Raw genomic sequence first — 230,686 nt, forward strand, 5'->3', positions numbered from 1 at the left:
TGTGCGGAATTGAGCTTGGTTATTGAGATTGATGGTGATAGCCATTTCTCTGCTGAGGGGAAAGAGAAAGATGCAATGAGGGATGCATTCATGGAAGCACTGGGGATTAAGGTTCTGCGATTTACCAACGAAGAAGCGATGAAGCAAACCGAGTCTGTTTTGGAAAGGATAATTCAATTTAGTTCGGAGCAACAACCCCCTCTAACTCCCCCTTAAAAATGGGGAGGACCTGACTGAGATCGCTATTCGTTCGCCAACTTATTCAAATGCAGCAACCGGATTTAGTTCGGAGCAGCAACCACCTCTAACTCCCTCTTAAAAATGGAGAGGACCAGAAAGAGAGCGATTCAACTAATGCAATCGCCACAGACATTATATTAACTGTCGATTGGCGCTCCACACTCAGCGCACTCAGGTCAAGTCCCCTCCCCTTTCTAAGGGGAGGGTTAGGGAGGGGTTCTGTTACAAACTCAAAATCACACCAGCGATTGATGCACTCATCAAGTTCGCCATTACACCTGCTGCGATTGCGCGGAAGCCGTATTTCGAGATGAATGAACGCTTCTCTGGTACGAGTGAGCCTAGACCACCAATCAGCATTGCCATGGTTGAAATGTTTGCGAAACCACACAGTGCGAAGGTTACGATAGCTTGTGAGTGTGCGCTTAGCTGAGACTTCACTTCCATCAGTTGGATGAAGGCCACGAACTCATTCACAACAATCTTGTTACCGATCAGAGAGCCTGCCACGATTGCTTCCTTCCAAGGGATACCCAACAACCATGCGATTGGTGCGAATAGGTAACCAAGTACTAGCTCGAAGCTCAGTTCCATGCCAAACAGACCGCCAAACCAGCCTAGAATGCCGTTTAGCATCGCGATGACACTTACGAACGCCAATAGGGTTGCACCTACCGCTACTGCGATACGTAGACCAGACATTGCGCCGTCTGCCATTGCTTCAACCACGTTAGTTGCACGTGGAATTTCTACTTGGTCTAGATCCATATCCTGAGTTGTGGTGTCTGTCTCTGGCATCATAATTTTTGCCATTAGAAGACCCGCTGGCGCAGACATGAATGCCGCTGCGATTAGGAAGTTCAGATCCACACCCAGTGATGCGTAACCTACTAACGTGCCACCAGCAACCGATGCCAAACCACCAGTCATTACTGCGAAGAACTGAGAGTCTGTCATGTGCTTAAGATATGGCTTAACGACTAGTGGTGCTTCAATCATGCCCACAAAGATGTTCGCTGTAGCAGATAGTGATTCTGCTCGGCCAGTACCTAACAAGCGCTGTAGACCACCACCGATTAGGTTGATCACTTTAGGCATCAGACCGATGTGGTACAAACCTGAAATCAGTGCTGAGAAAAAGATAATGATGCCAAGTACGTTGATCGCGAAGGTAAAGCCACCTGTTGCTAGGTTGCCAAATAGGAACGCGATGCCTTCTTGACCGTAGTTGATCAGATTAGAAACCGCGCCAGTTACTGCGTTAAGAGCTTCTTTACCCGCTGGTACATACAGTACCAATAGCGCGAAGATAACTTGCAGAGCAAAAGCCAAAGACACCGTTCGTAGACGAATGTTCTTACGGTTAGTCGAAAGCAGCCATGCTACGAATAGGATGGCTACGATACCAAGAATTGAGTTCATAAAATGAATCCGACAAAGGGGGAACAGGAAAGGCGTCGGATTGTATAGAGCATAATAAATGCTGCAAGTTGGAGATGTTAACAGGCTGAATAAGTCAGCTGGTTGCAATTTAACCAGCCAAATAACCCATTGAATTAAATAAAGATAAACGTTTGCCTAAAATCATTATTTCCAAATGGAAAAGATGTTTCTGAATTTGGAAAAATTTTGTGATTCAAATCACCTTATGTATTCGCTACTTAGGAATCGAGATATAAGGAGCTAATCGCTGATCCCAATGGCAAGGCGATCCGATCTTCTGTTTGATGAAATCGATCACTGCAGAGATCTTTTTCGGCATATGCTGACGACTTGGGTACACTGCATAAAACGGCATAGATTGGCTGGCTCTCCAATCTGGTAGAAGCTGAATCAATTTGCCTGAGCGGAATTCATCCCCCAGCAAGTAAGTGGCTAAGTAAGCAATCCCCCACCCTGCGATCGCAGCATCACGTACCGCTTCTGCCAAATCGACTGAGTAGTTGCCAGAGACTTTCACGTTGAGCTCTTGCTCGCGATTGGTGAACGCCCAACTGGTGTAGTCACGCTCCCAACTGCGGTAGATAAGACAGTTGTGTTGCGACAAGTCATTCGGTTCGGTTGGCGTATCGTACTTGAGTAAGTAATCCGGCGATGCTGCAACCACGAATTGACAATCTGCTAAGCGCTGAGCAATGTAGCCTTCTGGCAAATGTTCATTATTGGTGATCCAAAGATCCAAGCCTTCTTCGAGCATATCGACTTTGTAATCGAACAAATGCACTTCAACTTGCAGTTGTGGGTACTGCTCGCGAAGTTCTTGGATGGCAGGAATGATGTGGAGTGTGCCAAAAGACTGCGACAAACCAAGGCGAACTAAACCGGCGACTTCATCACGCTGGCTTTCCATCTCTAATGTCGCGCTGCTAACGGCTTGCACCAGTTGCTCACAGTGGTGGTAGAAGGTTTGCCCCGCTTCGGTTGGCGTGAAGCTGCGCGTGGTACGTTGCACAAGCTTGATGCCTAATGAAGCTTCTAATTGGCTAAGCTGTTTACTGACGTGAGAAACAGACACGCCTAGGCTCTTTGCCGCGGCGGTAAAATTCTTATGTTTGATCAACGCCGAGAAGATCACCATTTGTGCAGCACGTTCAGATAACACGCAAACCTCGTTTAAAATAGAGAAAACAAAGGGCTCCGAAGAGCCCCTTTTTATTCGTTTATACATTCAACCTAGAATGTGATGCGGTCAGCTAAATGACTCACCGCCAGTGCGAAGTAGTAAGAGCGGTTCCACTTCATCAGCACATTGTAGTTGTTGTACACCAAGTAAGTACGGCCGTTCTCATCGTCTGGCATAATCAGCCAAGCTTTAATGTCTTCGTCCAGCTTAGGAAGTGGGCTGCCATCGTATTTGGTGATACCAAGCTTGCTCCACTCTTGAAGGTACTTACCTTTTTCTGCTTCGCGACCTTGCAGGTTGTGGTCAATACCGTGTGGCACTTTAACCTGACGACCCCAAGTGAACTTATCATCCCAGCCAGATTTGCTTAGGTAGTTCGCAGTAGAAGCAAACACGTCTGCTTCCGATTGCCAGATGTCCTTCTTACCGTCGCCGTTACCATCTGCGGCAAAGCGCAGGAATGAGCTTGGCATAAACTGACATTGACCCATCGCGCCAGCCCAAGAACCTTTGAAGTTCTCTAGCTCGATATGACCTTCATCTAGAATTTGTAGCGCCGCCATGGTTTCTTTACGGAAGAACTCTTCACGACGACCTTCAAATGCCATGGTCGACAACGCGTCGATCACACGGAAGTTACCCGTGAACTTACCGAAGTTACTTTCCACGCCCCACAGCGCAACAATAAAGCGCGGCTGCACACCAAACTCATCGCCAATGCGTTTTAGTTCAGCGTAGTGTTCTTTATACAGTTGCTTCGCTTGCTTTACCTTCCACTCAGGTACCGCACGCGGAATGTATTCGTCTAACGTCAGTTTCTTCTCTGGCTGGTTACGGTCTGCTTTTACTGCACGTGGTTTGTATTCCACATCAGAAAAAGCGGCACTGATCACCTGCTCAGAAATACCTTTATCACGCGCTTCTGCACGCAATTTATTTAGGTATTCATCAAAGCCGTCGCTGCTTGCAAAGGCTGAAGTACACATACCAACGCTGAGCATGGCTGCCAGTAATTTTTTCATATCGCCCTCCTTTATGAGCGAGGCAGAGTTCCCAGATGAAAAGTTGCGAGTTTATTCGCCTTTCTGCTGGGCTTTTTGTTCTTTGTATTTATCGAGTAGGTTTTCCGGCGGAGGCGGAACCTGTAGGAAGAAACCGTCATTAATTAATGAAGCTTTCACTTTCTCGACATCAACTTGTGCCAAAGTACGGCCATCAAGTTTGATTGTCATCACCGGCATAGGCTTACCGAACATTTGCATAAGCATGTCAGGAACCTGTGAGAAATCATCCTTTTTCGGAATATAGAGATAAGTGCCTTCTTTTTTGGAACTTTTATAAATAGAACAAAGCATGACGAGCCTTTTGTGCTGATTTACCCGCTTTGAGTGCGGATTTTGTTGAAAACGTAAAATTCTCGCAAACTTGATTGCAAATTTGAGATTAATTCACTTATTTGCCCGCTTGAGAACTTGCTGCGCTAAAGGATGAAATATAACATGACAGACCTAGTTTAAGGCAACGCTCTTTCAATAAAGGCAAGAAGTCCACGATGACCCATTCACCTGACCTTAAAGGTAGCAGTTTTACATTGTCAGTTTTACACCTTTCTGACAATGAGATCGCTACGACTGTCGAATTTTTGCAAGAAAAGGTTTCTCAAGCGCCTTCTTTCTTCGCATCCGCACCTCTGGTTATCAATATAGCAAAAGTAGAAGGTGATATTGATTTCCTCGCACTTAAACAAGGCATCGCTGACGCAGGGTTTATTCCGGTTGGTGTGACTGGCTGTAAAGATAAACGCGTTCAAAACCTTGCCTCAGAAGCGGGCTTCGCCATCATGTCTGCGAGCAAATCTCCAACTCAAGCACCAGCCAAAATGGCGCCAACGAAGATCGTGCGTACGCCTGTTCGTTCTGGCCAGCAAATCTATGCGAAAGACGGTGACTTGGTTGTACTGGCACACGTAAGTGCTGGTGCCGAAGTGATTGCTGATGGCTCTATTCACATTCATGGCACCCTACGCGGACGTGCTATTGCCGGGGCGAGTGGTCAACAAGAAGCACGAATTATTTGTCACGATTTACAAGCTGAACTGGTTTCCATTGCAGGAGATTACTGGTTGAGCGATCAAATTGAGAGTGAGTATTGGCAAAAGAAAGTAATGATCAGTAAAGCCGAAGAATCATTACATCTAGAAACACTCACGATTTAGTCTAAAAAGGAAATAAAATGGCACGCATTATTGTAGTAACGTCTGGCAAAGGTGGCGTTGGTAAAACCACTTCAAGCGCAGCCATCGCCTCGGGTCTGGCTCTAAAGGGTAAAAAGACTGCGGTGATCGATTTTGATATCGGCTTGCGTAACCTCGATCTTATCATGGGCTGTGAACGCCGCGTGGTGTATGACTTTGTTAACGTCATCAACGGCGAAGCAACGCTTAACCAAGCGATGATCAAAGACAAGCGCACAGATAACCTATTCATTCTTCCAGCTTCTCAAACACGTGATAAAGACGCGCTAACGAAAGATGGCGTACAACGTGTGTTCACTGAGTTGGATGAGATGGGCTTCGACTTCATCATCTGTGACTCACCAGCAGGTATCGAGCAAGGTGCTCTGATGGCGCTGTACTACGCAGATGAAGCGATTGTAACGACGAACCCGGAAGTATCTTCGGTACGTGACTCTGACCGTATCCTAGGTATTTTGGATTCGAAGTCGCTACGCGCAGAGCAAGGTCTTGAGCCAGTTAAGCAGCATCTACTGTTGACACGTTACAACCCTTCTCGCGTAACACAGGGTGAGATGCTAAGCGTTGAAGACGTGGAAGAGATCCTACACATTTCTCTATTGGGTGTGATTCCAGAGAGCCAAGCGGTATTGAATGCATCAAACAAAGGTGTGCCAGTGATCTTTGACGAGAACACAGACGCAGGCATGGCTTACTCTGATACGGTAGACCGCCTACTGGGCAACCAGGTTGAATTTCGTTTCCTTACTGAGGAGAAGAAAGGACTCTTTAAACGACTATTCGGAGGCTAGACATGTCACTACTAGAATTTTTCCGCCCACAAAAGAAAACTTCTGCGAATCTAGCCAAAGAGCGTTTGCAGATCATCGTTGCTGAGCGTCGTAGCCAGAACGATCCTGCACCTTCTTACCTACCTCAATTGAAAGAGGACATCTTGAAGGTAATTAGCAAGTACGTTGCGATTGATCCAAACATGGTGGATTTGACGTTTGAACACAAGGACGATGATATTTCAGTTCTTGAGCTAAACGTGAAGCTGCCAGAAGACGAGAAGTAATTACTTTTCGACTTTACTTGAGAGTCCTCCTCTTCGTCATTCTGGACAGCGAGGTACGAGCGTGATTCAGAATCTATTACCAGAGCACTCGGGTTGGTGAAAGAAGGTTTTGGCTTCAAAGCGGGCTGTCAGTAGATTCCTAGTCTCACTTAGGTTCGCTGGAATGACCCAGTGGTTTAGCCCTGCTAAAATGGGGACTCAAAACAAAATACAAATGCGTGTTACAAAAAAGGTTGGCGATAATGCCAACCTTTTTTATTTGCTCCTATTTCAGAAGCTTATCCATGTTCTTTCCAAGAAGTTCAAGGCGCCAGCCTTGCATGACATCTGGTAGGCGCGCTGGATCGCGATCTTTCTTCCATACCCAACTAATGATTTGATTGATCTGCTTTTTAGAAGCCAAGAACTCGGTCGCCAAACCTGACTTCTGCGATGCTACCTTCACTACATCTTTCATGTTCTTGAAGATTTGCTTGTAACCCGGGTAATCCATTAAGCGCTCGATTTTAGCTGGATATTCATCAGCTGGTGTCAGTTTCGCTTGCTTCACGATACCCGCAATCCTCGCACCGTGGCGGTTAATCGCGCGGATGTCGATGCCTTCTGCTTCCATCTTCTTAAAGCCAGTCAAACCAAGACGAGCAACCGTCAGTAAGTCACCTTCTTTGAAGATGAAATTTAATGCGAGGTCGCGCTTAATTGCTTCTTTATAACGCCAAGTTGCTAACGGCTTAAGGATCGCAAGTTCAGCCGGTCTTAACTGCCATGCGCCTTTAATGTCTAGGTACGCGTTTTCTTCGTTCACGTTGCGAATACGCTTTGATACCAGCAGGTCACTCTCTTGCTGAACCGCTTCCCACCAGCCGGCTTCATTGACTTTATCGAGTAGCTTCTCGTAAAGAGGCATTAGGTAATGAACGTCAGCTGCGGCGTAATCAAGCTGCTTTTGAGTCAATGGACGTGCCATCCAGTCCGTACGAGACTCGCTCTTGTCGAGCTCAACGCCTAGGTATTCTTCCACCAGCGTTGCAAAGCCCGTCGACAGACCGTGACCTAGGAATGCCGCCATAAGTTGAGTGTCAACCATTGGGAATGGTGTGCAGCCAAAGGCATTTTGGAAGACTTCTAAATCTTCACCACACGCGTGCAACACTTTCAATACGGAAGTGTCTTTTAGTAACTCGACGAATGACGTCATGTCAGTCAGTTCCGTCGGGTCGATAAGGGAAAGTTGTTTGCCATCGAAAAGCTGAATCAAACCTAGTTGCGGATAGTAAGTTCTGATTCGGACGAATTCGGTATCCAGCATAACTACTCCGGCTTCTCTTGCTAGAGCGCAGACTTCTTCTAGGTCTTTGTTTTTCGTAATGATCTGATAGTTCACATGCTTCTCGCTATAAAAAAATGCCAGCAAAACGCTGGCATTCTAACACTATTTGGCAATAAATGATTGTTGCACAAAGAAATCCGCTTATGCGCTCTTCTTGGCGAGCTCTGCGTCATTCTCTTCACGCAGTACGCGACGAAGGATCTTACCTACGTTGGTCTTAGGTAAGTCTTCGCGGAACTCAACCAACTTCGGCACTTTGTAGCCCGTTAGGTGTTGGCGACAATGAGCAATCACTTCGTCTTTGGTTAGGCTCGGATCGCGTTTCACTACGTAGATCTTCACCAACTCCCCAGATACTTCGTGAGGCTGACCGATAGCCGCTACTTCCAGTACTTTGCCGTGCAGTGCAACTACGTCTTCAATTTCATTCGGATAAACGTTGAAGCCTGATACAAGAATCATGTCTTTCTTACGATCCACAATGTGCAAGAAGCCTTCATCATCAAACTTAACGATGTCACCCGTCGATAGCCAACCGTCTTCGTTGATCACTTCTTTGGTCGCTTCCGGGCGCTGCCAGTAACCTTGCATCACTTGAGGACCGCGAACTTGAAGCTCACCTGTCTCAGTGTTTGCAAGTGCATTACCTTCTTCATCAACAATACGTACTTCAGTTGATGGTACAGGCAGACCAATAGAACCGTTGTATTCCACTAGGTCGTGCGGGTAAGCGGCCACCAATGGAGAACATTCTGTTAGACCGTAACCTTCTAGTAGATAACAGCCGGTGGTCTTTTGCCATTTTTCAGCTACGGCACGTTGCACCGCCATACCACCACCTACTGCTAGGCGAAGGTTGCTGAAATCTAACTCATGGAAATCTTCGTTGTTCACTAGCGCGTTAAACAGGGTGTTAACACCAGTAATTGCAGTGAACTGGTATTTTTGCAGCTCTTTCACAAAGCCCGGAATATCACGCGGGTTAGTGATAAGCAAGTTGTTGCCGCCCATTTCAACGAACAGCAAACAGTTCACTGTCAGCGCGAATACGTGGTAAAGCGGCAGTGCCGTAACAACAAGCTCGCGACCTGGAGACAGTACTGGACCGTATGCACCTTTCGCCTGCATAACGTTAGCAATCATGTTGCGGTGCGTCAGGATTGCGCCTTTCGCTACGCCCGTTGTACCACCGGTATACTGCAGGAATGCGATATCATCACCAGACATGAATGGCTTCACGTACTGAAGGCGACGACCTTTGTGCAGTGCTTTACGCATTGAGATTGCGCCAGGTAAGTCGTACTTAGGCACCATGCCTTTCACGTACTTAACGACGAAGTCGACAAGCGTACCTTTCGCGCGTGGTAGCATTTGGCCAAGACTGGTCAAGACCACGTGTTTCACTGGTGTATTTTCTACAACCTGCTCAAGTGTGTTCGCGAAGTTAGAAACGATAACGATCGCCGTTGCACCGGCATCGTTTAGCTGATGTTCAAGCTCACGTGGAGTATAAAGTGGGTTCACGTTCACAGCGATACAGCCAGCACGCAAAACACCAAATAGCGCGACAGGGTATTGCAGCAGGTTTGGCATCATAAGCGCGACACGGTCGCCCTTCTTCAGCTTAAGTTCGTTTTGTAGGTATGCGGCGAATGCGCGGCTACGCTCTTCCAATTTGCGGAAGGTCATGACCGAACCCATGTTCATGAATGCCGGTTGGTCTGCGTACTTTTGAACAGACTGTTCGAACATTTCTACCAAAGACTCATATTGCTCTGGATTAATGGTTTCAGGTACGTCACTTGGATAACGTGAAAGCCATGGTTTATCCACGATGTTACTCCTCGTTTATAACTGGCTAAAAAATAGCGTCCTTTTTATTTTGAACACTATTACAGCACAGCAAACGTGCTTGAGCACGTAACTCTCAAACACTTGTTTAAATTTTGTTAACTACACCAAGAATTCGCTTTGCGACCTCGAGTGTTTGCTCTAAATGGCAATGGTGCCCACCCGCGACAGAAACCACATTCGGTGGATTTTCGCCCCAATCGACTTGGTTAGACTGTAAATGCTGAAATCCTTTGTCACCCAATATGATCAGGTGCGGACAGCGTATTTGGCTGGTGATCGAGTTCGCGTGATCCTGTGCCATACGATAAAGAGAATCGCACTTTAATTTGGCATCGTGTCGCCAAAACCACTGGTTCTCGCGACATTCAGTTCCGCGCTCTACGATTGGCATCAACTGCTCGGCGGTCAGGTGATTCGCTTGTATGCGTAGCTTTAACGCCAGATCGAAAGAAGCGATAGATCGCTCCGGTTTATTGCGTTGACGTTGTCGGCTAAGGACACCATCTCGCAGTCGTTTCACACTATTGGAGGGTTGTTCAGCGAGTGGACCCGCTCCTTCAATTTGCACTAACGCTTCGACCTGTTCAGGAAAGGCAGCACTATAGCAACTTGCGATTAAGGCGCCTAGTGAATGCCCTACTAACATCAGTCTGTTTGGCGATAATTCATCCAATAGTTGGTGTAAATCAGCAATGTAGTCGTGGAAGGGGTAGTAATTGTCCGAGGATTTATGACTGGATAAGCCATGACCAAATAGGTCAATCGCTAATAAATGAAGGTCAGGGTTTCGCTGATGGATAGCATTCATCAAACTTTTGAAGCTTCCCGCGTTATCCATCCACCCATGAAGAAAAACGACTGAACAAGCAGTCGTTTTTTCGTTTCCGATCTCTAAGGCTGCCATGCTCCCATTTGGGAGTTCGAAACGGCGCTCATTCATCACAGATTATTTAACCTTCTTGATAACCTTGCCGTCTTGAGGGAAATCATTTCGCCACATGCGGCAGTTAATGGAGTAACAAGGGTAGTAATAGGTTGGCGTGTCGTACATACGTACTCGCTCTTCAATCTTCCATAAGCGGTAGCCATCGCCTTTTATCGAAGGGAATATGTATTGGTGCTCACCAATTTTGCCTTCTTCTTCGCCCGAACCTTTACCAACAACGGTAATGATTCGACCTTTACTAAAAGCAACTGGCTCTAAGTAACCATCAAAATACACCGCGAAGCGACCCGTTGGTTCTTGGTCAATGTCGGGCTTGCCTGATTTGCTGATTGGTAGGTTTACGATCTCCAGGCGCGTTTGGTCTTTCAAGTTATCCACTTTCGCGATAACACCACCAAGACGGACATCGTTAGCAGCCTGTCCTTGGTCTTCAGCAAAGGCTTTGTAATCCGTCAAAACCTGCTCGGTGCTTGCATTCAGCTCTTCAGGAAGAGAGCTACAGGCAGAAAGCCCGAATGCCGCGATAATAACCAGAAAAATACGTCCAGAAAGTTTCATAAACCCCCACTATAAATTCGTTGTTTTACACATAGATATCGACACCAAGTAACTGAGCAAGTTCCTCTTTTTTCGCTCGATTCATGACATCCATATACTGTTCCATTGCTTTGCGAGCATGACCCTCAGGCAAATCGTATTGCACTTGAGCACGATGAATCTGAGACTCATCCACTTGCTTAATGGAATGCGCGACGGCGTTTGCCACCTTAGAAGGTTGACCAACGGGCTGCTTATCTTGAGCTTTCTTTACCTGCCCTTTTTTACCAACTTTATTGGTGTGATTTGCACCCGGTATTAACGCGGGAGGTAAACCATTGATAGACGCCATAACGCTCCATAAAAATACAGGGCAAACGCCCCGTGTATTCTAGGGTCTGTTGATCTTTCGCGGTTAAATTTTGTTCGAGATAAAATCGTTTTAGGTGAGGCAAGGAGTGTGACGCCTAGTCATTCTAAGCAAATACTCCTTAACAAAGCATAAAACGATTTTAGCCGAACCCTTCGGGCAGCGTTTGTTGGCCATTTCTACTGCGTTATCGACTTCTCATGTAGGCTAGCTACACAGCTAAGTCTCTGCCTTGTATAAATATCCAACAATTCGCTGCAAAAATCAGCTCGAAAGGTCAACAGACCCTAATAGTGATGAATTATTCGCGACCCGGAAGTTTCTTCCACGTCACATTATCACGCAGATAGACTGGGCTCGATTCTTCTACTGGGACTGTATTGCCTTTCTTAAGTTCCTGCTCAGCAAGAATCACGATGTCTTGTGAATCTGGATAGAGAACATCACCGCTTGTTAAGTTGAATGGCAGTTTGCCAAGCTCTTCTTGGTAAGCTTCCCAACCTGTGCCCGCCTTGGTCCACGTTTTGTCGTCTGCTTGCGCTTCTTCAGCTAGACGTGCAGGTGGAATAACGCATTCTGCATCCACACCGGCCCATTCACCGTTTTCTTGGCGAGTGTAACGTGCCCAGTAAACTTCACTCATACGTGCATCAATCGCAACAGCTACATCCGTTGCGCCGTGTAGACGGTAGCTTGCTTGCGCCATCGCAGCCAGCGTTGAAACGCCAATCATTGGTAAGTCAGCACCGAACGCCAAACCTTGTGCGATACCAATACCGATACGAACGCCAGTAAAGCTACCCGGACCACGACCAAACGCCAATGCGTCTAAATCTTGTAGAGTCAGACCCGCTTCTTTCAGTACTTCGTCTACCATAGGCAGTACTTTCTTAGTGTGGTCACGAGGAGCCACTTCACTGCGTGAAATCACTCGGTCATTAACCAGTAGCGCAACTGAACAGTTCTCAGTTGCCGTATCGATAGCAAGAATTTTTGCGCTCATGTAACTCTCTACAATTCTTCTTTAATTTATTGATGCCACAGCGCATTAGTCTGCGGCGGGTTGTTCTGTTTTTAGGAATGTTTTGATTCGTTCCAAATCCCGTGTTCTTGGGATTGGCGGTAAACTGCCGAGGAAGATGCCACCGTAATCACGCGTCACCAAACGGTTGTCGCAAATGATTAAGGCACCATGGTCTTTCTGGTCTCGAATCAAACGTCCTACGCCTTGCTTTAACGTGATAACCGCATCTGGGATTTGCACTTCTGCAAACGGCTCACCGCCACGTAATCGACAATCTTCGATTCGGGCTTTGAGCAGCGGGTCATCAGGGGCAGTAAACGGTAATTTGTCGATGATAACACAGCTCAGCGCATCACCTCTAACATCGATCCCTTCCCAGAATGCACCAGTCGCCACCAGCAATGCATTACCTAGCTCCATAAACTCGGCAAGGGTCTTTTGTTTGCTCATTTCGCCTTGCATTAGCACAGGCAGATCCAGCACTTCACGAAAGCGTTCACCAAGCTCACGCATCATGCTGTGCGAAGTACACAGAAAGAAACAACGCCCGTCGTTTTCTTCAATCACAGGCGCAAGCATTCGCACCAGTTTGTCGGCTAAGCCTGGGCTGTTTGGTTCTGGTAGATAACGAGGCACACATAAGCGTGCTTGCTTCTCGTAATCAAACGGAGATGGCAACGAAAACTGCTGCTTCGGCTTTAATCCAAGACGGTCGGTAAAGTGTTTAAAGTCACCCGAAACCGCTAGGGTTGCTGAGGTAAAAATCCACGCGCCTTGTTTGATTTCGATTTGCTCGTGGAATTTATCCGCTACCGATAGCGGCGTAATGTGCAGAGCAAAATGACGCGGAGATGTATCAAACCAATAGGAATAGCCTGTGATGTCGACATCGCAAACACGGTCGATTCGACCTTTTATTAGATTGGCACGTTCAAACGCAGTATCCAGCAACTGGCTTCGACCCAGTGCCAGTTTCAACACATCAATCGCCAGATCTAAGCTATCAGTTAAACGCACCAATTCACGTTTAATGGATTCAGATTGCATCGCTTCACGCCAGTTCCCACGAAAGCCCGGCTCACCCAGCACGATGCGCATGTCCATCGCACTTTGCATCAGCTTATCGCCCACTTTTTGCAGTTGGCGCATGTCTTTTGCTTCTGTACGGTAGGCAATCTCAATGTCTTTGGCGAGCTCTTGGATCTGACGGCTAGAGATCGATTGTCCGAAGTATTCGCTGGCAATATCAGGAAGCTGGTGAGCTTCGTCGAAGATGAACACGTCAGCTTCTGGGATCAATTCACCAAAGCCAGTTTCTTTGATCGCAAGGTCCGCAAGGAATAAGTGGTGGTTGACTACAACAATGTCTGAATCCATCGCACGTTTACGTGCTTTCAAGACGAAACAATCGGTGTAGCTCGGACAATCTTTACCCAGACAGTTATCATTCGTTGACGTAATCGTCGGAATAATCATGCTGTCTTCTGGCAGATCATCGCAATCACCCAAGTCACCCGTTTTCGTTTCAGACGACCAACTACGAACCTTAACCAATTGGGTAAGCAGTGTTGGGTCAGCTTGATTCGTATGGCTTTCGACCATTTGACGACTTAAACGATCCAAACAAAGGTAGTTAGAGCGACCTTTTAAAAGTGCCACTTGACCATAGAAGCCCAGCGAATTCACCATCAAAGGCAAATCACGGTGATACAGCTGTTCTTGTAGGTTCTTCGACCCGGTACTGATGATGACTTTCTTGCCACTCAATAACGCAGGCACAAGGTAAGCGAAGGTTTTGCCGGTCCCCGTTCCCGCTTCAACCACTAACTGAGTTTGGTCTTTGATCGCATTGCTGACAGCTTCTGCCATATCAATTTGTGGCTGGCGAGCTTGGAAGCCCGGAATGGCTTTACCTAACGCGCCCTCAGAGGAGAATGTTTTTGCGATCATGCCTGACATCTGGTTGGAAAAATTGTCGAGAGTATATCAGGAGTTGAGCGTAAACATCAGCCAACAAAAGCACTAGGTTTTAGCATCATGCAGATAATTTGTTGAAACCACGCCAAGAATAGATTATTTATGAAGTCAGATTGCCGTACGATTCACGCTTCTAAAGTGAGTACTTTATTCGTACGCTAGAAAAATAATGCATGGAAGTATCTGATTTATGGAAAAGAAAACACTGTTGACTCATTGCAGCGACGCACCGGGTCTAATCTCAAAAATCACCAATATCTGTTATAAGCATCAGCTGAATATCGTTCATAATAACGAGTTTGTTGATAACACCAGTGGGCACTTTTTCATGAGAACTGAGTTGGAGGGATACTTCAACGATCAAACGCTTCTCGCTGATTTAGATCAAGCACTGCCGCAAGGTGCAAAGCGCACGTTGATCAGCTCTCGCCGCAAACGCATCGTTATCCTAGTGACGAAAGAAGCGCACTGTTTGGGTGATATTCTGATGAAGACTTACGACGGCAGCTTAGATGTTGAAATTGCTGCGGTTGTTGGTAACTACGACAAACTGCAAACGCTGACCGAACGTTTTGATATCCCTTATCACCATGTGACACACGAAGATCTTAGCCGTGAAGAGCACGAGCAGAAGATGCTTGAAGTGATTGATCAATACGATGCCGATTATCTTGTGCTAGCGAAATACATGCGTGTTCTCACTCCAACTTTCGTAGAGAAATACCGTCACAAGATCATCAATATCCACCACAGTTTCTTACCCGCGTTTATCGGCGCAAAACCGTACCAACAAGCTTACGACCGCGGCGTGAAGATCATCGGTGCAACAGCGCACTTCGTGACGAATGACTTGGATGAAGGCCCAATCATCAAGCAGGACGTTATTCCAGTGGATCACACGTTCAGCGCACAAGATATGGCGCAAGCGGGTCGCGATGTCGAGAAGAACGTATTGAGCAAGGCTTTGAATAAAGTGATCAATGATCACGTTTTTGTTTACGGCAATAAGACGGTTATTCTTTAAGTTTATCGAATTTGAATAAAAGAAAGGGTTGCTCATTGGGCAACCCTTTCTTCTTTCTAATCGTTAAAAGCTAACTTATTCAGCCTGCTCTGACTCCACAATACGCTTGAGTGAATGTGGGTGCAGCTTGATACAAATACCTTGATACTTAAACGCCACGGTTGGGTTGTTCAAGCGTTCGCCCTCCCCTTTCGGGCTCGACAATTTTATCTTCACGCCCAGCTCTCCTAACTCATCAAAACGCGCACCAAACGCAGGATAAGTGTGTTTCAAATCCGCTAAAAACTCATCGGCGGTTTCAGCATGAGACGGAATCACAAACTCCACATGTTCCCAGCTTTCAGTTGGGTAAATTTTACCTTCTGCTGGGTATGGCAGTTCCAGACATTCAATCTTCCAGCCTCGGTTTTCCAATGCTTTATCAAATTCAATGACGATAATTGGGCGACCATTGATTTCCGCTTGCGAGATAACCTTACCGTATTGGCTCCATGCTTCATGCGCTGCTTTTGCTGTTTCTACTTCATTAATACGCAATGCAATATGATCTGCTTGAGCAAAGCTCAGATCTAATTTGAGCATGAATGCGAATTCTTCAATTTTTGCCATAAAAACACCGAGATCTTCAATCATCAGTTCTGGCGTTAAGCGTTTTTCAACAAGTTGCGTGGTCATTGTTCTTCTCTTTCAAGGCGATGGTTGTCATTACTCTGAGCGCAATAGTAAACCTAAGTACATTCACATTTCCATTCAATCGAAAAAGTATAAATTTCCCCAATTCCTCTCTGTATGAAAAGCAATAAAGTTGTTATCATTAGCGCCATTTTTGTGAACTCCAACAGAACTCGGCACGTAATTCGCCGAGTTCTTCGTCCTTGAATTGAAGGAAACGCGTGTGAATATCCAAGCACTTATTAATGACAAAGTATCTCAGGCTCTAGAAGCCGCTGGCGCACCTGCAGGCAGCCCTGCAGCCGTACGCCAATCAGCAAAGCCGCAATTTGGTGACTACCAAGCAAACGGCGTAATGGGCGTTGCTAAAAAACTGGGCACTAACCCACGAGAATTTGCACAGAAAGTACTGGATGTTCTAGACCTAGACGGTATTGCGAGCAAGACAGAAATCGCAGGTCCTGGTTTCATCAACATTTTCCTAAGCGAAGAGTTCCTAGCAAAACAAGCGGAAGCGGCACTGGCTGACACACGTCTTGGCGTTGCAGCAGACGAAGCTCAAACTATCGTTGCTGACTACTCTGCACCAAACGTTGCTAAAGAAATGCACGTTGGTCACCTACGTTCAACCATCATCGGTGATGCAGTAGTACGTACTCTTGAGTTCCTAGGTCACAAAGTGATCCGTGCGAACCACATCGGTGACTGGGGTACTCAGTTCGGCATGCTTATCGCAAACCTTGAGCGTGTACAACAAGAGTCTGGCGAAGTTTCTATGGAACTGGCGGATCTTGAAGGTTTCTACCGTGAATCGAAAAAGCTGTACGATGAAGACGAAGAGTTTGCAGTAAAAGCTCGTGGTTACGTTGTAAAACTGCAAAGCGGTGACGAGTTCTGCGCAGAAATGTGGAAGAAGCTAGTTGACGTTACCATGATCCAAAACCAACGCAACTACGATCGTCTAAACGTATCTCTATCTCGTGATGACGTAATGGGCGAGAGCATGTACAACGACATGCTACCTAAGATCGTAGCAGACCTTAAAGCACAAGGTCTTGCTGTTGAAGATGACGGCGCGCAAGTTGTGTTCCTTGAAGAATTCAAGAACAAAGACGGCGAAGCGATGGGCGTTATCGTTCAGAAACGCGACGGCGGCTTCCTATACACAACAACGGACATCGCATGTGCGAAATACCGTTACGAGGAACTAGGCGCGGATCGCGTACTTTACTTCATCGACTCTCGTCAGCACCAACACCTAATGCAAGCTTGGACTATCGTTCGTAAAGCGGGTTACATTCCAGAATCTGTTTCTCTTGAACACCATGCATTCGGCATGATGCTAGGTAAAGACGGTAAGCCATTTAAGACTCGTGCGGGTGGTACTGTTCGTCTAGCAGATCTTCTTGATGAAGCAGAAGTTCGTGCAGCACAGCTGATCGAATCTAAGAACCCTGAGCTAGCTGAAGACGAGAAGAAAGCGATCGCAAATACTGTTGCAATGGCAGCGGTTAAATACGCAGACCTTTCTAAGCACCGTACAACGGACTACGTGTTCGATTGGGACAACATGCTAGCGTTCGAAGGTAACACTGCACCGTACATGCAATACGCTTACACTCGTGTAGCATCTGTATTCGCTAAAGCTGGCGTTTCTATGGATGATCTACAAGGTGAAATCAAAATCACTGACGAGAAAGAAAAAGCGCTTATTGCAAAACTTATGCAGTTCGAAGAAGCGGTTCAATCTGTTGCTCGCGAAGGTCAACCACACATCATGTGTAGCTACCTATTCGAACTAGCAGGCCAGTTCTCTAGCTTCTACGAAGCGTGCCCTATCCTAGTTGCAGAAGACGAAGCAGTGAAACAAAGCCGTCTGAAACTAGCAGCGCTAACAGCGAAGACTATCAAGCAGGGTCTGTCTCTACTAGGTATCGATACTCTAGAGCGCATGTAAGCGAATCGAGAATCGAGATGATTTAGAAAGGTTGGCGTGAAAGCGTCAACCTTTTGTTTTATCTGGCGTATACTGATGTCATTCAATTCAAATCGGATAATATAATGAGTTTTGAACTGCACCCTCAACTGGCAAAAGACACCACTGTTATCGGTCACTTCCCACTGTGCGTGGCGCTTCTGCATAAAGACAATGCCGTGCCATGGGTTATCTTGGTACCTAAACGTGCAAACCTAAAAGAGCTTCACCACTTGCCAATGCAAGAACAGCAACAATTTTTGCTAGAGTCTCAAGCGGTAAGCCAAGCACTGGAAGCCACATTCCGTCCAGACAAGTTAAACCTTGGTGCGCTAGGTAATATGGTGCCACAGCTGCACATTCACCATATCGCTCGCTTCAAAGATGACGTCGCATGGCCTGGACCGGTTTGGGGTAACACCAAAGGTAAATTCCGTACAGAAGAAGAGCAAAACGAGCTACTTGGGCGCATTAAGAACGTGCTGTCACTGAGCTCTATTTTCCAAAAGGCATAAGCACCGCGAGTAAAAATCATCCACCTTTGAATACACACGAGATAAGTAGAGGAAGATTAATGCATATTTGTAACAATCTTTCTCATTTTTCTGGGATTATCACTTAAATCAAACTTGTTTAGACTGCCAGCTCAATTAGAGAGGGTCATCATGAAACAAGTCTTCAACACATTCCGATACGTCAGCTGGATCGCCATCATCTGTTCTATGGCTGCTTCGTTCTTGCTTTTTGTTATGGGCGCAGCGAAAACCTATTCGGCGTTTGCAGTCTTCATTCTTAATCAAACACCTCCGGAAGCACTCGCACATTTAGATAAAGCAGATATCGCGATCGCTTATTTGATCAAGTCACTGGATACATTTCTTGTTGCGCTAGTTTTGTTCATCTTTGCTCACGGCATCTACACACTATTTATTTCCAACAAAGCTAAAGCGAAAACACAAGAACAGTCGGTTTTACATTGGATCAGAACCCCAAACATCGGCCACCTGAAAAATATCTTGGCTGAAGTCATCATTGTGATTTTGTTTGTGAAGTTCTTGGAGCTCGTACTGATTAACTTCGACAGCTTAAATTGGACGATCTTGACCTTACCTATTTCGATTTTAGTTTTAAGTCTAGGGTTGAAGTTCCTAGGGTCAGGTGCGACTAAACACTCTGAAGAGCATTGATTCCGTTGTATTCACAATACAATAACCAGCAAAAGAAAAGCCGCATCGTTACTGATGCGGCTTTGTCGTCTTTACATGATAATTTTGATTGCTACATGGTCACTGTCAGTGATAAACCATCTTGCTTAGTTACTGAGTAACGTACTCGAGTCACATCATGAGCTTTATTGGTGTCGACTAGACGGTTAATTTTTCCCTTCTTGATCCACACGCTTAACATCGCGTCGGCGCCATCTTCACTCATCCCAAACTGCTTAGCCAGATCTGATTGAGAGACGATTCCTTTGTCTGCAATGTATTGATAAAGCTCTTTTAAAATCATGCTACTTGCGCCTCTAACGCACCTTGTTGCTTCTGACCAACTCGTTTGAACACACGGTATGTACCAAAGAAGATTGCTACAATTATCGCAATCCAAATACCACTGGTCACTGGGCTATCTGCGAAATGTGTCAGTTGGTTGTAGAACGTCGCACATAGGTAAGCCAGTCCCATTGTCCATACTGCAATAAATCGAGCGAACTTATGGCCAAACTCACGTACGTAAGCACCCATTGCTGCAACACATGGTGTGTACAGTAAGATAAAGATTAGGTAAGCAAACGCTGCATTGCCAGAAGCAAATTGAGCCTTGATGTTGCCAAAGATTGAAGCATCTACTTCTTGATCCTCTGCTACTGCATTTGAATCCGTTAAATCACCCACTTCGATACCAAGTGGATCTGAGTAACTTAAGCCCGCAAGATTCTCAGGAATACTCATTACCGCCTCTTCCAGGCTACCCATTAAGTCGAATTCAGCGTCTTCACCATCGCTTGGTGTGGTGTATAGGCTGTTCAGCGTGCCCACAACAGCTTCTTTCGCAAAAATACCTGTAATAATACCAACAGTTGCTGGCCAGTTATCTTCTTGAACGCCGATAGGAGCAAATACTGGTGTTACAACCTGTGCAGCTTTAGAAAGCACTGAGTTTTCGCTGTCTTCATTACCAAAGCTACCGTCAGTACCTAGTGAGTTAAAGAAGCTTAAGATAGCAACAACGATTACGATGGTTTTACCGGCACCTAGAACAAAGCGCTTCAGTTTTTGCCAAGTTTTGATCACGACGTTTTGTAGCGTAGGAAGCTCATAGTCTGGCATTTCCATCACTAGGCTATCACTGCTACCTGGGTAAAGCGTGTGCTTAAGGAACAGACCGGTAAAGATCGCTGCAACGATACCTAAAAGGTAAAGTGCAAATACAATGTTTTGACCAGAACCAGGGAAGAAAGCTGCTGCAAACAAAGCGTAGACAGGTAAACGCGCACCACATGACATAAATGGCGCCATTGATGCAGCCAGTTTACGTTCACGTTCTTGGTCTAGTGTACGAGTCGCCATGATTGACGGTACGTTACAACCAAAACCTAGCACGAGCGGAACGAATGCTTTACCCGGTAAGCCAATCTTCTGCATCACTTTATCAAGGACAAATGCTGCACGAGCCATGTAACCTGAGCTTTCCAGCACAGCTAGGAACAGGTACAAACACGCGATAACGGGAATGAAGGTTGCAACCGTCTGGATACCGCCGCCGATACCATCAGCAAGAACCGTTACTAGCCATACCGGTAAATGACCATCTAACAAATGGTGACCGCCATCAACTAATATCGCACCAACACCAATATCGAAGAAGTCGATGAATGCACTACCAATGTTGATAGAGAACATAAACATCAGGTACATCACAACAAAGAAGAATGGAATACCCACCCACTTGTTAAGAATAAACTGGTCTAGTTTTTCTGTGACACTGCGGCTTAATTTGCCTTCGCTACGACGGATCTTCTTACACTCTTCATGAAGATGCGTGTACTTGGTGTCGGCTACGTGAAGATCGACGTCTAGGTCTAGCTCAACAACGGTATTTTCAACCGAGTGGCGATCAGCGTCTGACATGCTATTAAGTACAAGCGCATCTTTTTCTAACGCGCGAATCGCTAGCGCACGATGAGAAACGGTTTGATCATTGAAAAGAGAAGAAATGTGGTCGATCGCCGTTTCCATCTTTTCACCGTAATTTAAAGATAGACTGTTTAGCGCGACACCTTGTACAACAGACTTGTGCAGCTTTTCTTTAAACTCGGCAACTTGCGCTTTGTTTGTCGCAGATAGGCTTACCACAGGACAACCCAATGTTTTCTCAAGTTCTGCAACATTGATGATTTGGCGCTCACGCTTAAGCGCATCCATCTTGTTCAACACAACAATCATCGGGCGACCAAGTTCGCGCAGTTGTAGCGTCATATATAAGCTACGTTCAAGACTGGTTGCGTCAACAACGTTAATGATTAAGTCAGCAGGGTGAGTTAGAACCGCACGAGAGGCAATGGATTCATCAATACTGTTGCTGTCATTACCACTGTCTAAAGAGTAAATGCCCGGCAGGTCAGTTAAAGCAAAGTCGTCGCCAGCATGTTTGAACTGACCGGTTTTCTTCTCGACGGTGACACCAGCCCAGTTACCTACTTGCTGCTTTGCACCAGTAAGACCATTAAAAAGCGTCGTTTTACCGCTGTTTGGGTTACCGACTGTAAGAATTTGGTATTGCATTATACGCGCTCCACTTCGATGCTTTGAGCAATAGCTTCTCGTAATGCCACAGAAACACCACGCACTTCTACTTGCAGTGGGTCACCCATTGGAGCTCGTCGAATGACTTTCACTTCAGTATTGGGAAGCAAACCCATCACCATAAGCTTTTTTCTGACATCCGATGTAAGACCTTCCAATAAACGAATAGTCACCGTTTCGCCGGGTTTAATCTCTGATAACTTCATAATGGCCCTTAAGGGTAGTGCTAATGAGAAATATTATTATTAATAGTATACAGGAAGCAGATGATACTCCGCCATTCCCTTGCATTCATTGTGTGAAATCAAAGATTTCATTAATGCTTTTGACGAAATACAACGTCAACTCCGTTAATCAATCTCTCGTCATTTTCGTCAAAATTGAATATTTTCAGCAATACGACAATTAACACAATCGCAACAAACCAATGCTCACCAAATAAAACAACAAACAAAAACAAAGACTTAGGCTCAATGTGGCATTTTGTCGCTTTTCTCACATTAACCTGTCGTTATTTTTATAAGAAAAATAAGTAAGGTCTCGTATAGTTAATCCATCGAGAGGCAATAGCCACTCAAAAGAATTCCAGAGGTGACATGGCAACATGTCACTCCGGCAGCAAGCGAAGGTGTCATTGACACCCGTGGTATAGTCCCCCCGGCTATACCACGATATTTTTTTTCTTCTCTTTCTTTATCCACTTAACGCTTTACTCCCCTTAATACTCAATACATCAACACTCCATTGTTCACTGTTAGTTTCCCTAACTTAATTGCACTACCTCGAGCACGCTCAGCCATACACAACCAAAAACTCATGCGATAAATAGTCATAGCTCGTCTCTCAAAGCATGCCTCTAACAAGCCGCTTCAAACCAAGTCGATTCGATGCTTGGCGTAATAAAAAGCCCAGCATCAAAACGAGCTGGGCTTAACAATTAAATAGCAGAGCATCAAAAGCCAATGAATCTAGCTAACTTGATTCTCTTGCGTCATAGCAAACTTAGACGGAGGTAAACCGAAGTGGTGCTTAAACTTTTGACTGAAGTAGGAAGGGTCATTAAAACCGCAATTAAATGCAACCTCACTGATTTTTTCACCCGCTAATAGTTGCTCACATGCTGTTTCTAAGCGCACCTCTGTAAGATAATCTTTGAAAGTTCTCGATGACGCGGATTTGAAACGACGCTGTAAGCTACGTTCAGACATAAACAGCAACTTCGCCGCAGAGGCGGTACCGAATTCCGCATCATGATAATTTTCTGCAACTAATTGATAAACTTTCATCAGCCACTCTTGCTCCGGTGACACTTTCTCCGATATTGGTTCTGATTGGGTAAATTCCGGTAATGATTCCTCAACATGACTCAGCTCTTGCGCACATGGCCAAGTGATTTCGATTTTATTCTGAGCATCGGAGGCAAACATTGATAAATGTCCACCACTTACCGATACCAGTTGAGGCAGATTGTCCATACTTAAGTCTACATTTGTAGTATTAGAAGGACGCATCGTCGAAACTTTACTAGGCAGTTGAGTTCCGTAATCGATAAAGCTGAGCGAAACAATATCATTCCCCTCCTCTAAGACCAGCTTAACTGACTGACCTCGGAATGAACGCTTTATCGCATTAGCAAAGATGCTATTGAAGATAACATCGAGATTAAAACTCTCAAGCGCGATTCGGCTGGATTTATTGGCATCTTCCAACTCGACAACAATGCCAGCTTTCGAGAAATCCTCTCGCCATACGTCAACGACAGACTGCGTTATTTGGCTTAGGTTGTAATTTTGGCTGCCACCGCTGCTATCTTCTGGCGAACTCTTTAATTCGTTAAGTTGCCAGTAGGTTTTCGAAAGATGGTCTTGGGTTGCTGAATCCAGATCTATAGGCAACCTATTGGCAATGGAATCGACGCTTGTCTTAATCGATTGGGCAACATGGTCGACTAATAAGTTTCTTACCTGTATTTGCTTTCTCAACTGCTGATTACTGGTGAGTAACACACGACTTTGATGGCGTAATTGGTTTGTTTTTAATGTAACTTGAGCAGCGAGGTCACGGTTGGCCTGTAATACATAGCGAGAACGCCAGTAAATAATCAAAGCAAGAATGACAATAATAACCATGGTAAAACCCGTGATCGCGAGTTTAGATAAATACCACGGCTCCAAGACAGTAAATTTCGAATCAAGCCCTATCATTCCAGAGGCTAATTGTGAGTCATTACTCACTTGTAAGTGATACTCTCCTGAGTTGAGGTGCTCTAGAGTCAGTTGCCCACCTTCTAAAGTTTGCCACTTCTCATTTTCGTTCAAGCGATAATACAAATTCTGATTGTCAGGTTTAGGCATGACACCAAAAAGGAAACTTAAAGAAGACCCATACGGTAGCTTCATCTCCAAAAGATCGGCGCTTCCGACTTGAACCACATCATTTTCTAACATGACTTGGCTAACAATAAGCTTGGATTCTGGCGTGTTAGACACCAGAAGCTTAGAAGCATCAGCCTTGACCAACCCATATTGCGAACCAAAGATAAGTTGGCGGTCACTATCCTCAGCACGCCTGATCGTATTACATACACCAGGCAAGAACTCATTATTTATCAAGCCGGATGAAGAGGAATAATGTTTCATTAACTGACCAGACAAATGGTAATAACTCAGGCCAACAGACGATGCGAGCCAGACGCCTTCAGAGTCACTGATCATGCATGCAGGTCGAGAGTTGGAAACACTCATTTCCATGACTTGCTTTGAATCACTACCTGGTATCGTTTTAAACACGCCGTATGCAGAGGCAAACCACTGAGAACCGTCGATTGCTGTAATCATGTCTAAGGATTCACCGTATTTTTCTGAGAAACGGTTGAATCGGATTCGTTCTCCATCGTACTCGTACACGCCGTGGTCAGTACCAATCAATAGCAGTTCTTCTTTGTCGTAGAGACGGGTGATCTTAGCAGGTAGGTATTGGCTGACTAACCAATCACTACCAAAGTTCCTAACTTCTTGACTAGAAACATCAATATTAAATAATTGATACCCACTTGAAGCCCACAGTCTTGTTGAACCATCAGAAACGATATGATCGATAGGTCGACCAGCCATAACCCTTAAATAGGGATAACTAACACGTTCTAAATCGTTTAAATTGTAGATCTCTAATCCTGAAGACGTCGCCAGCCATAATCTGTCGCCTTGGAAAGCAAACTCATTGATTTGTGATGCTAAATTCATCACTTTCATGACACCTTTAGAGCCAGAACGATATAAGTTATGGTCATCGACAAACCATAACACGCCATCTGGGCCGGTTAATGTCTGCCGAATACGGCCAGAAAGTGTTTGTGAGTCATAACTGCTGAAAGTAATACGTTCAAACTTTTTGCTGAATAGTGAGTAATAGCGAATCCCTTGATTCGTCGCGATCCACATTCCTCCCATATTATCGTTCAACAAAGAGTAAATTTTGGTACTCGCTAATTCGATCTCCAAGAAGCTCGCAGGCGTCACCTGAGTCACAGCACCAGTCAAAAAAGAGTACAGATATAACCCTTGTTCCGTACCAACCCAATACTCTTGGTTCGTCTCTGCAAACGTCAAAACATGGGAGGCTCCGATTCTGATCACGGGTTTGTTAGGCTCGTAAATATTGAAAATCAGCGCACCTTTCAACGTTCCGATGAGTATTTCCCTTCGAGTATGCGAATAATAGACTTTTTCTATGTAGTGCTTACCTGAGGAAACGACGTGATTAAACGAATTGCCTTCAGAAAGATAGACACCTGATGTCGTCGCCAAGGCCCATTTTGTTTCAACAAATATGGCGTCGTTGATGTATACATAACTATTGTTGCTGTGCTGATAAAGCTGGAGCAATGAGAAGGAATTCAGCTCGCTGGTGTCGATGTTATACGTATAGAAATGCGCACCATCACTGACCCAAATATATTGACCCGAAGAACCAATTTTACGTATTTGAGCGCCTGGATTGAGGCTAAAGACTAGCCGACGATCTCGATTTGGGTAGGTTTGATAAACTTCATTTTCAACAAAGGTCCAAAACGATCCTTTGTGATAGGCTAATTGTTCTTCTCTCGCTGGCAGGAAACTGCCTGATTTGGGAAGCGTCGTTTGACCGTCATAGAACAATACTCTGCCGTGAACATCATGGATCCATAGCCCGCCCTGTTCACCAGGAAACAATTTTTTCGCCGCAATAAAAGTGCCCTTAACCTGATTTGGCAAAGGGTAGAAGATCGCATTCGCTTCACTTGAAGCAAACGCTTGAAATGAGAAGATAAAACCCCAAAAAAATAGGGCTAATGGGCGCAGCAAGTTGAAATCCTTACATGTATCAATACGTGCGTGCTCTTATACACTCATGCCTTCCATAGCTAAGTGTCAATATGGTTATTTCGAGCCGCTAATTATTGATAATAATACTTCAAATCCTTTAATAGGAAAGACTCACTGCGCCAAAGGTTGCAATTCTTACTGTTGGATCACGTTAAAAACGAATTCAGTGTAAGGAGTAACAACACATTTGTTACTTTTCACTCAAACATTGACTAAAGCTATTCGACATTTGTTTCAGGAATGTAAAGTAACTGCCTGACTGTACATCAATTTCACTGCCTAGCGGATCAAGTACGCCAGTGTTCACGTCATTACCACGCATAACACTTTCGATCACTGCAGGAGTAAACTGTGGCTCAGAAAAGACACATGCTACATCGCCCGTCCCTAGTGTTTTACGGATATGAATTAATGTTTTTGCGCCAGGCTTGCGGTCAGGAGAGACAGTAAAGTGGCCCATTTGGTTTAGCCCATAACGCTCTTCAAAGTAACCATAGGCATCATGGAAAACGAAGTACCCCTTGTCTTTAACTAGCGTAAGCTCTTGCTTAATTTCTGCGTCTGTCGTTTTCAGATGTTCATCAAATTTTTTCAGGTTTGCTGCATAAGTGCTGGCATTAGCAGGATCGATTTCAGCGAGTTTATGGGCGATCGCGTTAGCGACTTGTTGAACGGTTTCAATACCAAGCCAAAAATGAGGATCATGGGTACCGTGATCGTGCCCATCATGGTCGTGAGCATGCTCGCTACCAAATTCACGCAATTTAAGGTCTGGAATTTTACTTACGGTAAGCGTGTTGTCTTTGTCTGCTACCACTTTTTCAAGGAAGGGTTCTAAATCATGCCCATACCAAATAACAAGATCAGCCGCAGCCGCTTTTTTGACATCCGAAGGACGCAAAGCATAATCATGAGGAGAGGCATTATTATGAAGTAACACATCCGGTGTTGTTACACCTTCCGTTAGCTCAGTTGTGATCATTTGAATAGGTTTGATGCTGGTTAACACGGTCACTGCGTGTGCAGGTAAAGTTAGTATTGCTGAAGCAGCAAGAATTAGTGCTCTTTTCATAGTTTTACTTGGGATATGGCGTTGAAAGTGAGATAATGTTACATTATAACATTATCAGTTTGCAAATGAGTTTCATTCATGTCTTCATTAGTCCGTCTTGAACAGCTGTGCGTCGAATTCGATGGTCGTAGGGTTCTTGATAACATCAGCATGGAATTAGAAAAGGGTAAAATCACTACTCTTATCGGTCCCAACGGAGCGGGAAAATCCACTTTAGTTCGAGTCATTTTAGGGTTACAAAAACCGACAAGTGGCAAACTTACGAACAAACGAAAGCTGAAGATTGGATATGTTCCTCAGAAACTGAAACTCAACGACTCTCTGCCTCTCAATGTCGTTCGATTCCTTAATCTTGCTGGGAAATACAGCAAACAAGAATGCCTAGATGCTTTGAGATTAGTTGGAGCGGAACACTTACTAAATAGCAATATGCATCGCTTGTCTGGTGGTGAGAACCAGCGGGTATTGCTCGCTCGTGCTCTACTCCAGCGACCAGAACTCTTAGTGCTTGATGAACCAGCTCAAGGCGTTGATATTCAAGGTCAGATTGACTTATACGATTTAATCGAAAGCATTCGTCATCGCTTCGATTGTGGTGTATTCATGGTATCGCACGACCTGCATCTGGTAATGGCGAAAACAGATGATGTCATATGTTTGCACCATCATGTTTGTTGCTCTGGCTCACCAGCGACGATTACTCAGCATCCGTCGTACATCGCTCTATTTGGTAACGCGACTCGTGAATCGCTTGCTTTTTATCATCATGATCATGAACACCATCATCACGATCTTGCTGGCTCTCCTGTAACAGGCGATGCGACATCTTGCTCACAACATAACCACGGACATCACCACCATGATTGAGTTTTTACTGCCTTCTATTCTTGCTGGCATTGGTATTGCCATTATTGCAGGACCATTAGGCTCTTTCGTCGTGTGGCGGAAAATGGCTTACTTTGGTGATACGTTAGCGCATGCTTCCCTAATGGGACTCGCCCTTGGCTTTCTGCTTAATGTAAATTTGTATCTGGCTCTTTTAGTGTGCTGTTTAGCCCTTGCGGTGTTGCTCGTAACGCTACAAAAACAGCAACTCGTTGCCACCGATACCCTACTTGGTATTTTAGCTCATAGCGCCCTTTCCATCGGCTTAGTTTCTGTGAGCTTCTTGGATAATGTTCGCATTGACTTGATGAGCTACCTATTTGGTGATTTACTCGCCGTTTCTCCACAAGACTTAATGTTCATTTACGCTGGTGTTGTGGCTGTAAGTGCATGTTTGTACTTTTTCTGGCGTCCATTGTTATCGAGCACCGTAAGTGAAGAGTTAGCTGCTGTCGAAGGCGTAAATACAGATTTAGTGCGCTTAGTATTAATGCTGATGGTCGGTATTGTTATCGCAGTAGGTATGAAGTTTGTTGGTGCACTGATTATGACTTCCCTATTGATCATCCCTGCAGCAACCGCACGTAAAGTCTCTTCATCGCCGGAACAAATGGCCTTTTTCGCCTCAATCATTGGCTCTGTTGCTGTATTAATGGGACTCAGTCTGTCTTGGCATTTCGATACACCCGCAGGTCCTTCTGTTGTGATTAGCGCGACATCCCTATTTATGCTTAGCCAACTGATTAGGCGCAAAGCGTAAGACAAAAAGAAAAGCCTGCGAAATCGCCTGTCTCTTGATCACAAGTCTAGTGATCAAGAGACATTGCGAGTTCGTAGCCTTCAAGGATGGTTTGTAGTTTAAACCACCCTTCCCAAAGCACCTTTATTGAAGCTCTACCCGTCCTCTTGGTATCTTTCCAACCGCCTAATTTAGCGAGATTTTTGTACGCCCAGCCCATATCGGGCACTTCTTTAGGTAACGTCTTACTTTCTAGTTTCAACCACAGTAGCTTCCAAGCTTTTTGGCCCAATACCTTTTCACAACTTTCTTTCGTTAGCTCATCAACTTCTTTAATGAAGCGTAACGCCAATAAACGCGTAGCAACAAAGGCATAGATGACACTTAATCTCTCTAAGTTATCTTTACTTTGTAGCCTGAGTGACTCCACATCTGTCCCTTCACTTTTCCAGACTTTATGGAAATCTTCAATCAGCCATCGGCGCTCGTAATAACTGATAATTCTCATAGCGTCTTCAACGTTGTTTATTGGCTCCGACGTCAAGAGGTGCCATGCTAACTTGTCTTTTGATGTCCCTTGCTCAAGGCAACCAACATAATAAACAGGTATGCCTGCGTGCTCTTTTTTGTTTGCCGGAGCCTTTAATGTCACCTGACCATATTTAACATCAAGCTTTACATCTCTCGCTTTTCTCCCTCCTTTTTGGGGGATGGTAAGCTCTTTTGTCTCGACGCTTGGTAACGCTTGCGCATAGTCGTAAAGCTTTTGATGATGAGCTTCTAGGCAGCGACTTTGCATTGAGCGAACGACAAAGCGCTGCTGATGTTGACGCTTATAAGTTAAGTATTCGAATAGGTCAGCTTCTCGGTCACAGACCGAGATAACATCTAACATTTTATCCCCTAGGCGCTCAACGACACGGCGAGAAGCTTGCTCCCATTTGTAACTCTCTTTCTCCTTATAAGGACGAGTCGCGTGTTGGTGCTTTTGCCCACGCTTGGTAATATCTCGGCTCCATCGCTGCTGCTCTATCAGACCGACAATGGTTTGGCTTTGTGGTGCAAAAAGTAACGTCGAATGTACGTGGAGAGCTCGAGTTCTATCGCCTTGATTAGTATGCCCGAGTTCTTCTTTTATACTTCGATGCGGAAAACTGAGCGTTGTTGTATCTTCAAGCGCGAGTAATTCCTCATGCTCGTTAGCTCGAGATACAGTTGATTGAAAACCTGCTTCAGCGATGTCTTTTGCATCGATGTTTTCATTGCGGATAAAGCGATATGCACCTTCCATATCGGCGGGAGAAAAAGGAAGTTTAGCCACGGAGACTCCTGGTTGATTAGCAATGGAAGTCGCTAAACTGATGAGGCGTTGTGTTCTTCGAAGGTCTTTAAGTTGTGCTTGTCCAAATTGTTCTTGTGCCCAAAGTTTAGCGTCTGAGTGTGTCATCTTAGTGTTTCAGTAAGGATTACTAAGTGATCAGATCACACACACTTGAAAGAGTTCAAAAAAAATCCCCAAGCTACAAGCTTGGGGATTTGTGTATAAGAGACAGGCGAAATCGCAGGCTTTTTAATGCTTTTGCATTGGTTTGGCTTCTTACCAACCAGTCACTTCACGTAGACCTTTGCCAATCTCTGCTAGAGATTTAACAGTCTTAACGCCTGCCGCTTCTAGAGCTGCGAATTTGTCTTCGGCAGTACCTTTACCACCAGAGATGATCGCACCTGCGTGACCCATACGTTTACCTGGAGGAGCAGTAACACCTGCAATGTAAGAAACCACTGGCTTAGTTACGTTCTCTTTGATGAACGCCGCAGCTTCTTCTTCCGCAGTACCACCGATTTCACCAATCATTACGATTGCTTCAGTTTCCGGGTCTTCTTGGAACAGTTTTAGGATATCAATAAAGTTTGAACCTGGGATTGGGTCACCACCGATACCAACACACGTAGACTGACCGAAGCCTTCATCTGTTGTTTGTTTAACTGCTTCGTAAGTAAGAGTACCGCTGCGAGATACGATACCTACTTTACCTTTCTTGTGGATGTGACCAGGCATGATACCAATCTTACACTCGTCTGGAGTGATAAGACCTGGACAGTTAGGACCGATCATGCGAACACCAGTTTCTTCTAGCTTCACTTTAACATCGATCATATCTGTTGTTGGGATACCTTCAGTGATCGTTACGATCAGCTCGATACCTGCGTCAATCGCTTCTAGGATTGCATCTTTACAGAAAGGTGCTGGTACGTAGATAACGGTTGCTGTCGCGCCAGTTACTTCTACAGCTTCACGTACTGTGTTGAATACTGGAAGACCAAGGTGAGTTTGACCACCTTTACCAGGAGATACACCACCAACCATTTGCGTACCGTATGCGATAGCTTGCTCTGAGTGGAATGTACCTTGACCGCCAGTGAAACCCTGACAGATTACTTTAGTGTCTTTGTTAATTAATACAGACATTATTTAGCCTCCGCAGCAGCAACAACTTTCTGAGCAGCATCTGTTAGAGATTCAGCTGCAATGATATCAACGTCAGAATTCGCAAGTACTTCGCGACCTAGGTCTGCGTTTGTACCTTCTAGACGAACAACTACAGGAACTGTTACGCCTACTTCTTTAACCGCACCGATAATACCTTCAGCGATCATGTCACAGCGAACGATACCACCGAAGATGTTTACTAGTACTGCACTAACATTGTCATCAGAAAGGATGATCTTGAATGCTTCAGCTACACGCTCTTTTGTCGCGCCGCCACCTACATCAAGGAAGTTTGCTGGCTTGCCGCCGTGTAGGTTTACGATATCCATCGTACCCATTGCAAGGCCTGCACCGTTAACCATACAGCCAACGTTGCCATCAAGAGCTACGTAGTTCAGTTCCCACTGAGCTGCGTGTGCTTCACGCTCGTCTTCTTGTGAAGGATCGTGCATTTCACGAAGCTTTGGCTGACGGTACATTGCGTTTGAGTCAATGTTGATTTTACCGTCAAGGCAAAGAAGGTTACCTTCACCTGTAATGACAAGCGGGTTGATTTCTAGTAGCGCTAGGTCGTACTGAGAGAACATCGCGCCAAGACCCATAAAGATCTTAACGAATTGTTTGATTTGATCGCCTTCAAGGCCAAGTTTGAACGCTAGCTCGCGCCCTTGGTAAGCTTGAGGGCCTACAAGTGGATCGATTGCCGCTTTATGGATTAGCTCCGGCGTTTCTTCCGCAACTTTTTCGATTTCTACACCACCTTCAGTCGAAGCCATAAAAACGATCTTACGAGTTGCGCGGTCTACAACCGCACCAAGGTAAAGTTCGTTCGCAATGTTAGATGCTTCTTCTACAAGGATTTTAGTAACAGGCTGACCATTTGCGTCTGTTTGGTAAGTAACCAAGTTCTTACCTAGCCATTTTTGTGCGAATTCTTTTACGCCGTCTTTTGTTTCGTGTAGTTCTACGCCGCCCGCTTTACCGCGACCACCAGCGTGAACCTGACATTTAACGACTTTCTTTTCAGTAGTGATGCGACCCGCCGCTTCGAAAGCTCCTTGTGGCGTATCACATGCGTAGCCTTCTGGTACAGGCAAACCGAATTCTGCAAACAGCTGTTTGGCTTGGTATTCGTGCAAATTCATTTTGATATTCCGTTTGTTTATCCCTTAGGGGATTTATTATTTCCATAACGCCGCTTCATGCGGTACGTCTGTAGGGTCTTCTCAAATCAACTGCTTATAATTTTATATCGGGGGCAGTTCAAATGAAGGCCAGACGCTGAGCCAGTCTAGCCTTGGATGCTGTAGACGTCGAGCCATCAAGGATAACTCGACGTTTTAGCGATATTAAACGTCTAATAACAGACGCGCTGGATCTTCTAGTAGCTCTTTAATGGTTACCAGGAAGCCCACTGACTCACGGCCATCAATCAAACGGTGGTCGTAAGATAGTGCTAGGTACATCATCGGCAAGATTTCTACTTTGCCATCAACCGCCATTGGACGCTCTTGGATTTTGTGCATACCCAAGATTGCCGATTGTGGCGGGTTAATGATTGGCGTAGACATCAATGAACCAAATACACCGCCATTGGTGATAGTGAAGTTACCGCCCATCAACTCATCAACCGTTAGCTTGCCGTCACGGCCTTTGATAGCTAACTCTTTGATGCCTTTTTCGATGTCAGCGAAACCTAGTGTGTCACAGTCTTTTAGAACTGGCGTCACTAGACCACGTGGCGTAGAAACTGCCATGCTGATGTCGAAGTAGTTGTGGTAAACGATATCATCACCATCGATAGATGCGTTCACTTCTGGGTAACGTTTTAGTGCTTCTGTTACTGCTTTCACGTAGAAAGACATGAAACCAAGACGAGTACCGTGGCGTTCTTCGAACTGGTCTTTGTATTGCTTACGAAGGTCCATGATTGGCTTCATGTTCACTTCGTTAAACGTGGTTAGCATTGCCGTGTTGTTCTTCGCTTCTAGAAGACGGTTTGCCACTGTCTTACGTAGACGCGTCATTGGAACACGTTTTTGGCTGCGAGCCGCTGCAGGCGCTTCAACGGCCGCCGGAGCTTCCGCTTTCGGTGCCGCTTTTGCATTTGCAAGGTGCGCTTCAATGTCTTCGCGAGTAATACGACCGCCAACACCAGAGCCTTTCACTTGGCTAGCTTCAAGGCCGTGCTCAGCAAGAAGACGACGAACCGCTGGGCTTAGCGCATCGTTGCTCTCTTCTGTCAGCGTTGCTTTGTGGCGCTTATCAGGAGACGCTTCTTTGTCTTCTGTTGAGTCTGTTGTCGGCTCACCCGCTACCGCGCCTGGCTTAAGCTTTGCAAGCAGTTGTTTAGAAAGTACCGTCGCACCTTCTACTTCAATAATGGCTTCTAAAACGCCAGCTTCCGGAGCTGGAACTTCAAGCACCACTTTATCGGTTTCGATATCAACCAGAACTTCATCACGCTCTACCGCGTCGCCTGGTTGTTTGTGCCATGTCGCTACGGTTGCGTCAGCAACTGATTCAGGTAAATCTGGAACCAGAATTTCAATTGTCATATCTGTTTCTTCCTTTAACTTCTAGTTCTTAATTCGAAGTTTTTGAGTTCACGTTCAGAGCGTCTTCAACCAACGCTTTTTGTTGTTTCAAGTGCACCGACATGTAGCCTACTGCTGGCGAAGCAGAAGCTGGGCGACCTGCGTATTTAAGATCTGCACCTGCTGGAATTGCAGCACGGAAGTTGTGTTGACTGCAGTACCAAGCACCCTGGTTTTGAGGCTCTTCCTGACACCAGACAAAATCTTCAACATTCGTGTATTGTTCGATGGCAGCTTGTACTTCATCCAGAGGGAATGGGTACAGTTGCTCAACACGTACAATAGCAACATCATCTTGTTCGTTGTTGCGACGTTGTTCTAGAAGGTCGAAGTAAACCTTACCTGAACAGAACACAACACGTTTCACTTTGCTCGGTTCCAGATTATCAATCTCAGGAATCGCTGGTTGGAATGTGCCATCAGACAATTCTTCCAACGTTGAAGTACAAAGTGGATGACGCAGTAGCGACTTAGGTGACATAACAATCAGTGGGCGACGCATAGGGCGCACCACTTGGCGACGAATCATGTGATAAACCTGTGCTGGCGTAGATGGCACTACAACCTGCATATTCTGTTCAGCACATAATTGTAGATAACGCTCAAGACGCGCAGATGAGTGCTCAGGACCTTGACCTTCATAACCGTGAGGTAGCAACATCGTTAGACCACATAGACGTGCCCATTTTTGTTCACCTGATGAGATGAACTGGTCAATCACGACTTGTGCGCCGTTTGCAAAGTCACCGAATTGAGCTTCCCAAATAGTCAAACCACTTGGTTCTGCTGTTGCATAACCGTACTCAAACGCTAATACCGCTTCTTCTGACAACACAGAGTCAAACACTTGGAATGGACCTTGTTTGTCATGAATATTTGCTAGCGGAATGTATGTACTTGCATCATTTTGGTTATGCAAAACAGAGTGACGGTGGAAGAACGTACCACGGCCAGAATCCTGTCCCGAGATACGAATACGCTTGCCGTCATCAACGATCGTAGCGTATGCCAGTGTCTCAGCCATGCCCCAGTCAATTGCTTTTTCACCACTGATCATTGCAGAACGATCGTTATAAAGCTTGTTTACGCGGCTTTGCAGTTTATGACTATCAGGGTATTGAATTAGGCGCTGACCAAGCTCTTTAAGGCGAGTCTCATCAAATTTGTTATCCCAATCCACATCCCAGTCGTGACCAAGGTATGGAGACCAGTCAACCGAATGCAACGCCATTGGACGCCATTCTTTCACCACAACTTCGCCTTTATCTAGCGCGTCGCGGTATTCATTGACCAATTGCGTCGCGACTTCAATGTCTGATTCGTTTTTATCGATCAGTACATCTGCATAAAGCTTACGAGGCGTTGGGTGCTTCTTGATTTTTTGGTACATCAATGGCTGAGTTGCGTTTGGCTCATCGGCTTCGTTGTGGCCATGACGACGGTAACAAACCAAGTCAATTACAACATCACGTTTGAACTCATTACGGTAATCCAGTGCAATACGGGTAACGAATGCTACCGCTTCTGGATCATCAGCATTAACGTGGAAAATCGGAGCCTGTACCATCTTAGCGATATCTGTACAGTACATGGTAGAGCGTGTATCGCGAGGGTTTGATGTTGTAAAACCAACTTGGTTGTTTACAACAATACGCACCGTACCACCAACACAGAAGCCACGAGCAAGAGACATGTTGAACGTCTCGGCAACCACACCCTGTCCTGCGATCGCAGAGTCGCCATGAATAGTAATAGGAAGTACGCGACTGCCCTCAAAATCACCTAAGCGATCTTGACGAGCTCGTACAGAGCCAATAACTACTGGATTTACAATCTCAAGGTGAGATGGGTTAAAGGCTAACGCAAGGTGAACATCACCACCTGGCGTCGCAAAGTCAGCAGAGAAACCTTGGTGGTACTTAACATCGCCAGTACCCCATGTATCATCGTGCTTGCCCGCAAACTCATCGAACAAATCTTGTGGCTTCTTACCTAGAACGTTAACCAACATGTTTAAACGTCCGCGGTGAGCCATACCGATCACAACTTCACGCATACCGCTTGTACCAGCATGTCGAATCAGTTCTTTCGTCATCGGAATCAGTGCATCGCCACCTTCTAACGAGAAGCGTTTCGCCCCTGGGAATTTTGCGCCCAAGTAACGCTCTAGACCTTCAGCAGCCGTTAGCTCCTCAAGAAATGTACGCTTTTCGTCTTTATCAAAAGATGGCTGACCAACGACAGACTCTAAACGCTGTTGAATCCAACGTTTTTGTTCTGTGTCTGTCATGTGCATGTATTCTGCACCAATCGAACCACAGTAGGTTTTCTTAAGTGCTGAGTAGATATCTTTTAACTGCATGGTTTCTTGGCCGACGGCGAAAGAACCTACGTTAAAAGTTTCTGCGAAGTCATCTTCGGTGAGATTGTGGAATGCAGGGTCTAGCTCCGCCACAGGTGGACGTTGCCATAGACCTAGAGGATCGAGCTCTGCAGCTTCATGACCGCGGAAACGGTATGCGTTGATAAGCTGGAGAACTTTTACTTGCTTAGCGTCGACATCTGGATCACTAACTTGGACACTGTAATGCTTTGTTTCTTGAGCGAGTCGTCGGAAGTAGTCGCGGACACGCGAGTGTGGCTGATCAGCCACTTCTTCTGAGTTCTTTGGCAACTCATCGAATACACGTTTCCACTCCTCACTTACCAGATCGGGGTCACTTAGATACAGTTCGTAGAGGTCTTCTACATACGTTGCATTGGCGCCAGCCAAGTGTGAAGACTCGAGCCATGCCTTCATCACGCCGTTGTGCATATTTTCCCTTAACCAGTAGTTTTCACGTTTGCTGCGGTCTGCGCCGAGCTATTAAGAGCCGACCCATTTAGGTCGGCAATTTTTTGTTGTTAATTAAATCGAACGATTGACCAACATCGACTTGATATGACCGATGGCTTTCGTTGGATTTAGCCCCTTAGGACAAACACTTACACAATTCATGATGCCATGGCAACGAAAAACGCTAAATGCATCATCAAGATCGGACAAACGTTCATCAGTCGCTGTATCTCGGCTATCAATTAACCAACGATAGGCCGCTAAAAGGCCAGCAGGGCCGATAAATTTATCAGGATTCCACCAGAAAGACGGACAAGATGTCGTACAACATGCACACATAATACATTCGTACAAGCCATCTAGATGCGCACGCTCATCAGGCGATTGTAAGTTTTCACGAGACGGAGGAAGAGCACCATCGTCAATTAAGAAAGGCTTAACTTTCGCATAGTTATCGTAGAACTGAGTCATGTCAACGATAAGATCACGTACAACAGGCAGACCAGGTAATGGTCGAATGACGAGCTTATCGCCTTTCAAAGCAGATAACGGTGTAATACACGCTAATCCATTTTTACCATTCATGTTAAGACCATCAGAACCACACACACCTTCACGACATGAACGACGGAATGCAATGCTAGGGTCTTGCTCCTTCAGAAGGATCAAGGCATCCAGAAGCATCATGTCTGATCCTTCTTCGACCTCAAGCGTGTAGTCTTTCATGTACGGCTTTTGGTCGACATCCGGGTTGTAGCGGTACAAAGAGAAATTCAGTTTCATAATATTACCCTCCTTTCCTTAGTACGTACGTGCTTTTGGCGGAAATGCTTCACGATGGATTGGTTCCATGTTTACACCACGTTTAGCCATTGCTTCCGTTTCCGGGTTGTAGATTGAATGGCATAGCCACTGCTCATCATCACGGTCTGGGAAGTCAAAGCGAGCATGTGCACCACGGCTTTCTGTGCGGTAGTTTGCTGCTACAGCTGTTGCGTATGCTGTTTCCATCAAGTTCTCTAGTTCTAGACACTCAATACGTTGAGTGTTGAACTCTGTCGATTTGTCAGCAAGGTGTGCGTTCTTCAGACGCTCACGGATAACTTTAAGCTCTTCAAGACCTTTAGCCATTGCATCACCTTCACGGAATACCGAGAAGTTGTTTTGCATACATTGTTGTAGGTCTTTACGAATTTGCGCTGGATCTTCACCGTCAGTGCTATTTTCCCAACGGTTGTAACGCTCTAGTGAACGTTCAATGTCTGCTTCAGTTGCAGGTTTCGCATCAGCTTGTTTAAGCAGTGTTTCACCTAGGTGCAGACCTGTTGCACGACCAAATACCACCAAGTCTAGTAGTGAGTTACCACCAAGACGGTTTGCACCGTGTACTGATACTGATGCAATTTCACCACAAGCGAATAGGCCTTGAACTTCAACATCCGCGCCGTTTTCATCTTGCTTAATCGCTTGGCCTGATACCTGAGTAGGAATACCACCCATCATATAGTGACACGTAGGAATTACTGGGATTGGCTCTTTGACCGGATCAACGTGCGCAAATGTACGAGACAACTCACAAACGCCCGGTAAACGAGACTCCAGTGTATCTTTACCTAGGTGATCAAGTTTCAATTTAATATGTGGACCCCAAGGGCCATCACAGCCACGACCTTCACGGATTTCAATCATCATTGAACGTGCAACCACGTCACGACCAGCAAGGTCTTTCGCGTTTGGTGCGTAACGCTCCATGAAGCGTTCGCCGTCCTTGTTTAGAAGGTAACCACCCTCACCACGACAACCTTCGGTTACAAGAACACCTGCGCCAGCGATACCCGTTGGGTGGAACTGCCACATTTCCATATCTTGCATTGGGACACCAGCACGAAGTGCCATACCAACACCGTCACCAGTATTGATGTGCGCGTTAGTCGTTGATGCGTAAATACGACCTGCACCACCCGTTGCTAAGATGGTTGCTTTCGATTTGAAGTAGCACACTTCACCTGTTTCCATGCATAGCGCCGTACAGCCTAGAACAACACCATCTTCATTTTTAACGATATCAAGAGCATACCACTCAGAGAATACCGTTGTTTTGTGCTTGATGTTTTGTTGGTATAGCGTGTGCAGGAGTGCGTGACCAGTACGGTCAGCCGCTGCCGCTGTACGCGCAGCTTGCTCACCACCAAAGTTCTTTGACTGGCCACCAAACGGGCGCTGATAAATAGTGCCGTTATCAAAACGAGAGAAAGGAAGACCCATTTTCTCTAGCTCGATAACAGATTCAGGACCGTTCTTACACATGTATTCGATTGCGTCTTGGTCACCGATATAGTCAGAACCTTTAACCGTATCGTACATGTGCTGTTCCCAATGATCTTCGTGCGCATTACCTAGCGCAACCGTAATACCACCTTGAGCAGAAACAGTGTGTGAACGTGTTGGGAAAACTTTAGATAGCAACGCACATGACAGGCCTTGCTCCGAAATTTGTAGTGCAGCGCGCATACCCGCACCACCAGCGCCGATTACTACGGCATCAAACTCACGAACTGGAATAGACACTTACGCACCCCACAGAATAAATAGACCAGAGAAGACATAGCCGAATAAAACGGCAATAACACCAAGTTGCAATGCACCACGAAGTATCGCGGGCTTAATGTAATCCGTTAACACCTGCCACAAACCAACCCACGCGTGAATTAGAATTGAGACTAAGGCCAACATGGTGAAAACTTTGGTGAACGTACCACCAAAGAATTGGGTCCAAGATGCGTAAGAGATATCTGAGAAAGCGCAGAAGCTAATCAGATAAATCGTGTATAGCGTCATAATGATTGCTGATGCACGAATCAATAAGAAATCGTGGACACCATTACGACCAAATGAAGAGACGTGTTTTACCATACCAAGATCCCCGCCAATAGTGATAATACTGCAGTAGCACCAAATGCGACTTTAGCGCTCATCGCGCCTGAATCGAGTTCTTCGAAGTGGCCTAGGTCCATCAACAGGTGACGGACGCCACCAGCGATGTGGTAGGCAAGTGCAGTTAGAATTCCCCACAGAATGAATTTCACGAAGAAGCTATCGACGATATCAGCGGCTTCCATAAAACCCATCGGGGATGACAGAGAAATGGACAGTAACCAAAGCAATATGCCCACCGCAACAAACGTAATCACACCCGACACACGATGTAGGATGGACGCGATTGCTGTGATGGGAAAGCGGATGGTCTGTAAATCTAAATTAACAGGTCTTGACTTTCTTTCTTTCACGGGCTTGCTCACTCAGCTCCATTGAGCATTTATTGTTATAACCAATTTCAGCTTCCAAACGTACAAAAGTTAACATTTGATTAACAAATACTCGCAATATGCTCGGAGATAATTGTAAACACTTTGTTAACAAACGGAGTCAGTAAACAAACCTCACTTTTGTTTCCAGCCCCGAATTTATAAGGATTTAACTAAAATTTTCTGTGCCAATATACGGCCAGCAACATTCTAATACAATTGATGTAACAAATTATGCTACATAGAACAGATTTTTAACGATTTTCATGAGAAAAATCATAACAAGTGCACACAAAAATGGAGAAAAATTGACTTTAAGCTTTAACAACAGTACAAAAATGGCACATAAACATCCTGGACGGATTAAATAATAAACAAAGGAGATTGTTATGGCGGATAAGAAAGCTACCCTTCACGTTGAAGGTCATGCGCCGATCGAACTGCCAATTATGGACGGTACGCTAGGTACACCTGTGATTGATGTTCGTAAACTGGGAGCCAATGGTTACTTTACTTTTGACCCAGGTTTTCTTGCCACTGCATCTTGTGAATCATCAATCACGTACATCGACGGCGGCAAAGGTATTCTTTTGCACCGCGGCTACCCGATTGATCAATTAGCCAATAACGCAGATTACTTGGAAGTATGTTACATCCTGCTTTATGGTGAAGCCCCTACCCGTGAGCAATACGAGCAATTCAAAACAACGGTTACTCGCCATACGATGGTGCATGAACAAATCGCAAGCTTCTTCCATGGCTTCCGACGTGATGCACACCCAATGGCAGTAATGTGTGGTGTGGTTGGTGCACTAGCGGCCTTCTACCACGATTCACTCGATATCAACAACGACGAGCACCGTGAGATCGCGGCGTACCGTCTACTGTCTAAAATGCCAACATTGGCGGCGATGTGTTACAAGTACTCTATCGGTCAGCCATTTATCTATCCTCGTAACGACTTAAGCTACGCAGAAAACTTCCTACACATGATGTACGCAAACCCATGTGAAGAATACGAAGTAAACCCTGTTGTTGCTCGTGCGATGGATAAAATCTTTACGCTTCACGCGGATCACGAACAAAACGCATCGACATCAACGGTTCGTTTGTCCGGTTCTTCTGGTGCGAACCCGTTCGCATGTATTGCCGCAGGTATTGCTTCTCTATGGGGTCCTGCGCACGGTGGTGCGAACGAAGCATGTCTGAAGATGCTTGAAGAGATCGGCAGCGTAGATAACATCCCAGAGTACGTAGAGCGTGCAAAAGACAAAGATGATCCATTCCGTCTAATGGGCTTCGGTCACCGCGTTTACAAAAACTACGATCCACGTGCAACGGTAATGCGTGAAACATGTCACGAAGTGCTAAAAGAGCTAAACATCAAGGATCCACTGCTAGACGTTGCAATGGAACTTGAGCGTATTGCACTTTCTGACGAATACTTCGTGTCTAAGAAGCTATACCCGAACGTAGACTTCTACTCAGGCATCATCCTAAAAGCGATCGGTATTCCTGTATCGATGTTTACGGTAATCTTCGCGATTTCTCGTACTATCGGTTGGATTGCTCATTGGAACGAAATGCACAGCGATCCACTAAACCGTATCGGTCGTCCTCGTCAGCTATACACTGGTGAAACTCAGCGTGAGTTCTCTCCACTGCACGAGCGTGAGTAGGCGTTAGAATCGAGAATAGGATAAGTGTTGGGGTTGACGTGAAAGCGTCAACCCTTTCTTTTTTGAAGAGACGAGAACGAGCGACGCTCCATAGAACGCTTCGCTTCGAGATGCGAGAGATAATTGCGTAACACTTTCGCATCTCAAAGGACAAAGCCCGTCCCTTCTATACTGGGTTATCAATATCAATAAACGTAACGTCTAAACCGTGCTCTTGCGCTAACCATTCACCCAACGCTTTAATGCCGTAACGTTCAGTTGCGTGATGACCTGCAGAGAAGTAATGGATATCCAATTCACGAGCCGTGTAAGTCGTACGTTCTGAGATCTCGCCCGAAATAAATGCATCTAATCCATGCTGAGCCGCAAGCTCAATGAAGTCTTGACCACCGCCGGTACACCAACCAACTGTCTCAATCATTTTTTCTGCATTGTCAGGCGCGATATGCAAAGGTTCACGGTTTAATACGTGATTGATTTTGTTTGCGAAGTCAGCGCCAGTCATTGCTTGTTTCAAACGACCAAACAGAGCAACAGATTGAGGATGCCCTTCTAAGCCACCTTCTACTTCGATGTCTAATAAGCGCGCCAACTCTGCGTTATTACCCAACTCAGGATGAATATCTAACGGTAAGTGGTATCCATAAAGGTTGATGTCATTTTTAATCAAGCTACGGATACGCTTCCCTTTCATTCCGCGAATTGGTTCTGGTTCACCTTTCCAAAAATACCCATGGTGAACAAGCAATGCCTCGGCGTCTAACTCGATAGCCTTATCGATCAATGCTTGTGAAGCTGTTACGCCAGTTACAATGCGTTCGATTTCTGATTTGCCTTCGACTTGCATGCCATTCGGTGCGTAGTCTTTAATGAGTTGTGGCGACAGTTTCTCGTTAAGGATCTTTTCCAGCTGTAAATTATTCATTGTTACTTCCAATACTTGTGGCTTAAACGAAGTGTATATCGAACCGCGATCAGGATGCTAGTTGTGGCATCCCCAACCAGAATAAATTTCGATACAATAGAAAGGCTCTGCCTGTGACAACAAGGATATTGGATGAATTCTCTACAACGTTTCTATCAATGGATTGCTAGCACCCCACCACTTTTTAAACTTCAAACGCCCTTTGTCACCGTCGAAGACATTCTGACACCACCTCTATCGGACAATGAAGATTACGATGGCAATCCACGACTTGGCTTCCTTTACCAACACCTTTGCACCAAGCTACTGACTTGCTCACCTCGATATGAACTGGTTGCTGAAGAAATCCAACTTAATGACACTACTGGACGCACAATTGGCGCCGTCGATTTGATCCTCGAAAATCAGGAAACAAACCAACACGAGCATTGGGAAGTCGCCATTAAATTCTACTTACTGCATGAAGGTATTTGGTATGGACCGAATGCACACGACCAACTGCACAAAAAGCTCGATCGCATGCTCACTCACCAACTAAAAATGAGCCAGAGAGAAGAGTTCCACCAGCAGTTACCGTTAGACGCCATACCGAGCGAACACTTGCTGATGCAAGGTCGCCTCTATGTAAATCCTTTCTCGGCCGAACCAACCCCTACAACCTGTTTAGGTTACGAGCTAAACCAAAGCCAAATATCCGGCTATTGGTGTTATCAAAGCCAATGGGAAGGGATTAAAGAACCTTTATACGCTCTTTCCAAACCACTGTGGGCAGTTGGCAATGAGGAGTTCTTGGAACCCATCGATAAACCATCAGATAGGTTTATTCACGCTCAAACAAAGAGTGGTCAATTTTGGTTTGTTGTACCTGATACGTGGCCGAACTAAAACGGGAAACGATTTTATTTTGCTTTTCTAGGAACAAGTCCCGTCAACACCTTCTTAATCAAAATACCTTTTCACTATACTCTCAACGAGCACCTCTCGATTCCTAGAGCGAAGCGCTCCCGACTCTCGAAGCGCAGCGTTCCCTCTTCACAAACAAAAAGGGCCGACGCAATGTCGACCCTTTCGAACCTTAATCGTTTGAATTACAAACCAGCGGCTGCAAATACTTGATTAACGATTTCTTGTGCTTCGGCTTCGATTTGTTTTAGGTGCTCTTCACCTTTAAAGCTTTCACAGTAAATCTTGTAGATGTCTTCAGTGCCTGATGGACGAGCAGCGAACCAACCATTAGCTGTCGTTACTTTAAGACCACCAATTGCAGCACCGTTACCAGGAGCGTGCGTTAGACGAGCCGTAATTACGTCACCTGCTAGTGTTTCTGCCGCGACCATTTCTGGTGACAACTTCTTCAGTACGTCTTTTTGTGGGCCATTTGCTACAGCTTGAATACGGTTGTACTTAGACTCACCGTGCTTCGCCGCAAGCTCTTCATAGTAATCTTGAGGGTTCTTACCCGTTACCGCAGTGATCTCTGCCGCTAGAAGACATAGCAAGATGCCATCTTTGTCTGTTGACCAAGGCGTACCATCTTTGCGAAGGAAAGACGCACCAGCACTTTCTTCGCCACCGAAGCCAAACTTACCAGTATACAGACCGTCCACAAACCATTTGAAGCCAACAGGCACTTCACATAGCTCACGACCTAGATCCGCAACAACACGGTCAATCAGGGCGCTTGAAACTAGCGTTTTACCAACAGCGACATCTTTACCCCACGCGTCACGGTGACGGTATAGGTAGTCGATACAAACCGCTAAGAAGTGGTTCGGATTCATCAAACCTTTTGGCGTAACGATACCGTGACGGTCGTAGTCAGGATCGTTACCAAATGCTAGATCGTATTCATCTTTCAGCGCCAATAGACCCGCCATTGCGTAAGGAGAAGAACAGTCCATACGTACAACGCCGTCTTTATCTAGCGACATGAATTGGAAAGAAGGATCAATCGCTTCACTTACTAGCGTTAGGTCTAGGTTGTATGCCTGACCAATTTGACGCCAGTAATCGATGCCGCTGCCACCCAATGGATCTACACCAATCTTCAGGTTTGCTTTTTGGATTGCTTCCATATCGATAACGTTCACTAAGTCGTCGATGTATGGTTTCACCAAATCCATCTCTACAAACAGCTCAGATGCTTTTGCTTCAGCTAACGGTAGGCGTTTAACGCCTTGTAGATCTTCAGCAATCAGTGCGTTTGCACGATCTTCGATAGCCTGAGTTAGCTCTGTTTCAGCTGGACCACCGTGCGTCGGGTTGTACTTGATACCGCCGTCTTGAGGTGGGTTATGAGATGGGGTAATCACGATGCCATCTGCTTTGTCATCATGCTTGATGTTGTAAGTCAGAATCGCGTGTGAAATACCAGGCGTTGGCGTGTAGCCGTTGTCTTGCTGGACAATCACTGTCACACCGTTTGCAATCAATACTTCAATCACACTTGAAAACGCTGGTTCAGATAGCGCGTGCGTGTCTTTGCCCACAAACAGTGGACCTGTTGTACCTTGCTCAGCACGAACTTCTGCGACCGCTTGAGCGATAGCTAAAATGTGGTTTTCGTTAAAGGTGTGCTTGTCCGCGGTACCGCGGTGACCAGAAGTACCAAATTGAACGTTATGCTCTGCATTTGATGCATCAGGTTGAAGTAAGAAGTAGTTAGCAACGAGTGCTGGGATATTATGAAGATCTTCCTGCTGCGCTTTTTGCCCAGCACGAGGGTGCATAGCCATGTTTGACATCCTTTCTTTAAATACAAATAAAATCAAAAAAGCCTCATAATATCCGCTATACGCTACACATTATGAGGCTTCTATCAGGTTTCTTAGATTGAACCTGTTACTTTCTCTATCAAGTCAGGCTGGAATTCCATATGAGTCATCACCTGCTCAACCATCTGTCGCTTGCGACTGGTGTTGTTATTAGTGATTACCCAAAATGGCGTACCAGGAATTGCTTTAGGCTTGGTGGTATTGCCGTTTGCTAGCAGAGTATCTTCATTATCAGCAAAGTAAACGCGCTTGCGCCCTTTTACTTTCGTTGCTTGAGAGAAGCTCTCTGGATTTAACGTGTGTAAGGTTGATAGAACCAACATGAAGCGATCAATCGCTTTCTTAAGGCCAGCAAACTCATCAGAAATCAGTAGAGAACGCATCTCTTTTACGGTATCCACTGATTCTGTTTTACCAGCATCTTTACTTACTATAATCCCTTGTGGCTGCTCGATTACAGGTGCCACGACGGCTTCCTGCAACTGACCATCAAGGTTCAAAAGGCGTCGTAAAATATCCGAGGCACTTTCACCGATATGCTTGGTTTGACCCGCAATGTAACGGTATAGATCCTCATCAACCTCAATTGTTTTCATTCGCTTTTCACATTCTCAATGTTTAAACTCTGGGGGATTATAACGAGATCCTCGCGGATACTCCACGTTAAACCCATCACGAATAAGATAAAATGTCAGCATTACTCAACTATAAGCAGGAAGGCCAAGGCCAAACGGTTGTTTTGATTCATGGATTGTTTGGCAGTTTCAGTAATCTAGGTTTACTGGCTCGCGATCTCGTCCAAGATCATTCCGTGATCAGCATTGATCTACGAAATCACGGTCTCTCTTTCCATTCAGATACACACAACTATGAAGTCATGGCGCAAGATGTTGCTGATTTACTTCGCAATATCGACATCGAGCCTGCGTTAGTAATCGGCCACTCTATGGGTGGTAAGGTTGCAATGAAACTAGCAGATGTCGCTCCTGAATTAATAAAACAGCTGATCGTTTTAGACATGGCACCAGTTGCCTACAACACAAATCGTCACGACAATGTATTTCGTGGTCTACAAGCGGTAGTCAAAGAACAACCAAGTAATCGCCAACAAACCATGGATATTCTTGCTCAACACATTGAAATGGACGGCGTAAGACAATTTTTGTCGAAGTCGCTGTATAGGAACGGTGACAAAATGGATTGGCGCTTTAATGTCGCAAGCTTATTCAACAATTATGATCAGATTATTGGCTGGCAAGAAATTGCTACCACAGATATTCCAACTCTGTTTGTTAAAGGTGGTGATTCAGACTATCTAATGCCTGAGCATCAGCCTGCTGTTAAGCGTCAGTTTAACAACGCAAAAGCACACATTATCGCCAATACCGGACACTGGTTACATGCAGAGAAACCCGCTGAAGTAATGCGTGTGCTCAGGAAATATATTTCGAGTTAACAAATTCGAAAAACAACGCCAGATTATTGAAATAACCCTTCTTGTTGTGCATTAACTTTACTGTTTAACAGTGGTATAGTGCGCCCAAGAATTTTTGGCATGAAGGACGACAATGCTATACGACTATATGGACATGCTCGAGTCGATTGGGCTCGATCTGCTTTTTGCTGCTATCTTCTTTTTCATCGGGATGGCAATAAAAGATGTGCTAAAACAAGGTAACGTACCTGTTTTTGGTCGTCGTATTGTGTGGTTAGTCCTTTTCCTTGGCTGCGCTGGTTTCATCGCGAAAGGCCTGATTCAGCTCAGTTGGGAAGGCACAGGGCTTGGTTAAGCTCTTCTCCCCATCGCCAGTAACAAACAATGTAAAGGTATAGACTCTATGGCAAGTGTAGGTATCTTCTTCGGTAGCGACACAGGTAATACTGAAGCCGTTGCAAAGATGATTCAAAAGCAACTAGGTAAACAACTAGTTCACGTTCAAGACATCGCAAAAAGCAGCAAAGAAGACATTGATAACTTTGATCTTCTTCTTCTAGGTATCCCTACGTGGTACTACGGTGAAGCGCAATGTGATTGGGATGATTTCTTCCCTGAGCTTGAGCAAGTAGACTTCTCAACAAAGCTAGTCGCTATCTTTGGTTGTGGTGACCAAGAAGATTACGCAGAGTACTTCTGTGATGCGATGGGTACAGTTCGTGACATCGTTGAAGCAAAAGGCGGTACTATCCTTGGCCACACTTCAACTGAAAGTTACGAGTTTGAAGCGTCTAAAGCACTTGTTGAAGGCGACGATAGCCAGTTTGTTGGCCTATGTATCGACGAAGATCGTCAACCAGAATTGACTGATGAACGTGTCGAAAACTGGGTTAAGCAAATCTATGAAGAGATGTGCCTAGCTGAGCTTGAAGGCTAATACAGCACCTATTGAAAAAGACCTCCACCTTGGAGGTCTTTTTGTATCTGTCTATCAAGAAGCTTCCGTTGCGACCTCTTCTTCTCGATATTGAGGTTTCTTCCTCACATACAACTTCCGTTGCACTTCCGATACAACGTTACCTTCTTTGTCTTTCACATAGGTAATAAACTCTGGAAAGCACTTTTCACCGTTACGAGTCATTTGGTAAATGTCAGCTAGCATTCCTTCTGTTACTTCAAACTCGGCAAATAAATCACTCTGTCCCGGTTTGATGAAGTTGATACTCGCCTCTTTATCCCACACAAAATACTCTTCCCGTAAAATGCCCATCAACATCAGAGAATAAATTGGGTCCGTAAGCGAGAAGATACTACCGCCATACTGGGTACGATTTGCGTTTTTATTCCACCAACGGAGCTTCAAACGAACGTTAACCGTTCGAAAGTCTTCAGAAATATGTAAGATTTTGATACCTGAGCCCCAAAATGGCGGCCAAATATTAAGCGCAAACTTAACAATCCCTGGTTTATAAATCTTGGCAAGTCGCTTATTCATACCTATCCATAGCCTTTGCGATGCAATGTTATAAAAATGTAACTGGTCTGATCTGTAATATAATCGACCTGTTTCTAATTTACAAAAAGAATCTATTAACCCTTTGAAGTTCGTGGTTTAATGTTCAGTACGCTTCGCCTATAATGGTAGGAATATTGAATTCTGTTAAATCGCTGCAGATGATCCAACGGGAAAGTATATGTCAGATAATAATCAGGCGCTGAAGGATGCGGGCTTAAAAGTAACCCTTCCAAGGCTAAAAATTCTAGAAGTACTTCAGCAGCCAGACTGCCAGCACATCAGTGCTGAAGATTTGTACAAAAAGCTAATCGATCTAGGTGAAGAGATTGGTCTAGCAACCGTTTATCGTGTATTAAACCAATTTGATGATGCTGGTATTGTTACTCGCCACCATTTCGAAGGCGGTAAATCAGTATTTGAACTGTCAACTCAACATCACCACGATCACTTAGTATGTTTAGACTGTGGTGAAGTAATTGAGTTTTCAGATGACGTGATTGAAGAACGTCAAAAAGAAATCGCAGCTAAGTACAATGTTACGCTTACTAACCACAGCTTGTACCTATACGGTAAATGTAGCGATGGTTCTTGTAAGACGAATCCTGACGCGCACAAGCCTGCAAAATAAAAAGTAACGCTTTTTATTAATAAAGACTCTAAACGTCAGCTTCGGCTGGCGTTTTTTTATGGAGACAAGCGATGAAGAAAAGGAATTCTTGTGGCTTTACCTTACTCGAACTGATTATTGCAATTGTTATTCTTGGGATACTGGCTGTTGTAGTCGCACCGCGATTCTTAAACCTTCAAGACGATGCCTACCAAGCCAAGATGGAAGCCATCGCAGACCAATTTGAAACGGCAGTTAAGTTCACCCAAAGCCAGTGGTTAGTTAACGGGGGACAGCAGCAGCACAGCAAAATATAGATGGCTATGGTGGCGGAGAACTCGATGTCAATGAATTTGGCTACCCTTTAGGAACAAACAAAGGCAACGCCAGTGGGAATATTGGTAACCCATACAATATTGGCCAAGGGAACGCAGGATGTATTGCCGTATGGCAAGCTCTATTAGGTGATGAATACTCGCTATCGAATAATCGGAATGCGAACGATAGGTTTGATTTTATAACGCGCCGTATCAGAGACAATGACTCCCACCAATCCGTTTGCTATTACACGTATACAAAAAAAGGTTACGAACGAACTCCCGAAAACTCAAGCTTTGTCATATGGTACGACTCAAAAGCAGGCACGGTAACGACATCAAAGCCCTCTCGTCTACCATAGGACATAAAAAATGCCAGCAATTTGCTGGCATTTTTGTTAGCGAGGTATTGAGATTATTGGTTCTCGATTTTCGCCCAAGTATCACGTAGACCAACCGTACGGTTGAATACTAGGTTATCTGCTGAAGAATCTTTTGAATCTGCACAGAAGTAACCCATACGCTCAAACTGATAACCTGTTTCCGCTTCTGCCGTTGCTAGGCTTGGCTCAACAAAACCGTTTAGAACCACTAGTGATTCTGGGTTGATTGTCGCAGCAAAGTCATCCGCAGCCGCTGGATTTGGTACTGTGAACAAACGATCGTACATGCGGATTTCTGCAGGCAATGCTTTGTCTGCTGATACCCAGTGGATTACGCCTTTCACTTTACGGCCATCTGCCGGGTTCTTACCTAGCGTTTCAGCATCGTAAGTACAGAAGATTGTCGTGATGTTGCCTTCCGCGTCTTTCTCGATGCGTTCAGCCTTGATCACGTATGCGCCACGTAGACGTACTTCTTTACCTAGAACAAGGCGCTTGTACTTCTTGTTTGCTTCTTCACGGAAATCTTCGCGCTCAATCCAAACTTCACGAGTGAATGGCACTTCACGCTCGCCCATTTCAGGTTTGTTTGGATGGTTAGCAACCGTCAGAGTTTCTACCGCACCTTCTTCAAAGTTCTCGATAACGATCTTAACTGGATCTAGAACGGCCATCGCACGTGGTGCGTTTTCGTTTAGATCATCACGAATACAAGATTCTAGTGAACCGAACTCAATCATGTTCTCTTGTTTCGTTACACCGATACGCTTACAGAACTCACGAATAGATGCAGAAGTGAAACCACGGCGACGCAGACCAGATACGGTTGGCATGCGTGGGTCATCCCAACCATCAACCAATTTCTCAGTCACTAGTTGGTTTAGCTTACGCTTAGACATCACTGTGTATTCAAGGTTTAGGCGACTGAATTCGTACTGGTGTGGACGGCAATCAATCGTGATGTTGTCTAGAACCCAGTCGTACAGACGGCGGTTATCCATGAACTCAAGAGTACAGATAGAGTGCGTAATGCCTTCTAATGCATCAGAGATACAGTGTGTGAAGTCGTACATTGGGTAAATGCACCACTTATCACCAGTCTGGTGGTGAGTCGCGAAACGTACACGGTAGATAACTGGATCACGCATTACCATGAATGAAGAACCCATGTCGATCTTAGCGCGAAGACACGCTTTACCTTCTTCGAACTCACCTGCACGCATTTTTTCAAATAGCGCTAGGTTTTCTTCGATTGGGCGATCACGGTATGGGCTTGGTTTACCCGGAGCCGTTAGCGTACCGCGGTATTCACGAATCTGCTCAGGACTTAGCTCATCAACATACGCTAAGCCTTTATTAATCAATTCAATTGCATATTCGTAAAGCTTGTCGAAGTAGTTTGATGAGTAACATACTTCACCATCCCACTCGAAGCCCAACCAGTTTACATCTTTCTTGATAGACTCAACGTATTCGATGTCTTCTTTTTCAGGGTTTGTATCGTCAAAACGCAAGTTACATTGACCCTGGTAGTCCTGAGCAATACCGAAGTTCAAACAGATAGACTTAGCATGACCGATATGCAGGTAACCGTTCGGCTCCGGCGGGAATCGAGTATGCACGCTAGTGTGTTTACCATCCGCTAGATCTTTATCAATAATCTGGCGAATAAAGTTTGATGGACGAGCATCAGCTTCACTCATCTATAGCACCTCAAAAATATTAGTATTGTCAGAGAAAACAGAACTCCACAACCAAGGTTGGATTTGCAGAGTGCATTGTTCCTAATGATCCACAATTCTTAGCGATTAGACAACAAGAACCGTCGTTAAAAAGGCAATATTTCTCTACTTAGGTGGAAACCAAAGCATATTGAAACGCTTGAAACAAAAAAAGACCTCCCGAAGGAGGTCTTTTATAGAGAGTCTTTAAGATGTTACTAAGGAAGTTTTACATCTGATAGGTCTTCACCTGCACCGATTGCTTTCATTTCACCAGCAACGATTTCTGCAAGAGGACCAAGGATAACTTGTAGGTTGTTTTCACCTAGCTTAACCACACCCTTCGCACCAAGTTTCTTAAGAACAGCTTCGTCAGCCACTGAGCGGTCTTTAAGAGTAAGGCGTAGACGAGTGATACATGCGTCAATTGAAGTTAGGTTGTCGTGACCACCTAGTGCTTTCAGGTATTGACGAGCTAGGTCACCTTTTGGTGCATCACCAGCTGGAGCAGCAGATGCATCTTCATCGTCATCTTCACGACCTGGCGATTTCAGGTTGAATGCGCGGATTGCGAAGCTGAATGTGAAGAAGTATAGAGCACCGAAGCTTAGACCTAGAGCAAGAAGCACTAGAGGCTTAGTAGCTAGACCGTAGTTCAGTACGAAGTCGATTAGACCCGCAGAGAAACCAAAGCCATGTAGCGTGCCAAGCATGTTTGCAAGTACTAGAGATAGACCAGTAAACACGGCGTGCATTGCGTATAGAGCAGGAGCAAGGAACACAAACATGAACTCTAGAGGCTCTGTAATACCTGTTAGGAATGAACAGAACGCTACTGAGAATAGTGCGCCACCAACTTGGCTGCGTTTCTCAACTGGTGCTGCTAGGTACATAGCTAGTGCCGCACCTGGTAGACCGAACATCATTACAGGGAAGAAGCCGTTCATGAATACACCAGCGCTCTTATCGCCGCCGAAGAAGCGGTGTAGGTCACCAGATTTAAGCGTTTCAGTTACTTCTTTAACTGTTGCTGTGATTTCTGGAGTTACAGAGTTAGCGAATTCGAATGTGTGAGTCTGACCAGCAACAAGAGTCTTAGCTAGAGCTGGGTCAACACAAAGCTGTTGTAGAGCAGGAAGTGCTTGACCAGCAGCAGTTGCGCCAGATACTAGAACTTCTTGACACGTACCCATACCGAACCAGAAGTACGAGTTTAGTACGTGGTGTAGACCTACAGGGATAAGTGCGCGGTTAAGCGTGCCGTAAACGAACTGACCGATAGCACCAGAAGTAGAAACTGCGTGCGCTAGCGCGTCAAGACCGCCTTGAATTGTTGGCCATACAACACCAGCAAGAGCACCAGCTACAAGCGAGAATAGACCCGCCATGATTGGTACTAGACGTTTGCCAGAGAAGAATGCCAACCACTCAGGAAGACGAGTAGCATGGAAAGCGTTGTAAGAGTGACCAGCGATGATACCTGCAATGATACCGCCGAAGAATGACATGTTAACACTTGCATCAATTGTCGCTGCAGTAGCAGTTAGCACGAAGTAAGCAACTGCACCTGCTAGACCAGCAGCACCTTGACCGTCTTTAGAAAGACCGATCGCGATACCTAGACCGAATAGTAGTGGTAGTTGACTAAAGATTGCATTACCAGCTGATGCCATAAACGCAATGTCTAAAAGGTCAGGTTGACCCAAACGTAGTAAAAGCGCTGCAACTGGAAGCGTTGCGATAGGAAGCATAAGAGCTTTACCTAACTTCTGCGCGTATCCAAGAATATTCACCTTAAGTTCCCCCTATAGGATTTTATGTTTTGTCGAATGACTTATTTCAGTCGTTCAATTTAGTCGCTACCAGTTTATGATATTAATTTTGCTCCGCAAATTAAAAGCTCATTGTTTGTGATCATAATCACCAGAAACAGCCCTTTGGGAAGGTTTTTGCTAGCGAGATCATAAAACTTATTTTATTATACGAAAAAATGGCGTTTTAGAGATAAGATTCTCGCACTTTATGCAAGACAGAATCAGTGTTATTTTGGTATCTCTACAGATGATTCGCAGTAACTTCGCTCTGGAAAACAATCATAAAAACTAATTCATTTATTATTTTTCAGTTAGTTACTCTGATAATGACATCGATAAAACGCGACTTGCTGTATGTGACTCGTTATCTAATTCAGTGATACAAACTAAGTACCAGCATGACTCATGCAGTCACCAGTTAGATAACGGGACAGAAAATGAATTCTCATCTATAAGGACTAGCTGACTATGTACGCGCTAAGTAACTGTAAAATCTATACCGGTAGTGATGTTCTTACCGATCATGCGGTCATCATCGACAATGACCAGATTCAATCAGTTGTGCCAGTAACTCAATTACCAGAAGGTATTGAGATCAAAGATCTGGACGGTGCAAATCTAAGCCCTGGTTTTATTGACCTTCAGCTAAACGGCTGTGGCGGTGTGATGCTAAACGACGAAATCACACCTGAAACCATGCAAATCATGCACGAAGCCAACCTAAAGTCGGGTTGTACTAGCTTCCTACCAACTCTTATCACGTCTTCAGACGAAGACATGCGTGCTTCGATTGCTGCGGCTCGTGAATACCACAACAAATACCAAAACCAATCGTTAGGTCTTCACCTTGAAGGTCCTTACCTTAACGTTGCGAAGAAAGGCATCCACAGCGTGGACTTCATCCGCCCTTCTGACGACGGCATGATTGACCTTATTTGTGCGAATGCAGATCTCGTAGCAAAAGTAACACTAGCACCAGAGCAAAATGATCCTGAACACATTGCACGTCTTAAAGCGGCAGGTATCGTCGTATCAATCGGCCACACAAATGCGACTTACGCAGAAGCGCGTGAAGGTTTTGAAGCAGGTATCACCTTTGCTACTCACCTATTCAACGCAATGACGCCAATGGTTGGCCGTGAACCTGGTGTTGTTGGTGCGATTTATGACACTCCGGAAGTTTACGCCGGCATCATTGCTGACGGTTTTCACGTAGACTACGCAAACATCCGAATTGCTCATAAAATCAAAGGTGAGAAGCTTGTTTTGGTGACGGATGCCACAGCTCCAGCAGGTGCTAACATGGATCACTTTATTTTTGTTGGTAAGAAAGTATATTACCGAGATGGTAAATGTGTTGATGAAAATGGCACATTAGGCGGCTCAGCTCTGACTATGATAGAAGCAGTTCAGAATACAGTTGAGCACGCAGGCATCGCTTTAGACGAAGCTCTACGAATGGCTACACTGTACCCAGCAACCGCAATCGGTGTTGAGGAACGTCTTGGCCGAGTTCGAAAAGGAATGGTTGCAAACCTGACTATTTTCGATCGTGACTTCAATGTAAAAGCGACGGTTGTTAACGGACAATACGAGCAAAATTAAGCATGAATGGCGGACAGATTGGTAATGTAGATTTAGTAAAACAGCTTAACAGCGCTGCGGTATACAGGCTGATTGACCAACAAGGTCCAATTTCCCGTATTCAAGTCGCGGATGTTAGTCAGCTCGCCCCAGCGAGTGTTACCAAAATAACCCGCCAACTTTTAGAGCGCGGCTTAATTAAAGAGGTCGCGCAACAAGCATCTACTGGTGGTCGCCGAGCGATATCGTTGACCACTGAGGTAAAACCCTTCCACTCTATCGCTGTGCGATTAGGCCGAGACTACGTGCAATTTAGTTTGTACGATCTAGGTGGCACGGCGTTGGCAGAAGACCAACACGAACTTCACTACACCAATCAGGCTGACTTGATCGCTGGTTTGATTGATCTGTTGAAAGACTTCGTAAATCGCTGCCAAGACAAAATCGACCAACTTATTGCTATCGGCATCACCCTACCTGGCTTGGTAAACCCAACTACAGGTGTTGTTGAATACATGCCAAACACAGATATCGATAACTTAGCGCTTGGCGAAATCATCCGTGAGAAGTTCAATACTGCGTGTTTCGTTGGTAACGACGTACGTGGTATGGCTCTGGCTGAACACTACTTTGGTGCAAGCCAAGATTGCCAAGACTCAATTCTGGTAAGTGTTCACCGCGGTACTGGTGCGGGCATCATCGTAAATGGTCAAGTTTTCTTAGGCTTTAACCGCAACGTTGGTGAAATTGGCCACATCCAAATTGACCCACTCGGTGAGCAATGCCAATGCGGTAACTTTGGTTGCTTAGAGACCGTAGCGGCAAATCCAGCAATCATTCAACGTGTGAAAAAACTGATTGCACAAGGTTACGAATCTAGTTTAACTCAGCTTGAACACATCACGATTGAAGATGTTTGTAACCACGCAATGAATGGTGATGAACTGGCGAAACAAAGTCTGGTTCGTGTGGGTAATCAACTTGGTAAAGCGATTGCAATTACCATCAACTTATTCAACCCACAAAAAATTGTCATTGCTGGTGACATTACTGCCGCTGAAGAAATTGTTTTCCCAGCGATTCAGCGAAACGTAGAAAACCAATCGTTGAAGACCTTCCATAACGAACTTCCGATTGTTGCTTCTCATATTGATAAACACCCAACAATGGGCGCATTTGCGATGATTAAGCGCGCCATGTTGAACGGAGTTTTGTTACAAAAGTTACTAGAAGACTAAGTTTATACAACCAATTGAGTTACAATCTCGGGCTGTGATTTCACAGCCCGTTTTTGTATATCAGGAATATAGCTCAACAGTATGGAAATTATTCTAATTACAACGGCCTTCATCGCCGGTTTTATTGCGCTCAAATGCCACCTCCCTCCATTGGTTGGCTTTCTGCTTGCTGGCTTTGGCTTGCACGCGTTTGGTTACCAAAGTAACGACGTCATTGTTACCCTTGCAGATCTTGGTGTTACGCTTCTTCTCTTTACAATTGGCTTAAAGCTAGATGTCAAAACCCTACTCTCTAAAGAAATTTGGGGAGGAGCCACGGCGCACAACGTTCTTTCAACTCTTTTCTTTGCGCTTGTTCTTATTGGATTAAAACTGCTCGGCTTATCCTCATTGACAAGCATGGATAGCACGCAAATTCTACTTCTCGCTTTTGCTTTGTCATTTTCCAGTACTGTATTTGCCGTTAAGACACTACAAGAAAAAGGTGAGATGAACGCGACCTACGGGACCCTAGCTATTGGTATTCTGGTTATGCAGGATATTTTTGCCGTGGTTTTCCTTACCGCTTCAACAGGTAAAATTCCGGAGTGGTATGCGATAGGTTTGTTTGCATTGCCCCTTCTTCGTCCATTGTTCTATAAACTCTTAGACAGGGTAGGCCATGGCGAGATGCTGGTTCTCTTCGGTATCTTCTTTGCGTTAGTCGTTGGCGCGGGCCTATTTGAGCTTGTAGGTATGAAGCCTGACCTCGGTGCTCTCATCCTCGGCATGCTATTGGCAGGACACCGCAAAGCATCTGAACTGTCTAAATCTCTCTTTAATATGAAAGAGCTATTCTTAGTCTGCTTCTTCTTGAATATTGGTTTGTCGGCATCTCTGAGCTTCACAGGTATTGGTTTGGCACTGCTGTTTATTCTACTACTGCCAATTAAAGGTCTGCTTTACTTCCTGACCATCAACTATTTCAAATTCCGCGTACGCACCTCACTGCTGACATCACTATCATTATTCAACTACAGCGAATTTGGTTTGATCGTCGGTGGATTGGCCTACAAAATGGGTTGGATGCCAAGTGATATGCTTGCTGCGATTGCAGTTGCCGTCTCCATTTCTTTCATTATCTCAGCACCATTGAACCGCTTGGGTCACCAGATCTACCAACATTCTGGGAAATGGCTACAAGAAACAGCAGCAGAAAAGCTCAATCAACGCGACAAACTTATCAACCCTGGTCATGCTCAAGTCCTGATTTTAGGTATGGGCCGAATTGGCACTGGTGCGTACGATGAGTTGCGTTCTCGCTATGGCAAGATTTCTCTTGGTGTAGAAGTCCGTGAAGAAGCAGCGCATAAACACCGTTCTGAAGGACGCAATGTAATTTCTGGCGACGCGACCGACCCCGATTTCTGGGAACGTATTTTAGACACTGCCAATGTAAAGTTGGTCTTACTGGCGATGCCACATCACCAAGGTAACCAAACCGCATTGGAGCAACTACAAAGCCGCAAATATAAAGGCCAAATTGCAGCAATTGCTGAATATCCCGATCAGCTAGAAGGATTACTAGAAAGTGGTGTTGATGCGGCGCTGAACATTTATAGTGAAGCCGGTAGCGGTTTTGCGCGTCATGTTTGCGAGCAACTTCAACCTCAGTTCACCCCGATGAAATAAGCATCAAAAACAATATTTTTATTGAGCCCTCTAACAATAAGAGGGCTTTTTTGTGTGTTTTTTATACCAAACCTTAATCTCATTCATCAAAACAAGACTTATTTTAAACACCATCTAATAGACAAGCCTTTTTATCATTTTTTTAATCATAAAACGTTGCTTTTTTTACTCAGAATGGCAAATTGAAGCCATACCGATTAAAAATTGTTTAGTTTAAAAAGGATGTTGTATGTGTTCAGTATTTGGCATTTTAGACATTAAGAGTGATGCAGCAGCATTACGCCCTATCGCACTTGAGATGTCGAAAAAGCTTCGTCATCGCGGTCCAGACTGGTCTGGTATCTACTCATCAGAACGCGCAATTCTTGCGCATGAGCGTCTAGCGATCGTTGGTCTAAATAGTGGTGCTCAACCACTGTACAGCCCAGACAAAAAACTCATCCTTGCCGTAAACGGTGAAATCTACAACCACAAAGAAATTCGTGCTCGCTACGAAGGCAAATACGAATTCCAAACCGATTCAGATTGCGAAGTCATCCTAGCGCTATACCAAGACATGGGGGCTGATCTTCTAGAAGAACTAAACGGTATTTTCGCATTCGTACTATACGATGAGGAAAAAGATGTATACCTAGTTGGTCGTGACCATATTGGTATCATCCCGCTGTACCAAGGTTATGACGAGCACGGCAACTACTATGTCGCATCAGAAATGAAAGCACTTGTGCCAGTTTGTAAGACCGTAAGTGAATTCCCTCCTGGTTGTCACTACAGCAGTGCGGATACTGAACCACAACGTTACTACACTCGTGACTGGAATGAATACGCAGCCGTACAAGGTAACAGCACAAGCAAAGAAGAACTAACAGAAGCACTAGAGGCAGCAGTGAAACGTCAGTTAATGACAGACGTGCCTTATGGTGTGCTTCTTTCTGGAGGCCTAGATTCTTCTATTACGTCTGCGGTAGCAAAACGCTTTGCTGCGATGCGTATCGAGGACGACGGAAAATCGGAAGCTTGGTGGCCACAACTGCACTCTTTCGCGGTCGGCCTAGAAGGCGCGCCTGATCTGAAAGCCGCTCGTGAAGTTGCTGACCAAATTGGTACTGTTCACCACGAAATGACGTACACCATCCAAGAAGGTTTGGATGCCATTCGTGACGTGATTTACCACATTGAGACGTATGACGTAACAACGATTCGCGCTTCAACGCCAATGTTCCTTATGGGTCGTAAGATCAAAGCCATGGGCATCAAGATGGTGCTATCCGGTGAAGGGGCAGATGAAATCTTTGGTGGTTACTTGTACTTCCACAAAGCACCAAACGCACAAGAGTTTCACGAAGAAACGGTACGTAAACTGCTTGCGCTGAATATGTTCGACTGTGCACGTGCAAACAAATCGCTGGCGGCATGGGGTGTCGAAGGCCGTGTTCCATTCCTAGATAAAGAATTTATTGACGTTGCAATGCGCCTGAACCCAGCAGACAAGATGTGTGGCAACGGTAAAATGGAAAAACACATTCTACGTGAGTGTTTCGAGCACTACCTACCGGAGTCGATTGCATGGCGTCAAAAAGAACAGTTTTCTGATGGTGTAGGCTACAGCTGGATCGATACTCTAAAAGAAGTGGCTGAGCAGAAAGTGACTGACCAGCAAATGGAAACAGCGCAGTTCCGTTTCCCTTACAACACACCAACCACAAAAGAAGGTTATGTGTACCGCGAGATCTTTGAAGAGCTGTTCCCGCTACCTTCTGCAGCTGAATGTGTTCCTGGAGGCCCTTCAGTAGCGTGTTCTTCAGCGAAAGCGATTGAATGGGATGAGTCTTTCCAAAACTGTGTAGACCCATCAGGACGCGCTGTGCAAGCCGTTCATAACGACGCATATTGATTCTAAGGTAGGGCTGGCTCCACCAGCTGCCTTTCAGTCTTTAGGCACAAAGATCAAAAAGAGGTGCAAAAGCACCTCTTTTTTTATACCAGAATGACTGTTGGTTATTTTAAATCGAGATCATTATTGTCTATGCTTACCGGCACTCGCTTAGTGATCATCTGCACTAACATGATTGAGCGCTTCTCACCATCTTGCTCTTGGAAGATGGCATCTATACCCGCAAACTGCCCGCTTTTAACTCGAACCTCATCACCAGGCTGTGGCATACATTCAGAATCAGAATGATCGTCTGTGCAGGTTTCCAGCTGTTTAAGCTCAAAAACCAGATCACCTTGGATTTCTTTAGGCTGCGCACCAAAGCGCACAAAATCCACAACACCACGTGTAGAACGTACTGAGGTGAAATTAGGGCCTTTTTCATAATCAAATCGAGCAAATACATAACACGGGAACAACGGTTCTTCGACTTTCTGTCGCTTACCCCGTAAGATCTTTTCGACCTCAACAGTTGGGTAAAAACATTCTACACCCTGATTTTCTAGGTGCTGTTTTGCCCTAACTTGTTCTCCACGTTTACAATAAAGTAAATACCAACGTTTCATTTTTTTACTAGCCAATTATATTTTTCTCTCATCCTAGCATTAAGCCCAAGATGAGTCATGGATATTCAAGTAACCTATTAATAAGCCACTTTATATTGCACATACAACTTACACCTTTTCATCAGCTTAAGAAAATAAGTCTATAGGCAAAAATGAAAAGTAAGTTTGTAACACGACCAAATCACCGACAAAAACCCCGCCATTTCAACACTAAGCAGTCGTTTCATAAGGTAAATGAATCGTCACATAAAATTTTATTGTTTGTCAGACATAAAATTGCCATGTATACGTAGATTTCGTTAAAAAATGTAATAACTACTATTAGAAGAGCTTATGTCAAACCAACATCAATACTTTGGTCACCCACGTGGCTTGTTCTTATTGTTCGGTACAGAACTATGGGAACGCTTTTCTTACTACGCAATGCGCGCCATTCTAGTACTTTATCTTACTGACACAACCATGAACGGTGGCCTTGGCTGGTCGACTAAAGATGCCCTAGACCTTTACGGCATCTATACTGGACTTGTCTACATCACCCCGCTTATTGGTGGCTACCTTGCGGATAACTATCTAGGCCAACGCCGTTCGATCCTCATTGGCGGTGCATTAATGGCTATCGGCCAATTTACGCTAGCAATGCCAGCTGATGCGCTAGGTCTTGGCTCTCTACACACTTTCTACCTAGGTCTTGCTCTGCTTATTTGTGGTAACGGTCTATTTAAGCCAAACATCTCAACAATGGTTGGTGACCTTTACAACGAAGGTGATAACCGTCGTGACGGCGCATTCACTATCTTCTACATGGGTATTAACCTAGGTGCACTACTTGCAGGCGTGGTATCTGGCTCAGTAACCAATGAATTTGGTTGGAAAGCCGGTTTCGTTGCCGCTGGTGTTGGTATGATTGTCAGCCTTGTGATGCAAATGACTATGGCTCAATCTTGGTTAGGTGATATTGGCCGTGTACCAGCAGCAAAACGTGACCTAGCGATTAAAAAATCTGCGAAGAAAGAGCCTCTAACCAAAGAAGAAGTAGACCGAATCAAAGTTATCCTTGTGATGAGCTTGTTTACTATCGTTTTCTGGGCGGGCTTCGAGCAAGCTGGCGGTCTAATGAACATCTACACGCAACAATACACAGATCGTATGATCGGTGGCTTTGAAGTTCCTGCTGCGTGGTTCCAATCACTGAACCCATTCTTCATTATTACTCTTGCACCTGTATTAGCCGTTTTATGGGTGAAATTGGGTAAACGTGAGCCTAACTCGCCAATGAAGTTTGCCTTCGCAATGTTCTTCCTAGCACTAGGCTTCCTATGTATGGTTGGTGCCGTTATGGAGCAAGGTGGTGATACTGCGGTTAAAACATCAATGCTATGGCTAGTAGGTGCGTTCTTCTTCCATACGTTGGGTGAACTGTGCCTATCTCCTATTGGTCTATCTCTAGTAACTAAGCTAGCTCCGCTACGTCTTGCATCACTTATGATGGGTGCATGGTTTGGCTGTAACGCGATCGCAAACTACGTTGCAGGTTATGTTGGTTCTCACGTTGGTGAGCTAGGTGCACTAGCAATCTTCAGTGGTATTGCAGTAACAGCGACTATCTCTGGTGTAATTCTACTGTTGTTCTCTAACACGCTAGTTCGTTGGATGCACGGTGCAGAAAATACACACAGCACAGCAGAACAAATTGAAGAGCAACAAACTCAAGTTGCTTAATATAAAGTACAAATAAAACAAAGGGTCGCAATCGCGACCCTTTTTGTTCTCAGTAAACAAAACAGAAGTTCGGAGACTTGAAAGATTAAAGCTTAGAACGCACCAAATCGACCATCATATCAATGTGCATATCATTATCGTTCAAACAAGGGATGTAGCTAAAGCTCTCCCCGCCTGCTTCAAGGTAAATCTCACGGCACTCTTCTGAAATCTCTTCCAACGTTTCCAAACAATCTGACGAGAACGCAGGCGTTAGAATGCTTAACTTCTTCTTACCTTGGCTTGGCAATACTTCTAACGTTTTGTCGGTGTAAGGTTGTAACCACTCTTCACGGCCAAATCGAGACTGGTACGTCATACCGAACTGGTCATCAGTTAACCCTAACGCTTCACCGAGTAATCGCGTCGTTTCTTCACAATGTTTAGGGTAGATATCACCATTGTCGGCATAACGCTTTGGAATACCATGGTAAGAACACAGCAAGTAATCCCCTTTCCCATGCTCTTCCCAATGTTCACGTACTGATTGCGCCAATGCTGCGATGTACTTAGGGTGGTTGTGATAATCACGAATAAAGCTAAATTCTGGCATCACTGGCATTTTTTTGAACGCTTTCGTCATTCCATCAGAGACTGCAGCTGTCGTCGTCCCCGAATACTGCGGATATAGCGGCAACACGATCACTTCTTCGACACCTTGCGCTTGCAGGGCTTCAAAACCACTTAGAAGGCTTGGGGTACCATAAGTCATTCCCAATTCCACAGGCATGTCTAACGCGACTGCGAGCTTCTCTGCTTGTCGCTTGGAGTACACCATCAAAGGCGAGCCTTCTTCCATCCATACAGATTGGTAGAGTTTCGCAACTTTCGGCGCGCGTACTGGCAAAATAATACCGTGAAGTATTGGACACCACAGCCAACGAGTCATATCGACAACACGGTGATCATGAAGGAACTGACTGAGAAAACGCTTTACTGCTGGTGCGGTCGGCTCATCGGGAGTGCCAAGGTTAACCAGTAACACGCCTTGTTTATTATTGTTTTTCATAACATCCTATTCATGGTAAACGGCGTTGTTTGTACGATGAGTATAAGAAATTGGTTCACCGTGCTCACAAGCTGAATAAAAAAAGCGACCCTAAGGTCGCTTTTAAATATATCAAAATATTAAATTTTGCCGCTAGCAAATTATGCTAGTGCTTTCTCAATATCTGCACTTACTTCTGCAACTTGCTTAGTACCGTCAAACTTAAGGTACTTAGTGTTACCCGCTTCTGCTTCTTTACCGTAGTACTCGATAAGTGGTGCAGTTTGCTCATGGTAAACACCTAGACGTGCGCGTACTGTTTCTTCTTTGTCGTCATCACGAACAACAAGATCTTCGCCAGTTACGTCATCTTTACCTTCCACTTTTGGTGGGTTGTAAACAACGTGGTAAGTACGACCTGATGGAAGGTGTGCACGACGACCAGCCATACGCTCAACGATTACGCTGTCAGCTACGTCGAATTCGATTACGTAATCGACATCAACACCCATTGCTTTTAGACCATCAGCTTGAGGGATAGTACGAGGGAAACCATCTAGTAGGAAACCTTTCGCGCAATCGTCTTGAGCAATACGCTCTTTGATAAGGCCAAGGATGATTTCATCAGAAACTAGCTGACCAGCGTCGATAACAGCTTTAGCTTGTTTGCCAAGCTCTGTACCTGCTTTGATAGCAGCACGAAGCATATCACCAGTAGAGATTTGTGGAATACCGTATTTATCCATGATGAAGTTTGCTTGTGTGCCTTTACCAGCACCTGGAGCACCTAGAAGAATGATGCGCATGATTTATCCTCTTTAATATTTAAGATTTATACCGAAGCTCACAATAGCTGGCTTCTTGGGCCGCAACCCGTCGAGGCAGTCGCAACGATAAGTTTCGGTATAACGTTTAGGCGAGCCAAAATACACGCCTTATTACTCACATTCAAGTTCGAGATTCTAACACAGGTTCACTAAGCAATGAGCAGATTAAGACTAAAGAATGTTAGCAATGCCTGCTTTCCTGCCTTATTGATTACTAACTCAACACATAAAGTGTGAATCTATGCGTTTACAAACAAAAAGCCCGCATATTGCGAGCTTTTTGCTGATATTAGGCTATTAAACCTTAGTCAAAAGCTTGTTGATGGCACCAACAAATTGCGTAGGGTCTTCCATCGAACCTCGTTCAGCCAGCATCGCTTGGCCCAACAACACTTCCACCCAGCGACCAAATGCTTCTTCATCGGCTTCATCTGCCATACGCTTAACAAGCGCGTGCTCTGGGTTGATTTCGAAGATGTACTTCACCTCTGGTACCGCTTGACCGGCCGCTTCAAGAAGCTTCGCCATCTGTGTGCCCATTTCGAAATCGTCAGTCACGACAACTGCAGGCGTAGTGGCAAGTTTGAAAGTCGTACGAACTTCCTTCACACGATCACCAAGGTAAGACTGAGTTCGCTCAACTACCGACTTAAACTCTTCTTCGGTTTCTTTCTGTTTTTCTTTTTCTGCTTCGTCTTCAAACTTGCTCAGATCGAGACCCGCTTTGGTAATCGATTGGAATTGCTTACCATCAAATTCGGTTAGATAGTTCATCAGCCACTCATCGATGCGGTCAAACATCAAGACAACTTCAATCCCTTTCGCTTTGAACTGCTCCAGGTGTGGGCTGTTTTTCGCGGCTGCGTAGCTGTCTGCGGTTAGGTAGTAGATCTTGTCTTGGCCTTCTTTCATACGCTCGATATAAGAAGCTAAACCCACCGTTTGTTCTGCTGAATCTTGCTCAGTTGAGGCAAAACGCAGTAGACCGGCAACTTTTTCTTTGTTTGCCATGTCTTCCGCAACGCCTTCTTTCATCACGAGACCAAACTCTTTCCAGAATGATTGGTATTTTTCATCATCATTTTTCGCCATACGCTCAAGCATGGTTAGCACGCGCTTAGTACAAGCGTTACGTAGAGATTGAGTGACCTTGTTGTCTTGCAGAATTTCACGAGAAACGTTTAATGGAAGATCATTTGAGTCAATCAAACCACGGATGAAACGCAAGTAAGATGGCATAAACTGCTCAGCATCATCCATGATGAATACACGCTGCACGTACAACTTTAGACCCGACTTGTGGTCGCGGTTCATCATATCCCATGGCGCTTTTGCTGGAATGTAAAGCAGACTGGTATAATCGTTCTTACCTTCTACACGGTTATGACTCCACGTAAGCGGATCGGCGAAATCGTTAGAAACGTGTTTGTAAAACTCTTGATACTCTTCTTCAGAGATATCCGATTTGCTACGGGTCCAAAGTGCCTGAGCTTTGTTGATTTGCTCCCACTTCTTCTCACCCGTTTCATTACCTTCGTCATCACGAACAGTGGTTTGAATTGCAACTGGAATACCAATGTGATCAGAGTATTTACTGATGACATCACGCAGACGCCATTCATTTAGGAATTCTTTACCTTCTTCACGCATATGAAGAACAATATCGGTACCACGAGAGTCTTTCGTAATGGTTTCAATGGTGTACTCACCTTCACCCGCAGATTGCCATTGAACCGCTTCGTCAGCAGCAGTACCCGCAGCACGAGTGCGCACAGTCACCGCATCAGAAACGATGAACGCGGAATAAAAGCCAACACCAAACTGACCGATCAGTTGTGAGTCTTTACTTTGATCATCAGACAGCTTGGAAAAGAATTCTGCCGTGCCAGATTTCGCGATAGTACCTAAGTGCTCAATCACGTCGTCACGCGTCATGCCGATGCCGTTATCAGAGATCGTAAGTGTGTTAGCCTTTTCGTCAAACGCAAGCTTCACACCGAGGTCAGCGTTACCCTCATATAAATCTGGGTTAGACAGCGCTTGGAAGCGTAATTTATCTGATGCATCAGATGCATTTGAGATCAACTCGCGCAGGAAAATCTCTTTGTTTGAATAAAGAGAATGGATCATCAGATGAAGTAACTGTTTTACTTCTGATTGAAAGCCACGAGTTTCTTTGTTTGGGGATACTGTGTCGCTCATGTTTGCTCCATAACATCTAAACTAAAAAGACTTTAATGACAAAGCCCTAACCGCTACCTTATAAAAGCAGCTTTACTACGATGTCATTTAACATGTGGCTGACAAATGTAAATTCAAGGTCAATATTGCTAAAAACGGTGTTTTTTTAGAAAATTTTAATTATCCTACTTGTCTAAAAGCATCTAAAACGAGCACACGCCCTTTTGCGCACGCCCTTTTTTGTGACGCAAATCACCATTATTTCAGAATCATCCATCTAAGAAGAACTAAATGACTAACATCGGCACCAAATTTCTGCTTGCTCAAAGATTTGTCTTTGACCCAAATAGTAATTCGCTCGCTGACCAACAAAGTGGCAACGAAGTTGTTCGATTAGGAAGCAACGAAAGCCGCATACTCCTGTTGTTGGTAGAGAGACCTAACGAAGTATTAACACGTAACGAGTTGCACGAGTTTGTTTGGCGCGAACAAGGCTTCGAGGTGGATGACTCAAGCTTAACTCAAGCAATTTCGACCCTGCGAAAAATGTTGAAGGATTCAACTAAATCGCCAGAATTCGTAAAAACCGTTCCTAAACGCGGTTATCAACTGATCTGTTCGGTCGAACGTTTAAGCCCATTGTCTTCTGATTCTCTGCCTGAACTTGATGAACAAGAGAGCGAGAACGAAGCTCCCGTTGTAGATCTCGAGCAATTCACAGAATCATCGACAGAGACAATTGCAGAAGCACCTGTTGAACTTGAAGCGTCATTAGAAACACCAAAAACTGAACCTGCACCTAAAGCAAATAACTGGATCGCACGTGTGCTGATTGTTGTTGCTTTACTATTGCCTGTTTGTGTATTGCTACTGACTAACCCTGCAGAGTCTCAATTCCGTCAGGTTGGTGAATACCATAACGTCCCTGTTATGACACCGATTAATCACCCACAATTGAACGATTGGTTGCCATCAATTGAGCAGTGCATCAAACGTTATGTGGAGCATCACGCGGAAGAATCTTCACCAGTCGAAGTTATCGCAACTGGCGGTCAGAATAATCAACTGATACTTAACTATATCCATGATAGCGACCATTCATACGAGAATGTGACGCTACGAATCTTCGCTGGTCGTAATGACCCAACAGACATCTGCAACTAGAAGGAGGCTGACATGAAGATTAAAATAGCATCTGCGGTTTTAGCCGTCTCGATCCTTTTTAGTGGCTGGCTGTACTGGGGCAGTGACCTAAAAGTAGAACAAGTACTGACAGCAAACGAATGGCAATCCACCATGGTCACACTGATCACTGATAACTTGCCAGACGACACTGTCGGACCACTACGCAAAGTCAATGTAGAGTCGAACGTGAAGTACTTACCAAACGGTGACTACATTCGTGTAGCCAATATTCGACTGTTTGCGCAAGACTCAACGGCGGAGTCAACCATCAACATTTCAGAAAAAGGTCGATGGGAAGTGAGCGACAATTACTTGCTCGTATCACCTGCTGAGTTCAAAGACATCTCGGCTTCTCAATCTAAAGATTTCTCCGAGTCGCAACTTCGCCTCATAACTCAAATCTTTAAGTTAGATGCAGAGCAGAGCCGTCGCATTGACGTCGTAAACGAAAAAACGTTGCTACTGACTAGCCTGAACCACGGTTCTACGGTACTGTTTAGAAACTGATTTTGATTCGATGAGAAGGGGGCAAGATGCCCCCTTTTATTTTGCACATGGATTGGCTAGATACCCTCACTCTCTTCTTTGGTTCCTTTATCGCAAATACCCTTGCTTCACTCTCTGGTGGTGGTGCGGGGTTGTTGCAGTTTCCCTTATTGATTTTTCTTGGCTTACCTTTCTCTGCTGCACTGGGAACACATAAAGTTGCGTCGGTCGCGCTTGGTCTAGGCGCTGCAAGTACGTATCTCAAAGCAGGCACGATAAAACCAAAAATCGCGCTTTACCTTATCTTGGTTGGCAGTATTGGCGTCGTGATTGGCGCAAACCTTATTGTGCAAATCCCTGATGGCGTTGCAGAGAAAATGCTTGGTGCCATGATCCTTGCTCTCGGTATCTACTCCCGTTTTAAAAAAGAATTAGGCCAAATCGAACTTGCAACACACCGAGACACATCAGGCTGGATCATTGGCGGATTAGGGTTAATGCTGATAGGCATCGTCAATGGCTCTTTGACTGCCGGTTCGGGGCTACTTGTGACTTTGTTCCTCGTACGCTGGTTTGGTTACGACTACAAACAAGCCGTTGCTTACACCATGATTTGTGTCGGTTTATTCTGGAACGGTATCGGTGGAGTTGCTGTCGTGCAAGCAGGCGCTCCAATTCATTGGGCTTGGCTGCCTGTGCTGCTATTGAGTTCATTTTTAGGTGGCAGTTTAGGGGCATGGGCGGCCACTCGGTACAGCAATCGCGTTATCAAAATAGCGTTTGAAATCCTCACCTTTGCAGTCGGCATCAAGCTGTTGCTTTAGTGTTTAAAGAAAGGAAATTAGAGATGGATAAAGCCATCATAGATATTTACTACTGTCGTCAGTGCAATTGGATGTTGCGCTCTACTTGGCTATCGCAAGAGTTGCTGCATACGTTCAGTGAAGAGATTGAAACCATCAGCTTGCATCCTGATACAGGTGGTCGCTTTGAGATTTTTTGCAACGGTACCCAAATTTGGGAACGTAAGAAAGATGGAGGCTTCCCTGAAGCCAAAGTGCTAAAACAACGCGTAAGAGACATTATCGATCCAGAACGCGATTTAGGTCATTCAGATACAAAATAGGGAGCCACTGGCTCCCTTGCTTCTTTATCCAATTAACGATTTATTCGATCATTAAATCGTGGTCTGAGCTAGCACTTCACCTTCTGGAGTTTGTACCGTCAGTGTGTTGCCTTCCATCAAACCATAGCTACGTGACAAGCCATTTCTTGGAAACGTCATTGATCCCGGATTAAAAATGATCGCACCTTCTTGCATCTCTGCCACTGGAACATGAGTATGCCCATGAGCAATGATGTCGCCCTCACGCAATGGCGGGCGTTTTGTGCTGTTGTATAAATGACCATGAGTGAGGAACATACGCTTACCCGACTCCAATAGCAGCCATGCGTATTCCGTCATCATTGGGAAGTTCAACAGCATTTGGTCAACTTCACTGTCACAATTACCACGAACAGAGATGATCTGCTCACTGTATTGGTTAAGTAACTCTGCGACTTGTGGCGGGTTGTAACCTTCTGGGATTGGATTTCTTGGCCCGTGGTTTAACGTATCACCCAATAAGATGAGATGGTCAGCACCAGAGGCCAGATACAGTTCAATCGTTTCTTCTGTTGCCGGCAAAGAGCCGTGCAAGTCTGAGGCAAAAAATAGTTTCACGACATCGTCTCCTCAAAATGTATGAGGGTATTCTACGTCATTCTTATAGAAGCTCAACCAAAGGACAAAACTAGTGGTTACGAAGCATTTCAACCAGCATTGGCACCAAATAGAACCAAGCAAAATAGCCAGCGCCCACAAGGACTACAGCCCAAAATATCATCGATAGAAACTTAGATTTGGCTAAGTGGTTTAATGGGTCTGGCTCTCCACACCCTGGACAGGTATGAGCTCGTTTTGATATTTGTTTCTCACACACAGGGCAAGCTACTAGCGGCATGACATGACATCCTCAATTATTTCTTTAATTCTCAAAGAATAAGCCTCAGCTTACGGATATGCAATGGCACAAATAAGCAATTGTTCATTGGTTTGCTAATTGTCGCTGACCTGAGAAACCCCGTAAATCAAACTGTGCTTGAGCTATCAAGACAAGTGCGATTAAATCTCTTCTTTCGCCATGCCATTAATCACTATGTTGTTGTAACTCACCATGCCGATGACTTCGCCGTTTTCGATCACTGGCGCACGGCTAATACCAAACCTCTCGAACAGACGCGCGCAATATTTGACGTTCATATTTGGGTCAACCGTTAAAGCAGGCTTGGTCATGATCTCATAAATATTGGTGCGTTGTGGAGAACGGTTTTTTGCCAGTACTTTTTTAGCAATATCGTTCATTAAAACAATGCCGTATTCATCATCGCTATCACGCTTGTTTACCACCAGCGCTTTGACTTCATTCCTTCTCGCCAACGTAATTCCTTCATGAACCGTGATTAACCCATCCACAATGATATAGGTTGCTGCCATTACATCTCTGACTCGAATTAACTCATGATTACTCATAATTCGTCCTCTACCACTTTGGTCAGTTTCTCCACTTGGTGCGCGACGCCAACTGCATCCTCGACATCAATTTGTACGGCAATGCCTTGGCCTGACTCTTGGTCGAACTCCCCGACCTCACTGATTGTCTCTAGTATGTGTCTGGATAAATGCTCTTCAACAACAAACAACAACACGTCTTTTTGCACTTCTAAAGTCAACCCAAAGAAGGTGCGTTTTTGGTTTAAACCTTGCCCTCGTGCGTTGTTAATCACCGTAGCACCCGTTGCCCCTGCATCACGAGCCGCATCCAGCACTTTGTCGGTCTTGCTATCCTCTACAAAGGCCAGTATTAGTTTAAAGCGCATTCTCTTTTTCCTCCGCAGTCTCTTTGTTTAACCACTGGGTGATCTGGGCGTAACCCATTACGGAAATCATTGGGAATAGGCTAGCAAAAGCAATTAAGCCAAAGCCATCAATCATGGGGTTTCGCCCCGGAACTGTCGATGCCAGCCCCAATCCAAGTGCCGTAACCAAAGGCACTGTGACCGTAGACGTCGTCACGCCGCCCGAATCGTACGCCAAAGGAACTATTAGCTTTGGCGCGTAAAAGGTTTGAATCACCACCACGATGTAACCTGCAATGATGTAATAATGAATCGGATCGCCCACTACGATTCGGTAACTGCCCAACGCAATGCCAACCGCGACACCTAAAGCAACAGCAACACGTAACCCGTTCACACTGATGCTGCCACCAGACACTTGATTGGCTTTAATGGCGACCGCGATAAGAGAAGGCTCCGCTATGGTGGTACTAAAACCGATAAAGAAAGCGAAGATGTACACCCAGTAATAATCAACCCAACTCAAGGCTTGGCCGATTGAGACTTTAAACTCCAGCAAGAAAGCGGGTGCAGTCAATTGAGTCGCCATGGTTTCACCAAGTGGAAACAGCGCCATTTCCAAACCAAGCAAAAATAACGATAACCCTAAAATAACGTAACCAAAGCCAAGTATTACTTTGGGTAAGTTTGAAACTGGACGACGCAGCACTGCCAACTGAAAGCCAAAGATAATTGTCGCGATAGGAGCCACATCAGTGATGGTTGAGATAAAAGTATCGATGAAATGCGCAAAGGAAATCATGCCACCACCATCCCATACACCATCACAAACATCATTGGTAGCAAAGAGGCAAAAGCGATCAAACCAAAGCCATCTATCATGGGATTGCGTCCTTTGATCGCCGACGCGAGCCCAACCCCAAGAGCGGTCACCAAAGGCACTGTGATGGTAGAAGTTGTCACACCGCCAGAGTCGTAAGCGACACCAATGATCGACTCAGGTGCAAATCCCGTCAGTATCACAACGCCGATGTAGCCTCCGATGATCATGTACTGAATCGGCCAGCCCTTTAGAATTCGCAGCACACCCAAAACAATCGCCACGCCAACCGACAATGCGACAGTTAAACGCAACCCATCCGCATATTCTTCCATCGACTGTTCGGTATTGGCGATCATGCCGCCTTCAGCAGCGACCTCCGAGGCTTCTTCTGCAACCGCCGTTAAAGCGGGCTCAGCAATGGTCGTCCCAAAACCTAAACAGAATGCGAATATTAGTAGCCAAAACACGCTGCCTTTGTTAGCAAAAGCTTGCGCCATGTTTTCACCAATCGGGAATAACCCAAGCTCCAGACCAAAGATAAAGAAGGTCAGGCCGAGAATAACCAGAAGAAGACCAAATAAGATTGAAACAAGGTTCGGAAGTGGCTCTTGGAGCACAACGATCTGGAAGAAGGTGATAACAATAATGATAGGCAATAGGTCACGAGCACTGCTGAGTAAGGCTCGAAACAGAGCAACAAATGCTTCCATACACACCTCCTACCCTAGTGTCATCTTCCTTTAAAATCAGCATGACACAGTTTCTCGTGACTAAGTGTGAGCGGCACTCGATGATTGATAACATTTTGTTACATTTGTTCGAATTGTGAGCTTTACATCGCTTCACAACAAAACGCTTCTAACTTTTTAAGAGCTAACGATAAAATCGACATTGCAAATCATTGAAATGATCATGCTAGGCGGTTAACGACTATAATGTCTGAATAGTTTTACAATCAAAGGGATAACATGAAGATATTACTGACCGGTGGTACGGGCTTTATTGGCTCTGAGTTACTTAAACTGCTTACCACGCATCAAGTCATGCTGCTTACTCGCAATCCAGAACAAGCGAAACAACGCCTACAGCATGCTGACGTCGGTAATATTGAATACCTAGACTCTTTTGATTCGATTGAAGATCTCAATGACGTCGATGCGGTGATTAACCTTGCAGGCGAGCCGATTGCAGATAAACGCTGGAGCAAAGAGCAGAAAGAGGTCATTTGCAACAGTCGGTGGAAAGTGACCGAACGGATCGTTGAATTGATTCACGCCAGTACCGAGCCACCAGCGGTATTTATTAGCGGCTCTGCGGTTGGCTATTACGGCGATCAACAAGACCACCCGTTTGATGAGTGCTTACACGTGAACAGCGACGCTTTCGCTCACTCTGTGTGCGCTCGTTGGGAGCAAATTGCCAAGCGTGCAGAATCTGACCAAACACGAGTGTGTTTAATTCGTACTGGTGTTGTCCTCGGTCAAAATGGAGGTGCATTGGCAAAAATGCTGATGCCCTACAAATTAGGCGTAGGTGGGCCGATGGGAAGCGGTAAACAGTACATGCCTTGGATTCATATTCTGGATATGGTTCGCGCTATCATGTACCTACTTGAAACCCCACATGCTCATGGTGAGTTCAACTTGTGTGCACCCCACCCTGTCAGCAACCGAATCTTTAGCGGCACACTGGCGAAAACCCTCAAGCGGCCGCATATCCTGTTCACACCTAAATGGGTGATGAACATGGCGATGGGAGAGTCATCGTGCTTACTGTTCGATAGCATTCGCGCTAAGCCTAAGAAACTTACCGAGCTTGGTTTCAAGTTCAGCTACTCAAGAGTTGAACCCGCACTCAAGAACTTGCTTCAAGACAGAAGTTGTTGAATCATAAGGCTCACTACCTCCTTTTGTGAGCCCCTTACTATGAAAAAGTCAGTTTTAATCACCGGATGCTCTACAGGCATCGGTTACGTGTGTGCCCATGCTTTACAAAAAGAGGGCTTTCACGTTATTGCCTCGTGTCGCAACGAGCAAGACGTTCAACGCTTAACCAGTGAAGGCTTAACCTGCATTCAGTTAGATCTTAATGATCCTCAAAGTATTTCTGCTGGAGTTTCAACAGCTCTGGAACTGGCCGAAGGGACACTCTATGCCGTGTTTAATAATGGCGCTTACGGACAACCTGGCGCATTAGAAGATCTACCGACAGAAGCACTTCAAGCGCAGTTTCAAACCAATTTTTTTGGCTGGCACCAACTGGTAAGAGAAGTATTGCCGCACATGCGCAAACAAGGTGAAGGGCGCATCATCCAAAACAGCTCTGTACTCGGCTTTGCCGCCATGAAGTATCGTGGCGCCTATAACGCCTCTAAGTTCGCACTCGAAGGCTGGACAGACACCCTACGTTTAGAATTGATGGACACCAACATCAAGGTAGCATTGATCGAACCAGGCCCGATAGAGACCCAGTTTAGACAGAATGCCTTAAAGGCGTTTGAGCAATGGATTGATGTAGAAAACAGCGCCCACAGAGCAGCTTACGAAGGACAAAAGCAGCGTTTGGATAACGACAAGTCGAACAATAAGTTTGTGCTTCCTGCTGAATCTTGTATTGAGCCCGTTCTTCACGCACTCACTAGTGATAAACCAAAAATTCGCTACCGAATCACGACGCCAACCAAAGTCTTTGCCGTTTTAAAGCGCCTATTGCCAACTCCTCTTCTTGATAAAATTTTGCGACGAGCAGCATAAAAATTTTTTATCACGATGTAATTTTACCGTAACAATGTGATGTCATTATGAGCATGTAGGTTAAGAAAGCCTCAATGTTCGAATCAATTTCTAGGTTAGTATCTTCATCCATCGAGCCTGAACCCGATGTGGATACTCACTTTAGATTTGGTATCGCCACCCTTTCTGTTTTGTATTTTCGCGAGACAATAATGACATTAAATCAGCTTAACTGGCTTAGTGTGGGTGTAGTGTTGACCATGTTCATCCTATTTTGATACCACACTCAGCACACCACTATAACGTCTAACAAGACTCCCTAAACCGTGCTGGACAAGCCAAATTTAATAGCACTTTCGCTTGCTATCAGGAATACGCTGCTTCGGCAGCGTTTTTCCTTTCTACCGCTTGAATTTCCCAAATATCAACTCCATATCTACAATCAACGACAAGAAACAAAAAGCAAGGATACTCTGATGCAATCCCCATTTATCGTTGAGTTAACAGAACAAAATTTCCGTGAAACGCTTGAAGGGTCAATGAACACGCCTGTATTGATCCACTTTTGGGCGAGCGCTCAACCAGAAAGCGCACAAGTGATTCCTGAATTACAAATGCTGACTCAGCAATACAACGGCGCATTTACCCTTGCTCTATTGAACTGTGAACAGCAACCTGCCCTTGCTTCTCAATTTGGCGTGCAAGTGCTACCGACCATCGCATTATTCATGAATGGTCAAGCTGTCGATGGTATGGGTGGCCCTCAGCCTATTGATGCGATTACAGCAATGCTGCAAAAGCATCTACCAAGCCAAGATGAGATGCAGTTGAAGCAAGCAAGTGAATTGCTCCAACAAGGTGAGCACGCTCAAGCATTAGCGATTCTTCAAACGCTATCGGAAGAGCTTCAAAACCGCGGCGACGTGAAACTGGCGATGGCAGATTGCTTGCTAGAAACCAAACAGTTTGAATTGGCACAAACGCTGTTAAGTGCGATTCCACTGGAATACCAAGACAACTACTACAAAGGTTTGATCGCGAAGTTAGACCTGCATCTTCAAGCAGCAGAAAGCCCAGAGCTTCAGCGTCTTGAACAAGAGCTAGCAGCAAACCCTGATAACATTGAATTGGCGTGTGAACTTGCCGTTCAGTACAACCAAGTGGGCCGCGATGAAGAAGCGTTAGAGCTACTTTGGAACATTCTTAAGACCAACCTAGGCGCACAAGATGGTGAAGTGAAGAAAGTCTTTATGGACATCTTGAGCGCGCTTGGCCAAGGCAACGCTCTGGCAAGTAAGTACCGCCGTCAACTTTACTCGATTTTGTACTAAGCGAATCGATTTAAAGCAGGACAGATCAAATAGAAAAGGCCGGAAAACTCCGGCCTTTGTTGTTTCTACCATTCCTAAAATACTCGTCGCGAGAGAGACTGGTACTAAAAATCACTGTACAGCGTAGGTACCGCAGGTGGGTATTCAATCGGCTGCCAGCGGTCATTGAAGGTGTATTTTCCGTACAGCATGAAATGGTTTGGCGTATAAAACTCTGAACGCTGTAGATCCACCAGCGCACCGATATACCAACGTTTACTCACTCGTTTCTCAACGGCTGCTTGCAGCGATGCACCAAAGCCGCCACCGCGCTCAGAACTATCACCAGAAGACAAATAAGGCGCATCTTCTTCTGTCCATGAGTTAGAAATGGAAGCACTCAATTGATACGACCATGTGCTGTCGTAGCGACCGTAATAGTTCACTGGCAGTGACACAGAGAAATAACTTTGCGGACTGTAGTACCCACCATGCCCAAGAGTGTATTCGCCCAAGTTTTTGTCATAGTCGAGGTACATCAAGTTGGTGCCAATGCTCAGGCGCTGATCGTCCGTTGCGATCAGTTTGTAGTAAGCCCCACCAAGCACACCAAGGCGAGTATTGTCTTCAACGTTTTCACCCGTCAGTGCATGGTATTGCAGGCTGCTCCAAAAGCCGTAAGGGCCACCTATATCCCAGCTCGAATTGATCTTAACGCCAGTTCGAACTACACCACCCCATTTTTTGCCTTGAGGATCACTGGTTCCACTCGGTACTGTCATTCCAGCGTAAGAAAGTGTGCTGCTGGTTTCAGGTCGGCGAGACGCTTCTGCTGTCCATCCGAAGTCCCCGAGCTCACCATCCACACTGACCCCGCCTACCCAAGTAGTATGGTCAAAACCAATCGGTGTAGTGCCGATATCCACTTGCCAATCTTTGGCTTGCCAGCCCACACCCAGCGCCATACCTGACGCATCATCTTGGAATGAGGTGCTGTCAGAGCCGTTTGTCTTCTCGTAGTAATCTAGCTCGCCTGAATCAATAGACACGTAATCCGCTCTAAGCAGCAGATGCCCATCGAGTGATTCAATCGGAATGCGCGCTTCGATTGGCACTTGGTTGGATGAGTTACGCCCATCACGCGCACTGTAATCCCAACCAATAAGCACATGACCATCACTGCGGTCATGGAGCGTATCGATGTCCGACTTAACATTTCGCGTTAGCCAGTAGTCATCCGCTGTGTCATACAACTCACGCAAAGTAAGCGTCTCTAGACTTGCTTCATCTGGTTTTGCGCTTTTTTCAATTCGATCACTATTGAGTGCCTGACGCCCGCGCTCTTCCGCTAACGTCCATTGCTGATTGTCCATCGCAATTGACATGCTGTTTCGATACGCCAGAGCGTCAGCGTCCTGTTTATCATCGAGCAAGCGGTTCAAGGTGTTCGCATCATTGCGGTAACCAAGTTGATTGAATACCGAAGCAACCGTCATCAACTGAGCAGCATTCAGCGTGTCGCGTTTCTTATTCAAGATCAGATGTAAGTCGTGATAGGTTGCCTCATCCCCACTCTGTGCACTGACTTGTAACAACCCCACCTGAGCTTGCGTTTTGAATGGCTCAGGTTTTGATGAGATACGTTCATACAAAGCCATTGCCTGCTCTGGTTGTTGATTCGCGAGGAACAAATCCGCTTGCGCTAAAGTACGACGTGTTTTGAGTTCATCAAATTGCAGCGCTTCAGAGGCACTGACTGCTTGCTGGTCTTTACTCAACGCCAAGCCTTCGTACCATTGGTCGAAATCGTCAAACTGATTCAAGCTCACCATCATACTGCCGTAAGCGAGTTTTTCGTCGGTATTCCATTTGCTTGAGGGGCGAATACTTTGATAAATACGCTGCGCTTCATCGACCTTTTCAATCTCTACCCAAGCACTCACAAGCCTTGCTAGAGGTTGAACTTGCCCAGCATATTGAGACTCAAGCGAGGTTAACATGGTAGTGACAGCCTTTGGTGAGGCCTGATAACGCGCGGATAAATCTTGTAAATCAGCATTGAGTTTTAAGCGTGTGAGGTTACGCTCCATGGCAGGGGTAACTTCGCGTTTCGGCACACTTTCTAACTCAGAAATCGCCGCATCTACTTTAAAATCTTGAGCGAGGTACAAGGCATACGCGAACTTCATTTCCGGATCCGTGCTGTTCGTCGCCCATTCAGACATCAGCTTGTCAGCACGACGTTCATCCCCCATAGAGCGAACAACATCAGCAATATCTAGCCTCAACCACGGCGATGTTGGTTTTAGCTCAATCAAATCTTCCACTGCAGATTGCATACCTGCTTGGTCATCTTTCGCTATCGCAATGCGCAATCTCGCCAGAATGATCTCAGATTGAATGCCATTGATTTTCTCAGACACCACCTGTTTTTGTGCTGGAGAAAAACGCTGTGCAAGTGAAGCCGCGCCAGCCCAATCCTGCTGCTCAATACGAACATCGAGTCGTCCACGTAACGCAGATCCGTTTAGCGTTTCAAGTTTTAGTGCTTGGATATAAGCTTTATCTGCCGCGGCATAGTTCTTTTGTGCTAAGTAAAGCGCCCCTAAAGAGGTAAAAGCATAAGGCTGTGTTTTATCAGACTGAATGGCTTTACGGTAAAGGCTTTCAGCTTGTTTAAACTGCCCTTTCTCAGCTAGCGCATCACCTTGGTCCAAATAAGCCCAATATTGCGAGGTTTCAATTAAAGTGGCCCATTTCGAAGCACTATCTGGGTCTTTATCTAGCTGCTGTGCACATTCAAAATACTCAAGCGCCTTTTGTTGCTGACCTTTACGCAGATAGACCTTGCCCATACCACCCAATATTTCTGGGTCGTTCGGACGCGTCGTCATCGCATAGCGCAACTGCTTCTCAGCTTGCTCAGTCTTCTCTTCATCCAGCAGTTTGAGACCTTTCAATTTGGCAAGATAGGTTGGGTCTTTACGCAGATCTTGCTCGGTTTCCCAACGTTTCTTCGCACCTTGGTTGGCGCGTTGAATCTCAAGATCTGATGGATAGTAACTCGCTAGAATCGCGTATTGTTGAACCACTTGTTCTGAGATTGGCAGTTGATCGAGGGCACGCAGCCAAGATGTCGCCGCACTGCTGCCAATCACTGGCGCTAAAGCGAGCTTTTTGTAGGTATCCAAAATCCATGGGTCAGCCGGATTCTCTTTGCGGATATGATTCGCCAATGCAAGTTGAAACTGAGGCACACCCGGGTAGTCTGCATTTAAGCGCTCTAAGCCTTGCTTTACCGCCTGCCAACTTCCATCAAGATTGCTTTGCAGCTGAAGAAACTCTAACTGCAATGCGGCAGAAGGCATACCGTTTGGAAAAATGACTTTATACGCTTGGATAGCTTCTTCGTAACGGCCAGATTTAGCAAGCAGCTTAGCTCGTTGGTAATCGCCTTTCTTATCTCCTTGAAGAGACATGATGGCAGCCAAGTCTTTGGCTTGTGCAGAATTTGGCGATTGTTTAGTTAAACGCTGAAAGGTCTGTTTAGCCAACTCAGGCTGTTTACGCTTTAAGTACATATTGGCTTGGTAATACAAGCCAATCGGGTTGCCTTCCTCAATCGCAAACAAACGCTCTAACGTACTTTCAACAATGTCGTCGCGTCCTATTGCATCCGCCAGTTTCAGTTGTTCAACCAGCCACTCCACCGAGTTTACCCGAGCAAGAGATGTCGAGAACTGAACCGTTTCAACTGGTTGGTACACTGCGGCTAACTGCGCTTTGCTAAGCGGCTTTGAACTAAAGCTTTGTGCGTAAACAGGAGCAATCCCGCTCGCCATCATGGCCAGCGAGATCAACCACGAAGCACGTCTTGCTATTGGCATTGCTCGCTCCATGCAGGCAACAGTTCACCTTGTTTGCCAAAGCGATAGCGCGCCTGATGCCAGCCTAGGCCAAACAAGCTCAAAACATTGTCGTAGTAGTGGTCGTTTCTGTCCGAGAAAAGCTCTTGCTGCGCTCGGCTTGCTTGTGCTTTGCGCAGCTCAGACTCACCAGACGCCGCCAACAAAGGCAAAGCAGCGGCAGAAAATCCTGCACTGCCAACTTGAGTGTATTCACCCGTTTCTGTATTCACTTCTCGTGGTGGTGCGCCGAGCGCTTTAGTCGCTGCGACAAAAGGCTGCATTTGCTGAATCAGCTGAGCTTTTTCTACGACTTGGTCATCAAGCATACCCGCCCATAAGTAGGTACGAATGGCGTTGTAGCTGCCAATTGGCCCAGTCACCGAATCGGCACTGTACTGGCCTTGGCTGAGCGTTGCCCAATCAGGGCTGAAACCTTTTGGCATGGTTTGCGTTAGCATTTGCGCGCTTGCTTTATACATGCCATCCCATGAATATTGCGGATACAGAGCTTCCATTCGTGCAATCAGCTGTAACGGCACATAGCTCGGATTCACACGGTAGCGCTCACCAAACTCAAATCCTGTTGGTGCAGGCAGTAACACGGTGCCCACACCGTCAATGGTCACAGTCTCTTCTCGTAGAATACGACTAGCAAGCAGATGACCAAGCGATTGGTAGTAATAGTTATCCCACAATCGACCCGCTTCCACCAAAGCGTAAGCAATCCAAAGATCGGAATCCGATGCTGCATTGGTATCTAACACACCAAAACTGCCGTTCGCTTTTCTGCCCCATAACCAAGCTGGCAATCTTGCCGTAAGGTCACCACCAGCTAAATGCACTTGAGTCCAGTTTAATACTTCGGCAAACGCTTTTTGATCATTGGCAACCAAAGCAAAGAACAACGCATAGGACTGGCCTTCCGATGTGGTGATCATGCGTTCATCGCTGCCATCCACGACTCGACCTTCTTCGATATAAACCGACTTAAATGTGCCCCATTGTGGCCAGTCACACGTGTTTGCCAACAGCTGAGGAGAAGTCAGTAGCATGATAAGTGCAATCAGCTTTTTCATTCCTCTTCCTCCTCAGTTTTCTCTAGACGTTTTGCAGCAACCTGACGCAGAACACGCCAAAGCACAATAGTCACGATCACCATCAATAACGCAGCAAAGCATGCCACGATAATTGGGTGATTTGAGAAGTGGAACCACACTAATTGCCACACTGGCAGCTCACCCACAAAGTAGTGAGAACCAACGTTATAGCTCGCGACTTCATCGTTTCTTAATGTCACCACAGAACCAAACATATGCTCCACTTTGCCCGAATCTGCGAGAGCTTCATCAACCGTAGCAAAATCGGCAGGATGAGCAGCCATGATAGACACTAAGCTGCGATTATTTGTGTAAGGTGATTCCATACCATAAATCGCAGCAAAGGAGCCGCCTGCTTCTACTGAAACATAATCAGCTGGCACTTGGTTAGCATCGCTTGGGTTCATCCAGTTCATACCAAGCTGTTGTTCATTCTTGCTCGGTAGACGAATTTGGCGCTCGCCCGCTTCAACCACCAGATTTACTTGGTTTGGGTCGTTCGCCGCTTCTTCTAACGAACGCACCACACCAATGCTCAAAATATCTTTATCTTTTAGCGCTTGAGCATCCCACTTATCGGTCAACAATACTTGGATGCCTGGGTAGCCAGAATCGCCCCCCAAAGAACCCATCACATTCAAGAAGGTTTGTAGTGCTTCTTTTGGTGCGTTTTTTGGCACCACAACAGCGGTTTCAGACAGATCCGCCATCCGTGTGTACGGGAAGCCAGATGTTGCAAACGCTCGCATGTTTGGCATTTCGATGTAATGCGGGAAGCCGCTAAAGTCGATCGTAGAGTCGCCATCAACCACGGCATATTGCTTGCTTGGTTGAGTCACCTGACACAAGCCATCAGTGACAGAGGCAAAGCCAAATTCAAAATCGATCTGGTTTTTGCTGCCCACTTTGAATGCAGGAATACGTACACGGTCGTCACTGCTCAGAATGCTGTCATCCAACAATGGCACACGGACGCGGTTAGAGTCGCCACCTTGGCCAGCCGTGGTCAGGTTAAAGGCTTCAATGAACTGGTCGTTAATGCTCAGCGTTAGGCGGGAACCAGAATGGTCCTCCGTCGGCGGTGAGTAACGGTAGTTCAGATCCATTGGAATACCGCGGCTCTGCCAAGTAAACAGATCTGGCGGCAAACGTAAGCTCACGCTGATAGGTGGTGGTGTGCGACCCTCCACTTGCAGCATGCTCTTTTGTTCAACCAGTTCAGACAACGCAACTGGGCGATCTGTGCTCACCCAGTTTGGCGCATCGTAAGGCACGCGAGGTTTGATTTGCTTCACCTCGTTGATCTTGGCAATTGGTCCGGTAAGAATCTGGTTACCCAATGCCAAGCCACGTACCGCGGTGTTTAGGTCAGCACTATCACGACCAATCACCAGCAATAACTTCACGTATGGGTCGGTTGGGTGGGTAATCACCTGTACACGCGGGCCATCCGTATCTGGGAAATCTTTTAGGAATTCAGGTTTGTTGTCGTTGGTGATAAACACCACGGCGTTGCGCTCTGGCAAAGTGTCGAAACTCAGAGGGAACTGCGCACCGCGCCAAGCCGCTAAAGAGCCAAAGTAGGAACTCAAAACACCAGCGGCTTTCACTTCGTCTAAGTCATATTTATCGCCCATCACGACAGGCAGATTAAGTTGGCTAAAGTCACGAACATCAAAGAAAGGCGCTGGCAGTAAGCTCAAATCGCTTTCTAGCTGCGTTTTTTGCACGAACATTTCGATGCGGCTGCTTTGGCTGATCTCGGCCCAAATACTGGAATCATTCGGGTTGGCACAGTCTTTTTGAGTATTACCAATCAGCTCAAAACGAATTTGGTTGTAGTTACTGAAGTAACGCGTATCCAGTGGCATAGAAAGACTGAGCTTTTTGCCCTGCTGGCCATCAACGATAGACGCCACGCCCATCAACTCGTTATTCAAGTACACTTTGACGTGCGATACCAAGGCAAGTAACGCTGGCGAAGGCGTAATATCAAAATACAACGTGGCTTTTGAAACCACCTCATCAAGGCGAGAGCCAAAGCCAACATAAGCGTTCGCTTCACTGCCTTGAATCGCAATTGAGCCGCTGTAGCCCAATTGACTAAATGGAACGACTCGCTTGAAGACGGTGGCATTTTCCGCGTCTTGTTGCTGAGCTTGGGGTTCCGACAATTGCTGTTTTACTTCTTGTGCCGCGAGACTGCCCGACATACACATCAGAGTGATTGCCGTCGTCAACGCTGTTAGTTTTTTATTATTTAGCATGACTTGTGGTCCTGATTGGGACATAGCGAGGTCGAAGTGACCAAATAAATTCGATACAAAATAAAAGTGCATCCACACTGACCACGACAAATTTCGGGCAGTGTTGTAGCAAGCGCTTGTATCCATTAAAGCCGACTTGTAGAACGGCTTGCATACTCGATAGTGGCTTATCTGCTTGATAGCCTTGTTGCCATTTCGCCCATGTATCAGCTCGTGCAAATGTACATTGGACGTATTGGATTTGTTGTTGATGCGACAATTCATTGAGTTGCATACCGAACATGCCTTTATGAGCATAGGCAACCGTCATCGGGAACACGAATTCTTGTCCACCACGATTCAGAATCACTTCGAGTGACTGACCGAGTAAGTACTGGCAAGTTTGTTCGTCAACGCCATCGATTTCGATGCGGACGCCCCCCAATGAAAAGTCTTTCATCTGAGCTTGAATCAAATGCCCAGAGTGCAATCTCACCGCAACAGGAATTGCCACCTCCACGCGGTGATCTTTTCGTACCTGTTTCGCTTCTACCGCAACCGCGACCGCTGCACCTAAGATCAGCAAGTTGTACATCGTCCATACTAAGTTCACGATGACAGTGCCGACCTCATCTTGGGGCCCCCACCCCATTCGATACAGGCCCACGGCAAAACCAAGAATATTCAGTGCCACGAGCACCAAATACGGTCGAGAGATCACCCAGTCGTAATGCGATTTTTCAACTAAGCCCCCTTTCGCCGTTACATTGAATGTCCCTTTATGAGGCGCAAACAAAGCAACGGTGGTTGGTCTTGCGATGTACCAAGCAAGCACGGTTTCATACACTTCTCCCCAGAAGGAGTAACGATAGTCACCCTGCATGCGTGAGTTGGTCATACTGGCGTGGATCATGTGCGGCAAAACGTACAGGATGATCGCCAATGCTGGTGCGTAAATGACGTAAGAGTGCAGCAACAAAAACGCCAGAGGTGCAATCAAAAACACAATACGCGGTATACCGGATAAGAAATGCAGCATGGCATTGACGTAACAAAGCCGCTGCGACAACTTCAGCCCTTTACCGGTGAGCGGGTTGTCGACCCTGAAGATCTGCGCCATCCCCCTCGCCCAACGAATACGCTGTCCGACGTGCGCTGATAAGGTTTCAGTCGCTAAACCCGCTGAAATCGGCTGCTTAAGGTAAGCAGAGCGATAGCCCAATCGGTGCATGCGCAGTGACGTATGTGCGTCTTCCGTTACGGTTTCAACTGCAATACCACCTACTTCTTCAAGCGGCTCACGGCGCAAAATGGCGCACGAGCCACAGAAGAAAGTCGCATCCCATAAATCGTTACCATCTTGAATCAACCCATAAAACAAGTTGCCTTCGTTAGGCACATTACGGAAGTTCGACAAGTTACGTTCAAACGGATCCGGAGAGAAAAAGTGGTGCGGAGTTTGAATTAGCGCCAGCTTCGGATCCTTGTGAAACATACCCATAGTGAGCTGGAAGAATGCTCGAGTTGGAATGTGGTCACAGTCGAAGATCGCCACAAACTCACCATCCGTCTGCTTTAACGCATAGTTGATGTTACCGGCTTTGGCGTGCTCATTAGTTGGCCTGCGAATGTAGTTAACCCCCACACTCTTTGCGAAGTCACGGAAGCTGTCTCGTTTACCATCATCGAGAATGTGAATTTTCAGCTTTTCTTTTGGCCAGTCTACCCCCATCGCTGCGTATACCGTCGCTTTAACCACATCGAGATCTTCGTTGTAAGTAGGAATCATCAAGTCGATGGTTGGCCAAGTAGACTGATCTTGTGGCATTGAAACTGGCTTGCGGTTAAGCGGCCAAATATTCTGGAAGTAGCCCAGCATCAACACGATCCAAGAATAGGTTTCTGCTAAAAGCAAAATACCCCCTAAGATCAGTGCAATAGGATCGTCCCAGTTTAAAGTTGATGAGTAACGCCACCAGAGATAACGACACGATGCTGTCACCGAAAGAATAATGAGCAACATGGTCGGAAAGCGCCCCGGCATGCGTCGCACCATCATGGCAAGCGCCCACAACAGCAGCACAAAGACGGTCTGCGCCTGATAACCAAATGGCACCGTAAAACAGAGCAACGCCAGCAACACTACGAGAAACAACAATGCGTAGTTCAAGGCCATAGCAGGTTTGCTGGCTTTCATGCGTTCACGAACTTCAGGATCTTTAACTTCGTTTGCGGCCTTTTCTAACCAACGAACGCTTTTCGCTACCAGTTCAAATGGCAAGTAGAAGGTATTACGGGTTTTCTCAGCAAGATGCGTCACTACGTCACTGGCTTGATGAGACCAAGCAGACGCGACACTTTGCTTAAAGCACAATAGCCAAATGCTCTGGACAACAAATCGAATCGGGTCGAATAAGCGAGGAGCGGCATAGTTAACTTGTGGGAAATAGATCAGCGGTAATCTCCAAGAGGGGACACCGGCAACCACTGGTTTTAGGAAAACAAAGCTCAATGAAAACCAAACAGAAAGCACAATGTTGCCCAACCAATTGGTTTTGCATTCCCAAGCTTGCTCATACGCCTGCTTGTGCGACTGAAATTGATCGACTATCCAGCTTTGGAAGATAAGGTTGAGGCTACGCATGCACTAGCCCTGAGAAGTTGCAGCAGAAATAGTAGAAACACACCAAAAGGCCAACGACTGATAGTCTTTCGCCGCTTGACTGGTCGGAGAGTAGTGTTGAACAGTCGTTAAGTTAGCCACACACTCAGTCAGCGCCGTATCACGATGCATGAAAACAGGCACTAACAAGTCTTGCAGCTCCTTTTTAAATACCAACATAAAATCTCGACCAATCTCGGTCTCGGGTTGGTATTGATTGAGGATGTAGCGCAGCTTGCCAGACTCAAGTATATGGCCGATTTCCGGAGTGTTTCGAACTGCCGTTTGCAGAGCCGCGTAGTTCATCGCGTCAGCGTTGATGACCACAAAAACCATGTCCATCGACTCAACAAACGCGTTCATTTCTGGAGTCATGAGATAAGACATATCACCATGAAACAGCTGCCATTTTTCTGCATCTGTCACTTGCAAAGTTGAACGACCAAGCGCTTCAAGATATTGATAAGATTGAGCGAACCGATGCTTTTGTTCTGCGTTCAATTCGCCAAATGGCAGTAACAAAGCGCCTTGAGGGCTCTGATAACCGGCTTCTACCCAAGTATCATTAGATAAGACACGCCCAGCCCAACCATCTTGCTCTTCATAAGGAAGCCCAAAATGAAGACGCAAAAGGTTCTCAGATGACACGTCTATAGCAAGAACCTGCTTATTAATTTTGGCTAAAGCTTGAGTCAAGTTTGCGGTTACTGTGGTTGAGCCACACCCGCCTCTCAGGCTAACAAAAAGAAGACGCTTCATATCGCTTCCGTTTCAAGACCTGCTTGTTTGTTTTTAATTCCAGTTCCAGTGCCTTTGGTAGGCTTCGATTGGAAAACCAACCACTTACTTTTCACATATAAATACGACTCTTCTTCAGTCGTTTCAACATATTGATGCTGAGTTAAGTTATATGAAGAGTAGATCGAATTAATGTCTTTTGCTGGCTCTGTCACGACATCTTTCCACGTTATCCGCGCACTTGATAAAAAAGTAGAGACTCCCCCTGTCCTACTTCAATTTTGTATCAAATACGATGCTGAAAATTTGACGCACCTAACCCGTGCATCGCATATTTATAAAATGAGAAAAAATGTGAACAACCTAAATCATTGATCACATGATTATTAAATTCATAAATGATGTTTGGCTTCAGAAACTAAGATTATGAAGATTAGTTGTAATTATCTGTTTGCGACATATAAGCCACAATTATAGGCAATATTTAATTACATTGGTTTGCAAATGTATAATTTTAGACTTATAAACATCAAGGCAGAGAATGCTATATCTAATTTTATTTTTGATCAATTTCGTTTAGTATCTTAGCGTCATTTTCTTGTCATTATGTCAGATTTTTCTGTAACGATTACCATACAGGGGAATTTGAAAATTAATGAAAAATGAATATAACCAACTGATTAAAGAGCCATTTTAATGTCATTAATAAACGGTCTACCCGCAATTACCAGTGAACAAAGAAATAAATCCGTATACGTCAATTTATTTTCTCACAAACACATGACAATTGAATTTTTAATTAGTGCATCCGACCAAAATCACAACACTTTACTTACAAGTTTCACGAACAAAGAAACCTTTATCTCCGGTCTAAATCGCGAAGCATCAAAAAAATTCAAAGACTTATCTGATAGTTATCTTGATAAGATCTACTTTATCAGTAATAAAAATCAAAAAAAGAAGTTAGACCCTATTGTTCTTGCTAAAGATATTCACAGAATGAATATCACCAAAAACTCTAACTATATTTTGTTTATTCCCGATTCGATTTTATCTCATTGCAGCGACAAAGATGTAGGCATATTCCTATCAACAATAAGCAAATTAGCCCATAAAAAGTCGCTCATTATCAATGTATGTATTTATGGGCATTTAGCGACATCGGTACTCAAACCCAAATTGTTGACGAACAATCAATATCTTGCTGGCTTAGCAACAATGAGTGCATTAGATGAATCGCGCTACAGCTACTTCGTAGACTTTTGGTCAAACGGACACGGAGTGAAATCAGAAGAAGAATACATCCTATCGTTTGATGATAGAGGTAGCTTGCTCGCGACACCTTACGAGAAAGTACAAGCACACGACGTCATGGAAGATAAAGCCGATAGCGAACGACTTTACATTACGAAAGAAGCCTTAGGTGACAACACAAAAGTGCCAAGAGGAATGCAGCTAGCAGAAAATAACCAGCAGCTATTAGAGATGTTAGACAGCCCAAGAGCATCAACCATTGTTTTCAACTGCTCAAGCCAGAGCGAAGTGCAACAGTTGGCATTGGATTGCTATCAACTTCGCACGAAAGGGGGTCGCCAACTAAAGCTTGTTATTCGGGAAACGGAGCAATGTTTACGATACGCAGATGAAAAGTTTTTGCTTCGCGCTGGAGTTAACCTGATCTCACCAGTTCAAGTGCCGCAGATGCGCTTCATGACTCAGGTAGAAGCAATACAAGGACAAATGTTAACACGTGAGTTGCCTCAAAGCTTAGAGGCCTTACTAAAGTACGACGTTAAATTTGGCAGTAAAGGCTACCTACATAACGGAGACTTTAGCCAATACTGTACTGATGTGATGGCCAGTTCGAGTCGGTCCAATGTGAACTTTGCACTCATTAAGCTGAATTTGCTGCCTGGGATGAGTCCGGAAGAGTGCCTTCGTTTGTGCCACATCCGAAGAGATGGCGATGTGGTCACAGCATGTAATAAGGCACTTTACGTCCTGTTCAGTGCAATACGTCATAACGATATTGATGTTGCACTGAACAATATATTCGAGTTTCCGCCTCGAGATTTGTTTCACTCTACGCGTACCTTCGAGACACATTATGACATTGAGGGTGAACTCAGACATATTCTAGAAGATGAGGTCAGTATTTCCGACGAGGTATCAGCCTTGACCACTGAAAAACAAATCTTCGCGGTAAACGAAAAACCGATGACCGAAGTGCCTGCTTTGTTCGCAGTAAAGAAAGCCATCAGCATTAAGGAGCAATGATGAACATTGATGATTTTATGCTTACCGTGGGTATAAGCCTAAGTGTGGGTTTGTTCCTAGGTTATTTTCTGCGTGATGCGGTAAGAGCAATAAAACAGCTCTACAATCGATACTTAAAACGCGCTCGGTATTTTGAACAAGATCTTTCTGTAAACAAAAACAAGAAGCATAAGTGATGACTTCACATTCTAAACAAACAACTCAATTCATGATTGGATTGGATTGGTGGAACATTTATTTTATTGCCAAAGTTGCCCTTTTCCTTCAAGGGATAATCGATTTCCATCCGTTAGAAAACTTTGCGCTCTTACTCTTTATTCTGTTACCTGTGCCAGTCAAAGCATTGAATGTACTGCGACACGTTATCGCAGTGATCATCGCTGCATGGCTCCTACATTATGACTCTTTCTTACCTCCGTTAGAGCGATTATGGGATCAGGCGGGTCAGTTGATGCAGTTTGAGTTTAGCTATCTTGTCGAACTCATGGGACGCTTCATTTCTGTTCAAGCATTGCTTGGGTTGTTTGTCCTGTGCGCAGCGTATTACATTCTTAGCAAGTTTTTACGCGTTTCTGTATTTGTCGTTATCGCGATGATTTATGTCAGCATTCCAAAAACGCCAGAGAGTTCAGTAACCGTTGAAACAGCGCAGCCTGCTCCACCAGCAACCACGGAAGTAGCGGAAACAACACAACCTCAAGTCACAGGAATCAACGATGAGTCGCTCAATAGTATGACGGCAGACTTCTTTGCGAAAGAAGCGTCACGAAGTGTATCTTTCAGTCCTGATAGTGCACAAGATGCTCCGTTTGATTTGCTGTTCTTGAGCATCTGTTCTGTCGCTTGGGATGACATTGAGATTGCTGGTTTGGCCGATCACCCGTTGTTCAAAGAGTTTGACGTGATGTTTGATAACTTTAGCGCGGCGACATCCTATAGTGGACCAGCCGTTGTAAGGCTATTGAGAGCGAGTTGTGGCCAACAACAACACAGCCAACTGTTTGAACCTGCACCAAAGCAATGCTATCTGTTCGACAACCTTAAAAATCTGGGCTTTAAAGAGAACCTGTTAATGAATCACAATGGCGTATTCGACAGTTTCTTAGAGTTGATCAAAAAAGACGGCGACCTGCAAACGGACTTAATCTCTCAAGAAGAATTCAAACCATATCAGAAGTCATTTGACGGTTCTGCTATCTTCCGTGACAAACAAGTACTCGATAAGTGGTGGCAGCAAAGAATCAGTAGTGACGATGAAAAAGTGGTCGCTTTGTACAACTCAATTTCATTACACGATGGAAACCGCATCATCAATGCCAACTCAACGACATCGATGGTGAGTTACAAAAAGCGACTCAAGAACTTACTTGACGATCTATACGCGTTCTTCAAAGAACTCGAAGCATCTAAACGCAATATTGTTGTCGCTTTAGTTCCAGAACATGGTGCAGGCATGCGTGGTGATAGAATGCAGATTTCCGGCATGCGTGAAATTCCAGCGCCAACCATCGTACACACGCCAGTAGGTATCAAAGTATTTGGTGAAGGAATTCAGCGACAAGGTAGTACTGAGCACGTCAAAGCGCCTTCAAGCTACTTAGCGCTGTCACAATTGGTGTCTAACATTCTTGAGCAAAACATTTACGAGCAGAAGTCATTCAGCCCTAGCAAGTTAGCTGGCAACTTACCTGAAACCCGTGTTGTCGCACAAAATTCCGGTTCAACCGTGATTGAAGTCGATGGCAAATACTACGTATCCCTCGATGGTACCAGTTGGATTGAATACCCAACCAAGTAGTGCTCTAGAGTTAACAAATAACAATAATAAAGGCTGGAGTATTCCGGCCTTTATTCTGTCCGTTATCTATTCAAGCTCTCATTTCTACGATTGTTTAATAAGCACAAATAAGTAAGAATGGATTAAACATTATGCACTTAAGGGAATAGCACATGCCAATTGACTCATTGATCACCATCGGTATATTCGTTGCTCTAGCCATCATTATTCTCGCCTCTGCGATCAAAACCGTCCCTCAGGGGAATAACTGGACGGTTGAACGCTTTGGACGTTATACCCACACATTGAAACCTGGTTTAAACTTAATCATTCCGTTTATCGATAGAATTGGTCAGAAGATCAATATGATGGAACGCGTTTTAGACATCCCTGCTCAAGAAGTCATTTCGAAAGACAACGCCAATGTGGTTATCGACGCCGTGGGTTTTGTTCAAGTCATCGATGCAGCCAAAGCTGCCTACGAAGTAAACGATTTAGAACATGCTATTCGTAACCTTACTTTGACTAACATTCGTACCGTTCTTGGTTCAATGGAGCTTGATGAAATGCTTAGCCAGCGTGACATGATCAACACCAAGCTTCTATCTATTGTTGACCAAGCCACCAACCCTTGGGGTGTCAAAGTTACTCGTATAGAGATCAAAGACGTTCAACCACCAGCCGATCTGACCGCTGCAATGAATGCTCAAATGAAAGCTGAACGTAATAAGCGTGCTGAAATTCTTGAGGCGGAAGGGGTTCGACAAGCAGAAATCTTGCGCGCCGAAGGTCAAAAGCAGTCTGAGATACTAAAAGCAGAAGGTGAAAAGCAATCTGCCATTTTACATGCGGAAGCCCGTGAACGCGCTGCTCAAGCTGAAGCAAAAGCGACTTACATGGTTTCTGAAGCGATTGCAAAAGGTGACGTGAAAGCCGTGAATTACTTTATTGCTCAAGGGTACACTGATGCACTGAAAAGCATTGGCCAAGCAGAAAATGGTAAGATCATTATGCTGCCAATCGAAGCAACTGGCTTGATGGGATCTGTCGCCGGTATTGCTGAAATGTTCCAACAAAGCAAAGACAAAGGCTAGTCTATGGACTTATTTAGTTTATTAGAAAGCGTCACCTTTTGGCATTGGATTGCTTTTGGTCTTGCTTTATTGGCTGTTGAGCTTCTCGGCACTGCTGGCTACTTCCTATGGCTTGGTATTTCAGCGTTAATCGTAGGCGCTATTTTATCTGTGCTACCTATAGGCTGGCAGATGCAATGGTTAGCCTTTGCAGCATTCAGCCTAGTCACCACTTGGTTGTGGTGGCGTAAACAATGGAGCAAAGATCGTAAGAGTGACCAAGCCAGAGATCTTAATCAAAAACAAAAGCAGCTGATCGGTCAAGTCGTAACACTCGAAGACGATTTTACGATTGGGATGAATCGACTTAGAGTGGCAGATACCACATGGTCAGCAGAATGCGAGCACGATTTACCAGCCGGTACACGTGTCGAAATTGTCTCTGTTGAGGGTATTATCCTCAAAGTGAAGCCTGTTTCTCGCTGATCTCTGCCAAAGTAATAGGGTGCATAGCACCCTACTTCCTGTCTTTGCTAACTACTTCTTTTATTTCATTCACTTATTTAAATTAACAACAATAATTAAGTAATATAAATATTATCAATATTCTCTCTTTTTTTTGCCGAACGTTTAATTAGAAAGTAATTAATCAAATACATACCGGTAAATATCTAATATTCAACAATCTAAATTCATTTAAAAAAATAAAAGGTCGTTGAATTTATTTTTGATCTTTGTAGGTCTCTATACATACTTAACGCATAAGCATAACTGTTAAATGCTTATATTTTTTAAGGTAAGTAAGAGGATGGATTATGAAAAAGACAATGACGTTTTTCGCTGTCATTTTGTTCTCATCAAGCGTATTTGCGTATTCAGGAACAAATGGTAACAGCGCTACAGGACCAAACGTGCAGTGCTATCTGCCAGATGGAACCAGTGATTATATGCCTATCGTATTGTGCCAACACCAAGATGGCACAATTAAAAAATAAAACATTAGAACATCAGTTTTGATTCTAAATAACAAATCATTAATCAGCGTTAGCTGGTAAAAAATTAATGAGTGAGAGGATTCACCATGAAAAGGATTGCTGCTTTAATTATCGCATGTTTTATTTTCGCTTCACCTATTTCTTTAGCTCAAAATTCAGCGGGACATGTTTTTGGTGCAGGTGTTGATTGTACATTTAGCGACGGAACCGTAAAACATTTACCCCGCGAGCTGTGTACTATGTACGGTGGTACTTTTAAATAACCATGCCAATCAATGGCTTTAACGAAGTTTATCTATATTCACAAAAAGTAGAGATAAACTTCGTTAACCAAATAAAAGACCATCTAAAATTTATAGAAGTCTGATCCGATAAACGCATCCCAACCTCTTTGCCACTCCGCTTTGATCATCACTTCTTGATCTTGACCAGAACATTGATCGGTGTAACGCACACCCTGAATACCCTTTTCAAAAGCCTTAAAAGGATCGCAATACTCAGCTTTTCCAGCTTCATAACCCTTTTTGTATGAGACCTCATCAAAAGGCTTTTTCTCTTTTAGATTCGCTAATACATCATTATCGTATTGGTAACCATTCGACCCAAAACGTTCACCTTGCCCATACCAGTACTCTGCCGGTGTTCTAGGACTGCTCGTACATGCCTGAAGAGTCAAAAGTACAAAAGGGATGAGTAACAACTTCTTCATTCTTTATCTCCTTAGCTTAGATAGAAAAAAAGCTGAGCATATGCTCAGCTTTTTAGACACTATTTAGCGTATTCGGTTCGCTTATTTAACAGCGAAAGGAATTGTTAACGCTAGCTTGAAATCTTCCTCGTCTTGGAACAAGTTAGAGTAACCAGTCCAGTTTGGAGCATTTGTGTCATTGTAGTAGTTAGTGTAGTAGAAGCTGATGTTAGCATCTTTAAGAGCGCCTGCTTGGATTGCATAGTTTGCAAACAAGCTGTACGCGTACTCACTAAGATCATCGTAGCCTTGAGCTGATGAGCCAAAGCCGTAAGCACCACTTAGACCAGCGCTAAAGCCTTTACCACCGATGTCAGAGAAGTCACGAGACACAGAACCAAATACCGCTAGCTCTTCATCGTGGTTAAAGTCTGAACGGTTGTTCCACCAGATTTCGTAAGCACCATTTGAACCACCGTATTGACTAGTTAGACGGTAAGACATGTTACCAACGTTTGCTGGGTCACCTGAATCTGCGCCAGTGTACGTCGCTTCAGCACGGTACGAGTACTGACCAGAAGAGAAGCTTGTCAAAAGTGCTAGCTGGAATGCAGTGCTGTCGTACTGTTCGCTGTCGTCAACGATGTACAGTTGAGGAGACCAGTATAGACCGCCATCAGTTGTACCCTTCACTTTGAAGTGAGCGTTCCAACGGTCACCATCAGATAGACCACCGTACGCAGCGTCTAGAGAGATGCCGTTGTCTAGAGTGTAACGACCACCTAGAGAGTAAAGTGTACCTGCGTCTTTACCCTTGGTAGTTCTGAACTCGTAAGTCTCTTTGAACCATGGTGCTTTGTATTCAGTTGCAACAACCAAACCTAGGTCAAAACCACCGATTTTTCCGCCAACTTCACCACCTAGGTAAGTACCAGGAGCGAATGACCAGTTTACACCTAGAGAGCTAGGTACAGATGGTTGGAAGTAACCAAGTTTCGCAGTAGCAGAGTCGCCTAGTTTAAACTTAGCAGCAGCAGTCGCGAATGATACGCCGTTGTCAGTACAATCTGTCCACACATTTGAACAAGCACTATCTTTTGCTTCTTTATCGTAAGGGTTGTTTACACCCCAGAAGTTCATTTCGTGGTCTGCACCACCATTTTGCCACATGTCAAATGTGCTGTAGATAACAACATCAAGACCTGCAACACCGCCTACGTAGCCAGAGTTAAAGCCTAGGTTAGCAAAGATAGAACCGTGGTCTAGGTTCGTTACCTTTTTAGTGTCATTACCATTTGCATCTACGTTACCGCGGTCACGAGCACGCATCCAAAAGTTAAGGTTACCACTAATAGTAGACTCAGAGAAAAACTCTGAAACTGCGCCTGCATACTCTGGACCTACTGGATCTTCAGCCATTGCTGGGGCAGCAACTACCGCACCCATCATTGCCGCAGTAAGGGCAGATACTTTAAAAAATTTGTCCATGGAAAAAACTCCTAAAAATGGATATAGCTGTATTTTTCTATCTCACCTTAAGTTGGCCGCCGAAGGAGAGAAGTAAATTCCTGAGTAAACCTCAATATTTCTAAATCGGTTCTTTTTAGTTCCTGCATACACACCGTGTATCCACGCTTCTAAGACTAACTTCGCATCTAAAAACATCCAAATGGAACTTATTTTTTTTCTAAAAAAATATGACCAACGCCAAAGTTCCATATAACTTATTGATCCAGATCTTATTTTTAACACCCAAACCGCAAATTAAGATAAAAGATATATAGATCATATACTTAAACAAAACCCGCCCACACCAATTTGAAGTTGATCGCAGAGTAAAGGCTAGATATGAGGAAAGATTAAAGGAGAGATCTTGATCACTGAAATGATTTTAATAGGAAAATAGACGCTAATTTTGTCACTTTTTAATTGGCAAGAAAAAGCCCCAAATGGCTGTCATTTGGGGCTTTTAGTTGTTTTTTAGCTTTTTTGATGACAGTTATTTCATCAGATTGAGTAAGTCTTGTTCGGTTTTAACCTCAACACCCAACTCCTGAGCTTTCGCTAGCTTAGAGCCAGCATTCTCTCCAGCAAAAAGAATATCGGTTTTCTTTGAAACGCTACCCGTCACTTTTGCACCTAGATTCTGCAGCGCTTCTTTCGCTTCAGAACGTCCCAACTGAGAAAGCGTACCCGTCAATACAACAACTTTGCCTTCTAACGGTAACTCAACACCTTCTTGCGGAGCGGCAATCTCAGGCCAATTAATACCTTGATTCAACAAATCCTGTACAACAACCTGGTTTTTCTCTTCACCAAAGAAGGTCGTGATGTGTTTGGCAACAATAACGCCAATATCTTGAACTTCAATTAACTGTTCTTCTGTTGCTGCCTGGATCAAATCCAGTGACTTGAAGTGTTGTGCTAGGTTGGCAGCCGTCGCCTCCCCTACCTCACGAATACCTAGCGAGTACAAGAAGCGCGGTAATGTTGTCCATTTTGATTTCTCAAGAGCATTAACTACGTTGGTTGCCGATTTAGGGCCCATGCGCTCTAGGACTGTCAACACTCCTGCCGACAACTTAAACAGATCCGCTGGTGTCTCAACCATTTCTCGGTCAACGAGCTGTTCAATCACTTTGTCGCCAAGACCGTCAACATCAAGGGCTTTACGAGAAACAAAATGTTTTAGTGCTTCTTTACGTTGTGCTTGGCACACTAATCCACCAGTACAACGTGTTACCGCTTCCCCTTCAATACGTTCAACATGAGAGCCACACACAGGACACGCTTCAGGGAAAATAATTTCTCGCGCAGTTTCAGGGCGACGCTCTTTGATCACCGAAACGACTTGTGGGATAACATCACCAGCACGACGAATCACAACTTCATCGCCAACCATTACCTCTAAACGTTCAATTTCGTCTGCATTGTGTAGGGTTGCATTACTGACGGTTACACCACCAACGAAGACAGGCTCAAGCTTCGCTACTGGAGTAATCGCACCGGTACGACCCACTTGGAACTCGACTTCGTTTAACGTTGTAATTTCTTCCTGAGCCGGGAATTTGTATGCGATAGCCCAACGAGGTGCTCGAGCAACAAAGCCCAATCGCTCTTGAATAGCAATGTCATCAACTTTTATTACAACACCGTCGATTTCATAAGCTAATGCTTCACGACGAGTCAGAATATCTTGATAGTAGGCTTTCACTTCTTCCAAGCTATAGACTCGCTTGGTTTCAGGGCATATTGGCAAACCCCAAGATTTGATTTGAAGGAAGCGCTCGTAATGGCTTGATGCTAACGTTGCGCCTTCCACAACACCAACACTGTACGCGTAGAAGCTCAATGGGCGTGAAGCAGTAATGCGCGAATCTAATTGACGCAGGCTTCCCGCAGCTGCATTGCGTGGGTTCACAAACACTTTCTCGCCTTTTTTGCGAGCAGTCTCGTTAAGTTTGTCAAAACCGGCTTTCGGCATGAATACTTCACCACGAACTTCAAGACGAGCAGGCCAGTCTTTGCCTTGCAACTTAAGTGGAATCGCGCTGATAGTACGTACGTTTTCAGTAATATTTTCACCTGTCGCACCATCACCACGCGTTGCTGCTTGTACAAGTACACCGTTCTCGTACAGCAAGCTTACAGCTAATCCATCTAACTTAGGTTCACAGCAATACTGCTTGATAGTTTGGTCAGGAACACGATCTTGAGCGCGCTTATGAAAACTATCCAGTTCACCATCGTCGAAAGCATTGTCTAAAGACAGCATTGGAACTTCGTGCGTCACTTGGCTGAACTCAGATAACGGCTGACCACCTACACGCTGGCTTGGAGAATCCACTGTAACAAGATCTGGGTGTTCGGCTTCAATATCCATAAGCTCGCGCATCATACGATCGTATTCTGCATCTGGAATCTCAGGGTTATCTTCCACGTAGTAACGAACAGCGTGGTAATGCAACGATTCTTTGAGTTCTTCTAGTCGCTGAAGTACTGGTTCAGACATATTAAAGCCCCGTGTGTATTCAATAAATGAGGTTGAGAATTCTATGAAAAAGGGCTCCTAACGGAGCCCTCTCTTTATTTGGTGTTAAGATTATGCGCTAGCGGCAGTAAACTCAACTATTTGACGACGATAAGATGCCAATCGGTCCGGCGTCATTAGGTTTCGTTGGTCATCAAGGACATTACCACCCATATCGTCTGCAATTTGTTGTGCAATACGCAGCATTAGGTTGAAGTTTTGATCTGCTTCACCGTAGCAAGGCAATGTCATAAAGAACGAGATACCTTTGGTAGAGAATTCAGCAGGGTCACCATGTTCTAGTGTGCCCGGTTGCATCATGTTGGCGACACTAAAGAGCACTTTACCGTTACCAGACAAATCAACATGACGGTGGAAGATATTCATCTCACCGTAAATCAATCCATTTTGCTGCATGCTATCGAACAACTTAGTACCGATGAACGGCTCATCGCCAGCGCAGTGAACGTTCAACACAATGACTTGCATTTCAGGTTCTGGTTTTGGCTCTTCAGGTTGCTCTACAACAACTGGTGCAACATCGATTTCTGGTTCGACAACTTCAGGTGCTTCGAACACTGGCTCGATAATCTCTTCTTCGAACGTCGCTTGAACAGGCTCAACAATTTCTGGCTCAGGCTCTTGTTCCGCTTTAGTTGCAACAAAAGCAGGGATCTCAGGTTCTTCTTTATGCTCTTTCTCTTTTACATCAAGAACATCATCAATCAGAGGGTCTGAGGCGAACTTGTTGTCAAACGAGCTTTCCATCCCAAAGTCTGGCTCCTTGCGATCTTTACGGATAATCTCAAAATCATCTTCTGGAGCAGGAGCAAAATCTCGCTCTTGTTCTTGAGGTTCTTTTTCTTCTTGGTCAACATCCAACTTACCAAGTGGTTTGTTACCAAACTTCGCTTTGCCTTCTTTTTTGCTTGTCCATAGGCCATGAAAAAGCAATGCGGCGATGGCTAATGCGCCAACAACAATGAGTACGAATCGCAATTCCTGCATTATTTACTCTCAATCTACCTGTTCTTACTACTCGCACATCCTTGAGCAGTAACCCAAGTGCAATAAATCTGAATGATGCGTTTACTTTACCAAAACTATATGCAGGTTTAGAACAACTTAATGCAAGAAGTTCCGTTTTTTGTTGTGATTCTTGCCACGATTCCACTTTACAAGACCTCATTTGTTAGGGCATTGAAAGAAAAGTATCGACAGGTACAATGAGTTTTCACTCACAAGAAATAAAATAGATATGAAGTCGAACATTCAACAAAGAACCGGTTTTGGTTATTTCCTATACGGAATTCAATTGGCGCTCTCTCCAGAGATCAGACGTTTTGTCGTTCTCCCTCTGCTGGCGAATATATTGCTAGTTGGTGGTGCTATCTTCTATCTTTTCTCTCACTTAGACGCTTGGATTGAAGGCTGGATTGGGCAACTCCCTGAGTTTCTGTCTTGGTTGACTTACCTCTTGTGGCCAATTCTCGTCCTAACGATTCTCGCCACCTTTTCATATTTTTTCAGCACCTTAGCGAACTTTATCGCCGCACCATTCAACGGATTGCTTGCTGAAAAAGTAGAAGAGTCGCTGACTGGTCAGAAAGTCAATGACGATGGGTTTGCAGCATTGGTCAAAGATGTACCTCGTGTTATGGCTCGTGAATGGCGAAAACTGCTGTATGTATTGCCAAAAGCGATTGGTTTATTCCTGTTGTTGTTGATTCCTGCTCTGGGTCAAACGGTTGGACCTTTCTTATGGTTCTTCTTCACAGCCTGGATGTTGGCTATCCAATACTGCGACTATCCATTTGATAACCATAAAGTGCCGTTCAATGACATGCGTTACAAATTGAAACAAAAGCAAGGTAAAGCTTATGGGTTTGGTGTTTTGGTTTCCGTATTTACCACCATTCCAATTCTCAACCTCATTGTTATGCCTGTTGCTGTATGTGGTGCAACTGCAATGTGGGTAGCTGAGTTTAAACACCAGCAATAGCGCAGTTTTGAATCAATCAGAGGAGGCCGAATAAGCCTCCTCTGTTATTTTGTTCAATTCTCGACCAACCTCATAAGATATAACTTTTTAATCCTTTTCCCTTTTTTTCATACCGCATATTCTTCTAATCATATTCACAAATCGTGTAATGAAGGAACATCACTATGAGCAAGATCTACGAAGACAACTCTCTTACTATTGGTAATACGCCTCTTGTTCGCTTGAATAAAGTGAGCAAAGGTAAAGTTTTGGCGAAAATCGAAGCACGTAACCCAAGCTTCAGCGTTAAGTGCCGTATTGGTGCCAACATGATTTGGGAAGCGGAAAAAGCAGGCACGCTTAAACCTGGTGTTGAGCTAGTAGAGCCGACCAGTGGTAACACAGGTGTTGCGCTTGCATTCGTAGCGGCCGCTCGCGGTTACAAGCTAACGCTAACTATGCCAGAGTCAATGAGTCTTGAGCGTCGTAAACTGCTAAAAGCACTCGGTGCAAATCTGGAGCTAACTGAAGCAGCAAAAGGCATGAAAGGTGCGATTGCAAAAGCGGAAGAGATTGTCGCAAGCAACCCTGATAAGTACCTTCTTCTACAACAGTTCAACAACCCTGCTAACCCAGAGATCCACGAAAAAACCACTGGCCCTGAAATCTGGGAAGCAACCGATGGTGAAATCGACGTATTTGTAGCGGGCGTTGGTACCGGCGGTACTATCACTGGTACTAGCCGTTACATTAAAGGCGAAAAAGGCAAAGCAATCACTTCTGTCGCTGTTGAGCCAGCAGAATCACCGGTTATCGCACAAGCACTAGCAGGTGAAGAAATCCAACCAGCACCACACAAAATCCAAGGTATTGGCGCTGGTTTCATCCCAGGCAACCTAGATTTAGAGCTTTTGGACCGTGTTGAGCAAGTGACTTCTGAAGAAGCAATTGAGATGGCTCAGCGCCTTATGGAAGAGGAAGGCATTCTGGCTGGCATCTCATCGGGTGCAGCAGTAGTGGCAGCAAACCGCCTTGCGGAACTTCCTGAATTTGAAGGAAAAACAATTGTAACTGTACTTCCAAGCTCCGGTGAACGCTACCTAAGTACAGCACTATTTGCCGGTATCTTTACTGAGAAAGAGAACCAACAGTAATATGTGGTCAAATCAATTTTTCGTTTAAAAAAGCCCCGGTCAGGGGCTTTTTTGTTGATCCCTGCCCCACCTTTGGTAATATCAGGGTGTTTTATTTTTAGGTTCAAAATAAAGAATCTAAACCAAAAAGTTTTCTAAGTAATTGTGCACGCAAACAGTTGCGTAATTACCAAACTTTTGACTAGTATCAGTTCTGACACGCTTTGAACTCTCCCGTGCTAGCGCACAAGAAGTAAAGCAGTTAAGCTAAAACTCAGTCACAAACTAACAAAAAAATACATTTATTGGGGTATATCACATGTACGAGAAGCAAGTAGAAATCACAGCAGAAAACGGTCTTCACACTCGTCCAGCTGCACAGTTCGTTAAAGAAGCTAAAGCATTCGACGCGGACATCACTGTGACTTCTAACGGTAAAAGCGCTAGCGCTAAGAGCCTATTCAAGCTGCAAACACTAGGCCTAGTAAAAGGTACTCTAGTAACTATCTCTGCTGAAGGCCCACAAGCTCAGCAAGCAGTAGACCACCTAGTTGCTCTAATGGACCAACTACACTAATTCGGTCTCCTATTTCAGAAGCCATTTTGTGAAAGCAAAATGGCTTCGTTGGAAATAGGCTCAAAACTAAGCTAATACTATTCGTTAGCGCACCCATTATTCTCCCGTTTTATAAAGTTGACCAACTTAAGGTAAGGCTATGATTTCAGGCATCCTAGCATCTCCTGGTATTGCAATCGGTAAAGCACTACTACTTCAAGAAGATGAAATTGTCCTAAACACAAACACTATTTCTGATGATCAAGTAGAAGCAGAAGTTGCACGTTTCTTTGACGCTCGTAACAAATCTTCTGCTCAACTAGAAACTATCAAGCAAAAAGCGCTTGAAACGTTTGGCGAAGAAAAAGAAGCGATCTTTGAAGGTCACATCATGCTTCTTGAAGACGAAGAGCTAGAAGAAGAAATCCTAGCACTTATCAAAAACGACAAAATGTCTGCGGACCACGCTATTCATTCAGTTATCGAAGAGCAAGCATGTGCTCTTGAGTCACTAGACGACGAATACCTGAAAGAACGTGCAACTGATATCCGTGACATCGGTTCTCGTTTCGTTAAGAACGCTCTAGGCATCAACATTGTTTCGCTAAGCGACATCAATGAAGAAGTTATCCTAGTGGCTTACGACCTAACGCCATCTGAAACGGCACAAATCAACCTAGACTACGTTCTTGGTTTTGCTTGTGACATCGGCGGTCGTACTTCTCACACTTCAATCATGGCTCGTTCACTAGAACTTCCAGCTATCGTTGGTACTAACGACATCACTAAGCAAGTTAAGAACGGCGACATGCTGATTCTTGATGCGATGAACAACAAAGTCGTTATCAACCCATCTGAAGCTGAACTAGAAGACGCGAAAGCAGTTAAAGCGGCATTCATCGCTGAGAAAGAAGAACTAGCTAAGCTAAAAGACCTACACGCAGAAACGACTGACGGTCACCGCGTAGAAGTTTGCGGTAACATCGGTACAGTTAAAGACTGTGACGGTATCATCCGTAACGGTGGTGAAGGCGTTGGTCTGTACCGTACTGAATTCCTGTTCATGGACCGTGATGCACTTCCTACTGAAGAAGAGCAATACCAAGCTTACAAAGAAGTTGCGGAAGCAATGAACGGTGAGTCTGTGATCATCCGTACTATGGACATCGGCGGCGACAAAGATCTTCCATACATGGATCTACCAAAAGAGATGAACCCGTTCCTAGGCTGGCGTGCAGTACGTATCAGCTTGGATCGTCGTGAAATCCTACGTGACCAGCTACGCGGTATCCTACGTGCATCTGCACACGGTAAGCTACGTATCATGTTCCCAATGATCATCTCTGTTGAAGAAATCCGTGAGCTTAAGAAAGCAATCGAAGAGTACAAAGCGGAACTTCGCGCGGAAGGTCATGCATTCGACGAAAGCATCGAAATCGGTGTAATGGTTGAGACTCCAGCTGCAGCAGCTATCGCGCACCACCTAGCGAAGGAAGTATCTTTCTTCTCTATCGGTACAAACGACCTAACTCAGTACACACTAGCGGTTGACCGTGGTAACGAGATGATTTCTCATCTTTACAACCCACTATCACCAGCGGTACTTACTGTGATTAAGCAAGTTATCGACGCTTCTCACGCTGAAGGTAAATGGACTGGTATGTGTGGTGAGCTTGCAGGTGATGAGCGTGCAACACTTCTACTTCTAGGTATGGGTCTAGACGAGTTCTCTATGAGTGGCATCTCTATCCCTAAAGTGAAGAAAGTTATCCGTAACTCTAACTTCGCAGAAGTGAAAGCAATGGCTGAAGAAGCACTTTCTCTACCAACAGCAGCAGAAATCGAAGCTGTTGTAGAAAAGTTCATTGCAGAGAAAACTCAATAATCAACTAATTCCAATGGGATAGGCGGTTAAAAAAAGTCGTCTATCTCGTAAGATTGGTATACTATAATTCGACAGAATTAAATAAAACGTTAGGAGCATGACACAATGGGTCTGTTTGACAAACTTAAGAAGCTAGTATCTGACGACAGCGCTGACGCAGGTGCAATCGAAATCATCGCACCACTTTCTGGTGAGATCGTGAACATCGAAGATGTGCCAGATGTTGTTTTCGCTGAGAAAATCGTTGGTGACGGTATTGCTATCAAACCTGCTGGTAACAAAATGGTAGCTCCTGTAAACGGTACTATCGGTAAGATCTTCGAAACAAACCACGCATTCTCTATCGAGTCTGACGACGGTGTTGAGCTTTTCGTTCACTTCGGTATCGATACTGTTGAACTAAAAGGCGAAGGCTTCAAGCGCATCGCTGAAGAAGGTCAAACTGTTAAAGCTGGCGACACTGTAATTGAATTCGATCTTGCTCTTCTAGAAGAGAAAGCGAAATCAACGCTAACTCCAGTTGTTATCTCTAACATGGACGAAATCAAAGAGCTGAACAAGCTTTCTGGTTCTGTAACTGTTGGTGAAACTCCAGTTCTACGTGTAACTAAGTAATTTTTACTTAGCCTAACACGAAAAAAACGCTGCCATTGGCAGCGTTTTTTATTACCTGAAGCTTTTGTTTCCAAAAAACTTTCATCGCTAAAACTGGTTTAACTGAGCAACCCAAGTGCCGAGCTTGGTTTCTGCTTCGCCTGAGCCAACAAAGCAGTTGTTGCATCTTGCAGTACTTTCGAACGCACCATCTCCGTCGACTCACGAGCAAAGTCCGTATCTCGTATCCGTCCTTTGGATTCCGTCACACTACGGTTCACCGTATTCAGGTTATCCATGGTGCCACTGATACGGTTTTGAAAGCCACCGATTTCACTTCTGTGTGAATCAACATACTTAATAGCGGCATCAATCACCCCAATCGAAAGCTGTGCCCCACCAACTGTCGACATATCGATATCATCCATAGCAACGAGCTCACCGGAACTTACATCAAGCTCATTCGCTAAACGCCCCTTCAGCTCTACACCTTCTGGTGCATTCAAGGTTGAAGCAAAGAACTGCAGTTCATGGTTTTCTGTTACCGAGGCACTTACTATCGATTGCTGAGCATTGATATAAGTCGCTACTTGTTCAACGCGGTCACCCAATTTGAATTCGATAGATTCCGTCTGGTGTCGCCCTTCTTTATCAAGATATTCAAATGAGATGCTTTGATTGTCACTCGTAACTCGCCAATCTTTATCAACGGCATCACCAATATAATGTTGGCCGCCCATCTCGGGGATATGGCTGCGCATATTTTTCAGCGTCAAAGAGATTGAGTTGGCATTCGCGCCGATATGAAAGCTTTGAGAACCATAAGATCCATCAAATAGGTTCTTATCTGCAAATGTCGTCGTGATCGCGACACGATCAAGCTCATCTTGCAGCGCTACGACCTCGTATTGAATACTTTGTCGATCACTTGAATCATTACTGCCGTTCGCAGCTTGAAGCCCCAGAGAACGTAAGCGTTGCAATATATCACTACTCTCATGCAAAGCCCCTTCCGCAGTTTGTGCCACCGAATACGCGTCGTGCGCATTTCTTAAGGCAACATCAAGCCCTCTTGTTTGGACATTAAGAGTATTGGAAATTTGCAAACCAGCAGCATCATCACTGGCTGAGTTAATCCGATAGCCTGAAGTGAGATTTCGCTGTGACTCTATGTTTTGCTCAGCCGCATGACTGAGGTGTCGCTGCGTCATCATCGCAGTGACATTGGTATTTAAAGAGACCATCTAATCGATACGAACTCCTTGTCACCTGTCCTATTCGGTGTACCTAATGCGTGATTTGAATAAGCAAAAAGCCAGGGGTGAGCCTGGCTTTTGTATCGCGTCGTATTAGGTTGATTAACCTAGTAGGCTTAGCGCTGAGTTTGGCGCTTGTTTCGCTTGCGCAAGGATTGAGCTTGACGCTTGCGATAGAATTTGTGACTTGGTCATTTGAGTCGTTTCTTTTGCGAAGTCGGTATCTTTGATACGGCTCTTCGACGCGTTCACGTTTTCATTGATGTTATCCAAGTTGCTGATTGCGTGGTTGAAACGGTTTTGGAAAGCACCTAGCTCTGCACGGTGGCTGTCTACGTATTTCAATGCTGCATCAATGATAGCCACAGATTCTTGTGCGCCACCTACTGATGTTACATCGATGGTATCAACCGTTACTTTCTTACCGTCGTTTAGACCTAGCTCACCAGATAGGCCGCCAGAGAATTCAACGTCGCCTTCCACTTTGTTGTTGCCCGCAAACACTTGCAGCTTACCGTCTTGGTCTACTGACGCTTTCACTAGGTCTGTTTGACCGTTGATGTACGTCGCTAGCTCTTCGATATCGTCACCCGCTTTCGCGCTGATGTTGATTTCTTGCTCTTGACCAAAGCTGTCCGTTAGGCTGATTTTCAGGTCGTTTTTGCCCGCTTCAACGTTCCAGTTTTTGTCTTTACCGTTGTCAGCTTGGTAGCTCACGCCGCCCATCATTTGGTTGTCTGAGCGCATGTCTTTTAGGTTAAGCATTACTGCTTCACCGTTGTCCGCACCGATTTGGAAAGACTGAGTGCCGTAAGTACCGTTAAGTAGGCGGTTACCACCGAAAGATGTCGTTTCAGCGATACGGTTTAATTCATCGTTCAGTGCCGTTACTTCTTCTTGAATCGCAACACGCTCAGATTTTGAGTTAGAGCCGTTCGCAGATTGAAGAGATAGGTCACGCATACGTTGCAGGATGTTGGTTGTCTCGTTCATTGCACCTTCAGCAGTTTGTGCAATCGAGATACCGTCGTTCGCGTTACGAACAGCCACATCCAGGCCACGGCTTTGTACGTTCAAGCGGTTCGAGATTTGAAGACCCGCAGCGTCGTCTTTTGCGCTGTTGATTTTGAAACCCGAAGACAAACGCTCCATAGAAGTTTGTTGTGCTGAGTTTGCGTTGTTTAGGTAACGCTGAGCGGTCATCGCTGATACGTTTGTGTTTACATTCACTGCCATGGTGATTTCTCCAATTGATTTTCCGATGTAGCGGTTTCCGACGTCTCGGAAAACCAAGTAGTTCTCTCAAAGTTACTTCTATTAACGACTCGGATTTCAGAAGCTTTAGGAAAAAATCAAAAAAAATGAATTTGCGAGATTTGACTAGAAAAAATGAAGAAAAGTAGAAAAAAGGCCTCAAGTTTCTGCAGCTTAAGCCGAGCGTTCTAAATTGATCAAAGAACAATCAAAAGCCACTAAAAAGCAATGAGTAAGATGAAGGTGAAGAAGGTTTTATTTAGGAGATAGAAAAGAAAAAGCCCCTTTTCCTTTGAGAGAACTGGGGCTAGGTTGGTAGCCAGAGCCTATGTGGAGATCAAGAGAAATGAACACATAACCGGCACACCGGGTGCAACCTTACATTGAAAATGATTGGCAGGTGAGAGATGAGAGAGCCGCACATTCTATTATAAAGTTGCTTGCCACAAGCCTGCATTCCCATCCACGTCTGAATGTATTGAACACAGGCAAGGTAAACTACTGCAATAGTGACATCGCAGAGTTTGGCAACTGTTTTGCTTGAGCAAGAATCGAAGTACCTGCTTGTTGCAATATTTGAGCTTTGGTCATTTGCGTGGTTTCTTTCGCAAAGTCCGTATCTTTAATTCGGCTGTTCGATGCGTCAACGTTCTCTTGGATGTTCGCCAAGTTGTTGATGCTGTGGCTCAGACGGTTTTGTTTCGCACCAAGGTCAGCACGTTGTGAATCCACGTACTTAAGCGCTGAGTCCAGTACAGAAATCGCGTTCTGAGAACCTTGTACAGTTGTCATGTCGATGTCTTGCACTGAAGTACGCACTGCATCTTCTGTCAAACCAAGATCAGACGCTAGACCACCAGAGATTGAAATATCGCCTTGAACATTCGGGTGAGCAACAAACACTTGTAGCTTGCCGTCTTCGCTTACCGATGCATTGATCATATCAGATTGGCCGTTGATGTACGTTGCCAACTCTTCAATATCGTCGCCTGTTTTTGCGTTGATATTGATCTCTAGATCATCTGGGTTGCCATCTTCGTCTTCACCCATGCCAGGGAGCGTGATTTTTAGGTCCGCTTTAGCCGGGTCGACACCCCAGTCTTTGTCTTTACCGTTCTCAGAGAAGAAAGTCACACCGCCCATACGCTGGTCATCCGCGCGGATGCTCGTTAGCGCCATGATCATTGCTTCACCAGAGCTTGAACCGATTTGGAATGCTGCTTCACCGAACGAACCGTTCAATAGGCGACGACCACCAAATGAGGTTGTTTCTGCGATACGGTTAAGCTCGTCAGTCAATGCTGATGATTCTTCGTTGATCGCCTGACGCTCTGCTGGAGAGTTAGTGCCGTTTGAAGATTGAATCGCCAAGTCACGCATACGTTGCATCACTGACGTCGCTTCATTCATCGCGCCTTCTGCTGTTTGGGCAATCGAGATACCATCGTTTGCGTTGCGCATTGCTACATCAAGACCACGAGACTGTGCAGTTAGACGGTTAGAGATCTGCAGACCTGCGGCATCGTCTTTTGCACTGTTAATCTTATGTCCTGATGACAGGCGTTCCATCGAGGTGTTTAGCTCGTTGCTCGCCTTGTTTAAATAACGCTGCGCGGTCATCGCGGAAACGTTAGTACTAACTGTTACAGCCATTTTGCTCTCCTTTTGAGTTCGCAAGCTTTTGCGAAGCGGCCAGCTTTACTCTCATTTGGATAAGCACTGACCGTAAAAATTACTTGCTAAATCTGCCCATAAGGCAGGGTTTAGAATCTCGTAAGTCTGTTCTGCCAACATCAATACAATTTGTGTGCCAACTTATTAACCATTATTTACTCTTTTAGAAACGAACAAATAAACAACAAGTTAGTTCTATTTTCCTGCGCTTTCATTCCACGCAAGGTCATCATGTATTGCTATCGGTTCACTGTTTTTCTGTTGCCGTTACCATTGCCACTTTACGCATTGCCGCTTTCGGTAAAATCGTGCCGCATCTGCTCGACAGTCATGTTTGTTCTGCTCTATTTATCGCGCTTAAGGCTTGGCACATAAGGCATCAAAATAAAGCACAATCACAACAGATTGAAATCTGTGAACGTCTTAGATGTAGTTAAACAGTGTCAGGTCTTTTGTTTTACCAAAAGCCTGTTGTGAGGCTTGCAGCGCACGTGAGTTCTCACTGAACTCAATCACTGCTTTGGAATAATCCAAATCCTCAAAATTGCTCTTCGCTTTCGCCAGAGACAAATTAAAATCTTCGTGGTTTTGCTCTTGAATATCGAGCGTACTCAACTTAGCACCCAAGTCGGTTCTGACTTTGTTCATGTGAACGAAGGCCGCTTGAAATTCTTCTGTCATCTGGTGAAGCTTTGCCGTTGCTGACGCATCCGACACTGAACTGTCTGACCAAGACATAGTTTCCCGAAACGCGTCAAAAACGCTAAAGGTTTCACGTGGTTCAAGCGCAATGCTATCTCCTGCCGTCACCTGCCCTTTAAGCTGAATATTGACGCCTTCGTATTGAATCCCGTCGACCGGTGAATAGTCATCCACTTGAACAATACTGCCGTCTTTTTCCAACTGGTAACCAAACTTGCCGTTGCTCATGTCGACAAACGTGACTTTGTAGTTGGCATTGTCTGATGATGCATTGGTCGCTTGACCAAGTAAGAGCTCAGAACCTTCCTTCAAGTCATACTGCGGCTCAAAATCGCCAAACGGATTGGGTATCTCCGAGAACAGTTGATTCCCTGGATAGTTAATGCCCAGTTCCATATTGCTGGCGATCTTCATCTTGCGCTGGTAATCGTCGCCGGTGTACACCACACTGCCATCAGAATCACGGAAAAATGGCTGTGTTTTTGGTTTCGTTCCCGCAAACACATAGTTACCAGACTCATCTTGTGTATTCACAAGCGCCAAGAAGTTATTCGCAATTTCTTCCAACTCACGCTTCTTTGCTGCGCGGTCTTCCGGAGAAAACGCACCGTTGATCATTTCCATCGAAATGCGTTTCGATTCATCAGTGAATTGCTCAGCATTGGCAATCACCACTTCTTGGTTTTCTAGTCGATTACGAACCAGAACAATTGCATCAAGATATTGCTTTAGCTGCTCTTCTTGCTGGCCAATGCTCTGAATATAGTGCGTCGCAAGTGGATCATCACTCGGCTTGGTCAACTGCTTACCAGAAGCAAGTTGCTCCTGATTATGGTGTACCTTGTTTTCCTGACGGCGCAGGTCATTCTGCACTGACTGGTAGTTATGGAAGCTAGAAATTCTCGTTAACATCTAGGGCCTCCTTTATCGCAACTGCAAGATGGTGTTGAAGGTGTCATTGGCTGCCTGCATCACACGAGAAGAGGCCATATACGCCTGTTGGAACTTCATCATGTTTGCCGCTTCTTCATCGAGATTTACCCCCGAGATCGACGCCACACGCTCTTGTGCCGCTTCACTTTCTAGTTGAGCGACGTCTGACAAACGCGTTGCGGTTGAAGTCTTAAGCCCCACGTCCGTATTCAAGTTGTAATACAAACTCAGAATCGTCGATTCATTGCCGTTCATCTTTTTGTCAGTTTGAATGTTCTGCATCTTACGCAAGTTACCGTTATCACCCTCAGAAGGGACTAGGTTAGCGGTAAACTTGTCATTCGCCAGCGCACCAGAGCTAAGCTCGAATACCGTTGCTCCGCCATTTTTGTAACTCGGGTGATTACTAGGCAAAGACACTGAAACAGGCCCTGTAGGCGGATACGGCTGCGGAGGCATAATCACATTGCCTTTGGTATCGGTAACGGCAAATTGATCGCCCGTAGGTGAGACCACCACTTCAAATTCACGCAGGTCGCCCGCATCGATAATTTCGAATTTTGCGTTACCTTGGGCAAAGGTTGTCGATGCCTCATAGCTTTGTGCGGCAATTGCTTTTGGATCAGTGGTTTCGACTTTCATTTGTGCTGCACTACTACGGGTTGGTCGAAGCAGCACATGCTCACCCACTTTTGGCTCATTGCGCACTTCGACACGCATGCCGTCAATGTATATTGCATTGCCAGCATCAGTATTCAGTTTGACGGTTTCACCGTTTGGTTTGGTCACCGCGTAGCTGTCACCGTCGTAACGCAGTGAATACTCCCCACCCTTTAATGCACTAATGTCATTGATGTACACCGCCATATCTGCGGTTGATTGAGGGCCGGCGACCACACGGGATTTCGCCAAGCGCTCTGAGTTAACATCAGTAAACAACGGGTCACCAACATTTCCGTTGTGATCTAAGCCTTGTGATTGCAAGTGGTTAATTTCACTTGAGAATGCGGTCGCTAATCGACCCAACTCATCCATCACTTGAGGAATATGTTCGTCGCGCATTTTCAGCATCGCACCGATTTTTCCGTCGATGTCGTCCGACTTAATGGCTTTAATACCGCCACCTTCCACCATAGCAAGACGGCGTTGATGTACATCAGGTGAGCCATCAATCATCTTTAATTGGCTGGCTTCAGTACCTGAGACCAAGGTATGCCCGTTGCCAATGTGCACGTTGAAACCTTCTGAGTTTTTACGTGGCGTGACCGTCACTTTGGTGTACTCAGAAAGTTCTTTAATCAGCTTTTCGTGTTGGTCCATCAAGTCGTTGTGAGGACCAGGAGTTCGCATCATCAAACGGTGGACATCGCGGATCTCAACAGCAAGTTGGTTCACACGTTCAATGCCCATATCGAGCGATTTGTTGGTCACATCCGATTGCTGACGAACGGTTTCGTGAAATTCGTTTAAGGTATCGCTGAGCAGCTTAGCTTTTTCTAACACCACCTTACGTGCGCCCATGTCATTTGGGGTGTCTGCCATGGTTTTCACCGCATCAAACCATTCATTAAGGTTCTCAGGGATCTTCTTTGACGCGACCGACGACAACATACTCGAAAGTAAGTCGAGATTTTTTTCGTCATCAAGCTTGGCAGCGTAGTTGGTCGTAGAAAGATTAAGCTCTTTGACGGCAAACTGATCCCAAGAGCGGCGAACATTTTCCACATGCACGCCCATGCCATAGGTAGAACCACCAAATTGGCGAGGATCGTTGGTGCCTTGGATAACAGACTGACGACTGTAACCTTCTGTATTCGCATTAGAAATGTTATGACCAGTTGTATTCAACTGTCGCTGAGCAGTAAGCACACTTTGTGTACCTACATTCAACAGATCTGACGCCATACATGCCCCCAAAAACGAAATAAAACCGGAATGAACCGATCACCTACTGAACTTTTAGCAAAAGGTGTGCCAGTTTATTAAAAGGAAATAACCTAGGAAAAAAGAAAGGCTTGCACCATGGCAAGCCTTATCAAATGAAGGTTTAGCATTCAAAAACGATATCAATTACATGCTTTCAATTTTCTGCTTCACTTGCAGTACTTTGTCTGCGTAATTCGGGTCGGTGGCGTAGCCTGCACTGTGAATACCACGAATAAAGGACTCGGAATCACCGCCTTGCTGAAGTGCCATTTCGTAGCGAGGGTTCTCGTTTAAGAATCGTACATAATCGTTAAAACTGTCTTGGTAGTTCGAATAAGAGCGGAACGCCGCCGTCTCTTTCACTGGTGTATTATCATGGAATTCCAGTGTTTGCGTTGTTACCTTGTCGCCTTGCCAGCTTCGGTCAGCTTTGATGTTGAACAGGTTGTTACTGCTACCACGCGCATTCTGAACCACCTTTTGCCCCCAGCCCGTTTCTAGCGCGGCTTGAGCAAGTAATAATGAAGGCTCCACACCCAAGGCTTTTGCTGCTCGGTCGGCGTAAGGCTTCATCGAGTTAACAAAAGATTCTGGCGTATCAAAACGTGATGGCTGAGAACCCGGACGCGACAACTGGCCAGATTCAATTAAACGTTGCTCGATTTCACGCGCTTTCTTTGGATCCACGCGACGATATTCCACAGCATTATTTGCCGCATCGCGCATGGCTGTTTCACTCTTATCATCACCTTGACCAACGGTTAGTTGCTTCACAATCATGTCAGCAAGGCCCATCGAGCCAGATGCACTCAAGTTACTCGCCATCTGCTCATCCAGCATTTGACGGTAGAACTTTTCGTTTTGGCTATTCATGAAATTCGATTCAAAGCCTTCGTTGGCTTCACGCATCGATTTCAGCATCATCGAAGTAAAGATAGATTCAAACTGACGAGCCGCTGCTTGCAGTGCTTCATGCTCGCCATCTTTGCCTTCTTTCACCGCTTTTTGACGAAGCGTATCAAGGGAGCTGATGTCATGAATAAAGCCAATATCGTTAGGATTGTTCACCATGCTTTTTCTCCTAATCGATTAGATGATGATCAACTGGCCTTCAATGGCACCAGCTTGTTTCAATGCTTGCAGAATCGCCATCAAATCCGACGGAGCTGCACCGACTTCATTGACTGCGCGAACAAGATCATCCAGCGTTAAGCCCGGTTCGAACTTGAACATCTTGCCTTTTTCTTCATTCACTTCGATATCTGAGTCCGGCACAACCACCGTTTGACCACCAGAGAAGCCATTTGGTTGGCTCACATTGAGGTTTTCTTTGATTGCTACCGTCATGCCACCGTGCGTCACTGCCGCAGGTTTAAGGCGAACGTGTTTCCCGACAACAATGGTGCCGGTACGAGAGTTCACAATGATTTTCGCCGCGCCATCAGCCGGATCGAACTCTAGGTTCTCGATAGCTGATAAGAAGGCCACACGTTGGCTTACATCACGTGGTGCTCGAACACGAACAGAAGTCGCGTCAACGGCACTGGCCATTTGGGGACCAAGGAAGTTATTCACGGCATCTGCCATGCGCTGCGCAGTGGTAAAGTCAGAATCCAGAAGGTTAAAGGTGATGTAATCGCCACGACCAAATGGGTTTGGGATTTCACGCTCTACCATGGCACCACTAGAAATAAGACCGACCGTTGGGTTATTACCCACAATCTTAGAGCCGTCTGCGCCTTCTGCACTAAAGCCACTCACGACTAAATTGCCTTGCGCGACTGCGTATACTTCACCGTCCAAACCTTTTAGGAACGTTTGTAATAACGTACCACCACGCAGGCTTTTCGCACTACCGATAGAGGACACAGTGACGTCGACTTGTTGTCCCGGCTTTGAAAATGGAGGCAATTCAGCCGTCACCATTACCGCGGCAACGTTTTTGATTTTCGGCTTAGTGCCTGGCGGCATTTGAATGCCGAAGTTTTGCAGCATTGCCGCGAAGCTTTGCTCAGTAAACGGGTTCGATTCGCCCGTACCTGGTAAGCCTGAAACCAAGCCATAACCGACAAGTTGGTTACTACGCACACCAGCCACTTGTGCTACGTCTTTAATACGCGCAGCTTGGGCTGTGGTTGCAAACAGCGCAACGCTCAACAGTGCTAATAGGATTCTTTTCATGCTTACTTAATCTCTTGCAGTCAAATTGCCGTCAATGCGGCGTCTTATAAGGCTACATTAAAGAATCGTGCCAAGAAGCCCGGCTCTTGCATATCTTGTGGTAAACCGGTACCTGAATATTGGATTCTTGCGTTTGATACGCGGTTTGACGCAATAGTGTTGTCAAAAGTAATATCATCAGGACGAATAGTGCCGCTTAGGCGAATGTACTCATCACCCGTATTTAGCGTCATCCACTTCTCCCCACGAATCACGAGGTTGCCGTTTGCCAGCACCTCAATGACTTCTACCGTGATGTAACCGCTGATGCTGTTACTCTGTTTCGCTGATGAGTCACCAGCAAAAGTATTCGTGTTGTTCAAATCGTACGAGAAGTTGTATTTGCCGCCCACTTGCAACTCTTGACCACCAACAGACAGCGGTTCCATTTTCGCATCGTTGGTTTTTGATAGATCGGCATTGGCACTCTTAGTCGCACGAGTCGTTTCGTCGAGTGTTACGGTAATGATGTCGCCGATTCCGCGAGGTTTAGAGTCATCGTATAGGTCAGTAATGTGTTCTGCGCTAAACAACGAGCCCGTTGCTGCCGCATAGTGCTCTGGTTTTTGTTTAGGGTGAATAGGTGCCCATGCCGGATCGCCCGCCACAGGATCGCTTCTGCCGCGTAGAGTATCAATGATGCCGCTGCTCTCGTCTTGCGACTTATCGCCTTCAACCGCATCTACCACGGTTGTCGCTTGACTCACTTCGTCAGTTTCGATCGGTTCTAGCATCGTACAACCAGACATCGTGGCGATAAGTGCAAGTAGAGAAATACGTTTCATCATTGACCCCTTAATTCCTAATCCGAGCGATTACAATTGCTGGTTAACGAAGCTCATCATCTTATCGACGGATGAGATTACTTTTGAGTTCATTTCGTACACGCGCTGCGCTTCGATCATGTTGACCAACTCTTCGGTCACGTTCACGTTGGACGCTTCTAGCATGGATTGACGAATCTCGCCTAAACCATCAAGACCGGGAACACCTTCTTGTGGATCACCACTTGCGCCCGTTGGTAGGTAAAGGTTTTGACCAATGGGTTCTAGACCACCAGGGTTAACGAAATCAGTGATGGTTAACTGGCCAACAACCACGTTGTTTTGCTCACCACGGATACGTACCGATACTTCACCGTCTGTGCCGACTGTGATAGAAATCGCGTCTTCAGGAATCACAATTTCAGGTTCAACTGCGTAGCCAGAGCCAGAAGTCACCAATGTCCCTTCACCATCAAGCGTGAACTGACCGTTGCGGGTGTAACCGATGTTGCCGTCTGGTAGTGTCACTTGGAAAAAGCCATCACCTTCTACCATCATATCCAATGCGTTGGTTGTGGTTTGCGCGTTACCGTGCGTGTGCACTTTTTGCGTTGCGACCACTTTAGAACCCGCACCCAGCATCAAACCACTTGGAAGTTCAGTATTTTGAGAAGACTGACCACCTGGTTGGTTAATGTTTTGGTAGAACAAATCTTCGAATACCGCACGGCTCTTCTTGTAGCCAACGGTTGAGGCGTTCGCCAAGTTATTCGAAATCGTTGCGATATTGGTTTGTTGGGCGTCTAGACCCGTTTTACTTACCCATAGTGCTGGATGCATTGTGAACCTCTAACTCTGTTAACTCATACGAAGCAATGAATCTGAAGATTTGTCCATCTCTTCAGCGGTGCTCATCATTTTGACCTGCATTTCAAACTGACGTTGAAGGTCAATCAGAGCGGTCATTTCACCTACGGCATTCACGTTACTACCTTCAATTGCACCAGTTTGGATGCTGATAGAGCCGTCTGCTTCGTAAGGCTGGTTTGGAGTTTTATGGCGGAATAAGCCATTGGTATCTTTAAACAAATTTTGATCGTCCGTGCGCACAAGCTTGATACGTTCAACCACTTCTAATTCTTCAGCCGGCGCACCTTGAGGCAGTACAGAGATGGTGCCGTCACGACCGATTTCGATTTTGGATACTGGGATTGGCAACGTGATTGGCGCGTCGTTTTCGCCCAAAATCACATGACCGCTCGCGTTAGTTAGCAAGCCATTTTGATCAACTTTTAGGTTGCCGTTACGCGTCAAACCTTCTTTACCGGTTTGGTCCATAACGGAAATCCAACCATTGCCCTCTACCGTAATATCAAGATCGCGCCCCGTAGTAATCACACTGCCTTGGGCAAAGTTATGCCCTGGGCGTTCTGTCATGCTGAATACGCGTGTAGGGAGACCTTCACCATAAGCTTGCATAGAACGTGCTTGTGCTAAGTCAGCACGAAAGCCAGTTGTACTCACGTTTGCCAAGTTGTTGGCACGCAATTGCAGGGCCTGCATATTTTGCTTGGCGCCGCTCATTGCGAGAAACAGTGCGCGATCCATAATTTACTCCAAAAATTCTCTGTACAAGGAGTAAAAAGCAAGAGTTATGCCAATATTAAATTAATGTTATTAATCAAAAACTTGAATATAAAACGAGACATTTAAAAAGGGGATAATGAAGGAATAAGTCGCAGGAGAGGCAAGATTGTGATCCACAAAGCGGCAACAGCGGCAAGTAAGAGATCAAAGCATGCCCAACCTGAATTGAGGTTTATTCAGATTGGGCATCAGATGAATGTCATGATGTTACCAAGCGATAACGGCCGTGGCTCGCAGCGCTTGATCAAACAGATTATCAGGCTAGTGTACTAGCGGATCTGTAGGATATTTTGTTGCAGTTGGTTATGTACTTCTAGCGCACGTGAGTTTGCTTGGAAGTTACGCTGAGCAGAAATAAGATCCACCAGCTCCTGAGTCATATCAATGTTTGACTGTTCCAGCATACCGTTGTTGATGGTACCGAAAGAGCCTTTGTTTGATTCGCCCCAGATTTTATCACCAGAGAACTGTGTTGAATCCCACTGAGTGCCGCCTTTCTTATCCAGACCTTGCTCGTTAGGAACACGTACTAGCGCCACACGACCCAATGTTACGTTTTCACCGTTTGAGTAAGTACCCAATACGCTACCGTTTTCATCGAAGTCTACTTTAGTTAGGAAGCCCGTTGTTGCGCCATCTTCATCGAACTTTGTCAGCTCGAATGGCGCAGCAAACTGAGTCGCTGAGCCTAAACCAAAGTTAAGTGTTTGCGCAGGATCGGCACCGTTTAAATCCACTGGGTTGGTGTTTGTCGCAGGATCGCCCAACGCTACCGATGTTATTGGCTGACCGTTGTTCAAGCTTGCCAGCGTACCATCGTTGTTGAACTTCATCGTGTGACCAACGTGACCCGTTGGTGTTGCCGCATCACCGTTAGCAACGTTCAATGGCTTCTCACCGCCCTTGTCCGTTACTGTGTAGTAAGTTTGCCACGTGTTCGGCTGAGTTTGGTCTTTCAAGTAGTAAGTGGTTAGTTTGTAAGACTGACCCATTGAATCGTAAATCGTCGAAGACGTTGAACGGTTATATGTATCTGGATCTGAGAAATCAAACTGAGTTGGATCTTTCAAATCACCGTTAGCCGGTAAGTTCACACCCACTTCAATGTTCGCTGTTTGCTTTGGCTTACCAAACTCTGCAGGAATATTGATTGGTTGTGGCTCGTAAGACGATACCTCACCAGACTCTGGGTTTACTTGGTAACCAAGTAGGAACTCATCGTTCGCCGTTACCATGTAGTTTTCTTTGTTCAAATGGAATGCACCGTTACGTGTCATTTCATTTTGTTGAGGGATAAGGCGATCTTTCGCTACCGCGAAGAAGCCCGTACCCGACACACGCAAATCCATTGGGTTATTGGTGTAAATGCTTGAACCCTCGTGGAACTGTTGCGCCACTTGGTTCGCTTGTGCACCGCCACCCGGAGTGGTTTTTGCATTGGTGAACAAAGAGTTCGAGTACACATCGCTGAATTCCGCACGAGACTCTTTAAAGCCGTACGTGTTGGCGTTCGCAATGTTGTTACTGGTGGTGTTCAAATCCAGTTGAGCGGAGGACAAACCGCTTAAAGATACATATGACATTCCAAAATCTCCTAACCTGACCTGTTATCGAATTACGCTTTGCCGACTTCCAATACTTCTGCAAGTCGAACTGGCGATTCAAAACCAGCCAGATTGAGTAATACGTTTCCGTCACCCTTGCCTAGCAATACACTGTTCACGTTCGCATAAGTAGACACCGGGAACTCTTGCGACTCCCCTTCTACCAAGCCAGACGCTTTCACATTGTATTTACCAGCAGGCAATGGATTACCGTTTTCATCATTACCGTCCCAAAGTACACGAGTGTCACCGGCTGGTTTCGCACCTACCTCAAAAGTACGCACCAATTGGCCCGCTTCGTTTTCCACTCGAACAAACAGGTTGTCGATTGGCTGTGCAAGCTTAACCATTGCCGCCATTGCAGCATTGTCTTGCTTCACACCCGCCGCACCTGGGACCAATACGTCACGACCTACCAAAGAGGAAGCTTGTAACGCTTGGTTTGATGTCATTGACGAGTTTAAGCTCTCGAACTGAGAGTTCATCTTGCCAATACCATCTACGGTCGCAAATGACGCCATTTGCGCAATCATCTGGTCATTACTTACCGGCTTAAAAGGGTCCTGTTGCGACAATTGCTTCGTGAGCAAAGATAAGAAGTCTTCCTGTTTCAGGTCTTGCTTACCGGTGCTCTCTTCCGTCTTCTTGTTGCTCTCTTGTAGACTTTTAAGCTGGTCGATATAGGACAAGCCGCTTTGACCAACGTTGTTAATTCCGGCCATACGCTACCCCCTTATCCTTATTGACCCATCTGCAGCGTACGCAGCAGCATTTGTTTACTAGAATCCGCTACTTGCACATTGGTTTGGTATGCACGAGAAGCCGAGATCATGTTTGCCATTTCTTCCATTACATTTACGTTAGGCTTGTAGATGTAGCCTTCATCGTTTGCAAGAGGATGGTCTGGGTTGTACTCCGCACTCAGCGGTTTATCGCTTTCTACAATACCCATCACCTTCACTGGCACCGTATCACCGCCACGCATGGCGTTACTTAACTCAGCACCAAACACAGCATGACGCGCCTTGTAAGTGTCTTTCGCAGAGCTGCTGACACTGTCGGCGTTCGCCAAGTTGCTTGAGGTAGTATTCAGACGAACGGATTCAGCGCTCATTGCGGAACCTGTCACATTGAAAACGTTAAATAAGCTCATCTAAATTATTCCCCTTTGATTGCTTTGGTTAAGTTCTTGAATTTGCTGCCTAGAAAGTCGAGTGATGCTTGATGTCTGATTTGGTTTTGCATAAACAAGTTACGCTCTAAATCCAAATCCACCGTATTGCCATCGCCCGTATCAGGTTGCGTAGGAAGACGATATAGCTTGTCCCCGACCAACGTTGTAGTGGCAGGAATGTGCCGACCATCTGTACGGCTAAGACCAATGCTTGCCCCAGAACTTGCCGCCTGCAATTCCTTAGCAAAATCTAAACCTCTTGATTTATAACCAGGCGTGTTGGCTTGCGCGATGTTGGTGGAAATCACCTCCGCGTTGCGCTCACGTACGCCCACCGTGTATTGGTGGATGCCTAGTGCATTGTCAAAAGATATAGCCATGCTTGCCTCTACATTAAGAACTGACCGTTATTGATAACTAAAGAGCAATTAGCGTGCCAAAAAAAGAACATGCCGTTTTGCCGCTTTTGTTACCGACGTAATGGATTGCAATAAGCAAGCCAAAGTGATTGATGGAGTGTCATATCAAATCGAGTAATCAGCTCGACTCTTTAAAAAGAATACACCCTTTGGTGCATTGCAGGCAAAAATGGCCAGATCTTTAGCGAGGAGAAACGCAAAAAAGAGTGAGGAGATGGTGGTACGGAAAGGAACAAAAAGAAAAGCCTGACACAAGGCCAGGCTTCAATTGTTGTACAAAGAGTCCGCTATTTTAGCGTGTTGCTACTTTAGCTTGTAAATGATGCCCGGATTACAGCGCACCATTTCAAATTTGTCGGTCAAACCAGTGAGCGATTCCGAAGCGCCCAACAGTAGGTAACCACCAGGATTTAAACTGTTTGCCATCTGGTTCAGCACTTTAGACTTCATCTCTGGCGAGAAATAAATCAATACGTTGCGACAGAAAATAATGTCGAACTTGCCCATCAGCGCATAACTTTCCATCAAGTTTTGTGGACGGAAGTTTACCAAACGTTTCACGTTATCTTTGACTTTCATACGGCCATCGCCTGCATCTTCAAAGAAGGTACGACGACGCTCAGGAGAAAGACCACGACCCAATGCTAGGTTGTCATAAACACCAGCTCGGCACATATCCAGCATGCTTGCAGAAATGTCTGTCGCCGTGATCGATACGCTTGGCAATAACCCTGGTTTGCGCTGCTGCGTTTCCAAGATGGTCATTGCCATTGAGTAAGGCTCTTGACCCGACGAGCTAGCCGCTGACCAAATTTTGATTGGTCGCTTATTCGCCGCCATCTCCGGCAACAATTTGTCAGCTAATACCGTGAACGGATAAGTATCTCGGAACCACAATGTTTCGTTAGTCGTCATCGCATCCACAGCAGCAACTCGTAGTTCACGGTTGCGGCCAGTTACGACATCACGGAGCAAATCAGACAACGAAGCAAGCTTGAACTTAGTTACAAGCGGGCTCAGTCGGCTGCGCACTAGGTATTGCTTACTGTCACCTAATACGATGCCACACTGTGATTCTAGAAAACGGCTAAAGTCACGATACTCTTGATCACTGATTGTAATAGCAGTCATTAATGTCTCTTTTATTGTGTTAATGCAGATTTAACCGCGTTACCCAATTCATCTGGGTTAAATTTCGCAATGAAGGTGTTTGCACCCACGCGCTCAACCATGGCTTGGTTGAAGACGCCACTCAATGAGGAGTGGAGGATAACATAAAGGTTCTTCAAATCTGCATTTCTGCGAATCTCGGCGGTTAGCGTATAACCATCCATTTCTGGCATTTCGATATCGGAGATCACCAACGAAATCTGATCGTAGATGCTTCCTTCTTGTGCCATTTCAAGCAGCTTATTGTACGCTTCTTTACCATCTTTCACAGAGACAACTTCAAATCCAATCGAAGTAATTGCACGCTCAACCTGCTTACGTGCAACCGTTGAGTCATCCGCAATCAAAATACGGCGGACAATTGGCTTTGCTTGCTCAGCCACGGCAATTTCCTCACCGATGGTTGAGTCCATGGTTTCATCTACAGGCGCGATCTCCGCTAAGATCTTTTCTACGTCTAGGATTTCAACCAATTCGTTATCAATGTTGGTTACCGCTGTTAGGTAGTGCGCTTTGCCCGCGCCATCTGGTGGCGGCAAAATCGCTTCCCAATGCATGTTAATAATGCGCTCAACCGACGACACCAAGAACGCTTGGATGGTGCGGTTGAATTCAGCGATAACGACAAAACATTTATCAATATCTGTGGTCGGGCGGCCACCGATTGCCAGACTTAAATCAATTACTGACACAGTATGGCCACGGATATGAGCGACACCTTTCACCAAAGGGTGTAGATTTGGCATTGAAGTCAGCTTAGGGCACTGTAGTACTTCTTTTACTTTGAATACGTTAATGCCGTAACGCTGTCGTCCCATCAACCGAAATGTCAGTAATTCTAATCGATTTTGGCCGACGAGTTGCGTACGCTGATTCACCGAATCAAGAATCCCCGTCATATGCTCATCTCCATCTCAAACTTTTTGATTTTAAATGATACTCTACCACTGGCAGGCATAATACCAGAGAAACAGTATGGCGTATCATAATATTAATTCTTCACCATTGACTATGACAATATGTAGAGCGTTATTTACAAAGTACGCTAAGTCTATCGGCATCTTGCTCAGTATGTTTAGCTTTTTTGTGCATTCAGCAACAGAAAACCAACTTGAGCAAATCAGAACGGCCGCTGAACAGCACATTCTTAGCACGGTAGAGCAGCCAGCGGGAGGGAATTTGTCCGTCAATGCGGCAAATATTGATCCACGTATCAAAGCCACCGATTGCCCAGAGCCCCTTGATACATCTGCATCTTCAACCAGTAGCACACGCAGCAACATCAACGTTTTGGTCGAATGTCCCGCTGACCATTGGAAGGTCTATGTTCCGGTGAGGATCTCTGCTTCTGTTCCAATGATCGTTTCTACCCGCCAGTTAGGTCGCGGAGAGATCATCAGCGCTTCTGACGTAACGACGTCAATGATTGAATTGCAGCGGTTTCGTAAAGACGGCTTCACCAACATTGAACAAGTGATCGGCTCAAAACTCAAACGTAATGTACGCCTAGGCGATGTGGTCGAACGCAATGACGTGTGCGTGGTTTGCCGTAATGAGAAAGTGACGATCAGAGCAGTAAAATCAGGTATGACCATCACCACGCAAGGTACCGCATTGCAAGATGGGTCTTCTGGCGATCAAGTAAGAGTGAAAAATGATAAGTCCCAACGTATAATAGAAGGAATTGTGACAGGTATTGCGGAAATCACCGTCACCTTCTAAGGTTGGCTGGTGTACGGCAAATCGATCAATAAAAATGCAAAAAAGCACTAAAGTTATTTGGTACTTGGTCGATAGTCTGGATACCAGTATTACGATACGAGTTTAAGGTTGATATATGGCAGGTATAGATAATATACGTTCAGGACAGATGATGACGACAACCAGTCGCGCACCTGCACGTACTGATTCTAGTGCGACCAGCACAACGGAATCGAAAAAAGCGCCAGCACAGCAAGACGCGGTATCACTAAGCCAACAAGGCAAAGCAGTCAGCAAACTCCAAAAGGATATGGCAGCTTCTCCGGCTTATGACAGCGCAAAAGTGGCGGCAATTAAAGAAGCAATCGCAAACGGTTCATACAAAGTCGACCCAGAAAAACTGGCGGACAATATGATTAAGTTTGAAAACGAATTGCAAGGCAAAAGCTAACTGACTTAGGCCCAAGGTAAGTATTCATGGCAGCATTAGTCGATCTTGTAAATTTCCAGCTAGAAAATGCGAAAGCACTTTCTGGTGTACTGCGTCAAGAAACACAAGCCATCACTGCTCGTGTCTCTGTTGAGATCGAAAAACTCGCCAAAGAAAAAATGACACTCATTGGTCAACTAAGAACCACTGACCAGCGAATCGCCTCTCACCCGCACGTCAATCAACTTACTGAAGACGAAAACCTAAGTCAGCTAGTCGCTCAAATCCAATCCATCGTCCTCGATTGTCAGCAAGTAAACCAAATGAACGGTGAATCACTCAACCGTGCTCAACTGAGTTTCAACAAACTTAACAACATGCTTCAGCATACCCACGGTAAGATCGGCATGACTTACAATGCTGGCGGTAAAACCCATACGATTTCTACTCTCGGAACTAACATTAAAGCGTAGATTTCCTCACCTCTACTCTTTGGCATTCGCTCCACGCTCACCAGAACATTCCCACTGAGGGTATTTTCTACTCACACGACTTCGCAATAAAACGCCAACAAAAAAGCGACTCATTGTTGCCAATCAGCCGCTTAAGAAAGATTATCTGTTGAGTAAAGCTGGGTCGAATTAGAACAAGGTCTGCTGACGCTTCTCAGGAACTTGTTGTACTTCTCCGTAATCTCGCAGCTTATCCATTTTACGGATATCTAGGCGAAGCTCTGTCACGTAACTGTCTTCAACCAAGTAACTGCGCACGACTTCTGCACCGCGGATAACGCCATCAACAGCGCCAGTGGTACTTTCCACACCCAGACGCTGATCAGCAAGCTCGGCACGGCCGCTAACACGCATACCATACACTTGCTCTGCTAACTCACGGTAAGCATCAATCTTTGACGCACGCATGGCACGAACGCGTCTTTCTTCAACGGTTCGGCCTGTTTGCTCGCTTACGCTGGCATAACCTACCGCCACTAAAATCTCATCTTGGCGCATCTGCTGCAATGGTTGACACCCCACCAGCACCAATGTCGCAATAATAAATAATAACTTCTTCATGCTAATGTCCTACGGGCGGAGAATCACTGTGTATGGCTGACGAATAGTTGGGTCAGAGCGAATCAGCACGCCATCTTGAGTGCGAATACTGTTAAGCGTATCCAAATCACGACCAATACGATCCGCAGGCAAGAAGCCTTGCGCTGTCGCCACTACGATACGGCTTTGCATTCCAACCACACGAGCGTTAACTAGGACGCCGCCCTCTTGACGCAACATCGTACCGGTCAGCACGTATTGAATCTCTTGTGCTTGTGCAAGGTCTTGCCAATCACGGCTTAGAGCAAAGTCACCTTGCTGTGTAACTTGGATATTGCCCGTTGTTTTAAAATCCACAACTTTGAAGCCACGGCGCTGAAACTGGTGGATAAACCCTTCCGATACCGAATTGCCCAGCCAGTTAGTGGCATCCATGCTTTGCAGATCGACAAAAGAGGTAATCGCAATCGGTGTACGCGACGACACTGCAACATTCGAAACCATTAACTCTTCCGTCATGCTCTCAATGAAAAAGTCCATCGTATGACGAGGACTGTCCATCAGCATAAACTGACTGCCAGAATACGGTTCTTTACCATTGTAAATTGGTGAGTACGCGCACGATGTCAAAAGCGTCATCATCGATGCGGCGACAAGCCATCTTTTCATGGTTTGATTCTCCAGATAATCTTAGGTGTTACTGCTCTTTCATCACTTCGTTTACGAAGAAGCGTGATCTTGGAACAGTCTTTGCTTTTCTTCTGTTTGTCTAACTAAGAAAAAGCCACCAAACTTCACTGAAATTGGTAAAGCAATATTTATACCCGAACGGTTACAAACAATGAAAAAAATATTTTTTAGCCTAATATCAATCACTTTAATATTGATGACGCCATTTCGAGCGGCAGCATCTTGGTATGAAGTGACAGGCGTTGCCACAATCGTTTCTTCAGATGAAGCGGCAAGGCTGCACGCGTTGGAAGACGCCCTCTTCAAAGCCGTCAACTTTTCGGGCGCAGACATTGGCAGCATCAGTAATTTGATGCCGCTATTAGAAGAAAGCCGCAAAGAGTACCAATTCACTAACCATGAAGTGCGTTACATCTTGGTGGAGTCAGAGCGTAAACGCAGCGGCAAGATGGAAATGCGCATCCGTGTGGACATTTATCCATCGGCAACGGGTTGCCACGTGGATCAATACAAGAAAACCGTTCTGGTGGGTAACATTGATGTCGCGTCACCCCAGCAAGCGGTAATGGGTCAGATCTACAACGTAGGTGACGACTTCAGCCATGTTGTGAACCGTCAACTGGATCAAACGTCACGCAGCTTTGTTTCTGTTGGCACCACCGATTATTCAATCAGTGCAAACTACCCAGAGCGAACTAAGATGATCGCGCAAGACAACGGCGCACAATACATCATTGGTGGCGTAGTGACGGACTTAACCGCAACCATTGATGCCAAGCTGTTAAAAGACGACGTGATCAACCGTCAGTTCGCACTGGAGATGAAAGTCTACGATGGCAAAACTGGCCACGAGGTGTATCACAAAAATTACCGTGAAGTCGCTCGTTGGCCGTTTGCAAAAACCAGTCAAGTTGACACTCGTAGTGCACGTTTCTGGGCGTCCACTTACGGTGAAATGATGCTGCGAGTGAGCCGCAACATTATGTTGGATTTGGAATCGGAACTGTCTTGTAAAATTACCCTACCAGAAGTGGTCGCGGTATTTGGTAACACAGTCACGATGGATCTTGGCCGCATGCACGGCGTACAAGAGGGTGACAAGCTGCAATTGTGGCACACAGCATCATTCATCGACCAAAATGGATTGCCACGTAATAAGGTCTCACAGAGCGAAATTACTCTGACGGTAACTCGACTCTATGAACACGAAGCAGAATTAACCATCGATCAGCCAAACCTGGCGTCGAGCGTGCAAATTGGCGACGTAATGAACAAGATGCTGTAAAAACGAGTATAAAGCTTTGCGATATGCTCTCTTTTGAATATCATAGGTAACGCATCTTATTTGATTACGCCCCCATGGCACAGCTGGATAGCGCAGTCCCCTCCTAAGGGACAGGTCGTAGGTTCGAATCCTACTGGGGGCGCCATTCATAGCCTTAGCTTATCGCATTCAAGCTAAGGCTTTTTTATGCCCGCAGTTTGGAGAAAACCATCTCGCACAATCTAAATGAAACAAGTGCAATACTGATCACTTGAGGTCAATGCTGTTAAGGCGCCCCATAAAGGTTAAGATCTCGAGGTTATCTTTGTGTGCATCCAACAAGGCTTTTTTCGTCTGCATGTAGGCGGCAAGTTTGCCGTACTTATTGATGGAACGAACCACTGTTTTGTACTTGTACTGCCCTTCCTCATTGAACTCACGCCACTTGGCAATATAACAAGTGTCTCGATTGTCCGGATCTTCCAACGTTGGGTTGGGTTTATGGACAATCTTAGGCTCAACACTGTGTGGCAGTCTTGTCATCAGGTACGGATCTTTCAATAGGCGACGCCAAAACTTACCCCACATTGCACGCCCAAGCTCATTACGCAATCTGATGGCCTTCTTAAGGCCTTTATTTTCACCAATGCGAACAAAGCCTACGGAGCGGTGCAATACCGTATCCTCCGGTGTGTGAATATGGATCTTAAAGGCTGTCTTGCCTTTCGAAATAAAGCGGTGTCCAGTGTTTGTTATTAAATTGCTCTTAGACATAGTGCTAACTAATAATTTTATTAATAACCAAAGGGTAAGCAAAACTCATACATAATTAAAGTAATAAAATACAAAACTGTAAATAGCATGTGTGTTGATTATTTTGTGATACACCTAATACAGATATAAAAAAGCCCCAAAGAGCAAACTCTTTGGGGCATTCAGTGCTTACGCTTCTACCGGTCAGATAAGAGCTTATTGCTGAACTTGGTATTCAAACTCAGGAACAACAACTTCTACGCGACGGTTTTGTTCACGACCTTCACGAGTCTCGTTTGAAGCGATTGGGTTGTTTTCACCTTCACCACGAGCGTGGATACGTGAAGCATCGATACCTTTTTCTACTAGCGCGTTTGCTACAGATTCAGCACGTTTCTCAGAAACTTTTTGGTTGTAAGCTGCTGGGCCTGAAGTGTCTGTGTAACCAATTACGTCAACGTTCGCTTGTGGGTACTCGTTTAGGAATGCTACTAGCTCGTCTAGTTTCGCAGCGCTCTCTGGTTTAAGCGTTGTGCTGTTTAGCGCGAAGCTACCAGTACCGATTGTTTGAGTTTCAAAAGTCTTAGTTACTACTACTGGAGCAACTTCTTCAACAACCACTTCTTCAACGATTGGTTCTTCTTCAACAACAACTTCGTCGTTACCGCCGAACTTGAATGCAACACCTAGCGTTGCAGAGTTGCCCATTGCTTTCACAGAATCGTTGCTGATGTCAGTGATTGTTTGGTATTCCGCACGTGCTGTTACGTTTTCGCTAACGTTGAATTCAACACCAGCTGCGCCTAGGTAAGAGTAATCGTCTTTACCGTCGTTCATCATTAGGTAAGCACCACCCACTTTACCGTAAAGTGCGATGTCTTCTGTGATTGGTAGGCTGAACTTAGGAGCAAGAGTGATTGCTTCTACGTGGCCACCAAAAGAAGTTTGGTCGAAGTCACCTAGGTTGTCGAAGCCTGCTTCTACTGAGAAGTAGTCATTCATTTCGTAACCAACAAAAGCACCTAGAGTAGAGCCATCTTTGTCACAAGCTTGACCAGCTACACAAGCGTCTTCCATCCAAGACTTACCCATCTTACCGCCCACGTATACTTCTGCGTGCGCTGCTGAAGCCATAAGTAAAGAAGCTGAAATTACCGCTGCTAGTTTTTTCATTATTGATTCCTCTAAAAGAAGTTCTCTTGTTCGTTAACGAAATGCGCCGCCTGACTGACGTTGTATTTCAATTCTTTTATTCAGTTCCTTTGAGTTTGATACCGAAATAACTTCCGCTCATTTGCATAAAGTCACTTGGGTATGTCTCCTGCTCAATGATGCATAAGCTTGCCTCACTGACGGCGAGCACTATAACCCTAAGAAATCCCGAGACAAATCCCAGAACTGTCAATTTAATGTCATCGAAAAGCATGATTTAGTGTGATCTAGCGCACCACAAAGCGAGCCACAGCAATGAAGCAAACGTTTGCGTGAGGTTTCAAAATAGTAGAGGTAAAGCAAATTAACTTCTCATTAATGAGACGATATTTAAGGAACTTTAAGGATAGTGTTTATATTTCAGAGAGATATTTCGTATACAACCCCTCAATTAGCATTCACAGTGGCTATATTTGGATTAGTAAAACTTATCAACTTTTGAGCAATATGATGAGAAAAAGTTCAGTAATTCAGGCGGTATTTCAGGAATTTTGCTGTTTCCCTGGTGCCAGATACAAAAAAAACCGCGGTATTTACCGCGGCTTTTCGACTAATTATTCAAGCAATTATGCGTTTGCTTCACGCTCAGCGATGAACTCAAGCGCCATCTTGATACGAGCAACGCAGCGCTCTTTGCCAATCAGTTCCATTACTGCGTCTACAGAAGGAGACTGACCGCCACCGGTTACTGCGACGCGTAGTGGCATACCGATTTTGCCCATGCCGATTTCTAACTCTTCACATACAGCTGCAATAACGCCATCTTTGATGTTCGTTGTTGTCCACTCAGTTAGTGCTTCTGCTTTCGCCAGGGCAAGCTCTAGAGGCTCTTTAGCAACGCCACGTAGGTGTTTCTTCGCCGCGCCTGCTTCAAACTCAGAGAAATCTTCGTAGAAGTAACGGATTTGCTCAGCTAGCTCAACTAGCGTGTTGCAACGCTCACCCACTAGCTTGATCACTTCAGTGATAGCAGGGCCGTTTGTTACGTCTAGTTTTTGTTGATCTAGGTGCCATTGTAGGTGCTCTGCAACGTACGCTGGATCTGAGTTTTTGATGTAGTGGTTGTTCAACCATTGCAGTTTATCAGTGTTGAATGCAGACGCTGACTTAGATACTGCGTTTAGGCTGAACAAGTTGATCATCTCTTCTTGAGTGAAGATCTCTTGGTCACCATGAGACCAACCAAGACGCACTAGGTAGTTGTTTAGTGCTGCAGGGAGGTAACCCATATCGCGGTATTGCATTACCGATACAGCGCCGTGACGCTTAGACAGTTTCGCACCGTCATCACCTAGGATCATTGCACAGTGTGCGAATGTTGGTACTGGCGCACCTAGTGCTTCGTAGATGTTAATCTGACGAGGTGTGTTGTTGATGTGGTCTTCACCGCGCACTACGTGAGTGATACCCATGTCCCAGTCGTCAACCACAACACAGAAGTTGTACGTTGGAGAACCGTCAGTACGACGGATGATCAGATCATCCATTTGTGTGTTGCTGATTTCGATACGGCCGCGGATTTGGTCATCAAATACTACGCTGCCTTCTTTCGGATTACGGAAACGGATAACACATGGATCGCCATCTTTTGCTGCTTCGTTTGCCGCTTTGATTTTTGGATGGTTAGCATCGTAACGAGGCATTTCTTTGTTTGCTTCTTGCTCTGCACGAACTTCGTCTAGCAGCTCTTTCGATGCGTAACATTTGTATGCTTTGTCTTCTTCTAGAAGCTTATCAACCATCTCGTTGTAACGATCAAAACGTTGAGTTTGGAAGTAAGGACCTTCGTTCCACTCAAGACCTAGCCATTCCATGCCTTCTAGGATCGCATCAACCGCTTCCTGAGAGTTACGCTCAAGGTCAGTATCTTCGATACGTAGAACGAATTCACCACCTTGGTTTTTAGCGTATAGCCAAGAGTAAAGTGCAGTACGCGCACCACCAACGTGTAGGTAGCCAGTTGGGCTAGGAGCAAAACGAGTTTTAACCGTCATCAGAGTTCCTTAGGGGTAATGAGCAACGAGAGAGCTCTCGTTGTAATATCAAGGATAAAAGTGGCGACATTTTACCATCGTAAGTCGATTCTACAATCATTCCGTGTGGATTAACGCTAGAAATACAAACAGGGCAGCACCGATTAAGGTACTGCCCTCTTATTTATAGCGGCAAAACGCTTAGAACAACAGGAAAGCTATCGCAAAAGAAAGTTATGAATGCTGACTATTTTAGATTCTGCATCGCCCACTGCATGAATTCTTGTTGCTCTTGACGGCTTAGATCACTGAAGGACTCTTTCAATGTCTTAGTGACAGCCGGAGACGCCGCGATGCTTGCTTTCGTCGATTGCTTGTTCATTGCCTTGTTGTAATCCGCCACTTCACGTTCGTAATCACGGAAGCCTTGCAAACCACCTTTACGCAACTGAACCATAGAGAACTCGATGTCTTTACCATTTGCGTCTTTTAGCTCGACCTTCGGATCCATTTCAAACGCTTTCGCTTCTTCGATGGTACGGAACTTATTGTAAGTGAGCGTAAGCTCTGCGTCTTTTGGAGCATCAAACTCTAATAAAAGAGGCTGTGAATCAAACTTACGACGCTTACCATCTTCAAATACAATTTGGCCCACATTCACGGCCAGTTGGTTTGCACCGTCTTCTACTTTGATGCTGTTGTTGTCAGAGATCCACTCAGGGTAGACGAACTCACTGTTGAGAACGCGAGGAACCAATTCCGCTTGCAGAGTCAGTTGAGCAGCAAATGCAGGCGCAGAAAGGATTGCGCAAAGTCCTAATAGTGTGGTTGTTTTTTTCATCATGGTTTTCTCGTCTTATACCAATTTAGATAAGCCACTGAAACTAACAGGCCGGTCATTCCAATGGCTTATATGAATAAGTATCAAGACAAAAAGGGCGTTTCCGCCCTTTTAGCTGCTTCTATATTAGAAGTAGTATTCAACACCTACAGAGAACTCGTCGTAGTCAGCTGACTTCCAACGTGCTTCTGTTGGTTTGTCTAGTTGAGACGCACCGTCACCGAAGTCTAGCGTACGAGCACGAGCGTAAAGTACTGCAGATGGGTCTACGAAGTACATGATCTGTGCAGATAGTACATCATCCGCTGTGTTATCGATTGTCTTACCGTCACGTTCTAGGTCGAAGTTTGCTGCGTAACCCAGTTTGTACTGCCAATCACCAGTTGTGTACATCAGACCAGCAGACATTGCATCTTGCTTCTCGCTTACACCGTTGCTTGCATCAGCTTCCATGTATTTGTATTGAGCGAAGAAAGAGATACCGTTGTCAAACCAACCTTGAACACCTAGTAGGTACGTGTTGTTTTCCCAAGTTTGACTTTCACCTTCGATGTTGCGGTTACCTTCGTAAGCTGCATCCAATTGTAGTGGACCTAACTTGTAGTGAGCCGCGATGCCGCCCCAGTAATCGTCACCTTCACCTAGACCCGCTTTATCACCAGCACCCACTGCTGCGTCGATAGAGAACTTGTCAGCGTACATTGGAGAATCCCAACGGATAGTGTTTGATTGACGGTCTTGGTACTTAGCACCACCGATTGCACCACCCCAGTCGTAAACATCGCCTAGACCTGGGTTAGATGCTGGCCAGTCAACCAACTCGTACATTGGAGTAAGAACGCGACCTAGACGAACTTGACCCCAAGAAGCGCTTTCAAAACCTACGAATGTGTCACGCTCACCAAGACCTGCGCCTTCACCACCAAAGCTTGGGTCTACGTAGCCACCTTCGATTTGCCAAATGAACGTTGGTTCAAAGTTAGCGAATTGCTTTTTACCACGGAAGCCGATACGTGATTCGTTGTTTAGCTGCATGCCGCCCAAGTCATCGTCAGTTGCTTTGCTACCAGAATCGTAATCGCGGTACGCGGCCTGCATCGCGATAATACCGTACACTTCATATGAGAAAGAGTCTTTAGTTAGGTACTCTTTCGCTGCATCACTGTTTGCACCATCAGCAAAAGCTGAACCACTGAACATCATGCCTGTGATTGCAGTAGCAAGTAGGCTTTTCTTTAGGTAAGACATTTTTAACCCCTATATTTTTAGTTTTTTCCATTTTCAAATTCGCTAACTAGGACATTGCAGGAACTTGAATCTGTGTTTGGACGGAGCAAATATGACAAACTTTTTTCGCAGTAAAAAACTTTCCCCACGGCAATCTGAGCAACTTCAAAATGAGAAGATCAAAAACAATATAAACCAATTAATAACAAGGACTTAAAATGACAAATAAAAATATAAAAACGTCAAAAGCATCCAGAGTCACTTGCTTTTTATATAAAAAGCTCGAAATTCGTGAGCAATCTCACCTCACTTTTAGGCGTTTTAACGGAACTTTATATTCAGAGAGAAAAAACTTTGAGATAACTCGCAACAATATCAGTACATTGACGATGCAAATAGGGGGATTTTGACGAAATTGTTTCACGTCGAAATGCTTGACCTTCCCCTTGCAGGAAGGTTTATCCTCTGAACATTACTATTCTTGAGGACAAATTATGTATCAGTTCGTTGTACCGATGTCAGGGCTTAACTGCATGGGCTGTGCTAGAAAAGTTGAGAAAGCTTTACATGCCAATCACAGTGTTGAGATCATCAATTTGTCCCCAACAGTGGTTGAGTTGAAAACTGAATCCCCTCTTTCTTCTATTGTTGAATCCATCGAGACATTGGGTTATCACGCTGGCCATCAATATCAGTTCAACCTAGCTGGACTAAGTTGTGGCGGCTGCGTGAAGAAACTCTCTTCTTTATTAGAAGCAAACCAAGACGTCATTGCATTTCAAGCGTCGACAACCCAACTCGATATCACGACCCTACTATCAGAGCAGAAAGTGATCGATCTTGTGGCGACTCTCGGCTACACCGCCAGCCCTGATTCTATTGAAGTAGAGGAAGAAAGCTCACCAGAGACTGAACAGGCAGACAAGCAAAGCAATATTAAAGATGCGCAGGTGCCACCAGCGAGTATTCAGCTGCAAATGCTGATTCAAGGCATGACGTGTGCGAGTTGCGTCTCTTCAGTAGAGAAAGCACTTACTAACGTAGAAGGCATTGAGAAAGCACAAGTAAACCTTGCCGAGCAAAGTGCATTAGTGTTTGCTACTCAAGATTCTGAAGCCCTTCACCACGCGATTATTGATTCAGTAAAACAAGCCGGTTACCAAGCAGAGATCCTCCAAGACGCAGCAACCCAGCAAGAAAAGCAAGCAGCACAGCAACTTGCCCAACAAAAACGCTTCAGGCTTGATGCAATAGCTGGCTTAGTTGTTGGTGCGCCACTGATGTTGTGGGGGATATTTGGCGGCAACATGGTGATTCGCAACACGAACGACCAGTTGGCTTGGGGTGCGATTGGTATTCTGTGTCTCTTACTGCTAGCAACAGCGGGTAAGCACTTCTTTACTAACGCATGGTTAGCAGCCACTCACAAACGTGCCACCATGGACACCTTAGTCGCGTTAGGTACTGGGGCGGCGTGGTTCTATTCGATGCTTGTGGTGATTTTCCCAGACTGGTTCCCTCTTGCTTCACGCCATGTGTACTTTGAAGCAAGTGCAATGATCATCGGCTTAATTTCTCTTGGTCACTATATCGAGGCAAAAGCCAAAGCAAACACAACACGCTCATTGCAGGCGCTGATTAACCTGCAACCTCAACAAGCGACGGTGATTACAGAACAAGGTGATCAACAGATCGTGGTTGAGCAAATCACGCTAGGCATGAAATTGCGCATCAAACCGGGCGAGAAGGTGCCAGTAGATGGCGTTGTGATACAGGGTGAATCGTACATTGATGAGTCGATGCTAACCGGTGAACCCGTACCAGTATTAAAAGCGCACGATGCGCAAGTGTCTGCCGGTACATTAAATACCGATGGTGGATTAGTCATTGAAGCAAAGGACATCGGCGCGAACACCATGCTGGCTCGAATCATTCGCATGGTACGCACGGCGCAAAGCAGTAAGCCTGCCATTGCCAAATTAGCAGACCAGATTTCATCGGTATTTGCTCCGGTCGTGGTCGGTATCGCAATCCTAGCTGCTTTGGTTTGGTTTGCCGTAGGTCCAGAACCTAAAGCCAGCTACATGCTTGTAGTAACGACCACTGTGTTGATCATCGCCTGCCCTTGTGCACTGGGCTTAGCAACGCCATTGTCGGTCACCGTTGGTGTCGGTAAAGCCGCAGAGCTTGGCATTCTGATCAAAGACGCTGACGCACTGCAGTTGGCAAGCAAAATCGACACGGTCGTATTCGATAAAACTGGCACGCTGACTCAAGGTAAACCGAGTGTGCAGCAAGTGTTTACTCACGCTACCAGCCAAGAACACATGCTGGCTCTGGCATACGCGGCAGAGCGTCAATCGGAGCACCCGTTGGCCAAAGCCGTGTGTGATTACGCGAGAAAGAACAAGACTGAAAGTGTTGAGTTGAGCGCATTCGAGAACATTCGTGGCCGTGGTATTACTGCGACTTACCAAGCACAACCGCTACTCATTGGCTCATTGCAATTTATGCAAACCGAGCAGATTGATACCAGCTCAATGAAGCAAGCAATTGAAGATTGTGCAAACAACGCTTGGACACCAGTAGCTGTAGCTCTGAACAACGAACTGATTGGTTTAATTGCCATCGCTGATCCAATTAAATCTGATGCCAAACAAGCAGTGTCTGCATTAAAATCGCAGGGCATAAAAACTGTCATGCTCACAGGCGACAACCAACACGTAGCCAATGCTATCGGTAAAGAGCTCGGCATTGATGAAGTCATCGCTCAAGTGATGCCCGACGAGAAAGCACAACATATTGAACTGCTGCAATCTCAAGGCCGCACAGTGGCGATGATCGGTGATGGCATCAATGACGCACCAGCCCTTGCGTTGGCGGATCTTGGTGTCGCAATGGGAAGTGGCAGTGACGTGGCAATCGAAAGCTCACAAATGACCATTCTCAATACATCACCAATGGCCGTTGTGCATGCGATTGAACTCTCGCGCGCGACACTTAAGAACATGAAACAAAACTTGTTCGGCGCCTTTGTTTATAACTCGTTGGGTATCCCTATCGCCGCAGGCGTACTTTACCCAGCGTTTGGATTTTTGCTCAGTCCTGTCGTTGCTGGTGCAGCGATGGCACTGTCTTCAATCACGGTCGTCAGTAATGCAAATCGACTACGACTGTTTACCATTAAGTAAGCGACACTTCTTCTCGAGGATATTATGAAGTTGAAACTATTGACCTTTACAATGCTTGCTGTCACATCGGCGAACGTATTAGCCGCTGATGTCATCAACCACAAATCGCCATACTGTGGCTGCTGTGGCGAATGGACAAAACACATGGAAGAGAACGGCTTTACTGTGGAAGAAAAGCTGCATGATGACATGAATGCGATCAAACGCGATTTGGGCATCAAGAACGAACAGCTTTACTCTTGCCACACCGCGGAGATCGATGGCTACGTATTTGAAGGTCATATTCCTGCCGACGACATTAAAGCGTTTTTGGAAAACCCACCTCGAAATGCAAAAGGCCTGACTGTACCGGGTATGCCAATGGGCTCACCGGGCATGGAGTACGGCGAGAAGAAAGACAGCTACGCTGTTTACGCCTACAACGAGAAAGGTCAGGTTTACGAATACCGCTACCACAAAGGTAACGACCAATAAAAACAAAGCCCAGCGAGACAAACCGCTGGGCTTTTTCTTAATGGACAGTTAAGACAAACTTTTAATTAGAAGCCGTAAGACGCACCGAACACGAACGCGTTGTTCACTAGGCTGTCACCCGCTGAGTTTTCTGCACCGTGAGCTTGGCTACGGAACTCAAAGTATGGCTGTACGCCTTTACGAGTCCATGTTGCACGCAACTCGTGGTCCATGGTCTCTGCTTCAATCATGTAAACGTTGTTGTAGCTGAAGGTCACGTCTTCATTCATCGCGTAACCAATGCGGTTATCCATGCGGTAGTCTGTTTTCGCATCTGCGTCTGTTGCATCAATGTGTGCACGAGTACGGTTACTTAGCGAGATACCATTATCGAAGTTGTAGCCGATTTTAACCAAAGGACGGTATTGGATGCTCTCACCCGCAGAGAATAGGTGTTGGTAACCTGCTGCAACCCATAGGTGATCAGTGATGTTAAATGCTTGCTCACCACCCACAGTGATTGCTGGTGTTGTGTTACCTGCGCCGCCGTTTTCAGTTTCTAGTTTACCTAGTTGAATGCCGTCAAACTCAGTGTAAACCGTGAAGCCGCCGAATTGGTTATCGAAAGTGTGGCCTGCTTCTAGCGTTGATGTCATGTCCGAACCGTGGATTCGACCATCATCGTGGAATTGGATGTTACCCGTTACGTAAGATGAGCCTGCGAAAGCGCTTGATGCGAAAACAAGAGAAAGTGCACTTAGTGCAAAAACGTTTTTCATAATTACTGCCTTTATTTATTCACGTTATGCGATGACATGTCCGGCTATCACTTGCCCTTCATCGCAAACATTGGGATGTGCCTCCCTGGCGACAGCAATACTGCGCAATTTAATTCGCATTGAAAAATAAATCGTTTAAAACAGTGATCCAATTCAAATCGACATTTTCGAAATCCAAAAAAGTTTATTAAATACAGAGCCTTGCTATAAAACCTAAAAATTCGTCAAAAAAATAAAGTGTGACCTGAAGCTAGTTAGGCTCTCAAATTCGGCACAAAACAAGCATCGAGATCACACTCTTCTTTTCTTTCTAAATTACGAACTTAATTATCAGTAAAAAATAATCAGACATTGATCACGCTTATTTTCCGTAGAAAAATAAATAAAGCCCTCAACATAAGTTGAGGGCTTTGAGTAAGGAACAATGATTTTAGTGAATGATTAGCAGAATTACTTCACGCTAGTCACGCGGCTTGTTTTCTCACCCGTAGCAGATACAGAGCGGATAAACACTTCACCTTTCACATTTGGACGAGCATTGTCTGCGTAAGTTAGCCAGTTTTTGCCGTCTAGAGAGTATTGAAGCTTCACACCTGGGAACTGAACGTTCATTGCTAGTTTTCCATCTTCTACTTTCGCACCTGGTACAGGTAGGCGGTAATCGATACCAGATTTCTCTAGCTTAGCCAGTTCACGTTGACCAAGAACGTTCGCAAAGCGGTTGTAGTCGTGGTTTAGCGCTGCTTTGTCTACTAGGTTAGAGTTTTGCGAGTATTCAACACCCACTTTGTAGTCGTTTTCCCAATCAGCACGGTGCCATGCACGCTCAGCTGCTGCTAGTACGCGAGGGAATACCATGTACTCGTATTGCTCGTCGTTACGTACTGTCTCAGACCAAAGCTGTGCTGATAGACCGTAGAAAGGTTTCGCTTCGATTTCACCTTTACCAGTAAAGCCATTACCATCGCGATCTACAGACGTTTCTGCGTTTTGAGGCATGTTCTCTGGTGCAAAGCCAAACATCTTACGAGTATCTGTTGCACGTGTAGCCCAGTAGTAACCACGTTCTTTCGGGTCAACTTCGTATGGCATGTCCATGTAAACGTAGTCTGGGTTAGAAACAATCACGTCGTAACCTTTCTTAGACCACTCGTACACTGATGACGTGCCACCCCAGTAAAGAACGTCCCAGAAGTTTACGCGAGTATTTTCTGTTGCAAACGCTTTCTCGCCTTCACTGTACTTAAGACCATCTTGCCAAGCTTGGAAGTTAGGGATGCCCTTCTCAGCCACAATCTTAGACACTTCTTCTGCAAAGTGGCTTGGTAGATGAGCAAAGTCGCTTACCGTCCCGTCTGCAATTAGCGTCTGACATTGTGGAGATTGTGCGAATGGCTTGTCTTGTTTAGACAGGTCAATCGTACCCTTCCAGCTTACTTTGTCTTCAGCGTTCACATCTTGGAAACCAGCGCCTAGCTTGATGTTCTTCGCTTCGTCACCACCAAAGTGCCATGTTGATAACGGTGCGCCCGCTTCTTGGTGCATTGCTGCTACTTCTGAAATCACTTTATCAACAAAGCGAGTTGAAGATTCCATACATGGGTTGATGAAGCTTTGCTTGTTGTAGAACTGAACCGTCGTTACGTTCGATGTATCTTGAGGATCCATCAGGCGGTACTCGTTCGCTTCTGCTTCTTTACCTTCTTCCATTAGACGGTCGTAACGTGCTTCCATTGATACCACAGCTGCACGAGCGTGCGCAGGCATATCGATTTCAGGAATCACTTCGATGTTACGCGCTTTCGCGTACTTCAAGATGTCCACGTAGTCTGCTTTGCTGAAGAAGCCAGAACCAAAGTTGTCTGTCGTTGCACCTGAGCCAAGCTGAGGCAGTAAACAGCTTTTCTCTTCCAAATCGAAACAACGGTTAGCACCCACTTCTGTCAGCTCAGGCAGACCCGGGATTTCTAAACGCCAGCCTTCATCATCCGTTAGGTGAAGGTGTAGCTTGTTCATCTTGTACGCTGCCATTTGGTCAAGCGTTGCAAGAATTGCGTCTTTAGAGTGGAAGTTACGAGCCACATCCACCATCACACCGCGGTAATCAAAGCGAGGTGCATCTTGAATAGACAGTTGTGGTAGAGAATCAGCATTTTGGCTATCTATCAGGCCAAAGATAGATTGTACTGCGTAAAACGCGCCAGCTTGGTCGAACGCTTTAATAACAATACCGTTGCCGTTGATGCTCATATCGTAAGCACCAGATTTTGCTAATTCACCGGTGAAGTTTGCAGGAACTAGCGTGATGCTAACAGGAACATCACCACGAACATCCACACCTACCACTTCTGCACGATCTTGAATTGCTGCGTATTGAGCCGCATCAAATGCGTCTTTCGGCAGCGCAATACCACCTGCGATGTCTACTGTGCCTCTGCCTGCTTTCACATGCATTGGCGTTGGTAGTAACGTAGTTGATACATCTTGTTTTGCTAGATCTTCGTTCTTTTCAAAACGAGATACTGCACTTGCCATGATGTTGTTGTCATCAGGCGTACGTTTTAGGTTGTTGCCTTCAAGGCCAGTAACGAAAGAATTAACGTCTTCTGTATTAAGCGACGCGATCATCTTAGGCTCAGCGTTTGGCGCTGCAACAAATGCACCCGGCATGAAGTCAGTTTCAAATAACTGCCAGTATTCAGCAACAAGAGGAAGAACCACTTCTTCACCTGCCGCAAAGCCATCAAATTTGTCTGTTGGTTCTAGTTTGTGTAGGTCGCCCGTTACACGAGAGATTTTGAATTGTTCGTTGTCGACATCCAGAATCAGACGGATGCTGTGGAAGTAGATAGCCCAATCTTGAGAGTCAACCGCTTCGCCTTGGTTAACCAGTGTCATGTTGACTTTGTTACAAGACGCCCACTCTGCGCCCATGTCCTGACATGCAAGACCTTCGTTAGCGCCGTGGTTAGTCAACACTTCATATTGAATATCAAGGTTGTCAGCCAATGAGTTTACAACTTGTTGCTCAGAATTCTGTAGTGAAGAGCAACCTGCCAATGTAGCAATAACAGAAGCAGCAATCAGACTATGTTTCAACATCTTACTTTCCCCAAAAAGTCAGTGGTTCAAAACGACATTTATCAAAAATGGTGAGCACCTAAATGCGAGGCGCTTAACAGTGTATTCAACATACAAGCAGTTATTTCTAAGCGTAAAATTAATGAAACTAAGAAGTGATCCAGCTCAAATTCAGCAATGCTTAAGAAAATATAAACACATATATTTCAATCACTTAATTAAAACGTCAAAAACGAACAACTTTTTTTGACGTGTTTGTTGCGACCTCAGTCACGAATATCGATGGGTTTAGACGGGTTTTATAGGATTTTGATCACTGTTGGTTATTTAGTAATCCATTAACAACAAACTCAATTGAAGTGCTTTCGTGAATCAGATCTCATTTCCATGCCGTCAAAACTCGTCAATATTTTTAGAAATGACGATTTTGCCGAACCATGTTATAGATAAGGTGCATATTGAATTCGAGGAGCAAAATATGTTTCGACTCTTGTCTGTCATGTCATCTTTGATTGTTTTTTTCACCTCCTACTCCGCACAAGCAGAGCCACAACACTGGTTGGTAAAAAAAGGAGACACCGAATACATGATTATTGGTTCTGTCCATGTGGGCGACAAAAGCATGTACCCTTTACCGAAAGCCGTGACTCAGTTCCTCAACAACAGTGACGGTTTGATCATCGAAGCGGATATCAGAAATACCGAAGGGGCTGCGTTTCCAAAAACAAAACTACTTGCGAAAGACATCCTCGATAAAGAACAACGTCAGCACTTGGCTGACATCGCAAAAGATCTTGGATTACCGGAAGAACAACTACTCAATGCACCACCTTGGTCGGCGGCATTGACGATTCAGCTCTTGCTAGTGAACAAGTTAGGCTATGCCTCGGACCAAGGTGTCGACATGCACTTAATGACGCTTGCTGATAAGCAAAATGTGCCAGTGATTCCACTCGAAACGGTACAATTTCAGTTGGACTTAATCGCTGGACAAGAAGATGGTGGGAAAGAATTACTGCTCTCTTCTATCGAAGAATATGACGGCGGTGAGGCTTTGGTACAGTGCTTGATCGACAGTTGGAAGACAGGCGATGGCAACTCTCTAGAAGATGCGTCTAAAAGCGCAGAGTCTACCGATGCATTTAATGAGGCTTTCCTTTATGAGCGCAACCGTAATTGGGCTGAAAAGCTAGATTCAGGCAGTGTACTGCCAAAGAAAGCAGGTCAATACACCATTGTGGTCGGCAGTTTGCACTTAGTTGGTAAAGACAACTTGATCGATTTACTCAGAAAACGCGGCTTTAACGTCGAAGCACTGGGCAATACTAGCAAAGCAGATTGTGACATCTAAACGGTCACAATATTTACACCACGAACATCAGTGCCCTGATTGACGGGGCACTTACATCCCCTTACACCGCACCCACGCTGTTGAGTCTACACTTACGCCTCGCTAACAAATCCAGCAATCTATTCGACACTATCAGTTCAACCTTTAGATTTGATAAGAGCTTTTATGAAGTACAAAGCCTCATTATTATGCCTAGCCAGTGCACTACTTTTACCTTCGTTAGCTAACGCTAAGCCATCTTGCACGATTGAAGAATTCCAGCCAGTCGATATTGCCCCAGAAACCAAAGGTGGTGTATTCGGGGTCAGTTCTTAATTACTCAAAAACCTATGATGCGCTGTGCGAACATTACTTTTACTACTGTCCATACTCGCAATCGCGTCGCACATCTAATCAATCAGAATTTTGAAGCCGAATACTTCGATGGCAAAACAGGGAAATCACACTCTGTGACGTTTGATGAAGATGAACTTCAAGCTGGCTACATCAAGGTAGGACCAAACAATCCACAAACGGTTTATGTTTGTTTCACCACATCCGAAACACCAATTAAAGATATTAGTTGTGATGTGAAATAGCGGAAACGGGAAACGACTTTGTTTTGTCTTTCTAAGAACAAGCTCCATCAACAGCTTTCAAAGCCGAGTGCGTTTCATTAGCCCTCTAACGAACACCTCTCAATTTCTAAAGCGAAGCGCTCCCGATTCAAAAAACCGTAAACGTAAAAAGCCGCAACATTTCCGTTGCGGCTTTTCTAAAATAGGTCGGTGAAGAGGGATTCGACGCGGCTGGGCTTCCATCGGACTGGCGCACCAGCCCCCGCCCTCTTCTTCACGCAGCATTAAAGCTTTACCAGCCCCAAATGCAAAAAAGCCGTAGCATTTCTGCTACGGCTTTTTCTAATATGGTCGGTGAAGAGGGATTCGAACCCCCGACCCTCTGGTCCCAAACCAGATGCGCTACCAAGCTGCGCTATTCACCGAGATGTTTAACTGAGGACTTATCCCCGTCAACGGATGCGTATATTACGGATTCTTTAGAGAGACGCAAGTGCTTTTTGCGAAAAAACCTAATGTCTTAATTCGTTTGATGAATTACTGAACACTAGCACGTGAAATGTGACTAAGAACCCACAATAAAATACAGGCCATTAACCTTGGCAACATAATTGATCCAGATCAGTGTGTAAAAAAGCACCACCTATTAGTTTGGTCCATGTCGGAACTATCTTGGAGGAAACACATGGACTTTTGGCTTGAACTCCTATTTGGTAATGCGGTGGGACTATCGTCAATGATAGTAATCTTTGGGACAATTGGACTGATGTTGTTTTTCAGCGGTTTCTTCATTTACAAGATCATGAACGACAAATCTCCTCACTAGATCTCGCTTAGCTCTAGAAACGCTTTGCACCGGAGTTGGTAACCTGCCTGCTCCGGTTTTTTATTTGATCTTTTCACACACGTCCTTGATATAATTGTCTCTACTTATCCTGTTCTTTATGAGATTGCCGTTATGTCTCACGATGACGATTTTGATCTGTTCCAACAGATGATGGGCGATGTGAAGCCAATCAGCAATGACACCGCCGAACACAAAAAGGTTCACCAAGTTACCGATGCACACCTTGCTAAACGCGAGGCAGCAATATGGTTAACTGAAGACGATCCTGAATACTTGTCGATTGACCATGCAGAAATGCTGAAACCAGATGACTTTATCGAGTTCAAACGTGATGGCGTACAAGACGGTGTCTATCGTAAGCTACGTTTGGGCAAGTACCCGATACAAGCTCGTCTTGATTTACACCGTAAGACGTTGAAAGAAGCGCGTGATGAAGTCGTAAAATTCCTTAAGCAATGCATTCAGATGGACATTCGTACCGTGGTGATAGTGCATGGCCGTGGTGAGCGTTCTAATCCACCAGCCTTAATGAAAAGTTTTGTCAGCAGTTGGTTGCAGCAAATCCGCGAAGTGCAGTGTGTACACAGTGCGCAACGGTTTCACGGTGGCAGCGGTGCTGTGTACGTTCTATTAAGAAAGAGCCCTGAGAAGAAGCTTGAGACGCGAGAACGTCATCAAAAACGGTTAGGCTAAGCGCTCTCCCGGTGCTAGAATGCCCGACCTTATCTCGTCTTGCTGCTTTATCTTAGCAGTAAGGCACTTCAATTAACCGCCGTTGTGAAACGTTAGGAGACGACATGTCACAAGACAACACAAAACGCTTAAACAAATACATCAGCGAAACGGGCTTCTGCTCGCGCCGTGAAGCAGACCGCCTTATCGAGCAAGGCCGCGTCACCATTAATGGTCAACAACCAGAGATGGGCACAAAAGTGCTACCTGGTGATGATGTTTGCGTCGATGGCAACCCCGTTGCGGCAAAAGAAAAGCCAATTTACATTGCCTTGAACAAGCCAACCGGTATCACTTGCACCACTGAGCGTGATATCCCTGGTAACATTGTTGATTTCATCGGTCATAAAAAGCGTATCTTCCCAATTGGTCGTCTGGACAAGCCTTCAGATGGTTTGATCTTCCTAACAAACGATGGCGACATCGTGAACAAGATTTTGCGTGCAGGCAACAACCACGAAAAAGAATACGTGGTGCGTGTCGACAAGCCTATCACCGGCGAATTCCTTAAGCAGATGTCGAGCGGTGTGAAGATCCTTGATACGGTGACTCTGCCTTGTAAAGTAGAGAAAGAGACTAAGTTCTCTTTCCGTATCGTGTTAACACAAGGTTTGAACCGTCAAATCCGTCGTATGTGTGAGGCGCTAGGCTACGAAGTTTTCAAACTGCGTCGCGTACGCATTATGAACATCTCACTTGATGGTATTCCTAATGGTAAGTGGCGTTACCTAAGTGACGACGAAATGGCAGAGATCCTAGCAATGTGTGAAGGCTCTGTCGGAACCGAAGAAGCATCAAAGACAGATTCAAAAGGTCGTAACATCCGTAAAGCGACTGATGCGAAGCTGTTTGATAGCCGTGAAGAAAACCAAGACTCTACTGCTCGTCGTAACCAGAAGACACGAACTTTCCGTGGTAATAATGCTGATGAATTCCGTCATGCACCGAATTCGAAAAAAGGCCAACAGCGTCGTCAACGTGATGATGAAAAAGCACGCCCAACAAAAGAGCATTACAACGCAAAGCCGCAAAATGAACGTACTAAGCCTCAAGGTGAATATGGTAAAACTGAAAAGCCTCAATCACCGAGTAAACCTAAGCAGCATTACATGAACCCAAATGCAGCTAAGCCAAGCAAACCAGCAAAACGTTCTGGTGGCACATTGAGTCTGAAGAAATAACGCTTCACTGAATGGTAAGATCAAAAAAGGACGCTCATGAGCGTCCTTTTTGTTTGTCTTCAACTTACAAGCACAGCGGTGCAAATTGACCACGAGTTAGACTCAGCAAATCTTTCGGCGCTAACTCGATTTCTAAACCACGCTTACCCGCACTCACGCAGATGGAGTCTTGATCTGTTGCACTTTCATGTAGAAAGGTAGGCAGCGCTTTTTTTTGCCCAAGTGGGCTGATCCCACCAACAACATATCCTGTGGTCTTTTGTGCGATCTCTGGGTCGGCCATATCGGCTTTTTTGCCCTTCGCCGCTTTCGCTGCCAATTTAAGATTCAGCTTTTGGTCGACAGGAATAATGGCAACGGCTAGGTTTTTAGGCTCGCCGTTCAAACAGAACAGCAGCGTTTTAAATACTTTCTTTGGATCTTGTCCCAATATTTCCGCCGCTTCTAATCCATAGCTGTCCGCTCGTGGGTCGTGCTCATACTGGTGAATGGTGTGTGATACTTTTTTCTTTTTCGCAAGATTAATGGCCGGAGTCATCAAGATTCTCCTCATAAAACAAAAAACGCTGCTCCGTTATCGGTAGCAGCGCTTTAAGTTAATGGTATCCACGAGTTTGAGTCAATCGCTTTTTACTTGTAAACAATATCACCAGAAGGAGCATACTCATTTACGTCAATCGGACTGTGCGTTTGTAAGAACTCTTTCAACACTTCTGCATCTGTAAACCCTGTATTGACGTAGCCTGAATGCGTATTTACTTTCGGGTAGCCATCACCGCCTGACGCATTGTAACTCGGTACGGTAAAGCGGTATTGGCCATCGAGGCGTAACTGCTTTTCACCAATGAATACGTTCGAAACCTTGCCATTTTCCACAGTCATAGAAATGCCCGCAAACTGAGCATAAGCACCTGAATCTACGGGCTTAGTTGCGACTACATTTAAGTAATCTAAGACTTCTTTACCCGACATATCTACGTAAGAGACCATGTTGCCAAACGGTTGTACCGTTAGTACGTCTTTGTAGGTAATATCACCGGCTTCAATGGAGTCACGCACGCCACCTGAGTTCATGACAGCAAAGTCTGCTTTCGCACGCTCCATGTGCGCGGTTGCGATTAAACGGCCAAGATTGGTTTGCTGATAACGAACCACGTTACGGTCGCCTTCAAGTTTCCCATTCGATTCAGCAATCTTCACATTGAGCTTGTCTTGCCCCTGCTCTTGATAAGGGCGTAAAAACTCAAGCATGGCCTCATCTTGGTTTATCTCATCTTGAATCAGCACACGTTGTGATTCGCCATTCACTTTGATCTTCTTCTTCAAGTTGACTGGAATCAGATCGTAGCTCACCATAGAAAGCTCACCATTACGGAATTCGTAATCCGCGCGGCCAACAAACTTACCCCATTCATACGCTTGTACAATGTAAGTCCCATTTTGCACATCAGGCTTACATTCATCACCTGGCATGAAGTTCTTTTTGATGACGTTCGGACCTTCCATACAAACAGGCTCTTGAGAGTGACCACCCACAATCATGTCCAAGTCACCTTCATTTAGGTAGCGAGCCAATGCCACATCACCGGGAGCATTCACACCACGGTTGCCATTTTCGTAATGGCCCATGTGTGTCACTGCAAAAATAAGGTCCGGCCGCTCTGTTTCTTTCAACTCAGCGATGACCTTCTTCGCTTCTTCTTTCGGGTCACGGAAATCAACCTCGCCAATAAATTCAGGGTTACCTAGCTTCGCCGTGTCTTCAGTGGTTAAACCAATAACAGCGATCTTGATGCCTTGCTTGTTGAACATGGCATAAGGTTGGAACAAGCGCTTGCCAGTTTCTTTGTCGTAAATGTTGACAGACAGCATCGGAAAGTTTGCCCACTCTTGCTGTTTGAATAGCACTTCTAGTGGGTTGTCGAACTCGTGGTTACCTAGCGCCATCGCATCGTAACCAATTTTGCTCATGCCTTTAAAGTCAGGTTCTGCATCTTGCAAGTCAGACTCAGGTACACCTGTGTTGATGTCGCCACCTGATAGGAGTAGCACACTGCCCCCTTCCGCTTGAATCTCTGCGCGCAGTTCATCAATCAGCGTTTTACGCGCAGCCATGCCGTACTCGCCGTATTTATTCTGCCAGAAACGACCATGATGATCGTTGGTGTGCAGTACGGTCAATTTGTACGTTGTATCTTCATTCCATTCGTGTGCTGGTTGCGTTGCACATCCGGCTAAAGTAGCCAGAATAGCGGCGCTTAAAGCGTTTTTTACAATCAGGCGTTGCTTCATTGTTTTACCTTTTTATCGTCTGGGGTCCACTGCATTGCACGCTCAATGAGAAGAACTAACTCAACTCTTACTTATTGAGACGCAAAAACTTGAGATAGTGTAAAACACTAACATATTGATTTCATGTTTCTGCGACGTACTTTACTTATGGCGAACTGAACAGCCGCAAATTTAAACAGATTATAGACATAATCAAGGTGGGATAAGGAAGCGAGAAGCGAGAAAAGGATAGTGAGGCAGAATCAATGTGTCGATACAAAAATGGCCAGCACACGGGCTGACCATTTCATTCAAACATTCACAACGATCGATTATTTGATATCGATGTCTGCAAAGCTCTTGATTAGATCGTCTAGCGATTTCATTTGCGCTAGGAACGGCTCTAGTTTGTCTAGAGGCAATGCAGATGGTCCATCACAGCGAGCTTGGTCTGGAGTCGGGTGCGCTTCGATGAACAGACCCGCAATGCCTGTTGCTAAGCCCGCTTTTGCCAGTTCAACCGTCTGCTCGCGACGACCACCAGATGCCGCGCCCGATGGATCACGCATTTGTAGTGAGTGTGTTACGTCAAAGATGATTGGGCTGCCTTTCGATGCGTTTTTCATTACACCAAAACCAAGCATGTCTACAACTAGGTTGTCGTAGCCCATACAAGAGCCACGCTCACATAGGATGATGTTTTCATTACCACATTCTGCGAACTTCTCAACAATGTTACCCACTTGGCCTGGACTCATGAACTGAGGTTTCTTCACGTTGATCACTGCGCCTGTTTTCGCCATTGCTTCAACAAGGTCAGTTTGACGAGCTAGAAATGCAGGAAGCTGAATAACGTCAACCACGTCTGCCACTGGTTGAGCTTGTGCTTCAGTATGAACATCAGTAATGATCTTTACGCCAAACGTGTCTTTCAGTTCTTGGAAGATTTTCATACCTTCTTCTAGACCAGGGCCACGGTATGAATGAACAGAGCTGCGGTTTGCTTTGTCGAACGACGCCTTAAATACGTAAGGAATGCCAAGCTTGTCGGTTACTTTTACATAGTGCTCACAGATCTGCATAGCAAGATCACGAGACTCAAGAACGTTCATACCAGCAAACAGTGTGAATGGCTTGTCGTTAGCAACCTGAATGTCGCCAATATTAACGATTTTCTGTTCCATTTTGATTCTCTTTTGTCTGTCCTCAATACGCCTTTCGGCCTATTGATAAAATTAGTGAAGCGTGACGTGCTTTTCGTTCATCGCATTAACTTGTGATTTTAGTAGCTCTGATGCCGGATCGTCTGGACATTGGTCAATAAAGTACTCAAAATCGGAAGCGGCAACCTGAAGGCACTCTAACTGCTGGAAGATAAAGCCGCGGTCACGAATTTCATACGGGTCATCGGGTACGAACGTCAACGCAAGATTGGTACAACGCAGTGCCAGTGTGTAACGCTCTTCACGCAGCATCGCGCTTTTAATCAAAGCTAACCAACGGCCAATGACCGTAGGGTTATCGGCTTCTTCAAAATGTTCAGGTTTAAGCGTCGCAAGTGGACCTTCTTGACCAATCAACCATGCTTGAAGAATTTTCTCGCCAACGTATTCACCGTTAAACGGATTAATGTAATCTGGTGTTTTGTGCATCCAATCCAGCTTAATCAAGAACTGAGTTGGGAATGTCACCCCTTTCATCGGGAAACCAAGACGATTGCCAAGATAAAGCAGAATAGCACCAAGGCTAACTGGAATGCCTTTCTTGCGCTCTAGCACCTTATCAATAAAGCTGTTGTCAGAGATAAAATACTCTTGCTCATCCCCTTTAAAACCCCATTCATGGAAGAATAGGCGCAAGAATGAGTCAAAGCGTTGCTCTTCATCGGTTTCATGAACAAGTGTCGCTTCTGCTTCTTTGTACAGACGCTCTAATTCTTGTTTTGCCCAATGAACATTGGTTTCTGGGTTAATGGAATGATTCAGCTCTAAGGCGCCTTCCACCAACGGGATGTTGTCAAAATCTTCGTCAAAAAGTTCAAGCATGAAGATTACCCAAATAGGTTTGGATTTTTAGAAACGGCAATATTCGCGGCCATAACCAACCAGCCTAAAGCACCGAAGAAAGCAAAGATTCTCAGCAACTTGTTCTTCGCCATCTTCATCGCAAAGAAACCAAGAGCAATGTACGCCAACACACAAGTGATCTTGTTGGTTAACCAAGGCGCAGCATCCGTAAATGGAATAAAGCCGGTCACCATGATCAGACCGATACCAGATAGCAGTAGCGCGGTATCAACAATATGCGGGAAAATTTTCAGAAAGTGATTGTTGAGTTTCGGAGAATTCATCATCAACAACGCAAATCGGATAGACAATAGTGTTGCACTCAGCGCGATCGTCACTAAGTGAATGTGTTTTAGAGCTACGTACATTTCTCTTCTCTTTTATAAGTTTACTGCTGACTTGCTCGTTATTATTTTGGCTTAAAGCAACCAAGCGTCACTCGGTCGTTATCGCCGTAATCTTTTTCTGTCATCACTTGCTCGAAACCAAAGTTCGTCAGGATTTCGCGTACTGCATCACCTTGATCGTAACCATGCTCGAAAGCAAGCCATCCACCCTCTTGCAAATATTGACGAGCAAGATCGGAGATATATCGAATGTCCGCTAAGCCATTCTCGTCTGCAACAAGCGCAGATTTTGGCTCAAAACGCACATCACCTTGAGATAGGTGTGGGTCTTTTTCGTCGATATATGGTGGATTGGAGACAATTAAAGCAAACTTTGTTCCGCTGGCAATAGGTTCAAACCAGCTACCTTGGTCAAACGTCACATTTTTAATGTTTAGTTGCGCCGCGTTGTACTCTGCGAGCTCTTTTGCTTCTTGTTTTAAATCCACGCCCATCACTTGACGCGCTGGCATTTCAGACGCTAAAGCTAAGGCAATCGCTCCTGTGCCTGTACCAAGGTCAAGAATCGGCCCAGTCTGATCAAAGGTTTTATCTAGTGCGACTTCAACCAAACGTTCGGTATCTGGTCTTGGAATCAAGGTAGAAGGGGAGACTTTTAACGGCAAAGACCAGAACTCACGTTCACCAATGATGTAAGCCACTGGTTCACCTGCGATGCGTCTTTCTAACAGCATCTCAAACTGAGCTTGTTGTTCCGCTTCTAATGCTCTTTCTGGCCAAGTGAGCAGGTAGCTTCTTGGTTTGCCTAGGACGTGACAAAGGAGGACAGCCGCATCGAGAGAAGGCGACTCTTTGCCGCCTTCTGTCAGAATTGCCGTTGCACTTTTCAGTGCTTGCTCAATCGATTGAACTTGGCTCATCGATTAGTTGTTCTCAGCTAGCGCCGCAAGTTGGTCTGCTTGGTGCTCTTGAACCACTGGTTCAATCAAGCTTTGCAGGTCACCTTCCATCACTTCGTTCAAACGGTAGATGGTTAGGTTAATGCGGTGGTCAGATACACGACCTTGCGGGTAGTTGTAAGTACGGATACGGTCACTACGGTCACCAGAACCTAGTAGGTTACGACGTGTATCAGAGACTTCTGCAGCACGACGCTCTTCTTCCGCTTGAACGATACGAGCAGCAAGTACTGCCATCGCTTTCGCTTTGTTCTTATGCTGTGAACGCTCGTCTTGACACTCTACTACTGTACCTGTCGGTAAGTGGGTAATACGGATTGCAGAATCCGTGGTGTTTACGTGCTGACCACCCGCGCCAGATGCACGGAATGTATCAATCTTCAGATCGGCTGCTTTGATTTCTGGTAAGTCCGCTTCTGGGATCTCAGGCATCACTGCCACGGTACACGCTGAAGTGTGAACACGACCTTGAGATTCAGTCTCAGGTACACGTTGTACACGGTGACCACCTGATTCAAACTTAAGCACACCGTAAACGCCATCGCCGCTCACTTTCGCGATCATCTCTTTGTAGCCGCCTTGTTCTGAGTCATTGCTGCTCATCACTTCAACGCGCCATCCTTTCTTCTCAGCGAACTTAGAATACATGCGGAACAAGTTACCTGCGAAGATACCCGCTTCGTCACCACCTGCGCCCGCACGGATTTCTAAGAAACAGTTACGCTCGTCGTTTGGATCTTTTGGTAGCAATAAGATTTGAAGCTCGTCAGTAAGACGCTCAATCGCCTCTTTTGCTTCTTTGATCTCTTCTTGCGCCATTTCACGCATTTCTTCGTCGTCTTCGTTCGCCATCTCTTCAGCGGCTTCTAGATCTTCTTTTGCCTGCTGATACGCTTGGAAGCACTGAGTTACTTCTTCTAGCTGCGAGTACTCTTTTGATAGAGCACGGAATTTGTCCTGATCACCAATTACATCAGGATCACCAAGAAGATGTTGTACTTCTTCGTAACGTTCTACTAGCGTTTCTAGCTTAGTCAGAATAGAGGCTTTCATAGTGTCGTTTTCTTAATAAAAAGCGTGAGTTACAGATCATCCAAACCAAGGGTCTGGCGGATAACCGTTAATTTTGCTGGTTCGCCCTGCTCGGCCGCACTTTGCAATGCACGAGTAGGAGCGTGAATCAGTTTGTTGGTGAGTTTATTACTAAGCTCACGCAGGACCTTTTCAGGATCTGCGCCCGTTGCCAATGATTGTAGGCTCTTACTCAATAATTCTTCACGAATTTCGTTCGCCGATTTACGATAATCACGAATACTGTCGACCGCTTGCAGCGAGCGCATCCACGTCATGAATGCTGCACTTTCTTCGCTAACAATCGCTTCCGCTTGAATCGCTTCGACTTTACGTTGCTCAATGTTGTTATCGATGATCGATTGTAAGTCATCCACCGAATACAAGTAAGCATCGCTCAATTCACCGACTTGCGCTTCCACATCTCGTGGCACGGCGATATCTACAAGCAAGATTGGCTGGTGACGACGTTTTTTCAATGCCGTTTCCACCATGCCTTTACCGATGATAGGTAACGGACTCGCTGTTGAGCTAATTACGATATCCGCTCTTGGTAGATGGTCAGGAATTTCATTCAGGCTGATCACCTCTGCACCAAATTGCTCTGCTAATAACAATGCACGCTCTTTGGTTCGGTTAGCCACAATCATTTTCTTGCAGCCATTGGAGGCTAAGTGCTTCGCCACCAGTTCGATGGTTTCGCCCGCGCCCACCAACAACACCGTAGAATCAGAAAGTGATTCGAAAATGTGTTTTGCCAGTGTACAAGCAGCGTAAGCCACTGACACCGCATTACCACCAATATCAGTTTCAGTTCGAACACGTTTTGCGACAGAAAAAGTTTTTTGGAACAACTTATCAATCGACGTATCCACCGCCTGATGATCTCGGGAATCGGAAAACGCTTGTTTTACCTGACCCAAAATCTGAGGCTCACCAAGTACCAGTGAATCAAGGCCGCAAGAAACACGCATCAAGTGCTTAATCGCCGCTTGCTCTTCATGGACATAAAGGCTCGGCATCAAGTCTTCTTGATTAACTTGATGGAACTGGGCTAACCAGTCGATAAGCTTATTTCGCGCTCCTTGCTTTACGTCGCAGTACACTTCGGTACGGTTACAGGTTGAAACAATCACACTGCCATTAACGGCTTCATGGTCTCTGAGTTGCTCAAGTGCTGGGCCCAGTTTATCGGGTCCGAACGCCACTTTCTCTCGCAAGTCAACAGACGCTGTATTGTGATTGATTCCAATAGCAAGCAAGGACATCTAACGTGGTATCTCTGAGATCGGTTATAAAATAGGTTCAGAATTTTACTGTAAGCACGCATTTATTGAAAGGGTAAGCAGGATTTGTTTTCCTTCGTCTCTGTTTTCAATGCTATAGTTGTGAGCGATTACCGATGAAACTGATTAATAAGCCATCAAACATGACCTTACGCTCCTTTCTCATCTTGCTCTTATCGAGCATAGTACTTGCAGGTTGTAGTTCTGTTCCTGAGAGTGTCACCAGTGTTGAGTGGCAAACACATGAACAGCGACTAGAAACCATTGATAACTTTCAAGCCACGGGCAAGCTTGGCTACATTGGCCCCGACCAAAGGCAAAGTCTGAATTTTTTCTGGAAACACTCTTCCACCTTAAGCCAATTGCGCTTAACTACTCTACTTGGTCAAACCGCATTAAAACTCACGATTACACCACAAGGTGCGACTGTAGAAACCTATGACGACCAAGTACTTTCTGCGCGTAATGCCAATCAATTGATTTACCGATTAACGGGCTTAATGATGCCTGTTGATCACATGCCGGATTGGCTACTTGGCCTTCCAACGGATGCAGACTCCTTCCAACTCTCAGCGACCAATACCTTGCAAGCGCTGGACAAGCAGATTGGTATGAACGATTGGAACATTGCCTACCAACGGTATGGGGATGTGGCCTGGCACGAACAAGCGTTGCCATTACCGAACAAACTCAAGCTAAGTACCGCAGACGTAAAAATTAATTTAGTGATCACAAAATGGAACATCACCCAATGATCGAATTTTCAACCCGCTGGCCTTCACCAGCGAAATTGAATCTCTTTCTTTATATCAATGGCCGAACTGAAAACGGCTACCACGAATTACAAACCTTATTCCAATTCGTCGATCACGGCGATGAACTTAGCATCCAAGCGAATGGCTCTGGCGAGATCACAATTTCACCTGAAATTGAAGGTGTTCCTCTAAAAGACAACTTGATCTGGAAAGCCGCCACAGCATTGCAACGCTACGCTAATTGCTCATACGGTGCACATATCGATCTTCATAAGATCTTACCGATGGGCGGTGGTATTGGCGGTGGTTCATCCAATGCAGCAACGGCCTTAGTTGCGCTTAATTACCTATGGCAAACCCACTTAAGTGATGATGAATTAGCCGAAATCGGCCTTGCGCTTGGTGCTGATGTACCCGTTTTTGTTCGCGGCTTTGCAGCGTTTGCGGAAGGTGTTGGCGAGAAACTTTCGCCAGCTCATCCAGATGAGAAATGGTATTTGGTCGTTCGTCCAAATGTTTCCATTGCAACCGCCGACATATTCACTCATCCGGATTTGACTCGAAACACGCCAAAACGCGATTTAGAAACGCTTTTAAACACGCCAAGCGTAAACGATTGCGAAAAAATTGTACGAATGCTCTACCCAGAGGTTGATAAGCAACTTTCATGGCTGCTACAATACGCGCCGTCAAGATTGACGGGGACAGGATCTTGCGTTTTTGCTGAATTTTCAAGCAAAGCGGAAGCAAAAGCTATCCTTGCACAACTCTCTGATAATGTCTCGGCATTTGTCGCTCAAGGGCGCAATATCTCGCCACTAAAAGAGACTTTGGCTGAATACCAATCAGCCCAACACCGACCTATTTAAAACTGGACGCAAACCCGAGGTTTCCACCGTGCCTGATATGAAGCTATTTGCTGGTAACGCAACACCTGAACTAGCCCAACGTATTGCTGATCGTCTTTACATCTCTCTAGGTGATGCATCTGTTTCTCGCTTTTCTGATGGCGAAGTTGCAGTTCAAATCAACGAGAATGTTCGTGGTAGCGATGTTTTTATCATTCAATCCACTTGTGCACCGACTAACGACAACCTAATGGAATTGGTTGTTATGATTGATGCAATGCGCCGTGCTTCAGCAGGCCGTATCACTGCAGTTATTCCTTACTTCGGCTACGCTCGCCAAGATCGTCGTGTACGTTCTTCTCGTGTGCCAATTACTGCAAAAGTTGTTGCTGATTTCCTATCTAACGTTGGTGTTGACCGCGTTCTGACTATCGACCTACACGCTGAGCAAATCCAAGGCTTCTTCGATGTACCTGTTGATAACATCTTCGGTACGCCTGTACTGCTAGAAGATATGCAATCTCGTGGTCTAGAAAACCCAGTAGTGGTTTCTCCTGACCTAGGTGGCGTAGTTCGTGCTCGTGCAACAGCGAAAGCACTAGGCGACATCGACATCGCTATCGTTGACAAGCGTCGTCCACGTGCAAACGTTTCTGAAGTAATGAACCTAATCGGTGACGTTGAAGGTCGTGACTGTGTGATCGTTGATGACATGATCGATACAGGTGGCACACTATGTAAAGCAGCTGAAGCGCTAAAAGAGCGCGGTGCTAAGCGTGTATTCGCTTACGCAACTCACGCTGTTTTCTCTGGTAACGCTGCAGACAACATCAAGAACTCTGTTCTTGACCAAGTTATCGTAACTGACTCTATCTCTCTATCTAAAGAGATGGCTGCAACTGGCAAAGTGACCACACTAAGCCTATCTCGCATGCTAGCTGAAGCGATTCGTCGTATCAGCAACGAAGAGTCAATCTCTGCAATGTTCAACTAATACGAACATTTCAGTTAGACTGATTTTAAAAGCACCCCTCTTTGGGGTGTTTTTTTATTTGTATCGATAGGCAGAAAATCCCTTGGTCGCCCACTGTGAGAATTCTGTGCTATCATACTGCGCTTTTTGAGATTCCAGAGAGATCCTAACCTTGACTCAACCAATCAAACTTCTTGTTGGTCTTGCTAATCCGGGACCAGAATACGCCAAAACTCGCCACAATGCGGGCGCTTGGGTTGTAGAAGAATTAGCTCGCGTTCACAACGTTACCCTGAAGAACGAACCAAAGTTCTTTGGCCTAACCGGACGCATTATGGTCAATGGCCAGGATCTCCGTTTGCTCATCCCCACCACGTTTATGAATCTTTCTGGTAAAGCGATCGCGGCATTAGCGAAGTTTTATCAAATTAAACCAGAAGAGATCATGGTTGCTCATGACGAGCTAGACTTACCTCCAGGTGTCGCTAAGTTTAAGAAAGGTGGTGGTCACGGAGGTCACAATGGCCTACGTGATACGATTAGCAAAATGGGCAATAACAAAGATTTTTATCGTCTTCGTATCGGCATCGGCCATCCAGGACACAAAGATAAAGTGGCAGGTTTTGTACTAGGCAAAGCTCCAGCGAAAGAGCAAGAGCTACTAGACGCCGCAGCCGACGAGTCGGTTCGTTGTCTAGACATCCTAATAAAGGATGGCCTATCAAAAGCGCAAAATCGCCTCCACACGTTCAAAGCTGAATAAGGTTACTATCATGGGTTTTAAATGTGGCATCGTTGGTCTACCTAACGTTGGTAAATCAACTCTGTTTAACGCACTAACTAAAGCGGGTATTGAAGCAGCAAACTTCCCGTTCTGTACCATTGAACCAAACACTGGTGTGGTTCCTGTGCCAGATCTACGTCTAGACGCACTAGCGAAGATCGTTAACCCACAGAAAGTTCTACCTACTACAATGGAATTCGTAGACATCGCTGGTCTCGTTGCTGGTGCATCACGCGGTGAAGGTCTAGGTAACAAATTCCTAGCGAACATCCGTGAAACTGACGCGATTGGTCACGTTGTACGTTGTTTTGAAAACGACAACATCGTTCACGTTGCTGGTAAAGTATCTCCAATCGAAGATATTGAAGTTATCAACCTTGAGCTAGCAATGGCTGACCTTGATGCTTGTGAGCGCGCGATTCAGCGTAACGCTAAAAAAGCAAAAGGCGGCGATAAAGACGCGAAATTCGAACTGACTGTGCTAGAGAAGCTACTTCCAGTTCTGACAGAAGGCGGCATGGCACGTACTGTTGAGCTTTCTAAAGAAGAGCTAGCAGCAGTAGGTTACCTAAACTTCCTGACGCTAAAACCGACTATGTACATCGCTAACGTGAACGAAGACGGTTTTGAAGATAACGCATACCTAGACGCTGTACGTGAGTACGCGGAAAAAGAAAACAACGTAGTTGTTCCAGTATGTGCGGCTATCGAATCAGAAATGGCTGAGCTAGAAGACGACGAGCGTGAAGAGTTCCTTGCAGATCTCGGCATCGAAGAACCTGGTCTAAACCGTGTAATTCGTGCGGGTTACGAACTGCTTAACCTACACACTTACTTCACCGCCGGCGTGAAAGAAGTTCGTGCATGGACAATCCCTGTTGGTGCAAGCGCACCTAAAGCAGCTGGTAAAATCCACACTGACTTTGAAAAAGGCTTCATCCGTGCAGAAGTTGTCGGCTACGATGATTTCATCCAATTCAACGGTGAAAGCGGTGCGAAAGACGCGGGTAAATGGCGTCTAGAAGGTAAAGAATACATCGTTAAAGATGGTGATGTTGTACACTTCCGCTTCAATGTATAACTAAGTGAATGAATTTTAAACACTTCATTTACAAAAAAAGCCAGCTAGCATGCTGGCTTTTTTTATACCTTTCATAAACAACACAAAATAAACTCCCTCGCTCCAAGCCAATTTATTTCCAGTTTTAGATCATAAACACGCCTCTTTGTTTAAAAAGGAAGCGAACGATGGATTTTGCGGGATTTATTGAAAAAAACTGTTGACGGATCTCACTCAACTTCGCATAATGCGCGCCGTTCCCGACAACAAGGCAACTTAGCGACGAGAACGGAAAACATGGTATTGGCTACGTAGCTCAGCTGGTTAGAGCACATCACTCATAATGATGGGGTCACAGGTTCGAATCCCGTCGTAGCCACCATTCCTAAACGTTCTTTTATTAGAATTGTTAGGAATAGATGCGGTCGTGGCGGAATTGGTAGACGCACCAGATTTAGGTTCTGGCGCCGTAAGGTGTGAGAGTTCAAGTCTCTCCGACCGCACCATGTATTAAGTGGTAGAAATACTACTGCCTGCAGGTCTATCGCCAAGCGGTAAGGCAGCGGCTTTTGATGCCGCCATTCCCTGGTTCGAATCCAGGTAGACCTGCCATTATTCCAAAGTGGGATTCCTTTAAGAAAAAGGGTTGTCACTTAGAGCTTGAAGGTTTATATTGTCTCGCTCAAAAAGATGGCTACGTAGCTCAGCTGGTTAGAGCACATCACTCATAATGATGGGGTCACAGGTTCGAATCCCGTCGTAGCCACCATTCTTTCTTAATGAAAGAAAAGTTATAACGATTAGTTTTTACCAATTAACTAATGGTTAATAGATTTCAAGATGCGGTCGTGGCGGAATTGGTAGACGCACCAGATTTAGGTTCTGGCGCCGCAAGGTGTGAGAGTTCAAGTCTCTCCGACCGCACCATCTTGAAACAACTTAAATAAATATATGCGGTCGTGGCGGAATTGGTAGACGCACCAGATTTAGGTTCTGGCGCCGCAAGGTGTGAGAGTTCAAGTCTCTCCGACCGCACCATATATTTATTGCCTGCAGGTCTATCGCCAAGCGGTAAGGCAGCGGCTTTTGATGCCGCCATTCCCTGGTTCGAATCCAGGTAGACCTGCCACTATTTTAATTATTGAGTTTACTCAGTAGTTATGCGGTCGTGGCGGAATTGGTAGACGCACCAGATTTAGGTTCTGGCGCCGCAAGGTGTGAGAGTTCAAGTCTCTCCGACCGCACCATTATTAAAGTCTCTTTTATTAGAGCATTGTAGGGCTATCGCCAAGCGGTAAGGCAGCGGCTTTTGATGCCGCCATTCCCTGGTTCGAATCCAGGTAGCCCTGCCATATTATCCCTTTAAAGGGACGTTATTGAGGTTTTACCAATTCTCTCGATAACAACAATTAAGATGCGGTCGTGGCGGAATTGGTAGACGCACCAGATTTAGGTTCTGGCGCCGCAAGGTGTGAGAGTTCAAGTCTCTCCGACCGCACCATCTTAATTAAAAGAATACATATGTTGCTAAAACATATTGTTGGCTACGTAGCTCAGCTGGTTAGAGCACATCACTCATAATGATGGGGTCACAGGTTCGAATCCCGTCGTAGCCACCATTTATTTTATTGTCTAGGTTTTACCAATTTCCTAGATGATTTAGAAAAGTCGCGGTCGTGGCGGAATTGGTAGACGCACCAGATTTAGGTTCTGGCGCCGCAAGGTGTGAGAGTTCAAGTCTCTCCGACCGCACCATACTTTTCTAATTTGATATGTCTTTTGACTATCACCCGTAGGTCTATCGCCAAGCGGTAAGGCAGCGGCTTTTGATGCCGCCATTCCCTGGTTCGAATCCAGGTAGACCTGCCATTATTTTCCCTTTAAAGGGACGTTATTGAGGTTTTACCAATTCTCTCGATAACAACAATTAAGATGCGGTCGTGGCGGAATTGGTAGACGCACCAGATTTAGGTTCTGGCGCCGCAAGGTGTGAGAGTTCAAGTCTCTCCGACCGCACCATCTTAATTAAAAGAATACATATGTTGTTAAAACATATTGTTGGCTACGTAGCTCAGCTGGTTAGAGCACATCACTCATAATGATGGGGTCACAGGTTCGAATCCCGTCGTAGCCACCATTTATTCAGATAAATAGTTTATACTTACGACTATTGATCAGAAGTATTAAAGCGCGGTCGTGGCGGAATTGGTAGACGCACCAGATTTAGGTTCTGGCGCCGCAAGGTGTGAGAGTTCAAGTCTCTCCGACCGCACCATAATTTCCTTGATTGGGAAGCACTTAGCTGAAAGACTAAGACCTGTAGGGCTATCGCCAAGCGGTAAGGCAGCGGCTTTTGATGCCGCCATTCCCTGGTTCGAATCCAGGTAGCCCTGCCATTACAAAACGTTGTTAAGGTTATACCAATTACCTTAGTAACTAAAAAAACACGATGCGGTCGTGGCGGAATTGGTAGACGCACCAGATTTAGGTTCTGGCGCCGCAAGGTGTGAGAGTTCAAGTCTCTCCGACCGCACCATACTTTCCTTAATTGGGAAGCACTTAGCTGAAAGACTAAGACATGTAGGGCTATCGCCAAGCGGTAAGGCAGCGGCTTTTGATGCCGCCATTCCCTGGTTCGAATCCAGGTAGCCCTGCCATTACAAAACGTTGTTAAGGTTATACCAATTACCTTAGTGACTAAAAAATACGATGCGGTCGTGGCGGAATTGGTAGACGCACCAGATTTAGGTTCTGGCGCCGCAAGGTGTGAGAGTTCAAGTCTCTCCGACCGCACCATGATTGAAAAACCCAGCATTAATTTGCTGGGTTTTTTCTTTTTTCCGATTCTGGACTCGGTAGATCTCTGATTTATCGAATTAAAAAAGCGAGCTCATGGCTCGCTTTTTTTCTATCTATTGCTTTTCTACCTGACGCATTGGGTATCCAGACTTACATACCCAATGCGTACTTCAATACTTGAGCTTTAATCGGCCCTGAGTTTTCCGCTAACTTTAATGCCGCATTACGAGCGAACTTCAGTGGCCCTAAATCATTACTAAAGCCTTTGTAGAACACATCCATGCCAGTTTGCATTAGCAAGTTATCTGGTCGACGAGCGCGCTCATACTTGGCGAGTAATGAATCATTAAGTTGCTCTTGCTGATCCGTCACTGAAAGCAGGACATCAACATCCTTGAAGCCAAGATTCACGCCTTGCCCAGCAAGTGGGTTAATTGTATGGGCAGAGTCGCCCACTAACACGCAATTCTTGTTTGAATAACTTTGAGCATGACGACGAGTCAGTGGGAATGAGCCAGACTGTAAAACTTCAATATCGCCCAATTCAGCTGGAAAGTGCCGTAAGATCTCTTCTTTTAGCTGGGGTTTCGTCATCGCACACAATTGCTTAATACGTTTTGGTGAGTCATACCAAACCAGCGAACCCTGCCCCACTTCTTTACCATCTTCAGTTAATGAACATAGCGGCAAGAACGAACGTGGACCTGACGGAGTAAATTGCTGCCAAGTGATGTCTTGTTGAGGAAGTTCGGTTTTCACGTTGATCAGCATGCAGTGTTGACGGTAATCCCACGCGGTTACGCCAATACCCGCTAATTGACGGACTTTCGAGTTTGCGCCATCGGCACCAATCACCCAACTAGCCTCAAACTGCTCACCACTTTCTAACGTTACACGGTTTACCTCGGCAAATTCGATGTCTTTCAATCGCTCTGGGCACATCACCGTTAAGTTGTCGTACTGTGCGAAAGCTTGCCAAAGACCAAGTTGGATTAGTCGGTTTTCAACGATATAGCCTAGCTGCTCTAGTGACAGTTCATCAGAGTGAAAACGAGTACGGCACTCTGGGTGTTCCCACGTTTCCAAACGACGATAAGGACACACTCGCATGCTCTCAATTGCTGACCACGCATCTAATGAATCAAGTAACTTTACTGATTGGTGTGAGATTGCTGAAACACGAATATCCAAGGCTTGAGAAGCTTCAAAAGCCTTAGGTTCAGCACCTTCCACAACCACAACACTTCTGCCCTGCTTAGCAAACCCGACAGCCATCGCTGCACCGACCATGCCGCCACCGATTACGGCGATATCATACTTGTTCATTTTTTGCTCTTCATCGTATTGATTATTTGGCGTTTTTTAATTGTACGTTCCACGGCTATTTTTACAAAATTCTTTAATACAAAACCTTGCTTCGTATGGGGTAAAAATCTAGATTTCATCAGGGTTTGCAGAGAATTCGTCAGATCACTAGTCAGGTGCTTTTTAAAGCAGTACAATACGCCGCTTACCGCCGAGATGGCGGCTATAATTTGAGCAATAGCTCTCCGATTTAAGTACAACTGAACGAGCGAAAGTGAGATGAGTAAGAAACTGCTAATTAAAACCTGGGGCTGCCAGATGAACGAATACGATTCATCAAAAATGGCCGACCTGCTTAATGCTGCAAACGGCTATGAGCTGACCGAAGAGCCAGAGGAAGCAGACGTACTTCTACTTAACACCTGTTCGATCCGTGAAAAGGCGCAAGAGAAAGTTTTCCACCAGCTTGGTCGTTGGAAAACACTAAAAGATAAAAAACCTGGCGTGGTTATCGGCGTTGGTGGTTGTGTAGCAACTCAAGAAGGCGATCACATTCGTCAACGTGCTCCATACGTTGACGTAATTTTTGGTCCACAAACCCTTCACCGTCTTCCTGAGATGATTAAGCAATCTCAATCGGATGAAGCACCAGTCATGGACATTTCATTCCCAGAGATCGAAAAGTTCGACCGTCTACCAGAGCCTCGTGCTGAAGGTGCGACAGCGTTCGTTTCTATCATGGAAGGCTGTTCTAAGTACTGTACTTACTGTGTAGTACCGTACACTCGCGGTGAAGAAGTAAGCCGTCCAATGGATGACGTACTGTTCGAAATCGCACAACTAGCAGAACAAGGCGTCCGCGAAGTGAACTTACTGGGCCAGAACGTAAACGCGTACCGTGGTCCTATGCACGACGGTGAGATCTGTTCATTCGCAGAACTACTTCGTTTGGTTGCGTCTATCGATGGTATTGATCGTATCCGCTTTACAACAAGCCATCCATTAGAGTTTACTGATGACATCATCGCAGTATACGAAGACACACCTGAGCTAGTAAGCTTCCTTCACCTACCAGTACAAAGTGGTAGTGACCGAGTGCTGACTATGATGAAACGTCCTCACACTGGCATCGAATACAAGTCGATCATCCGTAAGCTACGTAAAGCACGTCCTGATATCCAAATCAGTTCAGACTTTATCGTTGGTTTCCCTGGTGAAACAGACAAAGATTTCCAAGACACAATGAAGCTAATCAAAGACGTAGACTTTGACATGAGCTTCAGCTTTATCTTCTCTCCACGCCCAGGGACACCAGCGGCAGATTACCCTTGTGATCTATCAGAGCAAGTGAAGAAAGAGCGTCTATACGAGCTACAACAAACCGTAAACACACAAGCAATGCGCTACTCTCGTCTAATGCTAGACACTGAGCAACGCGTTCTGGTTGAAGGTCCTTCTAAAAAGAACCTAATGGAGCTACGTGCTCGTACAGAAAACAACCGTGTAGTAAACTTTGAAGGTAGCGCAGACCTAATCGGTCAGTTCGTTGACGTGAAGATTACGGACGTATTTGCTAACTCACTACGTGGTGAGCTAGTACGTACAGAAAAAGACATGGACCTTCGTAGTGTGATTTCACCAATGCAAATGATGGCGAAAACACGTCGCGAAGATGAGCTAGGTGTAGCTACTTTTACGCCATAAGCTCGTACAAATAGCCATTGAGAGCCTGGTCGTTGTCAGGCTCTCGTTAAGTGGCATAAAATGAGAGGCAACATTGAGCAATAAAATCGTAACGCTAGAAATCAATCTAGAACCTTCAGACAACCGCCGACTTGCAAGCCTGTGCGGTCCATTCGATGACAACATCAAGCATTTAGAACGTCGTTTAGGCGTTGAAATCAACCACCGTAGCGATCTTTTCACCATCGTGGGTAAACCTCATACCGCGGCAGCTGCGCTGGATATTCTCAAAACCCTATACGTAGAAACAGCACCCGTTCGTGGTGAAACACCTGACATTGAGCCAGAACAGATCCATCTGGCAATCAAAGAATCAGGCGTCCTGGAACAGACGACAGAATCAACGTTCGAGCACGGCAAAGAAGTCTTCGTAAAAACCAAGAAAGGCGTGATCAAGCCGCGTACACCGAATCAAGGTCAATACTTGATGAACATGGTGACGCACGATATCACTTTCGGTATCGGTCCTGCGGGTACAGGTAAAACCTATCTCGCGGTTGCAGCAGCCGTTGACGCACTAGAGCGTCAAGAGATCCGTCGTATTCTATTAACTCGCCCTGCGGTTGAAGCAGGTGAGAAACTGGGCTTCCTACCTGGTGATTTGAGCCAGAAAGTCGACCCATACCTACGTCCTCTCTACGATGCCCTATTTGAAATGCTGGGTTTTGAGCGCGTAGAAAAGCTGATTGAACGTAACGTGATAGAGGTTGCGCCTCTTGCTTACATGCGTGGTCGTACTTTGAACGACGCTTTCATCATTCTTGATGAGAGTCAAAACACCACGGTTGAGCAAATGAAGATGTTCCTGACCCGTATCGGCTTCAACTCTCGTGCCGTTGTGACTGGTGACGTTACCCAGATTGACTTACCACGCGGTGCAAAATCAGGTCTTCGCCACGCAATTGAAGTACTGAGTGAAGTTGATGACATCAGCTTTAACTTCTTCCAAGCAGACGATGTCGTGCGCCACCCAGTGGTTGCTCGTATTGTTAATGCTTATGAGAAGTGGGAAGCGCAAGACCAAAAAGAGCGCAAAGAGTTTGAAAAACGCCGACGCGAAGAACGTGATGCTAAATTGCTAGAAGCAGCAAAAGCAGAGCTGAGTTCACAAGTCGCGGCGAGTAAGGAATAAACATGGCAATTGAACTTGATTTGCAACTGGCAGTCGAAAATGAAGAAGGTTTACCTTCTGAGCAAGATTTCCAATTGTGGCTAGATAAGACTATTCCTCTATTTCAGCCTCAAGCGGAACTGACGATTCGTATTGTCGACGAGCAAGAAAGTCACGAGCTAAACCACGAATACCGTGGTAAAGATAAGCCGACTAATGTGCTGTCTTTCCCATTCGAAGTACCACCTGGTATGGAAATGGATCTCCTAGGCGATTTGATAATCTGTCGCCAAGTAGTTGAAAAAGAGGCAATTGAGCAGAACAAGCCTCTACTAGCACATTGGGCGCATATGGTTGTACATGGCAGCTTGCATCTGCTAGGTTATGATCATATCGAGGATGATGAAGCTGAAGAGATGGAATCCCTCGAGACAGAAATCATGCAAGGCATGGGTTACGAAGACCCGTACATTGCTGAAAAAGAGTAACTTTGGTTGCTCGACAGGGAAAAGCGAACCACCTAGGTGCGACCTCGTGATCGCTTTTCTATGTGAGCTATCACACATCTGATAGCGTTACTTAATTGAGAAACAATGAACGAAGATAATTCTCCCTCTTCTAATGAAGGCAAGAAAGAAAAGGCAGAAGGTCCGAGTAGAAAGTCCTTCTTTGAACGTCTAGGTCAACTATTTCAAGGCGAACCAAAAGACCGCCAAGAGCTTGTGGATGTTATCCGCGACTCAGAAATCAACGACCTGATTGACCACGACACCCGCGACATGCTTGAAGGTGTTATGGAAATCTCTGAAATGCGCGTGCGTGACATCATGATCCCGCGTTCGCAAATGGTTACGGTTGAGCGCACAGACGATCTTGATACTTTGATCGCTCTAATTACTGATGCTCAACACTCTCGCTACCCTGTGATCAGCGAAGATAAAGACCATGTAGAAGGCATTCTATTAGCGAAGGACTTACTCAAATACTTGGGCTCAGGCAGTAACCCATTTGATATCGAAGAAGTAATTCGACAAGCAGTGGTTGTACCGGAAAGTAAACGTGTCGACCGCCTGCTAAAAGAATTCCGTGAAGAACGTTATCACATGGCGATTGTTGTCGACGAATTCGGTGGCGTTTCTGGTCTAGTAACAATCGAAGATATCCTTGAAGAAATCGTAGGGGATATTGAAGATGAGTTCGATGACGAAGAAGAAACCGATATCCGTAAGCTAAGCAAGCATACCTTTGCTGTCAGAGCTCTGACAACCATTGAAGAGTTTAATGAGACATTCGGTACCGACTTCAGCGATGAAGAAGTGGATACTGTAGGTGGTATGGTAATGACTGCCTTTGGTCACTTACCATCTCGTGGTGAGTTGGTCGAAATTGAAGGCTATAACTTCAAAGTCACCGCTGCCGATAACCGTCGTGTCATTCAACTCCAAGTGACGATTCCAGACGAAGAAACGCTGGTTGAAGCCACTCAAGAGTAACGCGATACCCTAACAACGGGAATATCAGAAAAATATAATGATGAATGTACTCTTTCATCGCCTAAAGCGGCCCTTAGTGGCCGCTTTTGTTGGCGCTTCCACTACCCTAGCATTTGCCCCTTACCAGTTATGGCCTATTGCCATACTCAGCCCTGCTATCCTTCTTATTCTTCTTGCAAACCAATCACCTAAGCGTGCACTTTGGATCGGTTATGCGTGGGGACTCGGCCAATTCTCCACCGGCGTTAGTTGGGTTTATGTCAGCATCGCTGGCTTTGGCGGGATGCCGCTCATTGCAAATCTCTTCCTGATGGGTTTGCTGATTGCTTACTTATCGATTTACACCGGCCTATTCGCTTGGCTCAGCAATAAGTTCTTCCCACAACTTACCCTCACTAAAGCATTATTAGCCGCTCCTGCTCTGTGGTTAGTCACTGATTGGCTACGCGGTTGGGTTATGACCGGCTTTCCATGGTTGTGGCTGGGTTACAGCCAAATTGATGGCCCATTGGCCAGCTTCGCACCTATTGGTGGTGTTGAGCTCCTGACCTTATTCATACTAATGAGTGCTGGTTCTCTGGCTTACGCTTGGGTGCATAAGCAGTGGCTGATGGTCATTATCCCCGTAGTTTTGCTCAGCGCAGGTTTTGGCATCAGCCAATACGACTGGGTGACACCTCGTCCGGAAGACACAACTAAAGTCGCCTTAATCCAAGGTAATGTTGATCAGAATCTAAAATGGCTACCAAGCCAACGCTGGCCAACCATCATGAAGTATGCCGACTTAACGCGTGAAAACTGGGATGCCGACATCATCGTTTGGCCTGAGGCTGCGATTCCGGCATTTGAAATCGAAGTCCCGTCGTTCTTGAGAAACATCGATGCTGCGGCGAAAATGAATAACAGCGCGATCATCACCGGCGTGGTTAACCAAGGAGAAGACGGCCAGTTCTACAACAGCATTCTCTCACTGGGTGTGAATCCATACGGCGATTACAGCTTTGATTTAGACAAACGCTATCACAAGCATCACTTACTTCCATTTGGTGAATTTGTTCCATTTGAAGAGGTGTTACGTCCATTAGCGCCCTTCTTCAATTTACCGATGTCATCGTTCAGCCGTGGCGATTTCGTACAACCAAACATTGTGGCGAATGGTAAACATATGGACCCGGCTTTGTGCTACGAGATCATCTTTAGCGAACAAGTTCGTCAGAACGTCACAGACGATACTGACTTCATACTAACGCTATCAAATGATGCTTGGTTCGGTCACTCCATTGGTCCACTACAACATATGGAAATCGCACGCATGCGTGCATTGGAGCTTGGAAAACCGCTAATTCGTTCAACCAATAATGGTTTGACAGCTGTTACTGATCATAAAGGTAAGATCATCGAGCAAATCCCTCAGTTTGAGACAGCGGTATTGCGCGCAGAGTTGGTTCCGACAGACGGACAAACACCTTATCGCACCTTTGGTACTTGGCCATTATATATCTGGGCAGCACTGAGCCTTATATTGGCTTGGTGGTTACCAAGAAAACGCAAATAACATCAAAAAAAGAGGCTCTGGTAGCCTCTTTTTTATTGCGTTGTATTTTTTGACTGCATGTTATGGCTTGAGAGATTGGCGACTAAAACCAGTATGATTACACTTGATGCATGGAATTATGACCGTTGGATGGTTGTAAGTGGTTTTATGACCACATTCATCACAGACCAATGTCCCGAGCCCGATGACTTCGCCCGCTTCATACAAGCCTTGATGCTCTAAATCATCGAACAACTCAACCCACTCAACTTTAGTTTTATCGGTAATATCCAGTAAACCTTGCCAGATTGAATCGGCAATGGTGAGATAAAAAGGCCCGCTTTTTCCTTCCTCATAGCTGTCGGAGAACTCTTTTAAATCGGCTTTTACGTAAGCTGAAATTAGTGAGAGCTCATCTTTGGTCATGTCGTTAGCGGCATCCACGACTTTGCCCGACGTTTCGAATACTTTGTTAACTTCATCCGGACTGTGCTTCAAGGTTTCCATCACATCCTCGAGCATTTCCTCATAACCTGCTTTACGTTTAGGCATAACTGACCTCCATCTTTCCACTACCAAGCGTCACTTCGAGGCGCATGGGTACAGATTGGCTATTGTTGTGATCCCTAGCTTTAGGTATTCTATGACGATCTATTTAAGTCTGTTCTAACCGAACTCACAAATTCCAAGATAACCGGATACCATCGATGCAAGAACAATACAATCCACAAGACCTTGAACAAAAAGTTCAAAAGCACTGGGATGACAACAATACCTTTGTTGTAAGTGAAGACCCAAACAAAGAAAAATTCTACTGTCTATCCATGTTCCCATACCCAAGTGGTCGACTGCACATGGGTCACGTGCGCAACTACACCATCGGTGACGTAGTATCTCGTTTCCAACGCCTACAAGGCAAAAACGTAATGCAACCAATCGGTTGGGATGCATTCGGTCTACCTGCGGAAAACGCGGCAGTAAAAAACAACACTGCACCGGCGCCTTGGACTTACGAAAACATTGAATACATGAAGAACCAACTTAAGCTTCTTGGCTTTGGTTACGACTGGAATCGTGAATTCGCAACCTGTACGCCAGAATACTACCGTTGGGAACAAGAGTTCTTCACTAAGCTTTACGAGAAAGGTCTGGTTTACAAGAAGACCTCTTCTGTTAACTGGTGTCCAAACGATCAAACTGTTCTTGCAAACGAACAGGTTGAAGACGGCTGTTGCTGGCGTTGTGATACTCCGGTAGAACAAAAAGAAATTCCACAGTGGTTTATTAAGATCACTGAATACGCTCAAGAGCTACTAGACGACCTAGACAAGCTTGAAGGTTGGCCAGAAATGGTTAAGACCATGCAGCGTAACTGGATCGGTCGTTCTGAAGGCGTGGAACTCAAGTTTGAAGTTAACGGTCAACAAGATTTAGAAGTTTACACCACGCGTCCAGACACGCTAATGGGTGTGACTTACGTTGGTATCGCAGCAGGTCACCCTCTTGCGGCTATCGCAGCTCAGAACAACCCAGAGCTAGCGTCATTCATCGAAGAATGTAAAAACACCAAAGTAGCAGAAGCTGAGCTTGCGACAATGGAGAAAAAAGGTATGGCTACTGGCCTTACTGCTATTCACCCATTGAACGGTCGTGAAGTGTCAGTTTACGTAGCAAACTTCGTACTGATGGACTACGGCACAGGCGCAGTAATGGCGGTTCCTGCACACGACCAACGTGACTACGAATTTGCAACGAAATACGGCCTAGACATCGTTCCTGTCATCAAACCGGTTGATGGCAGCGAACTAGACGTATCTGAAGCGGCATACACAGAGAAAGGTGTACTGTTCGATTCAGGTGAATTCGACGGCCTTGAATTCCAAGCGGCGTTCGATGCAATCGCAGCGAAGCTAGAAGCAGAAGGCAAAGGCACTAAGACAGTTAACTTCCGTCTACGTGACTGGGGGGTATCTCGTCAACGTTACTGGGGTGCACCAATCCCTATGGTAACCACTGAAGACGGCGAAGTTCACCCAGTACCCGCTGACCAACTACCAGTTATTCTTCCAGAAGACGTGGTAATGGACGGCGTAACAAGCCCAATCAAAGCTGACAAAGAATGGGCGAAGACAACATTCAACGGCGAACCTGCTCTACGTGAGACAGATACGTTCGATACGTTCATGGAGTCTTCTTGGTACTACGCACGTTACTGTTCACCACAAGCTGACGACATCCTAGATCCAGAAAAAGCAAACTACTGGCTACCAGTAGATCAGTACATCGGTGGTATTGAGCACGCTTGTATGCACCTACTGTACTCTCGCTTCTTCCACAAGCTGCTACGTGACGCAGGCTACGTAACGTCTGACGAACCGTTCAAGCAACTGCTGTGTCAAGGCATGGTACTGGCTGACGCGTTCTACTTCGAGAACGAAAAAGGCGGTAAAGAGTGGGTTGCCCCAACAGATGTTGCTGTTGAACGTGACGGTAAAGGTCGCATCACTTCGGCGAAAGACAATGAAGGCCGTGACGTAACACACTCAGGCATGATTAAGATGTCTAAGTCGAAGAACAACGGTATCGACCCACAAGAGATGGTAGACAAGTACGGCGCTGACACGGTACGCCTATTCATGATGTTTGCTTCACCAGCAGACATGACCCTTGAATGGCAAGAGTCTGGCGTAGAAGGTGCTAACCGCTTCCTGAAACGTGTTTGGAAACTGGTTCACGCTCACGCTTCAAAAGGTGCAGCAGAGTCAGTTGATGCAGCGGCACTTTCTGGTGACCAAAAAGCTCTGCGTCGCGATGTTCATAAGACTATCGCAAAAGTGACTGACGATATCGCTCGTCGTCAAACATTCAACACAGCAATCGCAGCGATCATGGAACTGATGAACAAGCTTGCGAAAGCGCCTCAAGAATCTGAACAAGACCGTGCAATCCTTGATGAAGCACTTAAAGCTGTGGTTGCAATGCTTTACCCAATCACTCCGCACATCTCATACGAACTATGGGCAGCGCTAGGTGAGGCAGACATCGACAACGCGGCATGGCCAACGTTTGATGAGAAAGCTCTGGTTGAAGACGAGAAAACTATCGTTGTGATGATCAACGGTAAACTACGTGCGAAGCTAACCGTTGCTGCTGACGCTTCAGAAGAGCAAGTTCGTGAGCTTGGTCTAAACGACGAGAACGCGAAGAAGTTCCTAGATGGCCTAACTATCCGTAAAGTGATTTACGTACCAGGTAAACTATTGAACATCGTTGCAAACTAGCCGCTCGTTACCAACGAAATGCAGCTTGCAAGAACTCAACGCCGAGCGAACTGATTCGTTCGGCATGAGTTTTCTAACAGGGTGAGTCCTCACCCTGTTTATTTACCTCAAACCATTCACGATGAGTGGTTTAAGGTAAATAACCCCTTAAATTTAGGATGAATACAATCAATGCGCTTTTTCTCTTTGATTAAACTACCAGTAGTATTGGTATTAGCGGGGCTTCTTTCTGCCTGTGGTTTTCACCTTCGTGGCGAGTATTCCGTTCCGGAAGAACTGCACACCATGTCATTCACTAGCTATGATGAATACAGTCCTTTGACTCGATATGTACGAGCTCAACTTGAACTGAATAAAGTGGACTTGGTACAGCCTTCTGCTAACACACCAAACCTACACCTAATTGAAGCAACCATTGACGAACGTACGCTGTCGCTGTATCAAAACAGTCGTGCTGCAGAAAAAGAGCTGACCTATGTAGTGCAATACCGCGTTACAATTCCTGAGTTCGGTTCAAAAGCCTTCACGACAACAGTAAACCGTAACTATCTTGATAACCCACTCACCGCCCTAGCTAAGTCAGTAGAGCGCGACGTTATCGAAGATGAAATGCGTCAGCAAGCCGCAAGCCAAATGATGCGTCAGCTGGGTCGAGTTCGTGCAGAGTACGAACAAGGCCATATTACTCCTGATGCGACAAACACTAACGACAACAAAACTGACTCTTAATCAAAATGCGAATTTATGCCGATAAGCTGGCCGACCATTTAGCAAAACACGTAAAGCAGGTTTATCTAATTTTCGGTAATGAACCCTTATTGATTCAAGAAAGCCGACAAGCGATTCAGCACACCGCGCGCCAGCACGGTTTTGAAGAAAGACATCGCTTTGCCGTGGATGCGAGTCTAGATTGGAACCAAGTTTACGACTGTTTCCAAGCATTGAGTTTGTTTTCAAGCCGTCAGTTAATTGAATTAGAGTTACCAGAAGCCGGCGCAAACGCAGCCATTAGTAAAGAGCTAGTCAGCCTATGCGAAATGCTGCATGACGATATCATGTTAGTCGTCATTGGCAGCAAACTTACCAAAGCACAAGAAAACGCAAAATGGTTTAAAGCCCTGAGTGCAAAGGGCGATTGGGTGAGTTGCTTAACGCCCGATTTACAACGCTTACCCATGTTTGTGCAAGCTCGCTGCCGAGCCCTCGGTCTAAAGGCGGACCAACAATCACTGCAAGTGTTGGCACAATGGCATGAAGGTAATTTGTTTGCGCTCTCACAAAGCTTAGAGAAACTTGCTCTAATCTACCCAGATGGTGAGTTAACTGTGGTGCGATTGGAAGCAGCCTTAAGTCGCCATAACCACTTTACGACCTTCCACTGGATCGACGCTCTGTTAGCGGGTAAAGCCAATCGTGCACAGCGTATACTGCGTCAATTAGAAGCGGAAGGCGTCGAAACCATCATTCTGATCCGCAGTGTACAGAAAGAGTTTAATCAACTGCTGAACATGCACCGAGACTTAACCCAAATGGGTATGATCCAGGTATTTGAAAAGCATCGTGTATGGCAAAACAAACGCCCATTTTACAACGCAGCTTTGACACGCCTGTCAACAAGCCGCATTTGTGCGCTTTTATCTCTTTTGGCTCACGCCGAGATAAAAGCGAAAACCCAATATGAAGAATCTGTGTGGCCAACGATTCACCAGTTGAGCTTAGAAACCTGTTCACCTGATATTAAGCTGGCAATTTAGAATTCAAAGCGTGATATAGTGCGCGACCAGTTTTGATTAACATGATTCAAAACACCCACAGATTGAAAAGAAAACCGAGGAAAACCGAGTGCTTCGCGAAGAACTTAAAGACTTTTTAGCTGATAAAGCTGACGACATGAAAGCAGAAGAGATTGTAATTCTGAATGTAGAAGACAAATCTAGCGTGACAGATTACATGATCATTTGTACTGGCACCTCTAAACGTCACGTTTCATCTATTGCTGATCACGTCGCATCTGAAGTGAAGAAAGCCGGTCTAGAACCACTAGGTATGGAAGGCGAGAAAGAAGGTGAATGGGTTGTTCTCGATATGGGCGATGCCATGCTTCATGTCATGCAAGATGAACACCGTAACCTGTACCAGCTAGAAAAGCTTTGGGGTTAATCTTTTGAAAATTCAACTGATTGCTGTAGGCACTAAAATGCCAAAATGGGTCGAAGAGGGATTCCAAGAATACCGTCGTCGCTTCCCTCATGATATGCCACTTGAGTTGGTTGAGATCCCAGCAGGGAAACGTGGCAAAAATGCCGACATCGCACGTATTCTTCAAAAAGAAGGCGAAGCTATGTTGGCAGCGGTCCCAAAAGGCAACCGCATCGTGACATTGGATATCCCGGGCAAAAAGTGGGATACCCCACAACTGGCAGAACAGCTAGAAGCTTGGAAATTAGATGCTCGCGACGTTTCTATTTTAATTGGTGGTCCAGAAGGGCTTTCTCCTGCATGTAAAGCCGCCGCTGATCAAAGTTGGTCTTTGTCTGCATTGACCTTACCGCACCCACTTGTGCGTATTGTCATGGCGGAGAGTTTATACCGAGCGTGGAGCATTACTGCTAACCACCCTTATCACCGCGAATAATCGCTGCTTAGCCGTAGAGACAAGCGTTAATGATTCGTAAACGCCGCAGTCAAATCCGAGACTACCAAGCTGAAGCGCGCCTGTTTTCCAGTCGCGCTATTTTTGCTTTTTTGGGTATCGTCATTTTGATGGGGTTGCTGGTTGCTAACATGTACAACATACAGGTTAACCAGTTCCAAGATTACCAAACTCGCTCTAACGACAACCGCATTAAAGTCGTTCCAATCGCACCAAACCGTGGTCTTATTTACGACCGCAACGGTATTTTGCTCGCTGAAAACCGCCCTGTCTTCAACTTGGAGCTTACTCCAGAAAAAATCAAAGACATTGACGGCACTATCGAAGAGCTACAAACCATTCTTGAAATCACGCCAGAGCAAATTGAACGTTTCCAGCGTGAACGTAAACGTACGCGTCGCTTTAAATCCGTACCACTACTTACTCAACTAGATGAAAACCAAGTTGCTGTTTTCTCGGTGAACCAATACCGCTTTCCGGGTGTTGAAATCAGCGCAACATTGAAGCGTTACTACCCATTTAGTGAAGTACTGACCCACGTTATTGGCTACGTATCACGTATCAACGATCGTGACATGCAACGCCTAGTTCGTGAAGAAAAAGACGCGAACTACCAAGCTACTCGTGATATCGGCAAACTAGGTATTGAAAAATACTACGAAGATTTATTGCACGGTACCGCGGGTTACCAAGAAGTTGAAGTCAACAGCCGTGGTCGAGTGATTCGTACCTTAAAGTACGTCCCGCCGATTCCGGGCCAAGACATCGTGTTAAACCTCGACATCAACTTACAACTATACGTTCACCAATTATTAGATGGGCGTCGTGGTAGTGCGGTGGTTTTGGATCCTAAAGACAACGGTGTGCTCGCGATGGTTTCAAGCCCGAGCTACGATCCAAACTCGTTTGTTCATGGTATCTCAGGCAAAGCTTACCGAGCCCTCTTGAACAATAAAAATCGTCCACTTGTAAACCGAACTACGCTAGGTATTTACCCCCCAGCTTCCACCATCAAGCCATTTATGGCCGTTGCAGCTTTGGAAGAGGGTGTGGTAACACCAAAAACCACGCGTAATGACCCTGGCTATTGGCGCATTCCAAACTCCGATACTCGCCCATTCCGTGACTGGCTGCGTTGGGGCCATGGCCGCGTAGATATCATCAAGTCGATAGAAGAATCCGTTGATACTTTCTTCTATCAAGTCGCTTATGACATGGGCATCGACCGTATCTCGAATTGGATGATGATGTTTGGTTTTGGTGACTATACCGGCATCGATATTTACGAAGAAAGCAAAGCAAACATGCCAACGCGTGAATGGAAAATGGCTCGCCATAAAACCCCTTGGTACAAAGGCGATACGATTCCTGTTGGTATCGGGCAAGGTTACTGGACAGCAACACCAATGCAAATTGCCAAAGCAACATCGGTATTGGTCAACGAAGGCGCCGTAGCCGCGCCACATTTGCTTAAAGCGACAATTGATAATGGCGGTGATTTTGAAGAGCAAAAGACCTCTGAATACGTCACCTACCCGCCAATTCAAAATGTGCCGGATAAATACTGGAACATGGCCAAAGAAGGCATGCGCTTGGTAAACCATGGTGCGAAAGGGACGGCTCGTCGCTCTTTCTACAATATGGATTACCAAACGGGTGGTAAATCAGGTACTGCTCAGGTCTTCGGTCTAGGTGAAGACGAAGAATATAACGCAGACGAAGTCGCAGAACATCTACGCGACCACGCCCTGTTTACCGGTTTTGCGCCATTTGACGATCCTAAAGTTGTCGTTTCAATCGTGCTTGAAAACGCCGGTGGTGGTTCAAGTAATGGCGCGCCAGTAGCAAGAAAGATCTTCGACCGAGTGATCGTTGGGCCAGAAAAAATCGAACCAGACGATGAGCAAGCCAAAGAGAAACAAGAGGTAACGCAGTGATGAAAATGGATCCCTCTACAGGTAAGAACCGAGCCCTGTTTGAACGCTTCCATATCGACTTGCCGCTTTTACTCGGCATCTTTGCACTAATGGCCTTTGGCTTGGTCATCATGTACAGCGCCAGTGGCCAGAGCTTGGCGATGATGGACCGCCAAGCCATGCGTATGGCCCTATCATTAGTCGTGATGATCGTCTTAGCACAGATCTCGCCCAGAACTTACGAAAGCCTCGCGCCTCTCATGTTTGTCGGTGGTGTCATACTGCTCTTTGGCGTGCTCTTCTTTGGTGAAGCTTCCAAAGGCGCACAGCGCTGGCTAAATCTTGGCTTTGTTCGATTCCAACCTTCTGAGCTTCTCAAGCTCGCCGTACCCTTGATGGTCGCGCGCTATATCGGTCGTCAACCACTTCCGCCGACGTTCAAAACCCTCATCGTTGCGTTGATCATGGTTTGCTTGCCAACTATTCTCATCGCAAAGCAACCTGACTTAGGGACCTCGATTCTGATCGCTGCATCAGGCATCTTTGTTATCTTCCTTGCGGGTATCAGTTGGAAAATCATCGCTGGTGCTGCACTGGCGCTTGGTGGTTTCATTCCCGTTTTGTGGTTCTTCTTGATGCGCGAGTATCAAAAAGTACGCGTTCGTACTCTGTTCAACCCTGAATCAGACCCTCTCGGTGCAGGTTATCACATCATCCAAAGTAAAATTGCGATTGGTTCTGGTGGTATTTCCGGCAAAGGTTGGTTGCAAGGCACTCAATCACAGTTGGAATTTCTTCCTGAACGCCACACTGACTTTATCTTTGCAGTAATTGCTGAAGAATGGGGTATGATTGGCTTCCTTTGCCTGTTGACCATCTATCTCTTTATTATTGGACGAGGTCTCTACCTCGCAAGCCAAGCACAAACTGCGTTTGGCCGAATGATGGCAGGCAGTATTGTACTCAGCTTCTTCGTGTATATTTTTGTAAATATCGGCATGGTAAGTGGCATCCTACCCGTAGTAGGCGTACCTTTACCGTTGATCAGTTATGGTGGCACTTCCATGGTGACACTGATGGCTGGTTTTGGCATTTTGATGTCGATCCACACGCACCGAAAAGCATTCTCTAAGGCGACCTAGACCATGCAAAAACGCGCTTTATATTCCTTGGTTTTTTCTGCTGTTATTTTGGCGGGCTGTTCTTCTACCGACCAAAAAACACAAGAAGGCCGTTATGAACTTGAATCCGATGTAGCACCAGATAAACCTCTATCGGTCGAGCACATTGAGGATGCGCATCCTAAATATGAACCATACAGCTTAGGTGGTAACAGCGATTACAATCTACGAGGTTCCGACTACAAAATCGTTCGTGACGCAAAAGGTTTTACGGAAAAAGGCCGTGCCTCTTGGTACGGAAAAAAATTCCAAGGTCACCTAACGTCCAACGGTGAAATTTACGATATGTACTCAATGACAGCCGCACACAAAACGCTGCCATTACCGAGCTACGTTAAAGTCACCAATACCGACAATGGTAAATCAACCGTTGTACGTGTTAACGACCGTGGCCCATTTCATGACGGCCGTATTATTGATTTAAGCTACGCCGCCGCTCATAAGCTCGACGTCGTGAAAACAGGCACAGCGAACGTACAAATTGAAGTCATCACCATTGATAAGCCAACCGATGAAAAGTCGTTAGCTGCGCACCCAAAATACGTGATTCAAGTTGCTTCTTCAAAATATGAAGATCGAGCGCGAACTTTAGGCCAAGAGCTTGGTCAAAAGCTGGATACAGAAACTTTCTTGGAGAGCACGAAAGAAACTCACCGCTTGTTGCTAGGGCCATTTACTGACTATTCCCTGACGCAAGCAACACTGGATAAAGTAAAGTTGCTCGGCTATTCGTCCGCATTTATTAAAAAACACAAAACTGACAAATGACCTTGGTGTCATGAATTTCTATGCAGAGCCCTTCTTACATAAGCAGGGATTCTGTTAAGATGTCGACAGTTAACCAAAAAATTTGAATTACCATGAATAAAAATAAGTTTGTGAAATCTATTCTCGTTTCTTCGGTTGCGCTAACTGCAACCATCGCTCAATCTGCTTTTGCTTCACCAGTTGTTGTCCCAGACGCACCTCAAATCGCAGCGAAAGGCTACGTTTTGATGGATTACAACTCAGGTAAAGTTCTGGCTGAGAAAGAGATGAACACAAAGTTGTCTCCTGCTAGTCTGACAAAAATGATGACCAGCTACGTAATTGGCCAAGAGCTAGCGCGTGGTAATATTTCAGAAGACGATGATGTAACCATCAGTAAGAACGCATGGGCGAAAAACTTCCCTGATTCTTCAAAAATGTTCATTGAAGTTGGCACCACAGTTAAGGTGAAAGACCTAAACCGCGGTATCATTATTCAATCAGGTAACGACGCTTGTGTCGCAATGGCTGAACACATTGCAGGCTCTGAAGATGCATTCGTAGACCTAATGAACGCATGGGCAAACACAATTGGCATGAGCAACACGCATTTTGCTAACGTGCACGGCCTAGATAACCCAAATCTATACTCAACACCTTACGACATGGCACTGCTTGGTAAAGCATTGATCCGTGACGTTCCTGATGAGTACCGTATCTACTCAGACAAAAAATTCACTTACAACGGCATCACACAGTACAACCGTAACGGCCTATTGTGGGATAAGAGCATGAACGTTGATGGCATCAAGACTGGCCATACTAGCAACGCGGGCTACAGCCTAGTAAGTTCGGCAACTGAAGGTCAAATGCGCCTAGTTGCAGTGGTAATGGGTACCAAAGATGCAAACGCTCGTAAATCAGAAAGTAAAAAGCTACTGAGCTACGGCTTCCGCTTCTTCGAAACCGTTGCGCCACATAAAGCGGGTGAAACGTTTGTAGAAGAAAAAGTATGGATGGGTAACAAAGATACGGTTGCTCTGGGTCTTGACCAAGATACTTACGTAACGCTACCTCGTGGTGAAGCAAAGAATCTAAAGGCAAGCTTCGTACTTGAAAAAGAGCTAGAAGCCCCAATTAATAAAGGTGATGTAGTTGGTAAGCTATACTATCAAATTGATGGTGAAGATATTGCTGAGTACCCACTAATGGCATTAGAAACTGTAGACCAAGGCAGCCTATTTAGCCGTATGTGGGACTACATCGTATTGTTGTTTAAGAGCTTCTTCTAATAGTCGCTTCTGAACAACAAACAAGTCCGCAAAGCCGCCAACTAGGGCGGCTTTGTTATCTATACTCAAACGACGTTAAGATGCTTGGGGATGATCTTGAGTTCACCCTAATTTGACTGTACTATTTCGCACCGCAACGAATACCAACTGGAGTTACCGATATGCTAACCATCAACTCTGATGCAAAATTGAAAGACCTGCTTGAGTTCCCTTGTTCATTTACTTACAAGGTAATGGGGCATGCAAAACCTGAACTTCCAGAACTCGTTCTTGAAGTAATCCAGCGTCATGCTCCAGGTGACTACAGCCCAGCAGTAAAACCAAGTGCTAAGGGCAACTACCACTCGGTGTCTATCAATATTACTGCTACCTCTATCGAGCAGGTTGAAACCCTTTACAAAGAACTGGGTGAAATCGACATCGTACGCATGGTTCTATAATTTTTTGATAAATTAAATTTTTTTTGAAAGCAGCTTCGGCTGCTTTCTTTTTATTTATCATGTAGATAATGAAAAACACTGACTCTTTCAGTTAAAAATCTGTTACTCAACTGTAGAGCATCAAAGTCATCCGGTTTATAATCCAAAAACTTTATATATTAGTGACAGGAATCCCCATGCAACACCAACTTGTTGTAAGACGACTTGGACGCCAAGATTATGAGCCTGTATGGAAGGCGATGCATGAGTTCACTGATCAACGCACAGACGACACGCCTGATGAAGTTTGGTTGGTAGAACACAACCCAGTATTTACACAAGGTCAAGCGGGTAAAGCCGAACACCTCATTAACACTGGTAATATTCCTGTTGTACAAAGCGATCGTGGTGGTCAGGTGACTTATCATGGCCCAGGTCAATTAGTTGCGTACTTCTTGATCAACCTGCGTCGTAAAAAATTAGGGGTGCGAGATCTCGTTACGCACATCGAGAACCTCGTGATCAACACCCTAAAGGCATACAATATCGAATCTGCTGCGCGACCAGATGCCCCAGGTGTTTATGTCGACAGTAAAAAAATATGTTCTCTCGGCCTTCGCATTCGCAAAGGATGCTCATTCCACGGCCTAGCGTTGAACGTCAATATGGACTTAGGTCCGTTTTTACGTATAAACCCTTGTGGCTATGAAGGAATGGAGATGGTTCAGGTTAGCCAAGTTGGCGGCCCTGAAGATATCGAAGTCGTGGAAAAACAACTAATACAAGAACTCGTTACTTTGCTTGATTACGAGCAAGTAGAATTCAGCACAGAAGCACCTTCTCAAGGTAACAAAGCATGAGCAAACCAATCCAGATGGAAAAAGGCGTCAAATACCGCGACGCTGACAAAATGGCATTGATTCCCGTAAAGAACATGCCTACAGAGCAGAAAGAAGTGCTACGTAAGCCTGATTGGATGAAGATCAAGCTACCAGCCGACAGCCAACGTATTCAAGACATCAAATCAGCGATGCGCAAGAACAACCTTCACTCAGTATGTGAAGAAGCCTCTTGCCCTAACCTAGCGGAATGTTTTAACCACGGTACGGCTACTTTCATGATCCTTGGCGCTATCTGTACTCGCCGTTGTCCATTCTGTGACGTTGCCCATGGCCGTCCGCTTGCAGTAGAAGCTGAAGAGCCGAAGAAACTGGCTAAAACCATCGCAGACATGAAGCTGAAATACGTCGTTATCACTTCAGTAGACCGCGATGATTTGCGTGATGGCGGTGCAGAGCACTTTGCAAACTGTAACCGTGAAATCCGCGAGCTGAACCCGCACATCAAGATTGAAACGCTTGTACCTGATTTCCGTGGCCGTATGGATGTAGCACTTGATCTGATGAAAGACAACCCGCCAGATGTCTTCAACCACAACCTAGAAACGGCACCTCGTTTGTACCGTAAAGCTCGCCCAGGCGCGAACTACAAGTGGTCACTACAATTGCTGCAAAAGTTCAAAGAGCAGCACCCAAATGTACCGACCAAATCAGGTGTTATGATGGGTCTTGGCGAAACGAAAGAAGAGATCGTCCAAGTACTAAAAGACCTACGTGCGCACGGTGTAACAATGCTGACACTTGGTCAGTACCTAGCACCAAGCCGTCACCACCTGCCAGTAGAGCGTTACGTTCCACCATCAGAGTTTGACGAGCTAAAAGAGATCGCACTAGAACTTGGCTTCACGCACGCGGCGTGTGGTCCATTCGTTCGTTCTTCTTACCATGCCGATATGCAGGCTCAAGGTATCGAGATTAAATAAGCGCTCGCTTGTTTTGAAGAGAAAGGTTGGCTCAGTGCCAGCCTTTTTTGTATCTGTCGAACATAAAACACCGTCATTTGGACAATAAGCCTACTTCTCAAAACCAAAAGCACGTCATTCCGAAGAGCCTAGGCGATATCAGGAATCTCGCTTCAACACACTCTAAGCTGATATTTCCATACGCTAGAAAAACAAAAAGGCCCTCGAATGAGGACCTTTCATCAATCAAATAATCCAACCGAATCGCAGAAATAGAACGAGTTCGCCTGAGTTATTTTCAAAGAAAGCGAATTTACACAGAGAACTATGCGTAAACTGGTAGACGCTTACAGATTTCTAGAACTTTCTGTTTTGTCGCTTCGATAACTTCTTCGTTGCCGATGTTATCTAGAACGTCACACATCCAGTTTGCTAGCTCTTTCGCGTCATCTTCAGTGAAGCCACGACGAGTAATTGCTGGTGTACCAACACGGATACCAGACGTTACGAATGGGCTGCGTGGGTCGTTTGGAACAGAGTTCTTGTTTACTGTGATGTTTGCTGCACCTAGTGCTGCATCTGCATCTTTACCAGTGATGTCTTTGTCGATTAGGTCAACTAGGAATAGGTGGTTCTCAGTACCGTTAGAAACGATCTTGTAGCCACGCTCTTGGAATTGACCAACCATTGCTTTCGCGTTTTTCACCACGTTAGCTTGGTAAGCTTTGAATTCAGGTTCCATCGCTTCTTTGAACGCTACTGCTTTACCAGCGATAACGTGCATTAGAGGACCACCTTGACCGCCAGGGAATACTGCTGAGTTCAGCTTCTTGTACAGCTCTTCACCTTCGTTAGAAAGGATAAGACCGCCACGAGGACCCGCTAGCGTTTTGTGTGTAGTCGTTGTTACTACGTGAGCGTGTGGAACTGGTGTTGGGTACTCGCCTGCTGCAATTAGACCAGCAACGTGTGCCATGTCTACGAATAGGTAAGCGTCAACTTTGTCTGCGATTTCACGCATGCGTTTCCAATCAACGATTTGTGAGTAAGCAGAGAAACCACCGATGATCATCTTAGGCTTGTGCTCAAGCGCTAGCTGTTCCATCTCGTCGTAGTTGATTTGACCTGCTTCGTCGATACCGTAAGGAATAACGTTGTAGTGCTTACCAGAGAAGTTTACTGGTGAACCGTGAGTTAGGTGACCACCGTGCGCTAGGCTCATACCTAGAACTGTGTCGCCTGGGTTTAGAAGCGCCATGTAAACTGCGCTGTTTGCTTGAGAACCTGAGTGAGGCTGTACGTTCGCGTACTCACAGCCGAATAGTTGGCATGCACGATCAATTGCTAGTGCTTCAGCTTTATCTACGTACTCACAACCGCCGTAGTAACGCTTGCCTGGGTAGCCTTCAGCGTATTTGTTCGTTAGCTGAGAACCTTGTGCTTCCATTACACGTGGACTTGTGTAGTTTTCAGAAGCGATAAGTTCAATGTGTTCTTCCTGGCGAAGTGTTTCTTCCTGGATAGCTGCGAACAGTTCCGCATCGTAATCTGCGATGTTCATATCACGCTTAAGCATCTGTATCTCCTGACTCAGGTTAGTACTGAAAGTTGCAAAAAAACCGACGAATGACCTAACGCAAACGTTTTCGTCACCGTAATGGCGCGCATTCTACATAATTTGATCTAGGTCATAAAGAGAAATTTACAATTTTTCTCATGCAGTTTTTTCATGATGACAAGTAAGGATTATCATGGCGATGTTGCAATCGTTTAACCAAGATTCACTAACTGTCAAATTTGTGCTTTACACCCTGTAAAACAACAATTACATAGGTTTACCGCAAATTTTACCCTCTAGCTACCGAAAAGATCATCTTTTTACTACTATGCACGCCCTATTTATCATTAACGACTGCATATTAGATGGAAAAACACTCAAGAAAAGAAGACTGGATGGCAATTCTTACAGGTACCTTTTTGGTAGCTCAAGGCGTTTTCTTTCTCCAATCCGCAGACCTCTTAACCGGAGGCACAACAGGATTGGCTCTGCTTATTAGCCAATTTACACCTTTTACGTTTGGTGTGCTTTACTTTTTAGCCAACTGTCCATTTTACTTGCTCGCATGGAAACGCTTTGGCCGTCGTTTTGCGATTAATAGTGCAATTTCTGGCGCTTTGGTTTCTATCTTTGCGGATAATCTGTATTTACTGATTTCACTCGAGTCGATTAACGAGATTTACTGCGCAGTGGCAGGTGGCTTGCTTATGGGCTTGGGTATGCTGATCCTATTTCGTCATCGCTCAAGTTTGGGTGGCTTCAACGTATTGTGCTTATTCATTCAAGATAAGTTCGGTATCTCAGTAGGAAAATCTCAGATGGCGATTGATGCTTGTATCCTATTTGCGTCTTTCTTCTTCGTCACACCTTGGGTTATCGGCCTATCGATTCTTGGCGCATTCGCACTAAACCTAGTGCTTGCAATGAACCACAAACCACACCGCTATTCTGTGAGCTACGGTTCATAAGACATGAAATAGAAAGGCTTTGGGGAGCACTCCAAAGCCTTTTGTTTAGGATCGAAACCCTTAGGGGGACTTTTTATTTGCCTTTAAGATTCAATCAGCAAGATGCGTGTTTCGTAAGGACGCAGAACTTGGTGATTAGAAGCAATCGCGCTGGTCGCATTCTGATAGTTGGCAAGCAGATTCTTGGCTTTACTCATATCAAAGCGCTCAGGTAACACACACTCCACTTCTTCGCCGTAGTAGTTGTTAATACACAGCAGCGTTTGCTTGTCGTTCTGACGTGCGTAAGCAAAAATACGTTTGTGCTCTGGCAGTAGGTCCTCGTAACGACCATCAGTGATCACCGGCACCTGTTTACGCAGTTCAATCAGACGCTTGTAGAAATAGAACACTGAGTTCAAATCGGCAATCGCAGCTTCCGCATTAATCTCAGAATAGTTCTGAGCCACCTCTAGCCACGGTGTCCCTTCAGTAAAGCCCGCGTGTTTCGCGCTGTTCCATTGCATTGGCGTACGTGAATTGTCACGCGACTTCTGCGCCAAAATCGCCATCATATCGTCGTGAGATACGCCATCGCGATTGACCATGATGTCGTACATGTTCGTGCTTTCAACATCGCGATATTGGCTGATTTCGGTGTAACCTGGGTTGGTCATGCCGATCTCTTCGCCTTGATAAACGTAAGGTGTGCCTTGCATCATGTGCACTGATGCCGCAAGCATCTTGGCAGATTCAACACGGTATTGTTCGTCGTTACCTAATCGGCTCACAACACGTGGTTGGTCGTGGTTACACCAAAATAGCGCCCCCCACCCTTTGCCATTTAAGCCGGTTTGCCAATGGTTAAAGATCTGTTTCAGTTGGATGAAATCAAACGGTGCTTTCGTCCACTTATCACCATTCGGGTAGTCGACTTTCAGGTGGTGGAAATTGAACACCATCGACAGCTCTTTGCCATCTTGGGCTGAGTATTGCTGACAATGATCTAGTGTGGTTGAAGACATTTCACCCACCGTCACGCTGCCATATTTTTGGAACACGGCTTCACTGATCTCTTGAAGGTATTCGTGCACACGTGGACCATCTGTGTAGAAACGGCGACCATCACCAATATCGTCACTTGGGAAGTCTTGCTGCTTGGAAATCAAATTGATGACATCCAGACGGAAGCCATCCACACCTTTCTCTGCCCAGAAGCTAATGACTTCTTTCACTTCTTCACGCACCACTGGATTTTCCCAGTTTAAGTCCGCTTGCTCTTTAGCAAAAAGGTGCAAATAGTACTGACCCGTTTTTTCATCCAACGCCCAAGCGTTACCACCAAACTTAGATTGCCAGTTGTTTGGCTCTGCCCCATCAACAGGATCTTTCCAGATGTAGTAATCACGGTAAGGGCTGTTTTTGTCACCCAACGCTGATTGGAACCACTTGTGTTCCGTCGAAGTATGATTCACAACGATATCCATGATGATTCGAATACCCAATTGATGAGCCTCTGCCAACAGGGTATCGAAATCTTGCATGGTGCCGAAATCAGGGTTGATCGCGTAGTAGTCGGAAATGTCATACCCGTTGTCGATCATTGGTGATTGATAAACCGGCGTCAGCCAAATCGCATCCACACCAAGGTGTTTTAGATAATCCAGCTTAGAAATGATCCCTTTAATATCACCCGTGCCTTTACTTCCACTGTCACAAAAGCTTTTTGGGTAAATTTGGTAGATGGTTGCGGTTTTCCACCAGCTCTCATCATGCTTGGTCATTGCCATTTCTAACACTCACTTACCATTAAAAGGAAACTTAAAAATCTTTAAAAAATTGAGGAGATAAACGAGGCAGTCAAATCGCTGCCTCGGTTTGGATTACGCGTTAGCGGTTTCTAACTCGCCTTTCATTTGCGCACGCTTATACAACACAAGCGTCAGTGCTACTGGGACCACAATTGCTACCAACATCGCCAGAGCAAATACGCCCCAGAACTGTGGTTGGATAGATAAGATGCCCGGCAAACCACCCACACCGATACCATTCGCCATCACACCTGCGCTGCCACAGATAGCAGCTGCAATCGCACTGCCGATCATCGCGCTCAGCATTGGGAACTTGTATTTTAAGTTGATGCCGTACATTGCAGGTTCTGTTACGCCAAGATAAGCAGAGATAGCCGCAGGCACTGAGATATCACGCTCGCCGTGTTTTTTACTGATGATAATGATGCCGACTACCGCTGAAGCTTGAGCAATGTTTGATAGTGCAATCAATGGCCAGATTGGCGTACCGCCTAGCTCTTGCATCAGTTGAAGGTCAACCGCGTTGGTGGTGTGGTGAATACCGGTAATTACCAATGGCGCGTATAGGAAGCCGAAGATGGTTGAACCAATCATCGCGAAGTCACCCGTCATGGCTGCTTTTGCTGCGAAAGCAACGCCGTCACCCAACATACGACCAAATGGACCAATAATAGAATGCGCAAGAATCACAGATACGATGATAGAGACAAACGGCACCACAACGAGGTAAAGATATGAAGGAATGATTCGCTTTAAATTGGTTTCTATGAATGCCAAGGCGACACCCGCTAACATGGCCGGAATCACTTGCGCTTGATACCCCACTTTCTCGATGGCGAATAAGCCAAAGTCCCACACTTCTGGCACTTGCTTACCAATCAGATAGGCGTTCATTAACTGTGGCGAAACCAGTGTCACACCCAATGTAATCCCCAAAATCGGAGTACCGCCGAGTTTTTTGACTGTTGACCAACACACGCCAACCGGTAAGAAGAAGAAAATCGCCTCACCAATTAGCCATAAGAAAGAGTGTACCGTTGCCCAAAACTGGCTGATTTCCGTTAGCGTTTGACCATCAAACATCTTGATGTCGCCAATCACGTTACGGAAGCCAAGAATCAGACCACCAGTGATGATCGCCGGTAACAATGGCACAAAGATTTCTGCAAGGTGAGAAATACCACGCTCAACAATGTTCATGTTTTGACGAGCTGCGTTTTTTGATTCGTCTTTGCTCGCTTCACTTTTACCCGTCAGCTCGATCAGTACTTTGTAAACCTCATCAACTTCAGTACCAATCACCACTTGGAACTGACCTGCGTTAGTAAAGCAGCCTTTTACCATAGGTAATGCGTCTAATTGTTCAATATCGGCTTTGTCAGTGTCATTCAACACGAAACGCAAGCGAGTTAAACAGTGGCTTACACTGGCAATATTGTCCGATCCCCCGACCAGTTCAATAAGACGCTGTACATCTTGACGCGCAATCTTACTCATAACTTTGTCCACCCTGTATTGGATACATTCAATTCATCATTTTATTCTTATAATGGGAACATTCCCATTTGATGATTTTTATATTGCCACTCCGCATTCAAAAACAAAATGGGAACAGTCCCATTAATTGAGAGCGATCACAGTATAATTTTAGAGCAAACCATCGAAAGGAGGATTATTAACGAACTGGTTGCTGGGTAAAGTGCACCACAGACTCATCACCATTTAATTGATTAATCAGCATGTTAGCGGCCTTTTCACCTGCGAGAGAGTAACCGGGGTCCACACTGAAAACATTTGGAAAAAGGAAGGAAAGTAGCTCATTGCCACCCACACCAGTAACCACGACATCTTCACGCCCTCTTTCTTGCAGGCGCTTAATCACCCCAAGAGCAATGGTATCACTGGCACAAACGATGGCTTGCGTGTCGGATTGAAGGACTTGATCCACCAGATGATAAGCACTTTCATGGCTAAGCTTGCCGGTTTGAAAACAAGGTTCGATGCGCTTTTTCTCACACCAAGATTGGTAAGTCTTCAGGCGAGCAAGCCCCGTCGTACGGTCTTCTGGATCAACGCCGATATAAGCAATGCGAGAAAGAGATTGTTGCTCTAGGTGTGACAACGCCATCTCAATAACGCCTTGGTTATCGTAATTAATAGAAGAGACGAGCTTGGTATCCATCGCGATCACGACAATGCGATTGCCCCACTCCGCTAACGCTTGCTCATCGCACCCAGTAAAACCAAACACGATAACACCATCGACATTACGGCGTTTAAGTACGTTTAAATGTTCGTTGGTCTTTGCACGATCGAACTGACTTTCCATGATCACCACATCGTACCCTGCTGAATACAAAGCATTGAGCATAGTGCCGACGGCACGGTTTTCTGAAGGGGAATCCAAACGAGATATAATCACCCCGATCACTTTCTGGCTGCCCCCACGCATAGACTGTGCAGACTTAGAAGGTACATAACCAGATTCACGAATGATTCTTTCTACCTTCTCTCGCGTTTGCGGTTTCACCTTAGGATCATTGGTTAACACACGGCTTATTGTCGATTTACCAACACCTGCCAATTTCGCGATATCAAGAATAGTGAGTTTTTTGCTCATAAGTGATCAAACTAAAAGTTGGATTTAAATAAAAGGGAAGCAGCGGCTTCCCTTATCTCAATCAGTAATGAAGATTACTTGTTTAGGTATGCAGGAACGTCTGCAATGCTGTCGAGAACAACCGTAGCAATCGCTTCGCCTTGTTCGGTAACTGGTTTACCAGTGCGAACCAAAATCTTAGTGCCAACACCAGCCGCTTCAGCCGCCATCAAGTCTTCGGCTTTATCACCAATCATCACTGACTTAGCCATGTCGATTTTCAAAAAATCACGAGCAGAGATGAACATGCCTGGTTTTGGCTTACGACAATCACAATCTTGTTTGTATTCGCCGATACCGTGTTCCGGATGGTGAGGACAGTAATAGATGCCATCAAACTCAACACCGTTGTCGGAAAAGTTCCAGTCCATCCATTGAGTCAAAGAAATGAAACGATCTTCGCTGAATTTACCACGTGCAATGCCTGATTGATTGGTCACAAGCACCAACAGGTAGCCTTTATCTTTCAGCGCTTTCGTCGCTTCAAAGACACCGTCAATGTACTCAAAATCATGTTCGTCATGAACGTAGCCATGGTCAACGTTGATCACGCCGTCACGATCGATAAAAACAGCAGGTTTTGCCAAAACGTATTTCTCTATTTACTCGGTTTCATCAGATTATTACATACCTTATAAGCACTCACACTATCTAATTGGTATGAGGAAGTGACAAAACAGTTGATTTGTCACCCGAGAATCGGTAAATCTTGAATATCCCTCTTTTATATCCCGTTCCGCCGAACATCTTCTTGCTTTATTTCCTAACAAAATATCCATAATTTTAGACGTCTAGACGTAAAAATATCTATTGACTTACTACTGCTTAACCCATAGCATCAACTGAGAATTGAGATAGAGTTCAAAATTTACTCCTGTTAAAAGCCGTTTTTAACAGCGAAGTTCCCAGTATCTCTGTGCAGGTTGAAACATGATAGAAATTAAAAACGTCAATAAAGTGTTCTACCAAGGCAGTAAGGAAATTCTTGCCCTTAAGGACATTAACTTAAATATCGCGAAGGGCACCATCTTTGGTGTAATCGGCTCATCAGGTGCGGGTAAAAGTACTCTGATCCGTTGCGTGAATATGCTGGAAGCCCCAACATCAGGCTCCATCATTGTTGATGGCGTAGACCTGACCAAACTCAACAAGAAACAACTGGGAGAAACCCGCCGCAACATCGGGATGATCTTCCAACACTTTAACCTGCTATCGTCTCGCACCGTTTTTGATAATGTCGCACTCCCTCTTGAGCTAGCAGGCAAAGACAAATCGCAAATCACAACAAAAGTGACTGAGTTGCTTAAACTTGTTGGCCTTTCTGACAAGCACGAAAGCTACCCAGCAAACCTAAGTGGCGGTCAAAAGCAGCGTGTGGCGATTGCACGTGCTCTGTCTTCTGATCCAAGTGTTTTGTTGTGTGACGAAGCGACCAGCGCACTCGACCCTGCAACGACGCAGTCAATCCTAGAACTTCTAAAAGAAATCAACCGCAAACTGGATATCACGATTCTGCTTATCACTCACGAAATGGAAGTGGTTAAGAGCATCTGTCACGAAGTGGCGATCATTGGTGATGGTGAACTTGTGGAAAAAGGCACCGTGGGTGAAATCTTCGCTCATCCGAAGACAGCTCTAGCACACGAGTTCATTCGCTCTACTTTGGATCTTTCTATTCCAGAAGATTACCAAGCTCGCTTACAAACTACGCGCGTAGAAAACAGCTACCCGTTGGTTCGCCTAGAATTTACTGGTGCAACCGTGGATGCCCCTCTGATGACGCAAATAGCTCGTAAGTACAACATCGACGTGAGCATCCTAAGTTCCGATCTGGACTACGCTGGCGGCGTGAAGTTCGGCATGATGGTCGCAGAACTGTTTGGTAGCGAAGAAGATGATAACGCAGCAATTGAATTCCTGCGTGAGCACAACGTGAAAGTAGAGGTACTTGGCTATGTCCTTTAATACGATTTCTGAATGGCTGAGCTTAAACAGCAACCTACTTTTGGGCGCAACGTGGGAAACCTTTTACATGGTGGCAGTTGCTGGCATCGTTGGTTTCGCGGTTGGCATCCCTCTTGGTGTGATTCTGCACACCACTAAAAAAGGTGGCTTGCTTGAAAACACCAAGCTAAATGGCGTTCTTGGTGCGATAGTCAACATTGGCCGTTCAGTGCCTTTCCTAGTATTGATGGTTGCGATTATTCCAGTAACCAAGCTGCTTGTCGGTACGTTTATTGGTACAACGGCAGCGATTGTTCCACTCACTATTGGTGCAATCCCATTTGTGGCACGTCTGATCGAGGGTGCTTTACTGGAAGTGCCGACAGGCCTAGTGGAAGCAGCTCAGTCTATGGGCGCAACCCCAACTCAAATCATCACAAAAGTTCTGCTTCCTGAAGCAATGCCGACTATTGTTAACTCAGTGACCATTACCCTAGTAACACTAGTAAGCTATTCAGCAATGGCGGGGACGGTAGGCGGCGGCGGTCTTGGTGACGTAGCCATCCGTTATGGCTTCCACCGTTATGATGTCGTTATCATGGCCGTGACTGTCGTGATGCTGATTGTGCTAGTACAAATTATTCAGTCTATCGGTGATGCAATCGTACGCCGTGTAGACCACAGATAAGAATTGAAAATACCAATTATAAGGAGATAAAGATGAAATTTAGCCTTAAGAGTCTTTTGACTGTAGCCACTGCCGCTTCTGCACTTGTTCTAGCAGGTTGTGGTGATAAAGAAGTTGACGCAAACAAAGTAAAAGTTGGCGTAATGGCGGGTGCAGAGGCTCAAGTTGCTGAAGTAGCAGCAAAAGTTGCGAAAGAGAAATACAACTTGGATGTTGAGTTGGTGACGTTCACTGATTACGTTACACCAAACGCTGCGCTAGATGATGGCTCAATCGACGCAAACGCGTTCCAACACAAGCCATACCTAGACCAGCAAGTAACTGACCGTGGCTACAAGCTAGTAACGGCTGGTAACTCTTTCGTATACCCAATTGCGGGTTACTCTAAGCAAGTTAAATCGGTTGATGAGATCGAAGATGGCGCTCGTATCGCGGTACCAAACGATCCAACAAACCTTGGTCGTTCTCTTCTACTTCTTGAGCAACAAGGTCTGATCGAACTGCGTGATGGCGTTGGTCTACAAGCAACAGTACGTGACATCGTTGGTAACCCGAAAAACATCACTATCGTGGAGCTAGATGCAGCACAACTTCCACGTTCTCTTGATGACGTAGCGGTTTCTATCATCAACACGACTTACGCAAGCTCAATCGACCTAACACCTGAGCGTGACGGTATCTTCGTAGAAGACAAAGAGTCTCCATACGTAAACCTAATCGTTGCTCGTGAAGACAACGTGCAAGCAGCTAACGTACAAAACTTCGTTAAGGCATACCAAACAGATGAAGTTTACGAAGCAGCGAAAGACATCTTCAAAGGTGGCGTAGTTAAAGGTTGGTAATCCACTCTTTCTACAACACTTGAAACTTAAAAAGGGCGCTCATCGGAGCGCCCTTTTTGCATCTGTTTTGATTACTGCTTTACCGCTAGAACATCTGAACTTCGTTTTTCTCAACGTCCTTTTGCATCTGTTCTGGCTGCGTATCCACTTGAGGATGTTTAAACACATAAGGTGCTAAAAACGCAGTAAAAGGGATAGTAAGCACAATGCCCACACTGCCCGCTAACGCATTCACCACTGCAAGTCCCACCAGCGGCATATTCATAAATTGGCTCGCTGGCATGTTAAGCCCCCACACCATCATGATGGTCGTCAATGAGCCGCCAGCAAAAGCCAAGATCAAGGTGTTAGTCATGGTTCCCATGATGTCTCGACCAATGTTCATCGATGCTCTAACCAACTGCTTTGGTTTGAGTTTCGGATCAGTTTGTTGCAGCTCCGCGTACGCCGATGCAATCGAAATCGCAACGTCCATAACAGCGCCAAGCGCAGCAACGACAATCGTCACGAACATCAACCAGCGAATGCCCATCTTCACCGACGTTAGATAAATAACGTCTTCGCCTTTGTCGAGGTAAATGCCCGACAAGTGCGCCATTTCACCAAACCACTGCGCCATTACACCTGCGGCGATCACGCCCAATAACGTGCCGCCCATGGCACATAAACTCTTACGGTTATAGCCAGAGACGAGAATAAAGCTGACCACGATGATCACCACCATCAATAAGATGCTGACCAACATCGGATTCCAACCCGCAAAAATACTCGGCACCAACACGCCAACGATCAATGCAGCAGTGAAATAAAGAGCAACCATTGAGTTGATGCCCTCTTTCTTGCCAAAGCTCAGCAGCAGCGCGCAAAACAGCGCAAGCATCAGGTAAATCGCGTCTGACCGTTTGTGGTTATACGCCCAATAGACGGTGCCATTTGTGGTTTCACGGATCATCATGATGAAGGTATCGCCTTCACTGACATACACGTTGTGCTGGCGACTAAGAGGATTGGTGACTTCCACCTCTAAGCCTTCGCTCTCTCCCTCAAGGATTTTTGCCATGAAGACTTGTTTGCCTGTCATTACATCTGGCACGAGCGGATCTGGCGCAACATGGTTTGAAATCGAACGTGTGACGGTCGCTTCAACAAACTCTTGTTGCTGACGAGATTTAGGACGGAAATCTTCACTCCACGAAGAAGAAAACTGAAAGATAAGCGTGGAGATAATGGTAATCAGTAGGGTGAAACCCCATCGGTTATAGATTCTTTTGATCATGAAGCACTCTTCTACATCACTCACTTAAACAGGCTTTGCCTCTGGTGAGTAAAATTAGGCGCGGTAAAGATTACCGCGCCTACATGCAGGATTAATGAGTTGGGTTACAACCTGCGACTTTCTCATCAAGGATCGCCGCGTCTTTGTTAGGGTTAACAAAGTAGCTAGACGAATCATTGATGTTCACAGACTTAACAATCGCTGGGTATTTCGGGTTTTCCAAGTCAATCGAGACACAGATTTCCATGTTCTTCAATTGATCCCAAAGCGCTTTGCCTTCGCCCTCACGCAGTGTCGTGATATCACCACTTGGTAGGTATTGAGTGAATGACCAGTTACCAACGCTGCCACTGAAATCTGCCACGTTGATACCCTTGTTCTCTTCAACATACGCAGTCAGCATGTCGCGAATTGCATAAACTTGTTCATTCACTGAGTCATAGAACACGTCGTCTTTGCTCGCCCAACCAAACTTCTGGATTTGCGAACCAAAACGGTAGCTGTTCATCGCCACTTTGTAAGTCGCGTTTGGATCGAACTGCTCGCCACCAATACTGGTGATGTTTACGCGGCTACCTTCATTCGTCACCGTGTTGTTTTCATCCAACTCTAGAGACGGTTTACTTAAATCCACAGTGAACTCGATGTCACCATCGAATTGATCGTACAGGTAAGCTGGCGCGCCTTTCTTAAACGACACCGTAATGTCACCCGGTTGATACTGGTTGAAGTAAGAGTATGACCACTCAATGAAGCGTTTTAGGTTCGCACCTGTCATCTCAACGCCAAGCAAGGTGTTATCGTACTTGTACAAGTTGGTCGATTTACCTTTGGTGTACACTTCTCCATCGATAAGGTTAGATTGATCAGAGAACAGCGACGCAGCAGACACAACCGCGCCTTTACCTTCACCGACCGCATCTTCGATTGTCTGCATTTGGATTTGGTTAATCACGTCCATTAATGGCGTATCAACCACTTTCGCAAGGTGAATCGTCGAGTACAAACGCTCTGCCGTGTAGTTGTAATCCGTCGCAGTCGCTTCATCAGGGTAACCCGTTGCGCTTGGTGTGAAGTCACCCGTGACACGGCCAAGCTCGCGAGTGGCGTCTTCAACCGAGATATCGTGCACGTACTGGAATTTCGCTTGCAGCGCTTGCTCTTCTTCCACTTTCTTCGTGCCAATGTTGGTCAATGTGGTGTCTTCCATCGTCCACTTGCCATCGACTTTCTTCAATTGAATTTCAGCTTTCGCTAGGTAAGCACCCCACTTGCCTGGTTCAATGATTTTCACGCTTTGCGCGCGATTGTCTTGGTTGTATTCGCCAGACTTCGCTTTATCTTCAATCAGCGTATTTTCACCGCCAATTTCTGATGTGGATTTGCTGATTGGTGTAACAGTGCCGTCAGCATTCACTTGCTCGATGTAGTTCGCGTGTTCGTGACCCGCTAAGATGACATCGAATTTATCCGCCATTGCTGACGCGATTTCGTAAACACCCACACCACCGTCTTCTTGGCGACCAAGGTGAAGCGCACCAACAATCACATCTGGATTGTATTCAGACACCAGTTGGTCAACCGCTTCTTTGGTTGCATCCAATTCGTTCTCAAACTTCAAGCCTTTGAAGTGATCCGGCGCAGACGCTTCCCAGTTCGGCACGTTCGATGGCGTTAGACCAACGATCGCCACTTTCACACCTTCCACTTCAAACATTTGGAACGCACGAATGTAGTTCACATCGTTACTTTCCCATTTGATGTTTGAAGACAGTACCGCACCATTAAAATGATCGAGGTTGCGATCGACAAACGAACGCTCAAAGTTGAATTCATGGTTGCCTGGTACCCAAACGTCAAAGCCAAGAGAGTTCATGCTCTCAACCACTGGGTGAGTTGGATCATCGTTGAATAGCTGCGCGGAGTTGCCTTGAACCGTATCACCGATATCAATCAGGATCATGTTTGGATGTGCCGCTTTTTGGTCAGCAAGCAAAGTGGCTACACGAGTAATACCAGCGTCATCGTCTTCTGCGTTCAACGCGTAGTCAAAACCAAACAAGCGACCGTGAAGATCCGATGTTGCGGCGATAGCAATGGTTACTTCATCCACTTGTGTGGCTTCACCTTTCACAACCACATCAGGCGTGTTGGTTAGTGTTTTACCTTCTGCGACTACAGGGCTGTAATCCGACGGTACTTCTACGTACTTGGTGTCATCGTCGTTACAACCAGCCATTAAGCCGACAACAGCAATGCAGACTAGGCTTCGTTTAAATAAAGTCATCTCAATTCCTTCCAGATTATTTTTATATATATATTTTCGGAAGGGGCCCTCTTCCCAAAACCTTAAAAAGGATATGGATATTATTTGAAATTTTTGAGAAGCAAACGTTTCAATGCTTATAAACCATGCAACCAAGTTACATTTTTCTTTGAATATGAACAAAGATCACAATCAAGGGGATGAGAGGAATGGTCAGTGAAAATGCTTTTTGAATCAATATATTGACAAAATCAATAATAGATAATTTTACTGATCAGGTTTGATTCATTTATATCGATAGAAAAAAGCTGGCATAGACGCCAGCTTTAAAAAAATAGACTACTTGATGTGGTCCCAAGAGATGTTGGAGACAATTCGGCAATCGTCACACTTAAAGTAGAAAATGTCGTGCAGCGGTTCATCGAGTAACCACTCACCACCACACTTGGGACACTTGCGCGCTTTTTCAGCTTCAAGTGACTCACCACCAACTCGGTATTGGTAATAATACGTCGGGATCTTAGTGAGGTATTCAATACGACCTCGCAAATCCCATCCACGGCGGAACAACACACTGTCAGCATCGCAAATTTCGTGCAATGCTGCATGTTCTGCACGGCAGCCACCCGCCATTTGGATTTCATCACACGCTTGCCATTCGGTTTGCCATTTTACCACCGCTTTGTGGTCACCATTCAGTGTTGCCCCATTGCGGTAAAGTGGAATTGGCAACAGCGTCTCACCGCTGCGCAGTGGAGAACATGTATGGACATACGTTGTGTACAGCACTTGCCAGCTTGGTGTTTCTTCTTCCGCCGCTTCTTCTGAGTTCAAATCACGACCCAACATGCGCATTTTCGGCGCCAATAACGACGCTTCCGACAAGCGGTTCATGCATACTTTGACGAAATCAGAATGGTAACGAGGATGCAAACTGTCTTGCTCTGGGCAAACGACGCGAACATAAAACTCACCATCACCCATTACGATAGGAAATTCACGACCCAGAACTTGTCCGTTGTAACGCAGTGCGTCCATCAGACCATTAATCGCTTTATCTACGGCGCTTACGGTGGTGTTATCAAAACACTCAAACTGCAACTCAACAACGTACATGCTTACACCGCTGCCTCAAGTTTGCTTAGAAACTCAGTCAGTGTCTCGGCTAACACATCACGCTTATCCGAACCTAGGCGTTCAAGAATCACATTACCAGTTAGGTTACAGATTGAAATCACATCCAGCTCAGCATCGGTCGCTGCAATAAATACCGTCGGCTTTAGTTTTAGACGACGCTGAGTCACAAGGTGACCAAGAATGTTCTCTTGCAGACGAGTAAAGTCATCGTCACTCCAAACTTGCAGCAGTGTCAGTTCATTGCCTTGCCAAGTCGCGTCCATATCAGCGCTGTATTGCGAACCATAGAAAAGCTTAATGTCTTCATGCAACGTCAATTCAATTGCATTCTCAACGTTGGTGAAGTCTGCCATCTCTTCACGTGGAACCGATTTCCACAAAACGACCTCATCGCGTTTCTCTTCTACACATGGAGAAACAAGATCAGCAAGCTCTTCACTGCGTGGCAGTTCGTTGTGTTTGTCTTGCCAAGCTTGTTGGTAGCGCAGGCTAAAGTCCTGTAGAGCCTGAGGAACGGTTTGGGTCATGAAGGTCTCCTGGTTTGTTTTTATCAGGTTGCGGTATCTGCCGGATGGCAATTAATCAGCGGATTCAGTAAAATTCTCGCCATTCTAATCGAAAATGACCACAAAGTATGAGCAAATATTCTGACGCTAAAGAGCTTGCTGGCCTGACTCTGGGTAAAAAGACCGAGTACGCAAACCAATACGACGCGAGCTTGCTGCAACCTGTTCCTCGCAGCTTAAACCGTGACGACCTTGAACTTGGCGACAGCCTACCGTTTATGGGCCACGACATTTGGACGCTGTACGAGCTATCTTGGCTAAACAGCAAAGGCTTGCCTCAAGTTGCGGTTGGCGAAGTGTACATCCCAGCAACCAGCGCAAACTTGATTGAGTCAAAGTCGTTCAAACTGTACTTAAACAGTTATAACCAAACGCGTTTTGCCACGTGGGAAGAAGTAACGGAGCGTCTGAAACAAGATTTGTCAGCATGCGCAGGTGAGCAAGTACTTGTGGAAGTAAACCCAGTAACTCATTACACCAACCAACCTATCGTGACGATGGAAGGAGAGTGTATTGACGCTCAAGATATCGAAATCACCAGCTACGATTTTGACGCTGCACTGCTTGAAGGTGCTGCTGGTGATGAGCAAGTAGAAGAAATTCTTCACAGCCATCTACTAAAATCTAACTGTTTGATCACCAACCAGCCAGACTGGGGCAGTGTTGAGATTCGTTATCAAGGCGCTAAGCTTGATCGTGAGAAGCTGCTTCGTTACTTGGTGTCATTCCGTGAACACAACGAGTTCCACGAGCAATGTGTTGAGCGCATTTTCACTGACTTGATGAAGTACTGCCAGCCAACGAAACTGACAGTATTTGCTCGTTACACACGCCGTGGCGGTTTGGATATCAACCCATACCGCTCGACGGAACAAGACAAGCCAGCACACAACAACCGCATGGCACGTCAGTAATCTAAGTAGATAATCAAAAGCGTTTGAGTTCCGCACTCAAACACCGATGACTTAAATACTCAAAAACGCTCAGCTATCTGTTGGATTGCTGGGCGTTTTTCTCTACTATTGCTTATTCAAAAGCACGTACATTACGACACAGTTCGAGGGAACGAAAAGGATGTTTTGGGACAGTTCGCGTCTAATTAGGCTGATTGGCTTTCTTTGCTTATTACTAGCACAGCCACTTCACGCGACCATTTTATCTTCCGCTTTACTTAATGAAGCTCAGCAACTTGCTGAGATTGAGCCTTCACAAGCCAAACAAGCGGCCAAAAACTACCTATTACAACGCGAGCTGACAGAGCGTCAAGAGAACGGAAGCCCGTCTGCTATGTCTCGTGAAGAGACCGATCGCAGTATCCGCACGCCAAGCAGTACCATCGAAGCACACAAGATTATTGCCCAAGCCGATTACACCATGGGGAACATTCGTTCTGCGATCAATAACCTTGATGAAGCCGAACGTCTTGCCAAAGAATACCAATTGCCATACATGAATCTGGACGTGCAGCTAATGCGCAACCAAATGATTTGGATGTATGACAAAAACTACGCAGCCGCAGAAGAAAAACTCGATCAAATCGAAAAACAGATTGAAGACGCCAACCCAGTATTGCAACGCACCGACAGCGTGCATTATCGCTTGGTGATGCAACGCGCGTTACTGGCAGCAAACAGTGGTGATAGCGTTAACGCCGACCGTTTATACGCACAAGCTAAAACCATGCTGAAAGATAACCGCTCGGACCTGATTTTAATTGATTACCACACCGCCGTCGGCGAATTTTATCTCAATGATAAAAAGTACAACCTCGCCCTTTCTGAACTGCTGTACGGCTATTGGCAGTCAATCGAGAGCGACAGCGGTGCACGCTTAGCAAAAGTAAATCGTTTATTGGCGCGCCTGTTTCAAGAACGCCGCGTGTATGACAAAGCGATCGAGTACCTCTCTCAAGCCGCAGACTTTTACGATAGCTACCCAAGCTCGCCTATTCTGGCCGATGTGCTAGAGCAAATGGGTGACATCTATTTCTACCAAGGCAAATTTAATCTGGCTTTGGTGCACTACTTCAACGTACTGGACCATGACAGCTCAAGTAAGAATATCAACCGCATTATCAAGATCCGTTTGAGCTTAGCGGCAACCTATCTCCAGCTTTATAACTACGCATTAGCAGAGCAGTACCTTGACCGCTCTATGGATTTGCTTGCATACGCAGACCTACCACAACTAGAAGCGAAAGCGGCATTACTGCAATCGGGATTGGCTTACCACCAAAATGAAAGTAAAAATGTCATAAATAATGCGAAAAAAGCACTCGACCTGATCGAGAAGGCACCGGACGATACAGGCTTTATCAAACAGCAGTCTTACCGCCTACTGGGCTTGGGGTATGAGCAAGCAGGCGAATACCAACTGTCGTTACAAGCCTACAAAAAGTACACCAGTCTTGTGCGATTAGAGCAAAAGCAACTTAACCAAATCAGTGAGGATGCCTTTCGCCAGCAAAAAGAGTTTGCCGAACAAAGCATTCATTATGTCGGCCAAGCGGACAAGCTTGCACAAGTTGAGATGGAACATCGCAAGTTCCAAAAGATTTCATTCGCCCTGTTCATTACTGTGCTAGTGATGTTCTTATTCATCATGCGTCGTGGTGTGATCATGCAGCGTCAAACATCACAAATCGACAAGCTACGTAATGATCTCTTCACCCACTCGCGTTCGCGTCTACGTAACTTACGCATGTTGAACGTGAAACTGTCGCGTTCGTTGAAGAAATCGAGCGATACGTTTGAACAATGGCAAATGGGCGAACTGATCCACGAGCCACTCAACGACCGCTTACGCTTTGTGATGATCGACTTACCATTCTTACGAAGTATGTACGTACAACACGGCTACAAAGCTGGCTTGGAACTAGAGCGGGCTTTTGGTGAGTTCTTAGCAGAACGTATCCAGAAACCAACACGTTTGTACCACTTCTCAGATGCGAACTTACTGTACATCGAACCCAATGCTGATCGCGATGCTTCTGCGGAAGCCACATTCAACAAATTCCAAAGTTGGGTGGATGAGTTTGCGGCCAAACACCATGTGAATCGCACGATTCGTATGGGTATCAGTGACTACCCATTCTTGCCACGTGCCTACACCGCCATTAATGATGAAGAACTGCTCGACTTATTATTGCTCGCTACGCACATTGCCCGTGAGGTCAGCTTAAAAGATAAACACAGCCATTGGGTGTTCTTGAAGGCGATTGATAACGCGCCCGCCGCAAGCTTTGCAACCGGTAACATAAGAACCGCTTGCCAACATGCCATCAACCAAGGGCTAATAAAGATTCATTCTTCGTACAAGAATGAGGACGACATCAAAAAAATATTAAAAAACGGATAATTAACCAACGGTTGAGCATAATCAGTGATGACGCTATAAAGTTTTTTGTTATTATCAAATAATCGTCAGTAGTACATGGACTTAACCGTAGTCACTTCATGGGAATCTTGGAATCCGATATTCAGTCGCAGCTTCATCAGCTGAGTTGTCAACTTGACCAACTCAGGCTGACTCATCGTGATACTTCGCTCAAATTTAAACGTGAGCAGCAAGTTCTGAAGCGAGTTGTGGCATCATTGTCTTCTGCTTGTCAGGGTTCAAACTCTCAAGTAACCAACTACCTGCTCGAAATTCAGCAAGAACTCGAACATCAAAAAGATGTCAGCGCGCTGATCCCTCGTTTAGCAGTGCTAGAAAGAATGCTCAAACAGCAGTCTAAGGCGATGGAAAAACAAAACGGCTATCTCGACGAACAAATCAAACACAGTGGTGAGACGCTTCAGCGCATCACAGGTTTGCCTGCGCAGCTAAAACGCGAACTGCGAAATCTCATGAGCTTTTCTGAAGTTCATGCCGGTAAAAAAGTTGACCGAGCAACCAAGCTACTGAGCATTTATGAGCGTGCGCTCAAGATCATCACATCCAACTCACGCCTTAACCTTGGCGAGCTAGAAAACGGGCCAGATAAATCACAACTGGAATGTTTAGCCAGCGACCTCCAGCACACGATTACCGAGCTCGACTTTGAAGGCGAATCGGGTGATCAATTGTTGGATATCCGTGCCAAACTGCTTTTGGGTGTGAACGCTGAGTCACTGATTGAGCTGACGTTAAATACGCTTAAACTGGTCGTCGAAGCCACTAAGTACGAGCGTAAATCATCAGAACAGTTCCTAGAGCAACTCAATACTTCGCTTTCAAGCAATCTGAAAACCGTTCATCAGAACGTCGATCAGCATCAAACCTACTTCGAACATCGCCAAGAATTGAATTCAGAGATGACTACCTTGGTGGAACGCAGCCAAGATTCGCTCGAACAGGCGCAAGATTTGAATGAGTTGAAAGACGAAGTTGCTCCGTTACTTGAAAAAATGGCATCGCTCACAGAGCGCTTAAAAATGACCGAGGAGCGCGAGCAAGCCCTTCAAGAACGTCTCAGCTACAGCAAAAACCAGCTTGAAGCCGTCTTTGAATCAACGCAAGATTATCGTCGTCGCTTAGAAGATCAAGCACAGCGCATGCTGCTAGACCCATTGACCAAGGTATATAACCGCGCGGCTTTTAATGATCGTTTAGAGTTAGAATATCGTCGTTGGATTCGCTCACAACAAAACCTTCGTGTTGTACTATTTGATGTCGATAACTTCAAAGCCGTTAACGACAGCTATGGCTACACTGCTGGCGACAAAGCATTGAAGATTATTGCTCGCACCATGAGCAAGCGCATCGCCGATACCGAAACCGTCGCTCGATTTGGCGGTGAAGAGTTCATCATGCTTATCCCTGAGCAATCGGAAGAATACACGCTTGAATTGATGAAGCACATTCAGCGTGATATCAGTAAGTTGCCATTCAAGTTCCGCGAACAAAACATCATGATTACGCTGACGGCGGTTTCCACTTCCTTCAAAGAAGCAGACAACCCTGAGTACGTCTTGGATCGTCTTGGTAACATGCTAAGAGATGCCAAGCAGCGTGGTAACAGTCAGGTGAACTGGAACTAAAAAACGTTCAAAAAACAACCAAACGAACGCTTTTTACGTGCTGTTTTGTCATATTGCCTCAAATTTTCAACGAGTTATCACGTTTCTCCCTTATCAGTCTGCTAAGCTGTTTAAACGCTATAAAACAAAGTCTGCCAACCACTGAGTAAAACGATACGTATAAACTGACAGGTGAGTTGGTTTCTTCCCTCAAAAGAATGCATTAGCAAGGAGGCCTTATGATTACCCATATAAGCCCCGCAGGTAGCATGGATTTGCTATCCCAACTGGAAGTTGAACGTCTTAAGAAAACCGCATCGAGTGAGTTATACCAACTCTATCGTAACTGCACGCTCGCGGTCCTCAACTCCGGCAGCCACACCGATAACTCAAAAGAGCTATTAGACAAATACCTTTCATTCGATGTGAACGTGGTTAGACGTGAGCGCGGCATCAAGCTTGAATTAGCGAATCCGCCTGAGCATGCATTTGTCGATGGCGAAATCATTAAAGGTATTCAAGAGCATCTATTCTCTGTTCTACGTGACATCGTGTACGTGAACATGCACTTGGCGGACAACCAACGCCTTAATCTCACCAATGCTACGCACATTACCAACCTTGTATTTGGCATTCTGCGCAATGCGGGCGCCCTAACTCCGGGCATCGAGCCAAATCTTGTCGTGTGTTGGGGTGGCCACTCAATCAATGCAACCGAATACCAATACACTCGCGAAGTAGGTAACGAGCTTGGACTTCGTGAGCTGAACATCTGTACAGGCTGTGGCCCTGGTGCAATGGAAGGACCAATGAAAGGGGCAGCGATTGGTCACGCCAAACAGCGTTACACTGAGCAGCGCTACCTTGGTTTGACAGAGCCTTCAATCATTGCTGCAGAGCCACCAAACCCTATCGTGAATGAACTGGTGATCATGCCAGACATCGAGAAGCGTCTCGAAGCCTTTGTACGTATGGCGCACGGCATAGTGATCTTCCCTGGTGGTCCGGGTACGGCAGAAGAGTTGCTGTACATCTTGGGCATCATGATGCACCCAGATAACGCCGACCAACCAATGCCAATCGTGCTAACGGGTCCAAAAGAAAGCGAAGCTTACTTCCGCTCAATCGATGCTTTCATTGCAGATACGCTGGGTGAAGAAGGCCAGAAACACTATCAAATCGTTATTGACGATCCGGCCGAAGTCGCTCGTATTATGAAGCGTTCGATGGAAGATGTTCGTCAACACCGCAAAGAAAAAGGCGATGCCTACAGCTTTAACTGGTCAATGAAGATCGAACCAGAATTCCAATTGCCTTTTGAGCCAACTCACGATGCGATGGCAAGCCTAGATTTGCACTTGAACCAACAACCACAGGTACTGGCTGCGAGCTTGCGTCAGGCTTTCTCTGGCATTGTTGCGGGTAACGTAAAAGCAGAAGGCATTCAAGAAATCGAACGTCATGGTCCATTTACCATCAACGGCGATCCCGTGCTAATGAAGAAGCTGGATAAGTTACTGAAAGACTTTGTTGAACAACACCGCATGAAACTACCAGGCGGAACGGCCTATGAACCATGTTACCGAATTGCCCATCAGGAAAATGGTGGTCGATAGATAACTCAGCTTTGGTTACACTAGGGGCATTACGCCCCTTTTTTATTGCTAAGTCATTATGTCTATTCATCTTGTTATTATTGATGCCCTAAACCTGATTCGTCGCGTGCACTCTGCACAACCCGATCCGACCGACATAGCAAGAACCATCACGACGACAGGACGAACGCTAACTCGCATCCTTTCTGAAGCTCAACCTACGCACATCATCGCGGTGTTTGATCATCATGAGCAAGATAGAGGCTGGCGCGCTGAAATTCTTCCGAACTACAAGCAAAATCGTAAGCCTATGCCAGAGCCGCTAATGCAGGGATTGGATGCCATCCAACAAGCTTGGTGGGAAGAAGGCATTGATTCACTATTGTCTGAAGGCGATGAGGCCGATGATTTAGTCGCAACACTGGCAACTAAAGTGGCGAGCCACGGCGAAAAGGTCACGATTGTCTCTACCGACAAAGGCTACTGCCAACTGCTCTCCCCGACTCTTCAGATCCGAGATTACTTCCAACACCGTTGGCTAGATGAACCGTTTATCGAAAAAGAGTTTGGCGTAAAACCATCTCAGCTTGCGGATTATTGGGGTTTGACAGGAATCAGCTCAAGCCAAGTTCCGGGCATTCCGGGTGTTGGCCCTAAAGCAGCCAAAGAGATCTTAACTCAATTCGAAGACATTGAAGCCGCTTACGCTAGCGAAGAACTGGTACCGAAATATCGTAAGAAGTTTGATGAACATATTGAGTCGGCACGCTTATGTAAACGCGTCGCAGCACTTAAATGCGATATTGAACTAGGTTTCAACCTACAAGACATTCGCTTTACCGGACCAAACAAAGCGGAATAGCAATCGACTTCAAACACTAAAAAAGCGCCTATTGCAGGCGCTTTTTTGCTTCTACTCTATCGCATATCAACGCGTAGATTAATGCGGAGAAATGTTCGATAGGCACTGAATGTGAATCGTGATTTCTTCACGGTCGTGGTACAGGTGCTTAGCTTGCAGCTTGAACTTCACCTTGTTCTCAATCAGGAACATTTTTAGGTTTTCCAGATCTTGCAGTACTTCGTCGTAGCGACCTTTCATTGGCAGTTTCAGGTTGAAGATGGCTTCTTTTGCCCAACCTTTCAGTAACCACTGTCCCATCAAGTGAGCAACGCGTGCTGGCTTCTCAATCATGTCACATACAATCCAAGTCACGTTCTTGCGGTCTGGTTCAAACTTAAAGCCATCCACCATGTGGTGCTTAATTTGTCCCGTTTCCATTAGACTGTCTGCCATCATGCCGTTATCGACACAGTGAACGAACATCGAACGCTTCACCAATTGGTAAGTCCAACCGCCTGGACACGCACCGAGATCTACGCCCCACATGCCTGGTGCTAAACGCTCATCCCACTCTTCGCGAGGAATAAACACGTGGAACGCTTCTTCTAGCTTCAAAGTAGAACGGCTTGGCGCATCTGCAGGGAACTTCAAACGAGGAATGCCCATGAAGAACTGAGAGTTGTTACCTGGGTAAGAGTAACCTACGTAACAATGACCAGGAGCCACAAAGCAAATATGCAACACAGGCTTCTTCGCATTGTCTTTGTTCCACATCAGACCTTTACCACGCATCGCTTGACGCATTGGTACCGTGAACTTACGGCAGAACTTCAATAGCTCTTTCGCTTCGTTGGTGTCTGGGGTTTCAATACGTAGATCACCACAACGTGGGAATTCTTCCATTTCAGACAGTTCAGCAAGAATTGGACTGATACGGTCTTCGCTTGGCAGAGCTTCAAATTCAGCAGCAACGGCAAACATTTGGCGAGCAAAAATCAATGCGCTGAAATCTAGACCTTTCGCTAGCTTATCTGCGTCTCCATCTTGGTAACACTCGAAGACAACATAACCTGAATTTTTCTTCACACGAGGGAAGCCATACACTTCAAGTTTTGTTGCTTTGTCCTGAATTTCACCAGCACACTCTTTCTCAAAGCCAGAACGGCAATAGAGCATTAGTTGTTTCACTTGGAGACCTCTTTGATATTAAACGCAGCAAAAAAGAACAAACACCAACCGATCATGAACAAGAATCCTCCCATCGGGGTGATTGGTCCAAACCACTTGATACCTGTCAGCGCCAGCGCGTAAAGACTGCCGCTAAAACAAAAGATGCCGATGATAAAGCAAATCGCCGCGATGAAAAAATACTTTTGTGCTTTTTGTCCCAAATTTAGTACGAGCAAAATGGCACAAAGCGCGATAGCCAAAGTATGGATGAATTGGTACAAAACACCGGTCTCAAACACACCGAGTAAATAAGGCGAGAGCGTTGCTTTTAAACCATGAGCAGCAAACGCTCCTAGCGCAACAGAAGTTAAACCAGAAAGTCCTGTAAAAGAAAGTAACCACTTACTTTTCATTGGATACCTCTTTAATAAATGTCGTTAATTGCTCTACCGTCAAGGCAATATTGCCTTCTTCCGTAAAGCCGGAACGTTTACGAGGCTTGAAGCCATGGTCGCCATCGGGCAAGAAACTCACCGTTACTTGGTCAGAAAGAGCAAAGCCATCGAATTCTTCTCGCTTGCCAAAGGTATCTCGCTCCCCTTGTAAAATAAGCGTCGGCTTATTGATCGTCGCGAGATGCTCACCTTTGTACTTTTCAGGTTTGCCTGGCGGATGGAACGGAAAGCCCAGACACGCAACGCCTGCTACTAGGTTATTGTCTGCAAGCAGGCTCGACATACGGCCACCCATCGATTTACCACCAATGACAATAGGCTGTGAGGTAAAGTGAGTGATCACTTCTTCATATGCTTCCAGTAACTTTGGCGCACGATCTGGCGGACGTTTTTTACCATCTTCTGCTCGCTTAACCATATAAGGGAAATTAAAACGCACCACACGAATACCTTGCTCAACTAATCCTTTGGCTACGGCAATCATGAAGTCATGCTCCATACCGGCACCTGCGCCGTGAGCAAAAATAAACAGTGGTCCGTTCTCAGGCCCTTCAGCTATCCAATGGCTCATCTAGTACTTCCTCTTGTTCTTTTCGTGCGGTCGCCAACATCCAATCCCTGAACGTCGCGATACGTCCCATATCCGCTTGTTGTTCGTGACACACCACGTAGAAGGCATTCTTAGAAACCAGCACCTCATCAAATGGTGCAATCAAGCGTCCCGCTTCCATTTCAGGTTTAGCGAGTACGTTGTTTCCTAGTGCAACACCTTGCCCATGCGCCGCCGCCTGCAACACCATGGTTGAGTGGCTGAAGATTGGACCATGGTTTACGTTGATACCTTCGATATTTTGTTGGCGAGCAAACTGCTTCCAATCTTTACGAGAAGTATCGTGTAACAAGGTGTGTAATTTAAGGTCACTTAGAGATTCTAATGGTTTGTTACCTAAAAGTAACGATGGTGAACAAAGTGGGATCAAAAACTCTTGGTAGAGTTTATCGGCACGCAAACCAGGCCAATTTCCACGACCATAATAGATAGCTACATCAACATCATCAGTCAGTGAACCTTCATCCATATCCACCGCTTTAATGCGCACATCAATGTCTGGTTCTTGCGCGTTAAAATCGGCTAAACGAGGCACTAGCCATTGGATGGCAAAACTCGGTGGCAAACTGATGGTTAACGCACCTTTTTCACTACGTTCCAATACCTTATCGGTCGCTTCAGCAATGGAAGTGAAGATATCTTTAATGTCTAAAAAGTAACTTTGCCCTTCTTCCGTCAGTAATAACGAACGATTACGACGACGGAAAAGTTTCAGCGATAAGAACTCTTCTAACGCTTTAATTTGATGACTCACTGCAGCTTGAGTAACAAACAACTCTTCAGCAGCACGGGTAAAACTAAGATGGCGAGCAGCCGCTTCAAAAACGCGAAGCGAATTTAACGGAGGCAATCTGCGAGACATTATGGGACCTCAAGTAGGATTAGTTTTTTTAATCTGAAACATTATAAAATGTCCGTTGCCGAACAGCCAGATAAATTCTATATTTCATCCCGCAACACGAGCCTGAACGGCTTGATTCTATTTGTGAATCAATTGGCTTCGTTGTTGCGATGTTGTGTTTGCAAACTCGTATTTCGAGTTCGGTAGAATTCTACCATGATGTTTTGTCCACACTCCCTGTGACAAAACATATACTTCCTGTATTTATTTTGACCTGTCTGTCAAATTTCTTGCACCGCCTAATTAGGCGGTGTTTTTTTATCTAAACCATCCACATTTCTTCTTTTAAAAAAAATTGGCATCAACGTCACTTTTCATCCTCATTTCGGATTATCTATCGTTATATCAATACAAATTTCGAAACGTGTGATTTAACGCAATACTACCACTTTAATACACTCCATTTTGCGCGCGCTAAAACGAAAAAAGCGCAAACTGATTTCTCAATTTGCGCTTTTGTGATCTTCTGTTTTACAACGATTCTATGGCCGGTAAACCTTCACGTTGTTGAAACCTTGCTCCTGCAAGTACAATGCCTGTAGACGGCTCATCACACCACGGTCACAATACAGAAGGTAAGTCTTAGATTGGTCTAAGTCTCCGAACTGAGTACCCAGCTTGTAGAATGGGATGTGCTTAACGTCCACACCATCGATTTCTAATGGGTTATCGTCTTCCTCTTCAGGGCTACGAATATCCAAAACGATAGCGTGCTCTTCTACAGCTTGAACCTGCTCTACTTCTGGTGCTGCTTGCTCAGACTCTTTTGCGATATCACGAATGTCCATCACGCGAGCTTCTTGCACAACTTGCTCAAGAATCGCAAAGTCAAACTTCTCTTCTTCCGCGTTCAGTCTGCCTTTTACCGCTTTCACTGTTGGCTTCTTAGAGATAACACCACAGTACTCAGGCATCGTCTTAGCGAAGTCTTCAGTACCGATGTCACGCGCTAGGTTGATGATGTCTTCTTTATCCCAGTTGATAAGCGGACGAAGAATCAGGGTGTCAGTGACATTATCGATATGACGCAGGTTAGTCAGTGTTTGGCTTGATACTTGGCCTAGAGCTTCACCCGTAACCAATGCTTCGATCTTGAACTTCTCTGCCACCATACCAGCGGCACGCATGAACATGCGCTTCAAGATCACGCCCATTTGGCCGTCGTCGACTTTTTCTAGGATTTCAGCAACTACTGGTTCGAAATCAACAGAGATGAAGCGAACTTTTGCAGAAGAACCGTACTTGTTCCATAGGTAATGAGAAACCTGCTTAACGCCGATTTCGTGTGCTGGACCACCTAGGTTAAAGAAACAGTAGTGAACTTTTGAACCACGCTTGATGTGCAGGTAACTTGAAACACCAGAGTCGAAACCACCAGAGATCAGGCTTAGTACGTCTTCTTGTGTACCTAGAGGGAAGCCGCCTAGGCCTTTGTGACGAGCCAACACTTGGTTTAGCTTGTCATTGGTTACTTCAACGTTAATCGTTACGTCTGGCTTGCTTAGCTTAACACGAGCACTTTCTACCGCTTGGTTAAGACCGCCACCTACGTAACGCTCTAGTTCAATAGAAGTAAAATCATGTTTACCACGGCGTTTAGCACGCACAACGAAAGTCTTACCTTCGATCAGTGAACCGCTTAACTCCAACACTTGCTCGTAAATATCGTGCAAGTCTTTGAACTCAGTTTGCTTCACCTCAAGAACGTGGTGGATACCAGGGGTATGAGTCAGGACTTCTAAAACTTCAGCGTGAAACTCGTCACTCTCAGAGGTCACTTCAATGTGATCACGACGGTTGAATACCGCGACAGATTCCGTACGGCTCTTAACGATGTTACGAATGTTGCACTCTAAAATCTTTGTGAAGCGCTTACGCACAGATTCACTTTTTACAAAAATTTCTGGATGGGGCTTTACAATAAATTTCATAGTCTAGTTCGCAGGTTAGTTTCGCAATCAACAATGAGTGATACTCCGCACTAGGTGTTCATACGTAAAAATATCGCGCATGTCACACTCAAACTTTTGAGCTCACTTTTAAAGGCGCAAGATTATACACCCAAGCGAAATGGAATGACAAAAAAAGCGAGCTTGACGCTCGCTTTAGTATAAGAATAAATACTCGGTTATTGAATTACCGGCACTTCTTCGCTGTAGAGTGGTTCACCTTGCATGATGCTGATTTCGACGCGGCGGTTAAGCGCTCGGTTCGCATCCGAATCATTTGGTGCCAATGGCTCAGTATCCGCCATACCACGCACGCGTAAGCGTTGATGCGAGAAGCCTCGTACTTTCTCCATTTCTTGGGCAACCGATACCGCTCGTTGCGACGACAGGTCCCAATTGGAGCGATACAGCTCAGAATCCAACGGTTGGTTATCCGTATGGCCAGAAACTCGTACGATGCCCGGTACATCTTTCACCAATTCCGCAATCTGACGCACCAGCGGTCTAAACTTCGGCTGGAGGAACGCAGAGCCTTCAGGGAATGCCCCTTTCTCTCGCATTCGAATCACGATCTGTTGGCCAAGGTTTTCGACCTCTATTGCCCCTTGCTCAATCTCACGCTCCAACGCTTTCTTGATACTTTCCATCAAGGTATCCATCTCTTGCGAGGTTTGCTCAGACTGCTGTTGTTGCATGTCTGATTCCGCCGATTGGTTATTTTGCGTTGACGTTTCTGGTGATTGACCACCAGTTAACTTCCCTTGGTCACGCTTAGTGCCACCAGCTCGGTCAGATTCCCCTTCATGAAACTCCAACGTCTGCTGAGTGATGTCCATGGTTTGTTGCATGATGACATCAATCGGTGTTGGCTCTGGGCGACCTGGTCTGAACTCTTGCGCAATAATGCTGGTACCTTTAGGTATGTCCTTAACCTCAAGTTGGTTCTGAACACCAAAAGCAAATTTCATAGAGCCAGCGATCTGTTTGAACTTCAGTACGTCCATTTCCGAGAACGAAAGCAACAATACGAAGAAACACATCAACAAGGACATCAAGTCAGCGAACGTCCCCATCCATTGGGGGAGGCCGGGTGGCGGACAATCACATTTGTTATCTTCATCCATTAGATGGCCTCCAGATTACTCGTCAATCTCAAGGACGCGTTTGCCCTCGTTGAGGTAGTTCTTCAGATAGCTATCGATAACACGTGGGTTCTGACCATCTTGAATTGCGAGTACACCGTCCATAATCAAACGACGGTTGAGTGTTTCTTGATCGCGGCGTAGTGAAAGCTTGTCCGCAATTGGGAAAAACACCATGTTAGAAAGAATTGCACCGTAAAGAGTGGTTAAAAGTGCAACGGCCATCGCAGGACCGATCGCTTTTGGATCATCCATATTTGAAAGCATGGCAACCAAACCAACCAAGGTACCGATCATACCCATTGCCGGAGCAACATCACCGAATGCTCGAAAAACGCCCGTGCCTTGCGAGTGGCGCTCATCGGTCAGTGCAATGTCTTTTTGCAAAGCAGCACGCACCACATCCGCATCATGCCCATCCACCAGTAAGTCGATGCCCTTTTGCATGAAGCTATTATTAATCTCCATCTCTTCCAATGCTAGGAAGCCACCTTTACGTGCTGCGTCTGCCATTTCTACGATCTTAGCAATCAGATCTTCTGGCTCGTCCGATTTGAACATGAACGCTTTGCCCGCAATTTTGGTCGCGCCGAAGAATTGCCCCATGGTGAACTTCATCAATACTACAAACGTTGAACCACCAACGACGATTAGGATTGAGGTGACGTCTACGAACATGCCAATGCTGCCACCAAGCACCATCGCCATAATGACGAATGCAAAACCACCAATCAAACCTATTAGGGTTGCTAAATCCACAAAGCACTCCTCACGCTATACTCAAACATTGCCCAGTCAGGCGAATTATTACTTGTATCGACAACTAGAGCAGAATTTTTAGAAAAATCTTGGTTAATACATCACAAAAAGATCGTTAATACCTTAACTTATTAATGGTCTTCGTCTCATCAGACCCGTTGAACGCTAAATTTGTGACAATTATATAAGGTTAAATTTGACCAAGTTACTAGGCTAAGGTAACTTGCGTGCATTCTATTAGAGGCTTGATTAAGGCAGATAAAAGATGGCGGTTAAGAAACCAGAAAACATGACCTTTGAAGCAACCATCGATGAGCTAGACAGCTTGGTTGATCAACTAGAGAACGGTGACCTTGCTCTAGATGATGCTCTACGTAAATTTGAACGTGGCATTGCACTCGCTCGTGCTGGTCAAACGAAACTGAGCGACGCCGAACATCGCGTTAGCATTCTTCTAAGCGAAGATGATGAAGCACCACTGAGTGACTTCAACCCTGAGTCAGAATAATAAATCAGTAGTGAGCAATGTGATGCAAGAGACATTGACGTCTTATCAACAAAGAAATAACCAACAGTTAAATCAATGGCTTGAGCAATTACCTCATCAAGAACAGCCGTTGATTCAAGCCATGAAATACGGCCTACTCCTCGGCGGTAAACGTGTTCGTCCCTTCCTTGTTTACATCACTGGTCAAATGCTAGGTTGTGAACCTGAAGACCTAGATACGCCGGCTTCTGCGATTGAGTGTATCCATGCCTACTCTCTTATCCATGATGATCTACCTGCTATGGATGACGACGACCTGCGCCGTGGACAGCCGACTTGCCACATCAAATTTGATGAAGCGACAGCCATTCTGACCGGTGACGCACTGCAAACCCTCGCATTTACGATCCTTGCGGAAGGCGAACTGAATCCGAACGCAGAAAGCCACCGTATAAAGATGGTGCAAGCCCTTGCACAAAGTTCTGGTGCGAATGGCATGTGCGTTGGTCAAGCATTGGACTTAGGTGCAGAAAATCGTCGAGTGTCTCTCGCAGAATTGGAAGAAATTCATCGCAATAAGACTGGTGCACTGATTAACTGTGCCGTAAAACTAGGCGCACTTGCCGCTGGCGATAAGGGCCTAGAGGTTATGCCTCACCTTGAGCGCTACTCTAAAGCGATCGGTCTGGCGTTTCAGGTTCAAGACGATATTCTTGATATAATTAGTGATACAGAAACATTGGGTAAGCCTCAAGGTTCAGACCAAGAGCTAAACAAGAGCACTTACCCATCTTTACTGGGGTTAGAGGGAGCAATGGAGAAAGCTCACACTCTGTTGCAAGAAGCACTTCAAGCATTGGAGGCAATCCCATACAATACTCAGTTACTCGAAGAGTTCGCCCGATATGTCATCGAGCGCAAGAACTAACACTATAAGCGCGCATTTATATGACTCTTGATATTTCAAAGTACCCAACACTGGCGTTAGCAAATACACCGGAAGAGTTGCGTCTTCTTCCGAAAGAAACATTGCCAACTTTGTGCGATGAATTACGCACGTATCTGCTAAATTCAGTGAGTCAGTCTAGCGGACATTTAGCGTCTGGCTTAGGCACAGTAGAGCTAACCGTTGCTCTGCATTATGTTTACAACACTCCAGTGGACCAATTGATCTGGGACGTGGGTCATCAGGCTTACCCACACAAAATTCTTACTGGCCGTCGTGACCAAATGCCAACCATCCGCCAAAAAGGCGGCCTTCACCCATTCCCATGGCGTGAAGAGAGCGAATACGACACGCTATCTGTTGGCCACTCATCGACTTCTATCAGTGCAGCGCTCGGTATGGCGATCAGTGCACAAAAAGAAGATGAAGGTCGAAAGGTGGTAAGTGTTATTGGTGATGGTGCAATCACAGCAGGTATGGCATTCGAGGCCATGAACCATGCTGGTGACGTTCATCCTGATATGCTAGTGATTCTAAACGACAACGAGATGTCGATTTCAGAAAACGTTGGCGCATTGAACAACCACCTTGCTAAAGTCCTTTCTGGTAGCTTATACACCTCTATCCGTGAAGGTGGGAAGAAAGTGCTGTCTGGCGTTCCTCCAATTAAAGAGTTGGTTCGTCGTACAGAAGAGCACCTTAAAGGCATGGTTGTTCCTGGTACATTATTCGAAGAGCTTGGTTTTAACTACATCGGCCCTATCGATGGTCACGATGTTAACGAGTTAGTCAAAACGCTGAAAAACATGCGTGAGCTGAAAGGCCCTCAATTCCTGCACATCATGACCAAGAAAGGCAAAGGTTATGAACCAGCAGAAAAAGATCCTATCGGCTACCATGGAGTTCCAAAGTTCGACCCATCACATAACAGTTTGCCGAAGAGCAGTGGCGGTAAACCGACCTTCTCTAAGATCTTTGGTGACTTCCTATGTGATATGGCCGCGCAAGATCCTAAGCTAATGGCGATTACGCCAGCGATGCGTGAAGGCTCTGGCATGGTTCGTTTCTCGAAAGAGTACCCAGAACAGTACTTTGATGTTGCAATTGCAGAGCAGCATGCTGTGACGCTAGCAACAGGCATGGCGATTGCCGGCGATCACCCGATCGTCGCTATCTACTCAACCTTCTTGCAGCGTGGCTACGATCAGTTAATCCACGACGTGGCGATCATGGATTTACCTGTCATGTTCGCTATCGACCGTGCAGGTCTGGTTGGCGCAGATGGTCAAACTCACCAAGGCGCGTTCGACCTTAGCTTCATGCGTTGTATCCCAAACATGGTGATCATGGCACCAAGTGATGAAAACGAATGTCGTCAAATGCTGTACACCGGTCATAAACACACTGGACCAAGTGCAGTTCGCTACCCTCGCGGCAGCGGCATGGGCACAGAAATCGAGCCAGAATTTACTGCACTTGAGATTGGTAAAGGCCGTGTGCTTCGTAAAGGCGAAAAAGTCGCGATTCTAAACTTCGGCACCTTCTTAGGTAACGCGCTAGAAGCGGCTGAAAATCTGGATGCAACCGTCGCAGACATGCGCTTCGTGAAACCACTTGATGAAGAATTGATTCGCCAGCTAGCGTCTGAGCACGATGTATTAGTCACGCTAGAAGAAAACGCAATTGCTGGCGGTGCGGGTGCGGGTGTGATTGAGTTTATGATGCAAGATAAGATCATCAAGCCTGTGCTAAATCTTGGCTTGCCTGATCGCTTTATTCCTCAAGGCACACAAGACGAACTTCATGAAGAACTTGGCTTAGACGCGAAGGGCATTGAGAAGTCGATCAACGAATATCTCGCGAAGTAAGTTAACGCAAACAAGCGCTAAAAGTAAACACCAAAAAGGGATGCCATGATGGCATCCCTTTTGTTTATCTGTCGATTGTTAAAGCGGTATGACTACATCCAACCTGCGTATTTCGCCACTAAGAACAGTGCGATACCCGCCATGATACCGGCCACGATATCATCAATCATGATACCCAAACCACCGTGAACACGTTTATCCAACCAGCCAATTGGCCATGGTTTTACCATGTCAAAGAAGCGGAACAAAATAAAACCAGTCAGCAACCACTTCCATTCCGTGACTGGGATATTTAGTGCTGGTACTAAGCTCATGGTGATCCAAAAGCCTGCAAACTCATCCCACACGATTGAGCCATGGTCATGAACCCCCATGTCATCTGATGTCACTTGGCAGATCTTAATACCAATAACACAAGAGATGAGTACTAATACGACATACAGTGGGAAGGGTAACTGCGCCAGTAACAAGAATAACGGCACAGCTGCCAACGTCCCCATAGTTCCTGGAACCACTGGTGATAAGCCGCTACCAAAACCCGTTGCCAAAAGATGCCACGGGTTCTTTAATGAAATCAGAGAGAGGGGATTGGTCATTTCCTTAAACCTATACTGCTAGTTGGTTTCAATCTTAGGCTAGAGCCTAGCTCAGATTATCTAAAGTGGTCAAAGCCACTGAGTTCCCAATCAAGAGGTTGATTGTTGTCGTGCAGCTCGAAGGTACCTTTTGGTCGAATTTGGCCAATGCACGTAAACTTACACCCAGCGTGCGACAACGCACTTTGCAATGAACCGTTGTTCTGCTCAGGCACAGTAAAGCACAGTTCGTACTCTTCGCCACTGGATAAAGCATACTGCTGTGCGCTTACCTTATCATCTAAAAATTGAACCAATTCTGAAGATATCGGCAGTTGGGACACATCTAAACTGACTCCAACATCAGAACGCTTAAGAATATGTTTGATATCGGAAATTAAGCCATCAGAAATATCAATTGCTGATGACGCTAAGCCGACTAATGCTTGCCCTACCAACACGCGTGGCGTACTGAGATAATGTGCTTTCTCTAACTCTGGGGCAGCTATTCGAGTACGTAATGTGTTATCAAGAACGACATCCAGACCTGCTTTGGCATCGCCAAGATTGCCCGTAACATAGACCCAATCCCCAACTTTCGCGCCAGAGCGAGTCAGTGCTTTTCCTTCAGGAACAAAGCCTTGTACGGTCAGTGTTAGGCTAAGCGGCCCTTTGGTCGTATCGCCCCCAATAAGTTGAATACCAAAGTAATCAGCTAACTCAAAAAACGCATCACAAAAAGGGGCAAGCCATGCTTCATCTGGCTCTGGCATAGTTAACGCAAAGCTTACCCAAGCAGGTGTTGCACCCATTGCCGCTAAATCACTGATGTTTGACGCTAATGCTTTGTGCGCCACCCACGCAGGGTTAGCATCAGAAAGAAAGTGCGTGCCTGCCACCAGCGTATCGGTACTAATAGCAATTTGTACATTCGCAGGTGCTTTCACTAACGCACAGTCGTCCCCCGCTGCTAGATGGACGTCTTTGCGCTGGCTTTGGCGTCCAACAAAGTATTTGTCGATAAGATTAAATTCACCAGACATAATTCACTTTCTTTTTGATGTAAAAGCTTTTGATACAAAAAAGGTCAGCATGTGCTGACCTTTTTAATAAAGAAATCGTTATTTCTTACGTACGTGTGGCGCCGCTTTATCTAGCACACCATTCACAAATTTGTGGCTGTCTTCTGCCGCGAATACTTTTGCAAGTTCAATCGCTTCATTGATTACCACTTTGTAAGGAACATCTTCGCGACGAGTCATCTCGTACATAGCAAGGCGAAGAAGAGCAAGTTCCATCATGTCTAGATCCTGCATTGGACGAGACACGTATGGACGGATTTTGCAATCTAGCTCTGAGTGGCTAAGTACAACACCGCTTAGTAGTTCACGGAAGTAAGCTACGTCAGTTTCTGGAGCAGCAAGTGCTGGCTCAGATGCATGAAGTTCTTCTTCATCGTATTTGTCACCAGACAAAAACTGTTCTTCAATCGTGGCAACATTGTCTTTAGTAATTTGCCATGAGTAGATCGCCTGTAGAGCGAATTGACGTGCGTTACGACGTGCGGCTGGTTTCACACTGGCCCCCATTAGGAATCAATTTCAGATAATACGTTAATCATTTCAAGTGCGCTTAGTGCAGCCTCTGCACCTTTATTACCAGCCTTGGTTCCTGCGCGTTCAATCGCTTGATCGATAGTATCAACAGTCAGTACGCCAAACGCTACTGGAAGGCTGTATTCCAGAGAAACTTGTGCAAGACCCTTGTTACATTCACTACAAACATAGTCAAAGTGTGGTGTACCACCACGAATTACTGTACCTAGAGATACGATAGCATCGTACTTACCAGTTTTAGCAACTCGTTGAGCAACTAAAGGCAGTTCTACAGCACCAGGACAACGAACAACAGTGATGTTGTCTTCGCTTACTTGTCCGTGACGCTTTAGTGTATCGATCGCACCAGAAAGTAGGCTTTCGTTAATAAAACTGTTAAAACGAGAAATAACGATAGCAATTTTTGCATTTGGCGCTGGGAAGCCACCCTCGATCACTTTCATAAGCCTTCCTTTAACTCTATTTTTAAGTGAAAATTGTTCATCAAGTGAGAATCGCCGGATTCTATCACAAATTTGTGAGCAATATCTAATGGAAATTAGAGACGAGTCACCAAGCCCTAGCCGTCAGCAGAATAAGCCGAGACTTGGCTAGGGGGGGAATCGTTCAGTTGTTATTCGCAGATGTATTCAACAACATTCAAGCCAAAGCCACCCAATGCGTGGTACTTTTTGTTGGTTGAAGAAAGCAGACGCATATCGTGCACGCCAAGATCCGCCAAAATCTGAGAACCAACACCTACACGACGTGATGTGCCCTGCTTCTTAGCAAGAGTAGGCGCCTCGCCTTTGTCTTGCGATTCAAACATTTTTACACGATGAATAAGCAGATCGGTCGAGTCTTCATGACCAAGCACAACCAGAACACCCCCTTCTTCACCGATTCGCTTCATCGCTTTATCCAGCGTCCAACTGCGTTCTGCGTTACGATCACTACGAAGCACATCGGTAAATACGTCTTGTAAGTGAACGCGAACTAACGGTGCATTCGCAGTTAAATCACCTTTACACATCGCGTAATGTACTTGGTTATCAATCGTGTCTTTGTAAGTCACCAAAGTGAACTCACCGAATTCCGTTGGCAGTGCACACTCAGCAACGCGTTCAATCGTTGTTTCCGTGTTGTTGCGGTATTCGATAAGGTCTGCAATGGTACCTAGCTTTAAATCGTGTTTTTCAGCAAACACTTCAAGGTCCGGGCGACGCGCCATCGTGCCATCGTCGTTTAGGATCTCAACAATAACCGATGCTGGCTCTAGACCTGCAAGACGAGCCAAATCACAGCCGGCTTCTGTATGACCAGCGCGAGTTAGAACACCACCGTCTTGTGCTGCTAGAGGGAAGATATGGCCCGGTTGCACTAAGTCCGCCGCTTTTGCACTTGGCGCGACTGCCGCTTGTACAGTGCGAGCACGGTCAGCTGCAGAAATACCAGTGGTAACACCTTCAGCGGCTTCAATAGAAACCGTAAAGTTGGTGGTGTATTGCGCGTTGTTGTCTTGCACCATTGGCGGCAAGCCAAGGCTCTCACAACGAGTTTTTGTCATGGTTAGACAGATTAAGCCACGGCCATGCGTAGCCATAAAGTTGATAGCTTCCGGCGTAATGTGCTCGGCAGCCATGATCAAATCACCTTCATTCTCGCGGTCTTCATCATCCATTAGGATGACCATTTTGCCTGCGCGAATATCATCAATAATCTCTTGAGGCGTGCTGATAGGCATATTCTGTTTCCCGTTATTCAAAAATTTATTATTGCAGCAGCAATGCGGTGAACGTTTCGTTGAGTTACGTCTACTGGCTTTAGTCAGCAAAGCAGTTTGAAGCTAACCTTTATTAAGTCAATTAACCTGATAACGTTCTGTGATTGTGGTCGGTTTCGCTTACGCAAAACCATTTTGCTGCAAGAAGTCCATCGTAATACGTGATTCTTGCGGCTCTTCTTTTTGGCCTTGTAGCAAGCGCTCCATATAGCGAGCTAACACGTCCACTTCTAGGTTCACTTTACGGCCAACTTGGAACTGATCGATGGTTGTCTCTTCACTGGTGTGAGGAACAATCGTTAATTTAAATCCATTCTTACGTAGATCGTTGACGGTCAGACTAATGCCATCCACTGTGATAGAGCCTTTTTCTGCCACGTACTTACAGATTTCCGCTGGCATCTCAACCCAGAACTCAATCGCACGGCCAACTTGATTACGCTCAACAATCACACCAACGCCATCAACGTGACCTGAAACGATATGACCGCCAAAACGAGTGGTCGGCAACATGGCTTTTTCTAGGTTCACTTTGTCGCCCACTTGATAAGCAGAAAAACCAGTTTTGTTCAGCGTTTCCAGTGACAAATCAGCACTGAAATAGTTACTACCGAAATCGACGACCGTTAAACATACGCCGTTAGTCGCAATGCTGTCGCCTAGCTTAACGTCAGCCATATCCAATTTGCCTACTTCCACCGTCACGGTGATGTCTTCGCCTTTTGGCGTGATTGCAGTTAGTTTGCCAACTGCTTCTACAATTCCTGTAAACATAATGCTTCTTTCTAGCGTTGAATGCGTTTGACGGTTGCGGTGATGCGAATATCCACCCCTACCATTCGAACGTCGGTAATAGTTAAATCGATAACTTGTTCCATCTCGGTTAAACCAAGCGCGCCGATCAAGCCTCGTCCATCGCTCCCCATCAACTTAGGCGCGAGATAAACGATCAGTTCATCTACAAGGTTAGCTTCGATTAATGAACTCGCGAGTGTCGCTCCAGCTTCGACCCACAAGTGATTGATGTGACATTCACTTGCCACGGCTTTCAATGTCGCAGCTAAGTCAACTTGATCGTTTTCATTCAGTTTAGGGGCGATATCACCATCTTGACTGACAATAATACGCTCACCTTCTGTCTTGAATAGCTTTAAATCATTACGAAGCTGAGATTGGCGATCGAGTATGACTCGTGGAGGCTGACGAACATCAACCTGAGGGTATTGCGATTGTAGGCTTTTTGGCAAATCATCCCAGCGAACGTTCAATGAGGCATTGTCGTCAATCACTGTTTTGCTGGTAGAGAGAATACCACCGCTCATCGCACGATAGTGTTGGACATCTTGGCGAGCTTTTGGGGAGGTAATCCATTGGCTCTGTCCGTTACTCAACGCACTTTGCCCATCGAGGCTAGCTGCCATTTTCAACTGAACATAAGGCATGCCAGTTTGCATGAATTTGATAAAACCTTTGTTCAGCTCGATCGCATCGCTTTCCAACAAGCCAACGTGAACTTCTACCCCTGCATCACGCAGCATTTGAAAACCACGCCCTGCAACTTTCGGGTTTGGGTCTTCCATTGCGCAGACCACACGTGCAACCTTGGCTTTGATAAGTCCCTCAGCACACGGCGGTGTTCGCCCGTAGTGAGAGCAAGGCTCCAACGTCACATAAGCGGTCGCCCCTTCGGTTTTATCCCCAGCCATACGCATTGCATGAACTTCGGCATGAGCTTCACCCGCGCGATGATGATGGCCTTCGCCAACAATCTCACCGTCACGGACAATAACGCAACCAACGTTGGGGTTAGGCGCTGTGCTATACATGCCGCGCTTCGCCAATTTCAGCGCACGCGACATCATTTCGAAATCTTGAGAGGTAAATTCTGAAGAAGTGTTCTGTTGTTCCATGACTCAATCAGTCTTCTAGACGAGCAATTTCTTCGCCAAATTCACGGATATCTTCAAAGCTGCGGTAAACCGATGCAAAACGGATATAAGCAACTTTATCCAGCTCTTTCAATTGGCCCATAACTAGGTTACCAATCATCTCACTTGGCACTTCACGTTCACCTGTTGCACGCAGCTGCGATTTAATCATGCTGATTGCCAATTCGATAGAATCTGCACTCACTGGGCGTTTTTCTAGTGCGCGTTGAATGCCACCGACCATTTTGTCTTCATCAAACGGTTCACGGTTGCCGTTAGACTTAATCACTTTAGGCATCACCAACTCAGCCGTTTCAAACGTGGTAAAACGTTCGCTACAAGCTAAGCACTGGCGACGACGACGCACTTGATGGCCGTCAGCAACTAAGCGGGAATCAATTACTTTTGTATCGTTCTCAGAACAAAAAGGACAATGCATATCACCTCCAAATAGCGTGCGATTGGGTTCGTCCCAAAAGCAAGACTAGTGTAGCGGAATTGCTATGTTAGAGAAAACAAAAAGGGGCACTACTGCCCCTTTTTCAATCAATATCAAACGGTTTCTGTTAACTGCGTGCTAGGTAGTTTGCTTTACCAACCCATTTGTAGCTGGTGAGCTCTTCCAAACCCATTGGGCCACGTGCATGCAGTTTCTGAGTAGATACCGCCACTTCTGCCCCAAGACCAAACTGAGCACCGTCAGTAAAACGAGTTGAGGCATTCACGTAAACCGCAGCAGAACCAACAGAATTAATGAATAATTCAGAGTTAACCAAACTGTTGGTCATGATCGCATCTGAGTGGCTCGCGTTATGAACACGCATGTGGTCAATCGCCTCTTTTATGTCGGCAACCACTTTTACACCCAGCGTGTAACTTAGCCATTCAGTATCAAAGTCACCTTCCACTGCATCACGAATTTGTGTTGCTTGAGCCATCAGTACTTTTGCCTTTGGCTCTGTCACGAAGGTCACTTTATCGCTCATGCGCTCTACGATCATTGATAGGAATTGCGCCGCAACACCTTCATGTACAAGCAAAGTGTCTAGCGAGTTACATGCTGAAGGGCGTTGAACTTTTGAATTCTCAACAACGTTCAACGATTTTTCTAGATCCGCTGACTCATCAACAAAAATATGGCTGATACCAAAACCACCGATGATCACTGGAATGGTACTGTTCTCTTTACACATCTTGTGTAAACCAGCGCCGCCACGTGGAATGATCATATCAACGTAATCGTCTAGCTTAAGGAGTTGAGAAACCAACTCACGATCTGGCTTTTCAATATATTGAACGGAAGCCGCCGGCAAGTTCGCTTTCGCTAGAGCCGATTGGATAACCTTTACCAATTCCATATTGGAAAAGAACGTCTCTTTACCACCACGTAGGATGCTTGCATTACCTGTTTTTAGACATAGAGCAGCAATATCGATGGTTACGTTTGGACGCGCTTCGTAAATCACACCAACCACACCCAGTGGTACACGACGACGGGACAGAGACATGCCATTTTCTAGCACTTTGCTGTCGATTTCGCTGCCTACAGGATCGTTTAGGCTGATCACGTTACGAACGTCATTAGCGATACCAGTAAGGCGCTCTTCATTTAATAGCAGACGGTCTAGTAGTGCATCTGTTAGACCCGCTTCGCGACCTAATTCGATGTCTTTTGCGTTTGCAGCCAAAATAGTTGCCGCATTCGCTTCTAGCTCATCAGCGATGATCGCTAGTGCTTGGTTTTTTTGTGCGGTTGACGCTGTCGCCAATTCGAAAGCTGCATCTTTGGCAGCTTTACCCATATTCGTTAAATCCACTTTGCTTCCCTCAATATCTATTCTTGGATGACGACAAGATCATCGCGGTGAATCACTTCTGAGCCGTAATCATGACCCAAAATAGAGATGATATCTTTACTGTGTTTACCGGCAATGTTTGCTAGGTCTTCGCTTGAGTAGGCGCTGATACCACGTGCCACCAGCTTGCCTTGTGCGTTGGTCACGCGAGCCACTTCACCACGAGCAAAATCACCACTTACCTTAATCACGCCTTTTGCAAGTAGACTACTGCCCTTACCGACAACCGCGTTAACTGCACCATCATCAATAATGATATCACCGGATGCAGCAGGGCCCGCTAGGATCCAGCGCTTGCGGTTTTCTAGCGCTTCTTCACAAGGAAGGAAACGCGTCCCTTGTGGCTCTGAGCTCAATGAGTCAAAAATAACATTTGGTGCGCTGCCCGCAGCGATGATCACCTCAATGCCTGCACGGCGAGCGATGTCTGCCGCCTGAAGCTTGGTTGCCATGCCGCCAGTACCTAGCGTTGTGCCGCTACCACCCGCAATTTTGCGCAAAGTATCATCAATGGTTTTCACTTCTTTGATCAATTCGGCATTTGGATCTTTACGAGGGTCTGCGGTAAACAAACCTTTTTGGTCTGTTAGCAGCAGTAATTTGTCTGCACCACACAAAATCCCCACCAAAGCAGACAAATTATCGTTATCGCCCACTTTGATCTCGTTCGTTGCTACCGCGTCATTTTCGTTCACGATAGGAATAATGTCGTTTGCAACCAGAGCATTGATGGTGTCACGCGCGTTAAGAAAACGCTCGCGATCATCCAAATCAGCACGAGTTAGCAACATCTGACCAATTTTGATGCCATAAATGCCAAACAGAGACTCCCATGTTTGAATCAGACGGCTTTGGCCCACTGCAGCAAGCAATTGTTTGCTCGCCATCTCGTTGGGCAATGCGGGGTATCCAAGATGCTCACGGCCTGCTGCAATTGCACCAGACGAAACCATTACGACTGAATGGCCTTGTTTTTTTAGTTCAGCACATTGACGAGCCAGCTCTACCATGTGAGCACGGTTTAACGCCAAAGTGCCGCCTGTCAGCACACTTGTACCCAGTTTCACAACGACGGTTTGTGATTGTGAAATAACTGCATTCTGTTGATTCGTTGTCATGATGTCTTCTGAAATGAAAAACAAATAAAGAGTGGATGTTTTAGCAATCAAATGGGGATTTAACAAGCAGAAAAGGTGCGAAAACGCACCTTTTTGTCTTATAGAGGAAGAAAACAGCCAAATTAGGCGAAATCAAACGATTCTGTGTGATATTCCACTTCCAGTTTGAAATGCTCAGCCAGCGTATCTACTAGCTTCTGATGAAAGGTACTCTGGGTGAGGTAAACCTCTTCAGTCACCTTATTCGGTAATGGCTCTGAGGTCCAATCCCCTTCTTTGTTGTATTTACCAATATGGTATTTTGCAGTAAAGCCACCTTCGATGGACTCCAAGTCCATCCACCATCCCCAAAATTCACGTTTTTCTGGCGACTTTTTGTCGTCTACACAAACAGATAGACAGTCAAAATAGTAGTGGCCTTCTTGTGATTGTGGTTCGCGCAGGTAAGGACCTATCGCCTTTAACTTAGACATCAAGCGAAAGTGAGTCGGCCCTTGAGTCGTCTCTGACATAAGAATCTCCGTTTCCATAGTAAGGATATTTAGCTATCCAAGAATGATTATTATTTTTTATTATCATGAGCTTATTTTTTGCTCACATATATCACTCTTAACTAAATTAGGAGATTTGTCATCTTAATAATTCCTCCTCCAACCACTTTATGGCCAAATCGAGGGATTGCTCATAACCTTTTGTAATTGTTTTGGAACTGATTTTCTTTGCTTGACCATAGTGACTAAACAGCGCTACCAACTGGTTGTCACTGTGTGGGGAAACAGGATCCCCTTCCAAACTCAAAGCCAAAATAGGTACCTTGGTTTTACGACTGCTTAAGAACCCTTGTACTTTCAACGACCACGCCATCATCTGCCCAGCCATGCTATTGATGTCCACGGCGTTCTTACCTAAACGAGACGCCAGTAGATCTAGGTACATCTTCGGCATCTGCTGCAGCTTCTTCGGGGAGGTAAACAAATCATGTACAGGTGCACCGAGCGCCACACACGCTTTGATCTTCTCTTGTTCAACGAATGAAAGACGGATCATGGCATTGCCACCAAAGCGGAAACCAATCAACCCCACTTTGTAATGATCGACCCAAGGCAGTTTGTACAGCTCATTCAATACCGCTTGATGCAAACAACTAGAATCTTCCGTTAATGGCCAATGGGAGCTATGGCCCACTGACGGCATGTCGATGGTCAACATTGCGATGTCTTTAGGCGCTAAATGATTGCGGAACAAACGCCACATGTCTGTTTGCAAGCTGTCCAAACCCGCACTCACCATCACAACGGGCAATTGCTTGTCCGTACGTGGCAAGTGTAAATTCGCAATGATCTTGCGCTTTTGATAAGGTACTTCGATCTGTTTGATCGTGTATTGCGTTTTCTCAGAGCCTTCGTTGTAAGCTTTATTGGCCAACACTTGAGCTTGAGTCGCAAGGTTATCGTTCTTCAAATGTGGGTAGCCCGCAATACTGAAACACAGCGAAGCGGAAAACAACTCATCCGCCGCATCTTCACCTTTCAATTCGGTTGAACGGCGTTGGTGTTCCATCCCAAGCTTTATCCACTCAAACGTCCAGTTACCGCCGTGATAACCCATCACTGTATCTAACCACTTATCTTCCGTACGCGAATGTTTCGACGACGCAATTTTAGACAGTGTACTTTCCATCTCGATTGGAGATAAACCCTGCCAAGTCCACTGCAAACGTCTTAAGTGTCGATACCACGCACGATCATCTTGCCCTTCTCGCTCATCAAGAATTGTTTGGCTGGTAGGCATGTATTGAGTAAGTGCAGAGGTTTCTTTCGCCTGCTTGTGCTTAACAAACAAGGTTTCTGAGAGGTTTTTACTGACGTCTTCTGACATAGGAAGAACTCTAAGCTATTGGCAATTGCTGTAATAATAATAAAAAAAATGCCCCTATAAAGGGGCATTTCTCAATATTCTTGGTGCAAACTTATTTTTGCTTACGATTTACTGGCTCAGCAAACTGGATAGACATATCCCAAGGTTGCTCGATCCAAGTGTCTTGAGCGATGTCTACTACGTAATCGTCTAGTAGCTCAACACCTGCAGGCTTAGCACATACTGCGATAAGCTTCGCTTTCGGGTACATTTCACGTAACTTGCGTGCTGTGTCACCGCTATCTACTAGGTCTTCAACGATTAGGAAACCTTCGCCGTCACCTTCTGGTGCTTTAACTACTGTCATATCACGCTGGTGATCGTGGTCGTAGCTAGAGATACAAATAGTATCAACGTGACGAATACCCAGTTCACGCGCTAGGATTGCACCAGGAACTAGGCCACCACGGCTTACCGCCCAAATACCTTTCCATTGCTCAGCTGGCATTTGTTTCTCAGCCAGTTCACGGCAGTAAGACTGCATCGCATCCCAAGTGATAATGAATTTTTTACTCATTGTAATAACCTAATAATTTCAAAATATGCATCCCCTCTGTCTAGCTGATGGCGCTGAAATGGACTCATCTCGCTAAACTTTCCACACCAGAGGAAATGGGGGTTTCAAGCTACGCAAACGATTATTCTACCGAAACACATCGTTAATACCAACGCTGATATCAAAATTCTCTGCCTATTACGCAGAAAAATCGTATTCGGTGAACAATACAAAATGGAGAAGTGGATGAATTACTTTAAAAATTATCCACAAACAAAAAGCCAGTGTGAATCGAGTTCGCACTGGCTTTTTTCAATCGTTGGAATTAACCGACCATGTATTTCACAATGAAGATAGCAGACATCACCCACACACTCATCGATACTTCACGGCCTTTACCACTGAACAGTTTAATAGCAGCGTAAGCGATGAAACCTAGCGTGATACCTTCTGCAATCGAGAAAGTAAGAGGCATTACCAAACAAGTAACCACAACTGGCGCAGCTTCTGTGAGGTCACGCCAGTCGATGCCAACAAGACCAGAAAGCATTAGGATCGCTACATAGAATAGCGCACCAGATGTTGCGTAAGCTGGAATCATACCTGCTAGTGGCGAGAACAACAGAGCCAGAAGGAACAATACGCCAACAACCACAGCCGTTAGACCAGTACGACCGCCTGCTGCTACACCAGAAACACTCTCAATGTATGACGTCGTGTTAGATGTACCTAGTAGAGCACCTACTGATGTTGCTGTTGAGTCAGCAAGTAGCGCTTTGTTTAGACGTGGAATGTTGCCGTTTTCGTCAGTTAGACCTGCTTTCTGTGAAACGCCAACTAGCGTGCCCGCAGTGTCGAACAAGTCAACGAATAGGAAAGCAAATACGACCGAGATCATGCCAACTTCGAACAGACCAGAGAAGTCTAGCTGCATGAAGGTTGGTGCGATGCTTGGTGGTGTCGACATGATGCCGCCCCATTGAACGTCACCAAAGATAAGACCAAGAATTGTCACACCCAAAATGGCGATCATAACCGCACCTTTCACACCACGGTGAACCAGCGCGATAGTCATAAAGAAGCCGATAGCCGCAAGTACAGATGGTAGCGAAGTGATGTTACCCATTGAAACTAGCGTTGCTGGGTTATCTACTACGATGCCGGCATTTTTCAGTGCGATGAACGCAAGGAACAGACCGATACCTGCAGAGATACCTGTACGAAGAGAAAGTGGAATTGAGTTAATGATCCACTCACGGATCTTGAACACACTCAACACAATAAATAGTAGACCCGACACAAATACTGCTGCTAGCGCGACTTGCCACGTATAACCCATACCCAACACAACAGAGTAGGTAAAGAACGCGTTTAGGCCCATACCTGGAGCCTGAGCGATTGGGTAGTTTGCTACTAAGCCCATGATGAAACAGCCAATAGCCGCAGCAAGACACGTCGCAACGAACACAGCACCACGATCCATACCAGTATCTGCAAGGATTGCTGGGTTTACGAAGATAATGTAAGCCATGGTTAAGAAGGTAGTAACACCTGCGATGATCTCAGTGCGCACATTGGTGCCATTTTCACTAAGTTTGAATAGCCTTTCGAGCATGATCGAATCCTGTAAAGGGTAAAAAGTAAACGGTTGCGTAATCGATTGGCTCGAATTATAAAGTTATCAAATAACAAATTCCAGATAGAATTTTCACTCTAATGCGATTTTTTTCTTTGGATATGAAACCGATTCGCTAGCGTTTCAAACGCGATTAAAATTTAAAGCTTAATAAACAATAACTAACAATTAAGGCATTCAAGTAAGACAACGAGTGCAAACTGAACAATGTATTAAACTTTCAAACAGAAACATGGAGTTTTGAGCGTAAAACACTCACGAATTTGGTTAGCAAATGAAATAAGTTGGGGAAGCAAACCTAGAATAGGTGCTTAGCGGTGAGAAATCAGTCAACGTTCAGGATCGAGAGATAAAAAAACGCCACTCAATTTGAGTGGCGGTGAATCATGTCAGCACTATGCACTGAAAAAAAATTCCAATTTATAGGGGTGAACAAATTTGTTCGAGTCACATGCGTTGGCTTCAATTAGTAACCAAAGCTTGTTGGGTATACAAAGTTACCGGTGTAAACAGATTTGCTGTTCCAGAACATTGCACTTGGTAAACCTTTCATAAATATCACCTTCTAAATCAATTAATACTGTTAATTTGGTTGATTTCTCGGTTCCTTGGAGGCGACAAACGGACTCATCCTTTGAGCATTTCATTCTTCTCTCAGAAGCTGGTTACAAATATACCACCAAGAAATTTAATTACAAGCATTTTAGTGACAGAAATCACAAAATATTGATAAATTGATCTTCATCAAGAATTAACTGTAATTAAATTACACTTTAGTAAATTAAAAAATAACCAATCTTATAATTGATACTAATTGAGTTGCATTCGTGTATTTCTGTGTGTTCATAAACTGTGACAGTTCAAGGGCAAATCCTTTTATCCACATCTACTAGTAGCGCCCTTCTGGTGGTATGCTGAAAACAATTCAAAGCCGAAACCGGATTAGCATTTACTGCTAAACACTTATTAAATTTACGGTTTATATTTGGCAAAGCACATCAAAAGGAGTCCTCCGTGTCTGAATTCCATTCTGAAATCAGTACCTTATCACCTGCTCCACTTTGGCAGTTTTTCGATAAGATTTGTTCAATCCCTCACCCTTCTAAACATGAAGAGGCACTAGCTCAGTACATTGTGACTTGGGCAACAGAGCAGGGATTTGACGTACGCCGCGATCCAACTGGCAACGTATTTATCAAAAAGCCAGCAACACCGGGTATGGAAAACAAGAAAGGCGTGGTTCTTCAAGCGCACATCGACATGGTGCCGCAAAAGAACGAAGATACTGATCACGACTTCACTAAAGATCCTATCCAACCATACATCGATGGTGAATGGGTAACAGCGAAAGGAACAACACTAGGTGCTGACAACGGCATTGGTATGGCTTCTTGTCTTGCAGTTCTCGCTTCTACTGAAATCAAACACGGCCCAATTGAAGTTCTGCTAACGATTGATGAAGAAGCTGGCATGACTGGCGCATTCGGTCTTGAAGCGGGTTGGTTAGAAGGTGACATTCTTCTAAACACAGACTCAGAACAAGAAGGCGAAGTATACATGGGTTGTGCGGGCGGTATCGACGGTGCAATGACTTTCGATATCACGCGTGATGCAATCCCTGCAGGCTTTGTAACTCGTCAGCTTACACTGAAAGGTCTGAAAGGTGGTCACTCTGGTTGTGACATCCACACTGGTCGCGGTAACGCAAACAAACTTGTAGGTCGTTTCCTAGCGGGTCACGCACAAGAATTAGATCTTCGTCTTGTAGAGTTCCGTGGTGGTAGCCTACGTAACGCTATCCCTCGTGAAGCCTTCATTACCGTTGCTCTACCAGCAGAAAATCAAGATAAACTAGCAGAACTGTTCAACTTCTACACTGAGTTACTAAAAACTGAGCTTGGCAAGATTGAAACAGATATCGTCACTTTTAACGAAGAAGTTGTAACAGATGCACAAGTGTTTGCCGTTGCAGACCAACAACGTTTCATCGCTGCATTGAATGCTTGTCCAAACGGCGTAATGCGCATGAGTGATGAAGTTGAAGGCGTGGTTGAAACGTCTCTTAACGTTGGCGTTATCACAACAGAAGAGAATAAAGTCACCGTACTTTGTCTAATTCGTTCGCTGATCGATTCAGGTCGTAGCCAAGTTGAAGGCATGCTTCAATCAGTAGCAGAGCTAGCTGGCGCGCAAATCGCGTTCTCTGGCGCTTACCCAGGTTGGAAACCAGATGCAGACTCAGAAATCATGGCAATTTTCCGTGATATGTACGAAGGCATCTACGGTCACAAGCCGAACATCATGGTTATCCACGCAGGTCTTGAGTGTGGTCTATTTAAAGAACCTTACCCGACTATGGACATGGTTTCTTTCGGCCCAACCATCAAATTCCCTCACTCTCCAGATGAGAAAGTGAAGATTGATACCGTTCAATTGTTCTGGGATCAAATGGTTGCACTTCTAGAAGCTATTCCAGAAAAAGCGTAATCTTAACCAGATACGACAAATACGAAAAAGGGTGCCGAGGCACCCTTTTTTATTGCGAGTTTGCTATTAAAAGCACTTCGCAAACTATGCACGAGTTTGCGCGTATGCCGCTAGCTCATCCATAGAAGTCTTAGCAACCACTTCACCATCGATGTAGTAAGTCACAAAGTCACCTTCACGAACACCCATTAGCGTCGCTTTCTCACCGTTGTTGTAAGTGATATCCATTTGAACTGTGTTCTCGTCAAGCTGTTGCATTTGACCTTGTTCGATAACACGATTGTTCGTTAGAGGACCAACAGGTGCAGTGGTTAGAGATTTATCTAACTGGTGGTTTACGTCGATGTAAGTATCCATCTTCTTGTCAAAGATGTGTGGCTTACCGTTTAGCGGGTTTTTACCAGTCCAAAACTCTAGTGAGTTGAACACGATGTAGTCAGCCGCAATAGCAACACCGTAAACTGGCGCCATTAGCATGTTTAGACCACCACGAGCGTAACGGTTATCAACAGCTTTCAAGTTGAAGCCCATAACGTAACCCGTTACAGCGTTGCTGCCTACACAGCCAGAAAGAGAAACTGCTACAGCAGTTAGTGCGCCAATTTTAGCGATTGCCTTTTTCATCAAAACCTCTAGTTAGATAGTATTAGGTCAAAAATTCGGCGGGGATAGTAGCGGATAAAAACCTTAGGTAAAAGACAGTTTTTCTCGAAAAAAATATTAGTATTAAATTTAACACAGTCTTATTTTTGTGATGAATATAACAATTTAAAACACAGCGTACAGCTACTCAATTAACACAAGAATTTCCCAAATGTACTTACACAAGCCATACACTTGGTGAATTTTTAATCTTTTCAATAAAAATTATTGTTCGTGACATTAAGAAGAATGATTAGTGTGATTTTGAACCAGTTGTTACATTGTTGCTAACGTATTCGATAGAGATGGTTTATGGCCAGAAGTAAAAAAAGCAAGGTGTTTGAGCTACTAGGACACCAAGTTCAACCAGGACAACGATTAGAAACCGAATTTGAAGCGGCGCAGCTTTACACACACTCTCCTCTTTCTATCCCTGTGGAAATTATCCACGGTAAACAAGAAGGTCCGGTGTTAATGGTAAACGCAGCAATCCATGGTGACGAGCTGAATGGCGTAGAAATCGTTCGTCAGATGATCAACCAACTGGACCCTGCAAAACTAAAAGGAACTGTGATTGCCGTGCCTATCGTTAACGTGTTTGGCTTCATCCATAAATCTCGCTACCTGCCAGACCGTCGCGATCTAAACCGTTGCTTCCCAGGCAGTGAAAAAGGCGCGTTGGCTTCTCGTATGGCACATGGGTTCTTCAACAACATTGCTAAGCGTTGTGACTATATTCTGGATCTTCACACGGGTGCGATTCACCGAACGAACCTACCTCAGATCCGCGCTAACTTGAGCAACCCAGAAACACTGCGCATCGCAAAAGCATTTGCAACCCCAGTGATCGTAGACTCTGCTCTACGTGATGGCTCTCTACGTAGTGAAGCAGAGAAGTGCGACATTCCTGTACTGACTTATGAAGCAGGTGAAGCGCTGCGCTTTGATCCATTGTCGATCAGTGCTGGTGTACTAGGTGTGCAACGTGTGATGCAGGCTATCGGCATGCTACGTGCGAGCCGCAAAAAGCTACCAGAGCCTATTATCGCAAAATCCACCAGCTGGGTTCGCGCATCGGGCAACGGTATCCTACGTACTGTAGTGAACTTGGGTGATAAAGTGGAAGAAGGTGAAACTCTTGCTTACATCAGCTCACCTCTAGGCCATGACGAACTAGAGCTGCTGGCACCAAAAGGCGGTATCGTGATTGGTCAACAAACACTGCCACTGGTTAATGAAGGTGATGCTATTTTCCATATTGCCTACTTCAAGCAAGACGATGATGTGGTTGAGCAAACAGTAGAAAGCTACATTGAAGAGCTGACTGAGTTTGATGTCGACCAAGTGACAACAGGTCAAATCCCGCTAGAAACGCAACAATAATTACGAATAAATGAACTGAAGCCCAGATTGCCTATCTGGGCTTTTTTATGCCCAGTCATTTATTAGCAAGAGATTGGACCAGTACTTCATACATAGCATTCACATCACAAATCAATTGCAATGATTCTCATTCACAATTAGGGTGTATTCCTTTTTTGCTTGTGAATCACTATGAATAATACTTATAAACTTTTTCTAATTGCGGGTATAAGCCTCCCTAGCATTACTTTCGCGCAACCTGTCGAGCAAATAGCTGAATACTTACAAGAGCAAAGCAACCAACATCAAATCGAAGATCACTATGCTCAAAAAGTCCACGATGGTTTGAATCTTGATGCGCAGCCGAATGCGATTAAATGGAAAGACGATGAAGCAACGACTGGTTGCCGCTATGCAAAAGCCGAAGTGACCGAAGCCAATGATTATGACTACGGTGAAGCAAACAATTTATCAGATGGATTACACCACATTGATTTGCAGCCAATTCACACACCTAAAAAGCTTCAGAAAAATCCAACGTACAATACTGCTTCATCGGATAACTCTATGAAGTTCTCAGTTTCCTCAGATTGTTTATAGGCACCGCAAATAAAAATGCCCCGAGATAAACTCGGGGCATTTTCAAATTCATTGTCGATGGTAGTCAATCACCACCAAACACACTGCGATTACTCTTCGTCAGTGTCTACGTCTGCTTCACGAGCTTGACGAGCTTCTTCTTTGCGAACTTTTGCCGCTAGTTGCTCTGCTTCACGCTCTTGACGTTGTACTGCTTTACGCTCGTTACGAACTACTTGGTTTTGTACAAAACCTGCTAGTTCCTGCTCAGCCCAAGCTTGTGCTTTCTCTTCGCTGTCAAAACCAGTTTCACGTTTTGATACCACTACTTTACGAGAAGTCACCTGACGAGTGATCTCTGCGCTCCAACCGTTACGTTTTTCAGTTACGCGGATAGCAAATTTTGGATTTTTAGCCATTTCTTTCATTTCCTAAGGGATTAATCAGGGATTCGGTCAACTTGATAACTCCATCTAAGCTGAGCTGTTTAACACCATCCCTTGGTAAGCGCGGTATTAGAGCATAAAAGTTACCGAAACGCTGCAAGTTTTTTACGGGAGACGGGAGACG

Annotated in this window: 208 protein-coding genes, 22 tRNA genes and 1 pseudogene (1 of these 231 running past the window's edge); 110 read left to right on the plus strand and 121 right to left on the minus strand. The window is 45.5% G+C overall.

Annotation, left to right across the window (positions count from 1 at the left end):
- Positions 1-216: the 3' portion of an endonuclease domain-containing protein gene (locus C1S74_RS06375; RefSeq protein ID WP_082039060.1), read on the plus strand. It extends 168 nt beyond the left edge of the window; 216 of the gene's 384 nt are visible here — the last part of the coding sequence; its start codon lies off the left edge, out of view; it ends in the stop codon at positions 214-216.
- Positions 217-462: 246 nt separating this feature from the next.
- On the opposite strand, the gene C1S74_RS06380 is transcribed toward C1S74_RS06375, so the two are convergent.
- From C1S74_RS06380 to C1S74_RS06395, 4 genes are all read right to left on the minus strand, one after another.
- Complete coding sequence (locus C1S74_RS06380; protein ID WP_045400856.1) at positions 463-1,662, minus strand: NupC/NupG family nucleoside CNT transporter; 1,200 nt, start codon at positions 1,660-1,662, stop codon at positions 463-465.
- Positions 1,663-1,897: 235 nt separating this feature from the next.
- Positions 1,898-2,842, minus strand: a complete 945-nt coding sequence (locus tag C1S74_RS06385; protein ID WP_045400854.1) for a LysR family transcriptional regulator — start codon at positions 2,840-2,842, stop codon at positions 1,898-1,900.
- 71 nt (positions 2,843-2,913) lie between these two features.
- The gene (locus C1S74_RS06390) at positions 2,914-3,885 is read right to left on the minus strand and encodes a lytic murein transglycosylase (protein WP_038865648.1); all 972 of its coding nucleotides are present in this window, start codon (positions 3,883-3,885) and stop codon (positions 2,914-2,916) included.
- 51 nt (positions 3,886-3,936) lie between these two features.
- Entirely contained in the window at positions 3,937-4,218 is a 282-nt protein-coding gene (locus tag C1S74_RS06395) for a YcgL domain-containing protein (protein WP_038865650.1), read from the minus strand.
- Positions 4,219-4,415: 197 nt separating this feature from the next.
- Between C1S74_RS06395 and minC the strand changes: the two genes are divergently transcribed.
- From minC to minE, 3 genes are read left to right on the plus strand one after another with little or no spacing between them, the layout of a single operon-like run.
- Entirely contained in the window at positions 4,416-5,078 is a 663-nt protein-coding gene (gene minC, locus C1S74_RS06400) for a septum site-determining protein MinC (RefSeq protein ID WP_038865652.1), read from the plus strand.
- A 17-nt stretch (positions 5,079-5,095) separates the two neighbouring features.
- Complete coding sequence (minD, locus tag C1S74_RS06405; RefSeq protein WP_005437688.1) at positions 5,096-5,908, plus strand: septum site-determining protein MinD; 813 nt, start codon at positions 5,096-5,098, stop codon at positions 5,906-5,908.
- 2 nt (positions 5,909-5,910) lie between these two features.
- The gene (minE, locus tag C1S74_RS06410) at positions 5,911-6,174 is read left to right on the plus strand and encodes a cell division topological specificity factor MinE (RefSeq protein ID WP_005437690.1); all 264 of its coding nucleotides are present in this window, start codon (positions 5,911-5,913) and stop codon (positions 6,172-6,174) included.
- Positions 6,175-6,439: 265 nt separating this feature from the next.
- Here the strand turns inward: minE and rnd are convergent, their stop codons facing one another.
- The 7 genes from rnd to yoaA form a co-directional block, all read right to left on the minus strand.
- A complete protein-coding gene (rnd, locus tag C1S74_RS06415) occupies positions 6,440-7,558 on the minus strand; it encodes a ribonuclease D (protein WP_045400853.1) in 1,119 nt (372 codons plus the stop codon).
- Positions 7,559-7,645: 87 nt separating this feature from the next.
- Positions 7,646-9,337, minus strand: coding sequence for a long-chain-fatty-acid--CoA ligase FadD (fadD, locus tag C1S74_RS06420; RefSeq protein WP_045400852.1), 1,692 nt, complete (start codon positions 9,335-9,337; stop codon positions 7,646-7,648).
- 106 nt (positions 9,338-9,443) lie between these two features.
- Entirely contained in the window at positions 9,444-10,298 is an 855-nt protein-coding gene (locus C1S74_RS06425; RefSeq protein ID WP_045400851.1) for an alpha/beta fold hydrolase, read from the minus strand.
- A gap of 6 nt (positions 10,299-10,304) precedes the next feature.
- Complete coding sequence (locus C1S74_RS06430; protein ID WP_045400850.1) at positions 10,305-10,862, minus strand: Slp family lipoprotein; 558 nt, start codon at positions 10,860-10,862, stop codon at positions 10,305-10,307.
- 25 nt (positions 10,863-10,887) lie between these two features.
- Positions 10,888-11,193 carry a hypothetical protein gene (locus C1S74_RS06435; RefSeq protein ID WP_045400849.1) on the minus strand — a complete coding sequence of 102 codons (306 nt, stop codon included), beginning with the start codon at positions 11,191-11,193 and terminating at the stop codon, positions 10,888-10,890.
- A gap of 319 nt (positions 11,194-11,512) precedes the next feature.
- The gene (tsaB, locus tag C1S74_RS06445; protein WP_045400848.1) at positions 11,513-12,214 is read right to left on the minus strand and encodes a tRNA (adenosine(37)-N6)-threonylcarbamoyltransferase complex dimerization subunit type 1 TsaB; all 702 of its coding nucleotides are present in this window, start codon (positions 12,212-12,214) and stop codon (positions 11,513-11,515) included.
- A gap of 45 nt (positions 12,215-12,259) precedes the next feature.
- Positions 12,260-14,185: a DNA repair helicase YoaA gene (gene yoaA, locus C1S74_RS06450; RefSeq protein ID WP_038879281.1), complete on the minus strand. Its 1,926-nt coding sequence runs from the start codon at positions 14,183-14,185 to the stop codon at positions 12,260-12,262.
- Positions 14,186-14,402: 217 nt separating this feature from the next.
- Between yoaA and purU the strand changes: the two genes are divergently transcribed.
- The gene (purU, locus tag C1S74_RS06455) at positions 14,403-15,236 is read left to right on the plus strand and encodes a formyltetrahydrofolate deformylase (RefSeq protein ID WP_038879279.1); all 834 of its coding nucleotides are present in this window, start codon (positions 14,403-14,405) and stop codon (positions 15,234-15,236) included.
- A 75-nt stretch (positions 15,237-15,311) separates the two neighbouring features.
- Here purU and C1S74_RS06460 read toward each other — a convergent pair whose 3' ends face one another.
- The gene (locus C1S74_RS06460) at positions 15,312-15,911 is read right to left on the minus strand and encodes a VOC family protein (RefSeq protein WP_045400846.1); all 600 of its coding nucleotides are present in this window, start codon (positions 15,909-15,911) and stop codon (positions 15,312-15,314) included.
- A 220-nt stretch (positions 15,912-16,131) separates the two neighbouring features.
- Here C1S74_RS06460 and argS point away from each other — a divergent pair, with 220 nt between their 5' ends.
- The 3 genes from argS (at position 16,132) to C1S74_RS06475 (ending at position 19,070) form a co-directional block, all read left to right on the plus strand.
- Positions 16,132-17,865 (plus strand): arginine--tRNA ligase, encoded by a 1,734-nt coding sequence (gene argS / locus C1S74_RS06465; RefSeq protein WP_045400845.1) that lies wholly within the window; start codon positions 16,132-16,134, stop codon positions 17,863-17,865.
- A 104-nt stretch (positions 17,866-17,969) separates the two neighbouring features.
- Positions 17,970-18,398, plus strand: a complete 429-nt coding sequence (locus C1S74_RS06470; protein WP_038879276.1) for an HIT family protein — start codon at positions 17,970-17,972, stop codon at positions 18,396-18,398.
- A gap of 150 nt (positions 18,399-18,548) precedes the next feature.
- A complete protein-coding gene (locus tag C1S74_RS06475; protein WP_045400843.1) occupies positions 18,549-19,070 on the plus strand; it encodes a YqhA family protein in 522 nt (173 codons plus the stop codon).
- A 91-nt stretch (positions 19,071-19,161) separates the two neighbouring features.
- Here C1S74_RS06475 and C1S74_RS06480 read toward each other — a convergent pair whose 3' ends face one another.
- The 5 genes from C1S74_RS06480 to znuA all read right to left on the minus strand — a co-directional run bounded on the left by C1S74_RS06480 (position 19,162) and on the right by znuA (position 27,122).
- Positions 19,162-19,392, minus strand: a complete 231-nt coding sequence (locus C1S74_RS06480) for a FeoC-like transcriptional regulator (protein WP_038865666.1) — start codon at positions 19,390-19,392, stop codon at positions 19,162-19,164.
- The gene (gene feoB, locus C1S74_RS06485; RefSeq protein ID WP_045400841.1) at positions 19,389-21,665 is read right to left on the minus strand and encodes a Fe(2+) transporter permease subunit FeoB; all 2,277 of its coding nucleotides are present in this window, start codon (positions 21,663-21,665) and stop codon (positions 19,389-19,391) included. The genes C1S74_RS06480 and feoB overlap by 4 nt, the downstream gene beginning before the upstream one ends.
- Positions 21,665-21,892 carry a FeoA family protein gene (locus C1S74_RS06490; protein ID WP_038879271.1) on the minus strand — a complete coding sequence of 76 codons (228 nt, stop codon included), beginning with the start codon at positions 21,890-21,892 and terminating at the stop codon, positions 21,665-21,667. The genes feoB and C1S74_RS06490 overlap by 1 nt, the downstream gene beginning before the upstream one ends.
- Positions 21,893-22,654: 762 nt before the next feature.
- On the minus strand, positions 22,655-26,029 hold the full coding sequence (locus C1S74_RS06495) for an AraC family transcriptional regulator (protein WP_045400839.1): 3,375 nt from the start codon (positions 26,027-26,029) through the stop codon (positions 22,655-22,657).
- A 211-nt stretch (positions 26,030-26,240) separates the two neighbouring features.
- Positions 26,241-27,122, minus strand: coding sequence for a zinc ABC transporter substrate-binding protein ZnuA (gene znuA / locus C1S74_RS06500; RefSeq protein WP_045400836.1), 882 nt, complete (start codon positions 27,120-27,122; stop codon positions 26,241-26,243).
- Between the two features lie 78 nt (positions 27,123-27,200).
- Between znuA and znuC the strand changes: the two genes are divergently transcribed.
- Both znuC and znuB read left to right on the plus strand, forming a co-directional pair.
- The gene (gene znuC / locus C1S74_RS06505; protein ID WP_038865671.1) at positions 27,201-27,989 is read left to right on the plus strand and encodes a zinc ABC transporter ATP-binding protein ZnuC; all 789 of its coding nucleotides are present in this window, start codon (positions 27,201-27,203) and stop codon (positions 27,987-27,989) included.
- Entirely contained in the window at positions 27,982-28,767 is a 786-nt protein-coding gene (gene znuB / locus C1S74_RS06510) for a zinc ABC transporter permease subunit ZnuB (protein WP_038879265.1), read from the plus strand. Before znuC ends, znuB begins: the two co-directional genes overlap by 8 nt.
- Before the next feature lie 46 nt (positions 28,768-28,813).
- On the opposite strand, the gene C1S74_RS06515 is transcribed toward znuB, so the two are convergent.
- From C1S74_RS06515 to sdhC, 9 genes are all read right to left on the minus strand, one after another.
- A complete protein-coding gene (locus C1S74_RS06515; protein ID WP_103415251.1) occupies positions 28,814-30,193 on the minus strand; it encodes an IS4 family transposase in 1,380 nt (459 codons plus the stop codon).
- 150 nt (positions 30,194-30,343) lie between these two features.
- Positions 30,344-31,216, minus strand: a complete 873-nt coding sequence (gene sucD / locus C1S74_RS06520; RefSeq protein ID WP_038877586.1) for a succinate--CoA ligase subunit alpha — start codon at positions 31,214-31,216, stop codon at positions 30,344-30,346.
- Positions 31,216-32,382, minus strand: a complete 1,167-nt coding sequence (gene sucC, locus C1S74_RS06525) for an ADP-forming succinate--CoA ligase subunit beta (protein WP_045399059.1) — start codon at positions 32,380-32,382, stop codon at positions 31,216-31,218. Before sucC ends, sucD begins: the two co-directional genes overlap by 1 nt.
- Before the next feature lie 204 nt (positions 32,383-32,586).
- A complete protein-coding gene (gene odhB / locus C1S74_RS06530) occupies positions 32,587-33,795 on the minus strand; it encodes a 2-oxoglutarate dehydrogenase complex dihydrolipoyllysine-residue succinyltransferase (RefSeq protein WP_038865677.1) in 1,209 nt (402 codons plus the stop codon).
- A 28-nt stretch (positions 33,796-33,823) separates the two neighbouring features.
- Positions 33,824-36,649 carry a 2-oxoglutarate dehydrogenase E1 component gene (sucA, locus tag C1S74_RS06535; RefSeq protein ID WP_038877581.1) on the minus strand — a complete coding sequence of 942 codons (2,826 nt, stop codon included), beginning with the start codon at positions 36,647-36,649 and terminating at the stop codon, positions 33,824-33,826.
- 93 nt (positions 36,650-36,742) lie between these two features.
- Positions 36,743-37,453, minus strand: coding sequence for a succinate dehydrogenase iron-sulfur subunit (locus C1S74_RS06540; protein WP_038865681.1), 711 nt, complete (start codon positions 37,451-37,453; stop codon positions 36,743-36,745).
- A gap of 18 nt (positions 37,454-37,471) precedes the next feature.
- Complete coding sequence (sdhA, locus tag C1S74_RS06545) at positions 37,472-39,238, minus strand: succinate dehydrogenase flavoprotein subunit (protein ID WP_045399057.1); 1,767 nt, start codon at positions 39,236-39,238, stop codon at positions 37,472-37,474.
- The gene (gene sdhD / locus C1S74_RS06550) at positions 39,239-39,583 is read right to left on the minus strand and encodes a succinate dehydrogenase, hydrophobic membrane anchor protein (protein WP_038865684.1); all 345 of its coding nucleotides are present in this window, start codon (positions 39,581-39,583) and stop codon (positions 39,239-39,241) included.
- Positions 39,577-39,969 carry a succinate dehydrogenase cytochrome b556 subunit gene (sdhC, locus tag C1S74_RS06555; protein ID WP_005446421.1) on the minus strand — a complete coding sequence of 131 codons (393 nt, stop codon included), beginning with the start codon at positions 39,967-39,969 and terminating at the stop codon, positions 39,577-39,579. The genes sdhD and sdhC overlap by 7 nt, the downstream gene beginning before the upstream one ends.
- 395 nt (positions 39,970-40,364) lie before the next feature.
- On the opposite strand from sdhC, the gene C1S74_RS06560 reads away from it, so the two are divergent.
- The gene (locus tag C1S74_RS06560) at positions 40,365-41,654 is read left to right on the plus strand and encodes a citrate synthase (RefSeq protein WP_038865686.1); all 1,290 of its coding nucleotides are present in this window, start codon (positions 40,365-40,367) and stop codon (positions 41,652-41,654) included.
- A 166-nt stretch (positions 41,655-41,820) separates the two neighbouring features.
- Here C1S74_RS06560 and C1S74_RS06565 read toward each other — a convergent pair whose 3' ends face one another.
- Complete coding sequence (locus tag C1S74_RS06565; protein WP_045399054.1) at positions 41,821-42,579, minus strand: Nif3-like dinuclear metal center hexameric protein; 759 nt, start codon at positions 42,577-42,579, stop codon at positions 41,821-41,823.
- A 132-nt stretch (positions 42,580-42,711) separates the two neighbouring features.
- Between C1S74_RS06565 and C1S74_RS06570 the strand changes: the two genes are divergently transcribed.
- Positions 42,712-43,464, plus strand: coding sequence for a DUF1853 family protein (locus C1S74_RS06570; protein ID WP_045399051.1), 753 nt, complete (start codon positions 42,712-42,714; stop codon positions 43,462-43,464).
- 203 nt (positions 43,465-43,667) lie between these two features.
- Here the strand turns inward: C1S74_RS06570 and pgm are convergent, their stop codons facing one another.
- On the minus strand, positions 43,668-45,314 hold the full coding sequence (gene pgm / locus C1S74_RS06575) for a phosphoglucomutase (alpha-D-glucose-1,6-bisphosphate-dependent) (RefSeq protein ID WP_045399049.1): 1,647 nt from the start codon (positions 45,312-45,314) through the stop codon (positions 43,668-43,670).
- A gap of 92 nt (positions 45,315-45,406) precedes the next feature.
- Positions 45,407-45,949 carry a replication initiation negative regulator SeqA gene (gene seqA, locus C1S74_RS06580; RefSeq protein ID WP_045399047.1) on the minus strand — a complete coding sequence of 181 codons (543 nt, stop codon included), beginning with the start codon at positions 45,947-45,949 and terminating at the stop codon, positions 45,407-45,409.
- A 92-nt stretch (positions 45,950-46,041) separates the two neighbouring features.
- Here seqA and C1S74_RS06585 point away from each other — a divergent pair, with 92 nt between their 5' ends.
- The 3 genes from C1S74_RS06585 (at position 46,042) to fldA (ending at position 47,725) form a co-directional block, all read left to right on the plus strand.
- Positions 46,042-46,809: an alpha/beta fold hydrolase gene (locus C1S74_RS06585; protein ID WP_045399045.1), complete on the plus strand. Its 768-nt coding sequence runs from the start codon at positions 46,042-46,044 to the stop codon at positions 46,807-46,809.
- Between the two features lie 112 nt (positions 46,810-46,921).
- Positions 46,922-47,143, plus strand: coding sequence for a DUF2788 domain-containing protein (locus tag C1S74_RS06590; RefSeq protein ID WP_005446406.1), 222 nt, complete (start codon positions 46,922-46,924; stop codon positions 47,141-47,143).
- A gap of 48 nt (positions 47,144-47,191) precedes the next feature.
- Positions 47,192-47,725, plus strand: coding sequence for a flavodoxin FldA (gene fldA, locus C1S74_RS06595; RefSeq protein ID WP_038865696.1), 534 nt, complete (start codon positions 47,192-47,194; stop codon positions 47,723-47,725).
- Positions 47,726-47,779: 54 nt separating this feature from the next.
- Here the strand turns inward: fldA and C1S74_RS06600 are convergent, their stop codons facing one another.
- The gene (locus tag C1S74_RS06600) at positions 47,780-48,283 is read right to left on the minus strand and encodes a DUF4442 domain-containing protein (protein WP_038877569.1); all 504 of its coding nucleotides are present in this window, start codon (positions 48,281-48,283) and stop codon (positions 47,780-47,782) included.
- A 199-nt stretch (positions 48,284-48,482) separates the two neighbouring features.
- On the opposite strand from C1S74_RS06600, the gene fcrX reads away from it, so the two are divergent.
- Complete coding sequence (fcrX, locus tag C1S74_RS06605; RefSeq protein ID WP_010643296.1) at positions 48,483-48,932, plus strand: ferric iron uptake transcriptional regulator FcrX; 450 nt, start codon at positions 48,483-48,485, stop codon at positions 48,930-48,932.
- Positions 48,933-49,003: 71 nt separating this feature from the next.
- On the plus strand, positions 49,004-49,228 hold the full coding sequence (locus C1S74_RS26965; protein ID WP_269423810.1) for a type II secretion system protein: 225 nt from the start codon (positions 49,004-49,006) through the stop codon (positions 49,226-49,228).
- Between the two features lie 415 nt (positions 49,229-49,643).
- Here the strand turns inward: C1S74_RS26965 and glnS are convergent, their stop codons facing one another.
- Both glnS and nagE read right to left on the minus strand, forming a co-directional pair.
- Positions 49,644-51,314: a glutamine--tRNA ligase gene (gene glnS / locus C1S74_RS06615; RefSeq protein ID WP_038865703.1), complete on the minus strand. Its 1,671-nt coding sequence runs from the start codon at positions 51,312-51,314 to the stop codon at positions 49,644-49,646.
- Between the two features lie 236 nt (positions 51,315-51,550).
- Positions 51,551-53,125: an N-acetylglucosamine-specific PTS transporter subunit IIBC gene (gene nagE, locus C1S74_RS06620; protein ID WP_038865705.1), complete on the minus strand. Its 1,575-nt coding sequence runs from the start codon at positions 53,123-53,125 to the stop codon at positions 51,551-51,553.
- A gap of 489 nt (positions 53,126-53,614) precedes the next feature.
- On the opposite strand from nagE, the gene nagA reads away from it, so the two are divergent.
- The 4 genes from nagA (at position 53,615) to asnB (ending at position 59,533) form a co-directional block, all read left to right on the plus strand.
- Positions 53,615-54,751, plus strand: coding sequence for an N-acetylglucosamine-6-phosphate deacetylase (nagA, locus tag C1S74_RS06630; RefSeq protein ID WP_038865707.1), 1,137 nt, complete (start codon positions 53,615-53,617; stop codon positions 54,749-54,751).
- A gap of 2 nt (positions 54,752-54,753) precedes the next feature.
- Positions 54,754-55,968: a DNA-binding transcriptional regulator NagC gene (gene nagC / locus C1S74_RS06635; protein WP_038865709.1), complete on the plus strand. Its 1,215-nt coding sequence runs from the start codon at positions 54,754-54,756 to the stop codon at positions 55,966-55,968.
- An 81-nt stretch (positions 55,969-56,049) separates the two neighbouring features.
- Positions 56,050-57,639: a cation:proton antiporter family protein gene (locus C1S74_RS06640; protein ID WP_045399042.1), complete on the plus strand. Its 1,590-nt coding sequence runs from the start codon at positions 56,050-56,052 to the stop codon at positions 57,637-57,639.
- A gap of 229 nt (positions 57,640-57,868) precedes the next feature.
- Positions 57,869-59,533 (plus strand): asparagine synthase B, encoded by a 1,665-nt coding sequence (gene asnB, locus C1S74_RS06645; protein ID WP_045399041.1) that lies wholly within the window; start codon positions 57,869-57,871, stop codon positions 59,531-59,533.
- A gap of 104 nt (positions 59,534-59,637) precedes the next feature.
- On the opposite strand, the gene rfaH is transcribed toward asnB, so the two are convergent.
- A complete protein-coding gene (gene rfaH / locus C1S74_RS06650) occupies positions 59,638-60,138 on the minus strand; it encodes a transcription/translation regulatory transformer protein RfaH (RefSeq protein WP_038865712.1) in 501 nt (166 codons plus the stop codon).
- A 333-nt stretch (positions 60,139-60,471) separates the two neighbouring features.
- On the opposite strand from rfaH, the gene C1S74_RS06655 reads away from it, so the two are divergent.
- On the plus strand, positions 60,472-61,860 hold the full coding sequence (locus tag C1S74_RS06655; protein ID WP_038865713.1) for a peptide MFS transporter: 1,389 nt from the start codon (positions 60,472-60,474) through the stop codon (positions 61,858-61,860).
- 85 nt (positions 61,861-61,945) lie between these two features.
- Here C1S74_RS06655 and hemH read toward each other — a convergent pair whose 3' ends face one another.
- The 3 genes from hemH to htpG form a co-directional block, all read right to left on the minus strand.
- Positions 61,946-62,908 carry a ferrochelatase gene (gene hemH, locus C1S74_RS06660; RefSeq protein ID WP_045399038.1) on the minus strand — a complete coding sequence of 321 codons (963 nt, stop codon included), beginning with the start codon at positions 62,906-62,908 and terminating at the stop codon, positions 61,946-61,948.
- Positions 62,909-63,048: 140 nt separating this feature from the next.
- Positions 63,049-63,693 (minus strand): adenylate kinase, encoded by a 645-nt coding sequence (gene adk / locus C1S74_RS06665; RefSeq protein WP_038865715.1) that lies wholly within the window; start codon positions 63,691-63,693, stop codon positions 63,049-63,051.
- Between the two features lie 318 nt (positions 63,694-64,011).
- A complete protein-coding gene (gene htpG / locus C1S74_RS06670; protein WP_045399035.1) occupies positions 64,012-65,916 on the minus strand; it encodes a molecular chaperone HtpG in 1,905 nt (634 codons plus the stop codon).
- A 270-nt stretch (positions 65,917-66,186) separates the two neighbouring features.
- Between htpG and C1S74_RS06675 the strand changes: the two genes are divergently transcribed.
- From C1S74_RS06675 to C1S74_RS06690, 4 genes are read left to right on the plus strand one after another with little or no spacing between them, the layout of a single operon-like run.
- A complete protein-coding gene (locus tag C1S74_RS06675) occupies positions 66,187-67,059 on the plus strand; it encodes a winged helix-turn-helix domain-containing protein (protein ID WP_045399032.1) in 873 nt (290 codons plus the stop codon).
- A 12-nt stretch (positions 67,060-67,071) separates the two neighbouring features.
- Entirely contained in the window at positions 67,072-67,587 is a 516-nt protein-coding gene (gene toxS, locus C1S74_RS06680; protein WP_038865718.1) for a transmembrane regulator ToxS, read from the plus strand.
- Positions 67,588-67,634: 47 nt separating this feature from the next.
- Positions 67,635-68,390 (plus strand): sulfite exporter TauE/SafE family protein, encoded by a 756-nt coding sequence (locus C1S74_RS06685; protein WP_045399029.1) that lies wholly within the window; start codon positions 67,635-67,637, stop codon positions 68,388-68,390.
- A 23-nt stretch (positions 68,391-68,413) separates the two neighbouring features.
- Complete coding sequence (locus C1S74_RS06690) at positions 68,414-68,692, plus strand: Rdx family protein (protein WP_045399025.1); 279 nt, start codon at positions 68,414-68,416, stop codon at positions 68,690-68,692.
- A 51-nt stretch (positions 68,693-68,743) separates the two neighbouring features.
- Here the strand turns inward: C1S74_RS06690 and yfcE are convergent, their stop codons facing one another.
- The 6 genes from yfcE to C1S74_RS06720 form a co-directional block, all read right to left on the minus strand.
- The gene (gene yfcE, locus C1S74_RS06695) at positions 68,744-69,289 is read right to left on the minus strand and encodes a phosphodiesterase (RefSeq protein WP_045399023.1); all 546 of its coding nucleotides are present in this window, start codon (positions 69,287-69,289) and stop codon (positions 68,744-68,746) included.
- Positions 69,290-69,359: 70 nt separating this feature from the next.
- A complete protein-coding gene (locus C1S74_RS26855) occupies positions 69,360-69,569 on the minus strand; it encodes a hypothetical protein (RefSeq protein WP_009707229.1) in 210 nt (69 codons plus the stop codon).
- 161 nt (positions 69,570-69,730) lie between these two features.
- A complete protein-coding gene (locus tag C1S74_RS06705; protein ID WP_045399020.1) occupies positions 69,731-70,138 on the minus strand; it encodes a CBS domain-containing protein in 408 nt (135 codons plus the stop codon).
- Entirely contained in the window at positions 70,135-70,485 is a 351-nt protein-coding gene (locus C1S74_RS06710) for a P-II family nitrogen regulator (RefSeq protein ID WP_005436932.1), read from the minus strand. The genes C1S74_RS06705 and C1S74_RS06710 overlap by 4 nt, the downstream gene beginning before the upstream one ends.
- On the minus strand, positions 70,475-71,266 hold the full coding sequence (locus C1S74_RS06715; RefSeq protein ID WP_045399018.1) for a DUF1538 domain-containing protein: 792 nt from the start codon (positions 71,264-71,266) through the stop codon (positions 70,475-70,477). The genes C1S74_RS06710 and C1S74_RS06715 overlap by 11 nt, the downstream gene beginning before the upstream one ends.
- Positions 71,263-71,997 carry a DUF1538 domain-containing protein gene (locus tag C1S74_RS06720; protein ID WP_045399015.1) on the minus strand — a complete coding sequence of 245 codons (735 nt, stop codon included), beginning with the start codon at positions 71,995-71,997 and terminating at the stop codon, positions 71,263-71,265. Before C1S74_RS06720 ends, C1S74_RS06715 begins: the two co-directional genes overlap by 4 nt.
- A 258-nt stretch (positions 71,998-72,255) precedes the next feature.
- Between C1S74_RS06720 and C1S74_RS06725 the strand changes: the two genes are divergently transcribed.
- The 3 genes from C1S74_RS06725 (at position 72,256) to C1S74_RS06740 (ending at position 75,350) form a co-directional block, all read left to right on the plus strand.
- Positions 72,256-73,173, plus strand: a complete 918-nt coding sequence (locus C1S74_RS06725; RefSeq protein ID WP_045399012.1) for a TIGR01777 family oxidoreductase — start codon at positions 72,256-72,258, stop codon at positions 73,171-73,173.
- Between the two features lie 39 nt (positions 73,174-73,212).
- Positions 73,213-74,040, plus strand: a complete 828-nt coding sequence (locus C1S74_RS06730; RefSeq protein ID WP_045399009.1) for an SDR family oxidoreductase — start codon at positions 73,213-73,215, stop codon at positions 74,038-74,040.
- A gap of 455 nt (positions 74,041-74,495) precedes the next feature.
- On the plus strand, positions 74,496-75,350 hold the full coding sequence (locus C1S74_RS06740; protein WP_045399008.1) for a thioredoxin family protein: 855 nt from the start codon (positions 74,496-74,498) through the stop codon (positions 75,348-75,350).
- A gap of 104 nt (positions 75,351-75,454) precedes the next feature.
- Here C1S74_RS06740 and C1S74_RS06745 read toward each other — a convergent pair whose 3' ends face one another.
- From C1S74_RS06745 to C1S74_RS06770, 6 genes are read right to left on the minus strand one after another with little or no spacing between them, the layout of a single operon-like run.
- Entirely contained in the window at positions 75,455-79,216 is a 3,762-nt protein-coding gene (locus C1S74_RS06745) for a cellulose synthase subunit BcsC-related outer membrane protein (RefSeq protein WP_045399005.1), read from the minus strand.
- Positions 79,207-80,313: a cellulose synthase complex periplasmic endoglucanase BcsZ gene (gene bcsZ / locus C1S74_RS06750; protein ID WP_045399002.1), complete on the minus strand. Its 1,107-nt coding sequence runs from the start codon at positions 80,311-80,313 to the stop codon at positions 79,207-79,209. The genes C1S74_RS06745 and bcsZ overlap by 10 nt, the downstream gene beginning before the upstream one ends.
- Positions 80,310-82,601 (minus strand): cellulose biosynthesis cyclic di-GMP-binding regulatory protein BcsB, encoded by a 2,292-nt coding sequence (bcsB, locus tag C1S74_RS06755; protein WP_045399000.1) that lies wholly within the window; start codon positions 82,599-82,601, stop codon positions 80,310-80,312. The genes bcsZ and bcsB overlap by 4 nt, the downstream gene beginning before the upstream one ends.
- A complete protein-coding gene (gene bcsA / locus C1S74_RS06760) occupies positions 82,591-85,224 on the minus strand; it encodes a UDP-forming cellulose synthase catalytic subunit (protein ID WP_045398998.1) in 2,634 nt (877 codons plus the stop codon). The genes bcsB and bcsA overlap by 11 nt, the downstream gene beginning before the upstream one ends.
- Before the next feature lie 3 nt (positions 85,225-85,227).
- Positions 85,228-86,001 (minus strand): cellulose biosynthesis protein BcsQ, encoded by a 774-nt coding sequence (bcsQ, locus tag C1S74_RS06765; protein ID WP_045398996.1) that lies wholly within the window; start codon positions 85,999-86,001, stop codon positions 85,228-85,230.
- On the minus strand, positions 85,998-86,195 hold the full coding sequence (locus tag C1S74_RS06770; RefSeq protein ID WP_045398992.1) for a hypothetical protein: 198 nt from the start codon (positions 86,193-86,195) through the stop codon (positions 85,998-86,000). The genes bcsQ and C1S74_RS06770 overlap by 4 nt, the downstream gene beginning before the upstream one ends.
- A 481-nt stretch (positions 86,196-86,676) precedes the next feature.
- Here C1S74_RS06770 and bcsE point away from each other — a divergent pair, with 481 nt between their 5' ends.
- From bcsE to C1S74_RS26520, 7 genes are all read left to right on the plus strand, one after another.
- Entirely contained in the window at positions 86,677-88,257 is a 1,581-nt protein-coding gene (gene bcsE / locus C1S74_RS06775) for a cellulose biosynthesis protein BcsE (RefSeq protein ID WP_045398989.1), read from the plus strand.
- On the plus strand, positions 88,257-88,433 hold the full coding sequence (gene bcsF / locus C1S74_RS26405) for a cellulose biosynthesis protein BcsF (protein ID WP_197065068.1): 177 nt from the start codon (positions 88,257-88,259) through the stop codon (positions 88,431-88,433). Before bcsE ends, bcsF begins: the two co-directional genes overlap by 1 nt.
- Positions 88,433-90,055 (plus strand): cellulose biosynthesis protein BcsG, encoded by a 1,623-nt coding sequence (bcsG, locus tag C1S74_RS06780; RefSeq protein WP_045398986.1) that lies wholly within the window; start codon positions 88,433-88,435, stop codon positions 90,053-90,055. The genes bcsF and bcsG overlap by 1 nt, the downstream gene beginning before the upstream one ends.
- A 152-nt stretch (positions 90,056-90,207) precedes the next feature.
- Complete coding sequence (locus tag C1S74_RS06785; RefSeq protein ID WP_045398983.1) at positions 90,208-91,128, plus strand: SPFH domain-containing protein; 921 nt, start codon at positions 90,208-90,210, stop codon at positions 91,126-91,128.
- 3 nt (positions 91,129-91,131) lie between these two features.
- The gene (locus tag C1S74_RS06790) at positions 91,132-91,593 is read left to right on the plus strand and encodes an NfeD family protein (protein WP_045398980.1); all 462 of its coding nucleotides are present in this window, start codon (positions 91,132-91,134) and stop codon (positions 91,591-91,593) included.
- A 329-nt stretch (positions 91,594-91,922) separates the two neighbouring features.
- On the plus strand, positions 91,923-92,102 hold the full coding sequence (locus C1S74_RS06795) for a hypothetical protein (RefSeq protein WP_082037700.1): 180 nt from the start codon (positions 91,923-91,925) through the stop codon (positions 92,100-92,102).
- An 86-nt stretch (positions 92,103-92,188) separates the two neighbouring features.
- Positions 92,189-92,365 (plus strand): hypothetical protein, encoded by a 177-nt coding sequence (locus C1S74_RS26520; RefSeq protein ID WP_167391145.1) that lies wholly within the window; start codon positions 92,189-92,191, stop codon positions 92,363-92,365.
- Between the two features lie 83 nt (positions 92,366-92,448).
- Here the strand turns inward: C1S74_RS26520 and C1S74_RS06800 are convergent, their stop codons facing one another.
- The 4 genes from C1S74_RS06800 to zipA form a co-directional block, all read right to left on the minus strand.
- Positions 92,449-92,811, minus strand: a complete 363-nt coding sequence (locus C1S74_RS06800) for a DUF2799 domain-containing protein (protein ID WP_045398977.1) — start codon at positions 92,809-92,811, stop codon at positions 92,449-92,451.
- An 81-nt stretch (positions 92,812-92,892) separates the two neighbouring features.
- Positions 92,893-94,278, minus strand: coding sequence for a hypothetical protein (locus C1S74_RS06805; RefSeq protein ID WP_045398974.1), 1,386 nt, complete (start codon positions 94,276-94,278; stop codon positions 92,893-92,895).
- Between the two features lie 511 nt (positions 94,279-94,789).
- A complete protein-coding gene (gene ligA, locus C1S74_RS06810) occupies positions 94,790-96,802 on the minus strand; it encodes an NAD-dependent DNA ligase LigA (RefSeq protein ID WP_045398971.1) in 2,013 nt (670 codons plus the stop codon).
- A gap of 90 nt (positions 96,803-96,892) precedes the next feature.
- A complete protein-coding gene (gene zipA, locus C1S74_RS06815; protein ID WP_042604268.1) occupies positions 96,893-97,828 on the minus strand; it encodes a cell division protein ZipA in 936 nt (311 codons plus the stop codon).
- 250 nt (positions 97,829-98,078) lie between these two features.
- On the opposite strand from zipA, the gene cysZ reads away from it, so the two are divergent.
- The 5 genes from cysZ (at position 98,079) to crr (ending at position 102,990) form a co-directional block, all read left to right on the plus strand.
- Positions 98,079-98,822 carry a sulfate transporter CysZ gene (gene cysZ, locus C1S74_RS06820; RefSeq protein WP_038865750.1) on the plus strand — a complete coding sequence of 248 codons (744 nt, stop codon included), beginning with the start codon at positions 98,079-98,081 and terminating at the stop codon, positions 98,820-98,822.
- Positions 98,823-98,986: 164 nt separating this feature from the next.
- The gene (cysK, locus tag C1S74_RS06825) at positions 98,987-99,955 is read left to right on the plus strand and encodes a cysteine synthase A (RefSeq protein WP_038865751.1); all 969 of its coding nucleotides are present in this window, start codon (positions 98,987-98,989) and stop codon (positions 99,953-99,955) included.
- Positions 99,956-100,253: 298 nt separating this feature from the next.
- Positions 100,254-100,511, plus strand: coding sequence for an HPr family phosphocarrier protein (locus C1S74_RS06835; protein ID WP_005436894.1), 258 nt, complete (start codon positions 100,254-100,256; stop codon positions 100,509-100,511).
- A 139-nt stretch (positions 100,512-100,650) separates the two neighbouring features.
- On the plus strand, positions 100,651-102,375 hold the full coding sequence (ptsI, locus tag C1S74_RS06840; protein ID WP_042604265.1) for a phosphoenolpyruvate-protein phosphotransferase PtsI: 1,725 nt from the start codon (positions 100,651-100,653) through the stop codon (positions 102,373-102,375).
- Between the two features lie 105 nt (positions 102,376-102,480).
- The gene (gene crr, locus C1S74_RS06845; protein ID WP_005425608.1) at positions 102,481-102,990 is read left to right on the plus strand and encodes a PTS glucose transporter subunit IIA; all 510 of its coding nucleotides are present in this window, start codon (positions 102,481-102,483) and stop codon (positions 102,988-102,990) included.
- A 98-nt stretch (positions 102,991-103,088) separates the two neighbouring features.
- On the opposite strand, the gene C1S74_RS06850 is transcribed toward crr, so the two are convergent.
- The 16 genes from C1S74_RS06850 to C1S74_RS06930 form a co-directional block, all read right to left on the minus strand.
- The gene (locus C1S74_RS06850) at positions 103,089-104,213 is read right to left on the minus strand and encodes a flagellin (RefSeq protein ID WP_045398967.1); all 1,125 of its coding nucleotides are present in this window, start codon (positions 104,211-104,213) and stop codon (positions 103,089-103,091) included.
- A 114-nt stretch (positions 104,214-104,327) separates the two neighbouring features.
- Positions 104,328-105,461, minus strand: coding sequence for a flagellin (locus C1S74_RS06855; protein ID WP_103415252.1), 1,134 nt, complete (start codon positions 105,459-105,461; stop codon positions 104,328-104,330).
- A gap of 516 nt (positions 105,462-105,977) precedes the next feature.
- Positions 105,978-107,132, minus strand: a complete 1,155-nt coding sequence (locus tag C1S74_RS06865; protein WP_038872900.1) for a flagellin — start codon at positions 107,130-107,132, stop codon at positions 105,978-105,980.
- Between the two features lie 444 nt (positions 107,133-107,576).
- Positions 107,577-108,767 (minus strand): flagellar hook-associated protein FlgL, encoded by a 1,191-nt coding sequence (gene flgL / locus C1S74_RS06870; protein WP_038872898.1) that lies wholly within the window; start codon positions 108,765-108,767, stop codon positions 107,577-107,579.
- A 12-nt stretch (positions 108,768-108,779) separates the two neighbouring features.
- The gene (gene flgK / locus C1S74_RS06875; RefSeq protein ID WP_045395908.1) at positions 108,780-110,693 is read right to left on the minus strand and encodes a flagellar hook-associated protein FlgK; all 1,914 of its coding nucleotides are present in this window, start codon (positions 110,691-110,693) and stop codon (positions 108,780-108,782) included.
- A gap of 165 nt (positions 110,694-110,858) precedes the next feature.
- A complete protein-coding gene (flgJ, locus tag C1S74_RS06880) occupies positions 110,859-111,785 on the minus strand; it encodes a flagellar assembly peptidoglycan hydrolase FlgJ (RefSeq protein ID WP_045395906.1) in 927 nt (308 codons plus the stop codon).
- Between the two features lie 18 nt (positions 111,786-111,803).
- Positions 111,804-112,895: a flagellar basal body P-ring protein FlgI gene (locus C1S74_RS06885; RefSeq protein WP_038879784.1), complete on the minus strand. Its 1,092-nt coding sequence runs from the start codon at positions 112,893-112,895 to the stop codon at positions 111,804-111,806.
- Positions 112,896-112,939: 44 nt separating this feature from the next.
- Positions 112,940-113,719, minus strand: coding sequence for a flagellar basal body L-ring protein FlgH (gene flgH, locus C1S74_RS06890; protein ID WP_045395911.1), 780 nt, complete (start codon positions 113,717-113,719; stop codon positions 112,940-112,942).
- A 30-nt stretch (positions 113,720-113,749) separates the two neighbouring features.
- A complete protein-coding gene (gene flgG / locus C1S74_RS06895; RefSeq protein ID WP_038872892.1) occupies positions 113,750-114,538 on the minus strand; it encodes a flagellar basal-body rod protein FlgG in 789 nt (262 codons plus the stop codon).
- 18 nt (positions 114,539-114,556) lie between these two features.
- Entirely contained in the window at positions 114,557-115,306 is a 750-nt protein-coding gene (locus C1S74_RS06900; RefSeq protein WP_045395902.1) for a flagellar basal body rod protein FlgF, read from the minus strand.
- A gap of 308 nt (positions 115,307-115,614) precedes the next feature.
- Positions 115,615-116,928 (minus strand): flagellar hook protein FlgE, encoded by a 1,314-nt coding sequence (gene flgE / locus C1S74_RS06905; protein ID WP_009705674.1) that lies wholly within the window; start codon positions 116,926-116,928, stop codon positions 115,615-115,617.
- A 32-nt stretch (positions 116,929-116,960) separates the two neighbouring features.
- A complete protein-coding gene (gene flgD / locus C1S74_RS06910; protein ID WP_038872887.1) occupies positions 116,961-117,671 on the minus strand; it encodes a flagellar hook assembly protein FlgD in 711 nt (236 codons plus the stop codon).
- 17 nt (positions 117,672-117,688) lie between these two features.
- Positions 117,689-118,102: a flagellar basal body rod protein FlgC gene (flgC, locus tag C1S74_RS06915; protein ID WP_038872880.1), complete on the minus strand. Its 414-nt coding sequence runs from the start codon at positions 118,100-118,102 to the stop codon at positions 117,689-117,691.
- Positions 118,103-118,107: 5 nt separating this feature from the next.
- Complete coding sequence (flgB, locus tag C1S74_RS06920; RefSeq protein WP_038872877.1) at positions 118,108-118,503, minus strand: flagellar basal body rod protein FlgB; 396 nt, start codon at positions 118,501-118,503, stop codon at positions 118,108-118,110.
- 342 nt (positions 118,504-118,845) lie between these two features.
- Complete coding sequence (locus C1S74_RS06925; RefSeq protein ID WP_038872874.1) at positions 118,846-119,673, minus strand: protein-glutamate O-methyltransferase; 828 nt, start codon at positions 119,671-119,673, stop codon at positions 118,846-118,848.
- Positions 119,674-119,684: 11 nt separating this feature from the next.
- Entirely contained in the window at positions 119,685-120,611 is a 927-nt protein-coding gene (locus C1S74_RS06930; RefSeq protein ID WP_045395900.1) for a chemotaxis protein CheV, read from the minus strand.
- Positions 120,612-120,687: 76 nt separating this feature from the next.
- Between C1S74_RS06930 and flgA the strand changes: the two genes are divergently transcribed.
- From flgA to C1S74_RS06945, 3 genes are all read left to right on the plus strand, one after another.
- Entirely contained in the window at positions 120,688-121,434 is a 747-nt protein-coding gene (gene flgA / locus C1S74_RS06935; RefSeq protein WP_045395897.1) for a flagellar basal body P-ring formation chaperone FlgA, read from the plus strand.
- 115 nt (positions 121,435-121,549) lie between these two features.
- Positions 121,550-121,864, plus strand: a complete 315-nt coding sequence (gene flgM, locus C1S74_RS06940) for a flagellar biosynthesis anti-sigma factor FlgM (RefSeq protein WP_005425628.1) — start codon at positions 121,550-121,552, stop codon at positions 121,862-121,864.
- Positions 121,865-121,890: 26 nt separating this feature from the next.
- Entirely contained in the window at positions 121,891-122,316 is a 426-nt protein-coding gene (locus C1S74_RS06945) for a flagella synthesis protein FlgN (protein ID WP_039975361.1), read from the plus strand.
- A 168-nt stretch (positions 122,317-122,484) separates the two neighbouring features.
- Here the strand turns inward: C1S74_RS06945 and flgP are convergent, their stop codons facing one another.
- Together flgP and C1S74_RS06955 are read right to left on the minus strand one after the other, a co-directional pair.
- Complete coding sequence (flgP, locus tag C1S74_RS06950; protein WP_038872861.1) at positions 122,485-122,916, minus strand: flagellar assembly lipoprotein FlgP; 432 nt, start codon at positions 122,914-122,916, stop codon at positions 122,485-122,487.
- A 9-nt stretch (positions 122,917-122,925) separates the two neighbouring features.
- Positions 122,926-123,564: a FlgO family outer membrane protein gene (locus C1S74_RS06955; protein ID WP_038872858.1), complete on the minus strand. Its 639-nt coding sequence runs from the start codon at positions 123,562-123,564 to the stop codon at positions 122,926-122,928.
- Positions 123,565-123,736: 172 nt separating this feature from the next.
- Between C1S74_RS06955 and C1S74_RS06960 the strand changes: the two genes are divergently transcribed.
- Both C1S74_RS06960 and C1S74_RS06965 read left to right on the plus strand, forming a co-directional pair.
- A complete protein-coding gene (locus C1S74_RS06960; RefSeq protein ID WP_045395894.1) occupies positions 123,737-124,870 on the plus strand; it encodes a flagellar assembly protein FlgT in 1,134 nt (377 codons plus the stop codon).
- A 68-nt stretch (positions 124,871-124,938) separates the two neighbouring features.
- Positions 124,939-125,015 (plus strand) — tRNA-Arg (locus tag C1S74_RS06965).
- 101 nt (positions 125,016-125,116) lie between these two features.
- Here the strand turns inward: C1S74_RS06965 and C1S74_RS06970 are convergent.
- The 5 genes from C1S74_RS06970 to chiP form a co-directional block, all read right to left on the minus strand.
- Positions 125,117-125,623, minus strand: a complete 507-nt coding sequence (locus C1S74_RS06970; protein WP_045395893.1) for a hypothetical protein — start codon at positions 125,621-125,623, stop codon at positions 125,117-125,119.
- Between the two features lie 195 nt (positions 125,624-125,818).
- Positions 125,819-126,775: an OmpA family protein gene (locus tag C1S74_RS06975; RefSeq protein ID WP_045395891.1), complete on the minus strand. Its 957-nt coding sequence runs from the start codon at positions 126,773-126,775 to the stop codon at positions 125,819-125,821.
- 605 nt (positions 126,776-127,380) lie between these two features.
- Positions 127,381-128,808 (minus strand): glutamate--tRNA ligase, encoded by a 1,428-nt coding sequence (gene gltX, locus C1S74_RS06980; protein WP_045395889.1) that lies wholly within the window; start codon positions 128,806-128,808, stop codon positions 127,381-127,383.
- A gap of 226 nt (positions 128,809-129,034) precedes the next feature.
- On the minus strand, positions 129,035-129,631 hold the full coding sequence (locus tag C1S74_RS06985) for a YccT family protein (protein ID WP_045395886.1): 597 nt from the start codon (positions 129,629-129,631) through the stop codon (positions 129,035-129,037).
- Between the two features lie 123 nt (positions 129,632-129,754).
- Complete coding sequence (gene chiP / locus C1S74_RS06990; protein WP_042601492.1) at positions 129,755-130,876, minus strand: chitoporin; 1,122 nt, start codon at positions 130,874-130,876, stop codon at positions 129,755-129,757.
- Between the two features lie 473 nt (positions 130,877-131,349).
- Here chiP and C1S74_RS07005 point away from each other — a divergent pair, with 473 nt between their 5' ends.
- Positions 131,350-134,046 carry a heavy metal translocating P-type ATPase gene (locus C1S74_RS07005; RefSeq protein WP_045395883.1) on the plus strand — a complete coding sequence of 899 codons (2,697 nt, stop codon included), beginning with the start codon at positions 131,350-131,352 and terminating at the stop codon, positions 134,044-134,046.
- Between the two features lie 24 nt (positions 134,047-134,070).
- Positions 134,071-134,520 carry a DUF411 domain-containing protein gene (locus C1S74_RS07010; protein WP_045395880.1) on the plus strand — a complete coding sequence of 150 codons (450 nt, stop codon included), beginning with the start codon at positions 134,071-134,073 and terminating at the stop codon, positions 134,518-134,520.
- A gap of 65 nt (positions 134,521-134,585) precedes the next feature.
- Here C1S74_RS07010 and C1S74_RS07015 read toward each other — a convergent pair whose 3' ends face one another.
- Positions 134,586-135,278: an oligogalacturonate-specific porin KdgM family protein gene (locus tag C1S74_RS07015; RefSeq protein WP_045395877.1), complete on the minus strand. Its 693-nt coding sequence runs from the start codon at positions 135,276-135,278 to the stop codon at positions 134,586-134,588.
- Positions 135,279-135,728: 450 nt separating this feature from the next.
- Complete coding sequence (locus tag C1S74_RS07020; protein ID WP_045395874.1) at positions 135,729-138,380, minus strand: beta-N-acetylhexosaminidase; 2,652 nt, start codon at positions 138,378-138,380, stop codon at positions 135,729-135,731.
- Positions 138,381-138,837: 457 nt separating this feature from the next.
- Here C1S74_RS07020 and C1S74_RS07025 point away from each other — a divergent pair, with 457 nt between their 5' ends.
- Both C1S74_RS07025 and C1S74_RS07030 read left to right on the plus strand, forming a co-directional pair.
- Positions 138,838-139,710, plus strand: a complete 873-nt coding sequence (locus C1S74_RS07025) for a TraB/GumN family protein (protein WP_045395871.1) — start codon at positions 138,838-138,840, stop codon at positions 139,708-139,710.
- Positions 139,711-139,875: 165 nt separating this feature from the next.
- A pseudogene (locus tag C1S74_RS07030) lies at positions 139,876-140,288 on the plus strand (hypothetical protein).
- 327 nt (positions 140,289-140,615) lie between these two features.
- Here the strand turns inward: C1S74_RS07030 and C1S74_RS07035 are convergent.
- Positions 140,616-140,692, minus strand: a tRNA-Pro gene (locus C1S74_RS07035).
- Positions 140,693-140,952: 260 nt separating this feature from the next.
- On the opposite strand from C1S74_RS07035, the gene C1S74_RS07040 reads away from it, so the two are divergent.
- The 3 genes from C1S74_RS07040 to rluF all read left to right on the plus strand — a co-directional run bounded on the left by C1S74_RS07040 (position 140,953) and on the right by rluF (position 143,027).
- On the plus strand, positions 140,953-141,093 hold the full coding sequence (locus tag C1S74_RS07040) for a DUF3149 domain-containing protein (protein ID WP_020198127.1): 141 nt from the start codon (positions 140,953-140,955) through the stop codon (positions 141,091-141,093).
- 132 nt (positions 141,094-141,225) lie between these two features.
- Positions 141,226-141,807 carry a DNA endonuclease SmrA gene (gene smrA / locus C1S74_RS07045; RefSeq protein WP_039977112.1) on the plus strand — a complete coding sequence of 194 codons (582 nt, stop codon included), beginning with the start codon at positions 141,226-141,228 and terminating at the stop codon, positions 141,805-141,807.
- Between the two features lie 104 nt (positions 141,808-141,911).
- Positions 141,912-143,027 (plus strand): 23S rRNA pseudouridine(2604) synthase RluF, encoded by a 1,116-nt coding sequence (gene rluF, locus C1S74_RS07050; protein ID WP_045395866.1) that lies wholly within the window; start codon positions 141,912-141,914, stop codon positions 143,025-143,027.
- Positions 143,028-143,091: 64 nt separating this feature from the next.
- Here the strand turns inward: rluF and ybaK are convergent, their stop codons facing one another.
- From ybaK to hemA, 8 genes are all read right to left on the minus strand, one after another.
- Complete coding sequence (gene ybaK / locus C1S74_RS07055) at positions 143,092-143,565, minus strand: Cys-tRNA(Pro) deacylase (RefSeq protein WP_045395863.1); 474 nt, start codon at positions 143,563-143,565, stop codon at positions 143,092-143,094.
- Positions 143,566-143,657: 92 nt separating this feature from the next.
- On the minus strand, positions 143,658-145,319 hold the full coding sequence (ushA, locus tag C1S74_RS07060; protein WP_045395861.1) for a bifunctional UDP-sugar hydrolase/5'-nucleotidase UshA: 1,662 nt from the start codon (positions 145,317-145,319) through the stop codon (positions 143,658-143,660).
- A gap of 311 nt (positions 145,320-145,630) precedes the next feature.
- Positions 145,631-146,482: a 3-deoxy-8-phosphooctulonate synthase gene (gene kdsA / locus C1S74_RS07065; protein ID WP_038872813.1), complete on the minus strand. Its 852-nt coding sequence runs from the start codon at positions 146,480-146,482 to the stop codon at positions 145,631-145,633.
- Between the two features lie 51 nt (positions 146,483-146,533).
- Positions 146,534-147,343 (minus strand): SirB1 family protein, encoded by an 810-nt coding sequence (locus C1S74_RS07070; RefSeq protein WP_038872810.1) that lies wholly within the window; start codon positions 147,341-147,343, stop codon positions 146,534-146,536.
- Positions 147,344-147,348: 5 nt separating this feature from the next.
- Complete coding sequence (locus tag C1S74_RS07075) at positions 147,349-147,732, minus strand: SirB2 family protein (RefSeq protein ID WP_045395858.1); 384 nt, start codon at positions 147,730-147,732, stop codon at positions 147,349-147,351.
- A gap of 41 nt (positions 147,733-147,773) precedes the next feature.
- On the minus strand, positions 147,774-148,631 hold the full coding sequence (gene prmC, locus C1S74_RS07080) for a peptide chain release factor N(5)-glutamine methyltransferase (RefSeq protein ID WP_045395855.1): 858 nt from the start codon (positions 148,629-148,631) through the stop codon (positions 147,774-147,776).
- 3 nt (positions 148,632-148,634) lie between these two features.
- The gene (gene prfA, locus C1S74_RS07085; RefSeq protein WP_038872803.1) at positions 148,635-149,723 is read right to left on the minus strand and encodes a peptide chain release factor 1; all 1,089 of its coding nucleotides are present in this window, start codon (positions 149,721-149,723) and stop codon (positions 148,635-148,637) included.
- A 29-nt stretch (positions 149,724-149,752) separates the two neighbouring features.
- Positions 149,753-151,009, minus strand: a complete 1,257-nt coding sequence (gene hemA, locus C1S74_RS07090; protein WP_038872799.1) for a glutamyl-tRNA reductase — start codon at positions 151,007-151,009, stop codon at positions 149,753-149,755.
- A gap of 134 nt (positions 151,010-151,143) precedes the next feature.
- Here hemA and lolB point away from each other — a divergent pair, with 134 nt between their 5' ends.
- The 25 genes from lolB to C1S74_RS07220 all read left to right on the plus strand — a co-directional run bounded on the left by lolB (position 151,144) and on the right by C1S74_RS07220 (position 158,243).
- Positions 151,144-151,782 carry a lipoprotein insertase outer membrane protein LolB gene (gene lolB / locus C1S74_RS07095; RefSeq protein ID WP_082038968.1) on the plus strand — a complete coding sequence of 213 codons (639 nt, stop codon included), beginning with the start codon at positions 151,144-151,146 and terminating at the stop codon, positions 151,780-151,782.
- The gene (ispE, locus tag C1S74_RS07100; protein WP_045395852.1) at positions 151,779-152,651 is read left to right on the plus strand and encodes a 4-(cytidine 5'-diphospho)-2-C-methyl-D-erythritol kinase; all 873 of its coding nucleotides are present in this window, start codon (positions 151,779-151,781) and stop codon (positions 152,649-152,651) included. Before lolB ends, ispE begins: the two co-directional genes overlap by 4 nt.
- 28 nt (positions 152,652-152,679) lie before the next feature.
- Complete coding sequence (locus C1S74_RS07105; RefSeq protein ID WP_010446481.1) at positions 152,680-153,624, plus strand: ribose-phosphate pyrophosphokinase; 945 nt, start codon at positions 152,680-152,682, stop codon at positions 153,622-153,624.
- A gap of 151 nt (positions 153,625-153,775) precedes the next feature.
- On the plus strand, positions 153,776-154,366 hold the full coding sequence (pth, locus tag C1S74_RS07110) for an aminoacyl-tRNA hydrolase (RefSeq protein WP_038872796.1): 591 nt from the start codon (positions 153,776-153,778) through the stop codon (positions 154,364-154,366).
- Positions 154,367-154,376: 10 nt separating this feature from the next.
- Positions 154,377-155,468 carry a redox-regulated ATPase YchF gene (ychF, locus tag C1S74_RS07115; protein ID WP_038872793.1) on the plus strand — a complete coding sequence of 364 codons (1,092 nt, stop codon included), beginning with the start codon at positions 154,377-154,379 and terminating at the stop codon, positions 155,466-155,468.
- Positions 155,469-155,752: 284 nt separating this feature from the next.
- Positions 155,753-155,829: transfer RNA gene (locus tag C1S74_RS07125), tRNA-Met, on the plus strand.
- A 39-nt stretch (positions 155,830-155,868) separates the two neighbouring features.
- Positions 155,869-155,953: transfer RNA gene (locus C1S74_RS07130), tRNA-Leu, on the plus strand.
- 31 nt (positions 155,954-155,984) lie between these two features.
- A tRNA-Gln gene (locus C1S74_RS07135) sits at positions 155,985-156,059 on the plus strand.
- Positions 156,060-156,139: 80 nt separating this feature from the next.
- Positions 156,140-156,216 (plus strand) — tRNA-Met (locus C1S74_RS07140).
- A 73-nt stretch (positions 156,217-156,289) separates the two neighbouring features.
- Positions 156,290-156,374: transfer RNA gene (locus C1S74_RS07145), tRNA-Leu, on the plus strand.
- Between the two features lie 26 nt (positions 156,375-156,400).
- Positions 156,401-156,485: transfer RNA gene (locus tag C1S74_RS07150), tRNA-Leu, on the plus strand.
- A gap of 16 nt (positions 156,486-156,501) precedes the next feature.
- A tRNA-Gln gene (locus C1S74_RS07155) sits at positions 156,502-156,576 on the plus strand.
- Between the two features lie 33 nt (positions 156,577-156,609).
- Positions 156,610-156,694 (plus strand) — tRNA-Leu (locus C1S74_RS07160).
- Positions 156,695-156,724: 30 nt separating this feature from the next.
- Positions 156,725-156,799, plus strand: a tRNA-Gln gene (locus tag C1S74_RS07165).
- A gap of 64 nt (positions 156,800-156,863) precedes the next feature.
- A tRNA-Leu gene (locus tag C1S74_RS07170) sits at positions 156,864-156,948 on the plus strand.
- Positions 156,949-156,989: 41 nt separating this feature from the next.
- Positions 156,990-157,066, plus strand: a tRNA-Met gene (locus C1S74_RS07175).
- A 51-nt stretch (positions 157,067-157,117) separates the two neighbouring features.
- Positions 157,118-157,202, plus strand: a tRNA-Leu gene (locus tag C1S74_RS07180).
- A gap of 39 nt (positions 157,203-157,241) precedes the next feature.
- Positions 157,242-157,316, plus strand: a tRNA-Gln gene (locus C1S74_RS07185).
- A 65-nt stretch (positions 157,317-157,381) separates the two neighbouring features.
- Positions 157,382-157,466, plus strand: a tRNA-Leu gene (locus C1S74_RS07190).
- Positions 157,467-157,507: 41 nt separating this feature from the next.
- Positions 157,508-157,584, plus strand: a tRNA-Met gene (locus tag C1S74_RS07195).
- A gap of 53 nt (positions 157,585-157,637) precedes the next feature.
- Positions 157,638-157,722: transfer RNA gene (locus C1S74_RS07200), tRNA-Leu, on the plus strand.
- 46 nt (positions 157,723-157,768) lie between these two features.
- Positions 157,769-157,843 (plus strand) — tRNA-Gln (locus C1S74_RS07205).
- A 55-nt stretch (positions 157,844-157,898) separates the two neighbouring features.
- Positions 157,899-157,983, plus strand: a tRNA-Leu gene (locus C1S74_RS07210).
- A gap of 46 nt (positions 157,984-158,029) precedes the next feature.
- A tRNA-Gln gene (locus C1S74_RS07215) sits at positions 158,030-158,104 on the plus strand.
- Between the two features lie 54 nt (positions 158,105-158,158).
- Positions 158,159-158,243, plus strand: a tRNA-Leu gene (locus C1S74_RS07220).
- A 153-nt stretch (positions 158,244-158,396) separates the two neighbouring features.
- Here the strand turns inward: C1S74_RS07220 and C1S74_RS07225 are convergent.
- On the minus strand, positions 158,397-159,572 hold the full coding sequence (locus tag C1S74_RS07225; protein WP_045400203.1) for a 2-octaprenyl-3-methyl-6-methoxy-1,4-benzoquinol hydroxylase: 1,176 nt from the start codon (positions 159,570-159,572) through the stop codon (positions 158,397-158,399).
- Positions 159,573-159,830: 258 nt separating this feature from the next.
- On the opposite strand from C1S74_RS07225, the gene miaB reads away from it, so the two are divergent.
- The 5 genes from miaB (at position 159,831) to lnt (ending at position 165,453) form a co-directional block, all read left to right on the plus strand.
- Positions 159,831-161,255, plus strand: coding sequence for a tRNA (N6-isopentenyl adenosine(37)-C2)-methylthiotransferase MiaB (gene miaB, locus C1S74_RS07235; RefSeq protein WP_038873822.1), 1,425 nt, complete (start codon positions 159,831-159,833; stop codon positions 161,253-161,255).
- A gap of 73 nt (positions 161,256-161,328) precedes the next feature.
- The gene (locus C1S74_RS07240) at positions 161,329-162,426 is read left to right on the plus strand and encodes a PhoH family protein (protein WP_038873820.1); all 1,098 of its coding nucleotides are present in this window, start codon (positions 161,329-161,331) and stop codon (positions 162,424-162,426) included.
- A gap of 2 nt (positions 162,427-162,428) precedes the next feature.
- Positions 162,429-162,893, plus strand: a complete 465-nt coding sequence (gene ybeY, locus C1S74_RS07245; RefSeq protein ID WP_038875833.1) for an rRNA maturation RNase YbeY — start codon at positions 162,429-162,431, stop codon at positions 162,891-162,893.
- A gap of 105 nt (positions 162,894-162,998) precedes the next feature.
- Positions 162,999-163,898, plus strand: coding sequence for a CNNM family magnesium/cobalt transport protein CorC (gene corC / locus C1S74_RS07250; protein ID WP_038873816.1), 900 nt, complete (start codon positions 162,999-163,001; stop codon positions 163,896-163,898).
- A gap of 37 nt (positions 163,899-163,935) precedes the next feature.
- Positions 163,936-165,453 carry an apolipoprotein N-acyltransferase gene (lnt, locus tag C1S74_RS07255; protein ID WP_038873814.1) on the plus strand — a complete coding sequence of 506 codons (1,518 nt, stop codon included), beginning with the start codon at positions 163,936-163,938 and terminating at the stop codon, positions 165,451-165,453.
- 60 nt (positions 165,454-165,513) lie between these two features.
- On the opposite strand, the gene C1S74_RS07260 is transcribed toward lnt, so the two are convergent.
- The gene (locus tag C1S74_RS07260) at positions 165,514-165,984 is read right to left on the minus strand and encodes a zinc ribbon-containing protein (protein ID WP_038873812.1); all 471 of its coding nucleotides are present in this window, start codon (positions 165,982-165,984) and stop codon (positions 165,514-165,516) included.
- 155 nt (positions 165,985-166,139) lie between these two features.
- On the opposite strand from C1S74_RS07260, the gene leuS reads away from it, so the two are divergent.
- The 12 genes from leuS (at position 166,140) to lipA (ending at position 178,743) form a co-directional block, all read left to right on the plus strand.
- Positions 166,140-168,713 (plus strand): leucine--tRNA ligase, encoded by a 2,574-nt coding sequence (gene leuS / locus C1S74_RS07265; RefSeq protein WP_045400202.1) that lies wholly within the window; start codon positions 166,140-166,142, stop codon positions 168,711-168,713.
- Positions 168,714-168,884: 171 nt separating this feature from the next.
- Positions 168,885-169,442: an LPS-assembly lipoprotein LptE gene (locus tag C1S74_RS07270; protein WP_038873808.1), complete on the plus strand. Its 558-nt coding sequence runs from the start codon at positions 168,885-168,887 to the stop codon at positions 169,440-169,442.
- 5 nt (positions 169,443-169,447) lie between these two features.
- On the plus strand, positions 169,448-170,467 hold the full coding sequence (gene holA, locus C1S74_RS07275; protein WP_042601000.1) for a DNA polymerase III subunit delta: 1,020 nt from the start codon (positions 169,448-169,450) through the stop codon (positions 170,465-170,467).
- Positions 170,468-170,555: 88 nt separating this feature from the next.
- Positions 170,556-170,873 (plus strand): ribosome silencing factor, encoded by a 318-nt coding sequence (gene rsfS / locus C1S74_RS07280; RefSeq protein ID WP_038875827.1) that lies wholly within the window; start codon positions 170,556-170,558, stop codon positions 170,871-170,873.
- 4 nt (positions 170,874-170,877) lie between these two features.
- Positions 170,878-171,348: a 23S rRNA (pseudouridine(1915)-N(3))-methyltransferase RlmH gene (gene rlmH / locus C1S74_RS07285; protein WP_038873801.1), complete on the plus strand. Its 471-nt coding sequence runs from the start codon at positions 170,878-170,880 to the stop codon at positions 171,346-171,348.
- Positions 171,349-171,377: 29 nt separating this feature from the next.
- The gene (gene mrdA / locus C1S74_RS07290) at positions 171,378-173,303 is read left to right on the plus strand and encodes a penicillin-binding protein 2 (protein ID WP_039973733.1); all 1,926 of its coding nucleotides are present in this window, start codon (positions 171,378-171,380) and stop codon (positions 173,301-173,303) included.
- Positions 173,303-174,424 carry a rod shape-determining protein RodA gene (rodA, locus tag C1S74_RS07295; protein ID WP_038865381.1) on the plus strand — a complete coding sequence of 374 codons (1,122 nt, stop codon included), beginning with the start codon at positions 173,303-173,305 and terminating at the stop codon, positions 174,422-174,424. The genes mrdA and rodA overlap by 1 nt, the downstream gene beginning before the upstream one ends.
- A gap of 3 nt (positions 174,425-174,427) precedes the next feature.
- Positions 174,428-175,231, plus strand: coding sequence for a septal ring lytic transglycosylase RlpA family protein (locus C1S74_RS07300; RefSeq protein WP_038875609.1), 804 nt, complete (start codon positions 174,428-174,430; stop codon positions 175,229-175,231).
- Between the two features lie 92 nt (positions 175,232-175,323).
- Positions 175,324-176,502 carry a serine hydrolase gene (locus tag C1S74_RS07305; protein WP_038865383.1) on the plus strand — a complete coding sequence of 393 codons (1,179 nt, stop codon included), beginning with the start codon at positions 175,324-175,326 and terminating at the stop codon, positions 176,500-176,502.
- A gap of 161 nt (positions 176,503-176,663) precedes the next feature.
- Positions 176,664-176,942, plus strand: a complete 279-nt coding sequence (gene ybeD / locus C1S74_RS07310) for a DUF493 family protein YbeD (protein WP_038865384.1) — start codon at positions 176,664-176,666, stop codon at positions 176,940-176,942.
- Between the two features lie 176 nt (positions 176,943-177,118).
- Entirely contained in the window at positions 177,119-177,781 is a 663-nt protein-coding gene (gene lipB, locus C1S74_RS07315; protein ID WP_038865385.1) for a lipoyl(octanoyl) transferase LipB, read from the plus strand.
- Positions 177,778-178,743 carry a lipoyl synthase gene (lipA, locus tag C1S74_RS07320; protein WP_038875607.1) on the plus strand — a complete coding sequence of 322 codons (966 nt, stop codon included), beginning with the start codon at positions 177,778-177,780 and terminating at the stop codon, positions 178,741-178,743. Before lipB ends, lipA begins: the two co-directional genes overlap by 4 nt.
- Positions 178,744-179,047: 304 nt before the next feature.
- Here the strand turns inward: lipA and glyA are convergent, their stop codons facing one another.
- A complete protein-coding gene (gene glyA, locus C1S74_RS07325) occupies positions 179,048-180,298 on the minus strand; it encodes a serine hydroxymethyltransferase (protein ID WP_005440106.1) in 1,251 nt (416 codons plus the stop codon).
- Between the two features lie 347 nt (positions 180,299-180,645).
- On the opposite strand from glyA, the gene C1S74_RS07330 reads away from it, so the two are divergent.
- Positions 180,646-181,248 carry a YitT family protein gene (locus C1S74_RS07330; protein WP_009705643.1) on the plus strand — a complete coding sequence of 201 codons (603 nt, stop codon included), beginning with the start codon at positions 180,646-180,648 and terminating at the stop codon, positions 181,246-181,248.
- Between the two features lie 83 nt (positions 181,249-181,331).
- Here C1S74_RS07330 and treC read toward each other — a convergent pair whose 3' ends face one another.
- The 4 genes from treC to gmhB form a co-directional block, all read right to left on the minus strand.
- Positions 181,332-183,017: an alpha,alpha-phosphotrehalase gene (gene treC, locus C1S74_RS07335; RefSeq protein ID WP_045400196.1), complete on the minus strand. Its 1,686-nt coding sequence runs from the start codon at positions 183,015-183,017 to the stop codon at positions 181,332-181,334.
- Positions 183,018-183,110: 93 nt separating this feature from the next.
- Positions 183,111-184,535 (minus strand): PTS trehalose transporter subunit IIBC, encoded by a 1,425-nt coding sequence (gene treB / locus C1S74_RS07340; protein ID WP_038865395.1) that lies wholly within the window; start codon positions 184,533-184,535, stop codon positions 183,111-183,113.
- 178 nt (positions 184,536-184,713) lie between these two features.
- A complete protein-coding gene (treR, locus tag C1S74_RS07345; RefSeq protein ID WP_045400193.1) occupies positions 184,714-185,658 on the minus strand; it encodes a trehalose operon repressor TreR in 945 nt (314 codons plus the stop codon).
- Positions 185,659-185,732: 74 nt separating this feature from the next.
- Positions 185,733-186,284 (minus strand): D-glycero-beta-D-manno-heptose 1,7-bisphosphate 7-phosphatase, encoded by a 552-nt coding sequence (gene gmhB / locus C1S74_RS07350; protein WP_038865397.1) that lies wholly within the window; start codon positions 186,282-186,284, stop codon positions 185,733-185,735.
- A gap of 343 nt (positions 186,285-186,627) precedes the next feature.
- On the opposite strand from gmhB, the gene metN reads away from it, so the two are divergent.
- From metN to C1S74_RS07365, 3 genes are read left to right on the plus strand one after another with little or no spacing between them, the layout of a single operon-like run.
- Positions 186,628-187,662 carry a methionine ABC transporter ATP-binding protein MetN gene (metN, locus tag C1S74_RS07355; protein WP_038865399.1) on the plus strand — a complete coding sequence of 345 codons (1,035 nt, stop codon included), beginning with the start codon at positions 186,628-186,630 and terminating at the stop codon, positions 187,660-187,662.
- Entirely contained in the window at positions 187,652-188,329 is a 678-nt protein-coding gene (locus C1S74_RS07360) for a methionine ABC transporter permease (RefSeq protein WP_038865400.1), read from the plus strand. The genes metN and C1S74_RS07360 overlap by 11 nt, the downstream gene beginning before the upstream one ends.
- A 32-nt stretch (positions 188,330-188,361) precedes the next feature.
- Positions 188,362-189,171 (plus strand): MetQ/NlpA family lipoprotein, encoded by an 810-nt coding sequence (locus C1S74_RS07365; RefSeq protein ID WP_042603908.1) that lies wholly within the window; start codon positions 188,362-188,364, stop codon positions 189,169-189,171.
- A gap of 85 nt (positions 189,172-189,256) precedes the next feature.
- Here C1S74_RS07365 and C1S74_RS07370 read toward each other — a convergent pair whose 3' ends face one another.
- The 4 genes from C1S74_RS07370 to syd form a co-directional block, all read right to left on the minus strand.
- Positions 189,257-190,447: a YibE/F family protein gene (locus C1S74_RS07370; protein WP_045400190.1), complete on the minus strand. Its 1,191-nt coding sequence runs from the start codon at positions 190,445-190,447 to the stop codon at positions 189,257-189,259.
- A 91-nt stretch (positions 190,448-190,538) separates the two neighbouring features.
- Positions 190,539-192,734 carry a bifunctional metallophosphatase/5'-nucleotidase gene (locus C1S74_RS07375; protein WP_045400187.1) on the minus strand — a complete coding sequence of 732 codons (2,196 nt, stop codon included), beginning with the start codon at positions 192,732-192,734 and terminating at the stop codon, positions 190,539-190,541.
- Between the two features lie 318 nt (positions 192,735-193,052).
- Positions 193,053-193,829, minus strand: a complete 777-nt coding sequence (locus C1S74_RS07380; RefSeq protein WP_005440128.1) for a Zn-ribbon-containing protein — start codon at positions 193,827-193,829, stop codon at positions 193,053-193,055.
- A 2-nt stretch (positions 193,830-193,831) separates the two neighbouring features.
- Positions 193,832-194,377: a SecY-interacting protein gene (syd, locus tag C1S74_RS07385; RefSeq protein ID WP_005440129.1), complete on the minus strand. Its 546-nt coding sequence runs from the start codon at positions 194,375-194,377 to the stop codon at positions 193,832-193,834.
- Between the two features lie 107 nt (positions 194,378-194,484).
- On the opposite strand from syd, the gene queF reads away from it, so the two are divergent.
- From queF to xni, 5 genes are all read left to right on the plus strand, one after another.
- A complete protein-coding gene (gene queF, locus C1S74_RS07390) occupies positions 194,485-195,330 on the plus strand; it encodes an NADPH-dependent 7-cyano-7-deazaguanine reductase QueF (protein ID WP_045400184.1) in 846 nt (281 codons plus the stop codon).
- Between the two features lie 160 nt (positions 195,331-195,490).
- A complete protein-coding gene (locus C1S74_RS07395) occupies positions 195,491-197,773 on the plus strand; it encodes a tetratricopeptide repeat protein (protein WP_045400182.1) in 2,283 nt (760 codons plus the stop codon).
- Positions 197,774-197,871: 98 nt separating this feature from the next.
- A complete protein-coding gene (locus C1S74_RS07400) occupies positions 197,872-199,437 on the plus strand; it encodes a GGDEF domain-containing protein (RefSeq protein WP_045400180.1) in 1,566 nt (521 codons plus the stop codon).
- A 218-nt stretch (positions 199,438-199,655) separates the two neighbouring features.
- Positions 199,656-201,032: a nucleotide 5'-monophosphate nucleosidase PpnN gene (ppnN, locus tag C1S74_RS07405; protein WP_038865411.1), complete on the plus strand. Its 1,377-nt coding sequence runs from the start codon at positions 199,656-199,658 to the stop codon at positions 201,030-201,032.
- A 58-nt stretch (positions 201,033-201,090) separates the two neighbouring features.
- The gene (xni, locus tag C1S74_RS07410; protein ID WP_038865412.1) at positions 201,091-201,873 is read left to right on the plus strand and encodes a flap endonuclease Xni; all 783 of its coding nucleotides are present in this window, start codon (positions 201,091-201,093) and stop codon (positions 201,871-201,873) included.
- 78 nt (positions 201,874-201,951) lie between these two features.
- Here the strand turns inward: xni and rlmM are convergent, their stop codons facing one another.
- The 7 genes from rlmM to pomA all read right to left on the minus strand — a co-directional run bounded on the left by rlmM (position 201,952) and on the right by pomA (position 208,841).
- Positions 201,952-203,043, minus strand: coding sequence for a 23S rRNA (cytidine(2498)-2'-O)-methyltransferase RlmM (gene rlmM / locus C1S74_RS07415; protein ID WP_038865414.1), 1,092 nt, complete (start codon positions 203,041-203,043; stop codon positions 201,952-201,954).
- The gene (locus C1S74_RS07420; protein WP_038865415.1) at positions 203,040-203,438 is read right to left on the minus strand and encodes a DUF423 domain-containing protein; all 399 of its coding nucleotides are present in this window, start codon (positions 203,436-203,438) and stop codon (positions 203,040-203,042) included. Before C1S74_RS07420 ends, rlmM begins: the two co-directional genes overlap by 4 nt.
- Complete coding sequence (locus C1S74_RS07425; RefSeq protein ID WP_042603912.1) at positions 203,428-204,051, minus strand: alpha/beta family hydrolase; 624 nt, start codon at positions 204,049-204,051, stop codon at positions 203,428-203,430. The genes C1S74_RS07420 and C1S74_RS07425 overlap by 11 nt, the downstream gene beginning before the upstream one ends.
- A complete protein-coding gene (locus C1S74_RS07430) occupies positions 204,032-204,952 on the minus strand; it encodes a transcriptional regulator GcvA (protein WP_005447583.1) in 921 nt (306 codons plus the stop codon). The genes C1S74_RS07425 and C1S74_RS07430 overlap by 20 nt, the downstream gene beginning before the upstream one ends.
- 521 nt (positions 204,953-205,473) lie before the next feature.
- Positions 205,474-206,922 carry a tRNA uracil 4-sulfurtransferase ThiI gene (thiI, locus tag C1S74_RS07435; RefSeq protein ID WP_038865418.1) on the minus strand — a complete coding sequence of 483 codons (1,449 nt, stop codon included), beginning with the start codon at positions 206,920-206,922 and terminating at the stop codon, positions 205,474-205,476.
- A 197-nt stretch (positions 206,923-207,119) separates the two neighbouring features.
- Complete coding sequence (locus tag C1S74_RS07440) at positions 207,120-208,064, minus strand: flagellar motor protein MotB (RefSeq protein WP_005440148.1); 945 nt, start codon at positions 208,062-208,064, stop codon at positions 207,120-207,122.
- A gap of 15 nt (positions 208,065-208,079) precedes the next feature.
- Complete coding sequence (pomA, locus tag C1S74_RS07445; protein ID WP_038865419.1) at positions 208,080-208,841, minus strand: flagellar motor protein PomA; 762 nt, start codon at positions 208,839-208,841, stop codon at positions 208,080-208,082.
- Between the two features lie 265 nt (positions 208,842-209,106).
- Here pomA and xseB point away from each other — a divergent pair, with 265 nt between their 5' ends.
- From xseB to dxs, 3 genes are read left to right on the plus strand one after another with little or no spacing between them, the layout of a single operon-like run.
- A complete protein-coding gene (gene xseB, locus C1S74_RS07450) occupies positions 209,107-209,349 on the plus strand; it encodes an exodeoxyribonuclease VII small subunit (RefSeq protein ID WP_038865420.1) in 243 nt (80 codons plus the stop codon).
- A 22-nt stretch (positions 209,350-209,371) separates the two neighbouring features.
- Positions 209,372-210,256: a (2E,6E)-farnesyl diphosphate synthase gene (ispA, locus tag C1S74_RS07455; RefSeq protein WP_045400175.1), complete on the plus strand. Its 885-nt coding sequence runs from the start codon at positions 209,372-209,374 to the stop codon at positions 210,254-210,256.
- Positions 210,257-210,276: 20 nt separating this feature from the next.
- A complete protein-coding gene (gene dxs / locus C1S74_RS07460; protein ID WP_038865423.1) occupies positions 210,277-212,142 on the plus strand; it encodes a 1-deoxy-D-xylulose-5-phosphate synthase in 1,866 nt (621 codons plus the stop codon).
- Positions 212,143-212,234: 92 nt separating this feature from the next.
- Here the strand turns inward: dxs and pgpA are convergent, their stop codons facing one another.
- From pgpA to vcdP, 15 genes are all read right to left on the minus strand, one after another.
- A complete protein-coding gene (gene pgpA, locus C1S74_RS07465) occupies positions 212,235-212,738 on the minus strand; it encodes a phosphatidylglycerophosphatase A (protein ID WP_038865424.1) in 504 nt (167 codons plus the stop codon).
- 56 nt (positions 212,739-212,794) lie between these two features.
- Entirely contained in the window at positions 212,795-213,760 is a 966-nt protein-coding gene (thiL, locus tag C1S74_RS07470; RefSeq protein WP_045400172.1) for a thiamine-phosphate kinase, read from the minus strand.
- A gap of 78 nt (positions 213,761-213,838) precedes the next feature.
- Positions 213,839-214,306: a transcription antitermination factor NusB gene (gene nusB / locus C1S74_RS07475; RefSeq protein WP_038865428.1), complete on the minus strand. Its 468-nt coding sequence runs from the start codon at positions 214,304-214,306 to the stop codon at positions 213,839-213,841.
- The gene (gene ribH, locus C1S74_RS07480; protein ID WP_005440184.1) at positions 214,306-214,776 is read right to left on the minus strand and encodes a 6,7-dimethyl-8-ribityllumazine synthase; all 471 of its coding nucleotides are present in this window, start codon (positions 214,774-214,776) and stop codon (positions 214,306-214,308) included. The genes nusB and ribH overlap by 1 nt, the downstream gene beginning before the upstream one ends.
- 170 nt (positions 214,777-214,946) lie before the next feature.
- Entirely contained in the window at positions 214,947-216,056 is a 1,110-nt protein-coding gene (gene ribBA, locus C1S74_RS07485) for a bifunctional 3,4-dihydroxy-2-butanone-4-phosphate synthase/GTP cyclohydrolase II (protein ID WP_038865430.1), read from the minus strand.
- Positions 216,057-216,215: 159 nt separating this feature from the next.
- Positions 216,216-216,869 (minus strand): riboflavin synthase, encoded by a 654-nt coding sequence (locus tag C1S74_RS07490; protein ID WP_045400171.1) that lies wholly within the window; start codon positions 216,867-216,869, stop codon positions 216,216-216,218.
- An 11-nt stretch (positions 216,870-216,880) separates the two neighbouring features.
- A complete protein-coding gene (ribD, locus tag C1S74_RS07495; RefSeq protein ID WP_045400168.1) occupies positions 216,881-218,005 on the minus strand; it encodes a bifunctional diaminohydroxyphosphoribosylaminopyrimidine deaminase/5-amino-6-(5-phosphoribosylamino)uracil reductase RibD in 1,125 nt (374 codons plus the stop codon).
- A 7-nt stretch (positions 218,006-218,012) separates the two neighbouring features.
- Positions 218,013-218,462 carry a transcriptional regulator NrdR gene (gene nrdR / locus C1S74_RS07500; protein WP_038865435.1) on the minus strand — a complete coding sequence of 150 codons (450 nt, stop codon included), beginning with the start codon at positions 218,460-218,462 and terminating at the stop codon, positions 218,013-218,015.
- Between the two features lie 127 nt (positions 218,463-218,589).
- Entirely contained in the window at positions 218,590-219,840 is a 1,251-nt protein-coding gene (locus tag C1S74_RS07505; protein WP_045400165.1) for a glutamate-5-semialdehyde dehydrogenase, read from the minus strand.
- A gap of 17 nt (positions 219,841-219,857) precedes the next feature.
- The gene (proB, locus tag C1S74_RS07510) at positions 219,858-220,997 is read right to left on the minus strand and encodes a glutamate 5-kinase (protein ID WP_038865440.1); all 1,140 of its coding nucleotides are present in this window, start codon (positions 220,995-220,997) and stop codon (positions 219,858-219,860) included.
- 122 nt (positions 220,998-221,119) lie between these two features.
- On the minus strand, positions 221,120-221,509 hold the full coding sequence (crl, locus tag C1S74_RS07515) for a sigma factor-binding protein Crl (protein WP_038865441.1): 390 nt from the start codon (positions 221,507-221,509) through the stop codon (positions 221,120-221,122).
- Positions 221,510-221,627: 118 nt separating this feature from the next.
- On the minus strand, positions 221,628-222,875 hold the full coding sequence (frsA, locus tag C1S74_RS07520; RefSeq protein WP_042602617.1) for an esterase FrsA: 1,248 nt from the start codon (positions 222,873-222,875) through the stop codon (positions 221,628-221,630).
- A 91-nt stretch (positions 222,876-222,966) separates the two neighbouring features.
- Positions 222,967-223,431: a xanthine phosphoribosyltransferase gene (gene gpt / locus C1S74_RS07525; protein ID WP_005440202.1), complete on the minus strand. Its 465-nt coding sequence runs from the start codon at positions 223,429-223,431 to the stop codon at positions 222,967-222,969.
- 304 nt (positions 223,432-223,735) lie between these two features.
- Complete coding sequence (locus C1S74_RS07530; protein ID WP_038865443.1) at positions 223,736-225,025, minus strand: NCS2 family permease; 1,290 nt, start codon at positions 225,023-225,025, stop codon at positions 223,736-223,738.
- Positions 225,026-225,512: 487 nt separating this feature from the next.
- Positions 225,513-225,599, minus strand: coding sequence for a small protein VcdP (gene vcdP / locus C1S74_RS27155; protein WP_017188447.1), 87 nt, complete (start codon positions 225,597-225,599; stop codon positions 225,513-225,515).
- A gap of 461 nt (positions 225,600-226,060) precedes the next feature.
- On the opposite strand from vcdP, the gene C1S74_RS07535 reads away from it, so the two are divergent.
- Entirely contained in the window at positions 226,061-227,533 is a 1,473-nt protein-coding gene (locus C1S74_RS07535; RefSeq protein ID WP_045400162.1) for an aminoacyl-histidine dipeptidase, read from the plus strand.
- 84 nt (positions 227,534-227,617) lie between these two features.
- On the opposite strand, the gene C1S74_RS07540 is transcribed toward C1S74_RS07535, so the two are convergent.
- The gene (locus C1S74_RS07540; protein WP_038865446.1) at positions 227,618-228,157 is read right to left on the minus strand and encodes a DUF3332 domain-containing protein; all 540 of its coding nucleotides are present in this window, start codon (positions 228,155-228,157) and stop codon (positions 227,618-227,620) included.
- Between the two features lie 330 nt (positions 228,158-228,487).
- On the opposite strand from C1S74_RS07540, the gene C1S74_RS07545 reads away from it, so the two are divergent.
- Positions 228,488-229,558: a succinylglutamate desuccinylase/aspartoacylase family protein gene (locus C1S74_RS07545; RefSeq protein WP_038865448.1), complete on the plus strand. Its 1,071-nt coding sequence runs from the start codon at positions 228,488-228,490 to the stop codon at positions 229,556-229,558.
- Positions 229,559-229,729: 171 nt separating this feature from the next.
- Entirely contained in the window at positions 229,730-230,137 is a 408-nt protein-coding gene (locus C1S74_RS07550) for a hypothetical protein (RefSeq protein ID WP_045400160.1), read from the plus strand.
- An 89-nt stretch (positions 230,138-230,226) separates the two neighbouring features.
- Here the strand turns inward: C1S74_RS07550 and C1S74_RS07555 are convergent, their stop codons facing one another.
- On the minus strand, positions 230,227-230,535 hold the full coding sequence (locus C1S74_RS07555) for a DUF3622 domain-containing protein (RefSeq protein ID WP_038865460.1): 309 nt from the start codon (positions 230,533-230,535) through the stop codon (positions 230,227-230,229).
- Positions 230,536-230,686 lie beyond the last annotated feature (151 nt).

The organism is Vibrio hyugaensis, from assembly GCF_002906655.1.
Taxonomy (GTDB): domain Bacteria; phylum Pseudomonadota; class Gammaproteobacteria; order Enterobacterales; family Vibrionaceae; genus Vibrio; species Vibrio hyugaensis.

Bases quoted from the DNA above. Each gene is read 5' to 3' on its own strand.
- xseB (WP_038865420.1), top strand. From the start codon at position 209,107: ATGGCGGTTAAGAAACCAGAAAACATGACCTTTGAAGCAACCATCGAT.
- chiP (WP_042601492.1), bottom strand. From the start codon at position 130,876: ATGTCTTACCTAAAGAAAAGCCTACTTGCTACTGCAATCACAGGCATG.
- treB (WP_038865395.1), bottom strand. From the start codon at position 184,535: ATGAGTAAGATTGCGCGTCAAGATGTACAGCGTCTTATTGAACTGGTC.
- pgpA (WP_038865424.1), bottom strand. From the start codon at position 212,738: ATGACCAATCCCCTCTCTCTGATTTCATTAAAGAACCCGTGGCATCTT.
- flgA (WP_045395897.1), top strand. From the start codon at position 120,688: ATGGCGTATCATAATATTAATTCTTCACCATTGACTATGACAATATGT.
- C1S74_RS06560 (WP_038865686.1), top strand. From the start codon at position 40,365: ATGGCGGATAAGAAAGCTACCCTTCACGTTGAAGGTCATGCGCCGATC.
- adk (WP_038865715.1), bottom strand. From the start codon at position 63,693: ATGCGCATCATTCTTCTAGGTGCTCCAGGTGCTGGTAAAGGCACACAA.
- C1S74_RS07490 (WP_045400171.1), bottom strand. From the start codon at position 216,869: ATGTTTACAGGAATTGTAGAAGCAGTTGGCAAACTAACTGCAATCACG.
- fcrX (WP_010643296.1), top strand. From the start codon at position 48,483: ATGTCAGATAATAATCAGGCGCTGAAGGATGCGGGCTTAAAAGTAACC.
- C1S74_RS06690 (WP_045399025.1), top strand. From the start codon at position 68,414: ATGGATAAAGCCATCATAGATATTTACTACTGTCGTCAGTGCAATTGG.
- C1S74_RS06710 (WP_005436932.1), bottom strand. From the start codon at position 70,485: ATGCGCTTTAAACTAATACTGGCCTTTGTAGAGGATAGCAAGACCGAC.
- ptsI (WP_042604265.1), top strand. From the start codon at position 100,651: ATGATTTCAGGCATCCTAGCATCTCCTGGTATTGCAATCGGTAAAGCA.
- purU (WP_038879279.1), top strand. From the start codon at position 14,403: ATGGAAAAGAAAACACTGTTGACTCATTGCAGCGACGCACCGGGTCTA.
- C1S74_RS07550 (WP_045400160.1), top strand. From the start codon at position 229,730: ATGAATAATACTTATAAACTTTTTCTAATTGCGGGTATAAGCCTCCCT.
- ligA (WP_045398971.1), bottom strand. From the start codon at position 96,802: ATGTCTGAACCAGTACTTCAGCGACTAGAAGAACTCAAAGAATCGTTG.
- znuA (WP_045400836.1), bottom strand. From the start codon at position 27,122: ATGAAAAGAGCACTAATTCTTGCTGCTTCAGCAATACTAACTTTACCT.
- C1S74_RS06490 (WP_038879271.1), bottom strand. From the start codon at position 21,892: ATGAAGTTATCAGAGATTAAACCCGGCGAAACGGTGACTATTCGTTTA.
- sucA (WP_038877581.1), bottom strand. From the start codon at position 36,649: ATGCACAACGGCGTGATGAAGGCATGGCTCGAGTCTTCACACTTGGCT.
- bcsA (WP_045398998.1), bottom strand. From the start codon at position 85,224: ATGCGTAGCCTCAACCTTATCTTCCAAAGCTGGATAGTCGATCAATTT.
- flgM (WP_005425628.1), top strand. From the start codon at position 121,550: ATGGCAGGTATAGATAATATACGTTCAGGACAGATGATGACGACAACC.
- C1S74_RS06390 (WP_038865648.1), bottom strand. From the start codon at position 3,885: ATGAAAAAATTACTGGCAGCCATGCTCAGCGTTGGTATGTGTACTTCA.
- ribD (WP_045400168.1), bottom strand. From the start codon at position 218,005: ATGGAACAACAGAACACTTCTTCAGAATTTACCTCTCAAGATTTCGAA.
- miaB (WP_038873822.1), top strand. From the start codon at position 159,831: ATGAGTAAGAAACTGCTAATTAAAACCTGGGGCTGCCAGATGAACGAA.
- ribBA (WP_038865430.1), bottom strand. From the start codon at position 216,056: ATGCCTATCAGCACGCCTCAAGAGATTATTGATGATATTCGCGCAGGC.
- bcsF (WP_197065068.1), top strand. From the start codon at position 88,257: ATGAACATTGATGATTTTATGCTTACCGTGGGTATAAGCCTAAGTGTG.
- C1S74_RS06715 (WP_045399018.1), bottom strand. From the start codon at position 71,266: ATGATTTCCTTTGCGCATTTCATCGATACTTTTATCTCAACCATCACT.
- C1S74_RS06480 (WP_038865666.1), bottom strand. From the start codon at position 19,392: ATGATTTTAAAAGAGCTTTATCAATACATTGCAGACAAAGGAATCGTC.
- C1S74_RS07010 (WP_045395880.1), top strand. From the start codon at position 134,071: ATGAAGTTGAAACTATTGACCTTTACAATGCTTGCTGTCACATCGGCG.
- ychF (WP_038872793.1), top strand. From the start codon at position 154,377: ATGGGTTTTAAATGTGGCATCGTTGGTCTACCTAACGTTGGTAAATCA.
- C1S74_RS07015 (WP_045395877.1), bottom strand. From the start codon at position 135,278: ATGAAAAACGTTTTTGCACTAAGTGCACTTTCTCTTGTTTTCGCATCA.
- holA (WP_042601000.1), top strand. From the start codon at position 169,448: ATGCGAATTTATGCCGATAAGCTGGCCGACCATTTAGCAAAACACGTA.
- ppnN (WP_038865411.1), top strand. From the start codon at position 199,656: ATGATTACCCATATAAGCCCCGCAGGTAGCATGGATTTGCTATCCCAA.
- C1S74_RS07540 (WP_038865446.1), bottom strand. From the start codon at position 228,157: ATGAAAAAGGCAATCGCTAAAATTGGCGCACTAACTGCTGTAGCAGTT.
- C1S74_RS06425 (WP_045400851.1), bottom strand. From the start codon at position 10,298: ATGAATGAGCGCCGTTTCGAACTCCCAAATGGGAGCATGGCAGCCTTA.
- C1S74_RS07380 (WP_005440128.1), bottom strand. From the start codon at position 193,829: ATGTACGTTGTTGAGTTGCAGTTTGAGTGTTTTGATAACACCACCGTA.
- C1S74_RS06740 (WP_045399008.1), top strand. From the start codon at position 74,496: ATGCAATCCCCATTTATCGTTGAGTTAACAGAACAAAATTTCCGTGAA.
- C1S74_RS07400 (WP_045400180.1), top strand. From the start codon at position 197,872: ATGGGAATCTTGGAATCCGATATTCAGTCGCAGCTTCATCAGCTGAGT.
- flgL (WP_038872898.1), bottom strand. From the start codon at position 108,767: ATGTTAACGAGAATTTCTAGCTTCCATAACTACCAGTCAGTGCAGAAT.
- sucC (WP_045399059.1), bottom strand. From the start codon at position 32,382: ATGAATTTGCACGAATACCAAGCCAAACAGCTGTTTGCAGAATTCGGT.
- rfaH (WP_038865712.1), bottom strand. From the start codon at position 60,138: ATGAAACGTTGGTATTTACTTTATTGTAAACGTGGAGAACAAGTTAGG.
- C1S74_RS06855 (WP_103415252.1), bottom strand. From the start codon at position 105,461: ATGGCAGTGAATGTAAACACAAACGTATCAGCGATGACCGCTCAGCGT.
- gltX (WP_045395889.1), bottom strand. From the start codon at position 128,808: ATGACGGTTAAAACTCGTTTTGCTCCTAGCCCAACTGGCTACCTACAC.
- frsA (WP_042602617.1), bottom strand. From the start codon at position 222,875: ATGTCAGAAGACGTCAGTAAAAACCTCTCAGAAACCTTGTTTGTTAAG.
- ybeD (WP_038865384.1), top strand. From the start codon at position 176,664: ATGCTAACCATCAACTCTGATGCAAAATTGAAAGACCTGCTTGAGTTC.
- rodA (WP_038865381.1), top strand. From the start codon at position 173,303: ATGAAAATGGATCCCTCTACAGGTAAGAACCGAGCCCTGTTTGAACGC.
- thiI (WP_038865418.1), bottom strand. From the start codon at position 206,922: ATGAAATTTATTGTAAAGCCCCATCCAGAAATTTTTGTAAAAAGTGAA.
- C1S74_RS07370 (WP_045400190.1), bottom strand. From the start codon at position 190,447: ATGATCAAAAGAATCTATAACCGATGGGGTTTCACCCTACTGATTACC.
- metN (WP_038865399.1), top strand. From the start codon at position 186,628: ATGATAGAAATTAAAAACGTCAATAAAGTGTTCTACCAAGGCAGTAAG.
- flgH (WP_045395911.1), bottom strand. From the start codon at position 113,719: ATGAAACGTATTTCTCTACTTGCACTTATCGCCACGATGTCTGGTTGT.
- lipB (WP_038865385.1), top strand. From the start codon at position 177,119: ATGCAACACCAACTTGTTGTAAGACGACTTGGACGCCAAGATTATGAG.
- feoB (WP_045400841.1), bottom strand. From the start codon at position 21,665: ATGCAATACCAAATTCTTACAGTCGGTAACCCAAACAGCGGTAAAACG.
- asnB (WP_045399041.1), top strand. From the start codon at position 57,869: ATGTGTTCAGTATTTGGCATTTTAGACATTAAGAGTGATGCAGCAGCA.
- C1S74_RS06885 (WP_038879784.1), bottom strand. From the start codon at position 112,895: ATGAAAAGAATCCTATTAGCACTGTTGAGCGTTGCGCTGTTTGCAACC.
- nagC (WP_038865709.1), top strand. From the start codon at position 54,754: ATGAATGGCGGACAGATTGGTAATGTAGATTTAGTAAAACAGCTTAAC.
- fldA (WP_038865696.1), top strand. From the start codon at position 47,192: ATGGCAAGTGTAGGTATCTTCTTCGGTAGCGACACAGGTAATACTGAA.
- minE (WP_005437690.1), top strand. From the start codon at position 5,911: ATGTCACTACTAGAATTTTTCCGCCCACAAAAGAAAACTTCTGCGAAT.
- flgJ (WP_045395906.1), bottom strand. From the start codon at position 111,785: ATGGTGAACAATCCTAACGATATTGGCTTTATTCATGACATCAGCTCC.
- lolB (WP_082038968.1), top strand. From the start codon at position 151,144: ATGAAACTGATTAATAAGCCATCAAACATGACCTTACGCTCCTTTCTC.
- flgD (WP_038872887.1), bottom strand. From the start codon at position 117,671: ATGGCCGGAATTAACAACGTTGGTCAAAGCGGCTTGTCCTATATCGAC.
- ispE (WP_045395852.1), top strand. From the start codon at position 151,779: ATGATCGAATTTTCAACCCGCTGGCCTTCACCAGCGAAATTGAATCTC.
- C1S74_RS06565 (WP_045399054.1), bottom strand. From the start codon at position 42,579: ATGAATAATTTACAGCTGGAAAAGATCCTTAACGAGAAACTGTCGCCA.
- C1S74_RS06795 (WP_082037700.1), top strand. From the start codon at position 91,923: ATGAAAAAGACAATGACGTTTTTCGCTGTCATTTTGTTCTCATCAAGC.
- leuS (WP_045400202.1), top strand. From the start codon at position 166,140: ATGCAAGAACAATACAATCCACAAGACCTTGAACAAAAAGTTCAAAAG.
- flgB (WP_038872877.1), bottom strand. From the start codon at position 118,503: ATGGCTATATCTTTTGACAATGCACTAGGCATCCACCAATACACGGTG.
- C1S74_RS06430 (WP_045400850.1), bottom strand. From the start codon at position 10,862: ATGAAACTTTCTGGACGTATTTTTCTGGTTATTATCGCGGCATTCGGG.
- xni (WP_038865412.1), top strand. From the start codon at position 201,091: ATGTCTATTCATCTTGTTATTATTGATGCCCTAAACCTGATTCGTCGC.
- C1S74_RS06460 (WP_045400846.1), bottom strand. From the start codon at position 15,911: ATGACCACGCAACTTGTTGAAAAACGCTTAACGCCAGAACTGATGATT.
- corC (WP_038873816.1), top strand. From the start codon at position 162,999: ATGAACGAAGATAATTCTCCCTCTTCTAATGAAGGCAAGAAAGAAAAG.
- gpt (WP_005440202.1), bottom strand. From the start codon at position 223,431: ATGAGTAAAAAATTCATTATCACTTGGGATGCGATGCAGTCTTACTGC.
- C1S74_RS06970 (WP_045395893.1), bottom strand. From the start codon at position 125,623: ATGTCTAAGAGCAATTTAATAACAAACACTGGACACCGCTTTATTTCG.
- seqA (WP_045399047.1), bottom strand. From the start codon at position 45,949: ATGAAAACAATTGAGGTTGATGAGGATCTATACCGTTACATTGCGGGT.
- cysZ (WP_038865750.1), top strand. From the start codon at position 98,079: ATGAAGTCGAACATTCAACAAAGAACCGGTTTTGGTTATTTCCTATAC.
- C1S74_RS06745 (WP_045399005.1), bottom strand. From the start codon at position 79,216: ATGCCAATAGCAAGACGTGCTTCGTGGTTGATCTCGCTGGCCATGATG.
- C1S74_RS07330 (WP_009705643.1), top strand. From the start codon at position 180,646: ATGGAAAAACACTCAAGAAAAGAAGACTGGATGGCAATTCTTACAGGT.
- C1S74_RS07305 (WP_038865383.1), top strand. From the start codon at position 175,324: ATGAATAAAAATAAGTTTGTGAAATCTATTCTCGTTTCTTCGGTTGCG.
- crr (WP_005425608.1), top strand. From the start codon at position 102,481: ATGGGTCTGTTTGACAAACTTAAGAAGCTAGTATCTGACGACAGCGCT.
- queF (WP_045400184.1), top strand. From the start codon at position 194,485: ATGAGCAAATATTCTGACGCTAAAGAGCTTGCTGGCCTGACTCTGGGT.
- minC (WP_038865652.1), top strand. From the start codon at position 4,416: ATGACCCATTCACCTGACCTTAAAGGTAGCAGTTTTACATTGTCAGTT.
- bcsG (WP_045398986.1), top strand. From the start codon at position 88,433: ATGACTTCACATTCTAAACAAACAACTCAATTCATGATTGGATTGGAT.
- bcsQ (WP_045398996.1), bottom strand. From the start codon at position 86,001: ATGAAGCGTCTTCTTTTTGTTAGCCTGAGAGGCGGGTGTGGCTCAACC.
- syd (WP_005440129.1), bottom strand. From the start codon at position 194,377: ATGACCCAAACCGTTCCTCAGGCTCTACAGGACTTTAGCCTGCGCTAC.
- C1S74_RS07420 (WP_038865415.1), bottom strand. From the start codon at position 203,438: ATGAAAAGTAAGTGGTTACTTTCTTTTACAGGACTTTCTGGTTTAACT.
- C1S74_RS06865 (WP_038872900.1), bottom strand. From the start codon at position 107,132: ATGGCTGTAACAGTTAGTACTAACGTTTCCGCGATGACCGCGCAGCGT.
- C1S74_RS07020 (WP_045395874.1), bottom strand. From the start codon at position 138,380: ATGTTGAAACATAGTCTGATTGCTGCTTCTGTTATTGCTACATTGGCA.
- C1S74_RS06570 (WP_045399051.1), top strand. From the start codon at position 42,712: ATGAATTCTCTACAACGTTTCTATCAATGGATTGCTAGCACCCCACCA.
- toxS (WP_038865718.1), top strand. From the start codon at position 67,072: ATGAAGATTAAAATAGCATCTGCGGTTTTAGCCGTCTCGATCCTTTTT.
- C1S74_RS07005 (WP_045395883.1), top strand. From the start codon at position 131,350: ATGTATCAGTTCGTTGTACCGATGTCAGGGCTTAACTGCATGGGCTGT.
- C1S74_RS07075 (WP_045395858.1), bottom strand. From the start codon at position 147,732: ATGTACGTAGCTCTAAAACACATTCACTTAGTGACGATCGCGCTGAGT.
- C1S74_RS06655 (WP_038865713.1), top strand. From the start codon at position 60,472: ATGTCAAACCAACATCAATACTTTGGTCACCCACGTGGCTTGTTCTTA.
- C1S74_RS06475 (WP_045400843.1), top strand. From the start codon at position 18,549: ATGAAACAAGTCTTCAACACATTCCGATACGTCAGCTGGATCGCCATC.
- C1S74_RS06470 (WP_038879276.1), top strand. From the start codon at position 17,970: ATGAGTTTTGAACTGCACCCTCAACTGGCAAAAGACACCACTGTTATC.
- C1S74_RS07040 (WP_020198127.1), top strand. From the start codon at position 140,953: ATGGACTTTTGGCTTGAACTCCTATTTGGTAATGCGGTGGGACTATCG.
- C1S74_RS07360 (WP_038865400.1), top strand. From the start codon at position 187,652: ATGTCCTTTAATACGATTTCTGAATGGCTGAGCTTAAACAGCAACCTA.
- C1S74_RS07225 (WP_045400203.1), bottom strand. From the start codon at position 159,572: ATGAACAAGTATGATATCGCCGTAATCGGTGGCGGCATGGTCGGTGCA.
- glyA (WP_005440106.1), bottom strand. From the start codon at position 180,298: ATGCTTAAGCGTGATATGAACATCGCAGATTACGATGCGGAACTGTTC.
- tsaB (WP_045400848.1), bottom strand. From the start codon at position 12,214: ATGAGCGCAAAAATTCTTGCTATCGATACGGCAACTGAGAACTGTTCA.
- C1S74_RS07395 (WP_045400182.1), top strand. From the start codon at position 195,491: ATGTTTTGGGACAGTTCGCGTCTAATTAGGCTGATTGGCTTTCTTTGC.
- C1S74_RS07425 (WP_042603912.1), bottom strand. From the start codon at position 204,051: ATGAGCCATTGGATAGCTGAAGGGCCTGAGAACGGACCACTGTTTATT.
- htpG (WP_045399035.1), bottom strand. From the start codon at position 65,916: ATGAGCGACACAGTATCCCCAAACAAAGAAACTCGTGGCTTTCAATCA.
- sdhD (WP_038865684.1), bottom strand. From the start codon at position 39,583: ATGGTAAAACACGTCTCTTCATTTGGTCGTAATGGTGTCCACGATTTC.
- C1S74_RS07545 (WP_038865448.1), top strand. From the start codon at position 228,488: ATGGCCAGAAGTAAAAAAAGCAAGGTGTTTGAGCTACTAGGACACCAA.
- znuB (WP_038879265.1), top strand. From the start codon at position 27,982: ATGATTGAGTTTTTACTGCCTTCTATTCTTGCTGGCATTGGTATTGCC.
- cysK (WP_038865751.1), top strand. From the start codon at position 98,987: ATGAGCAAGATCTACGAAGACAACTCTCTTACTATTGGTAATACGCCT.
- rluF (WP_045395866.1), top strand. From the start codon at position 141,912: ATGTCACAAGACAACACAAAACGCTTAAACAAATACATCAGCGAAACG.
- lipA (WP_038875607.1), top strand. From the start codon at position 177,778: ATGAGCAAACCAATCCAGATGGAAAAAGGCGTCAAATACCGCGACGCT.
- C1S74_RS06790 (WP_045398980.1), top strand. From the start codon at position 91,132: ATGGACTTATTTAGTTTATTAGAAAGCGTCACCTTTTGGCATTGGATT.
- nagA (WP_038865707.1), top strand. From the start codon at position 53,615: ATGTACGCGCTAAGTAACTGTAAAATCTATACCGGTAGTGATGTTCTT.
- C1S74_RS07365 (WP_042603908.1), top strand. From the start codon at position 188,362: ATGAAATTTAGCCTTAAGAGTCTTTTGACTGTAGCCACTGCCGCTTCT.
- C1S74_RS06945 (WP_039975361.1), top strand. From the start codon at position 121,891: ATGGCAGCATTAGTCGATCTTGTAAATTTCCAGCTAGAAAATGCGAAA.
- C1S74_RS06930 (WP_045395900.1), bottom strand. From the start codon at position 120,611: ATGACGGGGATTCTTGATTCGGTGAATCAGCGTACGCAACTCGTCGGC.
- C1S74_RS07555 (WP_038865460.1), bottom strand. From the start codon at position 230,535: ATGGCTAAAAATCCAAAATTTGCTATCCGCGTAACTGAAAAACGTAAC.
- C1S74_RS06705 (WP_045399020.1), bottom strand. From the start codon at position 70,138: ATGAGTAATCATGAGTTAATTCGAGTCAGAGATGTAATGGCAGCAACC.
- thiL (WP_045400172.1), bottom strand. From the start codon at position 213,760: ATGTCTGGTGAATTTAATCTTATCGACAAATACTTTGTTGGACGCCAA.
- kdsA (WP_038872813.1), bottom strand. From the start codon at position 146,482: ATGGAACAGAAAATCGTTAATATTGGCGACATTCAGGTTGCTAACGAC.
- hemH (WP_045399038.1), bottom strand. From the start codon at position 62,908: ATGAAAAACAATAATAAACAAGGCGTGTTACTGGTTAACCTTGGCACT.
- C1S74_RS06600 (WP_038877569.1), bottom strand. From the start codon at position 48,283: ATGAATAAGCGACTTGCCAAGATTTATAAACCAGGGATTGTTAAGTTT.
- smrA (WP_039977112.1), top strand. From the start codon at position 141,226: ATGTCTCACGATGACGATTTTGATCTGTTCCAACAGATGATGGGCGAT.
- C1S74_RS06725 (WP_045399012.1), top strand. From the start codon at position 72,256: ATGAAGATATTACTGACCGGTGGTACGGGCTTTATTGGCTCTGAGTTA.
- C1S74_RS06925 (WP_038872874.1), bottom strand. From the start codon at position 119,673: ATGACTGCTATTACAATCAGTGATCAAGAGTATCGTGACTTTAGCCGT.
- C1S74_RS06395 (WP_038865650.1), bottom strand. From the start codon at position 4,218: ATGCTTTGTTCTATTTATAAAAGTTCCAAAAAAGAAGGCACTTATCTC.
- C1S74_RS07530 (WP_038865443.1), bottom strand. From the start codon at position 225,025: ATGCTCGAAAGGCTATTCAAACTTAGTGAAAATGGCACCAATGTGCGC.
- C1S74_RS06435 (WP_045400849.1), bottom strand. From the start codon at position 11,193: ATGGCGTCTATCAATGGTTTACCTCCCGCGTTAATACCGGGTGCAAAT.
- C1S74_RS06585 (WP_045399045.1), top strand. From the start codon at position 46,042: ATGTCAGCATTACTCAACTATAAGCAGGAAGGCCAAGGCCAAACGGTT.
- flgP (WP_038872861.1), bottom strand. From the start codon at position 122,916: ATGAAGAAGTTATTATTTATTATTGCGACATTGGTGCTGGTGGGGTGT.
- flgK (WP_045395908.1), bottom strand. From the start codon at position 110,693: ATGGCGTCAGATCTGTTGAATGTAGGTACACAAAGTGTGCTTACTGCT.
- C1S74_RS07025 (WP_045395871.1), top strand. From the start codon at position 138,838: ATGTTTCGACTCTTGTCTGTCATGTCATCTTTGATTGTTTTTTTCACC.
- C1S74_RS07070 (WP_038872810.1), bottom strand. From the start codon at position 147,343: ATGCTTGAACTTTTTGACGAAGATTTTGACAACATCCCGTTGGTGGAA.
- C1S74_RS06540 (WP_038865681.1), bottom strand. From the start codon at position 37,453: ATGAAACTGAATTTCTCTTTGTACCGCTACAACCCGGATGTCGACCAA.
- dxs (WP_038865423.1), top strand. From the start codon at position 210,277: ATGACTCTTGATATTTCAAAGTACCCAACACTGGCGTTAGCAAATACA.
- C1S74_RS07375 (WP_045400187.1), bottom strand. From the start codon at position 192,734: ATGACTTTATTTAAACGAAGCCTAGTCTGCATTGCTGTTGTCGGCTTA.
- bcsE (WP_045398989.1), top strand. From the start codon at position 86,677: ATGTCATTAATAAACGGTCTACCCGCAATTACCAGTGAACAAAGAAAT.
- mrdA (WP_039973733.1), top strand. From the start codon at position 171,378: ATGATTCGTAAACGCCGCAGTCAAATCCGAGACTACCAAGCTGAAGCG.
- flgG (WP_038872892.1), bottom strand. From the start codon at position 114,538: ATGCATCCAGCACTATGGGTAAGTAAAACGGGTCTAGACGCCCAACAA.
- C1S74_RS06850 (WP_045398967.1), bottom strand. From the start codon at position 104,213: ATGGTCTCTTTAAATACCAATGTCACTGCGATGATGACGCAGCGACAC.
- bcsB (WP_045399000.1), bottom strand. From the start codon at position 82,601: ATGCTAAATAATAAAAAACTAACAGCGTTGACGACGGCAATCACTCTG.
- C1S74_RS06380 (WP_045400856.1), bottom strand. From the start codon at position 1,662: ATGAACTCAATTCTTGGTATCGTAGCCATCCTATTCGTAGCATGGCTG.
- C1S74_RS06730 (WP_045399009.1), top strand. From the start codon at position 73,213: ATGAAAAAGTCAGTTTTAATCACCGGATGCTCTACAGGCATCGGTTAC.
- vcdP (WP_017188447.1), bottom strand. From the start codon at position 225,599: ATGAAAGGTTTACCAAGTGCAATGTTCTGGAACAGCAAATCTGTTTAC.
- odhB (WP_038865677.1), bottom strand. From the start codon at position 33,795: ATGACAATTGAAATTCTGGTTCCAGATTTACCTGAATCAGTTGCTGAC.
- ybaK (WP_045395863.1), bottom strand. From the start codon at position 143,565: ATGACTCCGGCCATTAATCTTGCGAAAAAGAAAAAAGTATCACACACC.
- pgm (WP_045399049.1), bottom strand. From the start codon at position 45,314: ATGGCTATGCACCCTCGTGCTGGGCAAAAAGCGCAGCAGGAAGATCTT.
- C1S74_RS06785 (WP_045398983.1), top strand. From the start codon at position 90,208: ATGCCAATTGACTCATTGATCACCATCGGTATATTCGTTGCTCTAGCC.
- C1S74_RS06640 (WP_045399042.1), top strand. From the start codon at position 56,050: ATGGAAATTATTCTAATTACAACGGCCTTCATCGCCGGTTTTATTGCG.
- C1S74_RS06590 (WP_005446406.1), top strand. From the start codon at position 46,922: ATGCTATACGACTATATGGACATGCTCGAGTCGATTGGGCTCGATCTG.
- ribH (WP_005440184.1), bottom strand. From the start codon at position 214,776: ATGAAAGTGATCGAGGGTGGCTTCCCAGCGCCAAATGCAAAAATTGCT.
- proB (WP_038865440.1), bottom strand. From the start codon at position 220,997: ATGACAACGAATCAACAGAATGCAGTTATTTCACAATCACAAACCGTC.
- C1S74_RS07260 (WP_038873812.1), bottom strand. From the start codon at position 165,984: ATGCCTAAACGTAAAGCAGGTTATGAGGAAATGCTCGAGGATGTGATG.
- C1S74_RS07430 (WP_005447583.1), bottom strand. From the start codon at position 204,952: ATGTCTCGCAGATTGCCTCCGTTAAATTCGCTTCGCGTTTTTGAAGCG.
- C1S74_RS26520 (WP_167391145.1), top strand. From the start codon at position 92,189: ATGAAAAGGATTGCTGCTTTAATTATCGCATGTTTTATTTTCGCTTCA.
- ybeY (WP_038875833.1), top strand. From the start codon at position 162,429: ATGGCAATTGAACTTGATTTGCAACTGGCAGTCGAAAATGAAGAAGGT.
- nusB (WP_038865428.1), bottom strand. From the start codon at position 214,306: ATGGGGGCCAGTGTGAAACCAGCCGCACGTCGTAACGCACGTCAATTC.
- C1S74_RS07440 (WP_005440148.1), bottom strand. From the start codon at position 208,064: ATGGATGAAGATAACAAATGTGATTGTCCGCCACCCGGCCTCCCCCAA.
- lnt (WP_038873814.1), top strand. From the start codon at position 163,936: ATGATGAATGTACTCTTTCATCGCCTAAAGCGGCCCTTAGTGGCCGCT.
- flgE (WP_009705674.1), bottom strand. From the start codon at position 116,928: ATGTCATATGTATCTTTAAGCGGTTTGTCCTCCGCTCAACTGGATTTG.
- C1S74_RS26965 (WP_269423810.1), top strand. From the start codon at position 49,004: ATGAAGAAAAGGAATTCTTGTGGCTTTACCTTACTCGAACTGATTATT.
- prmC (WP_045395855.1), bottom strand. From the start codon at position 148,631: ATGAGCCAAGTTCAATCGATTGAGCAAGCACTGAAAAGTGCAACGGCA.
- C1S74_RS07270 (WP_038873808.1), top strand. From the start codon at position 168,885: ATGCGCTTTTTCTCTTTGATTAAACTACCAGTAGTATTGGTATTAGCG.
- zipA (WP_042604268.1), bottom strand. From the start codon at position 97,828: ATGCAGGAATTGCGATTCGTACTCATTGTTGTTGGCGCATTAGCCATC.
- C1S74_RS06685 (WP_045399029.1), top strand. From the start codon at position 67,635: ATGGATTGGCTAGATACCCTCACTCTCTTCTTTGGTTCCTTTATCGCA.
- ushA (WP_045395861.1), bottom strand. From the start codon at position 145,319: ATGAAGCAACGCCTGATTGTAAAAAACGCTTTAAGCGCCGCTATTCTG.
- znuC (WP_038865671.1), top strand. From the start codon at position 27,201: ATGTCTTCATTAGTCCGTCTTGAACAGCTGTGCGTCGAATTCGATGGT.
- C1S74_RS06985 (WP_045395886.1), bottom strand. From the start codon at position 129,631: ATGATGAAAAAAACAACCACACTATTAGGACTTTGCGCAATCCTTTCT.
- C1S74_RS06720 (WP_045399015.1), bottom strand. From the start codon at position 71,997: ATGGAAGCATTTGTTGCTCTGTTTCGAGCCTTACTCAGCAGTGCTCGT.
- nrdR (WP_038865435.1), bottom strand. From the start codon at position 218,462: ATGCATTGTCCTTTTTGTTCTGAGAACGATACAAAAGTAATTGATTCC.
- crl (WP_038865441.1), bottom strand. From the start codon at position 221,509: ATGTCAGAGACGACTCAAGGGCCGACTCACTTTCGCTTGATGTCTAAG.
- C1S74_RS06975 (WP_045395891.1), bottom strand. From the start codon at position 126,775: ATGAAAAAACTAGCAGCGGTAATTTCAGCTTCTTTACTTATGGCTTCA.
- C1S74_RS06515 (WP_103415251.1), bottom strand. From the start codon at position 30,193: ATGACACACTCAGACGCTAAACTTTGGGCACAAGAACAATTTGGACAA.
- yoaA (WP_038879281.1), bottom strand. From the start codon at position 14,185: ATGATCGCAAAAACATTCTCCTCTGAGGGCGCGTTAGGTAAAGCCATT.
- sucD (WP_038877586.1), bottom strand. From the start codon at position 31,216: ATGTCTGTATTAATTAACAAAGACACTAAAGTAATCTGTCAGGGTTTC.
- glnS (WP_038865703.1), bottom strand. From the start codon at position 51,314: ATGAGTGAAGCTGATGCTCGTCCATCAAACTTTATTCGCCAGATTATT.
- ispA (WP_045400175.1), top strand. From the start codon at position 209,372: ATGCAAGAGACATTGACGTCTTATCAACAAAGAAATAACCAACAGTTA.
- C1S74_RS06960 (WP_045395894.1), top strand. From the start codon at position 123,737: ATGAAAAAAATATTTTTTAGCCTAATATCAATCACTTTAATATTGATG.
- C1S74_RS06955 (WP_038872858.1), bottom strand. From the start codon at position 123,564: ATGAAAAGATGGCTTGTCGCCGCATCGATGATGACGCTTTTGACATCG.
- C1S74_RS07300 (WP_038875609.1), top strand. From the start codon at position 174,428: ATGCAAAAACGCGCTTTATATTCCTTGGTTTTTTCTGCTGTTATTTTG.
- C1S74_RS06835 (WP_005436894.1), top strand. From the start codon at position 100,254: ATGTACGAGAAGCAAGTAGAAATCACAGCAGAAAACGGTCTTCACACT.
- prfA (WP_038872803.1), bottom strand. From the start codon at position 149,723: ATGAAAGCCTCTATTCTGACTAAGCTAGAAACGCTAGTAGAACGTTAC.
- C1S74_RS06805 (WP_045398974.1), bottom strand. From the start codon at position 94,278: ATGGACAAATTTTTTAAAGTATCTGCCCTTACTGCGGCAATGATGGGT.
- hemA (WP_038872799.1), bottom strand. From the start codon at position 151,009: ATGTCCTTGCTTGCTATTGGAATCAATCACAATACAGCGTCTGTTGAC.
- bcsZ (WP_045399002.1), bottom strand. From the start codon at position 80,313: ATGAAAAAGCTGATTGCACTTATCATGCTACTGACTTCTCCTCAGCTG.
- flgC (WP_038872880.1), bottom strand. From the start codon at position 118,102: ATGAGCTTATTTAACGTTTTCAATGTGACAGGTTCCGCAATGAGCGCT.
- minD (WP_005437688.1), top strand. From the start codon at position 5,096: ATGGCACGCATTATTGTAGTAACGTCTGGCAAAGGTGGCGTTGGTAAA.
- treC (WP_045400196.1), bottom strand. From the start codon at position 183,017: ATGGCAATGACCAAGCATGATGAGAGCTGGTGGAAAACCGCAACCATC.
- treR (WP_045400193.1), bottom strand. From the start codon at position 185,658: ATGAGCAAAAAACTCACTATTCTTGATATCGCGAAATTGGCAGGTGTT.
- C1S74_RS06800 (WP_045398977.1), bottom strand. From the start codon at position 92,811: ATGAAGAAGTTGTTACTCATCCCTTTTGTACTTTTGACTCTTCAGGCA.
- C1S74_RS06900 (WP_045395902.1), bottom strand. From the start codon at position 115,306: ATGGATCGCGCACTGTTTCTCGCAATGAGCGGCGCCAAGCAAAATATG.
- C1S74_RS06675 (WP_045399032.1), top strand. From the start codon at position 66,187: ATGACTAACATCGGCACCAAATTTCTGCTTGCTCAAAGATTTGTCTTT.
- C1S74_RS26855 (WP_009707229.1), bottom strand. From the start codon at position 69,569: ATGCCGCTAGTAGCTTGCCCTGTGTGTGAGAAACAAATATCAAAACGA.